The sequence below is a fragment of the Streptomyces sp. NRRL S-350 genome (assembly GCF_000719705.1).
Lineage (GTDB): Bacteria > Actinomycetota > Actinomycetes > Streptomycetales > Streptomycetaceae > Kitasatospora.
This window is the reverse complement of sequence record NZ_JOHO01000020.1, coordinates 1-184322: the sequence shown is the minus strand read 5'-3', so window position 1 is coordinate 184322 and position 184322 is coordinate 1. Positions and strand designations below refer to the sequence as shown.

At 72.5% G+C, this 184322-nt stretch carries 159 protein-coding genes, 3 pseudogenes and 3 riboswitches; of the genes and pseudogenes, 96 read left to right on the top strand and 66 right to left on the bottom strand.

The features are described from left to right. Positions 1-62: 62 nt before the first annotated feature. Positions 63-1466, top strand: coding sequence for an alpha/beta hydrolase (locus IF30_RS0120070; RefSeq protein ID WP_030240205.1), 1404 nt, complete (start codon positions 63-65; stop codon positions 1464-1466). Positions 1467-1781: 315 nt separating this feature from the next. Here the strand turns inward: IF30_RS0120070 and ilvN are convergent. Together ilvN and IF30_RS0120060 are read right to left on the bottom strand one after the other, a co-directional pair. After that, positions 1782-2009, bottom strand: a pseudogene (gene ilvN / locus IF30_RS0120065) (acetolactate synthase small subunit); the annotation flags it as partial. Further along, a complete protein-coding gene (locus IF30_RS0120060) occupies positions 2006-3736 on the bottom strand; it encodes an acetolactate synthase large subunit (RefSeq protein ID WP_030240198.1) in 1731 nt (576 codons plus the stop codon). The pseudogene ilvN and the gene IF30_RS0120060, both read right to left, overlap by 4 nt. 1334 nt (positions 3737-5070) lie before the next feature. On the opposite strand from IF30_RS0120060, the gene IF30_RS0120055 reads away from it, so the two are divergent. The 4 genes from IF30_RS0120055 (at position 5071) to IF30_RS0120040 (ending at position 10021) form a co-directional block, all read left to right on the top strand. Continuing rightward, the gene (locus IF30_RS0120055) at positions 5071-5739 is read left to right on the top strand and encodes a cupin domain-containing protein (RefSeq protein ID WP_051710633.1); all 669 of its coding nucleotides are present in this window, start codon (positions 5071-5073) and stop codon (positions 5737-5739) included. 63 nt (positions 5740-5802) lie between these two features. Next, positions 5803-6960 carry an FAD-dependent monooxygenase gene (locus IF30_RS0120050; protein ID WP_199807895.1) on the top strand — a complete coding sequence of 386 codons (1158 nt, stop codon included), beginning with the start codon at positions 5803-5805 and terminating at the stop codon, positions 6958-6960. A gap of 32 nt (positions 6961-6992) precedes the next feature. Further along, on the top strand, positions 6993-8759 hold the full coding sequence (locus IF30_RS0120045; protein WP_030240188.1) for an FAD-dependent oxidoreductase: 1767 nt from the start codon (positions 6993-6995) through the stop codon (positions 8757-8759). A 47-nt stretch (positions 8760-8806) separates the two neighbouring features. Then, entirely contained in the window at positions 8807-10021 is a 1215-nt protein-coding gene (locus IF30_RS0120040; protein ID WP_037900597.1) for an MFS transporter, read from the top strand. 613 nt (positions 10022-10634) lie between these two features. Here IF30_RS0120040 and IF30_RS47945 read toward each other — a convergent pair. The 6 genes from IF30_RS47945 to glnA form a co-directional block, all read right to left on the bottom strand. Beyond that, complete coding sequence (locus IF30_RS47945; protein ID WP_158835263.1) at positions 10635-10952, bottom strand: hypothetical protein; 318 nt, start codon at positions 10950-10952, stop codon at positions 10635-10637. A 54-nt stretch (positions 10953-11006) separates the two neighbouring features. After that, positions 11007-12032 carry a Wadjet anti-phage system protein JetD domain-containing protein gene (locus tag IF30_RS0120030; protein WP_234322773.1) on the bottom strand — a complete coding sequence of 342 codons (1026 nt, stop codon included), beginning with the start codon at positions 12030-12032 and terminating at the stop codon, positions 11007-11009. 70 nt (positions 12033-12102) lie between these two features. Beyond that, positions 12103-16599, bottom strand: coding sequence for a hypothetical protein (locus tag IF30_RS0120025; RefSeq protein WP_030240177.1), 4497 nt, complete (start codon positions 16597-16599; stop codon positions 12103-12105). A 16-nt stretch (positions 16600-16615) separates the two neighbouring features. Next, the gene (locus tag IF30_RS0120020) at positions 16616-17428 is read right to left on the bottom strand and encodes a hypothetical protein (protein WP_107054452.1); all 813 of its coding nucleotides are present in this window, start codon (positions 17426-17428) and stop codon (positions 16616-16618) included. Continuing rightward, on the bottom strand, positions 17425-18816 hold the full coding sequence (locus IF30_RS0120015) for a hypothetical protein (protein ID WP_234322772.1): 1392 nt from the start codon (positions 18814-18816) through the stop codon (positions 17425-17427). The genes IF30_RS0120020 and IF30_RS0120015 overlap by 4 nt, the downstream gene beginning before the upstream one ends. A gap of 744 nt (positions 18817-19560) precedes the next feature. Next, positions 19561-20973, bottom strand: coding sequence for a type I glutamate--ammonia ligase (gene glnA, locus IF30_RS0120010; protein WP_030240167.1), 1413 nt, complete (start codon positions 20971-20973; stop codon positions 19561-19563). Positions 20974-21258: 285 nt separating this feature from the next. On the opposite strand from glnA, the gene IF30_RS0120005 reads away from it, so the two are divergent. Then, positions 21259-21726: an RDD family protein gene (locus IF30_RS0120005; RefSeq protein ID WP_030240166.1), complete on the top strand. Its 468-nt coding sequence runs from the start codon at positions 21259-21261 to the stop codon at positions 21724-21726. A 153-nt stretch (positions 21727-21879) separates the two neighbouring features. Here IF30_RS0120005 and IF30_RS0120000 read toward each other — a convergent pair whose 3' ends face one another. The 7 genes from IF30_RS0120000 to IF30_RS0119970 all read right to left on the bottom strand — a co-directional run bounded on the left by IF30_RS0120000 (position 21880) and on the right by IF30_RS0119970 (position 29477). Beyond that, entirely contained in the window at positions 21880-22578 is a 699-nt protein-coding gene (locus IF30_RS0120000) for a DUF4191 domain-containing protein (protein WP_420791150.1), read from the bottom strand. Positions 22579-22674: 96 nt separating this feature from the next. Then, a complete protein-coding gene (locus IF30_RS41695; protein WP_037900559.1) occupies positions 22675-22860 on the bottom strand; it encodes a hypothetical protein in 186 nt (61 codons plus the stop codon). A gap of 298 nt (positions 22861-23158) precedes the next feature. Next, positions 23159-24112 (bottom strand): lipoyl synthase, encoded by a 954-nt coding sequence (locus IF30_RS0119990; RefSeq protein WP_030240159.1) that lies wholly within the window; start codon positions 24110-24112, stop codon positions 23159-23161. 219 nt (positions 24113-24331) lie between these two features. Then, complete coding sequence (gene lipB / locus IF30_RS0119985) at positions 24332-25102, bottom strand: lipoyl(octanoyl) transferase LipB (RefSeq protein ID WP_030240156.1); 771 nt, start codon at positions 25100-25102, stop codon at positions 24332-24334. A 96-nt stretch (positions 25103-25198) separates the two neighbouring features. Next, complete coding sequence (locus tag IF30_RS0119980; RefSeq protein ID WP_030240153.1) at positions 25199-27127, bottom strand: helix-turn-helix domain-containing protein; 1929 nt, start codon at positions 27125-27127, stop codon at positions 25199-25201. Positions 27128-27205: 78 nt separating this feature from the next. Further along, positions 27206-28585: an MFS transporter gene (locus tag IF30_RS0119975; protein ID WP_030240150.1), complete on the bottom strand. Its 1380-nt coding sequence runs from the start codon at positions 28583-28585 to the stop codon at positions 27206-27208. Positions 28586-28715: 130 nt separating this feature from the next. Then, on the bottom strand, positions 28716-29477 hold the full coding sequence (locus IF30_RS0119970; protein ID WP_030240148.1) for a 3-hydroxybutyrate dehydrogenase: 762 nt from the start codon (positions 29475-29477) through the stop codon (positions 28716-28718). A 309-nt stretch (positions 29478-29786) separates the two neighbouring features. On the opposite strand from IF30_RS0119970, the gene IF30_RS0119965 reads away from it, so the two are divergent. After that, positions 29787-31694, top strand: a complete 1908-nt coding sequence (locus tag IF30_RS0119965) for a regulator (protein WP_234322771.1) — start codon at positions 29787-29789, stop codon at positions 31692-31694. A gap of 335 nt (positions 31695-32029) precedes the next feature. Here the strand turns inward: IF30_RS0119965 and IF30_RS0119960 are convergent, their stop codons facing one another. Both IF30_RS0119960 and IF30_RS0119955 read right to left on the bottom strand, forming a co-directional pair. Continuing rightward, entirely contained in the window at positions 32030-33361 is a 1332-nt protein-coding gene (locus IF30_RS0119960) for an FAD-dependent oxidoreductase (protein WP_030240142.1), read from the bottom strand. Between the two features lie 437 nt (positions 33362-33798). After that, positions 33799-34704, bottom strand: a complete 906-nt coding sequence (locus IF30_RS0119955; protein ID WP_030240139.1) for a TIGR01777 family oxidoreductase — start codon at positions 34702-34704, stop codon at positions 33799-33801. A gap of 64 nt (positions 34705-34768) precedes the next feature. On the opposite strand from IF30_RS0119955, the gene IF30_RS0119950 reads away from it, so the two are divergent. Continuing rightward, on the top strand, positions 34769-35266 hold the full coding sequence (locus IF30_RS0119950) for a GNAT family N-acetyltransferase (protein ID WP_030240137.1): 498 nt from the start codon (positions 34769-34771) through the stop codon (positions 35264-35266). Positions 35267-35363: 97 nt separating this feature from the next. Then, positions 35364-36491 (top strand): DUF2510 domain-containing protein, encoded by a 1128-nt coding sequence (locus IF30_RS0119945; RefSeq protein ID WP_158835260.1) that lies wholly within the window; start codon positions 35364-35366, stop codon positions 36489-36491. A gap of 109 nt (positions 36492-36600) precedes the next feature. Here IF30_RS0119945 and IF30_RS0119940 read toward each other — a convergent pair whose 3' ends face one another. The 7 genes and pseudogenes from IF30_RS0119940 to cobU all read right to left on the bottom strand — a co-directional run. Then, positions 36601-37116 (bottom strand): DUF4240 domain-containing protein, encoded by a 516-nt coding sequence (locus tag IF30_RS0119940; protein ID WP_030240131.1) that lies wholly within the window; start codon positions 37114-37116, stop codon positions 36601-36603. Between the two features lie 126 nt (positions 37117-37242). Continuing rightward, a complete protein-coding gene (gene sucB / locus IF30_RS0119935; protein ID WP_030240128.1) occupies positions 37243-39015 on the bottom strand; it encodes a 2-oxoglutarate dehydrogenase, E2 component, dihydrolipoamide succinyltransferase in 1773 nt (590 codons plus the stop codon). 80 nt (positions 39016-39095) lie between these two features. After that, the gene (gene lpdA / locus IF30_RS0119930; protein ID WP_107054451.1) at positions 39096-40502 is read right to left on the bottom strand and encodes a dihydrolipoyl dehydrogenase; all 1407 of its coding nucleotides are present in this window, start codon (positions 40500-40502) and stop codon (positions 39096-39098) included. Positions 40503-40881: 379 nt separating this feature from the next. Next, on the bottom strand, positions 40882-42384 hold the full coding sequence (locus IF30_RS0119925; protein WP_030240123.1) for a leucyl aminopeptidase: 1503 nt from the start codon (positions 42382-42384) through the stop codon (positions 40882-40884). A 257-nt stretch (positions 42385-42641) separates the two neighbouring features. After that, positions 42642-43433, bottom strand: coding sequence for an adenosylcobinamide-GDP ribazoletransferase (locus tag IF30_RS0119920; protein ID WP_030240122.1), 792 nt, complete (start codon positions 43431-43433; stop codon positions 42642-42644). A 157-nt stretch (positions 43434-43590) separates the two neighbouring features. Further along, the gene (locus tag IF30_RS0119915) at positions 43591-44706 is read right to left on the bottom strand and encodes a nicotinate-nucleotide--dimethylbenzimidazole phosphoribosyltransferase (protein WP_030240120.1); all 1116 of its coding nucleotides are present in this window, start codon (positions 44704-44706) and stop codon (positions 43591-43593) included. Positions 44707-44734: 28 nt separating this feature from the next. After that, a pseudogene (cobU, locus tag IF30_RS0119910) lies at positions 44735-45310 on the bottom strand (bifunctional adenosylcobinamide kinase/adenosylcobinamide-phosphate guanylyltransferase); the annotation flags it as partial. A gap of 106 nt (positions 45311-45416) precedes the next feature. Here cobU and IF30_RS0119905 point away from each other — a divergent pair. Next, a complete protein-coding gene (locus IF30_RS0119905; RefSeq protein ID WP_030240116.1) occupies positions 45417-45617 on the top strand; it encodes a hypothetical protein in 201 nt (66 codons plus the stop codon). Between the two features lie 21 nt (positions 45618-45638). Here IF30_RS0119905 and IF30_RS0119900 read toward each other — a convergent pair whose 3' ends face one another. Continuing rightward, positions 45639-46379 (bottom strand): class I SAM-dependent methyltransferase, encoded by a 741-nt coding sequence (locus IF30_RS0119900; protein ID WP_199807900.1) that lies wholly within the window; start codon positions 46377-46379, stop codon positions 45639-45641. A gap of 158 nt (positions 46380-46537) precedes the next feature. After that, complete coding sequence (locus IF30_RS46800) at positions 46538-47137, bottom strand: DUF3043 domain-containing protein (RefSeq protein ID WP_030240113.1); 600 nt, start codon at positions 47135-47137, stop codon at positions 46538-46540. A gap of 300 nt (positions 47138-47437) precedes the next feature. On the opposite strand from IF30_RS46800, the gene IF30_RS0119885 reads away from it, so the two are divergent. Both IF30_RS0119885 and pspAA read left to right on the top strand, forming a co-directional pair. Further along, positions 47438-48241, top strand: coding sequence for a PspA/IM30 family protein (locus tag IF30_RS0119885; RefSeq protein ID WP_078891533.1), 804 nt, complete (start codon positions 47438-47440; stop codon positions 48239-48241). A 38-nt stretch (positions 48242-48279) separates the two neighbouring features. Further along, positions 48280-48573 (top strand): PspA-associated protein PspAA, encoded by a 294-nt coding sequence (gene pspAA / locus IF30_RS0119880; protein ID WP_030240111.1) that lies wholly within the window; start codon positions 48280-48282, stop codon positions 48571-48573. A gap of 95 nt (positions 48574-48668) precedes the next feature. On the opposite strand, the gene nadA is transcribed toward pspAA, so the two are convergent. After that, positions 48669-49853 carry a quinolinate synthase NadA gene (gene nadA / locus IF30_RS0119875; RefSeq protein ID WP_030240108.1) on the bottom strand — a complete coding sequence of 395 codons (1185 nt, stop codon included), beginning with the start codon at positions 49851-49853 and terminating at the stop codon, positions 48669-48671. 217 nt (positions 49854-50070) lie between these two features. Between nadA and IF30_RS0119870 the strand changes: the two genes are divergently transcribed. The 3 genes from IF30_RS0119870 (at position 50071) to IF30_RS0119860 (ending at position 53156) form a co-directional block, all read left to right on the top strand. After that, positions 50071-50994, top strand: coding sequence for an NADP-dependent oxidoreductase (locus tag IF30_RS0119870; RefSeq protein ID WP_030240106.1), 924 nt, complete (start codon positions 50071-50073; stop codon positions 50992-50994). 137 nt (positions 50995-51131) lie between these two features. Next, positions 51132-51596, top strand: coding sequence for an Lrp/AsnC family transcriptional regulator (locus tag IF30_RS0119865; RefSeq protein WP_051710627.1), 465 nt, complete (start codon positions 51132-51134; stop codon positions 51594-51596). Positions 51597-51788: 192 nt separating this feature from the next. After that, positions 51789-53156, top strand: a complete 1368-nt coding sequence (locus IF30_RS0119860) for a pyridoxal phosphate-dependent decarboxylase family protein (RefSeq protein WP_234322770.1) — start codon at positions 51789-51791, stop codon at positions 53154-53156. 117 nt (positions 53157-53273) lie between these two features. Here the strand turns inward: IF30_RS0119860 and IF30_RS0119855 are convergent, their stop codons facing one another. Next, a complete protein-coding gene (locus tag IF30_RS0119855; RefSeq protein WP_030240100.1) occupies positions 53274-54158 on the bottom strand; it encodes a GNAT family N-acetyltransferase in 885 nt (294 codons plus the stop codon). Positions 54159-54401: 243 nt separating this feature from the next. On the opposite strand from IF30_RS0119855, the gene erpA reads away from it, so the two are divergent. Further along, positions 54402-54755 (top strand): iron-sulfur cluster insertion protein ErpA, encoded by a 354-nt coding sequence (erpA, locus tag IF30_RS0119850; protein ID WP_030061066.1) that lies wholly within the window; start codon positions 54402-54404, stop codon positions 54753-54755. A gap of 69 nt (positions 54756-54824) precedes the next feature. Here the strand turns inward: erpA and IF30_RS43745 are convergent, their stop codons facing one another. Continuing rightward, positions 54825-55511, bottom strand: a complete 687-nt coding sequence (locus tag IF30_RS43745) for a lipase chaperone (protein WP_051710625.1) — start codon at positions 55509-55511, stop codon at positions 54825-54827. Between the two features lie 103 nt (positions 55512-55614). After that, on the bottom strand, positions 55615-55821 hold the full coding sequence (locus tag IF30_RS0119840) for a hypothetical protein (protein ID WP_030240094.1): 207 nt from the start codon (positions 55819-55821) through the stop codon (positions 55615-55617). 279 nt (positions 55822-56100) lie between these two features. Here IF30_RS0119840 and IF30_RS0119835 point away from each other — a divergent pair, with 279 nt between their 5' ends. Further along, complete coding sequence (locus IF30_RS0119835; RefSeq protein WP_030240092.1) at positions 56101-57078, top strand: carbohydrate kinase family protein; 978 nt, start codon at positions 56101-56103, stop codon at positions 57076-57078. On the opposite strand, the gene IF30_RS0119830 is transcribed toward IF30_RS0119835, so the two are convergent. Then, on the bottom strand, positions 57071-58528 hold the full coding sequence (locus IF30_RS0119830; RefSeq protein WP_037900583.1) for a cysteine desulfurase/sulfurtransferase TusA family protein: 1458 nt from the start codon (positions 58526-58528) through the stop codon (positions 57071-57073). The genes IF30_RS0119835 and IF30_RS0119830 overlap by 8 nt on opposite strands. A 369-nt stretch (positions 58529-58897) precedes the next feature. Here IF30_RS0119830 and coxB point away from each other — a divergent pair, with 369 nt between their 5' ends. The 4 genes from coxB (at position 58898) to IF30_RS0119810 (ending at position 63367) form a co-directional block, all read left to right on the top strand. Next, entirely contained in the window at positions 58898-59752 is an 855-nt protein-coding gene (gene coxB / locus IF30_RS0119825) for a cytochrome c oxidase subunit II (protein WP_030240086.1), read from the top strand. Continuing rightward, the gene (gene ctaD, locus IF30_RS0119820; RefSeq protein WP_030240083.1) at positions 59749-61524 is read left to right on the top strand and encodes a cytochrome c oxidase subunit I; all 1776 of its coding nucleotides are present in this window, start codon (positions 59749-59751) and stop codon (positions 61522-61524) included. The genes coxB and ctaD overlap by 4 nt, the downstream gene beginning before the upstream one ends. After that, a complete protein-coding gene (locus tag IF30_RS0119815) occupies positions 61524-61940 on the top strand; it encodes a cytochrome c oxidase subunit 4 (RefSeq protein ID WP_030240079.1) in 417 nt (138 codons plus the stop codon). The genes ctaD and IF30_RS0119815 overlap by 1 nt, the downstream gene beginning before the upstream one ends. Before the next feature lie 170 nt (positions 61941-62110). Further along, a complete protein-coding gene (locus IF30_RS0119810) occupies positions 62111-63367 on the top strand; it encodes a L,D-transpeptidase (RefSeq protein WP_063752702.1) in 1257 nt (418 codons plus the stop codon). A 28-nt stretch (positions 63368-63395) separates the two neighbouring features. Here the strand turns inward: IF30_RS0119810 and IF30_RS0119805 are convergent, their stop codons facing one another. From IF30_RS0119805 to IF30_RS0119785, 5 genes and pseudogenes are all read right to left on the bottom strand, one after another. Beyond that, positions 63396-63767 (bottom strand): GntR family transcriptional regulator, encoded by a 372-nt coding sequence (locus IF30_RS0119805; RefSeq protein ID WP_030240076.1) that lies wholly within the window; start codon positions 63765-63767, stop codon positions 63396-63398. Positions 63768-63869: 102 nt separating this feature from the next. After that, positions 63870-65332, bottom strand: a pseudogene (locus tag IF30_RS41690) (cytochrome b). After that, positions 65329-66381, bottom strand: coding sequence for a ubiquinol-cytochrome c reductase iron-sulfur subunit (locus IF30_RS0119795; protein WP_030240074.1), 1053 nt, complete (start codon positions 66379-66381; stop codon positions 65329-65331). The pseudogene IF30_RS41690 and the gene IF30_RS0119795 overlap by 4 nt, the downstream one beginning before the upstream one ends. Before the next feature lie 8 nt (positions 66382-66389). Then, complete coding sequence (locus IF30_RS0119790; protein WP_030240072.1) at positions 66390-67199, bottom strand: c-type cytochrome; 810 nt, start codon at positions 67197-67199, stop codon at positions 66390-66392. Positions 67200-67387: 188 nt separating this feature from the next. Beyond that, positions 67388-68008, bottom strand: coding sequence for a cytochrome c oxidase subunit 3 (locus IF30_RS0119785; RefSeq protein WP_030240071.1), 621 nt, complete (start codon positions 68006-68008; stop codon positions 67388-67390). Between the two features lie 395 nt (positions 68009-68403). On the opposite strand from IF30_RS0119785, the gene IF30_RS0119780 reads away from it, so the two are divergent. From IF30_RS0119780 to IF30_RS0119770, 3 genes are all read left to right on the top strand, one after another. Further along, a complete protein-coding gene (locus IF30_RS0119780) occupies positions 68404-68829 on the top strand; it encodes a hypothetical protein (RefSeq protein WP_030240069.1) in 426 nt (141 codons plus the stop codon). Between the two features lie 118 nt (positions 68830-68947). Further along, entirely contained in the window at positions 68948-70024 is a 1077-nt protein-coding gene (gene trpD / locus IF30_RS0119775; protein WP_030240066.1) for an anthranilate phosphoribosyltransferase, read from the top strand. A 108-nt stretch (positions 70025-70132) separates the two neighbouring features. Next, positions 70133-70251, top strand: a riboswitch (SAM riboswitch). A gap of 53 nt (positions 70252-70304) precedes the next feature. Next, complete coding sequence (locus IF30_RS0119770) at positions 70305-71669, top strand: aminotransferase class V-fold PLP-dependent enzyme (RefSeq protein WP_030240063.1); 1365 nt, start codon at positions 70305-70307, stop codon at positions 71667-71669. A gap of 7 nt (positions 71670-71676) precedes the next feature. Here the strand turns inward: IF30_RS0119770 and IF30_RS0119765 are convergent, their stop codons facing one another. Both IF30_RS0119765 and IF30_RS0119760 read right to left on the bottom strand, forming a co-directional pair. Further along, on the bottom strand, positions 71677-71958 hold the full coding sequence (locus tag IF30_RS0119765) for an Lrp/AsnC ligand binding domain-containing protein (protein ID WP_030240061.1): 282 nt from the start codon (positions 71956-71958) through the stop codon (positions 71677-71679). A gap of 41 nt (positions 71959-71999) precedes the next feature. Further along, positions 72000-72782, bottom strand: coding sequence for a rhomboid family intramembrane serine protease (locus tag IF30_RS0119760; RefSeq protein ID WP_078891532.1), 783 nt, complete (start codon positions 72780-72782; stop codon positions 72000-72002). Positions 72783-72984: 202 nt separating this feature from the next. Here IF30_RS0119760 and IF30_RS0119755 point away from each other — a divergent pair, with 202 nt between their 5' ends. The 6 genes from IF30_RS0119755 to IF30_RS0119730 all read left to right on the top strand — a co-directional run bounded on the left by IF30_RS0119755 (position 72985) and on the right by IF30_RS0119730 (position 80156). Further along, entirely contained in the window at positions 72985-73248 is a 264-nt protein-coding gene (locus IF30_RS0119755; RefSeq protein WP_030240056.1) for a hypothetical protein, read from the top strand. 259 nt (positions 73249-73507) lie between these two features. Then, a complete protein-coding gene (locus tag IF30_RS0119750; RefSeq protein ID WP_051710652.1) occupies positions 73508-74809 on the top strand; it encodes an NYN domain-containing protein in 1302 nt (433 codons plus the stop codon). Between the two features lie 196 nt (positions 74810-75005). After that, on the top strand, positions 75006-76043 hold the full coding sequence (locus tag IF30_RS0119745; RefSeq protein WP_030240050.1) for a C40 family peptidase: 1038 nt from the start codon (positions 75006-75008) through the stop codon (positions 76041-76043). 339 nt (positions 76044-76382) lie between these two features. After that, a riboswitch (cyclic di-AMP (ydaO/yuaA leader) is annotated at positions 76383-76534 on the top strand. 10 nt (positions 76535-76544) lie between these two features. Next, positions 76545-77678 (top strand): NlpC/P60 family protein, encoded by a 1134-nt coding sequence (locus IF30_RS0119740; RefSeq protein WP_030240046.1) that lies wholly within the window; start codon positions 76545-76547, stop codon positions 77676-77678. A 226-nt stretch (positions 77679-77904) separates the two neighbouring features. Further along, a complete protein-coding gene (locus IF30_RS0119735; protein ID WP_030240043.1) occupies positions 77905-78951 on the top strand; it encodes a C40 family peptidase in 1047 nt (348 codons plus the stop codon). A gap of 176 nt (positions 78952-79127) precedes the next feature. Next, positions 79128-80156: a hypothetical protein gene (locus tag IF30_RS0119730; RefSeq protein ID WP_158835257.1), complete on the top strand. Its 1029-nt coding sequence runs from the start codon at positions 79128-79130 to the stop codon at positions 80154-80156. 15 nt (positions 80157-80171) lie between these two features. Here the strand turns inward: IF30_RS0119730 and IF30_RS0119725 are convergent, their stop codons facing one another. Beyond that, positions 80172-81542 (bottom strand): glycosyltransferase 87 family protein, encoded by a 1371-nt coding sequence (locus tag IF30_RS0119725; RefSeq protein ID WP_234322769.1) that lies wholly within the window; start codon positions 81540-81542, stop codon positions 80172-80174. A 214-nt stretch (positions 81543-81756) separates the two neighbouring features. On the opposite strand from IF30_RS0119725, the gene IF30_RS0119720 reads away from it, so the two are divergent. Beyond that, complete coding sequence (locus IF30_RS0119720; protein WP_030240034.1) at positions 81757-82893, top strand: glycosyltransferase family 4 protein; 1137 nt, start codon at positions 81757-81759, stop codon at positions 82891-82893. 90 nt (positions 82894-82983) lie between these two features. On the opposite strand, the gene IF30_RS0119715 is transcribed toward IF30_RS0119720, so the two are convergent. Then, positions 82984-84777 carry an AMP-dependent synthetase/ligase gene (locus IF30_RS0119715; RefSeq protein WP_030240031.1) on the bottom strand — a complete coding sequence of 598 codons (1794 nt, stop codon included), beginning with the start codon at positions 84775-84777 and terminating at the stop codon, positions 82984-82986. 336 nt (positions 84778-85113) lie between these two features. Here IF30_RS0119715 and IF30_RS0119710 point away from each other — a divergent pair, with 336 nt between their 5' ends. The 5 genes from IF30_RS0119710 (at position 85114) to IF30_RS0119690 (ending at position 89319) form a co-directional block, all read left to right on the top strand. After that, positions 85114-85548: an SRPBCC family protein gene (locus tag IF30_RS0119710; RefSeq protein ID WP_030240028.1), complete on the top strand. Its 435-nt coding sequence runs from the start codon at positions 85114-85116 to the stop codon at positions 85546-85548. Positions 85549-85571: 23 nt separating this feature from the next. Next, a complete protein-coding gene (locus tag IF30_RS0119705) occupies positions 85572-86744 on the top strand; it encodes an ArsA family ATPase (protein WP_030240025.1) in 1173 nt (390 codons plus the stop codon). A gap of 93 nt (positions 86745-86837) precedes the next feature. Next, positions 86838-87239 carry a DUF5304 family protein gene (locus IF30_RS0119700; protein ID WP_051710621.1) on the top strand — a complete coding sequence of 134 codons (402 nt, stop codon included), beginning with the start codon at positions 86838-86840 and terminating at the stop codon, positions 87237-87239. A 192-nt stretch (positions 87240-87431) separates the two neighbouring features. Then, on the top strand, positions 87432-88376 hold the full coding sequence (locus tag IF30_RS0119695) for an ROK family glucokinase (protein WP_030240021.1): 945 nt from the start codon (positions 87432-87434) through the stop codon (positions 88374-88376). Positions 88377-88527: 151 nt separating this feature from the next. Then, entirely contained in the window at positions 88528-89319 is a 792-nt protein-coding gene (locus IF30_RS0119690; protein WP_199807893.1) for an endonuclease/exonuclease/phosphatase family protein, read from the top strand. Between the two features lie 9 nt (positions 89320-89328). Here IF30_RS0119690 and IF30_RS50605 read toward each other — a convergent pair whose 3' ends face one another. Together IF30_RS50605 and IF30_RS0119680 are read right to left on the bottom strand one after the other, a co-directional pair. Beyond that, the gene (locus IF30_RS50605; protein WP_051710619.1) at positions 89329-90108 is read right to left on the bottom strand and encodes a hypothetical protein; all 780 of its coding nucleotides are present in this window, start codon (positions 90106-90108) and stop codon (positions 89329-89331) included. Positions 90109-90118: 10 nt separating this feature from the next. After that, entirely contained in the window at positions 90119-90913 is a 795-nt protein-coding gene (locus IF30_RS0119680) for an alpha/beta hydrolase (RefSeq protein ID WP_037900549.1), read from the bottom strand. 175 nt (positions 90914-91088) lie between these two features. Between IF30_RS0119680 and IF30_RS0119675 the strand changes: the two genes are divergently transcribed. The 3 genes from IF30_RS0119675 to IF30_RS0119665 are packed head-to-tail and all read left to right on the top strand — an operon-like array spanning position 91089 to position 93828. Continuing rightward, positions 91089-91877, top strand: a complete 789-nt coding sequence (locus tag IF30_RS0119675; RefSeq protein WP_030240007.1) for a lysophospholipid acyltransferase family protein — start codon at positions 91089-91091, stop codon at positions 91875-91877. 29 nt (positions 91878-91906) lie between these two features. Beyond that, entirely contained in the window at positions 91907-93136 is a 1230-nt protein-coding gene (gene macS, locus IF30_RS0119670) for a MacS family sensor histidine kinase (protein WP_234322768.1), read from the top strand. Further along, positions 93133-93828 (top strand): response regulator, encoded by a 696-nt coding sequence (locus tag IF30_RS0119665; protein ID WP_234322767.1) that lies wholly within the window; start codon positions 93133-93135, stop codon positions 93826-93828. The genes macS and IF30_RS0119665 overlap by 4 nt, the downstream gene beginning before the upstream one ends. 147 nt (positions 93829-93975) lie before the next feature. Here the strand turns inward: IF30_RS0119665 and IF30_RS0119660 are convergent, their stop codons facing one another. Continuing rightward, positions 93976-95937 (bottom strand): anthranilate synthase family protein, encoded by a 1962-nt coding sequence (locus tag IF30_RS0119660; RefSeq protein WP_030239999.1) that lies wholly within the window; start codon positions 95935-95937, stop codon positions 93976-93978. 301 nt (positions 95938-96238) lie between these two features. Here IF30_RS0119660 and IF30_RS0119655 point away from each other — a divergent pair, with 301 nt between their 5' ends. Beyond that, positions 96239-97588, top strand: coding sequence for a class II 3-deoxy-7-phosphoheptulonate synthase (locus tag IF30_RS0119655; protein ID WP_030239997.1), 1350 nt, complete (start codon positions 96239-96241; stop codon positions 97586-97588). 177 nt (positions 97589-97765) lie between these two features. Further along, a complete protein-coding gene (locus IF30_RS0119650) occupies positions 97766-98080 on the top strand; it encodes a (2Fe-2S)-binding protein (RefSeq protein WP_030239993.1) in 315 nt (104 codons plus the stop codon). Between the two features lie 3 nt (positions 98081-98083). On the opposite strand, the gene bfr is transcribed toward IF30_RS0119650, so the two are convergent. Further along, positions 98084-98563 (bottom strand): bacterioferritin, encoded by a 480-nt coding sequence (gene bfr, locus IF30_RS0119645; protein ID WP_030239990.1) that lies wholly within the window; start codon positions 98561-98563, stop codon positions 98084-98086. Between the two features lie 230 nt (positions 98564-98793). Between bfr and IF30_RS0119640 the strand changes: the two genes are divergently transcribed. Continuing rightward, complete coding sequence (locus IF30_RS0119640; RefSeq protein ID WP_030239986.1) at positions 98794-99423, top strand: sulfite oxidase-like oxidoreductase; 630 nt, start codon at positions 98794-98796, stop codon at positions 99421-99423. Between the two features lie 19 nt (positions 99424-99442). Here the strand turns inward: IF30_RS0119640 and pknB are convergent, their stop codons facing one another. From pknB to thiO, 4 genes are all read right to left on the bottom strand, one after another. Further along, on the bottom strand, positions 99443-101218 hold the full coding sequence (gene pknB, locus IF30_RS0119635) for a Stk1 family PASTA domain-containing Ser/Thr kinase (protein WP_051710617.1): 1776 nt from the start codon (positions 101216-101218) through the stop codon (positions 99443-99445). Between the two features lie 99 nt (positions 101219-101317). Continuing rightward, complete coding sequence (locus tag IF30_RS0119630; RefSeq protein WP_030239979.1) at positions 101318-102115, bottom strand: thiazole synthase; 798 nt, start codon at positions 102113-102115, stop codon at positions 101318-101320. Between the two features lies 1 nt (position 102116). Then, a complete protein-coding gene (gene thiS, locus IF30_RS0119625) occupies positions 102117-102326 on the bottom strand; it encodes a sulfur carrier protein ThiS (RefSeq protein ID WP_030239976.1) in 210 nt (69 codons plus the stop codon). Next, the gene (thiO, locus tag IF30_RS0119620) at positions 102323-103519 is read right to left on the bottom strand and encodes a glycine oxidase ThiO (protein ID WP_030239974.1); all 1197 of its coding nucleotides are present in this window, start codon (positions 103517-103519) and stop codon (positions 102323-102325) included. The genes thiS and thiO overlap by 4 nt, the downstream gene beginning before the upstream one ends. After that, positions 103514-103626: riboswitch (TPP riboswitch) on the bottom strand. (Overlaps the previous gene by 6 nt.) Before the next feature lie 112 nt (positions 103627-103738). Between thiO and IF30_RS0119615 the strand changes: the two genes are divergently transcribed. From IF30_RS0119615 to thiE, 3 genes are all read left to right on the top strand, one after another. Then, entirely contained in the window at positions 103739-104938 is a 1200-nt protein-coding gene (locus IF30_RS0119615; protein ID WP_030239971.1) for an FAD-dependent oxidoreductase, read from the top strand. Between the two features lie 107 nt (positions 104939-105045). After that, positions 105046-105411 carry an Rv2175c family DNA-binding protein gene (locus IF30_RS0119610; protein WP_030239967.1) on the top strand — a complete coding sequence of 122 codons (366 nt, stop codon included), beginning with the start codon at positions 105046-105048 and terminating at the stop codon, positions 105409-105411. After that, positions 105411-106061 (top strand): thiamine phosphate synthase, encoded by a 651-nt coding sequence (gene thiE / locus IF30_RS0119605; protein WP_030239965.1) that lies wholly within the window; start codon positions 105411-105413, stop codon positions 106059-106061. Before IF30_RS0119610 ends, thiE begins: the two co-directional genes overlap by 1 nt. 90 nt (positions 106062-106151) lie before the next feature. Here the strand turns inward: thiE and IF30_RS0119600 are convergent, their stop codons facing one another. Continuing rightward, positions 106152-107267, bottom strand: coding sequence for a polyprenyl synthetase family protein (locus tag IF30_RS0119600; RefSeq protein ID WP_030239963.1), 1116 nt, complete (start codon positions 107265-107267; stop codon positions 106152-106154). A gap of 208 nt (positions 107268-107475) precedes the next feature. Between IF30_RS0119600 and metF the strand changes: the two genes are divergently transcribed. Then, complete coding sequence (gene metF, locus IF30_RS0119595) at positions 107476-108390, top strand: methylenetetrahydrofolate reductase [NAD(P)H] (RefSeq protein WP_030239960.1); 915 nt, start codon at positions 107476-107478, stop codon at positions 108388-108390. Between the two features lie 203 nt (positions 108391-108593). Then, positions 108594-109481 carry a hypothetical protein gene (locus IF30_RS0119590; RefSeq protein WP_030239957.1) on the top strand — a complete coding sequence of 296 codons (888 nt, stop codon included), beginning with the start codon at positions 108594-108596 and terminating at the stop codon, positions 109479-109481. Positions 109482-109511: 30 nt separating this feature from the next. On the opposite strand, the gene IF30_RS0119585 is transcribed toward IF30_RS0119590, so the two are convergent. Both IF30_RS0119585 and IF30_RS0119580 read right to left on the bottom strand, forming a co-directional pair. Next, the gene (locus IF30_RS0119585) at positions 109512-111005 is read right to left on the bottom strand and encodes a phytoene desaturase family protein (protein ID WP_030239954.1); all 1494 of its coding nucleotides are present in this window, start codon (positions 111003-111005) and stop codon (positions 109512-109514) included. Between the two features lie 11 nt (positions 111006-111016). Then, complete coding sequence (locus tag IF30_RS0119580) at positions 111017-111631, bottom strand: DUF4126 domain-containing protein (protein ID WP_030239952.1); 615 nt, start codon at positions 111629-111631, stop codon at positions 111017-111019. A 655-nt stretch (positions 111632-112286) separates the two neighbouring features. Here IF30_RS0119580 and IF30_RS0119575 point away from each other — a divergent pair. From IF30_RS0119575 to IF30_RS0119565, 3 genes are all read left to right on the top strand, one after another. Next, positions 112287-112868 (top strand): SAV_6107 family HEPN domain-containing protein, encoded by a 582-nt coding sequence (locus IF30_RS0119575; RefSeq protein WP_030239950.1) that lies wholly within the window; start codon positions 112287-112289, stop codon positions 112866-112868. A gap of 45 nt (positions 112869-112913) precedes the next feature. Next, complete coding sequence (locus IF30_RS0119570) at positions 112914-113666, top strand: methyltransferase domain-containing protein (protein ID WP_030239948.1); 753 nt, start codon at positions 112914-112916, stop codon at positions 113664-113666. Between the two features lie 469 nt (positions 113667-114135). Next, on the top strand, positions 114136-114525 hold the full coding sequence (locus IF30_RS0119565) for a DUF3040 domain-containing protein (protein WP_030239947.1): 390 nt from the start codon (positions 114136-114138) through the stop codon (positions 114523-114525). A 135-nt stretch (positions 114526-114660) separates the two neighbouring features. Here the strand turns inward: IF30_RS0119565 and IF30_RS0119560 are convergent, their stop codons facing one another. From IF30_RS0119560 to IF30_RS0119545, 4 genes are all read right to left on the bottom strand, one after another. Next, on the bottom strand, positions 114661-117093 hold the full coding sequence (locus tag IF30_RS0119560; protein ID WP_030239946.1) for a transglutaminaseTgpA domain-containing protein: 2433 nt from the start codon (positions 117091-117093) through the stop codon (positions 114661-114663). Continuing rightward, positions 117090-118412 carry a DUF58 domain-containing protein gene (locus tag IF30_RS0119555; RefSeq protein ID WP_234322766.1) on the bottom strand — a complete coding sequence of 441 codons (1323 nt, stop codon included), beginning with the start codon at positions 118410-118412 and terminating at the stop codon, positions 117090-117092. Before IF30_RS0119555 ends, IF30_RS0119560 begins: the two co-directional genes overlap by 4 nt. A gap of 2 nt (positions 118413-118414) precedes the next feature. Then, complete coding sequence (locus IF30_RS0119550; RefSeq protein WP_037900545.1) at positions 118415-119461, bottom strand: AAA family ATPase; 1047 nt, start codon at positions 119459-119461, stop codon at positions 118415-118417. Between the two features lie 270 nt (positions 119462-119731). Next, positions 119732-120274, bottom strand: a complete 543-nt coding sequence (locus tag IF30_RS0119545; RefSeq protein ID WP_030239941.1) for a beta-class carbonic anhydrase — start codon at positions 120272-120274, stop codon at positions 119732-119734. Positions 120275-120812: 538 nt separating this feature from the next. Between IF30_RS0119545 and rsmH the strand changes: the two genes are divergently transcribed. The 16 genes from rsmH to IF30_RS0119460 all read left to right on the top strand — a co-directional run bounded on the left by rsmH (position 120813) and on the right by IF30_RS0119460 (position 139521). Continuing rightward, entirely contained in the window at positions 120813-121787 is a 975-nt protein-coding gene (gene rsmH / locus IF30_RS0119540) for a 16S rRNA (cytosine(1402)-N(4))-methyltransferase RsmH (protein WP_030239939.1), read from the top strand. A gap of 156 nt (positions 121788-121943) precedes the next feature. Continuing rightward, positions 121944-122444, top strand: coding sequence for a hypothetical protein (locus tag IF30_RS0119535; RefSeq protein WP_234322765.1), 501 nt, complete (start codon positions 121944-121946; stop codon positions 122442-122444). A 73-nt stretch (positions 122445-122517) separates the two neighbouring features. Beyond that, complete coding sequence (locus IF30_RS0119530) at positions 122518-124710, top strand: peptidoglycan D,D-transpeptidase FtsI family protein (RefSeq protein ID WP_078891528.1); 2193 nt, start codon at positions 122518-122520, stop codon at positions 124708-124710. 6 nt (positions 124711-124716) lie between these two features. Continuing rightward, positions 124717-126360 (top strand): UDP-N-acetylmuramoyl-L-alanyl-D-glutamate--2,6-diaminopimelate ligase, encoded by a 1644-nt coding sequence (locus tag IF30_RS0119525; protein WP_078891527.1) that lies wholly within the window; start codon positions 124717-124719, stop codon positions 126358-126360. After that, positions 126357-127760 carry a UDP-N-acetylmuramoyl-tripeptide--D-alanyl-D-alanine ligase gene (locus IF30_RS0119520; RefSeq protein ID WP_030239930.1) on the top strand — a complete coding sequence of 468 codons (1404 nt, stop codon included), beginning with the start codon at positions 126357-126359 and terminating at the stop codon, positions 127758-127760. Before IF30_RS0119525 ends, IF30_RS0119520 begins: the two co-directional genes overlap by 4 nt. Next, a complete protein-coding gene (mraY, locus tag IF30_RS0119515) occupies positions 127760-128821 on the top strand; it encodes a phospho-N-acetylmuramoyl-pentapeptide-transferase (protein WP_030239927.1) in 1062 nt (353 codons plus the stop codon). The genes IF30_RS0119520 and mraY overlap by 1 nt, the downstream gene beginning before the upstream one ends. Continuing rightward, complete coding sequence (locus tag IF30_RS0119510; protein WP_030239924.1) at positions 128818-130302, top strand: Mur ligase family protein; 1485 nt, start codon at positions 128818-128820, stop codon at positions 130300-130302. The genes mraY and IF30_RS0119510 overlap by 4 nt, the downstream gene beginning before the upstream one ends. 123 nt (positions 130303-130425) lie before the next feature. After that, positions 130426-131766, top strand: a complete 1341-nt coding sequence (gene ftsW / locus IF30_RS0119500) for a putative lipid II flippase FtsW (protein WP_030239920.1) — start codon at positions 130426-130428, stop codon at positions 131764-131766. Positions 131767-131772: 6 nt separating this feature from the next. Beyond that, entirely contained in the window at positions 131773-132879 is a 1107-nt protein-coding gene (murG, locus tag IF30_RS0119495) for an undecaprenyldiphospho-muramoylpentapeptide beta-N-acetylglucosaminyltransferase (protein WP_030239918.1), read from the top strand. After that, the gene (locus IF30_RS0119490; RefSeq protein WP_030239917.1) at positions 132872-133678 is read left to right on the top strand and encodes a cell division protein FtsQ/DivIB; all 807 of its coding nucleotides are present in this window, start codon (positions 132872-132874) and stop codon (positions 133676-133678) included. Before murG ends, IF30_RS0119490 begins: the two co-directional genes overlap by 8 nt. A 363-nt stretch (positions 133679-134041) precedes the next feature. Continuing rightward, on the top strand, positions 134042-135271 hold the full coding sequence (gene ftsZ / locus IF30_RS0119485; protein WP_030239915.1) for a cell division protein FtsZ: 1230 nt from the start codon (positions 134042-134044) through the stop codon (positions 135269-135271). Continuing rightward, complete coding sequence (pgeF, locus tag IF30_RS0119480) at positions 135268-135999, top strand: peptidoglycan editing factor PgeF (protein WP_030239912.1); 732 nt, start codon at positions 135268-135270, stop codon at positions 135997-135999. The genes ftsZ and pgeF overlap by 4 nt, the downstream gene beginning before the upstream one ends. Next, positions 135999-136802: a YggS family pyridoxal phosphate-dependent enzyme gene (locus IF30_RS0119475; protein WP_078891525.1), complete on the top strand. Its 804-nt coding sequence runs from the start codon at positions 135999-136001 to the stop codon at positions 136800-136802. The genes pgeF and IF30_RS0119475 overlap by 1 nt, the downstream gene beginning before the upstream one ends. Before the next feature lie 306 nt (positions 136803-137108). Further along, the gene (locus IF30_RS0119470) at positions 137109-137720 is read left to right on the top strand and encodes a cell division protein SepF (RefSeq protein ID WP_030239907.1); all 612 of its coding nucleotides are present in this window, start codon (positions 137109-137111) and stop codon (positions 137718-137720) included. Positions 137721-137821: 101 nt separating this feature from the next. Next, on the top strand, positions 137822-138103 hold the full coding sequence (locus tag IF30_RS0119465) for a YggT family protein (RefSeq protein WP_030060143.1): 282 nt from the start codon (positions 137822-137824) through the stop codon (positions 138101-138103). Between the two features lie 59 nt (positions 138104-138162). Beyond that, positions 138163-139521, top strand: coding sequence for a DivIVA domain-containing protein (locus tag IF30_RS0119460; protein ID WP_030239903.1), 1359 nt, complete (start codon positions 138163-138165; stop codon positions 139519-139521). Between the two features lie 143 nt (positions 139522-139664). Here IF30_RS0119460 and ileS read toward each other — a convergent pair whose 3' ends face one another. Beyond that, positions 139665-142847 (bottom strand): isoleucine--tRNA ligase, encoded by a 3183-nt coding sequence (gene ileS, locus IF30_RS0119455; RefSeq protein WP_078891524.1) that lies wholly within the window; start codon positions 142845-142847, stop codon positions 139665-139667. A 637-nt stretch (positions 142848-143484) separates the two neighbouring features. On the opposite strand from ileS, the gene IF30_RS0119450 reads away from it, so the two are divergent. The 10 genes from IF30_RS0119450 to IF30_RS0119405 all read left to right on the top strand — a co-directional run bounded on the left by IF30_RS0119450 (position 143485) and on the right by IF30_RS0119405 (position 155277). Then, positions 143485-143949 (top strand): TraR/DksA family transcriptional regulator, encoded by a 465-nt coding sequence (locus tag IF30_RS0119450; RefSeq protein ID WP_234322764.1) that lies wholly within the window; start codon positions 143485-143487, stop codon positions 143947-143949. Between the two features lie 160 nt (positions 143950-144109). Further along, complete coding sequence (lspA, locus tag IF30_RS0119445) at positions 144110-144745, top strand: signal peptidase II (protein ID WP_030239893.1); 636 nt, start codon at positions 144110-144112, stop codon at positions 144743-144745. A 72-nt stretch (positions 144746-144817) separates the two neighbouring features. After that, entirely contained in the window at positions 144818-145756 is a 939-nt protein-coding gene (locus IF30_RS0119440) for an RluA family pseudouridine synthase (protein WP_030239889.1), read from the top strand. Position 145757: 1 nt separating this feature from the next. Then, positions 145758-146219 carry a GNAT family N-acetyltransferase gene (locus IF30_RS0119435; RefSeq protein WP_030239886.1) on the top strand — a complete coding sequence of 154 codons (462 nt, stop codon included), beginning with the start codon at positions 145758-145760 and terminating at the stop codon, positions 146217-146219. A gap of 168 nt (positions 146220-146387) precedes the next feature. Then, positions 146388-149180 carry an alpha/beta fold hydrolase gene (locus tag IF30_RS0119430; RefSeq protein WP_030239884.1) on the top strand — a complete coding sequence of 931 codons (2793 nt, stop codon included), beginning with the start codon at positions 146388-146390 and terminating at the stop codon, positions 149178-149180. Next, positions 149177-150058: an ABC transporter permease gene (locus tag IF30_RS0119425; RefSeq protein ID WP_030239881.1), complete on the top strand. Its 882-nt coding sequence runs from the start codon at positions 149177-149179 to the stop codon at positions 150056-150058. The genes IF30_RS0119430 and IF30_RS0119425 overlap by 4 nt, the downstream gene beginning before the upstream one ends. A 128-nt stretch (positions 150059-150186) precedes the next feature. Continuing rightward, the gene (locus IF30_RS0119420; RefSeq protein WP_030239878.1) at positions 150187-150765 is read left to right on the top strand and encodes a dienelactone hydrolase family protein; all 579 of its coding nucleotides are present in this window, start codon (positions 150187-150189) and stop codon (positions 150763-150765) included. Positions 150766-151349: 584 nt separating this feature from the next. After that, entirely contained in the window at positions 151350-153077 is a 1728-nt protein-coding gene (locus IF30_RS0119415; RefSeq protein WP_030239876.1) for a carbamoyltransferase, read from the top strand. A 150-nt stretch (positions 153078-153227) separates the two neighbouring features. Beyond that, entirely contained in the window at positions 153228-153959 is a 732-nt protein-coding gene (locus IF30_RS0119410) for an HAD family hydrolase (protein WP_051710613.1), read from the top strand. Between the two features lie 193 nt (positions 153960-154152). Next, on the top strand, positions 154153-155277 hold the full coding sequence (locus IF30_RS0119405) for an MFS transporter (protein WP_051710611.1): 1125 nt from the start codon (positions 154153-154155) through the stop codon (positions 155275-155277). A 78-nt stretch (positions 155278-155355) separates the two neighbouring features. Here the strand turns inward: IF30_RS0119405 and IF30_RS0119400 are convergent, their stop codons facing one another. The 3 genes from IF30_RS0119400 to IF30_RS0119390 all read right to left on the bottom strand — a co-directional run bounded on the left by IF30_RS0119400 (position 155356) and on the right by IF30_RS0119390 (position 158195). Continuing rightward, positions 155356-156171 (bottom strand): hypothetical protein, encoded by an 816-nt coding sequence (locus IF30_RS0119400; protein WP_030239867.1) that lies wholly within the window; start codon positions 156169-156171, stop codon positions 155356-155358. A 204-nt stretch (positions 156172-156375) separates the two neighbouring features. Continuing rightward, positions 156376-157155 carry a VOC family protein gene (locus IF30_RS0119395; protein WP_030239863.1) on the bottom strand — a complete coding sequence of 260 codons (780 nt, stop codon included), beginning with the start codon at positions 157153-157155 and terminating at the stop codon, positions 156376-156378. Positions 157156-157283: 128 nt separating this feature from the next. Beyond that, the gene (locus IF30_RS0119390) at positions 157284-158195 is read right to left on the bottom strand and encodes a S41 family peptidase (protein ID WP_030239860.1); all 912 of its coding nucleotides are present in this window, start codon (positions 158193-158195) and stop codon (positions 157284-157286) included. A gap of 58 nt (positions 158196-158253) precedes the next feature. On the opposite strand from IF30_RS0119390, the gene IF30_RS0119385 reads away from it, so the two are divergent. Continuing rightward, entirely contained in the window at positions 158254-158760 is a 507-nt protein-coding gene (locus IF30_RS0119385) for an ArsR/SmtB family transcription factor (RefSeq protein ID WP_234322762.1), read from the top strand. 102 nt (positions 158761-158862) lie between these two features. Here the strand turns inward: IF30_RS0119385 and IF30_RS0119380 are convergent, their stop codons facing one another. After that, complete coding sequence (locus tag IF30_RS0119380; RefSeq protein ID WP_030239854.1) at positions 158863-159072, bottom strand: cold-shock protein; 210 nt, start codon at positions 159070-159072, stop codon at positions 158863-158865. Between the two features lie 351 nt (positions 159073-159423). Here IF30_RS0119380 and IF30_RS0119375 point away from each other — a divergent pair, with 351 nt between their 5' ends. Next, positions 159424-160359, top strand: a complete 936-nt coding sequence (locus tag IF30_RS0119375; protein WP_158835254.1) for a hypothetical protein — start codon at positions 159424-159426, stop codon at positions 160357-160359. A gap of 137 nt (positions 160360-160496) precedes the next feature. After that, on the top strand, positions 160497-164030 hold the full coding sequence (dnaE, locus tag IF30_RS0119370; protein ID WP_030239846.1) for a DNA polymerase III subunit alpha: 3534 nt from the start codon (positions 160497-160499) through the stop codon (positions 164028-164030). A 122-nt stretch (positions 164031-164152) separates the two neighbouring features. Here dnaE and IF30_RS0119365 read toward each other — a convergent pair whose 3' ends face one another. Continuing rightward, positions 164153-165040 (bottom strand): LysR family transcriptional regulator, encoded by an 888-nt coding sequence (locus IF30_RS0119365; protein ID WP_030239843.1) that lies wholly within the window; start codon positions 165038-165040, stop codon positions 164153-164155. 92 nt (positions 165041-165132) lie between these two features. Here IF30_RS0119365 and IF30_RS0119360 point away from each other — a divergent pair, with 92 nt between their 5' ends. The 6 genes from IF30_RS0119360 to IF30_RS0119335 all read left to right on the top strand — a co-directional run bounded on the left by IF30_RS0119360 (position 165133) and on the right by IF30_RS0119335 (position 171510). Then, the gene (locus IF30_RS0119360) at positions 165133-166023 is read left to right on the top strand and encodes a dihydrodipicolinate synthase family protein (RefSeq protein WP_030239840.1); all 891 of its coding nucleotides are present in this window, start codon (positions 165133-165135) and stop codon (positions 166021-166023) included. A gap of 125 nt (positions 166024-166148) precedes the next feature. After that, the gene (locus IF30_RS0119355; RefSeq protein WP_030239836.1) at positions 166149-167195 is read left to right on the top strand and encodes an aspartate-semialdehyde dehydrogenase; all 1047 of its coding nucleotides are present in this window, start codon (positions 166149-166151) and stop codon (positions 167193-167195) included. A gap of 326 nt (positions 167196-167521) precedes the next feature. Next, on the top strand, positions 167522-168871 hold the full coding sequence (locus IF30_RS0119350) for an NYN domain-containing protein (protein WP_030239834.1): 1350 nt from the start codon (positions 167522-167524) through the stop codon (positions 168869-168871). A 93-nt stretch (positions 168872-168964) separates the two neighbouring features. Then, a complete protein-coding gene (locus IF30_RS0119345) occupies positions 168965-169963 on the top strand; it encodes an ABC transporter ATP-binding protein (protein WP_199807891.1) in 999 nt (332 codons plus the stop codon). Next, entirely contained in the window at positions 169960-170769 is an 810-nt protein-coding gene (locus IF30_RS0119340; protein WP_030239828.1) for an ABC transporter permease, read from the top strand. Before IF30_RS0119345 ends, IF30_RS0119340 begins: the two co-directional genes overlap by 4 nt. 45 nt (positions 170770-170814) lie before the next feature. Beyond that, positions 170815-171510 (top strand): hypothetical protein, encoded by a 696-nt coding sequence (locus IF30_RS0119335; protein ID WP_078891520.1) that lies wholly within the window; start codon positions 170815-170817, stop codon positions 171508-171510. A 167-nt stretch (positions 171511-171677) separates the two neighbouring features. Here IF30_RS0119335 and ybaK read toward each other — a convergent pair whose 3' ends face one another. Genes ybaK through IF30_RS0119320 form a run of 3 tightly spaced genes read right to left on the bottom strand, consistent with a single transcriptional unit; the run spans position 171678 to position 174536 of the window. Further along, positions 171678-172172, bottom strand: coding sequence for a Cys-tRNA(Pro) deacylase (gene ybaK, locus IF30_RS0119330; RefSeq protein WP_030239822.1), 495 nt, complete (start codon positions 172170-172172; stop codon positions 171678-171680). A 12-nt stretch (positions 172173-172184) separates the two neighbouring features. Continuing rightward, the gene (locus IF30_RS0119325) at positions 172185-172913 is read right to left on the bottom strand and encodes an LON peptidase substrate-binding domain-containing protein (protein WP_030239818.1); all 729 of its coding nucleotides are present in this window, start codon (positions 172911-172913) and stop codon (positions 172185-172187) included. A 42-nt stretch (positions 172914-172955) separates the two neighbouring features. After that, positions 172956-174536, bottom strand: a complete 1581-nt coding sequence (locus tag IF30_RS0119320; protein WP_030239815.1) for a hypothetical protein — start codon at positions 174534-174536, stop codon at positions 172956-172958. Positions 174537-174626: 90 nt separating this feature from the next. Here IF30_RS0119320 and hisD point away from each other — a divergent pair, with 90 nt between their 5' ends. Genes hisD through hisF form a run of 8 tightly spaced genes read left to right on the top strand, consistent with a single transcriptional unit; the run spans position 174627 to position 180384 of the window. Then, positions 174627-175934: a histidinol dehydrogenase gene (gene hisD / locus IF30_RS0119315; protein WP_030239812.1), complete on the top strand. Its 1308-nt coding sequence runs from the start codon at positions 174627-174629 to the stop codon at positions 175932-175934. After that, positions 175931-177031: a histidinol-phosphate transaminase gene (locus tag IF30_RS0119310; RefSeq protein WP_030239809.1), complete on the top strand. Its 1101-nt coding sequence runs from the start codon at positions 175931-175933 to the stop codon at positions 177029-177031. The genes hisD and IF30_RS0119310 overlap by 4 nt, the downstream gene beginning before the upstream one ends. Positions 177032-177036: 5 nt before the next feature. Then, positions 177037-177630 carry an imidazoleglycerol-phosphate dehydratase HisB gene (gene hisB / locus IF30_RS0119305; RefSeq protein ID WP_030239805.1) on the top strand — a complete coding sequence of 198 codons (594 nt, stop codon included), beginning with the start codon at positions 177037-177039 and terminating at the stop codon, positions 177628-177630. Further along, positions 177627-177779, top strand: a complete 153-nt coding sequence (locus tag IF30_RS48710) for a hypothetical protein (protein ID WP_030239802.1) — start codon at positions 177627-177629, stop codon at positions 177777-177779. The genes hisB and IF30_RS48710 overlap by 4 nt, the downstream gene beginning before the upstream one ends. Before the next feature lie 31 nt (positions 177780-177810). After that, positions 177811-178446, top strand: coding sequence for an imidazole glycerol phosphate synthase subunit HisH (hisH, locus tag IF30_RS0119295; protein ID WP_030239799.1), 636 nt, complete (start codon positions 177811-177813; stop codon positions 178444-178446). Between the two features lie 17 nt (positions 178447-178463). Next, positions 178464-179189, top strand: coding sequence for a bifunctional 1-(5-phosphoribosyl)-5-((5-phosphoribosylamino)methylideneamino)imidazole-4-carboxamide isomerase/phosphoribosylanthranilate isomerase PriA (gene priA / locus IF30_RS0119290; protein ID WP_107054447.1), 726 nt, complete (start codon positions 178464-178466; stop codon positions 179187-179189). After that, on the top strand, positions 179186-179617 hold the full coding sequence (locus tag IF30_RS0119285; protein ID WP_037900538.1) for a RidA family protein: 432 nt from the start codon (positions 179186-179188) through the stop codon (positions 179615-179617). Before priA ends, IF30_RS0119285 begins: the two co-directional genes overlap by 4 nt. Next, positions 179614-180384 (top strand): imidazole glycerol phosphate synthase subunit HisF, encoded by a 771-nt coding sequence (gene hisF / locus IF30_RS0119280; RefSeq protein ID WP_030239789.1) that lies wholly within the window; start codon positions 179614-179616, stop codon positions 180382-180384. The genes IF30_RS0119285 and hisF overlap by 4 nt, the downstream gene beginning before the upstream one ends. Positions 180385-180452: 68 nt before the next feature. Here hisF and IF30_RS0119275 read toward each other — a convergent pair whose 3' ends face one another. Further along, complete coding sequence (locus tag IF30_RS0119275; RefSeq protein WP_030239785.1) at positions 180453-181232, bottom strand: VOC family protein; 780 nt, start codon at positions 181230-181232, stop codon at positions 180453-180455. Positions 181233-181467: 235 nt separating this feature from the next. Continuing rightward, positions 181468-182454 carry a LuxR C-terminal-related transcriptional regulator gene (locus tag IF30_RS0119270; RefSeq protein WP_030239782.1) on the bottom strand — a complete coding sequence of 329 codons (987 nt, stop codon included), beginning with the start codon at positions 182452-182454 and terminating at the stop codon, positions 181468-181470. A gap of 329 nt (positions 182455-182783) precedes the next feature. On the opposite strand from IF30_RS0119270, the gene IF30_RS0119265 reads away from it, so the two are divergent. The 3 genes from IF30_RS0119265 to IF30_RS49425 form a co-directional block, all read left to right on the top strand. Further along, positions 182784-182987 (top strand): hypothetical protein, encoded by a 204-nt coding sequence (locus IF30_RS0119265; RefSeq protein WP_030239778.1) that lies wholly within the window; start codon positions 182784-182786, stop codon positions 182985-182987. Positions 182988-183024: 37 nt separating this feature from the next. Beyond that, positions 183025-183300 (top strand): hypothetical protein, encoded by a 276-nt coding sequence (locus tag IF30_RS0119260; protein WP_030239775.1) that lies wholly within the window; start codon positions 183025-183027, stop codon positions 183298-183300. A 108-nt stretch (positions 183301-183408) separates the two neighbouring features. Next, positions 183409-184322 (top strand): FG-GAP repeat domain-containing protein (locus IF30_RS49425; RefSeq protein ID WP_030239771.1); only part of this gene is annotated, 914 nt, incomplete at its 3' end.

The following is a 184322-nucleotide window of genomic DNA, read 5'->3' as shown; positions in this document are numbered from 1 at the left end:
CTCTTCGTCGGCAGCGTCAGATGTGTATAAGAGACAGCCCTTACCGTGTGTTGGAGCCCCCCGTGTCCCGATCACCCCGCCGGGCCCTGGCCGCCCTGTGCGCCGCCACCGCCCTCGCCCTCACCGCCCCGCTCGCCGCTGCCACCCCCGCCGCCGCTGCCACCCCGGCTGCCGCCACCGCCCCGGCCACCGCGACCACCGCGGCCACCACGACCACCCGTTACAGCGGCACCCTGCAGGACGGCGCGACCTGGATCGCCGACAAGCCGGCCCAGTGGAACGGCATCCTGCTGCTGTTCAGCCACGGCTTCGGCCCCCTCACCGCCGCCGACGCCCCGTCCGGCGCCGTCGCGGCCGAACTCCTCGCCGAGGGCTACGCCCTGGCCGGGTCCTCCTACGACCCGCACGGGTCGGCCTGGGCCCTCAAGTCCGCCGAGCAGGACCAGTACGCCACCATCACCGCGTTCGGCAACACCGCCGGCCGGCCCGCCCACGTCGTCTCGGTCGGCGTCTCGATGGGCGGCCTGGTCAACGCCGAGATCGCCCGGGACGGCGCCGGCCGCATCGACGGCGCGCTGAACCTGTGCGGACTCGTCGCCGGCGGCGTCAACCTGGAGGACCACCAGCTCGACGCCGAATACGCCCTGGCCTGGTTCTTCGACCGCGCCGACCTGCCGCTGCTGGTCAACCTGCCCGACGCCGCCACCGCCTCCGCGCTGGCCGACCGCCTCACCGGAGCCGTCAACGCCGCCCAGCAGACGCCGGCCGGGCGCGCCCGGATCGCCCTCGCCGCCGCCTACCTCAACCAGGCGGGCTGGGCCCCGGGCCAGGCCCCGCCCGCGCCGACCGACTTCGCGAACCAGGAAGCGCAGCAGTACCAGTGGCTGCAGCAGGGCGTGCTGAACTTCATCATCCCCGGGCGGTATGCCGTCGAGCAGTCCGCGGGCGGCAACCCCTCCTCCACCAGGGGCGTCGACTACACGGCCCTGCTGAACAGGTCCTGGCACGCCGACGAGGTGCGGGCCCTCTACGGTGCGGCGGGCCTCGACCTGAAGGCCGACACCGCCGCGCTCACCGCCGGCGCCACCATCACAGGCTCCGGCACGGCCCGGGCCAACCTGACCGCCACCTCCACGGTCACCTCCCTGGGTGTCCCGATGCTGTCCATCCACACCACCGCCGACCAACTGGTCCCGGTCGAGCAGGAGAACGCGTACGCCGCGCGGGTCCAGGCGTCGGGGACGGGAAACCTGCTCCGGCAGGCGTTCGTCGCCAGGCAGGGCCACTGCAACTTCACCACCGCGGAGATCGTGGCCGGCCTGCACGCGCTGGAACAGCGCCTCATCACCGGCTCCTGGGGCACTGTCACCACTCCCGCCGCCCTGCAGAGCCGCGCCGCCGCGCTCCACCTGGACGGGTCCGCCTTCACCGACTGGACCCCGTCCCCGCTGACCGGCATCCGCTAGGACCGCCGGTACCACCGGCCGGAACGGCGACGGATCCCGCTGCGCAGTGACGGATCCCGCTGCGCAGCGACGTCGGACGGTGCGGGGCCGACCGCCTCGGTGCCGCCCCGTCGACCGCCCGGGGCACCGACCGGGCCGCGCCGCCCTCGATCCCGCCCGTCGCCGGCCTGGCCTTCCTCGCCCGCGCGACGAAGGCCAGGCCCTGCCGGAGCCCGCCGGTATCAGCGGGTCCGCCCGGCGGGGCGCAGCGCCCGTCGCCGCCGCGGTTCAGCCCACCGCCGAGCCGTACAAGGGCTCCGGCCGTGCGCGGCCGCGTTCCGTGACGCTCACCACGTTGATGAGCTTGTCGAGTTGCTTGGTCACCTGCTCCAGTGCCGGGTCGTCCGCGTCGACCACGAGGGTGACCTCGGATAGGCCGCGCTCCTCGGCCGGGACGACGGCGAGGGAGTCGATGTTGAAGCCGCGCCGACTGAAGAGGGCGGTGATCCGGGTGAGCGCGCTGGGCTTGTCCTCGACGAGGACCGACAACGTGTGCTTGCTCATGAGTCGTGGCTCTCCCAGTTCGGAGTCATGTCCCGGGCGATCTTGATGTCGTCATTGCTGGTCCCGGCGGGGACCATGGGCCAGACCATGGCGTCCTCGTGGACCACGAAGTCGACGACCACCGGCAGGTCGTCGACCTGCATCGCCTTGGCGATCGTGTCGTCCACGTCCTCGGGCCGTGTGCACCGCAGGCTGACGCAGCCGTAGGCCTCGGCCAACTTCACGAAGTCGGGGATGTGCTGGGCCGTCTGCAGATCACTGTTGGAGTACCGCTGGTCGTAGAAGAGACCCTGCCACTGGCGGACCATGCCGAGGTTGCCGTTGTTGATGACCGCGACCTTGATCGGCACACCCTCCATCACGCAGGTGGCCAGCTCCTGGTTGGTCATCTGGAAACAGCCGTCTCCGTCGATCGCCCAGACCACCGTGTCCGGCCGCCCCATCTTGGCACCCATCGCGGCGGGCACCGCGAAGCCCATCGTGCCCAGGCCGCCGGAGGTGATGAAGGAGCCGGGCTTCTCGAAGCCGATGAACTGGGACGCCCACATCTGGTGCTGGCCGACGCCGGCCACGTAGAGGGCGTCCGGACCGACGACGGAGCCGAGCCTTTCCAGGACGTACTGCGGCGCCAGCGAGCCGTCCGCGAAGTCCTCGTACCCCAGCGGGTAGGCCTCCTTCAGCCGGTCGAGCAGCGCGCGCCACTTCACGTAGTCACCTGGGCGGTCGATCGCGTCGACGAGGCCGGCGATGACCTCCTTGCAGTCACCCACGATGGGCACGTCCGCCACCCGGTTCTTCGAGATCTCCGCCGGGTCGATGTCCGCGTGGATGACCTTGGCCCGCGGTGCGAACGACGACAACTGCCCGGTGACCCGGTCGTCGAAGCGCACGCCCAGGGCGATGAGCAGGTCTGCCTTCTGCAGTGCGCCCACCGCCGGGACACTGCCGTGCATGCCGGGCATCCCCAGGTGGAGCGGGTGCCCGTCGGGAAAGGTGCCCCTGGCCATCAGCGTGGTGACGACCGGAATTCCGGTCAGCTCTGCCAGGCGGAGCAGTTCCGCCGAGGCGCCGGCCTTGTGGACGCCGCCGCCGACGTACAGCACGGGGCATTCGGCTTCGGAGATCAGCTGGGCCGCTTCCTGGATCCGCTTGCCGTGCGGCCGGGTGACCGGCCGGTAGCCCGGCAGGCGGGGCTCCGGTTCCCAGTGGAAGTCGGTGCGGGCCTGCAGCGCGTCCTTGGAGATGTCGACCAGGACCGGACCGGGACGGCCGGTGGAGGCGATGTGGAAGGCTTCCGCGATGGTGCGCGGGATGTCGTCGGCATCGGTGACCAGGAAGTTGTGCTTGGTGATCGGAAGGGTGATGCCGCAGATGTCGGCTTCCTGGAAGGCGTCCGTGCCGATCACGCCGCTCGGCACCTGACCGGTGATGGCGACCATCGGGACGGAGTCCATGTGCGCGTCGGCGATCGGGGTGACCAGATTGGTGGCACCAGGTCCGGAGGTGGCCATGCAGACGCCGACCTTGCCGGTGGCCTGGGCGTACCCCTCCGCAGCGTGTCCGGCACCCTGCTCGTGCCGGACCAGGACGTGGCGGATCCTGCTCGAGTCGTAGAGCGCATCGTAGGCGGGTAGGATCTGGCCGCCCGGAAATCCGAACACGGTGTCGACTCCAACGTGCTCCAAAGCCCTGACCAGGGCTTGGGCACCTGTCATCCGTTCGATCATCTGCTCGATCCTGTTGGCTTGGCTCGGATGCCGGGCATGGCTGCCGGCCCGAGTCGGGTGGGAGGAAAGGCGCCCGTTCGCGCGGCTTGTTCGAAGTGCGGCGCAGGAGGCGGCAGTTCACGGACGGTAGGCCCGGAAGTGACCACGAGGTGGCGCGCGGCAAGAGCGGCGTCGGATGACGACAGCGCGCCCGGTGGCTCCGAGGGATCGAAACCCTCGTCGGAGCGGAGGGAGCCGTTCGTGACGGCTCGAGCACGTTCCCGCGGCAATCCACGGAAAGGTTCGGCCGCAGCCTAACTTCCCGTCGTGTGGCGGTGCAACTCCCGCCGGGCTCCGCACGGTTGGCCCGCCTCGCTGATCGCGTAAGCCGAACCTCGACCAACTCCTGCGACGAGGTGGCGTGTTGGCGCGGGACGAGCGGGCCGTCGAAACCATCCACCCAGGTGGACGGCCCGGGCGGCAACCGCCATCCACGGGCGCCCGGCAGGGAAACCGGGAGTTCCCGCCAGGTGCGCTCGGTGACAGGACCACGAAGCCGGAGCAGCGGCTCGCCGACTCCGCCGACCGCCGCCCCGGTGATCGGCTTCGGCATCGACCGCCTCGGCCGGCAGTCCGAAGACGGGAGCACGCCCGACGGCCGCCGACCCGCTTCCTGCACGCCGCCGGTTCGCGGCACCCCCATTCCTGGGCATCGCCAACAATCCGGACATGAAAGGGAGTTGATCGGATCGGACGCACTGCATGCCCTTGCGCCCATCACCTGGTTGAGTTAAATTACGACGCATATCGGCGTTGGGGGCTCTGACATCGCCGCCTCGGGGCCCATCCACAGCCACCTGGGATTTGTACAACTTTCATCAAGGCCACGAGCCTCGGGCACTGCCTGCCGACTGTGCGGTGCGTTCCATGGACGCCCTTGGCTTTCCGCATCGCTGCCTTCCGTTTCGGTGCCCCTCGATGCTCCGTGCGACGGCAAGGGAAATCATCGACCTGCACTGACGTACCGTTCCGTAACAGCTGTCGGATGCTCCCCGGATGGATCGGGACGTGAAGTCCTGGAGCCGGCATCGGCACTGCGTGCCGGGTGAGGGACATTCCGATGCAGCCGTGTTCGTGGCGCCCGTGTCGGCCGACGGCCATGACGGCCTGATTTCACCCGGACATTCGACGGACGCATGGTGTCGCCGCCCGCGCTCCTGGCGCGGCGGGGGCAGGACCGTGTGGCGCGAGGTCATGTCGGAGGCGGTGGACCCGGCGACCAGGGCCAGTGATGGGAAACCCGTGAGGCTACGACGGCATCTGCATGCCGACTTCCGGAGAAGAAGGGCAACGCAATGAGCGCAGACTACGAAGTATTCGACTTCCCGGAGGTCGAGCCCGGCCCGGAGAAGCCGTTGGTGCTCGGCCCGGCCGGCGAGGTCTTCGAATTCGTGCAGACCGGCGAGAGCAACGGGGGGAAGTACCTGTTCTCCAAGCTCACCGTACCGCCGCACGTCGGCCCGCCGCCGCACATCCATCACCGTACCGACGAATGGTTCTATGCGCCCAACGGCGGATTCAGCATCTTCATGGGCCCCAACGAATTCCCCGACCTGGACATCACGCCGGGCAACGGTGCCGACAAGGAGACGGTCGCCATGTTGCCGATGCGACCGAAGGAGCTGCTCTACGTTCCGCGCGACCGCCTGCACGGTTTCGTCAACACCACCGGCGTCAACCAGGAGATGTGGCTGGTCTGGACGCCGGACACACCCGAGAGCTCGATCCTCCCGTACTTCATGAACGCAGGTAAGGTCGTGGCCGCCAAGGAGGAGCTCACGGAGCCGGACTTCCTGTCCCGGATCCGCCTCGTCTCCATGGCTCGCGACTACGGCATAAACCAGAGTGCGGACTTCTGGGAGTTCGTCCAGGACGTCGTGGAGGACAGGCCGGAATGGCTGCCGAGCGACCGTCGATCGGCGTTGCTGGATCTCGTCTACGACGAGCTCCAGGCACAGGAATAGCTTTGCGGAAACATTTTCACGCCATCGAGTCCGGGAGAGGTCGCATGAAAGGTCGAGGGACCCGTGGGAATTGCTGACAGGAATTCCGTTGCCATCGTCGGCGGCGGGCTGGGTGGAGCGGCGACGGCCGCGCTGCTGCAGCAAGCCGGCTGTTCCGTGGCGGTATTCGAACAGACGCACAGGTTCGAGCCCGCCGGCGCGGGGATCCATCTGACTCCCAATGTGATGCGCATCCTGGCTCACATCGGGATCGGTGACGCACTTGTCAGGGCCGGACGCCGGCCCGAATCGTTCACCAGCCGGAACCTGGCATCGAATTCCGTCAGGTCCACCCTGGCGCTCGGCGACCGGGCCGAGGAGAGGTTCGGAGCCCCCTATCTCACCGTCGGCCGCGGCGTTCTCCACCGAGAGCTGATCGATTCCCTGCGGCCGGGCAGCGTGCGGTACGGCAAGCGACTGGTCGGGGTCGAGGACTTGGGCATGGCGGTGCGGATGCGCTTCGCCGATGGAAGCACCGCCGAAGCCTCCTGCGTCATCGGCGCCGATGGTCTGGGTTCTCGGGTCCGTGAGGTGCTGCACGGCGCCGAACGCCCGAGGTTCTCCGGCCAGATCGCGTACCGGGCGGCAGTGCCCGCGAGCACCCGAGTCCCGGTCGACAGGAACTGCATCACCAAGTGGTGGTCCGACGACAGATTCGTCATCGGCTACCCGACCGATTCCCGGACCGATGACTACTACTTCGTCGCCGGCGCGGCGGCCGACGCGTGGACATACCCCCAGTCCTGGGTCGCCGGCGACAAGGACGAGATGCTGGCGGCCTTCGCCGGTTCCTGCGACGAGGTTCTCAGCCTGCTGAATGCGGCCGAAACCTTGAGCAAATGGCCGCTCTTCGAGCGGCCGCCGTTGCAGCAATGGGGCCGCGGGCGAATCGCGCTGCTGGGCGACGCCTGTCATCCCATGCGGCCGCACATGGCCCAAGGGGCGGCCATGGCCATCGAGGACGGCGCCCTGCTGCTGCGTTGCCTGGAAGCCGAGGACGAGATCGGGGAGGCGTTCTGGCGTTACGCCGAGAGCCGCAGGCAACGTACCGGGCGGGTCCAGGCCGTGTCCGCCGAGAACTCGTGGCTCAAGGATGCCGAGGACCCGTCCTGGGTTTTCGACTACGACGCGATGAACACCGAGCTCGTGCCGCGCAGGCCCAGCACTCTCGACGTCACATGAACCGCCCGAAGACGGATTCAGGAGATATTCACGTGTACGACACCGAGGTCCTGGTCGTCGGGAGCGGTCCGGCGGGGTCGTCCGCCGCACTGATGCTGAGCACGTACGGCATCGAAAACCTCGTCATCACCAAACACCGCTGGCTCGCCGACAGTCCGCGTGCGCATTACCAGAACCAGCGCACGATGGAGGTCTTCCGGGACCTGGACGTGGCGGACGAAGTCCTCGCCAAGGCCGCGCCCAAGGAGGTGATGGGCAATGTCGTCTTCTGCACCGGTCTGGTGGGCGAAGAACTGGGCCGACTGCCCTACGGCGCGAACCGGCCGCAACGGCAGAGTGACTACTCGTTGGCCAGCCCCGCCGAACACTGCGACCTGCCGCAGAACCTGCTCGAACCGATCCTGCTGTCCAATGCCGCCGAGCGCGGCAGCCATGTGCGATTCGATACGCAGTTCCTGAGCCTCGAACAGGACGAGCACGGCGTGACCGCGCACGTCCTGGACCGGCTGAAGGACGAGCGTTACGAGATTCGGGCCAAGTACCTGATCGGGGCGGACGGCGGCAACAGTCTCGTCGCGGAGCAGATCGGCCTGCCCATGGAGGGCCACATGGGCCTCGCCGGCAGCATCAGCATCATTCTGCAGGCGGATCTCTCCCACCTCGTGGCACACCGTCCCGGCTATCTCTGGTGGATCTTGCAGCCGGGTGCCAACGTCGGGGGCATCGGCATGGGCCTGCTTCGCATGGTCAGGCCGTGGAACGAGTGGCAGATCGTGTGGGGCTACGACATGAGCGCGGGCGAGCCCGATGTCTCCGAGGTCGATGCGGCCGGAATCGCCCGTCAACTGATCGGCGACGCCTCGGTGGACATCACCATACGCTCGGTCTCGACGTGGACGGTGAACCAGATGTACGCCACCGAGTACTCCCGGGGGCGGGTGTACTGCATGGGCGATGCGGTTCACCGTCATCCGCCGTCCAACGGTTTCGGCTCGAACACGTCGATTCAGGATGCCTACAATTTGACGTGGAAGATGGCGATGGTCCTGAAGGGCCAGGCCTCGGACCGGCTTTTGAGCACCTACGACCAGGAGCGCGCGCCGATCGGCAAACAGATCGTCGAACGTGCCAACAAGAGCATCGAGCAGTTCGGCGGAATATTCTCCGCACTCGGACTGGACGTGAAGCTGGACGCGGATCAGATGCGTGCCAACATGGCCGTTCTGAAGGAGGCTTCCGCGGCGGGCGCCGAAAAGCGCAGAATGTTGCGTGAGGCGGTCGAGCTCAAGTCCTACGAGTTCGCCACGCAGGGTGTCGAACTCAATCAGCGTTACGAATCCGACGCTGTCCGCCCGGACGGCACCGATCAGCCTGCCTGGCAGCGCGATCCTGAACTGTACTACCAGGCGTCCAGCCGGCCCGGCGCGCGCCTGCCGCATGCCTGGCTCGACCGGCAAGGCACCCAGGTTTCCACCTTGGACGTGGTGGGAAAGGGAAATTTCTCCCTGTTGACGGGGCTGAACGGGCAGATCTGGCTCGATGCCGCCAAGCGCATTTCGGAAGAGCTGGACATCGAGATAGCTGCGCACGTCATCGGCCCCGGACATGCCTTGCAGGATCTCTACGGAGATTGGGCGGATCTCGCCGAAGTACCGGAAGACGGCTGCCTGCTGGTGCGCCCGGACGCGTTCGTCGCCTGGCGCAAGGCGGATTCCGCTGCGGCCGTGGACTCGCTGCGCACAGCCTTGTGCGGGATTCTCGGGCGAGGCTCGGAGGAGCAGGCGGCCGGGACGGGCTGATTCGCCCCGGAGAAGAAATGTCGAGCCCCGATCTCATCGAGAGAGCAATGGATACTGAGAGCGCAACAAGCAAACCCGTGCAGCTGGGCATGTCACGCGGACTGACCTTCCTGATGGCTCTGGCCTGCGGCGCGGTCGCGGCGAACATCTATTACGCGCAGCCCGTGGCGGGTCTGATCGGCCCCGATGTGGGCTTGGACCCGAGTGCGTACAGCCTTGTCGTGACCCTGACCCAGATAGGCTACGGCGTCGGCCTTGTCGTGCTGGTTCCGCTGGGCGACATCTTCGAGAACCGTCGTCTCATCGTGGTCACCCTGGTGGCGTGCACGGCGGCGCTGCTGGGCGGGTCGGTCGCGTCGAACGCCGGCCTGTTCCTGGCCGCTTCGTTGGTGATCGGCCTGAGTTCGGTCGTGGTGCAGATGCTGGTGCCCTTCGCGGCACACCTCGCCCCGGACGAAAGCCGTGGGCAGGTCGTCGGAAACGTCATGAGCGGCTTGCTGATGGGCATCCTGCTCGCGCGGCCGGTGTCCAGCATGACGACGGATCTGCTCGGCTGGCGTGCGGTGTTCGCCCTCTCCGCCGGACTGATGCTGGTGCTCGCCGTGGTCCTGCGCTCGGTCCTTCCGGAAAGGAGGCCGAGCACGTCCGTCCACTACCTGGTGTTGCTGCGGTCGATGGGCCAGTTGCTCGTCCGCACGCCGATCCTGCGGCGACGGGCGTTCTACCACGCCATGTTGTTCGGGGCGTTCAGCCTGTTCTGGACTGCCGTGCCCCTGATCCTGGCGAGCCCGGTGTGCGGCCTCAGCCAAGCCGGCATCGCCGTCTTCTCCCTGGCGGCGGTACTGGGAGCCTTCGTTGCGCCGTTCGCCGGCCGCATCGCCGACCGCGGCCTGACGAAACCTGCGACGGCCTTTGCGATCCTCGCCGTCGTGGCCTCTTTTCTGCTGGTGTTCGCAAGTGGCGGACACGTTGTCGCGACCCTGTTCGTCGCGGCGCTGCTGATCGACGTCGGGGTGTCCTGCAACCTGGTGCTCGGGCAGCGCGCGATCTTCTCACTGGGTGCGGAAATACGCAGTCGACTGAACGGCCTCTACATGGCGATCTTCTTCTGTGGAGGCGCGGTCGGCTCGGCCGTGGCCAGTTCGGTGCACGCGACGTACGGTTGGGCGGGCATCGCATGGTGCGGAATCGCGTTCCCGCTGCTGGCGGCCCTCTACTACCTGACGGAGCTGGTGCCACGGCGTCCCGCAACGGCCGGGTGATCCGCCTTCCGCCGTGGATCGGCCCGCTCTGGGGCCCCTGATGCCCGGCCCTTCGGTACCGACCCCCTCCCGATGCCCCCTCAGCCGGTGCCCGAAGTGCGCTTCGAGCTTCGGCGTCCGTCCTCGGTAGCGTTTCCGCAGGTCAGCGAGGCGCTGACCTGCGGAAACGCTGTGGGCCGATCTGCGTTCCCGCAGGTCGGAAAGCGGCCTACAGGTCGTAGTTCTGATCGAACATGCCTCTGACCTGCGGAAACATAGGTCGCAAAAAAGATCATTTCACAATCAGTGCACATGTGGCGGCCTCAACAGGTGAGATGAGTGGAGAGGGGCTGAGCAGCGACGAGGGGCGCGGTGCCCGCTCACTGCTGGCTGCTACGCAGTGCTACCAAACTTCGAACCGGCTCGTAGGTGACGTTCAATTCGCCTGTGTCACCCAGCTGGCCCTCCTGTAGCCGTTCGGCCCGCGGCCGCAGCCTGCTCGTGGCCACTCGGCTGCAGGATGGCCCCTTCGCTGGGGCGCCCTACTGCCGTATCAAGGCTTGGTGAACCTCCTGGCCGTGGTGGCGGAGTCGGGTTTCGAGCGAACTCCAACAGCTATCGCGATGAGAGGCAGTCACATCGTTCTTACCGCCGCGTCCAATTCATTGACGAAGGTCTGCCATGACGGAAGCAGAGAAACCGGCCCAAGTGGATCGAGGCGTTCGAGGAGCTTGTGCCGGTGCTGGGGGAAACGCTTCTGGAAACCGTTCAATCGGCGGCCGGAGTATCCACTGGCCATGGCCAGTGACTCCTTGAGTAGCTTCTTGGGGTCGGCAACTTTCTCGACGGAAGCTCCCTTGGGCAGGCTCAGCGGAATCCGGCCCTTCGGGTTCTCAGCGAGCTGGCGGATCGACTCCTCATCGACGGAGATCGCCGATGAGACCCTCGACAAAGTTGCCGCCTATTACCACCGAATCTCTGACTAACGTCACCAGCAGTCCACGGTTCAGCGCACATCAGCGTGCCAGTCGGTGGACTGTTGAAGATAGCGGTAGGTCACCCATTCCTGCGCAAGGCGATTTCCTGCCTGCAGAATCTGGACACCGCTCGCCCGGCACGAGGCGGGGAGCCATCCGGCCAGCTCGACTGCGGTGGCAGTACTGATGGAGGCTTCCTTGGCGGCGGCTCGGCGGGGTCTCCCCAGTGAAACGAGCGCCCGGTAGAGGTGCTCGGCCGGCTGCACAGGGGGAAGCCCCAGCTCCAGTGCGGTTTCGGAGGTCCGCAAAGGGATCCGCAACCCGCTTGTGTCCAGGTCGCCGAAGTACCGGATCTGCGTGATTCCGTGCTTGGCCTTGATCGCGCGGATCGAGGCACGGAAAGTGCCGCCGAGACCCCAGGCCACGTAGCCAAGCCGGTGTTCCTGGGGCAGGCTCTCCACCAGAGACCACCATGTGGTGGCGTTCTCCACCACGAACAGCACATCGCCATTCCCGACGCGGCAGTAGCGGCTGTCGTCCTCCAACGGGAACGTCTCTGTGATCAACGGCGGCGGAGGCCGGAAGGCGTGCAGGAGTTGGTCGACCCGCGCCGCGTCCGAGAACAGGGGCCCTGAATTGAGATCGTCCAGCGCCTTTTCCGGCATCAGGTAGTCCTCCTCGGAGCCGAAGGTCCCGAAGATCTCCAAGCAGCGCTCCCGCAGCGGGAGCGCGAACAGGTCCGGTCCGCTCTTGAGCCAGCGGTTGACCGCAATGTAGGCGGCACGCTGTTTGCTGCTCGCGGTTGTCCACGAGGTGGCGAGCCAGGACAGTGCCGGATGCCACATGGGCATAGGCGGAACGGCGGGGCGCTGCCGCTCTGCCAGGAGCTTCACCTTCAACGGGAGGGACACCTTCTCTGCGGTGCGCTGGCGCGTCTGCTCGATCAGGCCGTTAGATTCCAGTGCGCTTAGCAGGCCGGCCAGGACCGCCGGTTCGAACGCCTCGGCAACGTTGCGGTGCGGTATACGGTGGAACACCCCGAGGACCTCGTCCAAGGGGATCCATACGTTGCCGTACGGGCTACGTCCGCGGGCCTTGGCCCAGGCGCGTAGCCTCGTGATCAGCTCACTCTCCCGGCGTGGTAGCTCCATCGTCCCCCTCTGGGATGTCACGTGGTTCCTCACGGCGGAAGATCCTGGCACTGTCGATCCGCCCGGTTCCATCATCGGGTGCCAGACCGTCCAAGTGGCGGCTGATCACCTCATCAACCACCAGATACCTACGTGCGGCCCTCAAGTCGGCGTCGTTGCGCAACCGGATGATCAGCGGGAACTTCCCCAGTGCACCCTCGTCGAACAGACCAGTGGTGTACACGAGCTGCACGCCCAGCGCGTGGGCCACCTCGCGCTGCAAGTCCAGGAGGTACTCTGCGTTCGCGCGACCGATCGGATTGTCCAGGAACAGCACGCCGGAGTATCGCGAGCGCTCGCGTCCTTGCTGGTTGGCCCGCAGCGCAGCCATCGTGCAGTACAGCAGGATCGCCGCAGTGAGCTGCTGGCCGCCGGAGAACACCTCCTTGACCTTGGAGACCCGCTCCCGCTGGCCGCGAATGACCTTGTCGGGTTTGAGAATGTGGACGCGGAACCCGGCCGGGACGGCGGCGTTCACGGCACGAAGCAGCAGCGACAGCCCGTCGCGCGCTACCTTTCGGCCGTCGCTGGTCTGGCCGGCCGCCGCTTCTTCGGCGAGTTCACCCAGTCTCGGAAGTAGTAGTTCGTCGGCCTGGCGCTGGAAGGCGAACTGCAGGAATTCCTGGCCGCCCCATCCCGTCAGGCTCTGCGGCAGCCGGGACAGCCGCTGGGCTGAGCGCAGAAGGGAAAGAGCCTTGTCGCTCACGCCCTTGAGATGTTCGACGATGGTCTGCCGGTGCTGGTCGACTTGGCTGATGTCGTCGGCAAGGTTTCTTCTGCGGGGCGTGAGCTCCGCAAGCCAGTGCTCCGCGTGGTGGGCGATCTGCTCGGTTCCGATCTCGATGATCTGCTGCCGCACCGGGATCGTCAGTCGCGCGTACCGGGTGCTGGCAGCGTGCTGGGTGAGGCGCTCGGTGGTGCCACGCAGTTGTGCGTCGTAGCGGGCCAAGGCTTCCTTGGCTTCCTTGGCCGTACCGTTGATGCGCTCATAGTCGGCCCAGCTCGCCTCGCTGTCGCCCACGTAGGGATCCGCCTCACCTGGACCCGCGGGTGTGCCCGCCAACGCCCGTATCAGTTGCTCGAACTCCTTCATCGCTTCCTTGGCACGCGTCAACTCCTCGGTCGCGCCCTGCTGCTGTGCGAGCGCGGTCGCCTCAGCCTCCCGCGCGGCGCAATGCTCGGCCTGGGCCGCTTCCACTGAGCGCACACAGTCGTCGATGGTGTCCGAGGTCCAGGCGACCGGCATCGGCTCGGTCCCGTCTGCGGTCTGCGCCAAGAACGCCTGGCGTTGGCCGTCCAGCGCGGTCTGGTGCTGGCCCTGTTCCCGGTTTGCCCGGCCAAGCGCATGCTCCGCTGCCGTCTGCGCTCGCTGGGCAAGCAGTTGCCCTTCGGTCTGGCTGCGCTTATCCATCCCCTGCGGTGTCTTCAGCAGTTGGCGTGCCCGGTCCCGGGCTGCTTCTGGCAGGCCTGAGTATGTTTGGGCCGCGTCCCTCGCCGCGGCCTCGGCGTGTAGGAGCCGCTGCTGCAACTCGGCGGGGACAGCAGCACTGTCGAAATTGGCTTTGGCCTTCTCGTAGGCGTCTCGCAGCACCGGCACGGCAACTGGGTCGTCGGGCTGCCCCTCCTCCGACCGCAGCTCGTCCGCCCCTGGCAGCGCGGACCAGTCCAGGGCCGCCTGGGCAGCGGTCCGGCGTCGTTCGTCGCTCGCATCGCGATGGCCTTGTGCGAGGCGGCGGTGTTCCTCTGCCTGTGTCAAGTCCTTGGTGGCCTGCTCCAGGTGGGCACGCTGCGTGCCGTTGGCCTGCTCGGCTTGCTCCAGCCATACGGGTATCTGCGCCAGGTCGTCGCTGATCCGGGTCAGCCGATGCTCGGTCTGCTGCCGTTGCCCGTAGTCCTCCCGTGCGTCGTGCAGGTCGTCGCGGATCTGCTCACGCTGCTGGGCGAGGCCCTTTAGGATCAGGCGCTGCTCTGCCACGGCGCGTTCGGCCTCGGCCGCAACCTTACCCGCGTCGGTGCGCGCCCCTTCCAATGCGTCCGGCGCGCCAACCGGGTAGTCCACACGCCACGCGGTGATCGTGTGCTGCAGCTTGGTGTCCCGCTGCCGAGCGACTCGAAGGTCCCGCAGCATGTCCGTGGACCGTGACCAGCGCTCCTCAACGGCCTGCCGCTCGGCTTCGGCAGCCTCCATGTCGTACAGCGCGGGGTCGAACGGCAGCGTGAACAGCATGTCCTTGGCGGAGTTCCCGGTGGCGTCGACCAATCCTGCGGCCGTGCCCACAGCGATGTAGTAGCCCGTCGCTACCGCTTGTCCCAGGAGGATCTGCTGAGCCCGCTCGCTGTCGTCCACCGAGTTCAGCAGCACCCCGGCGGCCAGATGGGGAGCCCGCGCCAGCATCTCCTGACGCTGGGGGATGTCGAAGTCCGCGAGGTACTCCCAACCCGGCCAAGCGACGATGGAGGGCTCGGCTTCCCCTAGTAGTCGGCAGGCATCCTGAACCACTTCGGGGGGCGGCAGCAGAGCGCCGTTCCTCAAGGCCGTCCGGGTCAACTCGTCACGGGCCTGCTCAACCTGCAGCGCGCCGCTGTCCTGCTCGGCCTGCGCGAGTGCCGAGTTCAGGCGTTCCACCAGGACCAGCGCATCCTGGTCCAGCCGCACAGCGGCACCCAGGAGCTCGGCCAGCCGTGGCGTGGCCTCAATCGCCGCAGTACGGGAAGCAGCAGTGTCAGCCAACTTTCGCGCTTGGTCGTACTGGGCCAAGGCGGTTGCCTCGGCACCCACTGCCGCGGTCAGCGCTTCCTGTGCCTTGGACTGCTTGCGGTCGACCTCCTCCTCTTCCCTCTCCAAGGCGCTGATCTTGTCCTTGGTGCGGTGCACGGCCTGCCGGGCGTCCACCGCAGCCTGAGGAACGAGGTCAATGGTTGCCGCAAGACCGTCTGTCACAGCTTGCGCAGCTCCGGTCCGTGCGTCGCCGACCTGCTCCAGGAGCCCCTTGGCCTGAATTGCGGCCTGCTCTGCTTTCCGGAGCTCGGCGTCCCGTGCCTCCCGGGCCCGAGTCTCGGCCGTCGTCTCATCGAGCGCCTTGGCGCCAAGGTCGGCCTGCTCCTTCTGTGCTCGGTCCCGCAGTCGTAGCAGCGCCTGCGCGAGCGCCCGTGCGCATCGGTCACGGGCGGCAAGAGCCGGCTCGGCGGCCCGCTCCACGTCCCGCACCAACGTCTTGAGTTCCTGGGCCGCAGCCGCCGCAGTCAGATGCCGCTGCACCGCATCGATCGCGCCCCAGCCGGCCACCAGGTCTTTCGCCTCCTGCACGGCGTGTTCGGTCCGGCTGGTCACCTCCTTCGCCAGGTCATGGCGCAACTGCGCCAGAACTTGTTGCTGCCGGGCCACCGTCGCAGCCCAGCGTCGCGTCACACCACTCGCCTGGGTGTGAGCCTCAGTCAAGTCGCGTGCACTGCGTTCAAGGAGCGCCACGCGATCGCTTTCGGCGCGCACACGCGTCCGGACCTGCCCGTGAAAAGCCGCCATCTCCTGCTGAGCCTGCTCGGACCGGAGACGGGACCCATTCACTGCGGTCGCCGCTTCGATGACCGGCTCGAGCAAGGCCATGGCGCGCTCGACGAATTGGAGCTCCAGCAGCAGATCTTTGCGGCCGGCGAGCTTGTGCGAATACGTGGAGACCAGGTCAGCCAGATCGGTGAGGCCCTTGTCTTCAAACACTGCCTCGAGCAGAAATTCGACGAAGCGGCCGTCCGAGGCCATGGCGAACGCGTGGACGGCCTCGCCCTCGTCCTTGTTCATCACCCGCTGGTATCGAAACAACTCCGGGTCCAGCCCGAGCTGGCCCAGCAACTCGTTCCATGCCGTCTGGGTCGACGGCCAGTCCAGCTCCAGCCGCGGGTTCTGAACGAACAGTTCTTTCATCTGGTTCCGGTAGCTGGGCAGCGCCAGGTATTTGCCGTTCTCAACGATGGGAAGGCTGTCCAGGCCAAGGGCCTCGGTCGGCCGGAACGCGTAGCACTCCTCCATGAACTTTTCCGGGTCCGACGAGACGACCCCGTCCTTCCACCCCAGCACTTTCGCGGTCACCAACAGACGGCCAGTGACGGCGTTCATCCACTCCAGAGCGATGTGGCACACGTCCTTCGCCAAGACGAAGTCCTTGAGCAGCTGAGGGTCCGGGGCGTCCTTGACCCGTTGCTGGCCAGGGAGCACGACCGAGAACAGTAGCTTGAGGAAGACCGACTTTCCGCCGCCGTTCTCCAGGAACAGGACGCTCGCCGGCGAGGGACGCAGCAAGTGCGCGGGCGTTGTGAACAGGTCTTCCTGTACTTGGGCCACCGGTCGGCCGACCCCGGAGAAGTCCAAGGTCACATCGTGGAATCGGGCCGCCGCCGGACCGGCCGAGCACATGCGAACACGGGACAGCTCGTACATGGTGCCTTCGTTCCGCCTACAGAAGAGTGTTGTCGTCGGTTACTCGCAGGGCTCCGGTCGGCTGTGTCGGCGTCACCACCCCTAGGAGTAGCAACTCCTGGTGGACCCTGCCCGCTGCCAGCTCGCGGACCTGCAGCTGGTAGCGGCTGGTGGTCCGGTAGACCTTCGTCATCAGTTCCAGGTTGTCGCTCTCGACGAGCAGGCCCTGGGTGACCAGGAACCGCAAAGCTCTGCCGACGATCGCTTCGGTCGTCGACGGCGCAGCCTGCCCGTTGCTTGTCGATGCTGCCTCCGACCGGCGTGCATAGATTCGCCATACGCGCTCCAACTCGGGGGCGTCGACCGGGACGTCGCTGTTCTCCTGTGCTGCGGCCGACTGCTCTGCCAACTCCTGGCAGGTATGCCGCACCTGCTCGTCGACCACCGCGACCGTCACCGCGCCGACATAGCCATCGTTGGCCAGGTCCTGGGGCCGCGGGAAGCACAGGGCCGCGATCGCCAAGTGCGCGATCCCGTGCAGGACACGTTCGGCTTCCCGGTGCTGGGTCTGTCGGGCAACGCGTGCGTACTGATCCAGACCAATCTCGAACACCGAACCGGGCTCGGGGACGATGACTGCGCCCGCTCGCATCGTCACGTCGATGACGCGAAGGCCCATGCCGGTTGCACTGCGCCGCACCAAGTCCTCGAAGGCGGGTTCCTCGTCGAATCGCCGTACCAGTGACTCGTACACCGAGTCCCGATGGGGAAGCTGCTTAGGCTTGAACGCGTAGTTGATCAACCTCGTCGCCTGTTCGGCGTCGTCCAGGCCATACTGGGCGCCGGTCACTGCATTCCCCCTTCGTCGTTGCTTCTCGACGGGTTCGCACCTGCGGGTCCCAGTGGTTGGAGTCGGGCGGTGGTTAACCACAGGTCGTCGCCGTGGAACCGCGCGCTATCCAAGGTGGTTCCCGCTCGCACCGCCAGCCGTACCTGCTCGTCCCCGCGGCCCAGGGCGGCACTGGTGTCCGGGCTGAAGGCGTGCATCGCGAGCAGCGCGACCAATGCAGGAAGCTCCGGGTCCGTGCGCTCCGCGTCCTGCAGCAGGTCCGACAACGAACGTACGGCGTCGGGTAGATGCAGAAGATGCTCGGCCGCATGCCACTGCTCATCGGTGAAACGCGCGGTGTCCCCCATCCGCTGAGTTTGCGGCTGCTCAACCTGTCCGGCATACCGCGCAGGCTCGGGTGCCGGCCGGAGCAGCGCGGCCACCAGCGAGGACAGATGTACAAGGTGCTTGGTGGCTGGTCCAGTCGATTGACGGAAGAAGCAGTCCACGGGCCCGAGCGCGTCCGCTACCGACAGGTCCAGGGCCGGACGCAGTAGCTGCCCAAACACGTCAAACGTTGACCGATGCGGGGCCAGGGAGAACTGCTGACGGTCCTGCTCAGTGCGGAACACCTCCCGGGCCTCCAGAAGCCGCTTCTGCAGTCGGATGTGTCGCCGGATGCAGTCCTCAACGATCTCGACCAGCTCCGCAGCGCGCCGTTTGCGGATCGGGTCCACGGCCTCATCTCGGGCCTCGGCCATGTTCTTGGAGATTGCTCGCTCTGCCCGCACTCGCGCCTGGACATGTTCCAGCGCCTCGCTTAGCAGGTCGGGGACAGCCTCCAGCCAGTCGACCGACGCGATGTTTCGGCGGGTCGCCTCCAAGTGCGCATGGATCAGTTCCCCGTACTGAATGGTGCGGATCCGCGCCTGTTCGGCGACCTGCTTCGCGTCAGCGAGCTTTCCCCGCCTAATCAGGTTGGCGAGTTTGACCTCCGCAGCCTCTTGCGCGGACTCCACGTCCGTGTCCAGCGCGCCGACCAGCACGTTCAACGCCTCGTGGGAGGCGTGCAGATACAGCACACCGGTGGCATCCCGCCGCTCCACGATCAGTTTGAAGGGGAAGTACCGCACCTGGTAGACGCCGCTAGCGTCCAACGCGCCGTACGGGCGCCGGAATGCGCGCTCTACATCACCGAGGTTGATCAGGCTGTCCAGTACCCATCGCGCCACCTGGGCGTGCTCTTCATCGACGCGGTTCGGGGCCTGCCGGGCGACGAACCGCTGGACCCGATCCAGCACGTGTCGACGACTGGCCCCGGTGTCGAAGTCCATCGCGATCGCGACCTGGTCGATGGTGTGCAGGCCGATCTCCGCCATCTGGTAGGTGCGGGCATCGGCCCATTCCACCAGGTTCTTCTTCGTGTCTAGTTCGTGTAGGGGAGCCGTGCAGGCCAGTGCTTTCGCCCTGCGGATCAGACCCTCATCGTGCTGTGGATCCTCCTCAGACCCCCATGGGTCCGAGAACGCCGGGCTATCGAATCTCACACTGCTCCTTGGACCGCAGTTCGACTGCTCGGCTCGTACTCAAACGGTCGCTACCAACACGCCGTTTCGGTAGCCGCCACCCCAGCATGCCGGATCCTCCCCTGTTGGGCTCGCAGATGCCCAAAACTGCTTCCCGGTGCTCAACGGATGGAGGACCAGGTAGGGCAGCGCCCAGGTCGCTGGACCAGCGTTGGTGGCCATCGCGGTGCGGGCGGTATAGCCGATGCTGATGGGAGCGGTGGCGGCGGTCCATGGGCCGTGGCCGAGTAGGTGGAACGGGGATCCTTGACGGAGCGGGTGCCGTCGATCGGGATGCGGCCGCCGAAGCGGAGTGGTCCACCTGCTGGTTGCGTTGTCCGGACGGCGCGGTGCGTCGGTGCCGCAGCTGCTGGGCCCACCGCGTCCTGCTAATGCCCTGCCTGGAGTCCACAGCGGGTGCTACACAGACCTCATGCCGAGATCGAACTCAGTGCACTCTCATTTCACATCGCGAGTCCCAGAGCAATCGACAGGACTCGGCCTGGCGGCGTTTCCGCAGGTCAGCGGGGCGCTGACCTGCGGAAACGATGAGAGATCAACCTGCGTTTCCGCAGGTCAGAGGCACCCCTACAGGTCGTAGTACAGCTCGAACTCGTGCGGGTGGGGGCGGAGGGCGATCGGGGCGATCTCGTTGGTGCGCTTGAAGTCGATCCAGGTCTCGATCAGGTCCGGGGTGAAGACGTTGCCCGCGAGGAGGTACTCGTGGTCGGCTTCCAGGGCCTCCAGGACGGCCGGGAGGGAGGAGGGGACCTGCGGGACGTTGGCGTGCTCCTCGGGGGCCAGCTCGTAGAGGTCCTTGTCGACCGGCTCCAGCGGCTCGATCTTGTTGCGGATGCCGTCGAGGCCGGCCATCAGCATGGCGGAGAAAGCCAGGTACGGGTTGGAGGACGGGTCGGGTGCGCGGAACTCGATGCGCTTGGCCTTGGCGTTGGAGCCGGTGATCGGGATGCGGATCGCGGCCGAGCGGTTGCGCTGCGAGTAGACGAGGTTGACCGGCGCCTCGAAGCCCGGGACCAGGCGGTGGTAGGAGTTCACCGAGGGGTTGGTGAACGCCAGCAGGGAGGGGGCGTGCCGGAGCAGACCGCCGATGTAGTAGCGGGCGGTGTCGGAGAGCCCGGCGTAGCCCTGCTCGTCGTAGAAGAGCGGCGAGCCCTCGGTCCACAGCGACTGGTGGACGTGCATGCCCGAGCCGTTGTCGCCGAAGATCGGCTTCGGCATGAAAGTGGCGGTCTTGCCGTTCCGCCAGGCGACGTTCTTGATGATGTACTTGAACAGCATCAGGTCGTCGGCGGCGTGCAGCAGGGTGTTGAACTTGTAGTTGATCTCCGCCTGGCCGGCGGTGCCGACCTCGTGGTGCTGGCGCTCGACCTCCAGCCCGGCCTTGGCGAGCTCCAGCGACATCTCGGCGCGCAGGTCGGCGAAGTGGTCGACGGGCGGGACGGGGAAGTACCCGCCCTTGTACTTGACCTTGTAGCCGCGCGCGTCGCCCTCGGCGGCGCCGCTGTTCCAGGCGCCGGCCTCCGAGTCGATGTGGTAGAAGGACGCGTTGGCGCTGGTGTCGAAGCGGACCGAGTCGAAGACGTAGAACTCCGCCTCGGGCCCGAAGAACGCGGTGTCGGCGATGCCGGAGGAGGCGAGGTACGCCTCGGCCTTCTTGGCGACGTTGCGCGGGTCGCGGCTGTACGCCTCGCCGGTGACCGGGTCCTGGATGAAGAAGTTGATGTTGAGGTGCTTCTCGGCCCGGAAGGGGTCGAGGCGTGCGGTGGCGAGATCCGGGACGAGGGCCATGTCGGACTCGTGGATCGCCTGGAAGCCGCGGATCGACGAACCGTCGAACATCAGGGTCTCGGACGGATCGAAGGTCGCCGCAGGTACGGAGAAGTGCTGCATGACGCCCGGCAGGTCACAGAACCGGACATCGACGAACTTCACGTCGTTGTCCTGAATGAACTGCTTCACTTCGGCGGCGTTGTTGAACATCCATCCTCCTCGGTGCGAATGGGGCTCACCCTAGGAATGGGTCGTTTCCGGCCGGTGACCCGCTCGTTTCCTAGATGTTAACCACGCCCCCCTGTCCGGGCGGCAAAAATGTACGGGACGGGGCAAATCACCTCGACGACCTGGGCGGCCTCCCGCAAGTGGTCTGGACCACTGGCCGAGCCGGCGGGTAAGCCCCGCCACCGGGATTCACCCGCTCGGGGACGGCGCCCCGCCCGGAGGGGAGCCGGTGACGGACCGGGCCGTCAGCCCGGTTAGTGTGGATTCGTGGACACCAGAGAAGCGTTGGGATCGTGGATCGACGGCCCCAGGGCGGCCGCCGAGAAGATGGGCGCCGACTTCGGCTACCGCGGCGAGCGCCTCGGCCTGCCCAAGGAGGGCCCCGGCTCGATCGCCGGCCCCGGTCGCCGGATCGGCGCCCTGTTCGTGGACGGCTGGCTGGTCGCGCTGATCTCCTACGGCCTGCTCGCCCGCGGCGACCAGGCCGAAGCCAACCTGTGGACCAGCCCGCTGTTCTTCCTCGTCGCGGCGCTGCTGCTCTCCACGACCGGTACGACGGTCGGCAAGCGGCTGTTCGGCCTCCGGGTGGTCCGCCTGGACGGGGGCCGCGCGACCATCCCGCAGGTCCTGCTGCGCACGCTGCTGCTCTGCCTGGTGGTGCCCCCGCTGGTCTGGGACCGTGACACCCGCGGCCTCCACGACAAGGCGGTCGGCACCGTCGAGGTGCGGATCTAGTTGGTCCCACCCCACCCCCTCCGGCTCACCGCCGGCGTCAGGAAGCCGGCAAGCCGCCGGCCGGCCGGAAACCCGGAAGCCCGGGAACGTCGGAACGGCCCCGCCGCGGATCTTCCGCAGCGGGGCCGTTCTCGTGTCGTCAGGGAGGGAGGGTCAGCGGACCTGGCCGCCCTTGGGCATCCGGGCACCCTTCGGCATCGGGCCCTTGGGGATCGGTGCCTTGGAGAGCAGGTCGCCCAGTGCGCGCAGGCGGTCGTTGGTCTCGGTGACCTGGGCGGCGGTGATGGCGCGGGGCAGGCGCATGAGGTGGATCTGCAGCTTCTTCAGCGGGACCTCGCCCTCGCCGTCGCCCACCACGATGTCGTGCACCGGCACGTCGCCGACCACCCGGGCCATCTTCTTCTTCTCGGAGGCCAGCAGCTGGCGCACCCGGTTCGGGTTGCCCTCGCCGATCAGCGCGATGCCGGCCCGGCCCACGGCGCGGTAGACCGCGTCCTGGTTACGGGTGACCGCCACCGGCGTGGTGTTGGAGCTCCACCCGCGCCGGATGTTGTTCAGCACCGCGGCCACGGCGCCCGGCTGCCCCTCCATCTGTCCGAACGCGGCGCGCTCGGCCCGGCGCCCGAAGACGATCGCCATGGCCAGTACGGCCACGATGAAGCCCAGGATGCCCAGATAGATGGGGTGCTCGATCGCGAAGCCGATGGCGAGGAACACGCCGAAGGTCAGCAGGCCGACGCCGGCGATGATCAGGCCGATCTTGGTGTCGACCTTCTTGGTCATGGTGTACGCCAGGCGGATCTGCTTCAGTCGCCCGGGGTTCTCGGATGTTTCCCTCGCCATAACGCTCATGGTACGTGGCACGGGTACGGGATATCCAAGCCCGGGTACCCGTTCGCCCGAACTGTGACTCGTCTGCCCGTGAGCCGTCGCGCAGAGCGACCGGTCTCAGCGGCGGACGGACTTCACCGGCGCCCCCGTGGACAGTGCGTCGTGCCGGCGGTCCGCCGCGTGCCGACGGTCCTCGCACACCGCTGACCAGGCGTTGCGGCGGGCGTGTCGCTGGCCGGGCGCCAGCAGGACGCTCTCGGCGAACCGGAGCGCCACCCCTACCGACCGGATCCGCATCTGCATGCCGAACAGCTCCCCTCGGGGCTGGGAAGAACGTGGCTGAGTGGAACGTGGCTGAGTGGACACGTTGGCCGGACGAACGTGGCTGAGAAGAATCGAACGCTCGCCGTGCGTCCATCGTCACCACCCCGTGTTACCAGCCCGTGACCAGGCAGTCAAAGCGTGGTGAAACCTGGAAGGGCGGAGCCGCAGCTCCGCCCTTCCAATGGCTCAACGACGGCTCCACGACGGCTCGACGAGGGCGCGACGACGGCTCGGGCGGTGGCTCGAACCCGACGGGGCGACCCGGGGCCGGCGTCCGTCAGACCGCGGCCTGCTCGCGCCGCTCCAGCGCCTGCCGGTACAGCCGGCCGGCCCGGTACGACGAGCGCACCAGCGGGCCCGACATGACACCGGCGAAGCCCAGCTCCTCGGCCTCCTGCTGGAGCTCGACGAACTCGTGCGGCTTCACCCAGCGCTCGACCGGGTGGTGGCGCAGCGAGGGGCGCAGGTACTGGGTGATGGTGATGAGCTCGCAGCCGGCGCCGACCAGGTCGGCGAGCGCCTGGCTGACCTCCTCGCGGGTCTCGCCCATGCCCAGGATCAGGTTGGACTTGGTCACCAGGCCGGCCGCGCGGGCCTGGGTGATGACGTCCAGCGAGCGCTCGTAGCGGAAGGCCGGGCGGATCCGCTTGAAGATCCGGGGCACCGTCTCGACGTTGTGCGCGAGGACCTCGGGGCGGGAGGAGAAGACCTCGGCCAGCTGCTCGGGCACCGCGTTGAAGTCGGGGATGAGCAGCTCGACGCCGGTGCGGCCGGCCTCGCGGCCGGCGGTCATCGCGTGCACCTGGCGCACGGTCTCGGCGTAGAGCCAGGCGCCGCCGTCCGCCAGGTCGTCGCGGGCGACGCCGGTGATGGTGGCGTAGTTGAGGTCCATGGTGACGATGGACTCGGCGACCCGGCGCGGCTCGTCGCGGTCGAACTCGGCGGGCTTGCCGGTGTCGATCTGGCAGAAGTCGCACCGGCGGGTGCACTGGTCACCGCCGATGAGGAAGGTCGCCTCGCGGTCCTCCCAGCACTCGAAGATGTTGGGGCAGCCGGCCTCCTGGCAGACCGTGTGCAGCCCCTCCTTCTTCACCAGCGAGTGGAGGGCGTTGTACTCCGGGCCCATCTTCGCGCGGGTCTTGATCCACTCGGGCTTCCGCTCGATGGGGGTCTCGCTGTTGCGGACCTCCAGGCGGAGCAGCTTCCTGCCGTCGGGCGCGACAGCGGACACGTGCGACTCCTAGAACTAGACGGGGTACCCCCAGGGTACGCCTGTGGTTGTACGGCCTTCGCCGGGCCTGCCGCCCTGCAATCGCAGGGCAACACGGCTACCGGTCAGTAGATTCCCAGTACTCGAGGGGAGTCCGGCTCCGACTGCCGCCCGCTGGAACGCCAGGCGGTCCAAGCACCGGCCGAGTTCGGACGCCGGCCGGGTCAGCCGCCGGCCGGGTCAGCGGCTGAGCGCCGGCTCGGGCAGCTCGGCGAAGACCTCCGCCAGGTGCCGTTCGACCGCCGGCGTCGCCTCGGCGACGGACAGTTCGCGCTTCAGCTCGCCGGAGAGCGAGGCCACGCCCGCGTCCCGGATGCCGCACGGCACGATCTTGTCGAACCAGGTCATGTCGGGGTCGCAGTTGAGCGCGAAGCCGTGCATGGTGACCCCGCGGGCGACCCGCACGCCGATCGCGGCGAGCTTGCGGTCGTCGCCGCGCTGCCCGGCGTTGGAGGGGGCGTACTCGGGCCCGGCCAGTCGCGGATCGATGCCGAGGGGCAGGCCCATCCGCAGGGTCAGCCTGCCGATGTCCACCACCTGGGCGGGGTCGACCACGGCGTCCGGGATGGACTCGCCGAGCACCCAGACCCCGCTGCGGCCCTCGACCCGGGCGGTCCCGACGCCGAACCCGGCGGCGGCGCGGATCAGCGCCTCCTCCAGCCGGCGGACGTAGGCGATGACGTCGATCGGGTCGGGCAGCTTGACGATCGGGTAGCCGACCAGCTGGCCGGGTCCGTGCCAGGTGATCTCGCCGCCCCGGTTGACCTCGACGACGGGGGTGCCGTCCAGCGGGAGGTCGGCGGGGTTGGTGCGCTTGCCCATGGTGTACACGGACTGGTGCTCCAGCAGCAGCACGGTGTCGGGGATCTCGTCCGCGACGCGCAGGGCGTGCAGCCGCTGCTGCTCCTCCCACGCCTCCTGGTACGGGACCTGGCGCTCGCCTATGCCCATGTGGACGAACCGAACGTTCTCGCTCACCGTTTCGCGCTCCTTGCCGGGCGTTCGAGACCAACCTCGCCACTGTACGCCCCGGCCGGATCGGAGTGGTCAGCCGCCCGCGAGCAACTGCAGCCGCAGGGCGAGCCGCAGTTCCAGTGACCGGTCGGGGTGGTTCCAGTCGGGCCCGAGCAGGGCCTCCACCCGGTCCAGCCGCTGGACGACCGTGTTCACGTGGACGTGCAGCTCGTCCTTGGCCCGGGTGAGGCTGCCGCCGCAGTCGAAGTAGGCGCGCAGGGTGCGGACCAGCTCGGTGCCGCGCCGGGCGTCGTACGCCAGCAGCGGGCCGAGGGTCGCGCCGACGAAGCCGTCCACGTCGTGGCCGTCGCCGAGCAGCACGCCGAGGAAGCCGAGCGCGCGGGCCGAGGCGCCCTCTCCGGCGCGGCCGAGCACCCGCAGGGCGCGGGCGCAGCGCAGGCCCTCGGCGTAGGAGGCGGCCAGCGCGGGCGGCCCGGCGCAGGAGCGGCCGGCGCCGACGGTGACCGGGAACCCGGCCAGCCGGGCCAGCCGTTCGGCGGCCTGCCGGGCCGTCGCCTCGGGGTCCTCGGGCTCCTTGGGGTCATCGGAGTCCGGCACCAGCAGCACCACCGCCTCGCCGTGTTCGGCGCTGACGCCCCGGGATCCGAACAGGTACCGCCGGGCCGCGCCCGCCAGCCGCCCCCGGTCGGTGCCGGGGTCGTCGCCGGCCCGGCCGGCCGGCTCCGCGACCAGCACCAGGTGGGGCCGGGCGAGGTCGACGCCGAGCCTGCGGCCGCGCGCGGTGAGTCCGGCGGGGTCGCGCTCGGGGGCGGTCAGCAGGTCGGTGAGCAGTTCGCCGCGGACCCTGTTCTCCGTCTCGGCCACCGAGCGGCGCAGCAGCAGGAGCAGCGCGGTGACCACGCCGGCGCGCTCGAACAGCCGCCGGTCGGCGTCGTCGAGGCCGGGCCGTCCGCGCAGCACCAGGGTGCCCAGCGCGTCGTGTCCGGCCAGCACCGCGCAGACCCAGAGGTCGCCGTGCCGGACGGACCGGCCTTCGGTGCGGGAGGCGGCGACGGCTGCGGCCAGCTCGGCGGCGGGTGCGGGCCGTCCGGCGAGGGGTTCGCCGTCGGCGTCCAGGACCGCTATCTCGCCGCCCAGCAGCGCGGCGACGGCGGCGGCGACGTCCGGCACCTCGGCGCCGCGCAGGACCAGGTCGGTGAGCCGGTCGTGTGCCTGCTCGGCGCGTTGGACGGCGGCGGAGTGGGCCCGGACCAGCTCGTTGGCCGCGTTGAGTTCGGCGAGCGCGGCCCGGGTGTCGGCCAGTGACTTGGCGGTGTCGAGGGCGATCGCGGCGTGTGCGGCCAGCGTGCACAGGAGCGCGACCTCGTCGGGGGAGAACGCGCGCGGCGAGCGGTCGGCGGCGAACAGGACCCCGATGACCCGGCCGCCGAGCAGCAGCGGCACCCCGATGATCGCCACCAGGCCTTCGTCCAGCACGCCCGCGTCGATGGCGGCGGTGTGGCGGAAGCGTTCGTCGGCGCGGTAGTCGGGGGTGGCGTACGGGCGGGCGGTCTGCGCGACGAGGCCGCCGAGGCCGTCGCCGAGGCTGAGCCGCAGGGTCTGGAACAGCACGGAGACCGAGCCGTCGGTGACCCGCATGTAGGTGTCGCCGGCGGCCTCGTCGGGCAGGGTCAGGTACGCGGTGTCGGTTCCGAGCAGCATCCGGGCCCGGCGGACGATCGACTGGAGCACGGTGTCCAGGTCGCGGGAGGCGGCGAGGTCTCCGGCCGTGTCGAAGAGGGCGGTCAACTCGGCTTCCCGGCGGCGGTGTTGACGCAGGGTCCGGTGGACCCGCAGGGCCTGCCAGGTGGCGTCGTCGATCTCGGCGAGGACGGCGGCCGGCGCCCCGCGGTGGCGGGCGTCGGCCAGCACGTCGGCGAAGTCCTCGGTGGCGGCGCCCGAGGCGAGCAGGTCGAGCAGCCGCCGCAGCGCCGGAGCGGCGCCTTCGTGCGGGTGGTTCATGGTGCGTGCCGCCAATCGGCGTCGGTCCGTCGGTTCCGAGGAATCGCGATCGTAGCGGCTCGGTCTCGGGCACCGGCCTCAGGCGACGGCGGGCTTTCCGGCCGCGGCGGCGTCCGCCGACTGGCCCTCCGGGCCCTGCTGTCCGTCGACTTCGGCGAGGTCCTGTCCGCGGGTCTCCCGTCCGCAGAGCACCGCCAGGACGGTGATCGCTGCCGCGGTGGCGACGTACACCGAGATCGGGGTGGCGCTGCCGTAGTCCTTGAGCAGTGCGGTGGCGATCAGCGGCGCCGGGGCGCCGGCCGCCACCGAGGAGAACTGCGCCCCGATCGAGGCGCCCGAGTAGCGCATCCGGGTGGCGAACAGCTCGGAGAAGAAGGCCGCCTGGGGTGCGTACATCGCGCTGTGGAAGACCAGCCCGACGGTCACCGCGAGGACCAGCGACCCGAACGACCGGGTGTCCACCATCCCGAAGAAGACGAACGCCCAGACGCCGACGCCGACCGCGCCCACCAGGTACACCGGCTTGCGCCCGACCCGGTCGGACAGCGCGCCGAACAGCGGGATCAGCGCGAACTGGACCGCGGAGGCGATCAGTACGGCGTTCAGCGCGCTCTGCTTGGTGAAGTGGGCGTGGGTGACGGCGTACGTCAGCACAAACGTCGTCATCACGTAGTACGAGATGTTCTCCGCCATCCGCGCCCCCATGGCCACCAGCACCTCCCGCCAGTGGTTCCGGAACACACTGACCAGCGGCGGCTGTTCGACGGTCGATCGCTTCTGCCGGGCCGCCAGCGCGGCCCGGAACAGCGGCGACTCGTCCACCGCCAGCCGGATCCACATCCCGACCGCGACCAGCACCGCCGACAGCAGGAACGGCACCCGCCAGCCCCACGCCAGGAACGCCGAGTCCGACTGCACCGACGTCATCAGCGACAGCACCCCCGCCGCCAGCAGATTCCCGGCCGGCGCCCCGCCCTGCGGCCAGGACGCCCAGAACCCGCGCCGCCGCTGGTCCCCGTGCTCCGACACCAGCAGCACGGCACCGCCCCACTCGCCGCCGAGCGCGAAGCCCTGCACCAGCCTCAGTACCGTCAGCAGCACCGGCGCCGCGACCCCGACCGAGTCGTACGTCGGCAGCAGCCCGATCGCCGTGGTCGACCCGCCCATCAGCAGCAGGCTCACCACCAGCAGCCGCTTTCGCCCCACCCGGTCGCCGAAGTGCCCGAACACCAGGGCGCCGAGCGGCCGCGCCGCGAACCCGATCGCGTAGGTCAGGAACGACAGCAGCGTCCCGGTCAGCGGATCGCTGTGGGGGAAGAACAGCTTGCCGAAGACCAGCGCCGCCGCCGTTCCGTACAAGAAGTAGTCGTACCACTCGATGGTCGTGCCGATCAGGCTGGCAGCCACCACTCTCGGGAGTGAACTGCGCGTAGCCGCGCCGCTTGCCGGGGCGTTCATGTGCCACCACTTCCAGGGCCGGGGGGAGACGATGTCGCCACAAGGTAGGAATCCGCTGGGCGGAGGCCTATGTGGGCGGAACACACACTGTTCGAGATGCGCATGGCGGCCTGCGCCACGGTGTCGGCGGTCAGTGGGCCGTCCAGCCGCCGTCGACGGGCAGACTGGCGCCGGTGATGCAGGAGGCGGCGGGGGAGCAGAGCCAGAGGGCGAGTTGGGCGACCTCCTCGGGCTCGACGAGGCGCTTCACGGCGGTGCGGTCGAGCATGATCCGCTCCACCACCTCGTCCTCGGGAATGCCGTGGGCGAGCGCCTGGGCCGCGATCTGCTTCTCCACCAGGGGTGTCCGGACGTACCCGGGGTTGATGCAGTTGCTGGTGACGCCGTGCGGCGCGCCCTCCAGGGCGACGGTCTTGCTCAGGCCCTCCAGGGCGTGCTTCGCGGTGACGTACGCGGCCTTGAAGGCGCTGGCCCGCAGGCCGTGGACGGAGGAGACGTTGACGATCCGCCCCCACTCCCGCTCGTACATCCGCGGCAGGGTCCGGCGCAGGATGCGGAACGGCGCCTCCACCATCACGCGTTGGATGAGCGTGAAGCGCTCGGGCGGGAACTCGTGCACCGGCGCGATGTGCTGGAGCCCGGCGTTGTTGACCACGATGTCGGCGTCGTCCGGCAGGGCGTCCACGGCTCCGGGGTCGGAGAGGTCGGTGACGATCGAGTGGCCGCCGATCCGCTCGGCGACCTCCTCGGCCGGACCGGCCGCGAGGTCGACGACGTAGACCCGGGCGCCGGCCCCGGCGAAGGCCTCGGCACAGGCCCGGCCGATGCCCGAGGCCGCCCCGGTGACCAGGGCCGTGCGGCCGTCGAGCGGGCGGGCTGTAGTGGTGTCCATGGCCGAGAACGGTAGGAACCCGCCGCCCCGGCTCCCATGTGGGCGCCCACCACAGTGCCGCCGGGAGCCGTGGCGGCAACCACTACGAGGCTCGATCGGCGGTTCGACCGCGGAAGGCCAAACCGCAGGTGACCGCGCTTCCCCACAATGGGCGCGGATGCTTCACCCGTTCGGAGGATTGCTCGGTCAGATCCACCCATAGCGCCCGAATGCTCGCTACATTCACGCCGATTCCCGACAGGGGGCGCCGCCCCAGGCAGCCGAAGTGCTGGTAGAGCCCGGTGCGACGTCCGAGAGGTGTTGACAGACATGCCCCAACGGCCTGCAACCGACAGCCCGGCGTACGGACCGCTCGACCCGCTCGGCCAGCACCGAGGTCCGGTCGGCCGGACCCTTCCGGACGCCCCCGACGCCCTGGTCCCCGACGCCCCGACCGGCGACACGCTGACCGCCGAGACGCTGACCGCCGACGCGACGGCCGACGCGACGGCCGAGGAACCGCGGCTGTCCGCGCAGGCCACACCCGACCGGCACGGGGCCCCCGTCACCCCCGCGCCCGCACGGAGCGCCGGCCACTCGGGCCCGGCCCCGCAGAACGGCCAGCTCGCCGCCCTGATCGAGGAGGCCGGCTTCTCGCACGCCGGCCTGGCCCGCCGGGTCGACCAGCTCGGCCTGGAACACGGCCTCGACCTGCGCTACGACAAGACGTCGGTCACCCGCTGGCTGCGCGGCCAGCAGCCCCGCGGCGCCACCCCGGCCCTGATCGCCGAGGTCTTCACCCGCCGCCTCGGCCGCCGCCTCACCGCCCAGGACCTCGGCCTGGACGCCTGCGCCCCGGTCTACGCCGGCCTGGAGTTCGCCGAGACCCCGCAGGAGGCGGTGGACATCGTGGCGAGCATGTGGCGCAAGGACAACGGCCCGCAGTCCGAGCTGCGCCGGATCGCCTTCACCCCGGCCGGCCTGGTCGTCCCCAGTCGGGACTGGCTGATCGGCCGCACCGACGAGCGGGTCGCCCGGGACGGTTCCACCCTGGGCCGCCCGGACGCCGCCACCGGACCGCCGACCGCCTCCTCGACCTCCACGGCCATCACCGGCGCGCCCCCGCAGAACGTGCCCGGCGGGCCGCCCGCGGGCTCGGCGCGCGGCCAGGCCGTCGGCGCCCCCGGCCTGCCCGGCACGGCCGCGCGCAGCACGGCCGGGACGACCGGCACCGCCCCCGCCATCGGCCGGGTGCCCACCCAGAGCCGCCGCCCGCCGGTCGCCGTCGAACCGCCGTACACCGACCCGGCCCGGGAGGCCCGCCCCGCCCTGCGGGTCGGCCGCGGCGACATCGCCGCCATCCGAGCCGTCGGCGACCTCTTCCGCGCACTCGACCACGCGTACGGCGGCGGCCACGCCCGGCAGGCACTGGTCCGCTACCTGGAGAGCGAGGCCGAGCCGATGCTGCGCGGCCGCTACGGCGAGCAGATCGGCCGAGCGCTGTTCGGCGCTGTCGCCGACCTGACCCGACTGGCCGGCTGGACTTCCTTCGACATCGCCGCCCACGGACTCGCCCAGCGCTACTTCGTCCAGGCGCTGCGCCTGTCCCAGGCCGCGGGGGACCGCGCGCTCGGCGGCTACGTCCTGGTGACGATGAGCCAGCAGGCCGTCCACCTCGGCCACGGCCGGGAGGCGGTCCAGCTCGCCCGGGTCGCCCAGCAGGGCGTGGGCACCGCCGTGCCGCCGGTCGTGCAGTCGCTGATGCACGCCGCCGAGGCCCGCGGGCACGGGCTGCTGGGCGACGTCCGCTCCTGCACCACCGCCCTGGTACGCGCCGAACGGGCCCTGGCCGCCGCCCGCACCGGCGATGAACTGCCCGCCTGGGCGCGGTACTTCGACGAGGCACAGCTCTCCGACGAGTTCGCCCACTGCTACCGCGACCTCCAGCAGTGGCGCACCTCCGCGCAGCACGCCGAGAAGTCGCTGCGGCTCCGCTCGCCCGCCTACGCGCGCAGCCGGATCTTCTGCCGGCTGGTGCTGGCCACCGCCCGGCTCGGCATGGGAGACCTCGACGAGGCCTGCACCATGGCCACCGACGCGCTGCGGGCGGCGGGGGAGATGCGCTCGGCCCGCTCCCTGGAGTACGTCCGGGACTTCCACCGCCGCCTCACCCCGTACCGGGGCAGCCCGGTGGCCCGCGCGTTCGAGGAGACGGCACGCCAGGCGGGGGTGATCTGATCGATCGGGGCGGCGACGGCACACCGGACGAGCACGGTGGTGGTGAGCGGGAGCCCGGCGAGGCGCCGGCCGGCGGGGCCGGCTGGACGAGTGCGCCCGTGCCGAGGGCCGCGACCAGCGAGCAGCCACGCGGTGCCCGCCCGTCCGGCGGGCCGCCGCGCAGCTTGCCGACACCGATCTCCGCCGGCGTCTCACGTCACGCGTGTCCTGGCCGGGTGCCAGGACAGAACGTCAGGACAGGGCGTCAGGCCAGGGCGTCAGGACCCGCCGCGGGTCAGGACCGGCGGCAGGACCGGCCGCGGGGCAGGACTGCCGAGAGCCGCCCCGGGCCGGCCTCAGGCCGCCGCCTCCGCCTCCCGCGCGTCGGCCGGGACGCCGAGGTCGCGCAGCACCGCCTGCGCCGCCCGCCGCCCGGAGACCAGCGCGCCCTGCACCGTACTGGTGTCCCGGTGATCCCCGGCGACGTACAGCCCGGCCAGCAGCCGCACCGGGCGCCGGGGGTTGTGCGGCGGCGGCATGGCGGGCAGCGCGTCCGGGACGTGTCGGACGCTGAGGAACTGCCAGCCCGTCGTCGCGGTGCCGTACAGCCCGGCGAGCCGGGCCCGGACGGCCGGTTCCAGCCCGGCCGGGCCGCCCGCGTCGAAGGCCCGCCGCCCGAGCACGGTGGTGGCGATCAGCGCCTGGCCGGGCGGAGCGTAGGACGGGTGCAGCTCACTGAGCACCAGTGAGTGCGAGACCAGCGGTGGGTGCCCGTCGGGGCGTTCGCCGTCGAGCAGCAGGACGGCCTCGGCCAGCGGGGCCCGGTCGGCCGCGTGGTAGAAGGTCGTGACGGGGTGGAAGGCCGGCAGTCGGAGCCCGGGCAGCAGTTCGGCGGCCGAGCGGGCGTCGGTGGCGATGACGACGGCCTGGGCGCCGATCCGCCCGTGGGCGAGGGTCTCCACGCCGTCCGCGGCGATCGAGGTGACCTGCACTCCGGTGCGGACGGTGCCGACGGGCAGGGCGGCGGCCAGCTGGGCCGGCACGGCCGCGATCCCGGCGGCGGGCAGGCAGAGCCTCCCGCGGGCGTACGAGCGCAGCACCAGGTCGGCGATCCGGCTGCTGGTGCCGAGCGCGGGATCGCCGAGCAGGGCGCTGAGCAGCGGGCGCAGGAAGCCGTCGACGGTGCGCGGGGCGAGCCCGTGGCCGGTCAGCGCCCGGGCGGCGGTGGTCTCCGGCCGGGCCTGCAGCCGGCCGACCGGGGTGGTGGCGAGCCGGCCGAGCCAGTTGCCCAGCCGGGCCTTGTCCAGCGGGCTGCCGAGCGGGGCCCGGGTGGCGGCCTGCCGGGCGGCGGTCAGCTGCGGGTCCCCGGCGCGGTAGCGGCGGCCGCCGCTGTGCACCAGTACGCCGGGCGCGAGCGGGCGTAGGTCGAGCCGGTCGAGGTCGAGCGTGCGGCGCAGCTCGGGGAAGGCGGTGTTGAGCAGGTGGCTGCCGTCGTCGAGCCGGAATCCGTCCAGCTCGCGGGTGGCCATCCGGCCGCCGATCCGTTCGGTGGTCTCCAGGACCTGAACGGCTAGTCCGTGGCCGGTGAGCGCGCGGGCGGCGGCCAGACCCGCGAGTCCGGCGCCGACCACGACGACGTCCGGGTCGGATGGCCGACGAGCGCGGCGGGTGAAGTCGTACGTGGGCACTGGCGTGCTCCCTCCCTGGTCCCGGGGCTCCGGCCGACGCAGGCAGCGGGGTGCCGGGACACGGTCCGAGGAGGGTGATGCCCAGTCAGTGTGAGCGTCAGACAAGCGGATCGGGCCAGATCCGAGGACGGGGAGGGGTTGTGCGGCACCCGGCGGGGGCGCGGTCACGGACAGTGTGCTGTGGCGGCGGGTTCGGGGGTCGGCGGGCGCGTACCGTCACCGGGGGCGTGCGACGCGCCCACCGTGTGCTCCCGTGCGCCCCCTCCCGGAGCCCCGTCCGACCCCCTGCCCGGCATATGCCCGTGGCCAGGGCGGATGGTGGCCTCGGAGGACGCCCGGGCCCGGCGCGCGCCTCACCCCGCCCCCGCCCCCGCCGACGTCCCGCCGACGCCGCGCCCGCGCCGACGTCCCGCCGACGCCCCGCCTCCGCCGACGCCTCACAGCGCCGCGAGTGCCGCCGAGTACACGTCCGGGTGCGTGAACCGGAAGCCCGCGTCCAGCAGCCGTCGCGGCACCACCCGGTGGCTGCCGACCACCTCGACCGCCAGCTCGCCGAGCACCGCCTTGAGCACCGGCTCCGGTACCGGGAACGGCGTCGGCCGCTTCAGCGCCCGCCCGAGCGCCGCGGTCAGTTCGGCGTTGGTCGCCGGGTTCGGTGCCGTCAGGTTGAAGGCGCCGGAGAGGTCGTCGTGGTCGAGCAGGAAGCGCAGCGCGGCGATCTCGTCGTGCAGCGAGATGAAGCTCCAGTACTGCTGCCCGTCGCCGAGCCGCCCGCCCAGGCCCAGCTTGAACAGCGGGAAGAGCCGGGCGCCCGCTCCGCCGGCCGCGGACAGCACCATCCCGGTGCGGGGGTGGACGACGCGGATCCCGGCCCGTTCGGCCGGTTTGGCGGCGGCTTCCCATTCCAGGCAGACCTCGGCCAGGAAGTCGTCACCGGCGGGGGAGTCCTCGTCGATCACCCGGTCGCCGGTCTGTCCGTACCAGCCGACCGCGGAGGCGCTGACGAACACCCGGGGCGGTTCCTTGAGTTCGGCCAGTGCGACGGCCAGCGTCTCGGTGCCGTAGACCCGGCTCTCCCGGATCTCCCGCTTGTAGGCGTCGGTCCAGCGGTGGTCGCCGACTCCGGCGCCGGCCAGGTTCACCACCGCCTGGACGCCGACGAGGCCGTCCCGTTGGACTTCGCCGAGCAGCGGGTTCCAGCCGATCGCCGTGGTGCCGTCGGGCTGGGGGCCCGTCCTGGACCGGTGCCGGACCAGCCGGACCACCTCATGGCCGTCCGCCAGCAGGGAGCGGACGAGCGCCGAACCGATCAAACCCGTGGAGCCTGTGACAGCGATGCGCATGGGCCCATCCTCGCAGTTCCCCACGGCCCGTCACGGTCGCACGCGCCTCGTTAGCATGACGCGCATGTTCGACGACGATCTGATCATCCGCCCGGCTCGGCCCGAGGACGAGCGCGAACTCGCCGTCCTCAACCGCACCACCTGGTCCGTCCTGTCCGACGTCTCCCCGCAACCCACGGAGGAGGACGGGGTGTTCGACGAGCGCCGCACCCCCGAGCAGTTCCTGCTCGCCGTCCTGGACGGCCGGATCGTCGGCTACATCCGCCAGGTCCCGGCCACCCCGTTGGCGAGCAACCGGCACGTGCGCCAGATCCAGGGCCTCGCCGTCGACGACACGGTCCGCGGCCGGGGCATCGGCCGCCGCCTGGTCGACGCGGCCTGCGCCACGGCCCGGGCGGCGGGCGCCCGCAAGTTGACGCTTCGGGTGCTCGGCTGGAACGCCCCCGCCCGCCGCCTCTACGAGAGCCGCGGCTTCGTCGTCGAGGGCTCGCTGGCCGAGGAGTTCCTGATCGACGGCACCTACGTGGACGACATCTGGATGGCCCGCCGCCTGGTCGACTGAGCCCCACCGGCGCGCCCGCCGGCCGCTCCCGAGGCGGTGCGCAGTCGTGACCCACCCGACCTGTCTGGACCGGCGCCACGCCGGGTACCGTACGCCCGTGAGCAACTCGACGCCTCCCGGGTGGTACCCGGTCCCGGGTGCGGACGGCACCCCCGGTCACGAGCGCTGGTGGGACGGCACCGCCTGGACCAGCGAGGTGCGGCCGCTCCAGGGCGGCGCCCCGGGCGGGCTCGCCGACGCCCCGACGCAGACCTGGCCGCCGTCCGAGCAGACGCCCGGCTACGGCTACCCGGGCGGCCCCCAGGCCCCGTCCTACGGCTACCCGGGCCAGGAGGGCCCCCCGGCGGTCGGCTACGGCTACCCCGCCCAGGACGCGTACCCGGCCCAAGGCGCCTACCCGGCCCAGGACGCGTACCAGGGCCAGGGCGGCTACCCCGGCCAGAGCGCCTACCCGGGCCAGGGCGGCGCGGGCTACGGCTTCCCGGGGCCGGGCCACCCGCCGCAGGGTTCCGGCAAGAGCAGGTCCGGGTTGATCGTCGGCATCTCGGTCGGCGTGCTGGCCGTGGGCGGGATCATCGCCGGGATCATGTTCAGCGGCGGCGGCGACCCGAAGGCGGACCCGACCCCGGACCCCACGGTCACCGTCACCCAGAGCAACGGTCCCGCGCCGAGCCCGACCCCGCCGACCACCTCCCCCACCGTGTCGGTGCCCAAGCCCGCGCCGGTCCTCAAGAGCACCGTCCCGGACCCGCAGCACGCGATCACCGTCCCGGTCTTCGACGGCTGGGACGCGGCGACCGACTCCGCGCACTCGACGGTCTTCCTCGGCAGCGGCCACTACACCTGCCCGGACGGCAACTCCTGCATCCGCGGCCAGTTCTCGATCGAGAAGGACACCGTCCAGGGCGCCACCCCCAAGGCGGCCGCCGACACGGCGATGCCCACCTACGCCGGGAAGATCTTCACCGGGATCACCTCGCACACCGACTCCGGCTCCGGCTACGTCAGCGTCGCCGGCGTGCTCGGCTACGCCACGCGCTGGCACGTCCAGACCTCGGACGGCACCCAGGGCTACATCCTCCTGGCGGCCGTCCCGGCCAAGGGCGGCGGCTACGTGGTCTTCGAGGGAGGCGTGGACGACGACCCGGCCGCGCCGGACGCCTCCGTGCTGGACCAGATCCTCACGGGGGTCAAGCAGGACAGCTCCTCCGGCAGTTCCACCTGAGCCGAGGGCCCCTCGGGTCGGCAACGCCGCCCGAGGGGCCCGGCCCACTCCCGGAGCCGCCGCCTCGACCGAGGCCCACGTCTCCCGCGAGGGGGCGGCGAATCCCGCCTCAGTCCCCGTACCGCTCCCAGAGTTTGGGGAAGCGCTTCGCCATCACGTCCGGGTCGTCGAAGTCCAGTGGCGCCCCGGACGGCCGTCCGGCCTGCCGCCCGCCGACGTCGGGCAGCGGCAGCCCGGTCAGCCGCTCGTACGCCTCGTCGGCCGCGTAGCCGACATCCTCGGCTTCGCCGTCCTCCTCCTCGTCGAACTCGGGCAGCAGGTCCGCCAGGTCGTCCGGTTCGGCCAGCCCGCCCTCGAAGACCTCTCGGCCCTGGGCGATCAACCAGCAGCGGAAATAGTCGAAGGTGTCCTCGGAAGCGCCGTCCAGCAGCAGGTAGGCCGCGCCCCACAGGTCGAAGCGGTAGGCGCGCTGGAACCGGGCTTCGAACAGCCGGGCGAAGTCGATCACGTCGTCCGGGGTGAGCAGGACGAGCCGCTCCACCAGCCGGTCGGCCTGCTCGTCGGGGTCGCCGTCGGCGGCGTCCCGGGTGTCGTCGATGATCTGCCAGAAGTCGGTCTCGTCCATCACCGCTCCAGCATCCCCGTTCGTCCGCGTCCGCGCATGCCATGACCCGGTGCGGCGCGCGACCGGAACGGCGGAACCCCGCGCCGTCCGGGGACGGGGCGGGGTTCCGGCGGGACCGTGGAGGGGTCAGAGGCCGAGCTCGACCTCGAACTCGCCGGCCTCCAGGATCTCCTTGACCGCGACCAGGTAGCGGGCGGCGTCGGCGCCGTCCACCAGGCGGTGGTCGTAGGAGAGCGACAGGTAGGTCATGTCGCGGATGCCGATGGCGGTGCCGCCGTCGGCCTCGATGACCACCGGGCGCTTGACGGTGGCGCCGATGCCCAGGATGGCGACCTGGTTCGGCGGCACGATCACGGTGTCGAACAGCGCACCGCGCGAGCCGGTGTTGCTGATGGTGAAGCTGGCACCGGACAGCTCGTCCGGGGTGATCTTGCTGTCGCGGACCTTGGCGGCCAGCTCGGCGGTCTTCTTCGAGATGCCGGCGATGTTGAGGTCGCCCGCACCCTTGATGACCGGGGTCATCAGACCCTTCTCCGAGTCCACCGCGATACCGATGTTCTCGGTGTCGAAGTAGGTGACGGTGCCCTCGGCCTCGTTGATCCGGGCGTTGATGACCGCGTGGGCCTTCAGCGCCTGGGCGGCGGCCTTGACGAAGAACGGCATCGGGGACAGCTTCACGCCCTCGCGGGCGAGGAAGGAGTCCTTGGCCTTGGCGCGCAGCGACATGATCTTGGTGACGTCGACCTCGACCACGCTGGTCAGCTGGGCCTGCTCGTGCAGGGCCTTCAGCATGTTGTCGCCGATGACCTTGCGCATGCGGCTCATCTTGACCGTCTGGCCGCGCAGGGCGGACGGCGCGGCGGCGGCCTTCGGCGCGGCGGCCGGGGCGGCAGCGGCGGCGGGGGCCGGAGCGGCCTTGGCGGCCTCCGCGGCGGCGATGACGTCCTGCTTGCGGATGCGGCCGCCGACGCCGGTGCCGGCGACGGAGGTCAGCGCGACGCCGTGCTCGGCGGCGAGCTTGCGCACCAGCGGGGTGACGTAGGCGTCACCGTTGTCGGCTGCCGGGGCAGCCGGAGCAGCGGCGGCCGGAGCCGGGGCAGCGGCCGGAGCCGGGGCAGCCGGGGCCGGGGCGGCAACCGGAGCCGGAGCGGCCGGAGCCGGGGCAGCAGCAGCGGCCGGAGCCGGAGCCGGAGCGGCCGGCGCGGGGGCCGGAGCCGGGGCAGCCGGGGCGGGGGCAGCAGCAGCGGCCGGGGCCGGAGCGGCAGCCGGAGCCGGAGCAGCGGCGACCGCACCCGCGGCGCCGATCAGCGCGAGCTGGGCGCCGACCTCGGCGGTCTCGTCCTCGCCGACCAGGATCTTCACCACGGTGCCGGCGACGGGCGACGGGATCTCGGTGTCGACCTTGTCGGTGGAGACCTCGAGCAGCGGCTCGTCGACCTCGACCGTCTCACCCTCGGCCTTCAGCCAGCGGGTGACGGTGCCCTCGGTCACGGACTCGCCCAGGGCGGGCAGCAGCACCGGGGTGGCGTCGCCGGCCGGAGCAGCCGGGGCAGCCGGAGCGGCCGGAGCGGCCGGGGCCTGCGGGGCCGGGGCCTCGGCGGCCGGGGCGGCGGCGGGCGCGGCCTCGGCAGCCGGGGCAGCGGCGGCAGCCGGCGCGCCGGAGCCGTCGTCGATGATCGCCAGCTCGGCGCCGACCTCGACGGTCTCGTCCTCGGCGACCTTGATCGAGGAGAGGATGCCGGAGACCGGAGCCGGGATCTCGGTGTCGACCTTGTCGGTCGACACCTCGAGCAGCGGCTCGTCGACCTCGACACGCTCACCCTCGGCCTTCAGCCAGCGGGTGACGGTGCCCTCGGAAACGCTCTCGCCCAGCGCGGGCAGTGTTACTGAGACCGCCATGGTTTCAGCGACTCCTATCACGTCTTGCGTACGGAAGTACTTGCGTACGGGAAGTACCGGAAAAGGGGGGTGGGGCGCGATCAGTCGTGCGCGTGCAGCGGCTTGCCGGCCAGCGCCAGGTGCGCCTCGCCCAGGGCCTCGGACTGGGTCGGGTGCGCGTGGATGAGCTGCGCGACCTCGGCCGGCAGGGCCTCCCAGTTGTAGATCAGCTGGGCCTCTCCGACCTGCTCGCCCATGCGGGCGCCGACCATGTGGACACCGACCACGGCGCCGTCCTTGACCTGGACGAGCTTGATCTCGCCGGCGGTCTTCAGGATCTTGCTCTTGCCGTTGCCGGCCAGGTTGTACTTGAGGGTGACGACCTTCTCCTTGCCGTACAGCTCGACGGCCTTGGCCTCGGAGATGCCGACGGAGGCCACCTCGGGGTTGGAGTAGGTCACGCGCGGGACGCCGTCGTAGTCGATCGGCACCGGCTTGAGGCCGGCCAGGCGCTCGGCGACCAGGATGCCCTCGGCGAAGCCGACGTGGGCCAGCTGGAGGGTCGGGGCGAGGTCGCCGACGGCGGAGATGGTGGGCACGTTGGTGCGCATGTACTCGTCGACCAGGACGTAGCCGCGGTCCATCGCGACGCCGTTCTCCTCGTAGCCGAGACCGGACGAGACCGGGCCGCGGCCGATGGCGACGAGCAGCAGGTCGGCGTCGATCTGCTTGCCGTTCTCGGTGGAGACGCGGACACCGGACTCGGTGTACTCGACGCCGGAGAAGCGGGCCTTCAGCTCGAACTTGATGCCGCGCTTGCGGAACGCGCGCTCCAGCAGCTTGGAGGAGTTCTCGTCCTCCAGCGGGACGAGGTGCGGCAGCGCCTCGACGATGGTCACCTCGACGCCGAAGGACTTCCAGACGGAGGCGAACTCGACGCCGATGACGCCGCCGCCGAGGATGACGGCCGACTTCGGGATGCGGTCGAGCTTGAGGGCGTGGTCGGAGGAGATCACGCGGTTGCCGTCGATCTCCAGGCCCGGGATCGAGCGCGGCACGGAACCGGTGGCCAGGACGATGTGCCGGCCTTCGATGCGCTGGCCGTTGACGTCCACCGAGGTCTGCGAGGAGAGCTTGCCCTCGCCCTGGACGAAGGTCACCTTGCGGGACGCCACGAGGCCCTGCAGGCCCTTGTACAGGCCGGCGATGACGTCGTCCTTGTACTTGTGGACGCCGTTGATGTCGATGCCCTGGAAGGTGGCCAGGACGCCGAACTCGGCGGCCTCCTTCGTCTCGTCCGCGATCTCCGCGGCGTGCAGCAGCGCCTTGGTCGGGATGCAGCCGCGGTGCAGGCAGGTGCCGCCGAGCTCACCCTTCTCGACCAGGGCGACGCTCAGGCCCAGCTGGGCGGCGCGGAGCGCCGCGGCGTAACCGCCGCTTCCGCCTCCGAGAATGACTACGTCGAAAACGGTGCTGGCGTCGTTCGCCACGTCACGTCCTCCATGCATGGGGTGGGTCGCCGGGCCGGTCGCGGTCCGGTGGGTCGGAAGCCTTTGTGGGGCGCCCAGTCGTGCCGGAAATACATCTTCGCACTTGTTCGTGGTGGCTGATGTCCGGGTCCACCCCGGGGGTGGACCGCCGAGCGGTCGCCGGGGCGGGAATGCCCCCGACGGAAGGGCATCATCGCAGCTCAGGAGGGTGTTGACAGCCGCCGGACGGGCGTCTTCCGTGCCATCCGCCGCACACTCTTCCGCAGTGTGGAACAAAGTTTCGCCCGCAGCGAACACGGGTGCACCATGCCGCCCCGGCCTACTCGCAGGTAACGGGGCGGCAACGCCGACGGGGCCCGGCGCACACGCGCCGGGCCCCGTCGCGGCGGGTGCCGGATCAGGCCTTGCCGTTCGCCGTCCGCTCGGCGAAGCGGACCAGGGTGCGCACCGCGCTCGCGGTACCGCCCTTCGGGGTGTACCCGAACGGCGCGCCCTCGTGGAACGCCGGACCGGCGATGTCCAGGTGCGCCCAGTCGATGCCCTCGGCCACGAACTCCTTCAGGAACAGGCCGGCCACCAGGCCGCCGCCCATCCGCTCGCCCATGTTGGCCAGGTCCGCGATGGTCGACTCGGTCATGCCCTTGCGCAGGTCCGCCGGCAGCGGCATCGGCCAGGACTGCTCGCCCACCTCGCCCGCGAGGGCGTGCAGGTCCTCGCGCAGCTCGTCGCTGTTGGACATCACGCCGAAGGTGCGGTTGCCCAGGGCCAGCACCATGGCGCCGGTCAGGGTGGCCACGTCGACGATGACGTCCGGGTTCTCCTCGCCGGCGCGCACGATCGCGTCGGCCAGCACCAGGCGGCCCTCGGCGTCGGTGTTCAGCACCTCGACGGTCTTGCCGCCGTACATGCGCAGCACGTCGCCCGGGCGCGTGGCGGAGCCGGACGGCATGTTCTCGGCCAGCGCCAGCCAGCCGGTCACGTTGACGGCGAGGCCCAGGCGCTTGGCGGCCACCACGGCGGCGAACACGGCGGCGGCGCCGGCCATGTCGCACTTCATGGTCTCGTTGTGGCCGGCCGGCTTCAGCGAGATGCCGCCCGAGTCGTAGGTGATGCCCTTGCCGACGAACGCCAGGGTGGCCTTGGCCTTCGGGTGGGTGTAGGCCACCTTCACCAGGCGCGGCGGGTTCTCCGAGCCGTTGCCGACGCCCAGCAGGCCGCCGAAGCCGCCCTTGGTCAGCGCCTTCTCGTCGAGCACCTCGACCTTGAGGCCGTGCTCCTTGCCGGCCGCCTGGGCGATCGCGGCGAAGCTCTTCGGGTTCAGGTCGTTCGGCGCGGTGTTGACCAGGTCGCGGGCGCGGTTCATCTCCTCGCCGATGGCGGCGGCCCGCTCCACGGCGGCCTTGGCGTCCTTGCTGCCCTTGCGCGGGGCCAGCACGACCAGCTCGCCGACCGGCTCCTTGCCGTTGCCGTTGCCCTTGTACGCGCCGAAGGCGTACGAGCCGAGCAGGCCGCCCAGCGCGACCGCCTCGACCTCCTCCACGGCCTCGGCCGGCAGGACCAGCGCGGCCTTCTTCGCACCGGCCAGGGTGCGGGCGGCGACACCGGCGGCGCGGCGCAGCGTCTCCAGGCCGTAGCCCTCCTCGCCGGCCTCGCCGAGGCCGACCGCGAGGACGAGCGCGGCCTTCAGGCCGGCGGGGGAGGGGACCTTCACGGCCTCGCCCTCGGCGCCGGTCGCGCCCAGGGTGCTGAGGACGTCGGCCAGCTTGCCCTCGAACGCCTCGTTCACGGCCTCGGCGCCGGGGGCCAGCACGATGCCCTTCGGGCCCTTCGCGACACCGACCACCAGGGCATCCGCGCGCAGCGAGGCGGCGGAGGAGGTGCTCACAGACAATGCAGTCACGTAATGCGTCCTGTTCTTTCGCGGTCCACGGCCGGTCGCGGCGAGGCTGCCGCACCGGCGCAGCCCGCCGTCACAGGCCGTCCGCCGGCGGCCCTGCGGGTCCGGGCCCCCTGGCTGCGGGCACCCGCCGGAGCGGGCGCGCACACCAGAGGCCCCGGCTCCTCGGTACGCGCCGGGCGGGCAGGACCTGCCACGGTGCAGGGCTGCGGTGCTTCACGCATGGTAGTCCGCATGGTGGGATCACGCGCCGTCCGGTATCAGCCGAGCAACGCCAAGGCGAACAGCGTGCCGGTCGCGGCGGTCTCCGCCATCGCCCCGAGCACGTCCCCGGTGATTCCGCCGAAGCGTCGGACGCACCGCCCCAGCAGCAGCCGGGCGCAGCCCGCGCCGACCACAAGGGCCAGTGGCAGGCGAAGGACTGACCATCCGTCGAACAGCCCGAGCGCGGCCAGGGCGAGTGCAGAACCGAGCGTCCCGGCGGCCGCCCCGACCGGTGTCACGGTGCCCGCGACCATAGCGCCCAGGCCGCCCGGCCGCGCGGCCGGCACCGACCGCAGGCAGCCCCAGGCGAGCGCGCACCGGGCGGCCGTCGCCGCGGCGAGCACCGCGAGTGCGCCGCGCAGCGTCGAGTGCCCGAACTGCCCGGCCAGCGCGGCGATCTGGGCCGACAGCACGAGCACGAGGGTGAGGACGCCGAAGGGGCCGATGTCGGACTGCTTCATGATGCGCAGCGCGTCCTCGGCCGGTTTCCCGCTGCCCAGGCCGTCGGCGACGTCCGCCAGGCCGTCCAGGTGCAGTCCCCGGGTCAGCCCGGCGAGCACCCCCACCGCCGTCACCGCCCCGAGCGGGCCGCCGGCCCGCCAGGCCACCAGTGCCCCCGCGCCGGCCGCCGCGGCCCCCAGCGCGAGGCCGACCGCCGGAGCGCTCACCATCGCCCGCGACCCGGCTGCCCGGTCCCACCGGCGGACCCGTACCCGCAGCACGGACAGGGTGCCGAACCCGAACCGCAGCCCGTCCCCCCACGTGGCCCGATCGCCCGGGTCCGCCATCGCCCTCACTCCTCAACCGTGTTGCAACCGCGCCGCACACCCCGGAATCCCCGCGCCCCACCAGGGGCGCGGGGAGAGCGTGGGGCGGACGGCCGGGGGCCGGAGCCGAACCGCAGGCCGCTCCGGCCGCCGACCGCCGTGGCCCGCTCCGGCCGGCCTACAGCTTCCGCAGCAGGTCCGCCGCCGAGGGCAGCCTCGGCTGCTCCTTCGGCGCCGCCGGCACGTACGGCGTCGGCGCCTCGTCCGCGAGCGCGTCGCCCGCCGCCTGCAGCAGCGGCAGCGCCAGCAAGGCGCCGACGCCCTCGCCCATGGTGATCCCCTGGTCCTGCAGCGGCGTCAGGGTCAGCCGGTCGTAGGCCTTCGCCTGGGCCGGCTCGCCGCTGGACTGCCCGGCCCGCCACCACTCCGGGGCCCGGAAGGCGATCCGCTGCGCGACCAGGGCGCAGGCCGCCGCGACCACGCCGTCCAGGACCACCGGCAGCCGTCGGACGGCCGCCTGCAGCAGGAAACCGGTGATCGCCGCGAAGTCGGCCCCGCCGGTGGTGCCGAGCAGTGCCAGCTGGTCGCCGAGCACCGGTCGGGCCCGGCGCAGCGAGTCCCGGATGGTGGCGCACTTGACCATCCACACCCGGTCGTCGATCCCCGAGCCGCGCCCGGTGACGGCCGCCGCGTCCGTGCCGCACAGCGCGCCGACCAGGACGCCGGCCACCGTGGTGGAGCCGACCCCGAGGTCGCCGAGCAGCACCAGGTCGGTGCCGGCGTCGGCCTCCTCGTCGGCGACGGCCATACCGGCCCGGAAGGCCCGGGCGGTCTCCTCCGGGGTGAGCGCGTCCTCGACGTCGATCCGTCCGGAGCCGCGCCGGATCCGGTGCGCCACCACGTCGTCCGGGAAGTCGGCCGGGTCGGAGTCCACCGCGACGTCGACGACCCGTACCTCGGCGCCGTAGCGGGCGGCCAGCCGGGCCACCGGCGCGGTGCCGTCCAGCACGGCCCGCACCCGGGCGGCGGTGCCGCCCTCGGCGGGCATCCGGGAGACGCCGAGGGCCGCCACGCCGTGGTCGGCGGCGAACAGCAGCACCTTGGGCGCGGAGACCGGCCGCACCGGGGAGCGCCCCTGCACGGAGGCCAGCCAGCTGCCCAGCTCCTCCAGCTTGCCGAGCCCGCCGCGCGGTCGGCCGGCGGCCTGCCAGCGTTCCTCGGCGGCCCGCCGGGCGCTCTCGTCGGGGCGCTCGACGAGCGAGGAGAACGTATCGAGATCCACGGTCGTGTCCATCGTCCGGAAGGCTACACGCCGAAGGTGTTCAGCCCGCGGCTGGCTTGACGTCCGGCTTGATGGTCAGCACCTGCCCGGCCACCACCAGCAGGACGCGCTCCGAGGCGTCCGCCACGGCCATGTTGAGCCTGCCCAGGGTGTCGCGGAAACGGCGCCCGGCGGCGGTGGCCGGGACGACCCCCATGCCGACCTCGTTGCTCACCGCGACGACGGTCCGCCCGGTGGCCTCCCAGGCCCTGGCCAGCGCCTCGCAGCGCCGCTGCACCGCGGCCTCGGCCCGGTCGGCCCAGGCCTCGTCGTCCCAGGCGTCGCACTCGTCCATCACCGCGGTCAGCCACAGCGCCAGACAGTCGATCAGCACCGGCGCGGGGTCGGTGCGGTCGGCCAGTACGGCCTCCAGGTCGCAGCTCTCCGCGGTGCGCCAGCCCGCCGGCCGCCGCTCGCGGTGCAGGGCGACCCGCCGGGCCCACTCGGCGTCGCCGTCCCGGGTGCCGCCGGTGGCCACGTACAGGACGTCCGGACGGTCGGCGAGCAGCTGCTCGGCGCGGGTGGACTTGCCGGAACGGGCGCCGCCGAGCAGCAGCGTGCGGGGGAGCGGGGGGTGGGTCGCCATGCCGCCCATCCTGCCCGACCAGGCATACGGAAGATCGGGCCGGGCAGGCTAAGGTGCGCAGCAACACAGGCAGGGTCGTCAGTGGGAGGAGCCGGGCATGGCGTGGACGTGGCGGTACGAGAAGGCGGACGGCAGCGCGGTGACGCCCGGCGGCGGCCAGGAGGAGTTCGCCGGGCAGGGGGACGCCGAGACCTGGATCGGGGAGAGCTGGAAGCAGCTCGCGGAGGACGGCGTCGACACGGCGGTGCTGCTGGAGGACGACCGGGTCGTCTACGCGATGAGCCTGCACGAGGAGTAGCCCGGGCGGCTTCGCGTCCTCCTACTTCGCCCCGATGACGTGCAGCAGCGCGGCGACCTGCCGGTACGGGTCGGTGCGGCCGGCCCGGTCCTCGGCCTCCAGCAGTTGGGCCAGCTGCCGCCCGTCCACCGGCGGGGCCGCGTCGTCGGGGGCGTTGTCGGTGAAGACCCGCACGCCGTACCAGTGCCGGACGGGCACCGCCACCTCGGAGAGGGTGACGGAGAGGTCGGCGAGCCGGTCGGCCCGGGCGGCCAGTCCGAGCCGGTTGTAGTACCGGTCGCTCTCGAAGGCGTGCAGGGCGGCCCGCCAGTCACCGGCGGCGGCGGGCCGCAGGGCGAGCGCGTCACGGTTGCGGACCAGCAGCGACAACAGCCCGCCGGGTGCCAGCAGCCGGGCCAGCGAGGCGATCATCGGGTCCGGGTCGGGCAGGTACATCAGGACGCCGTGGCAGAGCACCACGTCGAAGCTGCGCGGGCCGAACCAGCGCCCGCACTGGTGGCCGTCGCCGCTGAGCAGCTGCATCCGGCCGCGGACCTCCGGCGGCTCCTCGGCGAGCGCCCCCTGGGCGACGCCGAGCGAGACCGGGTCCGAGTCGAGCCCGGTGACGTAGTGGCCGGCCCTGGCCAGGCGCAGTGCCTGGGTGCCCTGGCCGCAGCCGATGTCGAGGACGCGCTGGGCGCTGCGGCCGGTCAGCTGTTCGGCGAGCTGGCGGGCGACGAGCTCTTGGCGGACGAAGTTGCGCAGTCCGCCGAGCCGTTCCAGCCAGGCGCCGGTGCCGCCGGCGAAGGACCCGCTGCGGGAGGGCAGTCGGCGTTCCTGGCCGAGCCGGTCGTGGCCGCCGACGCCCTGTCCCGGCAGCGCGTACAGGCCGGGCCCCTCCCAGGAAGGCGGGGCCCAGCCGGAGTCGACCGGTTCGGCGGTCAGGGCTTCTCCCCGCGCCGCACCTGCGGCTTGGGCAGGCGCAGCCGGCGCATCTGCAGGGTGCGCATGATGCCGTAGGCGATCGTGCCGCGGGTGTTCTCGTCGGGGAAGCGCTCGGCGAGCTGCTTGCGCAGGCCGAAGCCGAGGCGGACGAAGTCCAGGATCACCAGGACGAAGAACAGCAGGAACAGCAGGGTGGAGAGCGCCTGCACGCTCGGCACCTTGATGATGCTGAGCACCAGGATGACCACGGCGGCCGGGAGGAAGAACTCGGCGAGCGACCAGCGGGCGTCCACGTAGTTGCGGGCGAACCTGCGCACCGGGCCCTTGTCCCGGGCCGGCAGGTGGCGCTCGTCGCCGTCCACCAGCGCCTGGCGCTGCTTCTCGCGCTCGGTCCGCATCCGGTCGCGAGCCTGGCGGGCGGCCTCCTTGCGGTCCTTGGGCACCGTCACCCTGGTACGCCGGCCGGCCTCGGCCTCGCTGCGCTTGGGGGTGGGGCGGCCCTTCTTGGCCTCCGGGTGGCGGCCCTGGGTCATCTCGTCCTGCTTCTCCAGCACGGCGGCGGAGGCGGCGGCATCATCTGAACGGCGTCGGAACACACCACCAGCGTACGGGGTGCGGCGGTGCTTCCACGGGTGCCCTCGGACCCAAACGCATATCGATACCGCGGGGCGGCCGTCGAGCCGGGTTTCCGGGGGACTTCCCGTAGGGGATCGATCGGACGGACGATGGGGGGGATGAGGGGCGGATCCACCCGGGGGAGGAGGAAACGCCCCCGGTCGCTGTAGCAGTCTTGTTGCAGGCAGGTGCACTGCGGCGACGGGCTCGCTGCACATACACTCGTCGTGTCTGGTAACGAGATAGAGACCGCAGGCCGGAGAAGGGGGCACCCGAGGCCCATGAGCGACGGAATCATGAAGCGTATGGGGCTGATCTTCCGCTCCAAGGCGAACAAGGCCTTGGATCGGGCGGAGGATCCGCGTGAGACGCTCGACTACTCGTACCAGAAGCAGCTCGAGCTGCTGCAGAAGGTACGGCGTGGTGTCGCGGATGTCGCGACTTCGCGCAAGCGCCTCGAACTCCAGCTGACCCAGCTCCAGCAGCAGTCGGCCAAGTACGAGGACCAGGGCCGCAAGGCGCTGTCCCTCGGCCGGGAGGACCTCGCGCGCGAGGCGTTGACCCGCAAGGCCAACATGCAGTCCCAGATCACCGATCTGGAGACGCAGTACCAGCAGCTGCAGGCCGAGGAGGAGAAGCTCACCCTCGCCTCCCAGCGGCTGCAGGCCAAGGTGGACGCCTTCCGCACCAAGAAGGAGACCATCAAGGCGACCTACACCGCCGCCCAGGCGCAGACCCGCATCGCGGAGTCGTTCTCCGGCATCTCGGAGGAGATGGGCGACGTCGGCCTGGCCATCCAGCGGGCCGAGGACAAGACCGCGCAGATGCAGGCCCGGGCCGGCGCGATCGACGAACTGCTCGCCTCCGGTGCGCTCGACGACGCCAGCGGTCTGGGCCGCAAGGACGACATCGAGGCCGAGCTGGAGCGGGTCGCCGGCGGGTCCGACGTCGAGCTGGAGCTCGCCCGGATGAAGGCCGAGCTGTCCGGCGGTTCCTCGTCCGGCCCGGCTGCGATCGAGCAGGGCAAGCCGGAGGCCCAGCCGCAGCAGCAGCAGGACGCTCCGCGCATCAACTACAACAAGTGATCCGAGCTCGACCCCCACGAACCAGGGAGACGCACGGCATGATCATGAGGGTCATGGGTGAGGGGCAGTACGAGGTGGGCGAGGCCCACCTGAACCTGCTCAACGAGCTCGACGCCGAGCTCGTCACCGCAGTGGATTCGGGGGACGATGAGCTCTTCCGCCAGGCCTACGCCAAGTTGCTGGACGCGGTGAAGCAGTACGGCACCCCGGTGCCGATGGATTCGCTGGAGCCTTCCGAGCTCATCCTGCCGAGCGCCGACGCGTCGATCGACGAGGTCCGCGAACTGCTGATGGCCGACGGCGAGGGCGTGATCCCGGGCTTCCCCGAGTGACGACGCGCTGAGGCCGTGACGCTGCGGCTGCTGCCAGACGAAAGGGCGGGCCCCCTCCGGTGGGAGGGGGCCCGCCCTCAGTCGTGCGGCCGGGGCTACGGCAGGGCCAGCATCCGGTCCAGCGCGGCCTTGGCGTACTTCTCGGTCTCCGGGTCGACGGTGATCACGTTCGGCACCCGGCCGTCGACCAGCGACTCCAGCGCCCAGACCAGGTGGGGCAGGTCGATCCGGTTCATGGTCGAGCAGAAGCAGACCGCGCGGTCCAGGAAGACGATCTCCTTGTCCGGGTGGGCCTTGGCCAGGCGGCGGACGAGGTTCAGCTCGGTGCCGATGGCCCACTTGGAGCCGGGCTCGGCGGCGTCCAGCGCCTTGATGATGTACTCGGTCGAGCCGACCATGTCGGCGGCCGCGACGACCTCGTGCCGGCACTCGGGGTGCACCAGGACGGTCACGCCGGGGATCCGCTCGCGGACGTCGTTCACCGAGTCCAGGCTGAACCGGCCGTGCACCGAGCAGTGGCCGCGCCAGAGGATCATCCGGGCGTTGCGCAGCTGCTCGGCGGTCAGGCCGCCGTTCGGCCGGTGCGGGTTGTAGACGACGCAGTCGTCCAGCGAGAAGCCCATGTCGCGCACCGCGGTGTTGCGGCCGAGGTGCTGGTCGGGCAGGAAGAGCACCTTCTGGCCCTGCTCGAACGCCCACTCCAGCGCGCGCTTGGCGTTGGAGGAGGTGCAGATGGTGCCGCCGTGCCGGCCGGTGAAGGCCTTGATGTCGGCGGAGGAGTTCATGTACGAGACGGGGACGGTCACGTCGGCGATCCCGGCGTCGGTCAGCACGTCCCAGCACTCGGCGACCTGCTCGGCGGTGGCCATGTCGGCCATCGAGCAGCCGGCCGCGAGGTCCGGCAGGACGACCTGCTGGGCGTCGGTGGTGAGGATGTCCGCGGACTCGGCCATGAAGTGCACGCCGCAGAAGACGATGTACTCGGCCTCGGGGCGGGCCGCCGCGTCGCGGGCGAGCTTGAAGGAGTCGCCGGTGACGTCGGCGAACTCGATCACCTCGTCGCGCTGGTAGTGGTGGCCGAGGATGAAGACGCGGTCGCCGAGCGCGGCCTTGGCCGCCCGGGCGCGCTCGACGAGGTGGGGGTCGGAGGCCGGGGGGAGGTCGCCGGGGCACTCGACGCCGCGCTCGCTGTTCGGGTCGGCCTCGCGGCCGAGCAGCAGCAGAGCGAGCGGCGTCGGGGTGGGGTCGACGCCGGAGGTCTCGGTGATGGTGGTGGTCACGGGCGGGTGCCCTTCTGTGCGGCCGAGCGAGCGGTGAAGCCTTTTCGTCTAACTGACGCTATCTATGATAACCGGTCGCTGTCGCAGTGACGATGGCCATCCTGTCGATGTGACGAGAACCGCTTGCCGAATCGGACCTGGCGGAGGCGATTGACCGATTTGAGGGGACCTGGCGTAGCCGAATCGATACTTCGAAGCCCTCGGGTATGGCTGGGCCATGAAAGCAATCGCGATCAACCGCTACGGCGGCCCCGACGTGGTCGAGTACACCGAGCTGCCCGACCCGAAGGTCGGCCCGGACTCGGTGCTGGTGGAAGTCCGGGCGGCGGGGGTGAACCCGGTGGACTGGAAGGTCCGGGACGGCGCCCTGGACGGCCTGTTCGACGTGCACTTCCCGCTGGTCCCGGGCTGGGACGTGGCCGGCGTGGTCCGCGCGGTCGGCGGCGGAGTCACCGAGTTCGCCCCGGGCGACGAGGTGTACGGCTACGTCCGCAAGGACGCCGTCGAGCACGGCACCTACGCCGAACTGGTCTCCGCCCCGGTCCGCACCCTCGCCCGCAAGCCGGCCGCGCTGGACTGGGCACAGTCCGGGGGCCTGCCGCTGGCCGGGCTCACCGCCCTGCAGGGGCTGCGGGCGCTGCGGCTCACCGCGGGGGAGACCGTCCTGGTGCACGCCGCGGCGGGCGGGGTGGGCCACCTGGCCGTGCAGTTGGCCCGGGCCTTCGGCGCCCGGGTGATCGGCACCGCGGCCGAGCACAACCACGACTACCTGCGCGGCCTGGGCGCCGAGCCGGTCGGCTACGGCGAGGGCCTGGCCGAGCGGGTCCGCGCGCTCGCCCCCGACGGGGTGGACGCGGCCCTCGACCTGGTCGGCCGCGGCGCCGCCCAGCTCTCGGCGGGCCTGGTGGCCGACCCCGGCCGGATCGCCTCGGTCACCGACTTCGGGGTCAAGGCCCTCGGCGGCCGGTACGTCTGGGTCCGCCCGGACGCCGACGGCCTCGCCGAACTGGCCGCGCTCGCCGACGACGGCCGGCTGACCGTGACCGTCGCCTCCACCTTCCCGCTGGCCCAGGCGGCCTCCGCCCAGGCGCTCAGCGCGGAGGGGCGCACCCGGGGCAAGATCGTCCTGCTCGTGGACTGACGGCCACCCGCCCGCGGTCCGTCGGCGGTGAACTCGTCCAGGTCATCCGCCAGAATGGTGGCGAACCGTTTCGGCAGTGGTCACCGCCGCCGGGACGGCCCGCCGAACCCCCGCACGACCCGTGGAGCCCCGCACCGATGACCAGCAGCCGAGCGCACGAGGTGGTCGGGACCGACCTGGACGAGACCGACCGGCTCCTGCTCGCCCGCCTCGGTCGCGACGGCCGCGCCTCGTACGCCGAGATCGGCCTGCAGGTGAACCTCTCCGCCACCGCCGTGCGCCGCCGGATCGACCGGCTCCGGGCGCGCGGCGTGGTGCGGGGCTTCACCGTGGTGCTGGACCCGGCCGTCCTCGGCTGGCAGACCGAGGCCTTCGTCGAGGTCTACTGCCGCGAGCGCACCGGCCCCGAGGAGATCCTCGCCAGCCTGCGCCAGTTCCCCGAGGTCGTCGCCGCCTGGACGGTCACCGGCGACCCGGACGCCCTGGTCCACCTGCGGGCCGCCGACATGCGCCACCTGGAGGCCGTCATCGAGCGCATCCGGCGCGAGCCCGGCGTCCAGCGCAGCCGCTCCTCGGTGGTCCTCTCCCAGCTCATCGGCTGACTTCCCGGGCGTACGCAGGAATCCTGCGCAGCCCCGCCCGAAGACGCCCGAAACCTGCCTGACCAGCCGCGTTCCGACGCGCGGCGAAGCACTCCGGCTGCCTACGCTGATCACGTCCGGTCGGCGGTGAAGCCTCCCCGCCGACCGGGCCGGATCCTCACCCCGACACCCCACAGCCGAGAGGGACCAGCCGTGTCCGCAGCCCCCGACCGCATGCACCGGCCCGACAACGACCTGGTCGACCTGGTTTTCGACTACATGCGGGAGCGACTGCAGTACGACCCCGTCCCGCTCGACCACCCCGGTGACGGCGAGCACCTGCGCACGCAGCTGTCCGGCCTGCTGAACCAGGACGGCAACGACCCGGTCGACGTGCTCAAGCTCTACGACCACGAGCTGTCCCGCGCGGTCATCTCCGCCGACAGCCCGCGCTACCTGTCCTTCATCCCGTGCGCCCCCACCAAGGCCGCGCTGCTGTTCGACATGGTCGTCTCCTGCGCCTCGCTGCAGGGGATCTCCTGGCTGGAGGCGGCGGGCGCGATCGCCGCCGAGAACCAGGTGCTGCGCCTGATCGCCGACCGCGCGGGCATGCCCCAGACGGCCGGCGGCACCTTCGTCTCCGGCGGCTCGGCGGGCAACCTCTCCGCCCTCGTGGTCGCCCGCGACACCGCCCGCCGCAAGCTCGGCGTCGGTCCGGAGGCCCGGCTGCGGATCGCCGTCGCCGACCAGGTGCACTCGTCGGTCAAGAACACCTTCAACATCATCGGCGTCGAGGCCTTCAAGGTCCCGACCGTGAACCGCCGGTTCACCGGCGAGGCGCTGCGCGCCGCACTGGCCGCCGATCCGAACCCCGAGACGGTGATCGCCGTCGTCGGCACCGCCGGCACCACCAACGAGGGCATCGTCGACGACCTCGCGGGCCTGGCCGAGGTCGCCCGCGAGCGCGACCTGTGGTTCCACGTGGACGGCGCCTACGGCGGCGCGGGCCTGTTCGCCCCGTCGGTGCGCGAGCGCTACAACGGCATCGAGCACGCCGACTCCTTCGTGGTCGACCCGCACAAGTGGCTGTTCGCCCCCTTCGACTGCGCCGCGCTGATCTACCGCAACCCGCAGCTCGCCCGCGCCGTGCACACCCAGGACGCCTCCTACCTGGACGTCCTGCACACCGAGGGCGACGAGTGGAACCCCACCGACTACGCCTACCACCTGACCCGGCGCGCCCGCGGCCTGCCGCTCTGGTTCTCGCTGGCCGTGCACGGCGTCCAGGCCTACACCGACGCCATCGAGGCCGGCCTCACCCTCGCCCGGGACACCGCCCGGCTGATCCGCGAGAGCGACTACCTGGAGCTGCTGTTCGACCCGCAGCTCTCGGCGGTCTGCTTCAAGCGCAAGGGCTGGACCAACGACGACTACTACCGCTGGTCGCAGCAGCTGCTCGCGGACCAGATCGGCTTCGTCACCCCCACCGGCTGGGACGGCGAGACGGTCGCCCGCTTCGCCTTCCTCCACCCGGGCACCACCATGGAGATGGTCAGGGAGATCCTGGACACCATGGCCTGAGCCGAGCCGCCGGAGCCGAGCCGAGCCGCCGGAGCCGGAGCCTGGGCCCGAGCCGAGTCGGCCCCGGCCGCCGGCCCGCCGGAACCCCCGCCGAGTACCGCGGCGGGGTTCCGGCGTTCACAGGAACGCCCCGCTCGGCAGGTACGGCATCGGCGGCCGCATCCCGCGCACCCCGACGAAGCCGCCGGCCCCCGGCGTCAGCCCGACCTCCAGCCCGACGTCCAGCGCCCACTCCTGCTCGGCGGTGAGGAACTCCACCCGCGCCTCGACCCCGTCCGGCACCCGGGCGAGCGCCTCGCGCAGCAGCCGGGCCGCGATCCGCTTGCTGGTGGCCGCCAGCAGCTTGACCGCGCCGCCGTCCCGGTAGCAGTAGCCGCTGCCGGCCAGCGCGTCGGCGATCAGCAGCTCCTCGAAGTGGCCCAGCATCAGCTCGTGGTCGGGCCCGTGCGCGGACCCGCGCAGCCGCCGGTCGACGGAGTCCAGCAGGTGCAGGTGGGTGGCGTTGCCGGGGTGCACCGGCACGTCCCCGGGGTCGAGCAGCCCGGTCCGGTCCACCCGCCCGGCCAGCCGCATCGCGGGGTGCAGGGTGAACCCGGCCAGCCGGTAGCGCCGCGCCGCCGCCGGCGAGTCCGGGGCGCAGGCCATCCCCCGCAGGCAGCCCCGCGCGTGCGCCGCCGCCCGTTCCAGCAGCAGCCGCCCGACGCCCTTGCCCTGCGCGGACGGCCGCACCGCGTACAGGGAGGGCGACCACAGCCCCTCCCGGCGCATCGACAGCACCACGCCGACCGGCTCCCCGTCGTTCTCCGCCAGCCAGCAGCCGCCGGGGTCGGTGCGCGCCAGGTGTCTGGTCCGGGCCAGTTGCAGCGGCAGCGGCATCGACGTCGGGCTCGGCTTCTGCTTCGGTGCCGCGTCGGCTCCGGCAGGGCCGGCGAACACGGCGGCGGACAGCTCCTGGACGGCCTCCGCGTCCGCGGCGGTGTCCCTGACCGGGCGAAGGATCATGGGAACCATCCTGGCGTCCGGCGGGCCGCCGCGGGGCCGGTTCAGCCGGATCCACGCCCGGGGCGGTGACCGGTGCTCCCGGGTTGTGCGAGCATGGGGAGCGTAGGGGTGCGGGTGCTACGCCCGGCCCACCGAAACCAGCCGCGAACAGGCCGAAGAAATTCATCGCCGCCCGGGAAATGAATCCGGACGGCCGTTGGTTGGCACTGGCGGTAGATCGTCGTCAAGACCGGGAGAAAGCAGATGACCGTCCAGGACGAGACCACCGTCGAGAGTGGCATCCTCCTTACCGATGCCGCCGCGGCCAAGGTCAAGGCCCTGCTGGAGCAGGAAGGCCGCGAGGACCTCGCGCTGCGCGTCGCCGTCCAGCCCGGCGGCTGCTCCGGCCTGCGTTACCAGCTGTTCTTCGACGAGCGCTCGCTCGACGGCGACGTGATCAAGGACTTCGGCGGTGTCAAGGTCGTCACCGACCGGATGAGCGCCCCGTACCTGGGTGGCGCCACCGTCGACTTCGTCGACACCATCGAGAAGCAGGGCTTCACCATCGACAACCCGAACGCCACCGGCTCCTGCGCCTGCGGCGACTCGTTCAGCTAGTCCGCTGCGAAGAGGCGGCCCCGGGAGCTCCCGGGGCCGCCTCTTCGTCGTTCCGTGTCCGCCGGGCTCCTACTGGCCCGCGACGTCCGGGGTCACCGGGTCCGGCCCCGCGTGCGGGTCGGCCTCCAGCGGCAGCTCCTGACCGCTGGTCCGGTCCACCACCGTCCGCCCGGCCAGCGGCGAGCGCAGATCGGCCGACACCGACTGCCGCTTGGCCAGCGCGTTGCAGACCTGCCCGGGCTGCACGGTGGGCGGGCCCGACACGATCGTGACGTCCACCCGGCCGGGCTGCGACTCGTCCGCCTTCAGCGCGTACTTGGTGCAGACGCCGCCGAAGAAGTACACGGTCAGCTTGGTGGTGCCGTCCACCCGGTAGGCGACCGGCGGCCGGGTGGGCGAGCCCGAACCGTTCGGGTCGGGCTCACCCGGCGCGATCCCGTTGGCCGGCGGGGTGGCCGGTGCCGGCTGCCCGGGCGCCGGCGAGGCCGGGGTCGGGGTGGAGCCGGTGGGTGGCTGGGCCGGCCGGCCGGAGTCCGGCGGGCTCCCCGGCTCGGTCGCGCCGGACGGGCTGCCGGAGGGCGCCGGCACCTGCGGGGCGGTGCTCGCCGAGGGCGAGGCCGAAGCACCGGCCGTCGCCGAGTCCGAAGCGGACTTGCCGTCCCCGTTGCAGCCGGCCACCGTCATCACCGCCGCCAGTGCCAGACCCGCCAGGGCCACCGCCCGCCGACCGCGCCGGGGCATCGTCTCCAGATCCATCTGCACATCCTCCCGAGGGCTCAGCGGCGCCGCCTCGTCGGCCGCTCCGCGCGGATGTGACGTGTTCCGGCCGGATCCGGTTCCCGCTCGGACCCGTCGGGGCTCAGAGACCGAACTCGGCCATCCCCGCGACCATCCGCTGCGCCCCGGACGGCACCCGGAACCCGGCGGAGGCGGGGGCCTTGGGCTGCGGGCCCGCGGCCAGCAGCGGCCAGAACCGGAGCAGCTGCCGGGAGGAGTCCACCAGGGCGTCGAGGGTCTCGCCGTCCTCGGACCGCACGGCGGGCAGCGGGGAGTGCTTGGTCATCATCGGGCATCGCTCCGATCAGGGGCCGTGGCGGCACTGCCACGGGCGCCGTCGGGGCCCGCCCGCGCGGCGGGCCTCCTGTGGCCGACCCTAGGCCGGGGTCCGTCCCGCCCACCAGTGCTACCCGGAGGTAGTACACGTTCGACGGCAAGGGGTGCCACCCTGGCCGTGTGAGCGGCAACTTGCGGCGCTCTTGCCTGAGCCCGCCCCGGCGCCGGGTACCGTGAGTGGGTTCACCCCCGCCTGCCCGTTGGCCCCGCAGCCATCCTGAGGAGACCTCCCGTGCGTATCGCCGTCGCCGGCTCGATCGCCACCGACCACCTGATGACGTTCCCAGGCCGGTTCGCCGACCAGCTGGTCGCCGAGCAGCTGCACACCGTGTCGCTGTCCTTCCTGGTCGACACCCTGGACATCCGCCGCGGCGGCGTCGCGCCGAACATCGCCTTCGGCATGGGCGTGCTCGGACTCCGCCCGATCCTGGTCGGCGCGGCCGGCGCGGACTTCGCCGAGTACCGCAGCTGGCTGGAGCGCAACAACGTGGACTGCGACTCCGTCCACATCTCCGAGACCCGGCACACGGCCCGCTTCATGTGCACCACCGACGAGGACCACAACCAGATCGCCTCGTTCTACACCGGCGCCATGGCCGAGGCCCGCAGCATCGAGCTGAAGCCGGTCGCCGACCGCGTCGGCGGCCTGGACCTCGTCCTGATCGGTGCCGACGACCCGCAGGGCATGGTCCGCCACACCCAGGAGTGCCGCACCCGGGGCTACGCTTTCGCCGCCGACCCCTCCCAGCAGCTGGCCCGCCTGGAGGGCGACGACATCCGCGAGATCGTGGACGGCGCCGCGTACCTCTTCACCAACGAGTACGAGGCCGCGCTGATCGAGAGCAAGACCGGCTGGGACGCCGAGGAGCTGCTCACCCGCGTCGGCACCCGGATCACCACCCTGGGCAGCAAGGGTGTCCGGATCGACCGCAAGGGCGAGGCCCCGATCCTGGTCGGCTGCGCCAAGGAGGAGGCGAAGGTCGACCCGACCGGCGTCGGCGACGCCTTCCGGGCCGGCTTCCTGGCGGGCCTGTCCTGGGACCTCGACCTGGAGCGCGCCGCCCAGCTCGGGTGCATGCTCGCCACCCTGGTGATCGAGACGGTCGGCACCCAGGAGTACGAGCTGCGCCCGGCCGCCTTCCTGAAGCGCTTCGAGGGCGCCTACGGGGCCGAGGCCGCCGCCGAGATCCGCGCGCTGCTGGTCAAGTAGTCCGCCGCACGACGAGGTAGGCCGAGCCCCGGTCGCCGCCGTAGTCGGCGGCCGGGGCCTCGCCCGCGTACTCCTGCCCGCGCATCTGGCACCAGGCCGGAATGTCCAGCCGGGCCGCCTCGTCGTCCGCCAGCACGACCACCGTGCCGCCCGGGGGCACCTCCCCGATCCGCTTCGCCAGCTCGATCACCGGCAGCGGGCAGCGCTTGCCCAGCGCGTCGACCACGGTGGCCCGCCCGCCCGCCTCCGGCGGCTCGGACCCGGCGCCGGCGCGCCCTCCGGCTCGGGGCGGGAGCTCTTCCGGGGCGGCCGCGGGCGTCGGCAGGTCCAGCCCGAGCGGCGCCCGGACCCCGGCCACCAGCTCCGGCAGCGCGGCGAGGAAGCGCTCGACGTCCGCCTCGGTCGTCCCGTACGGCAGCGAGACCCGGACGTTCCCCTCGGTGAGCACCCCCATCGCGGCCAGCACATGGCTGGGCGTCAGCGTGGAGGAGGTGCAGGAGGAGCCGGAGGAGACCGCGAAGCCCGCCCGGTCCAGCTCGGTCAGCAGCACCTCGCCGTCCACGTACAGGCAGGAGAAGGTGACGATGTGCGGCAGCCGCCGCACCGGGTCGCCGACCACCTCGACCTCGGGCACCGACTGCGGCACCCGGGCCCGGATCCGCTCCACCAGCGCGTGCAGCCGGGCGTTCTCCTGCTCGGCCCCGGCCCGTACCGCGCGCAGCGAGGCGGCCGCGGCCACGATCGCCGGGACGTTGACGTAGCCGGGCACGCGGCCGCCCTCGCGCTCGTCGGCCGGCAGCGGCGAGGCGTACCGGACGCCCTTGCGCACCGCCAGGACACCGACCCCGGGCGGGCCGCCCCACTTGTGCGCGCTCGCCGTCAGCAGCGACCAGCCGGCCGGGACGTCCACCCGGCCGGCGCTCTGCGCCGCGTCCACCAGCAGCGGGACGCCGGCCTCGGCGCACAGCCCGGCGACCTCGCCGACCGGCTGGACGGTGCCCACCTCGTGGTTGGCACTCTGCAGCGCGGCCAGCGCGGTGTCCGGGCGCAGCAGGGCGCCGAAGGCCGCCGGGTCGACCCGTCCGCCGCGGTCCACCGGCGCCACCGACACCTCGCCGCCCGCGGCCTCGTGGCGCTCGGCGACGTGCAGCACGCTGGAGTGCTCCACCGCGGAGTGCACGAAGTGGCCGCCGCGCCGCCGGTTCCCGGTCAGGGCGCCCAGCAGGCCGAGCTGGACGGCCTGCGTCCCGCTCGCGGTGAAGGCGATCTCGTCGGGCCGCGCGCCCAGGACCGCGGCGACCGTCTCGCGGGCGGCGTCCAGGAGCATCCGGGCCTGCCGGCCGGAGCGGTACAGCCGGGCCGGATCGGCCCAGCCCTCGTCCAGGGCGGCGGTCAGCGCCTGCCGCGCGACGGGGTGCAGAGGGGCCGTCGAGGCCGCGTCGAAGTACACGGTCACATTTAACGACACACGTGGGGGTCGTTCCGGTCCGGCCGCGCGGCTCACCCACCGTCAGTCGATCACCCCGAATGTCCGCTTCGTCCGCGTCCGACGGGCCGTCACGGGCGTTGTCCGAGGTCATCCCCCGATCGGGCGTACGGACCTCGAATGCCTACGATGACCTGCGACGCAGCCACTGCCGGGCCTGATCGGGCTATCGGGCGGCGCGTTACCGGGGGCTGCCCGTCAGGAGCGCATAAGGCTGGAGTAGGGTTTGGCCCGCATAAGCATTCAAACCGTGCCCGTGGTCGGGTCGCCGGGGAGGCTCACACTCCTCCCCGGGGCGACGCGAAGGCGGGCGAGACTTCGGGAAGGCGCTACGTGAGTCCCAACGGCTCCGACCGCTCGCCGCGGCGCACGATGCGGCGGAAGCTGCCTCAGGCGCTGGCACTGGGCCTCGTCATCGCGACCGCCACCGGCTGCTCGGCCAACGACCTCCCCAGGCTTGGCCTCCCGAGCCCCGTCACCAAGGAAGGGCCGATGGTCCTCCAGATGTGGCAGGGGTCCTGGATCGCGGCGCTGGTGGTCGGCGTACTGATGTGGGGTCTGATCATCTGGAGCGTGATCTTCCACCGGCGCAAGCGCACCGGCGTGGAGGTCCCTCCGCAGACCCGGTACAACGTGCCCATCGAGGCGCTCTACACCGCGGTCCCCATCATCATCGTCTCGGTGCTCTTCTACTTCGTCGCCCGCGACGAGAACAAGCTGACGCACGTCTCCGACAAGCCGCAGCACTACGTCAACGTGGTCGGCTTCCAGTGGAGCTGGGCGTTCAACTACGAGAACACCGAGACCCCCGACCCGGCCAACAAGGACGCCGCGTACGAAGTCGGTACGCCCAAGGATGTTCCGACGCTCTGGCTGCCGGTCAACGAGACGGTGCAGTTCCGTCTCACCTCGCGTGACGTCATCCACGACTTCTGGCCCGTCAACTTCATGATGAAGATGGACGTCGTGCCGGGCGTGGTGAACAGGTTCGAGGTCACCCCGACCGTCAAGGGCGAGTACATGGGCAAGTGTGCCGAGCTCTGCGGTACCGACCACTCGCGCATGCTGTTCAACGTCAAGGTCGTCGACCGCGCCGAGTACGACAAGCACCTGGCCGACCTTCGCGCCAAGGGCCAGAACGGCTCGGTGCCCTCCGGCCTCATCGGCATGGGAAGTGAAGAGAAGTGACCATCCTCAACGAGCCCGCCGCGGCCGGCGGGGGCGCCGGTGCCGTCACGGTCGGGGCGCAGCGGACCCGGAAGCCGGGTTCGACCATCATCAAGTGGCTCACCACCACTGACCACAAGACGATCGGCACCCTCTACCTGGGCACGTCGTTCGCCTTCTTCCTGATCGGCGGCATCCTCGCCCTGGTCATGCGCGCCGAGCTGGCTCGTCCCGGGACCCAGATCCTGTCGAACGAGCAGTTCAACCAGGCGTTCACGATGCACGGCACGATCATGCTGCTGATGTTCGCGACGCCGCTGTTCGCGGGCTTCGCGAACTGGATCATGCCGCTGCAGATCGGCTCCCCGGACGTGGCGTTCCCGCGTCTGAACATGTTCGCGTACTGGCTGTACCTCTTCGGTTCGACCATCGCGGTCTGCGGCTTCCTGACCCCGAACGGCGCCGCCAACTTCGGCTGGTTCGCCTACTCCCCGCTGTCGGACGCGGTGCACTCGCCCGGCGTCGGCGGCGACATGTGGATCATGGGTCTGGCGTTCTCCGGCTTCGGCACGATCCTCGGTGCGGTCAACTTCATCACCACGATCATCTGCATGCGCGCCCCGGGCATGACGATGTTCCGGATGTCGATCTTCGTCTGGAACGTCCTGCTGACCTCGGTGCTGGTCCTGCTGGCCTTCCCGGTCCTGGCCGCCGCGCTGTTCGCCCTGGAGGCCGACCGCAAGTTCGGCGCCCACGTCTTCGACCCCGCCAACGGCGGGGCGATGCTGTGGCAGCACCTGTTCTGGTTCTTCGGCCACCCCGAGGTGTACATCATCGCGCTGCCGTTCTTCGGCATCGTGTCCGAGATCATCCCGGTCTTCAGCCGCAAGCCGATGTTCGGCTACTCCGGCCTGATCGCGGCCACCATCGCGATCGCCGGCCTGTCCGTGACGGTGTGGGCGCACCACATGTACGTCACCGGGCAGGTGCTGCTGCCGTTCTTCTCCTTCATGACCTTCCTGATCGCGGTCCCGACCGGTGTGAAGTTCTTCAACTGGGTCGGCACCATGTGGAAGGGCTCGCTGAGCTTCGAGACCCCGATGCTCTGGACGGTCGGCTTCCTGGTGACCTTCCTCTTCGGCGGTCTCACCGGTGTCCTGCTGGCCTCCCCGCCGATCGACTTCCACGTCTCGGACTCGTACTTCGTCGTCGCCCACTTCCACTACGTGGTCTTCGGCACCGTCGTGTTCGCGATGTTCGCCGGCTTCCACTTCTGGTGGCCGAAGATGACCGGCAAGATGCTGGACGAGCGCCTCGGCAAGATCACCTTCTGGACGCTGTTCTTCGGCTTCCACACCACCTTCCTGGTGCAGCACTGGCTCGGCGCGGAGGGCATGCCCCGCCGCTACGCCGACTACCTGGCCGCGGACGGCTTCACCACCCTGAACACCGTCTCGACCATCGGCTCCTTCGTGCTCGGCCTGTCGATCCTGCCGTTCCTCTACAACGTCTGGAAGACCGCCAAGTACGGCGAGAAGGTCGCCGTGGATGACCCGTGGGGCTTCGGCCGCTCGCTGGAGTGGGCGACCTCCTGCCCGCCGCCGCGGCACAACTTCCTCACCCTGCCCCGGATCCGCTCCGAATCCCCGGCCTTCGACCTGCACCACCCGGAGATCGCCGCGCTGGACTACCTGGAGAACCACGGTGAGCCGGCCAAGCACCTCGCCGGTGTGACCCCGGCGAAGTACGACGCCCCGAAGCTGGGCAAGGGCAAGCAGGAGGGTGACGCCTGATGAAGGAACAGGGGAAGATCTTCCTCGGCCTGTCGGTCTTCGTGCTGGCCATGGCCATCACCTACGGCCTGTGGACCAACAACTCGGGCCCGGGGCTGGAGGCGGCCGGTACCACCGCGCTGTTCCTGGCTTTCGCGCTCTGCGCCTTCATCGGGTACTACCTCGCCTTCACCGCCCGCCGGGTGGACAGCGGCGCGGGCGACAACCCCGAGGCCGAGGTCGCGGACGACTCCGGTGAGCTGGGCTTCTTCGCCCCGCACAGCTGGCAGCCGCTCTCGCTGGCGCTCGGCGGCGCGCTCGCCTTCCTGGGCGTGATCTTCGGCTGGTGGCTGATGTTCTGGGCCGCCCCGATCATCCTGATCGGCATCTTCGGATGGGTCTTCGAGTTCTACCGGGGCGAGAACCAGAACCAGTAGGTTCCGGACCCCGACACCAGGGCCGGTCCTCCCGCACGGGAGGACCGGCCCTGCTGCGTCCGCGGAGTGACGGCTTCACTCAGCCGGGCGAACGGACGGTCCCTCGGATGTCGCGCCACCGGCAGGCGTTCCTACGATCTGATCAATCGTGCGAACCCTCGGAGGCGGTCATGGCCGACAGGCGCGGAATCGCAGCTATAGGCGGCATCTCGCTGACCCTCGCAGTACTGGCCCCGCTGGCCGCCTGCTCGTCCGGTGACGACGAGCCCACCGGGCCGCACCGGATCGACGCGGCCCCGCTGGTCCACCTCTCGGCGGACGGCCGGGTCGACCCCTCCCAGCCGGTCTCGGTGACCGCGGTGGCGGGCAGCCGGCTCACCGACGTCACCGTCGTCGGCCCGGACGGCCGGGTGGTCGCCGGGAAGCTGGCCGACGACCAGCGCAGCTGGCAGACCACCGGCCGGCTGAAGGCCGCCACCGCCTACTCCGTGCGCATCTCCGCGGACGACGGCAAGGGCGGCCGCGGAGACACCACCGCGAACTTCAGCACCCTCGCCGCCCAGCGGCTGCTCACCGCCAAGCTCGGCCCGGACTCCTCCGGCAGCGGCGTCTACGGGGTGGGCCAGCCGCTCACCGTGCAGCTCTCCGAGGCGGTGAAGGACCCCCAGGCCCGCCAGGAGGTCGAGCGCGACCTGACCGTCACCTCCCAGCCCGCCGTCACCGGCGCCTGGTACTGGGTGGACGACAAGAACCTGCACTTCCGCCCGGAGGACTACTGGCCGGCCGGTACGACCGTCTCGCTGGCCTTCGACGGCACTGGCAGCCGGATCGCGGACGGCCTCTACGGGGGCGACCGCAGCGCGCTGCACCTGCGGATCGGGGAGCGGGTGGAGTCGGTCGTCGACGCGGCCGCCCACGAGCTCACCCTGAAGCGCGACGGCGAGGTGGTGCGGACCATCCCGGTCACCACCGGCAAGCCCGGCTTCGACACCCGCAACGGCATCAAGGTGGTGCTGGGCCAGGAGAAGTCCGTCCGGATGAACGGCGAGACCATCGGCATAGCCGCCGGCAGCACCGAGGCGTACGACCTCGACGTGAAGTGGGCCACCCGGGTGACCTGGAGCGGCGAGTACGTCCACGCGGCGCCCTGGTCGGTCGGCTCGCAGGGCGTGGAGAACGTCAGCCACGGCTGTACCGGCATGAGCACCGACAACGCCAAGTGGTTCTACGACCACACCCGGGTGGGGGACCTGGTGACGGTCGTCAACAGCCGCGGCGCCCAGATGGAGCCCTTCGGCAACGGCTTCGGGGACTGGAACGTCGACTGGACCGACTGGGTCAAGCACGGCGCCCTCGGACAGCCCCTCAGCACCACCGTGCCGCCCGCCCAGGCCCCGGCCTCGGGGATGATCCGCCCGGAGCTCTGAGCCGCCCCCAGCGCCCTCCCGGCCCCTCCTAGGCCTCCGGGTAGGCCAGCCCCAGCGCGGTGGCCACCGCGGCCAGGGCGTCCGCGTGGGAGAGCCCGAGGCGGTTCGCCCGCTCGGCGTACTCGGTGGCGGCCGCGGCGGCCAGCCGGTGCGCGGTGTCCCCGGCGGCGGCGATCAGGGTGCCGCGCCGACCGTGGGTCTCCACCACGCCGTCCGCCTCCAGCTCCCGGTACGCCCGGGCGACCGTCCCGGCCGCCAGCCCCAGTTCCTCGGCCAGGGCCCGTACGGTCGGCAGCCGCAGCCCGGTCGGCAGCTCGCCGGAGCGGGCCCGGTCGGCGATCTGGGCGCGGATCTGCTCGTACGGGGGAGTGGCGGAGGCGGGGTCGACGGAGAGCTGCACGGGTGCTCCTGGTGGCGCGGGCGGGTACCGGAAAGCCCGAGGGCCGCCGACCAGTCAACTCTGGTCAGCGGCCCTCGGGGTGACGCGGGGGTGCGTACGGGATCAGTGGTGGCCGTGGCCGCTGGTGATCTCGTGGTGCTCCTCGGAGGTGGGCTTGGGGATCTGGCTGCCCTCACCGTAGAAGCCGCGGGACAGCTTGGCCCGGGTGCGGGTGACGACGCCGGCCTTGCGGGCCACGCCGTTCTCGTCCGCCTGGGCCGGCAGCTCGACCGGCTGGTGCTGCTCGTGCGCCGTGAGCTTGAACAGGTCCTTCTGCGGCAGCTGGGCGTGCACCTCGACGAACTCGCCGTGCGGCAGGCGCTTGATGACGCCCGTCTCGCGGCCGTGCAGCACCTTCTCCTTGTCACGGCGCTGGAGGCCGAGGCACCAGCGCTTGGTGATGATGAAGACGATGACCGGGACCGCGAAGAAGCCGACGCGGACGAAGTAGGTGATCGAGTTCAGCGACAGGTGGAAGTGCGTGGCGAACAGGTCGTTGCCACCACCGACCAGCAGCACCAGGTACAGGCTGATCCAGGCGGCACCCAGGCCGGTGCGGACCGGGGCGTTGCGCGGGCGGTCCAGGATGTGGTGCTCGCGCTTGTCGCCGGTGATCCAGCCCTCGATGAACGGGTAGACCGCGATCGCGACCAGGACCAGCGGGAAGATCATCAGCGGGACGAAGACACCCAGGTTCAGGGTGTGGCCCCAGAGGCTGATCTCCCAGCCCGGCATGACACGGATCAGGCCCTCGGAGAAGCCCATGTACCCTGGGTGTGCTTGTGGTAGAAGACCAGGATCAGGTGCGCGACCAGCAGGCCGAGCATGATGCCGGGGATCAGCAGCACGTGGATGGTGAAGAACCGCGGCACGATGTCGTGGCCGGGGAACTCGCCCCCGAACAGGAACATCTGGACGTAGGTGCCCACCAGCGGGACGGCGAGGATCGCGCCTTCCATGAAGCGGATACCGGTGCCCGACAGCAGGTCGTCCGGCAGCGAGTAGCCGAAGAAGCCGTCGAACATGCCCAGGACCAGCAGCAGGAAGCCGAAGACCCAGTTGATCTCACGCGGCTTGCGGAACGCGCCGGTGAAGAACACCCGCATCATGTGCACGAGCATCGCGGCCACGAAGACCAGGGCGGCCCAGTGGTGGATCTGGCGGATCAGCAGACCGCCGCGGATCTCGAAGCTGATGTCCACCGTGGAGGCGTAGGCCTCCGACATCCCGATGCCCTTGAGGGGCACGTACGAGCCGTTGTAGACGACCTCGGCCATCGACGGCTTGAAGAACAGCGTCAGGTAGACGCCGGTCAGGATGATGATGATGAACGTGTAGAGGCAGATCTCGCCCAGCATGAAGGACCAGTGGTCCGGGAAGATCTTCCGCAGGTTGGCCTTGGCGAGGGAGTAGATCCCCAGCCGGCCGTCCGTCCAGTCAGCCGCGGCCTCCCACTTGTTGGCGGGCTTGGCACGCGTGCTGGACGGCTTGGCGGCACCGGTGGTGGTGCTGCTCGCGCTACTCATCGAGCACGCTCCCAGAAGCTCGGGCCGACAGGCTTCGCGAAGTCGCCGGTGGCGACCAGGTTGCCCTTGTCGTCAGTGGTGATCTTCAGCTGCGGCAGCGGGTGGCCGGCCGGGCCGAAGATGACGCGCGCGCCGTCCGCCAGGTCGAAGGTCGACTGGTGGCAGGGGCAGAGCGCGTGGTGGGTCTGCTGCTCGTACAGGCTGATCGGGCAGCCGACGTGGGTGCAGATCTTCGAGTAGGCGAGGATGCCCTCGAAGCCCAGCTCCTTGGACTTGTCGTCCTTGATGTCGTCGGGCGCGATGCGCACCAGCATCAGGGCGTCCTTGGCGATGCGCTGCTGGAAGTCCTCGCTGTGCGTGGACAGGCCCTCCGGCATCGCGAAGGTCAGCGAACCGATGGCGATGTCCTCGGGCTTCATCGGCTGCAGGGTGTTCATGTTGATGAGCGGCAGCGGCTTGGCCTGCGAGGCCTCCTTCCAGCCGGTCTCCTGGAGCTTCTTCTCCGGGAGCGGGCCGAGGTCGCGCAGCAGGACCACGCCGGAGAGCGGGACCAGCGCCATCGAGCCGATGAGGGTGTTGCGGATCATCTTGCGGCGGCCGAAGCCGGACTCCGCCGCACCGGTCTTGAACTGGTCGATGACGTCCGCGCGGACCTCGTCGTCAGCCTCGATCGGGTGGCGCTCGGCCGGCAGCTCGACGTCCGACATCAGGGTGCGGGCCCAGTGGACCGCACCCGCGCCGATCATGAACAGCGCGACGCCCAGGGTCAGACCCAGCGCGAAGTTCAGCGCGCTGACGTGACCCAGCGGGAAGATGAAGACGATCTTGTCCGGGTCGATGGCCACGTACGAGGCGATGAAGCCCACGGTGGCGAGCATCGAGATCACGAACATCAGCGAGACCTGGCGCTCGGCGCGCTTGGCGGCCCGCTCGTCGATGTCGGTGCGACGGGGCTCGTGGGCCGGCAGGCCCGGGTCGGCGAACGGGTCGCCGTGGTGGGCCACCTCGCCGGCGGAGCCGTGCGACTCCGGGAGCTTCTCTTCTGACATGTCGTGGCTCATGACTTCTTGGCCTTGGTGGTGTGGGCGGCGACCCAGATCGCGACCGCGATGAGCGTGCCGAGGCCGAAGATCCAGCCGAACAGGCCCTCGGTCACCGGACCGAGGCTGCCCAGCGTGAGACCACCGGGGTTGGGCTCATCGGAGGTGGTGTGGCGGACGAAGGCCACGATCTGCTTCTTCTGGTCCTCGGGCATGGTGGTGTCCGGGAACGACGGCATGTTCTGCGGGCCGGTCTGCATGGCCTCGTAGATGTGCTTGGCGTCCACGCCCTCCAGCGAGGGGGCGTACTTGCCCTTGGTCAGGGCACCACCCTGGCCGGCGAAGTTGTGGCACTGGGCGCAGTTGGTGCGGAACAGCTCGCCGCCCTTGGAGATGTCCTCGGGGTTGGTCGAGGTGTACTGCTCCTCCTTCGGGGTCACCGGGCCGGGGCCGAGGGAAGCGACGAAGGCCGCGAGCTGGTCGATCTCGGCCTGCGTGTAGATGTTCTTCTTGCGCGGGACCTGGGCGCCGGGCTGCTGGGCGGGCATGCGGCCGGTGCCGACCTGGAAGTCGACGGAGGCGGAGCCGACGCCGACCAGGCTCGGACCGTCGCTGCCACCCTGGCCGTTCAGGCCGTGGCAGGAGGAGCAGCCCACGGCGAAGAGCTTCTTGCCCTCATCGATCGCGAGCGACTGCGCGGCGACGTCGGCCTGCGCCTTGTCGGCGGGCGCGAACGCGGCGTACAGCCCCCCGGTTGCCGCCAGGGCGAGAAGTAGGACGACCAGCGCCGCCAATGGGTGGCGCCGTCGTGCGGAGAGCTTTTTCACGGAATAACCCCGGTGTCAGGATCTGGTCGACTGGTGGGTGCACCCGGCGGCCGGTCTGGCCGGCACGAGGCTGCCTGTCTAGGGCTGCGCGCGCGGTCGGTCGGTTGGGAGCGTCGGCACCGGCAGAAGCGGCCCGTCGCCGGTGAGGGCGGGGGCCGCAGCCGGTGGCCAGCGACCTGATCAGCTGGTTACTTGATCAGGTAGATGGTCGCGAACAGGCCGATCCACACGACGTCGACGAAGTGCCAGTAGTACGACACGACGATCGCGGCGGTGGCCTGCTCGTGCGTGAAGCGCTTGGCTGCGTACGTCCGTCCCAGGACCAGCAGGAAGGCGATCAGACCACCCGTCACGTGCAGGCCGTGGAAGCCGGTGGTCAGGTAGAACACCGTGCCGTACGGGTCGGAGGACAGCGACAGGCCGTCCTTCTTGACCAGCTCGGTGTACTCGTAGACCTGGCCGCCGATGAAGACCGCGCCCATCATGAACGTGATGATGAACCACATGCGGAGCTTCTTCACGTCACCGCGCTCGGCGGCGAACACGCCGAGCTGGCAGGTCAGCGAGGAGAGCACCAGGACAGTGGTGTTGACCGAGGAGAACGGCACGTTGAGGGCGTGAGCCTTCTCGGTCCAGAACTCGGCTCCCTTGACGGAGCGGAGCGTGAAGTACATCGCGAAGAGGGCCGCGAAGAACATCAACTCGGAACTGAGCCAGACGATCGTTCCGACGCTGACCATGTTCGGCCGGTTGACCGATCCGTGCGCGTGCCCGGTTTCTACTGCTGTTGCTGTCGCCACGACGGACATTATGTCGGTCCCTTATTCCGTCTTCACGTCGGGGGGTGTCCCTCGGAGTGTCCGGTGCGTGCGGTATGCCCGCTTGGGGGGCGGCGGGGCGCCGGTACGGGGGCTGAGCAGCGGCGTGTCCCTTTTCTGACGGTTCCTCGGAGCGGCCCGTGACCCCGTTGCCCGGCGGGTCGCTGCACGGTCGGAGCGGCCGCGGGAGGTAGGAGGGGGCGCCCGGGTCGGCCGTACGGGTGGACCGGGCCGGTCCGGGTGACGGGCCGTCCTCCGGGCGGGTGAGCCCCGGGCGCGGCGGCTTGAGGAGGAACGTGCGCGAGGGGCACTCGGCGGGGGGTGATCGGGAGTAGCATCCGGATCAGGCGAACGTGGTCCGGATCACACTTGAGGGAGCAGGGTCCATGGCGTACACGACCGATGAGACGCTCACCGTCCTCGTCTACAGCGACGACCGAAACACCCGCGAGCAGGTGCTGACGGCGCTCGGCCGCCGGCCCGCCGAGGATCTTCCGGAGCTGTCCTACCTGGAGTGCGCGACCACCCCCGCGGTGCTCAAGGCGCTGGAGAAGGGCGGGGTGGACCTCTGCGTGCTGGACGGCGAGGCGGTGCCGGCCGGCGGACTGGGGCTCGGGCGCCAGCTCAAGGACGAGATCTACGGCTGCCCGCCGGTGCTGGTGCTGATCGGCCGGCCGCAGGACTCCTGGCTCGCCGCCTGGAGCCGGGCCGACGCCGCGATCTCCCACCCGGTGGAGCCGGTGGCGCTGGCCGGTGCGGTCGCCACCCTGCTGCGGGCGCGGCTGGCGAAGCGGGCCCCGGCGGCCCGCTGAGCAGGGGCGTCTCAGCACTGGAGATGACGGGGCCGTGGGCGCCCCGCCGCTCGATAGGCTGACTCCGATCCGTACGGACGTCCCCCTCTGCGGGGAACGACAACAGCTGGAGTCAGCCATGGTGAACGTGAACCCTGCGATCGGCGGTAGCGACCCCGCGCAGGTGGTCCGCTCCTGGCCGGACCTCCTGGCGGCGCTGTTGAAGGGGGAGGACCTCGACCGCTCCTCCACCGCCTGGGCGATGGACCGGATCATGAGCGGCGAGGCGTCCCCCGTCCAGGTGGCCGGCTTCATGATCGCGCTGCGGGCCAAGGGCGAGACGGTCGACGAGGTCACCGGCCTGGTGGACGCGATGTACGCGCACGCCGAGCCGCTGGACATCCCCGGCCCGGCGGTCGACATCGTCGGCACCGGCGGCGACCGGGCGAAGACCGTCAACATCTCCACCATGTCGGCGATCGTCGCTGCGGCGGCCGGCGCCAAGGTGGTCAAGCACGGCAACCGGGCCGCCTCCTCGTCCAGCGGGTCCTCGGACGTGCTGGAGAAGCTCGGCGTCGCGCTGGACCTCTCCACCCGGCGGGTCGCCGAGGTGGCCGAGGAGGTCGGCCTCACCTTCTGCTTCGCGGCGAAGTTCCACCCCTCGATGCGGCACGCCGCCACCGCGCGGCGCGACCTCGGCGTGCCGACCGCCTTCAACATCCTCGGCCCGCTGACCAACCCGGCCAGGGTCACCGCGCACGCCGTCGGCTGCTTCGACACCCGGCTCGCCGGGCTGATCGCCGGGGTGCTCGCCCGGCGCGGCTCGACCGCGCTGGTCTTCCGCGGTGACGACGGGCTGGACGAACTGACCATCACCACCACCTCGCAGGTGTGGGTGGTGCGCGACGGGGTGGTCACCGAGACCCCCTTCGACCCCCGGGACGTCGGCATCGAGCCGGTCGGCATCGAGACGCTGCGCGGCGGGGACCCGGCGTACAACGCCGAGGTCGCGCGCCGGCTGCTGGCCGGGGAGCGCGGGCCGGTGCGGGACGCCGTCCTGCTGAACACGGCGGCGGCGCTGGTGGCGCTCGACCTGGGCGACGCGCCGCTGACGGAGCAGCTCGCGGCGGGCATGGCGCGGGCCGCGGAGGCCGTCGACTCCGGCGCCGCGCAGGAGCTGCTGCGGCGTTGGTCGGAGGCCACCAGCCGTAGCTGAAACGGCAGTTGGGAGCCCGGGCCGGGTGCGCCGGCCCGGGCTCCCCGGCTGTCCGGATGGTGGATGCCCGTTTGACCACCCGCCGGACGCGACCTAGAGTCTTCGGCAGGTCATGAGCGACAGCGCCAAGCCCCAGCTTGCTGTCCGGCAACCCTCCGTCCGTGGCGGGGTGCCCTGGGTGAGGACCGGGTCGTCACGGCAAGCCGTCCGTGCGACAAGCGCGGACGCCCGACGACTGACACTCCCGGGGGTCCCTCACCCCTCGAAGGAGTGCATCCCCATGTCCGTCGCCACCGAAATCTGCGCCCCCCTCGCCGTCCTGGGCGCCGACGTCCAGGTCCCGCTCGTCAACGGTGAGAAGGTCGGCTACGCGGCGCTCGACTACGCGGCCAGCGCGCCGGCGCTGCAGCGGGTGTGGGACGACGTCGCCGCGTACGCGCCGTACTACGGCAGCGTGCACCGCGGGGCCGGGTACCTCTCCCAGCTGTCCACCGACCTGTTCGAGCAGAGCCGCCGCACCGTCGCCGAATTCCTCGACCTGCGCGAGGGCGACCAGGTGGTCTTCACCCGGGCCACCACCGACTCGCTCAACCTGCTGGCCTCCGCCGTGCCGGCCGGCGCCCGGGTGTTCGCCTTCGAGACCGAGCACCACGCCTCCCTGCTGCCCTGGGCGCACGCCGGACTGGACGTCACCTACCTGCGGGCGCCGCGCTCGCGGGCCGAGGCGGTGACGGCCCTGGACACCGCGCTCGCCGAGGCGCCCGAGGGCCCCAAGCTGCTCTGCGTCACCGGCGCCTCCAACGTGACCGGCGAGCTGTGGCCGGTCGCCGAACTGACCCGGACCGCGCACCGGCACGGCGCCCGGGTGGTGCTGGACGCCGCCCAGCTCGCCCCGCACCACCGGGTCTCGGTGCGCGAGCTGGACGTCGACTGGATCGCCTTCTCCGGCCACAAGATCTACGCGCCGTTCGGCGCCGGGGTGCTGGCCGGCCGGGCGGACTGGCTGGACGAGGCCGAGCCGTACCTGGCCGGCGGCGGGGCGACCCGGACGGTGGCCCGGGAGACGGACGGCTCGGTGGCCGTGCAGTGGCACACCGGCCCGGCCCGGCACGAGGCCGGTTCGCCGAACGTCGTCGGCGCGTACGCCATCGCCTCGGCCTGCCGGGCGCTGAGCGAGGCCGGCTTCGACGCGCTGGAGGCCCGGGAGCGGCAGCTGATCGCCCGGCTGACGGCGGGGCTGGCGGAAATCCCGCAGGTCAAGGTGCTGAACCTGTTCGGCCCCGACTCGGCGCGGGTGGGCGTGCTCTCCTTCGTCGTCCAGGGCTGGAACAGCTCGCACTTCGCGGCCGCACTGTCCGCCGAGTACGGCATCGGGGTGCGCGACGGCCTCTTCTGCGCCCATCCGCTGGTGCGCACCCTGCTCGGGGACGAGGACGTGGCGGTCTCGGAGTGCGGCGCGCCGGAGCCCTCGCTGTCGGGCGAGCGAAGCCTGAACGCGATCCGGGTGAGCTTCGGCGCCGGGACGCCGGACGAGCACGTCGACCGCTTCCTGACCGCCGTGCGCGAGCTGGTCACCGACGGCGCGTCCTGGAACTACCGCAACGAGGGCGGCCGCTGCGTCGCCGACACCCGGCGCGACGGCTGAGGGCTGCCTACTCGTCCAGGCCGAGGGCGAAGGCGGCCTCCAGGTCGTGCTGGGAGTAGGTGCGGAAGGCGATCTGGGTCTCGGTGTGGGCCACGCCCGGGACCTTGTTGAGCCGGCCCGGGATGACCTCGGCCAGGTCGTCGTGACGGCGCACCCGGACCATCGCCACCAGGTCGTAGCCCCCCGTCACCGAGTACACCTCGCTGACGCCCTCGATGGCGGCGATGGCCTCGGCGATCTCCGGGATGCGGTCGACACTGGTCTTGATCAGGACGATGGCGGTGATCACTGTGCGGGCTCCTTTGTGGGGTGCCGCCAGCGTATCGGGCGTCAGACGGGTCGTCGCGGGGGGTGGCGGGCCACGGTGCAGGCGTAGAGGAAGCCGGCCGAGAAGCCGATCACGTGGACCAGGTAGGCCACCCCCGGGCCCGCCGAGTGCACCGACCACCACTGGAGGGTGAACCAGAGGCCGAGGACCAGCCAGGCGGGGAAGCGCAGCGGCAGGAACAACAGCAGCGGGACGAGCGTGGTCACCCGGGAGCGGGGGTGGAAGCGCAGGTAGGCGCCGAGGACGGCGGAGATCGCGCCGGAGGCGCCGATCAGCACCCGGGTGGAATCCGGGGAGTGCGCCTCGGCGAGCGCGAAGCCGTACGTGGCCAGGCTGCCGGCGGCCAGGTAGAAGACGGCGTACCGGGCCCGGCCCAGCCGCTGTTCGACGGTGGGGCCGAAGACGTGGAGGAAGAGCAGGTTGCCGAGCAGGTGCAGCCACCCGGCGTGCAGGAAGAGGCCGCTGAGGGCGGACAGTGCCGGGTGCTTGCCCGGGGTCGGGGCGGCCGGGCAGCCGGGGACCGGGTCGGGGGCCTCGGCCAGCTGTTCGGAAGTCAGGGGCCGTCCGGTCAGGAGTTCGGCCGGGACGGCGCCCCAGCGCTGCTCGTACCGCTGCTCCGCGCAGACCCGGGCCTGGCCGGTGCCGTACAGGGGGTTGAGCCCGGCGGCCGGGCCGATCAGGAAGGCCAGGGTGTTGACCGCGATCAGGGCGTAGGTGACCGCCGGTACGGGCGGCCGCGGCCGGTCGCCGCGCGCGGCGGTGTGGTCGGGGGCCGTGAGCGCCATGCGGCCAAGCATCCCTCCGGGCGCCGTTGGTGACACGGCGGTTTACGGCAGGTGGACTAGCCCGGCCAATCCGCTGACCGGTGGTCGCACCGGATGCCCCAGGCAATAGGCTTGGGGCGGGCAATCCCGCCTCCCGCCGCCGACGCCGGGGCTCCGGGGGGAGCGCCTGGCCCACGCAGGGACCACCCGAGAGGACCCCCCGATGACCGTCCCCGCCCTGACCGCCGAGACGCGCTGGCGCTGCACGCTGTGCGGCAACCTCACCCGCTTCGACGTGACCCGCACCGCGCGGGTGACCGAGTTCCTGCACTTCGACCTGGCCGGCGACTCCAAGGTCGAGGAGACCGAGGTGCTGAGCGAGACCGTCGAGTCGGTGCGCTGCCGCTGGTGCAACGCCGTGGACCAGGTCGAGCTGGTGGCCCGGCCGGGCGCCGAAGGTGCGCCGGCCCAGGCCGACCAGGGTTGATCCCGCCCGGTGCGGGGGGCGGTGCGCGGCGCGCCCGTCCGCCGCACGGGACAATACAGAACAGACAAGACGCACGGAGCGTGACGACAGGGGGCGGTCGCGGCCGTACCCAGCCGTAAACAGGATCGGAGCCGAGGACGTGGTGGACGACGCAGCGAAGGAGCCCGGCGAAGCGCAGGACACCGCGTCCGGCGCCGTCGGGGCCGAGGCCGCTTCGTCCGACTCCTCCCGGCCCGGGCCGGAGCGCGCGGTCGAGAAGCTGGACCGGCCCCTGCCCGAGGCGGTGCGCCGGCGCGTGGTCGGACTGGCCTCGGACGCGCTGGGCGGCCTGCCGCCGGGCGAGCTGCCGCAGAGCCTGCGTCAGTACGTCAAGTTCACCCCCGCGCGGCGGGCCAAGTACGCGGCCACCGCCCTGGCGGCGGCGCTGGAGGCGGAGCCGGCCTTCCGGGTGCGGATAGCGGAGCGGCTGCGGCTGGGGCAGCCGGACCTGGTGAAGGCGCTGGAGTCGGGCAGCGTCCCCGGCGCCGCCGATCCGATGGACGTCGCGGCCGCCGCCTACCTGGTGCGCTCGGCGGGCTGGAGCCGGCTGGTCGCCGAGGCCGGCGAGGAGGCCGAGCGGGCCGGCGCCGAGGACGCGGTCGCGGAGGCGACCCGGCTGGTGGAGAAGCTGCAGGCCGAACTGGCCGAGGTGCGGTCCGCGGCGCGGGCGGACCTGGACCGGCAGCGCACGGAGTCCGAGGGGGTCCGGCGGGAGGCCGAGTCGCTGCGCAAGAAGGTGCGCTCGCTGGAGAGCGACACCCGCCGGGCGCAGGCCGAGACGCGCCGGGTGGCCGCCGAGCTGGAGGCCGTGAAGGCCCAGGGGGCGGCCGAGCGCAGCGCCGCCGAGATCGAGGCGCGGCGGCTCAGGCACCGGGTCTCCGAGCTGGAGACCGCCGCCGAGCAGGGCCGCCGGTCGGCCCGGGAGGGGCGCGGCGTCGAGGACATGCGGCTGAGGCTGCTGCTGGACACCGTGCTGCAGTCGGCCCAGGGGCTGCAGCGGGAGCTGGCGCTGCCGGTCTCCCAGATCCGCCCGGCGGACCTGGTGGAGGCCGTGGTGCCGGGGGCTGCCTCCCCGCACGACGTGGCGCGGCGCGGACTGGCCGAGGACGATCCGGCCCTGCTGGACCAGCTGCTGGCGATTCCGCAGGTGCACCTCGTGGTGGACGGCTACAACGTGACCAAGACCGGCTATCCGGCGCTGCCGCTCGAGCAGCAGCGGATCAGGCTGCTGGGCGGGCTGGCGATGCTGGCCCAGCGCACGCAGGCGGAGGTCACCTGTGTGTTCGACGGGCAGGACCTGGACGTTCCGGTGATCATGGCGCCGCCGCGCGGGGTCCGGGTACGGTTCAGCCGGACCGGGGAGACCGCGGACGAACTGATCCGCCGTCTGGTGCGGGCCGAGCCGCAGGGCCGTCCGGTGGTGGTGGTCTCCACCGACCGCGAGGTCGCGGAGGGCGTGCGGAAGGCGGGCGCGCGCCCGGTGGCGTCGGTACTGCTACTGAACCGGCTGGCCCGGCCCTGACCCAGCCGGGCGGCGTGACGCCTGGTCAGCGCGGTTCCGAGGCATTGTGCGGGTCCGGTGAAGTCAGTGTGGGAAACGGACTTCACGCCTTCGGGGAGTAGCAAATCGGTTAGATCTTCACTAGTGTCTGGCGTCAAACCTATTTTCCGGAATCTCATCCAATCGGGTGAGTCCGATGGAAGAAGGAGCAGGACCCTTGGCCTCCCACCGCCGTCCCAAGCAGCCGAGCCGCGCGCGGGTCTCCGTGCTCACCGCTGCTGCTGCGACCGCGGTCGCGCTCTCCGCCCAGGTGGCGGCGCACGCCGCGCCGCAGCCGAACAAGACGGACGTGAAGGCGCAGATCGACCAGCTCCAGGAGGAGCAGGAGCAGGCGTCCGAGAAGTACAACGGCGCCAAGGAGCGGGCGGACCAGCTGCGCAAGCAGTCCGACCAGCTGCAGGACCAGGTGGCGCGCAGCCAGGAGCAGATGACCCAGCTGCAGGGCGGTCTGGCCGAGGTGGCGGGCGAGCAGTACCGCTCCGGCGGCATCGACCCGTCCGTCCAGCTGATGCTCTCCTCCGACCCCTCCGGCTACCTGGAGAAGGCCTCCACCGTCCAGCAGGCCAGCACCAGCCAGGCCGAGGCGCTCAAGGGGCTGCTGGACCAGCAGCGCCGGCTGGACCAGGAGAAGGCCGAGGCGGCCGCCGTGCTGGCCTCGCTCGACAGCACCACCAAGGACCTGAACCAGGCCAAGGCGGACGTCAACACCAAGCTGAAGGCCGCCCAGGACCTGATGAACTCGCTCAGCGCGGCCGACCGCACCGCGCTGAAGGCCCAGCAGGCGCAGGACGACCGGGCCTCGCGCGGCAGCGACCGGGTCGACCTCAGCAGCCTGCCGCCGGCCAGCGGCTACGCGGCCACGGCCGTGGCCAAGGCGATGAGCAAGCAGGGTTCGCCGTACGTGTGGGGCGCCACCGGCTCCAGCACCTTCGACTGCTCGGGCCTGATGGTCTGGTCGTACGGCCAGGCCGGCGTCTCGCTGCCGCGCACCTCCCAGGAGCAGGGCCACTACGGCACCGCGGTGCCCGGGCTGGCCGCGGCCCAGCCGGGCGACCTGGTGATCTACGGCCCCGACATGCACCACGTCGGGATGTACATCGGCAACGGCATGGTGGTCCACGCGCCGCACACCGGTGACGTGGTGAAGGTGATGAAGGCCGACGCGATGCCGATCAACACCATCCGCCGGGTCTGACGGTCCGACACGCCGCACGGCCGTTGTCCGGCCTGTGATCCGCGCCACCCCCGGTTCGGGGGTGGCGTTCGGCTTTTCGCACGTTTGGCGACCACCTGGTGAGACTTGATCAGCCTTGCGTGCCGCAATGGTCACCATCGGTCATTTTCACAAAAGAACTTGGGTAATCTTCCGTCTTTTTTCTGACAAGGATTTGAACCGATCACGGTTCAGTTACTAGGGTCGTGCCCCGAACCACCGCACAGTCGATCACCCAGCCTGGGTGGCGGCGGTGGTTCCCGCCGAGTTCGCGAGGCAGCGGGGCAGGTCGCAACGACTGCCTGACAGGGGAGCCCAGTAGTCGGGGGCACGCTGCGGAGCGGAGCCGGGGAACCACGTTCCTCCGGGGTGAATCGGCGCCAGGTCGGCCCGGAAGGGCCGTGAGGCGTCGTAGGGCACACTTCCAGCCCGAACCCGTCAGCTCACCCGGTAGGCGGACGCAGGAAGAAGGAGTCCGCCTTCGTGGCGTCCCACCGTCGTCCCAAGCCAGCCGGCCGCGCCCGGGTATCGATCCTGACCGGTGTCGCAGCCGCAGCCGTGGTCCTCTCCGCGCAGTCCGGCGCCCATGCCGACCCGCAGCCGACCAAGGAGCAGGTCAAGGAGCAGGTCGACCAGCTCAACGAGCAGGCCGAGGTGGCGACCGAGCAGTACAACGCCGCCCAGGAGAAGCAGCAGACGCTGGAGAAGCAGGTCTCCGGCCTGCAGGACCAGGTGGCCCGCCAGCAGGACCAGGTGACCGAGCTGCAGGGCGGCCTCGCCGAGATCGCCGGGGAGCAGTACCGCAACGGCGGCATCTCCCCGACCGTCCAGCTGATGCTCTCCTCCAGCCCGGACAACTTCCTCAACCAGGCCGGTGCGCTGAACCAGGCCGGTGACACCCAGAAGAACCAGCTGAAGCAGCTGCAGGAGCAGCAGCGCAAGCTGGACCAGGACCGCAGCGAGGCCCAGGGCAAGCTCGCCGAGCTGGAGTCCACCACCCAGCAGCTGAAGGCCTCCAAGGACGACGTCCAGGCCAAGCTGAAGGCCGCCCAGGACCTGCTCAACACCCTGACCGAGCAGGAGCGCCAGGCGCTGCGCGCGGCCGAGGAGAAGGCCGCCGCCGACGCCAAGGCCCAGGCCGACGCCGCGAAGGCCCAGCAGCAGGCCGCCGACCGCGCCTCGCGGGACAACAGCCGCACCGACATCTCCGCCGGGTCGTCCGCGCCGGCCGCCAAGCCGGCCGCCCCGGTCCTCGCCGCCGGCAGCTCGCACGGTGCCGCCGCGCTGTCCGCCGCCGCCTCCAAGATCGGCAGCCCGTACGTGTGGGGCGCCTCCGGCCCGGCCTCCTTCGACTGCTCCGGCCTGATGGTCTGGGCGTTCAACCAGGTCGGCGTCTCGCTGCCGCGCACTTCGCAGGAGCAGGCCCACGCCGGCACCCGGATCGGCACCGACCTGTCCCAGGCGCAGCCCGGCGACATGCTGATCTTCTACGGGGACGCCCACCACGTCGGCATCTACGCGGGCAACGGCCAGGTGCTGCACGCCCCCAAGCCGGGTGCCTCCGTCCGCTACGAGGCCGTCACCAACATGCCGCTGACCGGCATCGTTCGGGTCTGACCCCGCTCGGCTCCTCCAGGCCCGGGCTTCCGTCACGGAAGCCCGGGCCTGCGGCTTTGCCGGCGGCTCGCGCTGATGTCCGATTAGGGGTCGAATATTCGGGTTGGGAGGGGTTTGGACTCGCTTGCCCGGACTCGCTAACGTCTGCCACCGGACTCCCGCTCGACGGCCGCATGCCATGGTGCGGCCGCGGGACCGCGCCGCAGGATTTGGAGCCGTTGCCGCCATGCCCGTGCACCGCCGTTCCCAACTGCTCGCCCGTGCGCTGGTCCTGACGGCGGCCGCCACCACCGTGCTGGGCGTGGCGACCGGCGGCAGCGCCCAGGCCGCGCCGGGCAGCCCCGAACCGGCCGACCGCAAGGACGTCCAGGCGCAGGTGGAGCAGCTCTACGACGAGGCCGAGCAGGCGTCGGAGAGGTACAACGCGGCGCAGGAGGCCCAGCGCAGGCTCCAGGGCGAGACCACGGTCCTGCAGGGCGAGATCGCCGTCGCCCAGGACCAGCTCAACGAACTGCGCGGCGACCTGGCGACCGTCGCCGGGGCGGAGTACCGCAGCGGCGGGATGACCCAGACCGCCCAACTGATGCTCTCCTCCGACCCGGAGGGCTACCTCGCCCGCGCCCGCGCGCTGGGCCAGGCCGCGCAACGGCAGCGGGAGACGCTGCACGAACTGGTGGGCCGCCAGCGCCGGCTCGACCAGCGCCGCAGCGAGGCGGCCGGCAAGCTCGCCGAACTGGACCAGGCCCGCCGCACGCTCGCCGACAGCAAGCAGCAGGTCCAGCAGCGGCTGGCCCGGGCGCAGAAGCTGCTCAACGGCCTGGGCGCCGCCGAGCGCGCCAGGATGGTCGTCCAGGACGCCCGGGACGCCGAGCAGCGCGCCACCCGGGGCACCGACCGGCTGGACCTCGGATCCACCCCGGCCGCCTCCGAGCGGGGGGCGGCCGCGCTGGCCGCCGCGGTGCGGATGATCGGCTCGCCGTACGTCTACGGGGCCACCGGGCCCCGCGCGTTCGACTGCTCCGGTCTGATGTACTACAGCTGGCGGCAGGCCGGAGTGACCCTGCCGCGGACCTCGCAGGCCCAGGCGTACGCCGGGCAGCGGATCAACCTGTCCGACGCGCGACCGGGAGACCTGGTGATCTTCTACCGGGACATGCACCACGTCGGCATGTACGCCGGCGGCGGCGTCATCGTGCACGCCCCCTACCCGGGCGCCAGGGTCCGCTACGAGAGCGTCAACGCCATGCCGGTCTCGGGGGTGGTCCGGCTCTGAGCGCGACGCCCGCCGGCGCCGACGACCGCCGGCCGACCCGGATACCCGGCCGCGCGCTGTCCCGGCGCGGCGCGCTGCTGCTCGCGGCCGGCGGGCTGGCCCAGCTCTCGCTGCCGCGCGCGGCCCCGGCGGCGCCCGCCCGGTCGGCGGCGGGCCCGAGCGCCGAGGTGGGCGCGGTGTTGGCGGAACGGGCGCGCGGGCTGCCGGAGCGCACCGGGCTGCCGGTGGCCGAGGCCGCGTACCGCAACCTGGTGCTCGCCGCGGGCGGGGCGCCGGACCGGGCGACCGCCGCCGCCGACCTGGCGGTGCGGATCGCCGGCTACGACGACCACCCGGTGGTGTACCCGCGCCGGATCGAGCTGGTCCGGGCCGCGGGCGGCTGGCGGGTCGAGCGGGAGGAGGGCACGAGCGGGCCGCCGGCGCTGTGGGACCTCGGCGCCACCCGCTCGGCTTCCGGCGCGCACTGCCTGGTGCTCGGCCTGGCCGACGGGCCGGACCCGGCCGGTCTCGTCGCGGTGGGGGACCGTGCGGTGGCTGCCGTCGGCGCGGTCTGGGGCGATGCCCGGCCTGGCCGGCTGCTGCTCGAACTGACCGCCACCGAGGCCCAGTTCGCCCGACTGCTGGAGGGCGACCCGACGGCCTGGGCGGACATGGCGGCCGTCACCGTGGCCGCGCCCGGCGCGCCCGTGCGCACCCCGGCGGACCGGGTACTGGTCAACCCCGAGGCGTACGGGCGGCTCAGCGAGTTCGGCCGGCAGGTGGTCGTCACCCATGAGGCCACCCACGTCGCGACCAGGGCCGACACCCGGGCCTGGACCCCGCTGTGGCTCTCCGAGGGCATCGCCGACTGGACCGCCTACCGCGACTGCGGCCGGACCCCGCAGCAGATCGCCCCCGAGCTGACCCGGGACGTCGCCGCCGGGAAGCTGCCCGCCGAACTGCCCGCCGACCGGGACTTCGCCGCCGGCGCCACCGGCATCGCCCAGGCGTACGAGCAATCCTGGCTGGCCTGCGAGCTGATCGCCCGCCGCTACGGCCCGCAGCGGCTGGTCGCCTTCTACCGGGCCGTCGGCGCCGACGACGGCCCGGGCGAGGACCGGGACCGCCGGACGGACCGGCTGTTGCGCGGCGAACTGGGCATCGGCCTGGCCGAGTTCACCCGGCTCTGGCTGGACGGGGTGACCGCGCTGAAGGACCGCGGCTGAGGCACCGAAGGGCCCTCAGCGCCGCTGCTCGGCCGGTGCGCCCGGGCGGTCGATGCCGTCCAGCAGGTCCTGCTCGTACGCGATGCCCGGGCGCACCGGGTAGCCGGAGGCCGGCAGCGCGGCGGCCTCGCGGTCCAGGACCACGGTCGCCGGCAGCGGCGCCTCGCCGCGGGTGGAGCGCCACAGCCGGACGCAGGACAGCACGGTGGCCGCCACCAGCAGCAGGTTGCGCAGGGCCAGCACGGTGACCGCGCCGGGCTCGCTGGCCAGGACCTGGGTGAACATCGTGGGGAACTCGACCAGCGTCAGCGGGCAGGCGAGCAGGATCAGCAGCGCCACCGGCCGCTGACTGGTGCCGCGCACCGTCAGGCAGACCGCCGCGACGCCGACCAGCCAGACCAGGTACTGCGGGCTGATCACCCGGCTCGTCACCACGAAGACCAGCAGCGCGCACAGCGCCGCGTCGTACATGGTGGCCGCGTTGCGGCGCTTGGACGTGAAGCGCCACAGCAGCAGCCACAGGAAGCCCAGCACGGTGCCGGCCATCATCACCTTGCTGATCACGCTGACCCACGGCCCGAGCATCTCGGGGGAGCCGTAGTTCATGGTGACCTTGCCGTCCCAGGCCCCGGCGAGCCGGGCGAAGTGCAGCGGCAGCGCGCCGACCGACTCCACCTCGATGCCGCGGTCCTTCTGGAAGGCCAGGAAGTCGAAGGCGCCGTTCATCCCCGCCGCGAGCAGGAAGCCGACCGACACGGCGGTGGCCGCCGCCAGCGTCCAGGAACGGCGGGTGCGGCGGCCGGAGGGGGTGCCGATCAGCCCGAGCAGCGGCCAGACCTTGACGATGCCGCCCAGGCCCAGCAGCAGCCCGCCGACCGCCGGGCGGCGGACCAGCGCCAGCAGGCCGGCCAGGGTGACCGCGGTGACGATGACGTCGAACCGGTTGTAGATCATCGGGCCGAGCAGCGGGACGCCCGCCACCCACATCCAGGCGCCGGTCAGCGCCCGCCCCCGGCGCAGGCCGGTGCGGACCAGCAGCGCGAGCGCGGCGGCGTCGGCGATCCCGCAGATCACCCAGAACGAGACCAGGTACGACCAGGGCAGCAGCCCCGGAAGGAGGATCACCAGCGCGGCGCCCGGCGGGTACTGCCAGGTCACGTCGTCGAACGGGAAGGTGCCGGTCTGCAGCACGCCGTACCAGGCGTGGTAGATCATCCACACGTCGGCCGTGACGTCGCCGCCGGGGGACTTCAGCACCCCGGTCATCAGCAGCACCAGCAGGGCGCGGGTGGCCACCCAGGTCGCGCCGAGCGCGGCGAGCGCCCCCAGCGGGCGGCCGAGGCGGCCGCGCGAAGAGCCGGACTCGGTGGCCGGGGCCAATTCCACTGCGCTCCCTCGTTCGTCTCGGACGTCCCCACCGAGGCGTCGTACCGACGGACGCCCGGGCCGCGTCAGGACGGCGGCCTAGGTACTAGGACTGACCCGGAGGTCAAACGGTTGCCGTGCGCGGTTCCGTTCCCGGCGGGTCGGGGTGTTGACCTATCGTACGGATCACCCAGCGGTACACCGCGCACCCCCCGACCGAGCGAGCCGTGGCCTGATGCACAGAACCTTGATCGTCACCAATGACTTCCCGCCCCGCCCGGGAGGCATCCAGGCCTTCGTGCACAACATGGCCGTCCGTCAGCCCGCAGGGAGCGTCGTGGTGTACGCCTCCACCTGGCGGGACGGCAGCGAGGTGCGGCGCTTCGACGCCGAACAGCCCTTCCCGGTGATCCGCGACCGCACGAAGGTGATGGTTCCCACACCCCGGGTCACCCGGCGGGCCGCCGAGATCCTGCGCGCCGAGCGGTGCGACTCGGTCTGGTTCGGCGCCGCGGCCCCGCTCGGCCTGATGGCGCCCGCACTGCGCCGGGCGGGGGCCGGGCGGCTGCTGGGCATGACCCACGGGCACGAGGCCGCCTGGGCCCAACTGCCGGTCTCCCGGCAGCTGCTGCGCCGGATCGGCGCGGGCACCGACGTGCTGACCTACCTGGGCGAGTACACCCGCTCGAGGATCGCCGCCGCCGTCGGGCCGCAGGCCGCGGCCCGGATGGTGCAACTGCCGCCGGGCGTCGACGAGGCGACCTTCCACCCCCGGTCCGGCGGCGCCGAGGTCCGCCGCCGGCTGGGGCTGGCGGACCGGCCGGTGGTGGTCTGCGTCTCCCGGCTGGTGCCGCGCAAGGGCCAGGACACCCTGATCGAGGCGATGCCGCAGATCCTGGCCGACGTGCCGGACGCGGTGCTGCTGATCGTCGGCGGCGGCCCGTACCGGGCCGACCTGGAGAAGCTGGCGGACGCCAGGGGCGTACGGGCCGCGGTGCGGTTCACCGGCTCGGTGCCGTGGGAGGAACTGCCCGCCCACTACGGCGCCGGGGACGTCTTCGCGATGCCCTGCCGGACCAGGCGCGGCGGGCTGGACGTCGAGGGCCTGGGCATCGTCTACCTGGAGGCGTCGGCGACCGGCCTGCCGGTGGTCGCGGGGGACTCCGGCGGCGCGCCGGACGCGGTGCTGGAGGGCGAGACCGGGTACGTGGTGCCCGGCGGCTCCGCCCCGGCGGCGGCCGAGCGGATCGTGCGGCTGCTGCGCGACGAGGAACTGCGCCGCCGGATGGGCGAGGCCGGTCGGCGGTGGGTGGAGCGCTCCTGGCGCTGGGACCTGCTGGCCGGCCGGCTCACCTCCCTGCTGGCGGGCTGACGCGCCGGGGCCCCGCCCCCTCGGCGCTCGCCGGGGGGGCGGGGCCCTTCGCGGTGCGTGCCCGCTCCCGCTTCGCCTACTTCTGTTCGCCTACTTCTGGTAGATCGCCTCGATGTCGGCGGCGAAGTCCTTCAGCACGACGTTGCGCTTGAGCTTGAGCGAGGGCGTCAGGTGGCCGCTCTCCTCGGAGAACTCGGCGTCCAGCAGGCGGAACTTCTTGACCGCCTCGGCGTGCGAGACGGCCGCGTTGCCGTCGTCGACCGCGGACTGCAGGGCGGCCAGCAGGTCCGGGTCCTGGGCGAGCTCGGCGACGGTGGCGCCGGCGGGCTTGCCGTTGAGCTCCTTCCACTTCGGGAAGAAGTCCGGGTCGACGGTGAGCAGGCAGGCGACGAAGGGCTTGCGGTCGCCGACCACCATGACCTCGCCGACCAGGGCGTGGGCCCGGATCCGGTCCTCGATCACGGCCGGGGCGACGTTCTTGCCGCCCGCGGTGACGATGATCTCCTTCTTGCGGCCGGTGATGGTCAGGTAGCCCTCGGAGTCCAGGGAGCCGAGGTCGCCGGTGGCCATCCAGCCGTCCTTGAGCGTGTCGGCGGTGGCCTGCGGGTTGTTCCAGTAGCCGGTGAAGACGTGCGGGCCCTTGAAGTAGACCTCGCCGTCCTCGGCGATCCGGACGGAGGCGCCCGGCACCGGCTGGCCGACCGTGCCGATCTTCGGCTTGTCCCACGGGTTGAAGGCGGTGGCCGCGCACGTCTCCGTCAGGCCGTAGCCCTCCAGGACGGTGAAGCCGATACCCCGGTAGAAGTGGCCGAGGCGCTCGCCGAGCGGGGCGCCGCCGGAGATCGCGTGGGTGGCCCGGCCGCCGAGGGCGGCGCGCAGCTTGCTGTAGACCAGCTTGTCGAACACCGCGTGCTTGAGCCGCAGGGCCAGGCCCGCGCCGCCGGCGTCCAGCGCCCGGCTGTAGGCGATCGCGGTCTCGGCGGCCTTGTCGAAGATCTTGCCCTTGCCGTCGGCCTGGGCCTTGGCACGGGCGGTGTTGTAGACCTTCTCGAAGACTCTGGGCACGCCCAGGATCAGGGTCGGCCTGAACGCGGCCAGCTCGGCGGTGACGTCCTTGATGTCGGAGACGTGGCCGAGGTTGATCGGGGCCATCGCCGGCGCGATCTCGGCGATCCGGCCGAGCACGTGGGCCAGCGGCAGGAAGAGCAGGACCGAGCTCTCGCCGGTGCGGAACAGCGGGGCCAGGCGCTCGACGACGTTGCCGCACTCGGCGAGGAAGTTGCCGTGCGTCAGCTGACAGCCCTTCGGGCGGCCGGTGGTGCCCGAGGTGTACACGATGGTCGCGAGCGAGTCGGGTCCGGCGGTCGACCGGTGCTCGGTGACGGTCTCGTCGGCGACCTCGCGGCCGGCCTCGACCAGCGCGGCGACCGCGCCCCGCTCGATCTGCCAGGTGTGCTTCAGCTCCGGCAGCCGGCCCCGGACCTCCTCGACCACCGCGCTGTGCTGGTCGGTCTCGGTGAGCACGGCGACCGCGCCGGAGTCACCGAGGATCCACTCCACCTGCTCGGCGGAGGAGGTCTCGTACACCGGCACGGTGACGGCGCCGGCCGACCAGATCGCGAAGTCCAGCAGGGTCCACTCGTAGCGGGTGCGGGACATGACGCCCACGCGGTCGCCCGGGCGGATGCCGGTGGCGATCAGGCCCTTCGCGGCGGCCCGCACCTCGACCAGGAACTCGGCGGCGGTCAACCCCTGCCACTGGCCGTCCACCTTGCGGCTGAGCACGACGACGTCCGGGTGTCGCTCGGCGTTCTGGTGCACGAGGTCGGAGAGGTTACCGCCGCTCGGTACCTGGTAGAGGGCCGGAAGGCTGAAGTCGAGCAAGACTGCTCCTCGTTCGCGACGCTGCGGGACGGCAGGACGTTACTGCCCGGTAGGCAGCTTCGACCAGAGGGGTCGGCCCCGGTGTTCGAAGTGTCACACCCGGCCGGGTCCGACCAGGCCGTGACCGGGTCGTTCGAATGGCACCCTACGGTAGCGTCACGGCGACCGGCCGGTGGCGTGCCCGCCGCCCGGCGTCCGCCCCGTCGGGGGCCGCCCCTCGGACCCGGACCGCGCCGCCGGGCGGCCCCCCGGTCGCGATAGCCTGCTCCGGGCGGACCGGGCCGAGCACGCCAAGGACGGACCGGCAGGCAGAGGGACGACGCGGAGGGCCATTCCATGGCGGAGCACACCAGGTCGAGCATCACCATCGACGCGAGCCCGGCCACGGTCATGGCCGTGATCGCCGACTTCGCCGCCTACCCGGCCTGGACCGGCGAGGTCAAGGAGATCGAGGTCCTGGAGACCGGTGAGGACGGCCGCGCCGCCCAGGTCCGGCTGCTGCTGGACGCCGGCGCGATCCGCGACGAGCACGTCCTCGCCTACACCTGGGACGGCGACCGCGAAGTCGGCTGGACCCTCGTGCGCAGCCAGATGCTCCGCTCGCTGGACGGCTCGTACACCCTCGCCCCGCTGGCCGGCGGCCGCACCGAGGTGACCTACCAGCTCGCCGTGGACGTCAAGATCCCGATGCTCGGCATGATCAAGCGCAAGGCCGAGAAGGTCATCATCGACCGCGCCCTGGCCGGGCTCAAGAAGCGCGTCGAGGGCTGACACGACGGAACGGGGCCGACGGCATGACGGCGACACGCACCATCCTGGTCAGCGGCGACGCGGGCGCTCCCGCCGTGGCGGCCGCCACCGCCCTGCACGCCGCCCGGCGCGGCCACCGCACCTGGCTGCTGGCGGCCGACGACCCGCACCGCACGCTGGACTCCGCCCTCGGCACCCGGCTGGAACCGGAACCGCACCACCACGCACCGGGCCTGACCGTCTCCCGGATCGACGAGCAGGCCGCCTTCCGCTACGCCGTCGGCGCGCTCACCGGCCGGCTCAAGCCCGCACTCGACCTGCTCGGCGCCGAACAGCTCGACCCCGAGGAGCTCACCGCCCTGCCCGGCATCGCCCGGCTCGCCCTCCTGCGCGCCCTGCCCGCCGCCGACCAGGACGTCCTCGTGGTGCTCGCCCCGCCGCCCGCCGAGCTGATCGCCACCCTCGCCCTGCCCGAGCAACTGGCGCGCTACCTGGACCGGCTCGTCCCCGAGCAGCGGCAGGCCGCCCGGGCGCTGCGCCCCCTGCTGGCCGGGCTGGCCGGCGTCCCGATGCCCGCCGACTGGCTGTACGAGGGGCGCACCAAGGCCGCCGCGGCGCTCGCCGAGTCCCGCGCCGCGGTCGCCGACCCCGGCACCAGCGTCCGCCTGGTCGTCCCCGCCGACGGCCACCCGTACGACGAACTGCGCCGGATCAGGGCCGGGCTCGCGCTGTACGGCCACCGGCCGGACGCCGTGGTCGTGCACGGCGCGCTGCCCGAGGCCGCCGCCTCCTCGCCCGACCCGTGGCTGGCCGCGCTGGCCCGCCGCCGGGCGGAGGAGCTGGCCGCTCTCGCCGCCGAGACCGACGCCCCCGTCCTGGTCACCGGGCCGGCCGACGCCACCCTGGAGGCCGTCGCCGACCGGCTGTACGGCGAGGGCCCCGGGCCCGGGCCGCTCGCCCCCGTGCCGTGGACGGTCGAGGACCGGCTAGCCGGGGACGGCCTGCTGGTCTGGCACCTCGACCTGCCCGGCGCCGACCGGACCGAGCTGGACCTGGTCCGCCGGGGGGACGAGCTGGTGGTCGGCATCGGCGCCCACCGCCGGGTGCTCACCCTGCCCTCCGCGCTGCGCCGCTGCACGGTGGCCGGTGCGGGGCTGCTCGACGGGGTGCTCTCGGTGCGGTTCGCGCCCGACCCTTCGCTCTGGCCGCAGGGCTGACGGCCCTTCCGCCCTTTCCGGGCCGGCCGGCCGGTCGGGTAGCGTCGGGCCGGAGGGCCGCGGGGTGCGGCCACGGCTGAGGAGGCGCCCGCGATGACCGGCAACGACGACGACCGCACCGAGCCCACCGAAGCGGGCGGCGGGTCCACCGCGGGCCAGGCCGGCGGCCAGGACCACCCGTTCGGGCCGGAGTTGGGCCCGCTGGTGGACGAGGTGCGCCGGTTCGCCACCGCGTTCGGCGAGAAGGCCCAGGAGACCGGCGCCACCACCCTGATCACCCTCTCCGGGCTGGCCGACCGCCTGCGCACCCAGCAGCCCGAGGTCTACACCCACCTCGCCGCCGCCGGCTCCGGCCTCGCGGCCGCGGGCGCCGAGATCCTGGCCGCCTACCGCGCCGCCGTGGCCGGGCACGAGCACCGCTGGACCGCCGGACAGGGCGCGGCCGCGGAGAAGATCGACCTCGACGGGCCTGACGGGACGTCCGCCAAGCAGTGAAACCGTGACTTTCGGAGCGTGATCGCGTTGCTCCGGTACGTCACGACGGAGGATATTCGATACGACTTTTGAAGCATCCCGGCCCGGTTGTCCCAAAATTGTCTTCGGATAATGTATGCGAGGCTGTGTACGGGGGCAGGGTTGGGCGGTACCGTTCCGTCCAGCGGGAACGAGTGAATAGCTGAGGGACACATGGCTCTGACCATCGGCGTCGACGTCGGCGGGACCAAGATCGCGGCAGGCGTGGTCGACGAGGCGGGCACGATCCTGGCCCGGACCAGGGTGCCCACCCCGGCCGACCCCCAGTGGGCGGTCGACGCCATCGCGCAGGCCGTGCGCGAACTCAAGGAGCAGCACCCCGGCGTCACCGCGGTCGGCGTCGGAGCCCCGGGCTTCGTCGACAGCGACCGCTCCACGGTGATCTTCGCTCCCAACATCGACTGGGAGAACGAGCCGCTGCGCGGCCGGGTCGAGGAACTCACCGGCCTGTCCGTCGTCGTCGAGAACGACGCCAACTGCGCCGCCTGGGCGGAGTTCCGCTTCGGCGCGGCCGCCGAGCACGACGACATGGTGCTGATCACCGTCGGCACCGGCATCGGCGGCGGCATCGTCCTGGACGGCCGGCTGCACCGCGGCCGCTTCGGCGTGGCCGGCGAGATCGGCCACCTCAACATGGTCCCGGACGGCCTGACCTGCGGCTGCGGCGGCAAGGGCTGCTGGGAGCAGTACGGCTCCGGGCGCGCGCTGCGCCGCTACGGCCGGGAGAAGGCCGCCGCCGACCCCCGGCGCGGCCAGCGGATGCTCGAGCTCAACGACGGCCTGGCCGACACCATCCGGGGCATCCACATCACCCAGGCCGCCGAGGAGGGCGATCCGCTCGCCCTGGAGTGCTACGCCGAACTGGCCGACTGGCTCGGCCGCGGCATGGCCGACCTCGCCGCGCTGTTCGACCCGGGCGTCTTCGTGCTCGGCGGCGGCGTCTCCGACTCCGGCCGCCTGCTGCTCGACCCCGTCGCCAAGGCCTTCGAGCACTATCTGACCGGCGGGGTGCACCGCCCGCGCGCCGAGGTCGTCCTGGCCTCGATGGGCTCCGCCGCCGGCATCGTCGGCGCCGCGGACCTCGCCCGTACCGAGTAGTCCCCGCACCACCCCCTTCGAGCCCGCCGGCGGCGGTGCGACCGGGCCCCGACCAATCCCGGACGCGCCGCCGCCGTCGCACGTCCCGGCGCCGCCGCGTACGGTCGGACGCAGCGCCGACGCCGCCGGCGCCGACGCCCAGGGGAGGACCATGACCGCCGCGAACGCCGCCGCCGCGACCGCTGCCGCGAACCCCGCCGCCGCCGTGGCCGTCGAACCGCCGCCGCCCGGTCCCCGCCGGCTGCGCCTGCTCAGCTACAACATCCGTTCACTGCGCGACGACCGGCGCGCGCTGGTCCGGGTGATCCGGGCCTGTGCGCCCGACCTGGTCTGCGTCCAGGAGTCGCCGCGCTACTGGCGGCCCGAGGGCCAGGCCGGCCGGCTCGCCCGGAGCACCGGGACGGACGTCCTGGCCGGCGGCGGCCGCACCGCGGCCGGCCCGATGCTGCTCGGCCGGCCCGGCGCGGTGGAGGTCGTGGCCGTGCACGACCGGCTGCTGCCCAAGACCCGCGGCCTGCACGCCCGGGGCTTCGCCACCGCGCTGCTGCGGCTGCCCGGCGCGGCGCCGTTCACCGTCACCAGCTGCCACCTCAGCCTGGATCCGCACGAGCGCCACGGGCAGTTCGAGCTGCTGCTCGACCAGCTCGGGATCGCCGAACACGGCATCGTGGCAGGGGACTTCAACGAGCACCCGGACGGCCCGGGCTGGCAGCTGCTGGCCTCCCGGCTGCAGGACGGGTACCCGACCGCGCCCTGGGGAGGCGAGTTCACCTCCGTGCCGGAGCGCCCCTACCAGCGGATCGACGCCGTCTTCGCCACACCCGGGATCACCGTCCTCGGCTGCGGGGTGCCGCACGGGCTGCCCGGCGTCACCGAGACCGACCTGCGGGCCGCGACCGACCACCTGCCGGTGCTCGCGGTGCTGGAGATCCCGGCGGCCTGACGACGGGCCTCAGACCACCGCGCCGTGGTCCGGGTCCTCGGGCTCGTCCTCGTCGCGGTCCCGCATCCGGGCGACCAGGGTGACGAAGCCGCCCAGGAAGGCGGTGACCCCGATCCAGGCGGGCCAGCCGGAGATCTCCCGCCAGACCACCGCGTCGATCAGCAGCAGCGCGGGGCCGCCCAGCACGGCGAGCCAGGCGAACTTGGTGGTCACGTCCGCCTCGGGCAGCGGCGGGGGCTCCGGCGGGACGAAGTGGCCCTCGTCGCTCTCCTCCAGCTCGAAGTCGCGCGGGCCCGAGCCGGCGGCCGGCAGCACCGGCCGGCCGGAGCGGGGGCGGGGCTGCGGGGCGAGGTCGGCGAGGTCGTCCCGGTCGCCGCGCTCGGCAGGGCCTTCCTTGTGGCCGCCCTTGAGTCCGTTCTGGGCGCGGAGGTTCTCCACCTCGGGCCAGTTGGGGTTGTTGAGGTCGACCGGGTCGTCGAACTGCGCGACCAGGGCCGCGAAGATCTCGTCCTGCTCGGCCTGGCTGCGCTCGGGCGCGCGGCGCGGCCGCGGCTCGGCGGGGGCCTGCGGGCCGGCGGCGTCCGCGACGGTGTCCCGCGCGGGCGGGGGCGTCACGGCGCCGCCCGCGCCGGTGCGGTCCGTCGGTGCACCGCCCGGGGCGGCGGCCGTCGCCCCGCCGTCCTTCGCCGAGCCGTTCTTCGCCGTGCCGTCCTCGGCCGCGCCGCCGTCGGCCCTGCCGTCCTCGCGGGGAGCCTCGTCCCCGCCGCCCGCCGTGCTGCTCTCGTGCACTTCCGGCCCTTCAGCCATGGTGATCGTCGGATTCGACCCGGGTGACGCCCGCCGTGTGCGCGGGAGCCAGCCGTCGGATGAAGTCCAGGCCGGCCGCGAATATTTCCGGCGCGTCGTGGTCCAGCGTCGCGACGTGGAAGCTGCGCTGGCACAGCCGCTCCGTCACGTCGGTCGAGGATATCCGGGACAGCACCAGTTCCGAGTTGGCCGGCGAGACGACGTGGTCCTGCGGGCTGTGGAAGAGCAGCACCGGCTGGGTCACCTCCGGCAGGCGGTGCCGGACCTCGCGCCACAGCCGGCTCAGCGACCAGGCGGCGTGCAGCGGCGTCCGGTCGTAGCCGAGCTCGGTCGCGCCGGCCTTGGCGATGTCGTTCGCGATGCCGGGCGTGCTCGGGATCAGGTGGCGCAGTACCGGAAGCAGCACACTCGCGGGGGTGTCCGAGCGCACCGACGGGTTGACCAGCACCAGCCCGGACACCGTCGGGCCGTGCAGCGCCGCGAGCCGCAGCGCCAGCGCGCCGCCCATCGACAGCGCGCACACGAACACCTGCTCGCACTCGTCGGCCAGCGTCAGCAGCTCGCGCTCGACCTCCGCGTACCAGTCCTCCCAGCGGGTGAGCTGCATGTCCTGCCAGCGGGTGCCGTGCCCCGGCAGCAGCGGCAGCGAGACGGTGTACCCGGCCGCGGCCAGTTCGTCGGCCCACGGCCGCAGCGACTGCGGCGACCCGGTGAAACCGTGGCAGAGCAGCACCCCCACCGGTCCGCCGCGGTGGCGGTACGGTTCGGCACCGGGCAGCAACGGCATGGCGGACTCCTTCGCGGGCGGGTGGCGCTGGGGGAGGGACGCTGGACGGGAAGCTGCGGGAATCCGCATCGTCCCACGCCCCGCGCCGGGACGTACACCCCCTTCGGCGGGGCCGGGCGCAGCCGACGCTCACGGGGCATTAGGATCGACCGGTCCGCATAACAGGAGGCCCCGGTTGTTCTACCGACTGATGAAGATGATCGTCGCGCCACTGCTTCGGATCTTCTTCCGGCCGTGGATCGAAGGTGAGGAGAACATCCCCGCCGAGGGTGCGGCGATCATCGCCAGCAACCACCTGTCCTTCTCGGACTCCTTCTTCTTCCCCGCCCTGATCAAGCGCCGGGTCACCTTCATCGCGAAGGCCGAGTACTTCAACACCCCTGGCCTCAAGGGCCGGTTGACCGCCGCCTTCTTCAAGGGCGTCGGCCAGCTGCCGGTGGACCGCTCGGGGGTGCGCGGCGCCGGCGAGGCCGCGATCCGCAGCGCCATCGCGGTGCTGGACCGCGGCGAGCTGTTCGGCGTCTACCCCGAGGGCACCCGCTCGCCCGACGGCAAGCTGTACCGCGGCAAGGTCGGCGGCCTGGCCCGCGTCGCGCTGGCCACCGGCGCCCCGGTGATCCCGGTCGCCATGATCGACACCGAGAAGGTGCAGCCGCCCGGCCAGGTCGTCCCCAACTTCGGCATCAGGCCCGGCATCCGGATCGGCCGCCCGCTGGACTTCTCCCGCTACCACGGCATGGAGAACGACCGCTTCATCCTCCGTTCGGTGACGGACGAGGTGATGTACGAGATCATGCGGCTCTCCGGCCAGGAGTACGTGGACATCTACGCGACCGCCGCCAAGCGGCAGATCGCCGACGACAAGAAGAAGGCCGACGCCGAGCGCCGTGCGGCGGCCAAGGCCGAGAAGGCAGCCGAGGCCGAGAAGGCGGCCGAGGCCGACAAGGAGACCGGCTCGGCCTGACGGCCCGGCCGGGCCCGGGGGAGGGGCGGATGACGGACGGCGGCAGAGCCGGCGGGGTGGGCGGCACGGTGGCGGCCGGCGGCATGTCCGTCGAACTCCCCCTCTGGAAGGCCATCTCCTACTTCCGGGTGCTGGCCCTGTGCTACGCCCTGCTGCGGTACTTCAACTCGTACCTGCACTTCCTGCACCCCGTCGCCGGCTGGATCTTCCTCGGCGCGCTCACCCTCTGGACCCTCGCCACCACCCGCGCGTTCGCCAACCCGCAGCGCTGCACCTGGTACGTCCTGGGCGTCGACCTCACCCTCGCCGTCACCGGCATCGTGATGAGCGGCCTGACCGACGCCCCGGCCCGGATCAGCCACGGCGCGCCCACCCTGCCGACCATCTGGGCCGCCGGCACGGTGCTCGGCTGCGCCGTGAAGGGCGGCTGGCGCCCGGCGGCGGCCTCGGGCTCGGTGATCGGTGCCGCCAACATCCTCGGCCACGGCGGGCCGACCGGCGACAACATCCACAACATCGTGCTGCTGATGCTGGCCGGGTGCGCGATCGGCTACGTCATCGAGCTGGCCCGGGCCAGTGAGGCCACGCTCACCCGGGCGCTGCAGGTCGAGGCGGCCACCCGGGAACGCGAACGGCTCTCCCGGGACATCCACGACGGCGTGCTGCAGGTGCTCGCGCTGGTCCAGCGGCGCGGCGCCGAGGTGGGCGCGGGAGCGGGTGACGGGCCGGGCGGCGCCGGTGGCGGCGGGGCCGGCTTCGCGGAGCTGGGGCGGCTGGCCGGTGAACAGGAGCGCGCGCTGCGGGCGTTGATGACCGGTGGCCCGATCCCGGCCCAGCGCCTGCCGCAGTCCGAGGCCGCCCAACCGCACGACCTCACCGCGCTGCTGCGCCCGTACGCCGACGAGCGGATCACGCTCTCCGCCCCCGGCACGCCGGTGCTGCTGCCCGGCCCGGCCGTGGGCGAGCTGGCCGCGGCCGTCGGCGCCGCCGTCGACAACGTCCGCCGGCACGCCGGGGACGGCGCCCGGGCCTGGATCCTGGTCGAGGACGAGCCGGAGGGCGTCACGGTGAGCATCCGTGACGACGGCCCCGGGTTCGCCCCCGGCCGGCTCGGCGAGGCGGAGCGGGCCGGCCGGCTCGGCGTCTCCCAGTCCATCCGCGGCCGGCTGCTGGACCTCGGTGGCACGGCCGAGCTGTACTCGGCGCCCGGAGAGGGCGTCGAGGTCGAACTGCGCGTCCCGAGGAAGGCCACTCAATGACCGATCAGCCGATGACCGATCAGTCGACCACCGACCGGCCGGTGCGGGTGATGGTGGTGGACGACCACCCGATGTGGCGGGACGCCGTCTCGCGCGACCTCGCCGAGGCCGGACTGGACGTGGTGGCCACCGCGGGCGACGGCGAGGAGGCCGTCCGCCGCGCCCGGGCCTGCTCGCCGCAGGTCGTCGTGCTGGACCTCAACCTGCCCGGCCTGTCCGGCGCCGAGGCGTGCCGCCAGGTGGTGGCGCACGACCCGTCGGTGCGGGTGCTGGTGCTGTCGGCCAGCGGGGAGCACCAGGACGTGCTGGAGGCGGTGAAGTCCGGTGCGACCGGGTACCTGGTGAAGTCGGCCGGCCGGGAGGAGCTGCTGGACGCGGTGCGGCGCACGGCCGTCGGCGACGCCGTCTTCACGCCGGGCCTGGCCGGCCTGGTGCTCGGCGAGTTCCGCCGGCTGGCGGCCGAGCCCGCAGCCGCCTCGGCGCCGGCCGCGCCGCGGCTGACCGCCCGGGAGACCGAGGTGCTCCGGCTGGTGGCCAAGGGCCTGTCGTACCGCCAGATCGCCGACCGGCTGGTGCTCTCGCACCGGACGGTGCAGAACCACGTGCAGAACACGCTGGGGAAGCTGCAGCTGCACAACCGGGTGGAGCTGGTCCGGTACGCGATCGAGCAGGGCCTGGACGACGGGGTCTGACGGGCCGACCCGGTCTGCCGGGCCGACCAGGTCCGACCGGCCCGACCCGGCGGTGACAGGCCCGACCGGGCAGGACGGCGTCCCGGGCGGATCGGCCCGGAACGCCGTCGGGAGCGGTCGGGAGCGGCCAGGAGGCGTCAGGAGCCGTCAGCGCCGTACGGCCGCCGCCGCGCGCAGCAGCCCGGCCACGATGTCCACGCCCTCGCGGGTGAGCACCGATTCGGGGTGGAACTGCAGGCCGGCGAAGCCGGGCCCGCGCAGGGCGTGGACGTCCCCGGTGGCGGTGTCCCGGGCGACCTCGACGCCTTCGGCGGCGAGCCGGGCCGCGTCGGCCTCCGAGCAGCGCGCGGTGAAGGTGTTGTAGAAGCCGACCGTCCGCCTGGTGCCGAACAGGTCGATGCCCTCCTGCGCGCCCTGGTACGGGACGGCCTTGCGGCCGAGCCCCAACCCGAGCTCGGCGCAGAGCAGTTGGTGGCTGAGGCAGACCGCGAGCAGCGGGGCGGTCCGGGCGCCGGAGCGCACGGCGGCCAGGGCGTCCGCGACGATCGGGCGCAGGAGGGCCATCTTGGGGTCGTCGGCCTGCGCCGGGTCGCCCGGGCCGGGGCCGAGCACCAGCGGGCCGCGGTGCGCGGCGACCCGTGCGCGCAGCCCCGGTTCGTCGTAGCGGGCCACCGTCACCCGGTGGCCGAGCGAGCCGAGCAGGTGGGAGAGCATCGAGGTGAAGGTGTCCTCGCCGTCCACGACCAGGGCCGGCTCGGCCTCGGTGACCTCGGCCGGCGCCTGCATCCGCAGCCAGAACGGCGCGAGGCCGGCCCGGCGGGCGTCGAGGGCGGCCTGGACCCGGTGGTCGTCGGCGAGCCGGGGGCCGGTGGGGTGGGGCAGCCGGGCGGGGGCGGGCCGGGCGCCGATCGCGGTGAGCACCCCGGCGGCCTTGGCGTGGGTCTCGGCGACCTCGGACTCCGGGACGGAGTGGCGCACCAGCGTGGCGCCGACCCGGACGACGAGCCGTCCGGTGGCCGGGTCGATGTCGGCGGTGCGGATGCAGATCGGCGAGTCCAGCAGCTGTCCGCCGCTGGCGGAGCGTCCGATCAGGGCGAGCGCGCCGGAGTAGTAGCCGCGTCCGGTCGGCTCGTGGCGCCGGATGACCCGGGTGGCGTTCTCGACCGGGCTGCCGGTGACGGTGGCGGCGAACATCGTCTCGCGGAGCACCTCGCGCACGTCCAGCGAGGTGCGCCCGCGCAGCTCGTACTCGGTGTGGGCGAGGTGGGCCATCTCCTTGAGGCGGGGCCCGAGCACCTGGCCGCCGAGGTCGCCGACGGTGCACATCATCTTGAGCTCCTCGTCCACGACCATGGTCAGCTCCTCCAACTCCTTGGGGTCGTGGAGGAACCGGAGCAGCGAGTCGAGGTCGGAGCCGGCCGCCGGGTAGCGGTAGGTGCCGGAGATCGGGTTCATCACGACGGTGCCGCCGCTCTGGCGGACGTGCACCTCGGGGGAGGCGCCGACCAGTACCCGGTCGCCGGTGTGCACGAGGAAGGTCCAGTACGCGCCGCGCTCCTGCTCCAGCAGCCGCCGGAAGAGCGTCAGCGCGAGCGCCGGGGAGCAGTGGCCGGCACCGGTGCCGCCGGGGGTCCGCAGCGTGGCGTGGAAGTCGCGCCGGATCACGAAGTTGGCGCCCTCGCCGTTGCCGATCTCGTCGTCGATCACCCGGCGGACGATCGAGGCGTACGCATCGTCGTCCACGTCGAACGCGCCACCGGCGAGGGAGAAGGGCAACTGCGGTAGGGCGGAGGTGAATTCGGCCAACGGAAGGGCGTGCTGTTCGGTCACCGACAGGGCTTGCAGCGGTGTGCCGTCGTCGTGGGCCTCGAAGCCGCGCTCGCGGATCTGCCGGTAGGGGACGAGCGCGAGCAGGTCGTGCACCGGGGCGCCGCCGGCCGGGACGCCGTCGCGCACCGGCAGGTCGGCGAGGCGCTGGTAGCTGTCGACGGTGCCCAGCAGCACCTCGACGGTGTCCGGGGCGAGTCGGGGGGTGCGGCGGTGCAGCAGGGCGAAGGCGGGGGCGCCGGGGGCGGTGAGACGGGCGAGCAGGCCGGTGGCGGTGGTCACGGGTGCGGCTTCCTTCCGGGTGGATGGCGAGGGCGGTGCTGGATCCGCTCCCGGAGAGCCGTCTGCTCAGACGCCGACGGCCGCCCCGAGGGGCGGCCGTCGTGTTCGTCTAGGAACGCGCGATCGGTGGGCCACCCTTGGGGGAGGCCCACCACCAGGAGTGGTTGCGGGGCGCGTGCATGGTTGGAGCGTAGCCGATCCGGCGGGGCGGGTGAGTCCGGTCACGCCGGTTGTCCGAGATGTGTCTCAGTCCTCGGGCAATGGTCACGTACCGCTCGTGTCACCCCGTAGCCTTGGCGGTGTGACCGCTACGACTGAGACATCGAGGGCTGCCCACTCCTGGCAGTCCCTGCCCGCGGCGCAGCAGCCTGAATGGCCGGACCAAGAGGCTCTGCGCAAGACCCTTGCCGAGCTCGCCTCGTATCCGCCGCTCGTCTTCGCCGGCGAGTGCGACCAGCTGCGCGCCCGGCTCGGGGCCGTGGCGCGCGGGGAGGCGTTCCTCCTCCAGGGTGGTGACTGCGCGGAGGCCTTCGACGGCGTCTCGGCGGAGCACATCCGCAACAAGCTGAAGACCCTGCTGCAGATGGCCGCCGTCCTGACGTACGCGGCCTCCGTCCCGGTGGTGAAGGTCGGCCGCATCGCCGGCCAGTACTCCAAGCCGCGGTCCAAGTCGACCGAGACCCGCGACGGCGTGACGCTGCCGGTCTACCGGGGCGACTCGGTGAACGGCTTCGAGTTCACGCCCGAGTCCCGGATCCCGGACCCGGAGCGCCTGAAGCGGATGTACAACGCGTCCGCCGCGACGCTCAACCTGGTTCGCGCGTTCACCACCGGCGGCTACGCCGACCTGCGGCAGGTGCACGCCTGGAACCAGGACTTCGTGCGCAACTCGCCGGCCGGCCAGCGCTACGAGCGGCTCGCCCGGGAGATCGACAACGCGCTGGCGTTCATGAACGCCTGCGGGGTCGCGCCGGAGGAGTTCAAGACCGTCGAGTTCTTCTCCTCGCACGAGGCGCTGGTCCTGGACTACGAGACCGCGCTGACCCGCGTGGACTCGCGCACCGGCGAGCTGTACGACGTCTCCGGCCACATGGTGTGGGTCGGCGAGCGCACCCGGCAGCTGGACCACGCGCACATCGAGTTCGCCTCGAAGATCCGCAACCCGATCGGCGTCAAGCTCGGCCCGACCACCTCGGTGGACGAGGCGCTCGCGCTGATCGAGAAGCTGGACCCGGAGCGCGAGCCCGGCCGTCTGACCTTCATCACCCGGATGGGTGCGGGCAAGATCCGCGAGCACCTGCCCACCCTGGTGGAGAAGGTCACCGCCTCCGGCGCCAAGCCGGTGTGGATCTGCGACCCGATGCACGGCAACACCTTCGAGGCCTCCAGCGGGCACAAGACCCGCCGCTTCGACGACGTCCTGGACGAGGTCAAGGGCTTCTTCGAGGTGCACCGCGCGCTCGGCACCCACCCGGGCGGCATCCACGTGGAGCTGACCGGCGACGACGTCACCGAGTGCGTCGGCGGCGGCGACGAGGTCCTGGTGGACGACCTGCACCAGCGCTACGAGACGGCCTGCGACCCGCGGCTCAACCGCAGCCAGTCACTGGACCTGGCGTTCCTGGTGGCGGAGATGTACCGGGGGCAGTGAGCCCCGGGCGCCGCGGGCCCCCTGCGGTGCCGAATGTGACGAAGGCCCCTCCGGATTCGGGATTCCCGAGTCCGGAGGGGCTTTTTCGTACCCGGATCGCCGGGTAAGGTGAGGCTTAGTGAGCTAAGGCAAGCCTTAGTCAAGATCCGCTCCGCTTCACCACCGGGAGAGCCCGCGATGTACGTGTGCATGTGCCATGCGGTCACCGAGGACCAGGTGAAGAAGGCGATCGACGCGGGTGCCGACACCCCGCGCCGGATAGCGAAGGGCTGCAAGGCCGGCACCGACTGCGGCTCCTGCGTCCGGCGGATCCAGGCGCTGCTCGGTGAGCACGGCGCCCGGCCCTGCCCGACCGCCCGGCTGGCCGCGAAGCTCGGCCTGGCCGACCCGGAGCCGCAGGCCGTGCCCGCGGCCCCCGGCGCTCCGGCCCCCGCCGCGCCGGCGCCCGTGACGGGGCCGATCGCCCCGGTGGTCCCGCTGCGCGTGGCCTGAGCCTCAGGACTCGGGCTGCTCGATGAGCTGGGCGAGGTACAGCGCCTCGCCGAGCTTCTCCAGGAGTTCCAGCTGGGTGTCGAGGTAGTCGATGTGGTGCTCCTCGTCGGCGAGGATGTCCTCGAAGATGTTCGCCGAGGTGACGTCGTTCTTGGCCCGCATCACCACGATCCCGCGCTTGAGCCGGTCGATCGCCTCGACCTCGACCTGGCGGTCGGCTTCGAACATCTCCTTGACGGTCTGGCCGATCCGGACGTGGAACAGCCTCTGGTAGTTGGGCAGCCCGTCCAGGAACAGGATCCGGTCGGTGAGCGTCTCGGCGTGCTTCATCTCGTCGAAGGACTCGTGCCGGGTGTACTTGGCGAGCTTCGTCCAGCCGAAGTTCTCCTGCATCTTGGCGTGCAGGAAGTACTGGTTGATCGCGGTCAGCTCGGCGGTGAGCTGTTCGTTGAGGAATTCGATGACCTCGGGATCGCCCTGCATGCGGTGCCTCCTGCGCTCGTCCCTGCGATGGGTGCTGCGCTGCGCATCCTGGCACCGGCACGGGAGGGAATTCCAGTAAGTTCACACTCACTAGGACATGTGTCGGAATATCCGATTCGGGGGGAACGGCGGCGGTGCACGATCGACCGTTGGGCCGTACGGGCGGGGCGTGAATCAGCTCCCAAGGGGCGCGCGCCGACGCTCGTCCGCCGTCTGTCACCATGGATCCCATGGGTCAGTCCAATCACGAACCGCTTCCGCCGTCTGACCCGAGGCTCCCCCCGGGCCAGCGCGTCCAGCGCGGCTGGCCCGCCCTGCACTACGGACCGGTGCCCCGCTTCAAGCCGCTGACCTGGGACCTCCAGGTGTTCGGCGCCACCGCCTCGGCGGAGAAGCACAGCTGGGACTTCGAGGCCTTCAACGCCCTGCCCCGCACCACCGTCGTCGCCGACCTGCACTGCGTCACCAAGTTCTCCGTCCTCGGCAACGAGTGGACGGGAGTGCCGACCGCCGCCGTGCTCGACCTGGTGCCCCCCGCGCCCGGCGTCACCCATGTGATGGTCTGGGCCGAGTACGGCTACAGCGCCAACCTGCGGCTGGCCGACTTCGCGGACCCGCACACCCTGCTCGCCACCCACCGCAACGGCGAGACGCTCACCGCCGAGCACGGCTTCCCGGTCCGGCTGGTCGTGCCGGGGCTGTACGCCTGGAAGGGCCCCAAATGGGTCCGCGCGGTGGAGTACATGCGGGCCGACCGGCGCGGCTTCTGGGAGGAGCGCGGCTACCACAACCTCGCCGACCCCTGGCGCGAGCAGCGCTACTCCTACCAGGAGGAGCCCGGCGACGGGCCGCTGCGCTGACCGGCTCCCACCGGGGGCGCTAGAAGAGCGAGAACCTGACCGTCACCGTGCTGCGCTGCGGCCGCCGCTCGCCGGCCGCCGGGGACTGGCCGGACGCCTTGACCGCGCCGAACACGTCCCAGCCGCTGGTCTGCATCGTGAAGCCCGCCGACTGCAGCGCCTTCTGCGCCTCGTCCTTGGTCATCCCGGAGACGTCCGGGACGGACACCATGCCCTTGCTCACCACCAGCGAGACCGCGGCGTTCTCCTGCAGCAGCTGCCCGGCCGCAGGCGAGCTGCTGATCACCGAGCCCTCCGGCACGGCGTCGTTGTAGGTCTCGGTCACGGCACCCTTGGTCAGTGAGGCGCCCGCCAGCGCCGCGGCGGCGTCGGCGGCGCTCTTGCCCACGAGGTCCGGCACGGCGATCCGCTTGGGGCCCTTGGAGACCGTGACGGTGATGGTGTCGCTGCGGCGGGTGCGCGCGCCCACCCCGGGGTCGGTGGAGATCACCTGGCCGGACGGCACGGACTCGCTGAAGGCCTCCACGAACCTGCCGTGCAGGCCCTCCTTGTCCAGGATCCGCTGCGTCTCGGCCCGGTCCTTGCCGAGCACCCCGGGTACCGAGCCGTACAGGCCCTGGGACAGCCCGTAGGTGGCGCCGCCGATCGCCAGCACCAGGGCGGTCAGGGCGGCGGCCCAGACCAGCGGCCTGCGGGGGAGGCGGCTCAGCAGGCCCGGCCGGCGTTCGCGGGCCGGGGTCGGCTCGTCGTACGGGCGCGGCTCGGTGAGCAGCTGGTCCATCAGCTCCGGCGGCACGTCCAGCACGCTGGTGCGCTCGGGCGGCGGGGCGTCGGCTGCCCGGGGCGGCCGGAGCACCGAGGTCGGCTCGCCGGTGGGGTAGGTCGGGCTGGGCCGGGTGGAGGCCGGGGGCTCGGCGTCCAGCTCCTGCGGGGCGAGGGTGCGGCGGAGCCGCTGCAGGGCGGCCAGCAGCTCGACCGCGTCGTGCGGGCGGGCGTCGGCGGCCCGGGCGCAGGCTCCGGCCACTATGGCGTCCAGCTCGGGGCCGACGGCGGGGGCGATCAGGGAGGGGGCGGGGACGTCCTCGTGCAGGTGCTTGTACATGACCTGGACGGGGTTGTCGCCGGTGTGCGGGCGCCGGCCGGTGAGCATCTCGTACAGCAGGATGCCGGCCGCGTAGACGTCGACCCGCTGGTCGGTCGGGGCGTCCGGGAGGATCTGCTCGGGTGCCAGGTAGGAGACGGTGCCCATGACCGTGCCGCCGGTCGCGGTGGTGGTGGAGGTGGGCGCGCCGTCGGCCGAACCGAGCACCCGGACCAGGCCGAAGTCGGCGACCTTGACCAGGCCGTCCTCGGTGATCAGCACGTTCTCCGGCTTGACGTCGCGGTGGACCAGCCCGGCCCGGTGGGCGGCGCCGAGGGCGGCGAGCACCGGCTCCATCACGTCCAGCGCGGCCCGGACGGAGAGTGCGCCGTGGTCGCGCAGCAGGTCCCGCAGGGTGCGGCCGGGCACGTACTCCATGGCGAGGAAAACGTTTCCGCCGTCCGCGCCCTGGTCGAAGACGTTGACCACGTTGGGGTGGCTGAGCCTGGCGACCGCCTTGGCCTCGCGGATGAAACGGGCGGTGAAGCCCTCGTCGCCGGCCAGCGAGGGGTGCATCACCTTGAGCGCGACCACCCGGTCCAGCCGGGTGTCGGTGCCCCGGTAGACGGTGGACATCCCGCCGGTCGCGATGCGCTGCTCGACCCGGTACCGGTTGTCGAGCAGGGCGCCGATCAGGGGGTCGTGCAGTGCCATGTCCACCCGGCGAGTCTAGTGCCGGGCCGGGCGGCCGGACCCGGAGGTGGCGGACCGGGGCCCGGCTGTGCCCGGCTTGTGACACGCCGGTGCCGTGGGCTAGAAGGCGGGCCGCTCCCGGATGTCCAGGTCCGCCCGGCCGGCCATCGCGGAGGAGGCCTCGGCGTGGAAGCGGCGCGGGATGCGGCCGGCCCGCCGGGCGAGCCGGCCCGCCTCGGCGGCGTGCCGCATCGCCTCGGCCATCAGCACCGGCTCCTGAGCCCGGGTCACCGCGGAGGCGAGCATCACCGCGGAGCAGCCCAGCTCCATCGCCAGCGCGACGTCCGAGGCGGTGCCGGCGCCCGCGTCCAGGATCACCGGGACGCCCGCGCCCTCCACGATCAGCTGGAAGTTGTGCGGGTTGCGGATGCCGAGGCCGGAGCCGATCGGCGAGCCCAGCGGCATGATCGCGGCGCAGCCGACGTCCTCCAACTTCCGTGCCAGCACCGGGTCGTCGTTGGTGTACGGCAGCACCGTGAAGCCGTCGTCGACCAGCGTCTCGGCGGCGTCCAGCAGCTCGATCGGATCCGGCAGGAGGGTCCGCTCGTCGGCGATCACCTCCAGCTTCACCCAGTCGGTGCCGAGCGCCTCGCGGGCCAGCCGGGCGGTCAGCACCGCCTCGCCGGCGGTGAAGCAGCCGGCCGTGTTGGGCAGTACGCGGATGCCGTTGCGGGTCAGCACGTCCAGGACGGAACCCTGCGTGGTGGTGTCGACCCGGCGCATCGCGACGGTGGTCAGCTCGGTGCCGGAGGCGAGCAGCGCGCGCTCCAGGACCTCCAGGCTCGGCGCGCCGCCGGTGCCCATGATCAGCCGGGAGGAGAAGCTCTCCCCGGCGATGGTCAGCAGGTCGTCGGCCATCTCAGCCTCCCTGGACTGCGGTGAGGATCTCGACCCGGTCGCCGGTGTTCAGCCGGGTCTCGGACCACGAACTGCGCGGCACCACAGCCTCGTTGAGCGCGGCGGCGACGCCGGAGTTGGCCCGGCTCACGGTGGCGACCACCTCGGCGAGGGTGGCCGCGGCGGACACCTTGCGGGGCTCGCCGTTGACGGTCAGTGCGATCTCGGTCATGCCAGGGCCTTCGTGGTGGAGCGGTCGGGGGAGAGGCGGTCGGAGGAGAACCGGGTGGGGGAGAACGGTCGGGCCGGCTCGGGGAGTTCGCCGGTGGCCAGGTACTCGGAGAGCAGGTCGGCGGTCACCGGGGTGAGGAGTACGCCGTTGCGGTAGTGGCCGGTGGCGGCGACCAGGCCCGGCAGTGAGGTCGGGCCGAGCAGCGGGGCGTTGTCGGGCGAGCCGGGGCGCAGGCCGGCGGAGGTCTCCACCAGCGGGAGTTCAGTGAGTCCCGGGACCAACTCGTGGGCGTCGCGCAGTAGTTCGTACACCCCGCCGGCGGTGACCGTGGTGTCGTAACCCTGCTCCTCGGTGGTCGCGCCGACCACCAGCTCACCGTTCTCCCGGGGCACCAGGTACAGGTGCCGGCCGCGCACCACCGCGCGGACGTTGCGGGAGAGGAACGGCTGGTAGGCGTCGGGGATGCGCAGCCGCAGGATCTGGCCCTTCACCGGCCGGATCGCGGGCAGCACGCCCTCGGGCAGGCCGGGCAGCCGGTGGCTGTGCGGCCCGGCGGCGAGGACGATCCGGTCGGCGGTCAGGCTCCCCCCGGTGCCCAGGCGGGCGCCGGCCGCCCGGCCGCCCTCGACCAGCAGCTCCACGGCCTCGGCGCGGTGGACGACCACGCCCGCCCGCTCGCCGGCCGACAGCAGCGCCGTGAGCATCCGGCGGCCGTCCACCTGGTGGTCCTCGGCGACGTGCAGGCCGCCGCGGACACCGGGGGCGAGCATCGGCTCCAGCTTGCGGGCCTCCCGGCCGGTCAGCCAGGTCGAGTCCAGGCCGAGCCGCCGGTGGAAGGCGTGCAGCTCGCGCAGTTCCTCGCGGTCGTCGGAGTCCAGGGCGACGGCGACCGTGCCGCAGCGGCGGTAGCCGGTGTCCTTGCCGCCGCTCGCCTCGGTGAGCTCGGCGGCGAAGTCCGCGTAGCGCTCGTTCGAGGCCATGCCGAGGCGCAGCAGCGGCTCCTCGCCGTACTGCAGTTCCGTGACCGGGGCGAGCATCCCGGCCGCGACCCGGCCCGCCCCGCCGCCCGGGGAGGGGTCGACCAGGGTGGTCCGCAGCCCGCGCTGAGCCGACCGCCAGGCGACGGCGAGGCCGATGATGCCCCCGCCGATCACCAGGACGTCGGCGTGGGCGTCCGATGGCAAGCGTGTCAAAGCCGCTCTTCTCCCTTCGCCGGTATGACCCGGATCAGGTTCGGACGGTCGCGGGCCGTGCCAGCCCGCCTCTCAGCCCGGTTCGCCGGGCTCCCGTGATGGTGCCCCCACCATAACGCCGGGGCCCGGCCCGGCCGAAGGCCCGTACGAAGGGTGGACAGGGGTGGGCAGGACGGCCGCCGCCGGGGGGCTCCGCAGGTGCTGGGTACAGTGACGGGCGTGGCAGAGCTGAGCGGGACGGATCAGGCGGTCGTCGTCGTCGGGGCAGGGCTGGCCGGGGCGCAGTGCGCCCTGAAGCTGCGGCAGGGCGGTTGGCGGGGGCGGATCGTGCTGGTCGGCGAGGAGCCGCACGCACCGTACGACCGGCCGCCGCTCTCCAAGGACGTGCTGCTCGGCAAGAGCGACACCACCGCCCTGGACATCGACTACGCGAACCTCGGCATCGAGGTGCTCACCGGCCGCCGCGCCACCGGCCTCACCCCGGGCGTGCTGCACACCGACGGCGGCGACCTGCCCTACGGCTCGCTGGTGATCGCCACCGGCGCCGTCCCGCGCGCCCTGCCCGGCGCCGAGCGCGCGCACCTGCTGCACACCCTGGACGACGCCCTGGCGCTGCGCGCCCTGCTGCGCCCCGGCCTGCGGCTGGTGCTGGTCGGCGCGGGCTGGATCGGTGCGGAGGTGTCCACGGCCGCCCGCGAGGCGGGTTGCGAGGTGACCGTCGTCGAGGCCGGCCCGGCGCCGCTGCCCGGCGCGCTGCCGACCGCGATCGGCTCGGCGATGGCCGCCTGGTACGCCGAGGCCGGCGTCGACCTGCGCTGCGGGGTCGGCGTCGCCGCCGTCGAGCCCGGCGCGGTGCTGCTGGCCGACGGCTCTCACCTGCCCGCCGACGAGGTGGTGGTCGGCATCGGCGCCCGGCCCGCGACCGGCTGGCTGGCCGGCTCCGGCGTCGAGTTGGACGGGACCGGCGCCGTCGTGGTGGACGGGCACCTGCGCACCGCCCTGCCCGGCGTCTTCGCGGCCGGCGACTGCGTCAGCTACCCCTCGGCGCGGGCCGGCGGTCGGCTGGCCGTCCAGCACTGGGACCACGCGCTGCAGTCCGGCGAGGCGGCGGCCGCGGCCGTCCTCGGCGCGGACGCGCCGCCGTACGACCCGGTGCCGTACTTCTGGTCGGAGCAGTTCGGGCGGATGGTCCAGTACGCCGGCCGGCACGCCGAGGGCGACGAGCCGCTGTGGCGCGGCAGTCCGCAGGACGCCTCCTGGGCGGTGCTGTGGCTGCGCGACGGGGTGCCGAGCGCCCTGCTGACCGTGGACCGGCCGCGCGACCTCACCCAGGGGCGGAAGCTGATCGAGCGCGGCACCGCACTGGACCCGGCCCGGGCGGCCGACCCGGCGGTCCCGCTGAAGTCGGCCACCGCCTGACCGGCCGCTCCCCACCGGCGCTCCGGCGGGGCCCCGGCGGGGGCGCCGGGCAGGCCCCGGCGGGGCCACTGGTGCGCGGCGGGCCCCGGAGGTGGCAGTCTGGTGGCGTGAGTGAGATCGAAAGCAAGATTGAAGCCCTGGTCCCCGAGTGGATGTACCTGCCCGACATCTCGGAGCAGTGGGGCGTCCGCGTCACCGAGGTCCGGGACCTGGTGCGCAACGGCGGCCTGATCGCCGTCCGGCGGGGCCCGAACAAGTCGCTGCAGGTACCCGCGGCGTTCATCGACGGTCCGGGCCTGGTCAAGCACCTGTCCGGCACCCTGACCGTCCTTCGCGACTGCGGCTACAGCGACGTCGAGATCCTGGAGTGGCTGTTCACCGAGGACCCGTCGCTGCCCGGCAGCCCGATCCAGGCGCTGCGCGAGAACCGCGGCACCGAGGTCAAGCGCCGCGCCCAGGCGATGCTGATCTGATGGCGGCGGACACCCCGCGCGCCCGGCTCGCCGACGCCCGGCTCTACCTGTGCACCGATGCCCGGCGCGAGCAGGGCGACCTGCCCGAGTTCCTGGACGCGGCGCTGGCCGGCGGCGTCGACATCGTCCAGCTGCGCGACAAGGGCCTGGAGGCCAGGCAGGAGCTGGCGGCCCTGGAGGTCTTCGCGGACGCCTGCCGCCGCCACGGCAAGCTGCTGTCCGTCAACGACCGCGCCGACGTCGCCCACGCGGCCCGGCCGGACGTGCTGCACCTCGGCCAGGACGACCTCCCGGTGCCCGCCGCGCGGGCGATCCTGGGCGAGGACGTCCTGATCGGCCGGTCCTGCCACGCCGAGTCCGAGGTGGACGCCGCGGTCACCGAGGCGGGGGTGGACTACTTCTGCACCGGCCCGGTCTGGCCGACGCCGACCAAGCCGGGCCGCCCGGCACCCGGCCTCGGCCTGGTCTCGTACGCGGCGAAGCAGGACACCGACCGGCCGTGGTTCGCCATCGGCGGGATCGACCTCGGCAACGTGGATCAGGTCCTGGCCGCCGGGGCCCGCCGGATCGTCGTGGTCCGGGCCATCACGGCCGCGGACGACCCCCGGGCGGCCGCCGCCGAGCTGTCCCGCCGGGTGCGCGCGGCCTGACGCCGGGATCCGGGGCCGCCGCCGTCGCTCAGCACTCGCAGTACGCGCAGTACTCGAAGCCTTGAAGTGCTCGCAGTACTCGCAGTGCTTTCAGTACTTGCGGACGGTGGCGGCCTCGGCCAGCGCCAGCAGCACCCCGCGGGCCCGCTCGTCCGCCAGCGGCGCCGCCTCCAGCGCGGCCAGGCACTGCCGCATCAGCTCGTCGATCCGCTGCTCCACCAGCTCGGGCGCTCCGCTGCGGGCGACCAGTTCGCGCAGCCGGGCCACCTCCTCGGGCGCCAGGTCCGGCGCGCCGAGCCGCTCGTCCAGGTGCCGGGCGTCGGCGGCGGGCAGGCCCCGCATCGCGTGGGCGACCAGCAGCGTCCGCTTGCCCTCGCGCAGGTCGTCGCCGGCCGGCTTGCCGGTGACGGCCGGATCCCCGAACACGCCGAGCAGGTCGTCCCGCAGCTGGAAGGCCTCGCCCAGCGGCAGCCCGAACGCCCCGAGGCCCTCGACCAGCTGCGGCCCGGCGCCCGCCAGCAGGGCGCCGACCTGCAGCGGCCGCTCGATCGTGTACTTCGCGGACTTGTAGTGCAGCACCGTGCGCGCCCGGTCCGGCGCGCCCTCGTCCGTCGAGTCGCCGGCCACCGGCTCCAGCACGTCCAGGTACTGGCCCAGCATGACCTCGGTGCGCATCAGGTCGAACACCGGCTTGGCGGCCAGCACGGCGGCGGGCTCCAGGCCCGAGCGCAGGAACAGCTCGTCGCACCAGATCAGCAGCAGGTCGCCGAGCAGGACGGCGGCCGAGGCGCCGTACTGCTCGCGGTCGCCGCGCCAGCCGCTGTCGCGGTGCAGCGCCTCGAAGCGGCGGTGGACCGCGGGCAGGCCGCGGCGGGTGTCGCTGCGGTCCATCAGGTCGTCGTGCACCAGGGCGCTCGCCTGGAGCAGTTCCAGGGCGGCGGCCGCGTTGGCGATCGGGTCTCCCGGCGCGCCCCCGGCCGGGCCGCCGGCGGCGCGCCAGCCCCAGTAGCAGAAGGCCGGGCGCAGTCGCTTGCCGCCGTCCAGCAGGAAGTCGCGCAGCGCGTCGGAGACCGGCAGCAGCTGGGGCGAGATCTTGCCGAGCAGCGCGGACTGGCCGTCCATGAACGCGGCGAGCGCGGCGTTGACGCGTGTGCGGACGTCCTCCACGTCAATGGGGTTGGCCGGCCGGGTGCTGGACGAGGTCACGATGGGGCTCCGCTGGTTCTCTGGGGTGCAGCAAGCGTAGCGGGGCGGCCGGGAACGGCTGTGCGATCGGCCCGGCGCCGGGGCGCCGTGGGCCTTCCCGGAGCCGCCGGGGAGCGGCCGCCGGACGAACCGGAACGGCGTCCGTCGATTGTCTCAATCCGTGGGATGAGGTTGTCCGGCCTCCTCGAAGGCCGGATAGCCTGCCAGCATGGCACTCGGTATCGCTTCCACGAGAACGGATCGCGCACTGACGGTGCGCGAACTCCTGGCGGCCGGCAAGCGCTCCTTCTCCTTCGAGTTCATGCCGCCGCGCACGGAGGCCGGCGAGCAGAAGCTCTGGGACGCCATCCGTCGACTCGAACCGCTCGACCCCAACTTCGTCTGCATGACGTACGGCGCCGGCGGCTCCTCCCGCGAGCGCACCGTCAACATGGTCGGGCGGATCGCGACCGAGACCACGCTCACCCCGGTCGCCCACCTGACCGCCGTGGACCACTCGATCGCGGAACTGCGCAACATCATCGGCCAGTACGCCGACCAGGGCGTCCGGAACGTCCTCGCCGTCCGGGGGGACCCGCCCGGCGACCCGATGGGCGAGTGGGTCTCGCACCCCGAGGGCGTCACCTACGCGTACGAGCTGGTGGAGCTCATCAAGGGCATCGGCGACTTCTGCGTGGGCGTCGCGGCCTCGCCGAACATGCACCCGCGCTCGACCGACTGGGACGAGGACATCCGGCACTTCGTGGCGAAGATCCGCTCCGGGGCCGACTACGCGATCACCCAGATGTTCTTCGAGGTGGACGACTACCTGCGGCTGCGCGACCGGGTGACCGCCGCGGGCTGCGAGACGCCGATCATCCCGGAGATCATGCCGGTGACCAACGCCAGGCAACTGGAGCGCTTCCCGCAGCTCAGCGGCTCGCCCTTCCCCGCCGACCTGGAGGCCCGCCTGCGGGCGGCCATCGACGACCCGGCGGCGTTGCGGGCCGTCGGCATCGAGCACGCCACGGCGATGGCGGAACGCCTCCTCGACGAAGGCGCGCCGGGCCTGCACTTCATCACGCTGAACCACTCGACGGCGACGCTGGAGATCTACCAGAACCTGGGGCTGCACCAGCGCTGAGCGGCGGCCCGCGCCCCTCGAACGGCCTACTGGCGCCGGGTGTTCACGAGCCCGTCACCGTCCCGACGGTGGCGGGCTCGGTCGTGTGCGGCCGGTGCCCCGTGCGGCGGGAACGCGATGCGGTACCCCGGCCGTTGAACCGGTACAGTCGCCGGACACGCGCGGCGGACACGCGCGGGCACGTGACTGGAGGTAGCGGGCGGATGGGCATCGGATACCTGCTGCTTTACGCCGCGTTGGCGGTGGTGGCGCTCTGGCTGATCGCCGAGGTGCTGCTGCAGAACCGGGCACCGCTGCACTGGCGGGTCGTGGCGCTGGCCGGCTTCCTGGGCGTGGCCGCCGGGATGGTCCTCGGGTCCGTCGTGGTGATCGGGGTCGGCGCGGCGCTGTTCGCGGCCGGTCAGGCCTTCGTCACCCTCTCGGTGAAGCGCGGCTACCGGAACGGCTGGTCCCTGCGGAAGGCCGACGGCAGCCTGCCTGGCCCGCTCGCCAAGGTGCCGCTGCTCGGCGCCCTGACCGGCGGCTCGGCCGCGGTGGCCGCCGCCGCGGCCACCGAGGAGCGGATCGGCGAGGTCAGCGCCGTCGAGGAGACCCCGGCCGCCGCGCCGGAGCCCGACGAGGCGCCGGAGGTCGAGCAGACCGCCGCCTTCGAGATGCAGGAGCTCGCCCAGGACGGCATCTACGCCCCCTCGTACTACGAGCAGCAGCCGCAGGCACAGCAGCAGCCCCAGGACCCGTACACCGCCGCCTACCAGGGCGGCTACGAGCAGCAGCAGTGGCAGACCCAGCAGCAGGCCGCCTTCGGCTACGACCAGCCGTCCTACGGCGGCTACCCGCAGCACCAGCAGGACCCGTACGGCGCCTACCCGCAGCAGGGCCACCAGCAGGAGCAGTACGCGGGCTACGAGCAGCAGCCGCAGCACCAGCAGTCCTGGGATCCGAACGCCCAGCAGCAGTACCAGCACCAGCACCACCAGCAGCAATGGCAGCCCCAGCCCGAGCCCGACCAGCACCCCCAGGGCATCCCGCAGCAGCCGGTGTACGACCAGAACTACGGCTACCAGCAGCAGAACACCTGGCACCAGGGCTGAGCCGACCGGGCCCACCCGGGCCGCCGGGGCCTACGAGGGGCCGATCAGCCCGGCGGTGATGCAGGCCGACATGCCCACCCGGGCGAGGCCGCCGCCGGGGTGGGCGTTGCCGCCGACCAGGTAGAGGCCGGGGACGGGAGACTCGTTGGCCGGCTTCAGCCACCACCCCGACGAACCGGCCAGGACCGGGCGGGCGACCGAGCCGCCGAGGGCGCCGGTCTCCCGGCGGGTGTCCTCCGGGGTGCGCACGACCCGCCACAGCACCCGTTCGCGCAGGCCGAGGCCGGCCGCGTCCACGTGGGCGAGCAGCCGGTCGGCGTAGTGGTCGGCGACGCCCGGGGCGGTCCAGTCGACATCGCCCTGGGCCGGGACGGTCGCGGTCAGCACCACGCTCTCGTGCCCGTCGTCGGGGCGCAGCGCCGGGTCGTCCGGGCGCAGCACCTGGACGGTGGGGCGCCCGCAGGGCGGCACCGCGAGGGTCAGCGCGTTGGCCTCTTCGGCCGGGTCGGCCGCGTGCACCACCGTGCGGTGCGCGGTGCCCGCCGGCCGGGGTCCGCGCAGGGCGAGCAGCACGCCGAACCGGCCGGGCACCTCCTGCGGCTCCCCCACCCCGGAGGGCGCCCCCGGCCACTCGACGAGGCCGTGGCGGCGGAGGGCGGCCGCGTCCATGGCGGAGACCACCAGGTCCGCGTCGATCCGGCCGTCCGCCGTCTCGACCCCGACCGCCCGGCCGCCCTCGACCACCACGCGGGTGACCGGGGTGTCGAAGCGGAACCCGACCTTGCGCAGCTCGCAGCGCCGGAACACCGCGTCCGCGAGGGCCCGCAGGCCGCCCCGGACGTACCAGACGCCGAAGGACTGCTCCATGTACGGCAGCACGGTGGCCCCGGCGGGAGCCTCGGCCGGGGTGAAGCCGTACCGCACGGCCGGTTCGAACAGCAGGGCGCTCAGGCCGGGGTGGCTGTCGAGCTCGCGCGCGGCCACGTGCTCCAGGGACCACGGGTGCGGGCGGCGCAGCCGGGCCAGGCCGTGGCGCGCTGGCACGGGGTACGGGTCGGTGCCCAGGAACTTCCGGTCGGCCGGGAGCGGCTCCTCCAGCAGCGGGCGGCGGGTGGCCTCCCAGACCGTCCGGCCGTGGTTCATCACCGCGCTCCAGCGGGCGCCGGAGCCGGCCCCGAAGGCCTCGTCCAGGGCCTGGCTGACGCCGCCGCGGGACGCGTTCGGCAGGGTCACGCAGGTGCCGTCGGGGAACAGGTGCCGGCTCTCCGGGTCGACGGGGGCCAGGTCGACCAGTTCCTCCAACGGCTCCTTGCCCGTCTTCAGCGCGAGGTCGCGGTAGACGGCCGGGAGGGCGAGCAGCCCGGGCCCGGTGTCGAACGCGAAGCCGTCGCGCTCGTACCGGCCGACCATGCCCCCGTACGTGCCGCCCGCCTCGCAGACCGTCACCCGGTGGCCGAGGGTGGCCAGCCGGGAGGCCGCCGCGAGCCCGCTCATTCCTGCGCCGATGATGACGATCCGTGCCATGGCAACCGATCCTAGGCCTGCGGTGCGTACGCGTTCCCCGCGGCCCGGGCCAGCCTGCGCTCGCGGCGGCGGGCCCGGAACGCGCGGATCCTGCTGACCGCCAGCCAGACCAGCAGCAGGCCGGCGGCCAGCACCGCGGCGGCGATCGAGGCGGCCAGCCAGGGGTGGAAGATCGCCAGGGTGACCAGGCCGGCCACCGAGAGGTCCTCCGCCATGCTGACCACGATGTTGCTGGCCGGCTCGGGGGAGGTGTTGACGGCCATCCGCAGCGAGGCCTTCACCAGGTGGCTGAGCAGCGCCGTGGTGCCGCCCATGGCGCCGGCCGCGACCTCGCTGAGCGAGCCGGGGTCGTTGCTCGCGATGAGCACGCCGACGGTGGCGCCGGCGATCGGCCGGATCACGGTGTGGACCACGTCCCAGACGCTGTCCACGTACGGGATCTTGTCGGCCACCGCCTCCACCGCGAACAGCACGGCGGCCGCGATCAGCACATCCGTGCGCTCCAGCGCGTGCGGCACCGACTCCGCGTCGGCGAACCGCCCCAGCAGGCCGAGCAGCAGCACCACCGCGTAGGCGTTGATTCCGCTGGCCAGTCCGCTGGTGAAGATCAGCGGCAGGATCGTCATGGCCTCCCCCTCCTCGCACATCCGGGCCGGTTCCGCCCGGCCCCGCCGTACCGTACCGGCACCCGGGACGCCGTGGGCGCCGGCCCCGGTTCCCCGGACGGGGGACTCGGCGGGCACCGGCGGCGAACCGACGGCTGAGCGGCGGTCGAGCGACGGGGGTTGCGCGGGGACTGAGTACGGATACTCAGATCTGCGGTTGAGTACGTCAGCGGGTGGCCTCCGACCTGCGAAGACGGGAGAGTAGGGGCACCCGGGAGGGCGGCGCGTCGGGCGCCGTCCCGCTCGGGCGGCGGACCCGTCCGTCCCCCGGCGCGAGCGTCAGGGGGCGGCGGCGGAGGTTCGCCACGGGGCTGGTCACGGTCCCCGCACCGCCGACACGGGGCGGCGGAGCGGGCCGGGGGGAGACCGGCCGCGGGGGAGTTCGCCACCGCCGCCCGTGGGGGGAACGGCGGAGCGACGGCACACGGCGGCGGCGCGGAACCGGGGGAGGGCCCCGCGCCCGCCGCCGCTCTGCCCTTCCCGACGCCCGGACGTCCCGGGGGCGACGTCCCGGGCCCGGGCGCCCCGACGCCCCGGCCGGATTGTCAGTGGTGCCGGTCACGATGGAAGGGCACGGACCATCCGGTCCGCGCGCTGCCTCGGAACGGGGGAGACCATGACCATCAGCCACCCTGAGCCCGTCACCGCCCGCCTCCACTCCGCCGCCCTGCCGCACATCCCCGGCCCGTCCGGCGCCCACCCCGCCGCAGGGGACGTCCACCCCGTGCCGCGCCGCACCGCCGCGCCGCCGGCCGCCCTCGACCTGCTCGCCGACGCGCACCGCACCCTCGCCCGGGCCCGCGCCCTGGAGGACCCGCTGGAGCGCTACGCCACGGCCCACCTCGCCGCGCTGCGCACCGTGGCGGCCGTCCTGGCGGTGCGCGGCCGCCCGGAGAAGAGTCCGCGGCGGCGCAAGGCCATCCGCAGCGCCTGGGAGGTGCTGCCGGAGGTGGCCCCGGAGCTCGCCGAGTGGGCGCTGTACTACGGCGCCGGGGCGCGCCGCCGGGCCGCCGCCGAGGCCGGGATCCGGGGCGCCGCGTCCGCCCGCGACGCCGACGACCTGATCCGCAACTCCGCCCTGTTCCTGCGCCTGGTCGAGCGGCTGCTGGGCCTGCGGGCGGTCCCGCCCGCGCCGCGGCTGCCGCTGGACGGCGACGAGCCGCCCGGCGCGGGCGGACCGGCCACCCGTCAGGCTTAAGGTGGAGGCATCCTGATCGAACTGCACGTGCCAAGGAGCCCCGCCTTGTACCCGACGCGTCCCCGCAGCGCCCTGCGTACCGCCGTGGTGTGGGAGGTGGTGCGGGCAGCCCTGGAGAAGCGGGCGGCCGAGCTGGACCAGCCGGTGCTCGACGTGGTCGACACCGGCGGCGGCACCGGCAACTTCGCCGTGCCGGTGGCCAAGCTCGGCCACCGCGTCACCGTGGTCGACCCGAGCCCGGACGCCCTGTTCGCCCTGGAGCGCCGGGCCGCCGAGGCCGGTGTGACGGACCTGGTGCGGGCCGTCCAGGGCGACACCCAGACGCTGCCCGAGCTGGTCGCCCCCGGCAGCGTCGACGCGGTGCTGTGCCACGGCGTCCTGGAGGTCGTGGACGACCCGGCCGAGTCGCTCGGCAGCCTGGCCGGCACCCTGCGCAAGGGCGGCCTGGTGAGCCTGCTGGCCGCCAACCGCAACGGCGCCGTGCTGGCCCGCGCCCTGGCCGGCCACTTCACCGAGGCCCGGACGGTGCTCTCCGCCGTCGACGGCCGCTGGGGCGAGCAGGACCCGATGCCGCGCCGCTTCACCGGCGAGGAGCTGGGCCGGCTGGCCGAGGCCGTGGGCCTGCGGGTGGAGTCGGTGCACGGCGTCCGGGTCTTCGCCGACCTGGTCCCCGGCGTCCTGGTGGACACCGAGCCGGGCGCGCTGGAGGCCCTGCTGAAGCTGGAGGAGGCCGCCGCCGCGCAGCCCGCCTTCCACGCCGTGGCGACCCAGCTGCACCTGCTGGCCACGCTGGTCTGATCGCCCGCCCGGGCCCTTCGCGAGGCCTTCGCGAAACCTTCCGCCGCCGTCCGGTTCGCGCACCGTGCGGCGGCGGTTCGCGTCCCGGACGCCGACCGGTCACCCGAGCGGTCACCCGACCGGGCCGGCCGGCCGGGTCTCGCTCTCCGGAGGCGAAGCTCCCCAGGTCCGGACCCATTCCATCCGATCGGGCACTTGTCCGTGGCGCGGCGCGTTGACACCGGTGCGGCCGTGCCCGCTCGAAGTGGCCCGGCCCACGCGGCGCAGACCACTCCGTAACGGGCTCACGGACCGTATGATCTGGGTAAAGCCGGAAAGCATGACAGCCGGATGCGTGGGGCATATGGACGACACGGGCCGGGTCCCCCGCACAGGCGTCCGACCGTGTGCCCCAAGGCTGATTGGACTTGCCTCCCCGACCGGGGTGGGCGGACCGGTCGCATCCGCGACCGACGAGTAGGAGGACTCCGTGCCGCTCTCGGAGCACGAGCAGCGACTGCTCGACCAGATGGAGCGAGCGCTGTATGCCGAAGATCCCAAATTCGCGTCGGCGCTTGAGGGAACCGGGCTGCGCACTTACACCCGTCGTCGGGTCTACCTGGCCGTCGCCGGCTTCGTGGTGGGGATCGGCCTGTTGATGGGCGGGATGGTCGTCCCGGACCAGATCTGGGTCAGCGTCGTGGGCTTCCTCGTGATGCTCGGGTGCGCGGTGTTCGCCGTGACCGGCTGGCGCCGCGGGCCTGCGGCCCAGGGCACCGGGCCCGGCCCGGCCGCCGCCGCACGCCGCAGGGCCGGGATGATGGACCGGGTCGAGCAGCGCTGGCAGCGCCGCAGGGACGAGCAGACCGGCGGCTTCTGAGCCGTCCGCCGAAGGCCGCCGGGCCCAAGCCTCGGCAGGCACGGCACCGGCAGGAGTCCAGCAGCAGCCGCAGGAGCCGGGGGCGGGCAGTCGATCGACTGCCCGCCCCCGGCTCCTGCGCGTGAGACCCCGGGTTCAGGACTCCGGGGCGTCCGGCTCGGGCCGCCGGGTGAAGACCCGCCGCACCGGCGCCGACACCGCCTCGACCGCCCGGCCCACTCCGGTGCCGACGGCGGCCCGGGCCGCTCGCACGGTGTCGGCGATCCCCCACCACAGCTGCGCCGAGGACGGCGGCAGCAGCAGCGCCCTGGTCCGTCCGGCCCGGCTGACGCTCGCCCGCAGGCCGCGCCGGGCGGTGTGGACGTCGGCGGTCAGCGGCGCCGGGCCGCTCTGCCCGGGCGGGGCGTAGAGCACTCGTTCGGTGGCCAGGGCCAGCCGGCCGGCGGCCGCCGCCGAGTCGGCGTCCAGGTCCGCCTTCTCGGTGATCCGCCGGGCGGCCGAGCGCGGCGTGCGTGACTCGTCCGGGGGAATTCCGAGGTCCCAGGCGGAGTCGATCAGCTCGTCCCAGGCGGCCAGTACCTGGGCGTCGGTCGGCTCCAGCGGCCCGTCCCCGCCGGGCCGGCGCCGCCCGCCGCGGCCGAGCCGGCGACGGCGGACGGCCGTGCGCCAGAGCATCGGCGTGAGCAGCAGCGCGATCACCGCGAGCACGGCGGCGAGGGTGCCGAGCACCTGCCCGGACAGCAGCCAGGACTCCTCGGCGGCCTTGGCCGCGGTCTTGCCCTTCGGCCCGCAGTCGCCCAGCTGGCGCTGCTTGGCGGCGCAGTCCGAGCCGGCGGACGGCGCCGGGGCGGCCGACGCGGTCTGCGGGGCGGCGGTCGCCTGCTGGGTCGGCGCGGTGGTCGGGGCACTGGCCGTCTCGGTGTAGCGGGTGGGGATGCCGCGGCTCGGGGTCGGCTCGAAGCGCAGCCAGCCGTAGCCCGTGAAGTACAGCTCGGGCCACGCGTGGTACATCCGGCCGGTCACCGAGTAGACGTTGCCGCCCTTGTTGTCGCCGGGGGTGAAGCCGACGGCGACCCGGGCCGGGATCTTCAGCACCCGGGCCATCGCCGCCATGGTGGAGGCGAAGTGCACGCAGAAGCCCCGGCGGTCCTGGAGGAAGACGGCGATCGCGTTGCTGCCGGTGCCGGCGGAGACCGTGGTGTCGTACGTGAAGTCCGGGCCGGTGAACCACTTCACCAGCGCCATCGCCCGGTCGTAGTCGTTCTGGGCGCCGGAGGTGACGGCCCTGGCCCGCTCGGACACCACGGGCGGCAGGTCGGACGGGACGACGGTGTAGCGGTCCCGGACGGCCTGCGGCGCGGAGGGCGCCAGGCGCAGTTCGTTGGCGGTGGGCCGCAGGTCCAGGGCGTTGGCGTGGTACCGCAGGCCGCGGATCGCCTTCTCGTTGCTCGGGACGACGGTGCGCGTCACCGGGTCGAGCTTCCAGTCGCCGCGGTTGGGCACCTGGACGGAGGCGGCCGGGTAGGGCAGCGGCAGCCAGCTGTTCTCCAGCCGGTCGCTGACCTGGAAGTCGCCCTCGATCCGGGGGACGTTGGGGTTGCGCAGGCCTTCGGGGGCGGGCAGTGGGTCCGGGAGGTCGTTGACCGTGGTGCTGCCGAGCCGCCAGTTGGTGCCGTCGAACTGGTCCAGCGAACCGGTCCGCAGGTAGATCTGGTCGGCCAGCGTGCTGTCCAGGGTGTAGGTGAGCAGCTCCGCGTCGGTGGGCTTGGTGATCGCGGCCTCCAGGCTGACCAGCGGGTCGAGGCTGGTGGCCACGCCCCGGCCGGAGCCCTTGCCCGCCGGGCCGCCGGAGGCGGAGTGCAGCAGGCCGAAACCCCAGTGCGGCAGGACCACCGGGAGGACCATCGCCACGGCGAGCGCCAGGACGCCGACCTGCTGCCCGCCCGGCCTGACCTGGCTGGAGCTCACGGTGCCGCGCGGGGTGCCGCGGAAGACCCGGCCCCAGCGGGAGACCCGGTCCTGGCCCTCGGCGAACAGCAGCAGCAGGTAGCCGGCCGCGGCGAGGGCGAACCAGAACCAGCTGCCGTGGTCCCCGGCCAGGCCGTTGCCGACCGAGTAGAGCGCCAGCAGCGGCAGCCCGGCGAGCGCCGAGCGGCGGTAGGTCACCGCGACGGTGTCCACCGCGACGGCGATCAGGCCGACCGCGGAGACCAGGATCAGCCGCAGGCCGGGGGTCGGCGGCGCCGGGATCGCGTACTGCTGGATGTCGTTCAGCCCGGAGGTGAAGACGTGGTCCAGGACCCGCATGGTGGCCGGTCCGGGCAGCACCCCGCCGGCTCCGGCGAAGCCGAGCAACAGCAGCAGGAGCAGCACCAGCAGCTGCCCGATCGGCACCGTCCAGCGGTACAGGGGGGAGCGGCGCAGGCCCGCGCCGACGCCGGCGAGCACGGTGATCACCAGGACGGCGTGCGTCAGCCAGCTGCGTGTGGTCAGCAGCGGGAGCAGGCAGAGCGAGGCGAGGGCGGTGGCCAGCGCCGAGTACACGGTCAGTTTGGCCCGGGTGGTCACGCGCCGGCCTCTTCTCGGTTGGGGGCGGTCGTCCTGGCGCCTTCGGCGGCCCGCCACAGGTCCGGCAGGGAGTCGCCGGTGCGCACCGGGACCACCGTCCAGCCGGCCTCGCGCAGCTGCCGGACCCGGGCCCGGAAGTCGTCGCCGCCGGTGCCCGGGGCGAGCATCCGCAGGCCGGCCCAGGTGCCGACGTCCAGCAGGAAGGCGATCGCCCCGCCGGTACGGCTGCGCAGTCGGCCCAGCCGGGCGGTCTGGGTGTCGTCCAGCTCGCCGAGGACGGCGACCAGCAGACCCTCGCCGCCGGTGCGCAGCGGCTCCTCGGCGCGGGAGAGCGTGCCGCCGTCGGACAGGTCGGCGACCGCGAGGGCGTCCAGGACCAGGCCGGAGACGTCGGCGGCGCTGCTGCGGTCCCCGCCGCCGGGCCCCGGCACCGACAGGCCGGTGTCGGTGAGCAGGCGGGTCTGGTAGCCGCGCTCCAGCAGGTGCGCGGTGACGGAGGCGGCGCAGCTGACCGCCCACTCGAACGAGGAGGCGGGGCCGCTGCCCCGGTGGCCGATCTCGCGGGTGTCCAGCAGGACGGTGGCCCGGGCCCGCTGCGGCTGCTCCTCGCGGCGCACCATCAGTTCGCCGTACCGGGCGGTGGAGCGCCAGTGCACCCGGCGCAGGTCGTCGCCCGGCCGGTACTCGCGCAGGATCACGTCGTCGTCGCCGGCCAGCGCCAGGGTGCGGCTGTGGCTCTCGCCCTGGCCGAGCCACTCGCCGCTGAGCCGGACGTACGGCAGGGCCTGGATCCGGGGGACGACGGTGAGGACGTCGGAGGCGGTGAAGGCGCGGGTCACCTCGCACATCCCGAACGGGTCGGCCAGCCGCAGCTGCAGCGGCCCGAGCGGGTAGCGGCCGCGCAGGTCGGAGCGGACCCGGTAGGAGACCTCGCGGTGGCCGCGCGGCTCGACCCGGTCCAGCACGAAGCGCGGGCGCGGCCCGAGCACGTACGGGACCTTGTCCTCCAGGAGCAGCAGTCCGGTGGGCACCCGGGAGACGTTGTCGAGTCGCAGGTGGACCCGGGCCTCCTGGCCGGCGACCGCCCGGTGGGGGCTGAGCCGGCGGCCGCTGGCCACCCGGTAGCGGGTGTTGGCGACCACCACGACGGCGGCCAGCGGAAGCGCGGCGAGCAGCACGCCGACGCGCAGCAGCGCGTCCTGGTCGAGCAGGTAGGCGCAGACCACCGCGGTGATCCCGGCGGCGAGGAAGGAGCGGCCCCGGGTGGTGAGGCCGCGGAATCCGGCCCGCAGTCCCGATGCCGGGTCGGACTCGGCCACCCTCAGCCCCTCCGGACGGCCGGGCCGCCCTGCGGGCGGGGCAGCGGCAGCCGGGCGACCAGGTCGGTCACGATCTGCTCGGAGGTGCGGCGGCTGAGCTGGGTCTCGGCGGTCGGCATCAGGCGGTGCGCGAGGACGGGGACGGCGAGGCGCTGGACGTCGTCCGGGGTGACGTAGTCGCGCCCGTCCAGCGCGGCGGCGGCGCGGGCGGCCCGGACCAGGTGCAGGGTGGCGCGGGGCGAGGCGCCCAGGCGCAGCTCGTGGCTGCTGCGGGTGGCGCCGACCAGGTCGACGGCGTAGCGGCGGACCGGATCGGCGATGTGCACGGTGCGGACCAGGTCGACCAGCTTGAGGATGTCGGCGGCGTGCGCGACCGGCTGCAGGTCCTCCAGCGGGCTGGCGCCGCCGTGCACGTCCAGCATCGCGAGCTCGGCCTCGGGGCTGGGGTAGCCGATCGAGATCCGGGCCATGAACCGGTCGCGCTGGGCCTCCGGGAGGGGGTAGGTGCCCTCCATCTCGACCGGGTTCTGGGTGGCCACGACCATGAACGGCGAGGGCAGCTCGTAGCTGGTGCCGTCGATGGTGACCTGGCGCTCCTCCATGGACTCCAGCAGCGCGGACTGGGTCTTGGGCGAGGCGCGGTTGATCTCGTCGCCGACCACGATCTGGGCGAAGATCGCGCCCGGGCGGAACTCGAAGTCGTGCTGCTGCTGGTCGTAGATGTTGGTGCCGGTCACGTCGGAGGGCAGCAGGTCGGGCGTGAACTGGATCCGGCGCACGGTGCAGTCGACCGAGCGGGCGAGTGCCTTGGCCAGCATGGTCTTGCCGACGCCGGGCACGTCCTCCAGCAGGAGATGGCCCTCGGCGAGCAGGACGGTCAGGGCGATCCGGACGGCCTCCGGCTTGCCCTCGATCACGCTCTCGATGTTGGCGCGGATGCGGTCGACGACCGCGGCGAGCTCGGGAAGCCCGACCTGCTGGTACCCGTTCGTCCTCTGCCCGCCCCCCGCAGGACCACCGAGACCGGCCTGGTCGTTGTAGCTCGTCACCCGTTTACGCTCCCTGGCACCCTGTGCCCGCCCCGTCCCCGGGCCGGAACCCCACCCCATGCTTGACGCGGTCGTCCCAGGGACGGTTCCGAAGGAGGATCCGGCGTCGGGGAGGCGGCCCGCGGCCCGGCCGCCCCAGGTGGTTCGGGGTCCGACCGGCAGCCGCATTCTCCCCTGTGAGGTGGCCGGAAGTCACCATTCGGCGGTCCCCGAATGCCCGGACGCCGTTGGCCGGGCGGGGACGGGCGGGTGCGGCGGCGCCGGCCGCCGTCAGTCGATCTCGCGGAGCAGGCCGGTGTGGACGTCGAAGACGAAGCCGCGGACGTCGTCGGTGTGCAGCAGGAAGGGCGAGGTGCGGACGCGCTGCATCGACTGGCGGACGTCGCCGTCCAGGTCGACGAAGGACTCCACCGCCCACTGCGGGCGCTGGCCGACCTCCAGCTCCAGCTCGCGGCGGAAGTCCTCGGTGAGGCCGAGCAGGCCGCAGCCGGTGTGGTGGATCAGCGCGATCGAGCGGGTGCCGAGCGCGCGCTGGCTGATGGTGAGGGAACGGATGGTGTCGTCGGTGACCACGCCGCCGGCGTTGCGGATGACGTGGGCGTCGCCCAGTTCGAGGCCGAGCGCCGCGAACAGGTCGAGGCGGGCGTCCATGCAGGCCACCACGGCGATCTTCTGCACCGGGCGGGCGTCCATGCCGCCGTCGTGGAAGGTCACCGCGTACTCGCGGTTGGCCGCCACGAAGCGGTCGATGATGCTGGGTCGGGCGGGGTCGGCAGCGGCGTTCGGCGTGGGCCGGTCGGGAGTCACTGTCATGGCGGCGACGTTAGTGCCGATCCGGGCTCCGCGGTGGGGTGAGGAGCTACAGAACGTGCCGCTGTGATCGAGCGCATAGCCACAACAGGAGGGTTTGTCCGGATGGTCCCGGAGTGGGCCGCACGCGCCTGCGGGGTGGGGGCGCGCGGTGGTTTCCGAGGGCCCCCGGGTCGGGCCGCCTCAGGGCCGCCCCGACGGCTGCGACCTGCGGCGATCCGTACCGCCGCCCGGGTGGTGCGCCGGAGCGGACCATTGACTGGAAGGGCCCGCGCGATAGAGTTTGCGGCGCAGTGGAGCACACCCGCCGGAGCCCGTCAACCGGGCGTTCCCCGGCCGGTGCGGCCCGGTCGACGCGGCCCGTGGCCTCCACCCGCTCCGTGCCACCTGGCGCACCTTCCCCGGTGCCGGGCGGTCACGACCTTCCCCTCGAGCGGGCGGGGACCACGGGCCGCTTCGTCGTGCCGGGGAACGGTGGGCGAGAATGGTCGCAGCTCCCGGACGTCGGGCTGCTCCGCACCGAGGAAGGGCGCCACCGCGCATGACCACCAACGAACCGGGCCCCAAGCACGTCCCGGTGATGCTGCAGCGGTGCATGGACGCACTGGCTCCGGCGATCTCGCGCCCCGGTGCCGTGGTGGTGGACGCCACCCTGGGCCTCGGCGGGCACAGCGAGGCGCTGCTCACCCAGTTCCCCGGGGTCCGCCTCGTCGCGGTGGACCGCGACCCGCAGGCGCTGAAGCTCTCCGGCGAGCGGCTGGCCCCGTTCGGCGACCGGGCCACGCTGGTGCACGCCGTCTACGACGAGATCCCCGAGGTGCTGGAGCGCCTGGGCATCGACCGCGTGGACGGCGTCCTGTTCGACCTCGGTGTCTCCTCCATGCAGTTGGACGAGGCGGACCGCGGCTTCGCGTACGCGCAGGACGCGCCGCTGGACATGCGGATGGACCAGACCCGGGGGATCAGCGCGGCGGAGGTGCTGAACACCTACAGCCACGGCGAGCTGGCCCGGATCCTCAAGTTCTACGGCGAGGAGCGGTTCGCCGGGAAGATCGCCTCGGTGATCCTCCGGGAGCGGGCGAAGGAACCGTTCACCAACAGCGCGCGTCTGGTCGAGTTGGTGCGCAACGCCATTCCGGCGGCGACCCGCCGCACCGGCGGGAACCCGGCCAAGCGGACGTTCCAGGCGCTGCGGATCGAGGTCAACGGCGAGCTGGAGGTCCTGGACCGGGCGATCCCGGGGGCGCTGGACGTCCTCACCATCGGCGGTCGGATGGTCGTGATGTCCTACCAGTCGCTGGAGGACCGCCTGGTGAAGCAGTACTTCGCCGCCGGGGCGACCAACACCGCCCCGCCGGGGCTGCCGTTCATCCCGGAGGAGCACCAGCCCTGGCTCAAACTGATCACCCGCGGTGCCGAGCAGGCCACCGAGGAGGAGATCGAGGAGAACCGGCGCGCCGCCCCCGTACGGCTGCGGGTGGCGGAGAGGATCAGGGACCGAAACAAGCGGGGCTGACGAACCGGCCCGGTGGGGTCCGGAGGGCGGAGGAAAGCGGTGGGGCCGGTGGCCGGTGAGGTCCGGGCGGGGCGGGGAGGACTCCCCGGGCAGGGCAGGGCACGCATCACGGTCCGACCGGGGAGGCGGCCGGTCCGGGGGCGCACGCCGTTCGCGGTGCTCATCGTGGTGCTGCTCGCGGCGGGGCTGCTCGGGCTGCTGGCGTTGAACACCGCGCTCAACGAAGGCTCCTTCGAGCTGTCCCGGCTGCAGAAGCAGACCACCGTCGCCACCGACGAGCAGCAGTCGCTGCAGCACCAGATCGACCAGAACTCGGCCCCGGACGCGCTGGCCAGACGGGCCGCCGAGCTGGGCATGGTCCCGGCCGGCGGGATGGCCTTCCTGGACGTCCCGAACGGCGGCAAGGTGATCGGCACTCCCGGGCAGGCGCAGGACAGCCCGCCCGTCAAGCGGTCGACCGTCGAGCCGTGGCCGACGAAGACCGCGCCGAGCGCAGCCCAGCCGCCGGCGGCCGCGCCGCCGCCCGCACCGCCCGCATCGCCCGCACCGGCCGCACCGACGACGGCGGCCTCGGCCGGCGACGCGGTGATCCAGCTCAACCCCGCCGCTCCCGCCGCTCCCGCGCAGCCGCACCCGAACGGGGGCGCGGGCCGGTGAGCGGGCGGAGGGAGCGAACCATCGACAGGTGTGCCCTGTGCCACGCGGCCGCCGAGCGTAACGAGGTGGCCGCATGACCACGCCCCGTCAGCCCTCCGGGGGCACCGGCAACGGCCGCCGACCGGCACCGCGGGGCGCCGCGCCGCGCGCCCAGTCGGCCTCGGACCGCGGCCGGCCCGTCAAGGGCCAGCCGGCCAAGGGGCAGCCGGCCAAGGGCCAGCCGACCCGCAGCCAGTCCGCCAAGGCGCAGCCCGCCAAGACCGCCGCCGCCCGTACCCCCCGCGCGCCGCAGCAGCGCCGCCCCGAGGAGCGCGCAGCGGCCCGCAGCCGGGCGGCGGTGCGGCCGCGCCCGACGACCCGACCGCCGCAGCGCCCCAAGGCGCTCAGGCTGGCCGAACCGAAGCGCCGCCTGCGGGTGATCGGCGTGGCGATGTCGCTGGTGTTCTCGGTCTTCGCCGGCCGCCTGGTCCAGCTCCAGCTGGTGGACTCCGACGCGCTGGCCGCGGACGCCAACACCAACCGGTACCTGAACATCCCGATCACCGCCGAGCGCGGCTCGATAACGTCCGCCGACGGGGTGGCGCTGGCCGCCACCGTCGACGCGTACGACATCACCGCCGACCCGGCGATGTTCACCCCGGCCGCGACCGGCATCCCGGACGCGCCGGAGCAGGCGGCCGCCCTGCTGTCGCCGATCCTCGGGCTGCCCAAGGAGAAGATCGCCGCCGACCTGCACACCCCCAAGACCCGCTACAAGCGGCTCGCCGCCCAGCAGACCCCGGCCGCCAAGAACCAGATCAGCGACCTCAAGTCGAGCCTGGAGAAGCAGGCCGGCTCGCGGGCCTGCCAGGCCCAGAAGAAGCTGCTCGGCAAGCCCGCCGACCAGGGCGGCCGCAGCCGGGTGGACACCGAGTGCGCCAACCCGCTGGCCGGGGTGTTCAACCGGGAGACCCAGAAGCGCGTCTACCCCGCCGACGGGCTGGCCGCCAACCTGGTCGGCTTCGTCAACGGCGAGGGCGCGGGCGCCGGCGGGCTGGAGCTGCAGTACCAGCAGCAGCTGGCCGGCAAGGACGGCCACAGCAGCTACGCCCAGGCGGGCGGGCGGCTGGTGCCCACGGCCGGGGGGTCGAAGGAGCCGGCCGTGCCCGGCAGCGACGTGAAGCTGACCGTCAACCGGGACATCCAGTGGGCCGCCCAGCGGGCGATCACCGACCAGGTGGCCAACTCCGGCGCGGAGAAGGGCTACGTCGTGGTCCAGGACGTGAAGACCGGCCAGGTCCTCGCGATGGCCACCGCGCCCGGTTTCAACCCCAACGACCTGAGCCTGTCCAAGCAGTCCCAGCTGGGCAACCCCGCCCTGGTCGACGCGTACGAGCCGGGCAGCACCGCCAAGCTGATGAGCCTGGCCGCCGTGCTGGACTCGGGCAAGGCCACCTGGGACACCAAGGTCACCGTGCCGAACCGGCTGGTGCGCGCCGGCCAGGAGTTCAAGGACGACGTCAACCACGACCCCTGGTACCTGACCCTGGCCGGAGTGCTGGCCAAGTCCTCCAACATCGGCACCATCGAGGCCGTCGAGACCCTCGGCGGCGGCGACCAGTCGCAGGCCAACAAGGTGCTGGACGGCTACCTGCGCAAGTTCGGCGTCGCCCGGCCGACCGGCCTGAACTTCCCCGGGGAGACCCCGGGGATGCTCAAGAAGCCGGAGGACCTCGTCGGCTCGGAGAAGTACAACATCTCCTTCGGCCAGGGCCCGCTGCAGATGAACGCGCTGCAGGCCACCTCCGTCTACTCGACCATCGCCAACGGCGGCGTGCGGGTCGCGCCCAGCATCGTCCAGGGCGTCACCGGCCCGGACGGCAAGTACACCCCGACCCCGCCGGGCGAGCAGACCCGGGTGGTCAGCCCGGAGACGGCCAAGACCCTCACCTCGATGCTGGAGTCGGTCGTCGACGACGAACAGGGCACCGGCGGCAAGGCCGCCATCCCCGGCTACCGGGTGGCCGGCAAGACCGGCACCGCGAACCGGGGCGCCGCCAACGGCGTCGGCTACGACGGCTACACCGCCTCCTTCATCGGCTTCGCCCCCGCCGACGCCCCCCGGTACACCGTTTCCTGCACCCTCCAGGGGCCGGTCAACGGCCACTTCGGCGGACAGCTGTGCGGCCCGGTGTTCAAACAGGTGATGGAGTTCACCCTGAAGACCATGCAGGTCCCGCCGAGCGGCAGCCAGGCCCCCAACCTGCCCGTCGAGTGGAAGCCGTGAACGACGATGAGCGACGAGCGGGGCGACGGCGCGGCGAGGGGCCGGTTTGGCCCTGGACACCCTTCGGCGGATAGCCTTCCCGCCGTGCCGAAACCCGATCAAACCACCGTGAGTCCGCCCCGCCCGACCGGGACGACCGCCCTGCCGCTCACCGAACTGGCCGTTCGGCTGGGCCTCGCGCCCGTCGACGGCGGTGCCGTCACCGGTGTCACCCACGACTCCCGCGCGGTCCGCCCAGGCGATGTGTACGTGGCCTTCCCGGGCGCCAACCACCACGGCGCGGCCTTCGCGGCGAAGGCCGCGGAGTGCGGCGCGGTAGCTGTGCTCACCGACCCGGCCGGCGCCGAGCTCGCGGCCGACACCGGCCTGCCGCTGCTGGTCGTGGACCGGCCGCGGGCCGTCATGGGCGAACTCGCCGCGATCGTCTACGGCCGACCCTCCGAGCGGCTGCTGATGATCGGGCTGACCGGCACCAACGGCAAGACCACCACCTCGTACCTGGTCGAGGGCGGCCTGCGCGGCGCCGGGCGCAGCCCCGGCGTGATCGGCACCGTCGAGATGCGGGTCGGCGAGGAGCGGATCAAGAGCGAGCGCACCACCCCCGAGGCCACCGACCTGCACGCGATCCTCGGCGTGATGGCCGAGCGCGGTGCCGACGCGGTGGCCATGGAGGTCTCCAGCCACGCCCTGGTCTTCGGCCGCACCGACGGCGTCGCGTACGACGTCGCGCTGTTCAACAACCTCACGCCCGAGCACCTCGACTTCCACCCGGACATGGAGGACTACTTCCAGGCGAAGGCCCGGCTCTTCCAGCCCGGCAAGTCCCGCCACGGCGTGGTCAACCTGGACGACGAGTACGGCCGACGGCTCGCCGCCGAAGCCAAGATCCCGGTGACCACCTTCTCCGCCGCCGGCCACCCGGAGGCCGACTGGCGGGCCGTGGACGTCCGACTCGGCCCGGTGAGCTCCACCTTCCGGCTGCTCGGCCCGGACGGAGCCGAGGCCGAGGCGACCGCGCCGCTGCCCGGCCCGTTCAACGTCTCCAACGCCCTCGCCGCGATCACCCTGCTGGTCGCCGCCGGGCTGCCGCTGGAGGAGGTCGTGGCCGGCGTCGCGGCCGTCCCCGGCGTGCCCGGCCGACTGGAGCGCGTGGACGCCGGCCAGCCGTTCGTGGCCGTCGTGGACTACGCCCACAAGCCGGACGCCCTGCAGGCCGTCCTCGGCTCGCTGCGCGAGGTCACCAAGGGCAGGCTGCACGTCGTCGTCGGCTGCGGCGGCGACCGCGACCCGCACAAGCGCGGCCCGATGGGCGCCATCGCCGCCCGCCTCGCCGACACCGCCCTGCTGACCGGCGACAACCCGCGCAGCGAGGACCCGCTGACGATCCTCGCCAGCATGCTGACCGGCGCCGCCGCGGTGCCCGAGGCCGAGCGCGGGGACGTCCTGGTCGTCCCCGACCGGGCCCAGGCGATCCAGCTCGCGGTCGACCGCGCCCGGGCGGGGGACACCGTGCTGGTGGCAGGCAAGGGCCACGAGCTCGGCCAGTACGTACGAGACGAGATCCGCCCCTTCGACGACCGGGAGGTGCTGCGCGAGTCCATCGCGCGGACCACCGCCGCGCGGGGCGACCGAGGAGTAGAGCAGCAGTGATCGCACTGACCCTCGCCGAGGTGGCCGCCGCAGTCGGGGGCACCCTGGACGGCGCAGACCCGGACGTCCTGGTCACCGGCCCGGTCGAGGTCGACTCGCGCAAGGTGAGCCCCGGCGGCCTGTTCGCGGCCTTCGTCGGCGAGCGCGTCGACGGCCACGACTACGCGACCACCGCGATGGAGGCCGGCGCCGTCGCGGTGCTCGCCTCCCGCCCGGTCGGCGTGCCCGCCGTCCTGGTCGACAGCGTGGTGGAGGCCCTCGGCAGGTTGGCCCGCACCGTGGTCGCCCGCGCCGAGGGCACCGCCGTGGTGGCGCTGACCGGCTCGGCCGGCAAGACCAGCACCAAGGACCTCATCGCCCAGCTGCTCCAGCACCACGGCGAGACCGTCTACCCGCCCGGCTCGCTCAACAACGAGATCGGCCACCCGATGACCGCGCTGCGGGTCGAGGCCGGCACCCGGCACCTGGTCATGGAGATGGGCGCCCGGCACAAGGGGGACATCGAGTACCTCACCTCGATCACCCCGCCCCGGGTCGGCGTGGTGCTGAACGTCGGCACCGCCCACGTCGGCGAGTTCGGCTCCAAGGAGGCGATCGCCGAGGCCAAGGGCGAACTCGTCGAGGCGCTGCCCGCCGACGGGGCCGCGATCCTCAACGCGGACGACCGGCTGGTGCGCGCGATGGCATCCCGCACCAAGGCCAACGTGGTCCTGTTCGGGGAGTCCCCGGACGCCCACGTCCGGGCGACGGACGTTCGACTGGACGCCACCGGACGGCCGTCCTTCACGCTCACCACCCCAGCCGGTTCCGCGCCCGTACAACTGCGCCTGTACGGTGAGCACCACGTCTCGAACGCCCTCGCCGCCGCCGCGGTGGCGGTGGAGCTCGGGATGTCCGTCGACGACACCGCCGCAGCCCTGGGCGAGGCGGGTGCGCTGTCCCGCTGGCGCATGGAGGTCGTCGACCGGGCCGATGGTGTCACCGTCGTCAACGACGCCTACAACGCGAACCCCGATTCGATGCGGGCCGCGCTGCGGGCGCTGGTCTCGATGGGGGGCCGAGGCCCGGAGCGCCGCCGCACCTGGGCGGTGCTCGGCGAGATGCGGGAGCTCGGCGAGGACAGTCTGGCCGAGCACGACGCCATCGGGCGGCTCGCCGTCCGGCTCGACGTCACCAAGCTGGTGGCGGTCGGCGGACGCGAGGCGGCCTGCATGGAACTCGGCGCGAGGAACGAAGGTTCGTGGGGTGAGGAGTCGGTGCTGGTGTCCGACGCGGACGCAGCGGTCGAGTTGCTGCGCAGTCAGCTGCGGCCGGGGGATGTGGTCCTGGTGAAGGCGTCCCGCTCGGTGGGGCTGGAGAAGGTGGCCGAAGCGCTCCTGGCGGACGGTGCTGCCCGATGATGAAGCAGATCCTCATCTCCGGGATGATCGGCCTGATCCTCTCGTTGGCCGGCACGCCCGCGCTGATCAAGCTGCTCGCCCGGCAGGGCTACGGCCAGTACATCCGCGACGACGGCCCCAAGGCGCACCACAGCAAGAAGGGCACGCCCACCATGGGCGGCATCGCCTTCATCCTGGCGACCCTGATCGCGTACTTCGCCACCAAGGCGATAACGGGCGAGAGCCCGACCGCCTCCGGGCTGTTGGTGCTCTTCCTGACCGCGGGCCTCGGCCTGGTCGGCTTCCTGGACGACTACATCAAGGTGGTCAAGCGCCGCTCGCTCGGTCTGCGGGCCAAGGCGAAGCTGGCCGGCCAGTCCATCGTCGGCCTCGCGTTCGCGATCCTGGCGCTGCAGTTCCACGACGACCGCGGGCTCAGCCCGGCCTCGCAGTCGCTGTCCTTCGTGCGCGACTTCAAGTGGTCGATCGGCCCGGTGCTGTTCGTCATCTTCGCGTACTTCATGATCGCGGCGACCTCCAACGGCGTTAACCTGACGGACGGTCTGGACGGCCTCGCCACCGGCGCCTCGGTGATGGCCTTCGGCGCCTACACCTTCATCGGCGTCTGGGAGTACGGGCAGAGCTGCGCCTACACCGTCACCGCGACCGTCAGCTGCTACGACGTCCGCGACCCGCTGGACCTCGCGGTGGTCGCGGCCGCCCTGATGGGCTCCTGCTTCGGCTTCCTGTGGTGGAACACGTCGCCCGCCAAGATCTTCATGGGGGACACCGGCTCGCTCGCCCTCGGCGGCGCCCTGGCCGGCCTGGCGATCTGCTCCCGCACCGAGCTGCTGCTCATCATGCTCGGCGGCCTCTTCATGGTCATCACCCTGTCGGTGATCATCCAGGTCGGCTCGTTCCGGATGACCGGCAAGCGCGTCTTCAAGATGGCACCACTGCAGCACCACTTCGAACTCAAGGGCTGGAGCGAGGTCCTGGTCGTGGTCCGCTTCTGGATCATCCAGGGCCTGTGCGTGGCCGTCGGCCTCGGCCTCTTCTACGCGGGATACCGGACCGGATGACGAATCCTGACTTTGCGAAGCTGCCCGTCGTCGTCGCCGGGCTCGGCGTCTCGGGCATCAGCGCCGCGCGCGTCCTGCGCGGCCTCGGCGCCCGCGTCACCGTCGTGGACGGCGGCAGCGGGCCCGGCCTGACCACCCGGGCCGCCGAACTGGAGGCGCAGGGCGTCACCGTGCGCCTCGGCGACGGCGCGAGCCTGCCCGAAGGCACCGAACTGATCGTCACCTCGCCCGGCTGGGCGCCGGACAGCCCGCTGTTCGCCGCCGCCGAGGCGGCCGGGGTGCCGGTCTGGGGCGACGTCGAGCTGGCCTGGCGGCTGCGCAAGCCGCTGCCGGGCACCGGCGAGCCCGCCCCCTGGCTGGCCGTCACCGGCACCAACGGCAAGACCACCACCGTCCAGATGCTCGCCTCGATCCTCACCGCCGCCGGCAAGCGCACCGCCGCCGTCGGCAACGTCGGGGTCTCGGTGCTGGACGCGGTGCTCGCCGAGGAGCCGTACGACGTGCTGGCCGTCGAGCTCTCCAGCTACCAGCTGCACTGGGCGCCCTCGCTGCGCCCGCACTCGGCGGCGGTGCTCAACCTGGCCCCCGACCACCTCGACTGGCACGGCTCGATGGAGGCGTACGCCGCCGACAAGGGCCGGATCTACCAGGGCAATGCCGTCGCCTGCGTGTACAACCTGGCCGACCCGGCCACCGAGGCGCTGGTCCGCGAGGCCGACGTCGAGGAGGGCTGCCGGGCGATCGGGTTCGGCCTCGGTGCGCCGGGGCCGTCGAACTTCGGCGTGGTGGACGGCTTGCTGGTGGACCGGGCCTTCGTCGAGGACCGGGCCAACAACGCGGCCGAGCTGGGCTCCGTCGACGACGTCAGCCCGCCCGCCGCCCGCCTCCGGCCGTCCGGCGAGGACGCCGGGCCGCGCCGCCCCGCCGCCCCGCACAACATCGCCAACGCGCTCGCCGCGGCGGCGCTGGCCCGGGCCTACGGCGTCGAGCCGAAGGCCGTCCGGGAGGGCCTGCGGGCGTTCCGCCCGGACGCCCACCGGATCGCCGAGGTCGGCGTGGTCCGCGAGGTCACGTACATCGACGACTCCAAGGCCACCAACACCCACGCCGCGGCGGCCTCGTTGGCCGCCTACCGGCCGGTCGTCTGGATCGCCGGCGGCCTGGCCAAGGGCGCGACCTTCGACGACCTGGTCGGGGGCGCGGCCGAGCGGCTGCGCGCGGTCGTGCTGATCGGCGAGGACCGGGCAGTGATCCGCGAGGCACTGGAGCGACACGCTCCGGATGTGCCGGTGATCGAGGCGGCCGAGGGCCAGACTGGCGCGGTGGCGATGGCGGAGGTCGTCCGCACGGCCGCGTCGCTCGCCCGATCGGGTGACACGGTGCTGCTGGCACCGGCCTGCGCCTCGATGGACATGTTCACGAACTACGGCGAGCGCGGCGACCTGTTCGCGGCGGCCGTCCGGGAGCTCGCGGACGACTAGCCGGCCGGCGCGACGGCGTCGTACACGCCGTGCGCGTACACGCCGTACCGGTGCGCGTCGTGCGCGTCGTACGGAGAAAGTGAGCGGGGAGCGGTGGCGGGGCAGGGCAGGGCGGATTCCGGCGTGGGCAAGCAGGAGGCCGCCGAGCCGTGGCGAGTGATCTCCGCCACCACGACCAAGTACAAGTCGGCCGGTCCGCTGGCCCGGGTCCAGGCCTTCCGGGCCAGGGTCCGGTACTGGCTGGACCGGCCGCTCACCCCGTACCTGCTGGTCGTCGGCAGCACCCTGCTGCTCGTCGTGCTCGGCCTGATGATGGTCTTCTCGGCCTCGCAGATCCTCGCCCTCGGCCAGCACCACTCGGCCCAGTACTACTTCCTCAAGCAGTTGATCGCGGCCATCCTCGGCCTCGTCCTGCTGATCGGCTTCGCCTCCGTCCCGGTGGCGGTGCTGCGGGTGATCACCTACCCGGTGATGTTCGGTGTGATCGGCGCGCTCGTGCTGGTCGCCGTGCCCGGCATCGGGGTGCGGATCAACGGCAACCAGAACTGGCTGGACTTCGGTTTCTTCCAATTCCAGCCGTCCGAGTTCGCCAAGCTCGCCCTGGTGCTCTGGGGCGCCGACCTGCTCGCCCGCAAGCAGAAGGCCGGCACCCTGAACTCGTGGAAGCACCTGCTGGTGCCGCTGGTGCCGGGGGCCCTGCTGCTGCTCGCGCTGATCATGATCGGCGGCGACATGGGCACCTCGATGATCCTGGTCGCCATGGTGTTCGCGCTGCTGTGGATGGTCGGCGCACCGCTGCGGCTGTTCGTGGCCACCCTCGGGGTGGCGGTGGTCGTCTGCACCGCCCTGGTCGTCACCGTCCCGCACCGGGCGGAGCGCCTGGCCTGCATCGGCGTCACCAAGCCCGACCCGGCGGGCGCCTGCTTCCAGGCGCTGCACGGCGTCTACTCGTTCGCGCTCGGCGGCGGCTTCGGCACCGGCCTGGGCGCCGGCGTGGAGAAATGGGGCCAGCTGCCCGAGGCGCACACCGACTTCATCTTCGCCGCGACCGGCGAGGAACTGGGCCTGGTGGGGACGCTGTCGGTGATCGGGCTCTTCGCGGCACTAGGCTACGCGGGTATCCGTGTGGCCATCGGTACGAAGGACCCCTTCGTCAGGTACGCCGCGGGAGCCGCCACCACCTGGATCACGGCGCAGGCCGTGATCAACCTGGGGTCGGCGCTGGGACTGCTGCCCATCGCGGGCGTCCCGCTCCCGCTGTTCTCCTACGGCGGTTCCGCCATGCTGTCGGCCATGTCCGCGATCGGTGTGCTGCTGTGCCTGGCGCGCAGCACCTCGGGCGCGAAGGCGGCCCTGGCCGCCCGGAGCAAGAACTCCCGGATCAGGAAGCGACTGGCCCGGGTGCTGCCACGACGACGAACCACAGCGCGCCCGGCCTCCGGGCCGGCACGCAGGGAGCGGTGAATTTCGGTGCATGTCGTACTCGCCGGCGGGGGGACCGCCGGTCACATCGAGCCGGCCATGGCCCTCGCGGACGCCCTCCGCAGGCACGACCCGTCCATCGGGATCACCGCCCTGGGCACCGAGCGCGGTCTGGAGACCCGGCTGGTGCCCGAGCGCGGCTACCAGCTGGAGCTCATCCCGGCCGTTCCGCTGCCCCGCAAGCCCACCCCGGAGCTGATCACCGTCCCCGGCCGGCTGCGCGGCACCGTCCGGGCCGCCCAGGAGATCATCGAGCGGGTCAACGCGGACGCCGTGGTCGGCTTCGGCGGCTACGTCGCGATGCCGGCCTACCTGGCGGCCAAGCGGGCCGGCGTGCCGATCGTGGTGCACGAGGCGAACGCGCGTCCGGGCCTGGCCAACAAGATCGGCGCCCGCTACAGCGACTTCGTGGCGGTCTCCACGCCCGACAGCAAGCTGCGCGACTCCCGGTACATCGGCATCCCGCTGCGCCGGACCATCGCGACCCTGGACCGCAACGCGGCCCGCCCGGAGGCCCGGCACTACTTCGGCCTCGACCAGCGGCTGCCCACCCTGCTGGTCTCCGGCGGCTCGCAGGGCGCGCGCCGGCTCAACGAGACGGTCACCGCGATCGCTCCGCGGCTCCAGCAGTACGGCGTGCAGATCCTGCACGCGGTCGGCCCGAAGAACGAGCTGCCGCAGGTCGCGGACGTCCCCGGGATGCCGCCGTACCGCCCGGTGCCCTACCTCGACCGGATGGACCTCGCCTACGCGGCCGCCGACATGATGCTCTGCCGGGCCGGCGCCATGACGGTGGCCGAGCTGGCGGCCGTCGGCCTGCCCGCCGCCTTCGTGCCGCTGCCGATCGGCAACGGCGAGCAGCGGCTGAACGCCCAGCCGATGGTCAAGGCCGGCGGCGGCCTGCTGGTGGACGACGCCGAGCTGACCCCGGACTGGGTGCTGCAGAACGTGCTGCCGGTGCTCACCGACCCGCAGCGGCTCTGGGACATGAGCCGGTCCGCCGCCGAGTTCGGCCGCCGGGACGCCGACGACCTCCTGGTCGGCATGGTCTACGAGGCCATCCAGGCCCACCGCGGCGGTCGCCGCCGTGGCTGACGGCCGGCTCGCCGATCCGCCGGCCTCCGGCCGGGGGTACCTCCGGGACGAGGACGAGTTCGGGGACGACGAGGAGTCCGCTCCCCGTCTCCGGCTCTCCCGGCGGGGCATCGTGGTGCTGAGCGTGCTCGGCGCCGCGGTACTGGGCGGGCTGGCCTGGCTGGTGTTCTTCTCGTCGGTCCTGGACGTGCGCAGCGTCGCCGTCCAGGGCCCGACCGACGACAAACTGACGGCGGCCCAGGTCCGCGACGCGATCGGCGGCCTCGGTGACGGCCCGCTGGCCCGGGTGGACCTGGACGACGTCCGGCACCGGGTGGAGGCGATCCCCCGGGTGTCGAAGGCCGAGGTGTGGCGGGGCTGGCCGCACACCCTACAGGTGAAGGTCGTCCAGCGCAGGGCGGTGGCCGCCGTCAAGGGGGAGGACGGCCAGTTCACCCAGGTGGACGCCGGGGGCGTGAGCTTCGCCACCGAGGCGGCCCCGCCGGAGGGCGTGCCGGTGGTGGAGCTGCGGCTCAGTCAGCAGGCGAACGACGCGGACGGGGTGATCTCCCGTCCGCAGCTGGTGCAGGGCGCGGTCGCGGTGGCCGCCGGGCTCCCGCCGGAGGTCGCCAAGCGCGCCGGGGTGGTGCTGGTGCATTCGTACGACGACATCGAGCTGCAGCTCAGCGGGGGTGCGACGGTGCGTTGGGGGAGTCCGGAGCAGATCGACCGGAAGGCCCGGGTGCTGGTGGCCCTGATGAACGCGAAGGGCACGAACTTCGACGTGACGGCGCCGGAGGCGCCGGCGGTGTCGGGATGATCCGGTAGGTTCTGTGGCTGAGGGAGGGGTTGACGCCTCGAAGTGTCGGCCCGACCCTTGGTGGTCACCCCGGTTTCATAAGCCGGCTGATGATCACATAGGCTCAAAAGAAAAAGGGAAGCTCGGCGTGTTCGTTGAAACACGTGCCCGGGGCGACCTAGTGTCCTGTGTCACCAGACTGTGTCCCTTGGTGATGTGACGGAGACACAGGACTAACCCTAAAGGTCAAGTTTAGGGTTGGGGTCGGCGGTCGGCATTTCGGACATTCAGTCAGAAACCAGGCTCCCTACCCATCGACATCCGTCGGAACGGACCCTCGCCGGGCCGGGCCGACCCGGAAATTCGAGGCGAGAGGCCTTCGACGTGGCAGCACCGCAGAACTACCTCGCAGTCATCAAGGTCGTCGGTATCGGCGGCGGTGGTGTCAACGCCATCAACCGGATGATCGAGGTCGGTCTCAAGGGCGTCGAGTTCATCGCGATCAACACCGATGCGCAGGCCCTCCTCATGAGCGACGCCGACGTCAAGCTCGATGTGGGCCGTGAACTCACCCGGGGCCTCGGCGCCGGCGCCAACCCCGAGGTCGGCCGCAAGGCCGCCGAGGACCACCGCGAGGAGATCGAGGAGGTCCTCAAGGGGGCCGACATGGTCTTCGTGACCGCCGGTGAGGGCGGTGGCACGGGAACGGGCGGCGCTCCCGTCGTCGCCAACATCGCGCGCTCCCTGGGCGCCCTGACCATCGGCGTGGTCACCCGCCCCTTCACCTTCGAGGGCCGGCGTCGGGCCAACCAGGCCGAGGACGGCATCGCCTCCCTGCGCGAAGAGGTCGACACCCTCATCGTGATCCCCAACGACCGGCTGCTGTCCATCTCGGACCGCCAGGTCAGCGTCCTCGACGCGTTCCGCTCGGCCGACCAGGTCCTGCTCTCCGGTGTCCAGGGCATCACCGACCTGATCACCACCCCGGGTCTGATCAACCTCGACTTCGCGGACGTCAAGTCCGTCATGTCCGAGGCCGGCTCGGCGCTCATGGGCATCGGCTCCGCCCGCGGTGAGGACCGCGCCAAGGCCGCCGCCGTGATGGCGATCTCCTCGCCGCTGCTGGAGGCCTCGATCGACGGCGCCCGCGGCGTGCTGCTCTCCATCTCGGGCGGTTCCGACCTCGGCCTGTTCGAGATCAACGAGTCGGCCCAGCTGGTCAGCGAGGCCGCCCACCCCGAGGCCAACATCATCTTCGGTGCGGTCATCGACGACGCGCTCGGCGACGAGGTCCGGGTCACCGTCATCGCGGCCGGCTTCGACGGCGGGCAGCCGCCGGCGATCGTCCGCGACCCGGTGGTCAAGTCGACCGCTCCGGACCGCCCGGCCACGCCGCCGGCCGCCCCGGACCGCCCGGCCGCCCGGCCGTCCTACGGGAACATCGGCTCGGTGACGTCCCGTCCGGAGGGCGAGGCCGCAGCGCCGACCCGGTCGGCCGAGACCCCGGCCGCCACGACCGCCGCCGCTCCGGTGCCGCCGCAGGTGCAGCCGACCCGCCAGCCGTACGTGGAGAGCCCGGCCGAGGAACTCGACGTGCCGGACTTCCTTAAGTGATCGATCACGCCGTACGCGCGGGTGCTCACTTCGCCTTCACCGACCGGTGGGGCGGGGTGAGCACTTCGCCGTACGGGGAGCTCAACCTCGGCGGCGCCGTCGGGGACGACCCGGAGGCCGTCCGGGAGAACCGGGCGCTCGCGGCCCGGGAGGTGGGGCTCGAACCGGCCGACGTGGTGTGGATGAACCAGGTGCACGGTGCCGAGGTCGCCGTGGTGACGGAGCGCCAGCCGCTGGGGGAGGCCCCGACGGTGGACGCGGTGGTCACCGACCGGCCGCTCGCGCTGGCGGTGCTGACCGCCGACTGCACACCGGTGCTGCTGGCCGACCCGGTGGCGGGCGTGGTGGGCGCGGCCCACGCGGGTCGGCCCGGGCTGGCGGCCGGGGTGGTGCCCGCGGTCGTCCGGGCGATGGTCGGACTGGGAGCCGAGCCCGCGCGGATCGTCGCCGCCACCGGGCCGGCGGTCTGCGGGAGCTGCTACGAGGTGCCGGCGCAACTGCGCGCCGAGGTCGCGGCCGTGGTGCCCGAGGCGTTCGCCGAGACCTCCTGGGGAACCCCGGCCCTGGACGTGCCGGAGGGCGTCGCGGCCCAGCTGGCCGCGGCGGGGGTCAACGAGCTGGTGCGATCACCGGTCTGCACCCTCGAATCCGCCGATCACTACTCCTATCGCCGCGAGCAGCGCACGGGCCGGCTCGCGAGCTACGTCTGGTTGGGCTCTGATCACTGATGACGAACGACATCTACGGACCGTTCCCGGGCGGCGCCGGCTTCCCCGACCGGAGCTGGCTGGACGCGCTGACCGAGGGCCAGCGGGCCCGGTACGAGGAGTTGGGGACCAACCTCGACGTGGTCGAACGCCGGATCGCGGACGCCTGCGCGGCCGCCGGGCGCGCGCGGGACGAGGTCACCCTGATCGTCGTCACCAAGACCTACCCCGCCGAGGACAGCGCACTGCTGGCCGGGCTGGGGGTGACGGACGTCGCGGAGAACCGCGACCAGGACGCCGCGCCCAAGGCGGAGCAGTGCAGAAACCTTCCTCTTGACTGGCACTTCGTCGGACAGTTGCAGACCAACAAGGTCCGCTCGGTCGTCCGGTACGCGAACCACGTGCACTCGGTGGACCGGCTGCGGCTGGTCGAGTCGCTCTCCGCGGCGGTGCTCAAGTCGGAGCGCCCGGAGCTGGGCTGCCTGGTGCAGGTCGCCCTCGACAAGGAACACGACGAAGGCGCCCATCGGGCCGGGGTCGCGCCGAAGGACGTCGCCGGCCTGGCGGACGCGATCGCCGGCGCCCCCGGGTTGCGGCTCGACGGTGTGATGACCGTCGCTCCGCTGGCCGGTCCGCTGGCCGGCGACCCGGCCCGGGCGTTCGACCGACTGGCGGAAATCGCAACCGCCGTACGGGCGGCCCATCCTGCTGCCACCATGGTCTCCGCAGGGATGAGCGGCGACCTTGAGCAGGCGATTGCCGCCGGGGCGACACATGTGCGCGTCGGAACGGCGGTACTCGGAGTGAGGTCACCCCTCAGGTAACGTCACCGGGTAAGTAGATCAGACTGCAGGACAAAATAGGACAGAATCTAGCAGCTCTCCGGAGCGCTAGCGAACCGTGGATCGCAGCGCCGCGGCCCCCACCCCACGAACCCTGACAGGCCGTCGGCCTGGCGCGCCGTCGTGGATGGGACCGCGGAATCCGCAGGCAGGGCCGGACGGCCCGGGCCGCCGGGACGGAGCCGGTCCGCACGGAGCGAGCAGAGCGAGCGACCATCGGAAGGTGCGCGTTTCGCGAAGCCGCCACCGAGCGCCAGCGAGGTGGCTATGAGCGGAGGAGACAGGAGCATGGCCGGCGCAATGCGCAAGATGGCGGTCTACCTCGGCCTCGTGGAGGACGAGACGTACGACGGCCAGGGGTACGACCCCGACGACGACTACGACGCGGACCCCGAACCGATCCGGACGGGACAGCGGGCCGAGGACATCCCCCGGCCCGCCGCCGCGGCCGCCACGCCCGCCCCGGTCTCCTCGATCACCCCGCAGCCGGTGCCGGCGGCGGTGCCGATCCGACAGGAGACCCCGAGGATGGCGCCCGTGTCATCCATCACACCCGAACGCCGCCACAACCTGGAGAAGAGCGCCCCGGTGATCATGCCCAAGGTAGTGAACGAACGAGAGCCCTACCGCATCACCACGCTGCACCCCCGGACCTACAACGAGGCCCGTACCATCGGGGAACAGTTCCGCGGCGGGACCCCTGTGATCATGAATCTGACCGAGATGGACGACACCGACGCGAAGCGACTCGTAGACTTCGCCGCTGGACTCGTCTTCGGTCTGCACGGCAGTATCGAGCGCGTGACACAGAAGGTGTTCCTGCTGTCGCCTGCTAACGTCGATGTCACGGCGGAGGACAAGGCTCGGATCGCCGAGGGTGGGTTCTTCAACCAGAGCTGACCCGGCCACGACTTTAGGTGTGGATCTGATCAACAGTGGGTTAGCGACAGGTGACGAGCGGCGGGCCCGAGTGGCTCGGGACCGGGGAGAGGGAAAACGCGATGGACATCGTGTGGGCGGTGCTCTACTACGCCCTGACCGTCTTCCTGGTGTTCCTGCTCGTACGGCTGGTCATGGACTGGGTCTTCCAGTTCGCGCGTTCGTGGCGGCCCGGCAAGGCCATGGTCCTGGTCCTGGAGGCCACGTACACTGTCACGGATCCGCCGCTCAAGCTTCTTCGGCGGCTCATTCCGCCGTTGCGTTTCGGGGGCGTGGCGCTCGACCTGTCCTTCTTCGTACTGATGATCATTGTGTATGTCCTGATCTCGCTTGTGCACCCCTAGTCGTAGGTGAGCGATGCGACAGGATGCCGGTGTGCCGACGATCACGTTGAGGTGAAGAGATGCCATTGACCCCCGAGGACGTTCGGAACAAGCAGTTCACGACCGTCCGCCTGCGTGAAGGCTATGACGAGGACGAGGTCGATGCCTTCCTCGACGAGGTCGAGGCGGAGCTGACCCGCCTCCTCCGGGAGAACGAGGACCTGCGCGCCAAGCTGGCCGCCGCGACTCGTGCCGCCGCGCAGAACCAGGCCAACTTGCGCAAGGAGCCGCAGCAGGACGCTCCCCGTCAGGGCGGAGCCCCGGTGCCGGCCGCCATATCCGGCCCGCCGGTCCCCGGCCAGCAGGGTCCGGGCGGCCCGCAGCAGATGGGCCCCGGTGGTCCCCAGCAGATGGGCCCGGGCGGCCCGCAGCAGATGGGCCCCGGTGGTCCCCAGCAGCAGCAGATGGGCAACCAGCCGCTCGGCCTGCCCGCCGGCTCCGCGCCTCAGCTTCCGGCCGGTGGCCAGCAGCAGATGAACCAGACCATGGGCGGCCAGCAGCAGCTGGTCCAGCCGATGGGTGGCCAGATGCTCCAGCCCATGGGCGGCCCCGGTGGTCCGCAGCAGATGGGCAACCCGATGGGCCAGGGCATGGGCCAGGGCATGGGTCAGCAGCAGCAGATGCAGCAGATGGGCGGCCCCATGGGCGGCCCGCAGCAGATGGGCGGCCCCATGGGCGGCCCGATGCAGCAGCAGGGCCCCGGTGGCGACAGCGCCGCCCGCGTGCTGGCACTCGCTCAGCAGACCGCCGACCAGGCGATCTCCGAGGCCCGTTCCGAGGCCAACAAGATCGTCGGCGAGGCGCGCAGCCGGGCCGAGGGCCTGGAGCGCGACGCCCGCGCCAAGGCCGACGCCCTGGAGCGGGACGCGCAGGAGAAGCACCGTGTCGCGATGGGCTCGCTGGAGTCCGCGCGGGCCACGCTGGAGCGCAAGGTCGAGGACCTGCGGGCGTTCGAGCGTGAGTACCGCACGCGCCTGAAGTCGTACCTGGAGACCCAGCTGCGTCAGCTGGAGTCGCAGGCCGACGACTCGCTCGCCCCGCCGCGGATCCCCGCCACCGCGTCGCTGCCGCCGGCGGCCTCGTCGATGGCGCCGGCCGGTGCGGGTGCGATGGGCAGCGGTGCGCCGAGCTTCGGTGGCAACCAGCCGTCCTTCGGTGGCAACTCGCCGTCCTTCGGCGGGAACGGCTCCTTCGGCGGCAACTCCTCAGCGCCGAGCTTCGGCGGGCAGTCGAACGGTGGCAACGGCGGTGCTCCGCAGATGCAGCCGGCCGGGATGACCCAGCCGATGGCGGCGGTCCGTCCGCAGCCGCCGCAGCCGATGCAGCAGGCTCCGGCGCCGATGCGGGGTTTCCTGATCGACGAGGACGGCGACAACTGAGGTCGTAGCACGGCCTTTTGAGGGCGCCCCCTCCCCGACCTCCGGTCGGGGAGGGGGCGTCTTTCCGTGTGCGGGGAGAGCGAGGCCGGGTACGGCGAAGCCGCCGGCGCCCCGGGGTGGGGCGCCGGCGGCTTCGGGGCGGGTCAGGCCTTGCGGAGCTGGAAGGCGAGGCCGAGCGATTCGTCGGTGAAGGACTCGGACTCCCAGTCGGCCGCGCCGGCGGCGAAGTCCGTGGCGAGGACCTCCTCGGCGACGAGCACGCCGTGCTCGGCGATGGCCTCGGCGGTCTCCTCCGAGGTGGCGCGCCAGCGGAGGACGATGCGGTCGGCGACGTCCAGGCCGGAGTTCTTGCGGGCCTCCTGGATCTGGCGGATGGCGTCGCGGGCGACGCCGAGGCGCTTGAGCTCCGGGGTGATGGCCAGGTCGAGGGCGACGGTGGCGCCGGACTCGTTGGCGACGGTCCAGCCCTCGCGCGGGGTCTCCGTGATGATCACCTCATCGGGAGAGAGGGTGACCGTCTCGCCGTTCAGCTCGACCGAGGTCTCGCCGTTGGCGCGCAGCTCGGCGGCCAGGCGGGCGGCGTCGGCGGCGGCGACCGCCTTCGCGACGTCCTGCACGCCCTTGCCGAACCGCTTGCCCAGTGCACGGAAGTTGGCCTTGGCGCTGGTGTCGACCAGCGAACCGCCGACCTCCGCGAGCGACTCCAGGGTGGAGACGTTGAGCTCCTCGGCGATCTGCGCGCGCAGGTCGGCGGGCAGCTCCTCCCAGCCCTGGGCGGCGACCAGCGCGCGGGAGAGCGGCTGACGGGTCTTCACGCCGGACTCGGCGCGGGTGGCCCGGCCCAGCTCGACCAGACGGCGGACCAGCGCCATGTGCCGGGAGAGGTCGGCGTCGATCAGCGACTCGTCGGCCTCCGGCCAGGCGGCCAGGTGGACCGAGACCGGGGCGTCCGGTACGACCGGGACGACCAGGTCCTGCCAGACCCGCTCGGTGATGAACGGGGTCAGCGGCGCCATCAGGCGGGTGACCGTCTCCAGCGCCTCGTGCAGGGTGGCGAGCGCGGCGGCGTCGCCCTGCCAGAAGCGGCGGCGGCCGCGGCGGACGTACCAGTTGGACAGGTCGTCGACGAAGCCGGAGAGCAGCTTGCCGGCGCGCTGGGTGTCGTACGCCTCGAAGGCCGCGTCGACCTCGCGGACCAGGGTGTTCAGCTCGGAGAGCACCCAGCGGTCCAGCTGCCGGCGGTCGGCCGGGGCCGGGTCGCTCGCGGAGGGCGACCAGTTCGAGGTGCGGGCGTACAGGGCCTGGAAGGCGACGGTGTTCCAGAAGGTGAGGAGGGTCTTGCGGACCACCTCCTGGATGGTGCCGTGGCCGACCCGGCGGGCCGACCAGGGCGAGCCGCCGGCCGCCATGAACCAGCGGACGGCGTCGGCGCCGTGCTGGTCCATCAGCGGGATCGGCTGCAGGGTGTTGCCCAGGTGCTTGGACATCTTGCGGCCGTCCTCGGCCAGGATGTGGCCCAGGCAGACGACGTTCTCGTAGCTGTTCCGGTCGAACACCAGGGTGCCGACCGCCATCAGCGTGTAGAACCAGCCGCGGGTCTGGTCGATCGCCTCGGAGATGAACTGCGCCGGGTAGCGCTTCTCGAACAGCTCCTTGTTCTGGTACGGGTAGCCGTACTGGGCGAAGGGCATCGAGCCCGAGTCGTACCAGGCGTCGATGACCTCGGGCACGCGGGTGGCGGTGCCGCCGCAGTCGCGGCAGGCGAAGGTCACCTCGTCGATGTACGGGCGGTGCGGGTCGAGGCCGCTGCGGTCGGTGCCGGTGAGCTCGCCGAGCTCGGCCAGCGAGCCGACGCAGGTGAGGTGGCCCTCCTCGCAGCGCCAGATCGGCAGCGGGGTGCCCCAGTAGCGGTTGCGGCTGAGCGCCCAGTCGATGTTGTTGTTCAGCCAGTCGCCGAAGCGGCCGTGCTTGACCGTCTCCGGGAACCAGTTGGTGGCCTCGTTCTCGCGGATCAGCGCGTCCTTGACGGCGGTGGTCCGGATGTACCAGGACGGCTGCGCGTAGTAGAGCAGCGCGGTGTGGCAGCGCCAGCAGTGCGGGTAGCTGTGCTCGTACGGGAGGTGGCGGAAGAGCAGGCCGCGCTCCTTGAGGTCCGCGACCAGGGCCTCGTCGGCCTTCTTGAAGAACTGGCCGCCGACCAGCGGGACCTCGGGGGCGAAGGTGCCGTCGGCGAGCACCGGGTTGACCACCGGCAGGCCGTAGCGGCGGCAGGTCGCGAGGTCGTCCGCGCCGAAGGCGGGCGACTGGTGGACGATGCCGGTGCCGTCCTCGGTGGTGACGTAGTCGGCGTTGAGGACGTAGTGCGCGTCCTCGATCTCGACCAGGTCGAAGGGGCGGCGGTAGGACCAGCGCTCCATCTCGGCGCCGGTGAAGGACTCGCCGGTGGTCTCCCAGCCCTCGCCGAGGGCCTTGGCGACCAGCGGCTCGGCGACGACCAGCTGCTCGGTGCCGTCGGTGGCCACCACGTAGGTGACCTCGGGGTGGACGGCGGCCGCGGTGTTGGAGACCAGGGTCCACGGGGTGGTGGTCCACACCAGCAGGGCGGCCCGGCCGGCCAGCGGGCCGCCGGTCAGCGGGAAGCGGACGAAGACCGAGGGGTCGACCACGGTCTCGTAGCCCTGGGCCAGCTCGTGGTCGGACAGGCCGGTGCCGCAGCGCGGGCACCAGGGGGCGACGCGGTGGTCCTGGACCAGCAGGCCCTTGTCGAAGATCTGCTTGAGCGACCACCAGACGGACTGGACGTACGACGGGTCCATCGTCCGGTAGGCCTCGTCCAGGTCGACCCAGTACCCCATGCGGGTGGTCAGCTCGGAGAAGGCGTCGGTGTGGCGGGTCACGGACTCGCGGCACTTCGCGTTGAACTCGGCGATGCCGTACGCCTCGATGTCCTTCTTGCCGGAGAAGCCGAGCTCCTTCTCGACGGCGAGCTCCACCGGGAGGCCGTGGCAGTCCCAGCCGGCCTTGCGGGCGACGTGGTAGCCCTTCATCGTCCGGTAGCGGGGGAAGACGTCCTTGAAGACGCGGGCCTCGATGTGGTGGGCGCCGGGCATGCCGTTGGCGGTCGGCGGGCCCTCGTAGAACACCCACTCGGGGCGGCCCTCGGACTGCTCCAGGCTGCGCTGGAAGATCTTGCCGTCCTGCCAGAAGGAGAGGATCCGGTGTTCCAGGGCGGGCAGGTCCACCTGGGCCGGGACGGCGTTGTAGAGGGCGGCCGCGCGCGGTGCGTCGTCGGAAGCGTGGTGGTGGGTGGCGGGTTGGGAGCTCATCGCTGGCGTCTACCTCCGGCGGATGCGTGGGCTGGATCCTCCGGAGGGACGAGACGGCAAGCCGCCCCGCGGTACCACCCTCCTTGGCCGCGTGCTGCGTTGCGGCCCTCTTGTTTGGGCTTGCTGCCGGTTCTAGTGGGCCGCTGCGGGCTTCGCGGCGGCCGTTCTTCCGGCGGCTCCGGGGTGATCTTCCCGCCGTGCACACCCCCGGGCTCGCACCGTCCCCGGGTCGCTGGTGGCTGCGTACGTCGGTACTCGTCCCATCTGCGCCTTGCAGGGCCAGTGTATCGGCCGGGCGAGTCGGTTTGTCCAAACCGTTTCGGGCGGGCGGGGCCGGGACGGGCGGCGGGGCTGGTCAGAGGGGTGGTTAGGCGCGGGCGATCTGGGCACAACCCTCTCAGCGCGCGGGGCGTGGCGGCTGGGCGGCTGCCTGGGTGGGATCGTGGTGAGGCGTCGGTATGTCATGTTGTGACCGGTTTTGATCGGGATTATCGTTCCGGCACTGGAAGCCGCCGGGAACCGGCGGCTCGATTCGTTCGTAGATGGGGTCGAAGCCATGGCTGAGAAGGGAACCGGCGCGGGTACCGCCACCAAGCGGGCACGCAAGGCCGTGGCGGTCGATCCAGGGGAGGGGACCGTGACCACTACCGCATCCAAGACCGGCACCGACACCGTCACCGTGTCGCGAGGAGCCGAGTCCGTCGACCCGGCCACGCTGCCGGTCCGGCCCGGCGAGGAGGCGTGGACCACCGACGAGGTCCACGAGCTGCACACCGAGCTGATCAGCGAGCTGGAGCGGCTGCAGAACGAGATCGACGCCGCCGAGGCGGCCATCTCGGGCCTGATGCGCGACTCCAACGACGGAGCCGGCGACGACCAGGTGGACGCCGGTACGAAGAACATCTCGCGGGAGAGCGAACTCGCGCTCGCCAACAACGCGCGGGACAGCCTCGCCCAGACCGAGCGGGCCCTGGCCCGGCTGGAGGGCGTCGGCTTCGGCACCTGCGAGTCCTGCGGCCAGGCCATCGGCAAGGCCCGGATGCAGGCGTTCCCCAGGGCGACGCTCTGCGTGCAGTGCAAGGCCAAGCAGGAGCGCCGCTGAAGCGGGCGACCGGAGCGACGCGAGGGGTCGGGCTTGCCGTACGCTCGACCCCGTAACGTCGCCTGACGCGTCCACCACGCTCGTGGACGCTTCAAGGCCGTCACCGGCCCACCACCCTCCCCCTCCTACGGCCGGGGGAGCTCCATCGGCAGCGGAGCGGATCATCAGTACGCAAGGTTCCCCCCAGACCCGGGACGAAGCAGTCCCGCCCCCCGCCGATGACGTGGAGGTGCCCGTGGCCGAGCCGACCGGGGCGACGTCCGCGGACGAACCGGCGGTGGCGGAGAAGCCCCGCGGCCCGCGGCGGGTCGGGGTCCTGCTGGTCGTCGCGGTGCTCGCCTTCCTGATCGACCTCGGCAGCAAGCTGCTGGTCGTCGCCAAGCTGGAGAACCACTCGGCGATCAAGGTCGTCGGGGACGTCGTCACCCTCCAGGTGATCCGCAACTCCGGTGCGGCGTTCGGGATGGGGCAGGCGCTGACCGTCGTCTTCACGATGATCGCCGCGGCCGTCATCGTGGTGATCTGGCGGATCGCGCGCAGGCTGTACAGCCTGCCCTGGGCGGTCGCGCTCGGGCTGCTGCTCGGCGGGGCGCTCGGCAACCTCACCGACCGGCTGTTCCGGGCGCCGGGAGTCTTCCGCGGGCACGTGGTGGACTTCATCTCCGTCCAGCACTTCGCGGTCTTCAACCTCGCCGACTCGGCGATCGTGTGCGGCGGGATCCTGGTCGTCCTGCTCTCGTTCCGGGGCAGCAACCCGGACGGGACCGTCCACCAGCCGGGCGGCAAGACGGAGTAGCATCGACCGGCGGGGCCGGCCCGCGGAGTGCGGCGGGCGGGGGAGGGCCGGGTGTCCGGCATACTCGTACGGGTGAGTACCGCAGCGCAGATCCGCAGCCTCCCCGTACCCGACGGCCTGGAGGGCGAACGCCTCGACGCCGCCCTGGCCCGGATGTTCGGCTTCTCCCGGACCAAGGCCGCCGAGCTGGCCGCCGACGGCAAGGTGACGCTCGACGGCGCCATGGCCGGCAAGTCGGACCGGGTGACCGCCGGTTCCTGGCTGGAGGTCGAGATCCCGGCCCCCGCCGCCCCCGTGCGGATCGTCGCCGAGCCCGTCGAGGGCATGCGGATCGTCCACGACGACGAGGACATCGTGCTGATCGACAAGCCGGTCGGCGTCGCCGCACACCCCAGCCCGGGCTGGACCGGCCCGACCGTGATCGGCGGGCTCGCCGCCGCCGGGTACCGGATCTCCACCTCGGGCGCGGCCGAGCGGCAGGGCATCGTGCACCGGCTGGACGTCGGCACCTCGGGGCTGATGGTCGTCGCCAAGTCCGAGCGCGCGTACACCGACCTCAAGCGGCAGTTCCACGACCGGATCACCGACAAGCGCTACCACACGCTGGTGCAGGGGCACCCGGACCCGATGAGCGGGACCGTGGACGCGCCGATCGGGCGCCACCCCAGCTCCGACTGGAAGTGGGCGGTGACCCAGGACGGCAAGCCGTCCGTCACGCACTACGACCTGATCGAGGCCTACCGGGCCGCGTCGCTGCTGGCGATCAAGCTGGAGACCGGGCGCACCCACCAGATCCGCGTCCACATGTCCGCGCTGCGCCACCCCTGCGTCGGCGACCTGACGTACGGCGCCGACCCGACGCTGGCCAAGCGGCTCGGGCTGGGCCGGCAGTGGCTGCACGCCATGTCGCTCGGCTTCGAGCACCCGGCGGACGGGCAGTGGGTCGAGTTCTCCAGCGAGTACCCGGAGGACCTGCGGAAGGCCCTGGACGTCATCGCGGCGGAGAGCTGACATGGCAGTGGCCATCCGGATCGCGGAGGGAGAGGCGGACCTCGCGCTGGTGCGCGCCGTCCGCCGCGAGGTGTTCGTCGTCGAGCAGAACGTGCCGGAGGAACTGGAGTACGACGAGTACGACGGGACCTCGGTGCACGTGCTGGCGGTGGGAGCCGACGGGGCCGCGCTGGGCACCGGCCGACTGATCTTCGGTGACCAGGCGCGGGAGCTGACCGGGGGCGTCGAGGGGCGGGTGCTGCTCGGGCGGCTCGCGGTGCTGCCGGCGGCCCGGGGAACCGGGCTGGGGGCGGAGCTCGTCCGGGCGATCGAGGCCGCGGGGGCCGAGCGCGGGGGCTCCGAGATGGAGCTGCACGCCCAGGTGCACGCGCTCGGGTTCTACGAGCGGCTGGGGTACGTGGCGAAGGGACCGGTGTACGAAGACGCCGGGATACCGCACCAGACGATGACGCGAGCGCTGTAACCCGCCCGGGGCCGGGTGGACCGTCCGGGGCGGGCCCGCGGCCGGGTCGGTGGCCCGACCGCGGGGTTCCCCTCGCCCCCTGGCGGGGCGCGGGGGACCGTCGTCCGAGGGGCACGGTGGGGCGGCTTTATCGAGCGCCTACCGGGACGGCGGATACGATCAACGCCCATGGAGTTCGGTGGGGCATGGCGTCGATGGCGCGGCCGGGGTACGACCGTCCGGCGCAGGCTGCTGGCCGGTGCGGTCGCACTGGTGGCGGTGGCCGGGGTCGGTACGGTGACGGTGGCGTCCGGCGGTGAGCGGACGGTCCACGAGGAGGACCGTTTCCTCAGCATGCCGGAGACGCTCGGCAGCGCGCAGCAAGTCCAGTTGGACACCTCCTTCTTCACCGCCGGCGGCGGCCCGCGGCCGGCCGTCCTGCTGGCGCACGGCTTCGGCGGCTCCAAGGAGGGCGAGCGCGAACGGGCCCAGCAGCTCGCCCGGCAGGGCTACGCGGTGCTGACCTGGTCGGCGCGCGGCTTCGGGCAGTCGGGCGGCAAGATCGGCCTCAACGCGCCCGACCGCGAGGTCGAGGACGTCCGACACCTGGTGGACTGGCTGGCCCAACGGCCCGAGGTGCAGCTCGACGGCCCCGGCGACCCCAAGGTCGGCATCACCGGCGCCTCGTACGGCGGGGCCATCTCGCTGCTCGCCTCCGCGTACGACCAGCGGATCGACGCCGTGGCCTCCCAGATCACCTGGTGGAACCTGGCCGACTCGCTCTTCCCGCAGGGCGCACAGGGCTCGGACGCCGCCGACGGTGTGTTCAAGAAGCTGTGGGCCGGGATCTTCTTCACCACCGGCGCGGCCCCCGGGTCGGCGGGCGGCCTCGGGCCGTCCGGCGGGGCGCCGCGCGAGGGCGGCGAGCCCAGGCCCGCGGCGGCGGACGGGCAGACCGGATGCGGGCGGTTCCTGGACTCGCTCTGCCAGATGTACGACCGGGTGGCCACCGCAGGGCACGCCGACCCGGAGGCCGTCGCGCTGCTGGACCGCTCCAGCCCGTCCTCGGTGGCGGCGCGGCTCAAGGCGCCCACGCTGGTGGTGCAGGGGCAGCAGGACTCGCTGTTCCCGCTGGACCAGGGCGACCGGATCGCCCGGGCGATCGCGGCCAACGGCGCACCGGTGGCGGTGGACTGGTTCGCAGGCGGGCACGACGGCGGGACGGACACCAGTGCCCGGGTCGACGACCGGGTGACCGCCTGGTTCGACCACTACCTGCGGGGGCGCCACAACGACACCGGGCCGGCCTTCCGGGTGACCCGCACCGGCGGAGTGGACTCCACCGGCTTCCAGGCCGTGCTGCGCGGGGCCACCGCCGACCGCTACCCCGGGCTGGCGGGGACGGGCTCACGCTCCGTCGAGCTGGCGGGCGGCGACAAGACCGTCGCCAACCCGCCCGGCGGGGCGCCGCCCGGGATCTCCACCCTGCCGGGCATCGGCGCCCTGAGCCAGGCGGCCTCGCTGGGGGCCGGGCTGTCACTCGACTTCCCCGGGCAGAACGCCGCCTTCGACTCGGCGCCGCTGGACTCGCCGCTGCACCTGACCGGGCAGCCGACCGTGCCGGTGCGGGTGAAGGCGGACCGGCCGGACGCGGTGCTGTTCGCGAAGCTGTACGACGTCGGGCCGGACGACAAGGCGGTGCTCCCGCAGCAGCTCGCCGCCCCGCTGCGGGTGACCGGCGCCGACGCGGGCCGGACCGTCACCGTGGCCCTGCCGACGGTCGACCACACCTTCCCGGCGGGACACCGGGTGCGGCTGGTGCTGGCGAGCACCGACCTCGCGTACGCCTCGCCCGTCGAGCCGGCCACCTACCAGGTCTCGCCGGCCGGGGCGCTCACCGTGCCGACCGTCGACGGGCTGGTCACCGAGTCGGCGCCGCTGCCCTCGCGGACGTGGCTGCTGCCGGTGGTCGCCGTGCTGGTGGCCGCGGGGCTGGTGCTGGTGCCGCGACTGCGGCGCCGGCGGGCGACCGGCGGGCCGGAGTTCGATCCGGACCTGGCCGCGGTGCCACTGCAGATCAGCGGGCTGACCAAGCGCTACAAGGGCGCCCAGGACCGCTACGCCGTGAAGGACCTGAGCTTCCGGGTGGAACAGGGGCAGGTGCTCGGACTGCTCGGGCCGAACGGCGCGGGCAAGACCACCACGCTGCGGATGCTGATGGGCCTGATCCGGCCCGACGCGGGCGGCGTGCGGATCTTCGGGCACCTGGTGCGGCCCGGTGCGCCGGTGCTGTCGCGGGTCGGGGCGTTCGTCGAGGGCGCGGGCTTCCTGCCGCACCTGACCGGCCGGGCCAACCTGCGGCTGTACTGGCAGGCGACCGGGCGGCCGGAGGCCGACGCGTGCCTGGACGAGGCCCTCGCCATCGCCGGGCTCGGCGAGGCCCTGGACCGCGCGGTGCGCACGTACTCGCAGGGCATGCGGCAGCGGCTGGCGATCGCGCAGGCCATGCTCGGGATGCCGGACCTGCTGATCCTGGACGAGCCGACCAACGGGCTCGACCCGCCGCAGATCCGCGAGATGCGCGAGGTGATGATCCGGTACGCGGCCGGCGGACGGACGGTGATCGTGTCGAGCCACCTGCTGTCCGAGGTCGAGCAGAGCTGCACGGACCTGGTCGTGATGGACCGCGGGCAGCTCGTGACGACCGGCGCCGTCGACGAGATCGTCGGTTCGTCGGAGCTGCTGATGATCGGCCTCGCCGATTCGTACGACCCGGAGTCGGTGGCCGAGAAGGTCGCCGCCCTGGCCGGGGTCGGCTCCGCGGAGGCCGTCGACGGCGGGCTGCTCGTACGGCTGGACGGGCTGGCGGCGAGCGAACTGCTGGTCGAGCTGGTGCGGCTGGGGGTGCCGGTGGAGAGCGCCGGCCCGCAGCGGCGGTTGGAGGACGCGTTCCTGTCGTTGATCGGAGGTGGTGCGGCGTGAGCTCGCTCTCCAGGGCACCTGAGGGCCCCGCGGTGTCGAAGGACCATGCGGAGGGGTACCGGGCCGGCCGGACACTTCCGCTGCGGGTCGAAGCCATGCGGCAACTGCGCCGGCGCCGCACGCTGGTGATCGGCGCGGTCCTGGCCGCCATGCCGTTCGTCATCCTGGCCGCGTTCCAGGTCGGCGGCACCCCGGGCCGGCCGGACCGGACCACCTTCATCGACCTGGCCACCGCCTCCGGGGCCAACTTCGCCGTCACCATGCTGTTCGTCGGCACCGGCTTCATGCTGGTGATCCCGGTCGCGCTGTTCTGCGGGGACACCGTCGCCTCCGAGGCCAGCTGGTCCTCCCTGCGGTACTTGCTGGCCGCGCCCGTGCCCAGGGCACGGCTGCTGGCCCGCAAGTTCGTGGTCGGACTGGCGTTCTCGGCGGTCGCGATGGTCATGCTGCCCGCGATCGGACTGGTCGTCGGAACGGCGGCGTACGGGTGGGGAGACCTGAAGCTACCCGCCGGCGTCAGCCTGCCGGCCGGGGAGGCACTGCCCCGGATCGCCATCGCGGTGGCCTTCGTGTTCCTGAGCGAGATCGTGATCGCCGCACTCGCCTTCTGGCTGTCCACGGCGACCGACGCGCCCCTCGGGGCCGTCGGCGGCGCCGTGTTCGCGTCGATCATCACCGGGGTGCTGGACGCCGTCACCGCGCTGGGCGACCTGCGGGAATGGCTGCCGGCGCACTGGCAGTACGCGTGGGCGGACGCCCTGCAGCCCCAACTGGAGTGGGGCGGCATGCTGCAGGGCGTCTCGCTGTCGCTCTCGTACGCGGCGGTGCTGCTGGCGCTGGCGTTCCGGGGGTTCGCCCGCAAGGACGTGGTGTCGTAGGGGCCCGGTGCGGATGGGGGATCATGGGAGGGCGGCGGCGACCGGCGGACCCTGCGGACTTCTGCGGACTTCGGACCTCTGCCGGCGCCACCGACTCCCGCTGACCCACCTGGTGAAGGACCCGAACCGTGGCCCAGATCGTCCTCTTCCACTCCGCCTACGGGCTGCGTCCCGCCGTCCGCGCCGCCGCCGACCGGCTGCGCGCCGCCGGCCACACCGTGCACACGCCGGACCTGTTCGAGGGACGGACCTTCGACTCGGTCGAGGACGGCCAGGCCTACCAGGAGGAGGCCGGGGGCGCCGACGAGATGCTGCGCCGGGCGGTCACGGCGGCCGCGCCGCTGTCCGAGGGCGGGCTGGTGTACGCCGGCTTCTCGCTCGGCGGCTCGCTGGCGCAGAACCTCGCGCTGGCCGACGAGAAGGCGCGCGGCCTGCTGCTCCTCCACGGCACCTCGGACCTCCGGGAGGACGCGGCCACCTCGATCCCCGTACAGCTGCACGTCGCGGAGCCGGACCCGTTCGAGACCGAGGACTGGCTGAACGCCTGGTACCTGGGCATGCGGCGGGCCGGGGCCGACGTGGAGGTGCACCGCTACCGGGGCGCCGGGCACCTGTTCACCGACCCGGAGCTGGCGGACTACGACGCGGCGGCGGCGGAGCGGGCCTGGGCGGCGGCGCTGGCGTTCCTCGCGGAGCTCGACGACTGAGGGAGCGTCCGGGGCGGACGGAGGCCAGGTCGAGGCGGATGCTTCGGCCTGGCCTCCGGCGTTTCCGAGGGCGGGTGGCGCGGACCGGATCCCGGGTGGCCCGGGTGGCCCGGGTGGCCCGGGTGGCCCGGGTGGCCCGTGTGGCCTGTGTGGACCGAGGGGTACGAGGGACCAGAAGTCTCTGAGGTGTCCGGGCGGTTGTTGGTGTGCGGGTGGTCTCTGGTGTGCGCGTGACGGCGCGTCAGGCGGACGCCCGGGAGGCGGTGGAAGTGCCGGTCGCCTTCCGGAAGGACTGTTTCCGGACAGCTACCCAGAGTGATAAGCGCCCTGGTGGTCCAGACCTCTTGACGGGCATATGCCACCCTGCCAGCACTGATGATCGAGCTGCGAACTGTTGTTAACCGGGCGGCCGCCCCCGCGTCACGGTCCGGCGGCAGGTCAGGTTGACCGGATCGCCCACGGCGTCGTTGATCTCCCGGGAAATCTCTCCATAACATCGCTGTGCACTCCAACCTTCACTTGCTCACCGAATCCGTGGAAATGCCGTCGAGTCATTTCCCGCGAAATAAGCATTGGAGCGGCACATGCTTGTCCTCGGAATCACGAACAACGATCTGGCCGGCGCCTGCCTGGTCCAGGACGGAACCGTCGTCGCGGCTGTCAGCGAGGAGCGCTTCACCCGGATCAAGGACCACAAGACCTGGCCGGAGCAGTCGATCGACTACGTCCTGAAGGAAGCCGGGGTCACCCTTTCGGATGTCGACCGGGTGGCCTACGGGTGGCAGGCCGGATTCAGTGCCGAAAAGCACCTGCTGCTCTACGTCGACCGGATTTCGGAGGAGGCCCGGCAGCGCCCCGAGGCGCTCCCGCACCTGCGGAAGCGGATATCCGACGAAATTGTGAACGACCGCGAGAAGCGCGGTGAGTTCGATGCCTTCATCGAGGAGAACGGGCTTCGCGGCAAGGTGGTTCACGTCGACCACCACGAGTCGCACGGTCTGGGCGCCTTCCTCTGCTCCCCGTTCGACGAGGCGCTCGTGGTCACCTGCGACGGCCGCGGGGACTTCCAGTCCCTGACCGTCACGCACTACTTCCCCGGTGGCGAGGAGGTGCTCCAGCGCGAGACGTCGATCGACAGCCTCGGCTACTTCTACGGCCGGATCACCAAGCTGCTCGGCTTCCGCCCCAACCGCCACGAGGGCAAGATCACCGGCCTGGCCGCCAACGGCGACCCGGAGAAGCTCCTCCCGCTGATGCGCCGCATGATCGACGTCGAGGAGAACGGCGCGATCCGCGCCCGCTGCGGCGACTGGTACCAGCCCTCCTACGAGGGCTACTCCGAGGAACTGCTGCGCGAGATCGCCCGCCACGAGCCGGCCGACGTCGCGGCGGCCGCCCAGCGGCACGTCGAGAACCTGCTGACCGCCGTGGTGTCGCGACACATCGGGCGGGTGCCCGGCGGCAACGTCTGCCTGTCCGGCGGCGTGTTCGCCAACGTCAAGCTCAACCAGCGGATCTTCGAGACCGAGGGCGTGCGGAACATCTACGTGCTGCCGCCGATGGGCGACGGCGGGCTGCCGCTGCAGGCTGCCGTGATCGTGGCCCACCGGGAGACCGGCGAGCGCCCGCGGGTGCCGTCGATGGCGCTCGGGCCGGACGCGGCCGTCTCCGAAGGCCGGCTGGAGGAGATCCTGCGGGACTACCCGGAGCTGCGCTACCGGCGGATCGGCGACGGCATGCAGGAGGTCCTGCTCGCCGCGCTGGAGGCGAACCAGGTCATCGGCACCTACCGCGGCCGGATGGAGTTCGGCCCGCGGGCCCTCGGCCGGCGCAGCGTCATCTACGGCACCGCCGACGTGACCATGAACGACTGGCTCAACAAGCGCCTGAACCGCACCGAGTTCATGCCCTTCGCGCCGATCACCGCCGAGGAGCTGGCGGCCGACTGCTACGTGGGCTGGGCGCCGGAGCAGCCGGCGGCGCTGTTCATGACGCTCACGTACGACTGCCACGAGACGTTCGCCAAGGCCTGCCCGGCCGTGGTGCACGTCGACAACACCGCCCGTCCGCAGATCGTCCGGGCGCAGGACGACCCGTTCCTGCACGGCCTGCTGATGGCCTGGTACGACCGCAGCGGGCAGGCGGCGTTGGTGAACACCTCGTTCAACAAGCACGAGGAGCCGATCGTCGGGTCGCACCGCGACGCGCTCGACCCGGTGCTCGACGAGGTGGTCGACCTGCTCCTGGTGGACGACGTGTACCTGGTCTGGAAGGACTCCGCGGACGGCTTCATGGCCCGGCGGGCCGGTTAGTCGTCGGCCCGGTCGGCCCGGTCGGCCCGGTCCGGGTGGTCGGTCGGCCGGGCGGCCCTTTGGGCGGAGGTCTAGTCCAATATGCCGCCCGGCCGGTTCGATGTGAACTATCGTCAGACCGTATGGCGCAAGCGCCCAGTGAGGAGACCGATGCAGCCGCAGGCAGCCGGAACGCGGTACGAGGTCGAGGCCGTCGTCTTCGACATGGACGGGGTCCTGATCGACTCCAGGCCCGTGATCGAGGAGGCGTGGCGGTCGGTGGCCCGGCGTCACGGCCGGGTGCTGGCCGACCCGGAGGTCGAGGAGTACGTCCACGGGCGGACCGGCGACCAGACGGTGCGGCTGATCTTCCCGCACCACTCGGACGCCGACCGCAAGGCGATCTGGGCCGAGGTGGACACCGTCGAGGAGGAAGCCCGCTACCGGGCCGTCCCCGGCGCCGACGGGCTCGCCGACCGGCTGTGGCGGGCCGGGGTGCCCGTCGGCCTGGCCACCAGCAGCTGGACCCGGAAGATCGACAACGCGCTGGGCGGCCTCGGCCTGCTCGACGTCTTCCGGGTGCGGGTCACCCGGGACGACGTCGAGCGGGGCAAGCCGCACCCGGACCCGTACCTGTCGGCCTGCCGAGGGCTCGGGATCCGGCCGGAGCGCACGCTGGTCTTCGAGGACTCCGTCAGCGGGGTCCGCTCGGCGGTCGACGCGGGAGCCGTCTGCGTCGGGATCGGCGGCCGGGCCCTGGTGGAGGCCGGCGCGGTGGTCGCCGTGCCGGACTTCACCGCGCTCGTGGTGGGCGGCTCCGCCGCCGGCGACGGGACGATCACGTTGTCCGACCCGGACGGGCTGGTCACCGTGGCCCTCACGGCTGGACCCGACGGTGGCTGAGGCGGGACGGGCGGCGTCGAACCCGGCGCTCGCCGACGCGGTGCCGGGAGGCCCGGTGCCGGGAGGTGCGGTGGCGGGAGGCCCGGTGACCGGAGCGGCGGCGGCGGGGGAGGACGCCGCGGCGCAGGGTGCTCCGGGGCAGGGTGCTCCGGGGGTCGCGGGCTCGACACCGGTCGCGCCGGAAGCCCCGGTGATGGCCAGATCGGCGGCGGTCTCCGCGTTCTGCGTCTTCCTCGTCCTCGGCGTGCTCACCGCCTCGCTCGGAGCCTCGCTGCCCTTCCTGCGGGAGCGGTTCGGCGCCCAGCACGAGGTCGGTCGGGTGGTCTCCGCCTACAACCTGGGCGCCCTCGCGGCGACCGTCTGCATCGGGCTGCTCGGGCGGCGGCTGAACGTCCGGGCCGCACCGCCCGTCCTGCTCGCGGTCTTCGCGGCCGGTGCGGCCGGAATGGCGGTGAGCCCCGGCTGGGCCGCCTACCTCGGCTGCGCGGCGGTGACCGGGATCGGGTACGGCGGTCTCGCGCTCACCCTCAACACGGCGTTCGCGCGCGGGTTCGCCGGCAACAGCGTGGTGATGGTCAACCGGCTGAACGCCGTCTTCGGGATCGGCGCGATGCTGGGCCCGCTGGCCGCGGGAGCCGTCGGGCACACGGACATCCGGCTGCTGGCACTGGCGGCCGCGGTGTGCACGCTGCCGTGCTTCCTGGTCGGACGGGCAGGGGCGGTGCTCGCCACGACGCCCGGGGCCGCAGAGGTCGGCCGTGGACAGGCCGGCCGGCGCGGACGGACCGGGCTGACGCTGCTCCCGTTCCTGCTGGTGGGCCTGGTGTACGCGGGCATGGAGACCAGCATCGGCGCCTGGCAGTCGACCCAACTCGTCCGCGACGGCTGGAGCACCCAGGCGGCCACGACGGCGGCCTCGGGGTTCTGGGCCGGGATGGCCGTCGGGCGGCTCGTCCTCCCGCAGTTGGCCAGGCGACTGCCCGGCCGCACCACCGTGCCCGGCTACCTTGCGGCGGCGCTCGCGGCCCTGCTGCTGGCCGCCGTGCCGCACCTCGCGGTGGTCGCCTATCCGCTGGCCGGGCTGGCGATGGCGCCGGTGCTGCCGACCCTGATCGCCTGGGTCTCCGGCGTGGCGGAGGTGCCGCAGCAGGCGACCTCCGTGCTGACGCTCTGCTGCATGCTCGGCAACGCCGTCGTGCCGGCGCTGGTGGAGGCGCTCAGCGGATCGGGTGGAGCGACGGTGATCCCCCTGGTGCTGGCGGGGGCGTGCCTGCTCTGCCTCGGGCTCTCGGTGTGGCTGCGGGCCGCTCGGCGGTAGGCAGGCGTCGCGGGGTGCCTGGGAAGGCGGGGTGCCCGGGAAGCCGGGGTGCCTGGGAAGTCGGGGCTGCCGCGGGGATCAGCGGCGGCGGCGCACGCGACCGGACACGAAGAGGGCGAAGCAGACGATGGCGGCGATGCCGCAGGCGGCCAGGCCCAGGCCGAGAAGCATGAGCGTGGTGTCGTCGAGGCCCTGGACGGTCTCGTAACTGGTGTGGCCGTCGGCGTCGACGCTGACCTTCTCGGTTTCCGGGTGGTCGGAGATGTAGCGGACGATCGCGATGACGCCGCCGACGCAGAGCACGGAGCCCAGGAGCAGCCAGCCGCCGGCCTTACGGGTCCACTCCTCGCCGGTGCGCAGCGGGGCCGTCGGGCAGTGGTCGATCACCGCGTTGCCCAGGGCGGGCGCGTCGGCGGCCAGGCCGTCCACCCGGACCCGGCCGCCGCCGGCCGTCGCGATGACACAGCGGTAGTCGTTGCCGAAGCGCTGGGCGAGGGCGCCGGCCGCGCCGCGGCGGGTGGGGATGGTGACGGAGACGACCTGGGACCACGCCCAACTCACCCGTCGGCCACGGGCATTGCCGTGGACCAGGCCGTTCTCGCGCACCTCGAAGTACTCGCCGGCGCCGCCGCGCAACGCCCGTACCGCCTGGGTGAGACCGATGCCGAGCCCGCACACGCCGAGGCCGAGGATCACGCCGAGCCCGCGGCCACCGCCCGAGGAGCCGTCGTCGCCGTCATGGAGGAGGGCCCACAGGCCCAGCCAGGAGGCGAGCACGCCGATCGGCAGGGCCCAGGCGGCGTTGACCCACCGGGTGGCGGTGGAGACCGGGTGGCGGCTGACGAGGGCTCCGAGGCCCTCGGAGGCGGCTGTGGCGTCGGTGGAGTGGGTCACGGCTCCCAGTCAACCAGGATCGGATCCTGCGGCTCAAGGGTGTTGGGAGGACGGAAGGTTGACGTCCGGGCGGTACGGGTGGCGCGGGGAGCGGGGAGCGGGGACCGCCCGCCCGGAGGGTTCCGGGGCGGGCGGCGGGACGACTTCGGCGGTACGCGTTCCGCGTCACGCGCCGGCGTCGCACGTCGGCGTCACGTGCCGGCGCTACACGGGGCTCGGCGTGATCACGGCGAAGGTGGCGCCCTGAGGATCGGAGACGACGGCCATCCGGCCGGCCGCCATGTCCAAGGGCGCGGCAAGGACCATGCCGCCCCTCTTGACCAGGGCGTCCACGGTGGAGTCGACGTCGTCGACCGCGAAGTAGCTCAGCCAGTGCGCCGGGGTGCCGGGCGGGTCGTTGGCGAGGAGCGTCGCGCCGCCCACCGCACGGCCGCCGACCCGGAGCTGCCAGTAGGAGTCCGCGCCGTCCAGCGGTTCGATCTCGATGCCGAACGCCTCGCCGTAGAAGGCGGTCGCGGCCGCGATGTCACCGGTGTGCAGCTCGTTCCAGATCAGTGCACCGGCCTCGTTCACCACCTGGGCACCGAAGAACTCGCCGGGCTGCCAGACGCCGAACACCGCACCCTGGGGGTCCGCGGCGATCAGCATCCGGCCCAGGTCGCCGACGTCCATGACCGGGACCATCAGCGTGCCGCCGGCGGCGACGATCGCGTCCTGGGTGGCCTGGGCGTCGGTGGAGGCGAGATAGCTGCTCCAGACGGTCGGCGGCTCCGGCATGCCCTCGGGGGCCATCGCCGGGCCGATGCCGGCCACGGCCCTGCCGTCCAGCTCGCAGACCGCGTACCCGCCGAACTCGGCCGGGCCGGGCCTGCCCTGCCAGCCGAGGAGGTCACGGTAGAAGTCCAGCGCGGCCTGCTGGTCCTTCGCCATCAGGTCGACCCAGCACGGGGTGCCGGTCGCGTACGGGGTGGTGACTACAGGCATTTTGACCCTTTCTGAGGGGTTTTCTGCCGGTCACCCTGGCGTCACGGACGGTGATGCGCCACTCGACACGCCGCCGCGCCGGCGGGCCCGACCTCCCGTGCGGCGGCGCCAGTTCGCGGCGGTCGCGCCTAGGCCTGGCGCGCCACGGCCAGCGCCAGTGCGCGGTCGAGCGCCGACTCGGCGTCGCACGGCACATCGGGTCGGACGCCGGTGCCCTCCCAGTTGGTGCCCGAGACCGGGTTGACGGCGCGGGCGACGGGCACGCTGAGCTCCAGGTGCGGGTGCACCGTCCAGCCCTCGCGCGGGTGCGCGCCGCCGCGGGTGGCCTCCCCGACGACCTCGGCGCGCCCGAGCTGCTGCAGGTCGTAGGCGAGTTCCTCGCCCGCGGAGAAGGTCTTCCCGCTCGTCAGCACGAAGAGCGGCTTGTCGGCGCCGAAGCGGGCGCCCGGAACGAACGGGGGCGTCCACGACTGCTCGGCCACCTCCCCCTGGCGCGAGAGCATGGTGTTGAGGTGCGTGCGGCCGTCGAGCAGGTAGCCGCAGACGAAGGCGACCGTGTCCGGATCGCCGCCGGCGTTGCGGCGCAGGTCCAGGATGAGGGCGCGGGCGGGTGCCACCAGGGAGAGTGCCGCGGCCAGCGGCTGTGCCGCCCAGTCCAGCGGGAACATCTTGGGGGCGATCTCCAGGATCGCGACGCCGCCGTCGAGGAGTTCCACCCGGGGAACACCGCCCAGGGAGGCGTCGAACTCCCTGCGCATCGCGGCGAGGGCCGCCGCGCCCTGCTCCGGCGGCACCGGCACGGCGTGGTACTTGAGGGCCAGGTGCAGGTCGCCGTTGGCGGACCGCAAGTCGGCGGTGACCGATTCGGCCAACTCCTGGGCGGATGCGGCCCGGTAGGAGCCCTCGGCGCTCCGCCGCCGCAACAGGGCCGCCAGTTCTCGGGCGGCGTCGGGGAAGACGTAGTTCTCGCGGACCAGGTCGGCGATCGACTCGACGACGGCGGCGGCGTCCAGGGCGGGTGTCACTGTGGTGGAGGTCATGGGAAGGGAGTAGACCAGCGGCTTGTCAAAGCGTCAAACGTACTTAACGCTTGATTCGGTGAGCCACCAACCAGACGAAGACGTCCAGCGGATCAGCACGCCCCTGCAGCACACCGCACTCGCCCACCCCGTGCGCCAGCGCCTGCTCTTCGCGCTGAGCGCCAGGCCGTTGACGATCAGTCGGCTGGCCGCACAGCTGGGGGTGAACAAGGGCAGCGTCTCCCACCACCTCGGGGTGCTGGGCGCGGCGGGGCTCGTCCAGGAGGCGGGCACGCGGCGGGTGCGCGGCGGCACCGAGAAGTACTACCGGCGGACGGCCGAGCGACTCCTCGTCGCGGAACCGCGGGCCGAGGGCACGGCCGCGCTGTTCGGCGCCGTCGCCCAGGAGTTGGACCGATCGCCCGTCGACCACCTCCTGACGCTGCGCCACATCCGGCTCGGACCGGCCAAGGCGGCGCGGCTCGCCGAGGCGCTGGCCGCGCTGGTCGACGAGACGGAGGAGGACCCGGAGGGTGAGCCGGTGCACGGCCTCCTGGTGACGCTCTACCAGCAGGCCGGGGCGTAGGCGGCCGGGATGGGGCCCCGGCGGGGTGCCGGGCGGCCGCGGGGCTCCGCCCCGTTGACCGGCTGGTCGGGGGCGGAGCCCGTCACTCGGGGCCCGGCATCGTCACCCCTGGCGGACGACGTTCTCCGCCTGCGGACCCTTGGGGCCCTGGACGACGTCGAACTCGACCGGGTCGCCCTCGAACAGCTCCCGGTAGCCGCTCGTCTGCTGGATCGCCGAGAAGTGGACGAAGACGTCCGGCCCGCCGTCGTCCTGCTGGATGAAACCGAACCCCTTCTCGGGGTTGAACCACTTCACTACGCCTGTTGCCATTGCTGCGACTCCTCTTCCTCGCACCGCGACACGTCAGCCCGTTGCTGCTCGCTCCGACCTCTAGTACTCCCCGTGGAGTGGATCTACAAGCACCGCCACAGGGCAGTGCGCCAATGGGGTTCCCGGGGAGGGACCGCGAGGCCGCGGTGCCGCGGGCGGGGCTGGGGCGAGTGCGAGGTCGGATCGGCCGACTTCCGGTGCGGCGCGGCAGCGGCGCGCGTCCGTGCCGTCACGGTGGGCGCCGGTTCTGCGCGGTGTAGGTGCTCCGAGTCGGGTTGAGGCGCAGTGGCGCGGGGAGCCGGGGCGGGCGGACCTCCCGCGCGTGCCGGGGGCTGCGGCACGATGGAGCGCGTGACACAGCGGAGATACGAGTACGCGCCGGCGGGATCGCTTCCGGGGCTCCTGCAGCGAGGCCGGGGCCTGGGGGCGCTGATGGCGGCGGAGGATCCGTCGGCGGCCGCAGACCTGGTCCACGGGTGCATCCGCTGGGACTGGCGCTGGAACCCGCGGGCGGACGACCGGTCCCTCTACCTGGCCCGGCTGGTCCGGGACCTGGGGCTGCCGCTCGGGCCGGTGATCGACGTGGCGGCCGCCGGCGAGGACGCCGGTGCGCGGGTCGTGAGGATCCTGGAGCTGCTGGCGCTCGGCGGCTCGGACGAGGCCGCGGAGGCGCTGAGGGCACGGGAGGCGTCGACGCCGGCGGCGAGGACGTCCGGGGCGCAGGCCCGGCCGCACCGGGGAAGCCCCGTGGCCCCGTCGGAGCGTCCGGGGCGCGAGGAGCGCGAGGGGCCCGAGGGGTGTCCGGGCGGTGAGGGCGGACGCGGGCCCCGGCCGTACCCCGGGCGGGTCGAGGAGCGGGACGTCCCGGCGATGATCGCCGAGCTGGAACAGCACTGGGTGGACCGGTCCTGGTGCGGCCCGGGCGCCCTCGCGAGCGGGCTGGCGCGGTTCGGGCCGGAGGCCGCGGGTGCCGTCTCCCTGCTGCGCCGCTTCTGGCTCAACACCCCGCACTCGTCCGAGCGCCCCGCCTACCTGGAGGCGCTGGCGGCCCTGGGCTCGCCGGGGACGGCCGAGGCGTACGCGGAGTCGCTGTGGGACTGCGAGGCGCGGGCGCGTCTCCTCGGGGTGGAGCACGCCCCCGACCGGCCGGACGTGCGGGCCCGTCTGGCCCGTCTGCGGGACGATCCGTCGGAGGGGCCGGAGATCAGGAACGCCGCCGCGGCGCGCCTGGCCGGGGCGGTCCGGGGAGCCGTCGGCGACGCGAGGGAAGCCGTTCGAGGGAGCTAGAGTAGACGGGTGAGCGTGTGAGTGATGGTCCGGACCCCGAGAGGCGGTCCGGGCCATATCCATTTCCGGGGCATGCCCTGTGACATGCACGTTCGCCGGCCCACCCGACCAGCACCAGAGCCTCCGGAGGCCCCGCCTTGAGCGACCAGCCGTTCGCGCACCTGCACGTCCACACCGAGTACTCGATGCTGGACGGTGCCGCCCGGCTGAAGCAGATGTTCAAGGAGGTCGAGCGCCTGGGCCAGACCCATGTCGCCATGACCGACCACGGCAACATGTACGGTGCCGCCGAGTTCCACCGCCAGGCCACCGACGCGGGCATCACCCCCGTCATCGGCATCGAGGCGTACGTGGCGCCGGAGTCCCGCTCGAACACCAAGCGCATCCTGTGGGGCCAGCCGCACCAGAAGCGGGACGACGTCTCCGCGTCCGGCGCGTACACCCACAAGACCATCTGGGCCCGGAACAAGGAAGGCCTGCACAACCTCTTCAAGCTGACCTCGCGTTCCTACGCCGAGGGCTGGCTGGTGAAGTGGCCCCGGATGGACAAGGAGCTGATCTCCGAGCTGTCCGGCGGCCTGATGGCCACCACCGGCTGCCCGTCCGGCGAGGTGCAGACCCGCCTGCGCCTCGGCCAGTTCGACGAGGCCGTGAAGTCCGCCGCCGACTACCAGGACATCTTCGGCAAGGAGAACTACTTCCTGGAGCTGATGGACCACGGCCTCGACATCGAGAAGCGGGTCCGCGACGGGCTGCTGGAGATCAGCAGGAAGCTGAACATCCCCCCGGTGGTCACCAACGACTCGCACTACACCACCGAGGCCGACGCCGGCGCGCACGACCTGCTGCTGTGCGTCCAGACCGGCAAGAACCTCTCCGACCCGGACCGCTTCCGCTTCGACGGCACCGGCTACTACATCAAGTCCGCCGCCGAGATGTACGCGCTGGACTCCTCGGACGCCTGGCAGGAGGGCTGCCGCAACAGCCAGCTCCTCGTCGCCTCCCGCGTCGACACCGAGGGCATGTTCAAGTTCAAGAACCTGATGCCCCGCTTCCCCATCCCGGAGGGCTTCGAGTCCGAGGCGGACTTCTTCAGGTCCAAGGTCTGGGAGGGCATGGACTGGCGCTTCCCGGGCGGGTACGACGAGGAGCACAGGAAGCTCGCCGAGTACGAGATGGACACCATCATCCAGATGGGGTTCCCGGCGTACTTCCTCGTGGTCGCCGACTTCATCATGTGGGCGAAGAGCCAGGGCATCGCGGTGGGCCCCGGCCGCGGCTCGGCGGCCGGCTCGCTGGTCGCGTACGCGATGGGCATCACCGACCTCGACCCCATCCCGCACGGCCTGATCTTCGAGCGCTTCCTCAACCCCGAGCGCATCTCCATGCCCGACGTCGACATCGACTTCGACGAGCGCCGGCGCGGTGACGTGATCCGCTACGTGACGGAGAAGTGGGGATCCGACAAGGTCGCCATGATCGTCACGTACGGCACCATCAAGGCGAAGGCCGCCATCAAGGACTCCTCGCGCGTCCTCGGCTACCCCTACGCGATGGGCGACCGCATCACCAAGGCGATGCCGCCGGACGTCATGGGCAAGGGCATCCCGCTGTCCGGCATCACGGACCCGAGCCACCCGCGCTACAGCGAGGCCGGCGAGATCCGCAGCCTGTACGAGACCGACCCGGACGTCAAGAAGGTCATCGACACCGCGCGCGGCATCGAGGGCCTGATCCGCCAGCCCGGTGTGCACGCCGCGGGCGTCATCATGTCCGCCGAGCCGCTGACCGACCACATCCCGGTCTGGACCCGGCACACCGACGGCGTCACCATCACGCAGTTCGACTATCCGACCTGTGAGGGCCTCGGCCTTCTCAAGATGGACTTCCTCGGCCTGCGCAACCTGACGATCATGGACGACGCCGTCAAGGCGATCGAGAAGAACAAGGGCATCAAGATCAACCTGCTTGATCTGCCCCTGGACGACAAGCCGACCTACGAACTCCTCGCCCGCGGCGACACCCTCGGCGTCTTCCAGCTCGACGGCGGCCCCATGCGCTCGCTGCTGCGCCTGATGAAGCCCGACAACTTCGAGGACATCTCCGCCGTCCTCGCGCTGTACCGCCCGGGCCCGATGGGCGTCAACTCCCACACGAACTACGCGCTGCGCAAGAACGGGCAGCAGGAGATCACCCCGATCCACCCGGAGCTGGAGAAGCCCCTGGAGGAGGTGCTCCGGCCGACGTACGGCCTGATCGTCTACCAGGAGCAGGTGCAGAAGGCCGCGCAGATCCTCGCCGGCTACTCGCTCGGCCAGGCCGACCTGCTGCGCCGGGCCATGGGCAAGAAGAAGAAGGAGATCCTGGAGGCGGAGTTCGTCCCCTTCCAGAAGGGTTGCCGCGAGCGCGGCTACTCCGACGCGGCCATCCAGGCGGTGTGGGACGTCCTCGTCCCCTTCTCCGGCTACGCGTTCAACAAGGCGCACACCGCCGGGTACGGGCTGGTCTCGTACTGGACGGCCTACCTCAAGGCCAACTACCCGGCCGAGTACATGTCCGGCCTGCTCACGTCCGTCAAGGACGACAAGGACAAGTCGGCGGTCTACCTCAACGAGTGCCGCAAGATGGGCATCAACGTCCTGCCGCCGGACGTCAACGAGTCGGACTCGGACTTCACCCCGCACGGTGACGACACCGTCCGTTTCGGCCTCACCGCCATCCGCAACGTCGGCGGGCCGGTCGTCGAGTCGATGATCCGGACGCGGAAGGCGAAGGGGAGGTTCTCCTCCTTCCCCGACTTCCTGGACAAGGTGGAGTCGGTGGTCTGCAACAAGCGGACCGTCGAGTCGCTGATCAAGGCCGGCGCCTTCGACTCGCTCGGGCACACCCGCAAGGGCCTCAGCGCGCAGTTCGAGCCGATGATCGACAACGTCGTCGGCGTGAAGCGCAAGGAGGCCGAAGGCCAGTTCGACCTGTTCGGCGGCGACGCCACGGCCGACGAGCCGAGCTTCGGGCTCGACGTCGTCTTCTCCGAGGAGGAGTGGGAGAAGTCCTTCCTGCTCGCCCAGGAACGGGAGATGCTCGGCCTCTACGTCTCCTCGCACCCGCTGCACGGCATCGAGCACGTGCTCGCCGACAAGTCGGACTGCGCGGTCGCCGACCTCGCCGAGCGGCCGGACGGGACGATCGTCACCATCGGCGGCATCATCTCCGGCCTGCAGCGGAAGATGACCAAGCAGGGCAACGCCTGGGCGATCGCGACGGTCGAGGACCTGGCGGGCTCGATCGACTGCATGTTCTTCCCCGCGAGCTACCAGCTCGTCTCCTCCCAACTGGTCGAGGACGCCGTGGTGTTCGTGCGCGGCAAGCTCGACAAGCGGGAGGACGTGCCGCGGCTGATGGGCATGGAGCTGTCCGTCCCCGACCTGTCGAACGCGCACGCCGACGCGCCGATCACCATCAACATCCCGAGCGGGAAGATCACGCCGCCGCTGGTCGCCCGGCTCGGCGAGGTGCTGGGCAGTCACCGGGGCACCACCGAGGTGCGGGTGCGGCTGGAGAGCCGCGACAAGACGACGGTGCTGAGGCTGGACCGGCACCGGGTGAAGTCGGACCCGGCGCTGTTCGGGGACCTGAAGCAGCTGCTCGGGCCGAGCTGCCTGGCGGTGTGACGCTCCGCGGCCGCCCGGGGCCGCCGCCCCCGCGTGGGTGGCGGTCCCGCTGCTTCCCGGGTTCCCCGGGCCCCTGCGGGCGCGGGGAGCCCGTGCTCCGGGGTCGGCGGGGGCGCCGGGCCTCAGGAGCCGCTGCCCAGGCCCGGCGGCACCGCGGTGTGGAGGGCCGAGACGAAGGCGGAGACGGCGGGGTGGGAGCCGGCGCCCGCCCTGAAGGCCGCGCGGGTGCGGCGGTACATCGGGAGGCGGGTCAGGACGACGCCGGGCGGGGGCTGGGCGGCGCCGAGGTGGGGGACCAGGGCGACCCCCTGGCCGGCGGCGACCAGCGCCAGGACGGTGGTGAAGTCGTCGATCCGGTGCCGGATCCGGGGCTCGAAGCCGGCCGACTCGCAGGCCCGGACGGCCATGGTGTGGCAGAGCGTGCCGGGCGAGGACACGATCCACGGCGCGCCGCGCTGCTCGGCGACCGTTCCGGGGGAGCGGGCGGCCAGGTACATGGGCTCGGTGAAGACCGGGCGGGTCACCGCGAGGCCGGGCTCCGGGTCGGTCGGGACGAGGTCGTACTCGTGCACCAGGGCCACGTCCAGTTCGCCCGCGCGCAGGGCGGCGCCGACGGCCGCCGGGTCCACCTCGGTGACCATCGGCTCCAGCCCCGGGTGCCAGCCGGCCAGTTCGGCGAGCACCGCGGGGATGACGGCGCGGGCCGCGGAGGGGTAGGTGCCGATCCGCAATGGTCCGGCCAACCCTCGCTTGGCGTGGGCGAGTTCGGCGCCCGCCTGTTCCAGCAGGGCGAGGACGGACTCGGTGTGCCGGACCAGGTTGCGCCCGGCCGGAGTGAGGGCGACCCGTCGGCCGGTGCGCTCCAGCAGCGGGACGCCCGCCTCCTTCTCCAGGACGGACAACTGCTGGGACACCGCCGAGGCGCTGAAGGACAGGGCCTCGGCGACGGCCGCGATGGTGCCGAGGTGGGCGAGTTCGCGGAGCAGGCGCAGGCGTCGGACGTCGAGCATCGGCCCAGCCTAGGCGAGCATCGGCTCAGCTTACGAGAAGCGTCGGAAACGTGAACTGGACCCGGCCGGTCGGCCGGCCGCAGGATCGGGACATGGAATTCAAGGGCATCTACGTCCCCCTGGTCACCCCCTTCGCCGCCGACGGCGCGGTCGCGCTGGACGCGCTGGAGAAGCTCGCGCACGAGGTCCTGGACGCCGGCGCGGCCGGGCTGGTCGCGCTCGGCACCACCGGCGAGCCGGCCGCGCTGACCGCCGCGGAGCGGGACGCGGTGGTGGACGTCGCCGCGGCCGCCTGCGCCGCACGCGGGGCACAGCTGGTCGTCGGCGCGACGGGCGGCGACACCCGGGCCACCGCCGAGGCGCTGGCCGCGCTCGGCGCGCGGGTGCCGCAGGCCGCGGCCGCGCTGGTCACCGTCCCGTCGTTCGTGCGGCCCGGCGAGGCGGGGACGGTCGCGCACTTCCGGGCGCTCGCCGCGGGCAGCCCGCTGCCGCTGCTCGTCTACCACATCCCGTACCGCACCGGGCAGGAGCTCTCCACCGCCGCGCTGCGCGAACTCGCCGCGATCGACGGGGTGGTGGGCGTCAAGTACGCGACGGGCGGGCTGGACGGGACGGCGGCCGAACTGCTCGCGGACACCCCCGAGGGGTTCGCGTTCCTCACCGGGGAGGACGCCTTCCTCGCGCCGATGCTGGCGCTCGGTGCGGCCGGGGGCATCCTGGCCTCCGCGCACCTGGCCACCGGCCGGTTCGTCGAACTGGCGCAGGCCTGGCAGGCCGGGGACGTCGACCGCGCGCGGGCGCTCGGGCACCGGCTGACGGGCCTGGCGCTGGCCGCGTTCGCGGCGCCGAACCCGGCGGTCACCAAGGGCGTGCTCCACGCCCAGGGGCGGATCCCCACGCCGGACGTGCGACTGCCGCTGCTGCCGGCGGGGCGGGCCGAGGTGGAGGCCGCGGCGGCCCTGGCGAGTGGTCTGGACCGCTAGCGGCCGCCCGGGAGGCCGCCGAAGCCCCCTCTCACAGCGTGGAACACCCCGCCGCCCCACCCGCGTGACAAGGCATGATGGGCGGAGTGCGGCCGTAGACAGCACCATCCAGAGGAGTAGTCGGAATGAAGATCGGCATTGTCGGTGCCACCGGCCAGGTCGGCGGCGTGGTCCGCGAGATCCTGGCGGAGCGCGCGGGACGTCCCGGTGGACTCGGCCCGGTGGAGCAGCTGCGGCTGTTCGCCTCGGCCCGCTCGGCCGGGCGCACCCTGCCGTGGCAGGGCGCCGAGGTCACCGTCGAGGACGCGGCCACGGCCGACTACACCGGCCTGGACATCGTGATCTTCTCGGCCGGCGGCGCCACCTCCAAGGCCCTCGCCCCCAAGGCCGCCGCGGCCGGTGCCGTCGTCATCGACAACTCCTCCGCCTGGCGCCGCGACCCCGACGTCCCGCTGGTCGTCTCCGAGGTCAACCCCGAGGCCGTCGCGGACCGCCCCAAGGGCATCATCGCCAACCCGAACTGCACCACCATGGCCGCCATGCCCGTGCTGCGCCCGCTGCACGAGGAGGCCGGCCTGGCCGCGCTCGTCGTCTCCACCTACCAGGCCGTCTCCGGCAGCGGCGTCGCCGGCGTCGCCGAGCTGCGGGACCAGGCCGCCAAGGTCATCTACGGCGCCGCCGCGCTCGCCCACGACGGCTCCGCGGTCGAGTTCCCCGAGCCGAAGGTCTACAAGCGCCCGATCGCCTTCAACGTGCTGCCGCTCGCCGGCTCCATCGTGGACGACGGCTCCAACGAGACCGACGAGGAGCAGAAGCTCCGCCACGAGAGCCGCAAGATCCTCGGCATCCCGGAGCTGAAGGTCGCCGGCACCTGCGTGCGCGTCCCGGTGTTCTCCGGCCACTCGCTGCAGATCAACGCCCGCTTCGAGCGCCCGATCAGCCCCGAGCGCGCCGTCGAGCTGCTCACCGCCGCCCCCGGCGTCGAGCTGTCCGACATCCCGACGCCGCTGCAGGCCGCCGGCCGTGACCCCAGCTACGTCGGCCGCATCCGGGTGGACGAGACCGTGGAGAACGGCCTGTCGCTGTTCGTCTCGAACGACAACCTGCGCAAGGGCGCCGCGCTCAACGCCGTCCAGCTGGCCGAGCTGGTCGCCGCCGAACTCAGGGGCTGAGGCGCCCCGCGGCCGCGAAGCAGGGCTGCCGGGCCCCGGGGCCGGGCAGTACGGCCCGAGGGCCGCGACACCGCCGCGTGACCAGGGGGCGGGCTCCGTCGTTTGTACGGGGCCCGCCCCCGACGTCCTCCGTGCGTCGTCAGGGGCGGCTGTTGCGGTACCGGGACATCCGGCGAGGTTCGGCAGGCGAACCCCGGGTAAAAGGTGACCCAACGATCGGGCGACGACGGGGGCCCCTCACCTCTTCACGCCCGGACGGCGGGCGTGCCGCCCGCCCCGATCGAGCCGGCCGCCGAATCCCGAGGGCAAGCGAAAAGAGGTGCGCGATGGACCGCTGTGTCGTCCTGGTGGACGCCGGATACCTGCTGGGCGCCGCCGCCAGCCTGCTCGCCGGGGATCCCTCCCGGTCCAAGGTCACGGTGGACCACACGGCCCTGATCGCGGCTCTCCGCGAGCGCGCCGAGGCGGAGACCGGGCTGCCCCTGCTGCGCATCTACTGGTTCGACGCCGCGCCCGACCGGCGCCCGATGCCCGAGCACCGGCGGCTGCGCGTGCTGCCCCGGGTCACCGTACGGCTCGGCGCGCTCACCCGGGCCGAGGGGCGCTGGGTGCAGAAGGGCGTGGACGCCGCGATGCACGCCGAGCTCTCCGAACTCGCCCGCAACCGGGCCTGCGCCGACGTCGTACTGATCACCGGGGACGGCGATCTGCTCCCCGGCATGATGACCGCCAAGGAACACGGCGTGGCCGTCCACCTGTGGGCGCTGCAGGCCGCCGACGGGGACTTCAACCAGTCCGAGGACCTGGTCGGCGAGGCGGACGAGCGCCGGGTGCTCGACCGGGAGTGGATCCAGGGGTCCTTCTCGCTGCGCGACACCTCCGCCGTGTTCCCCGCGGCCGGGGCCCGACAGGAGATCGCCAAGATCCTCGCCGCCCCGCCGGCCGCCCCGCCCGCCACGCTGCCGGGCGTGGTGCCCGCCGCACCGCCGGCCCGTCCGGCGGCCGTCACCCCCGCGGGCGCCGTCCCCGCCGCCGCCAACGGGAGGCCGTCGGCGGCGACCGCGCTCAAGGTCGTCCCGACGCCGAAGGACCTGGCCGGGCGGCCGCCGTCGGTCACACCGATCACCCCGGTCGCGAACGGCCACGGCACCGGCGGGCCGGGTGCCAACGGACACGGCGCCAACGGCCACGGCACGAACGGCCACGGCGCCAACGGACACGCCGCGAACGGGCACGCGGCCGTCGTGCAGGCCGGCCCGGTGCTGCGCTGGTCCTCCGACCGCGGCTGGGTGGACCGGCCCGCCCCCGAGCCCGCCGTCACCGCCGGCGACAACCTCCCCACCCTCGCCCAGCTCACCACCGCCGAACAGCGCTGGGCCGACCGCGAGGAGGACATCACCTCCATCGGCGGCGACGCCCACGAGGTCGGGCAGGTCTTCGCCCGCCGCTGGATCGAGCGGATCGGCGACTTCGAACGCCTCACCGTGCTGTGGCCCGACTACCCGCGCATCCCGCACCGGGTCGACGGCGAGCTGCTGCGCTACGCCGCCCGCTTCGGGCTGCTCGCGCACAAGGACGACCAGATCGACGAGCACGACCGCTACGCCATCCGGGCCGGCTTCTGGAAGGAGCTGGCGGCGCGGGTGCCCGGCGGATCGATGGTCGTCGACGACTGAGCCGCCCGCCGACGGGCCTCGACGGCCCCGCGACCCCCGGTGGCCGGGCCCCCTTGTCCGGTTCGCCCGTATGAGCGCGTAGAGTCGTCGGTCGTGAGTGAGACGGCCGGGCGAGCACCCGAGGAAACCCCGCCGTGCGTCGACGTGCGCGACCTGGTCAGGACCTACCGCAATGGACGCGGCGCGGCCGCCACCGAGATCCGGGCCAACGACGGGATCAGCCTCTCCGTCCGCCAGGGCGAGATCTTCGGGCTGCTCGGGCCCAACGGCGCGGGGAAGTCGACGCTGGTCCGCCAGATCACCGGCCTGCTGCGCCCCGACTCCGGATCCGTCGAACTGCTCGGCCACGACATCGTGCGCCACCCCGAGCGGGCCGCCCGGCTGCTCGGCTACCTCGGGCAGGAATCCACCGCGCTGGACGAGCTGACGGTGGCGCTGGCCGCCGAGACGACCGGGCGGCTGCGCGGGCTCAGCCGGGCGCAGGCCCGCGCCGCGGCCGGGGAGGTCCTGGCGGAGCTGGGGCTGGAGCCCATCGCGCAGCGGCCGCTCGCCAAGCTGTCCGGCGGGCAGCGGCGGCTCGCCTGCTTCGCGGCCGCCCTGGTGGGGGACCGGCCGCTGCTCGTCCTGGACGAGCCGACCACCGGTATGGACCCCGTCGCCCGGCGGGCCGTGTGGCGCGCCGTCGACCGGCGGCGCGCCGAGCGCGGGACGACGGTGCTGCTCGTCACCCACAACGTCATCGAGGCGGAGACGGTGCTCGACCGGGTCGCCGTGGTCGACGACGGCCGGGTGATCGCCTGCGACACTCCCGGCGGGCTCAAGGCGCTGGTGGACGGCGACGTCCGGCTCGACCTGGTCTGGCGGCACGAGGCGCCGGTCGGCGTGCCCGCCGTCGCCGCGCTGCGCGAGCGGGCCGAGTGCACCGGGCGCCGCTGGACCGTCCGCACCACCCCCGAGCAGGCCCGCGAACTGGTCGCCGCCGTCACCACCGGCCCGGCCTTCGCCGCGCTCGACGACTTCACCCTCGCCACGCCGAGCCTTGAGGACGCCTACCTCAAGCTCGGCGGCCGCCACGGAGGACTGGCCAAGTGACCCTGCTCTCGGCGCCGCCGCGCACCGGCCGGACCTCCGCCGGGCCCGCCCCGCTCGCGCCCGCGGCCCGGCTGCTGCCGGCCCTCGCCGCCGTGTATCGGGCGCAGCTCGCCCGGGCGCGGGTGGCGCGGATCCCGCTGCTGTTCGTGGCCACCTTCCAGTCCGTCGGCATCCTGGTGATGATGCGGGGCGTCGTGGACGCCGGTCAGTCCTCGGCGGCGCGGTCGGTGGTCGCCGGGTCGAGCGTGCTGGTGGTGGCGTTCGTCGCGCTGAACCTGCTCGCCCAGTACTTCGGGAAGCTGCGGGCCACCGGCGGCCTCGACCACTACGCGACGCTGCCGGTGCCGCCGGCATCGGTGGTCCTGGGGGCCGCCGCCGCGTACGCCTCGTTCACGCTGCCCGGGACGGTCCTCACGGCGGCGGTCGGGGCGGTCATGTTCGGTCTGCCGCTCGGGCAGTTGTGGGTGCTGCTGGCGGTGGTGCCGCTGGCCGGGGCCGCGCTGTCCGGGCTGGGGGCGGCCTGCGGGCTGCTGGCGCCGCGGCAGGAGATCGCGACCATGCTCGGGCAGCTCGGGATGTCGGCGGCGCTGCTGCTCGGCGTGCTGCCGGTCGACCACCTGCCGCAGCCGGTGCTGTGGCTGCGGGACGCGCTGCCGTCCACGTACGGGGTGGAGGCCTTCGCTCGGACGTTCACACCGGAGCCGGACTGGGCGATGGTGCTCGCGGACCTGGGGGTCTGCGCGGGGGTGGGCGTGGTGTCCCTGACCGTCGCCACGTGGGCCTACCGGCGCGCGGTCTCCCGGTAGGAGCCGCCCGGGCGGTGGGATCGTCCGGGCGGCCGTCGTGAAACGATGGGGCCTGTGACCGTACCGAACACACCTCCGGATCCCGCCCGCACCGATTTGCAGGCGGTGCCGGACGCCGCGCCCGACCCGTTCGCGCCCCCGCAGGAGGCTCCGCCCGCCGCGCCGGGGCCCTCGCCGGTGCAGCGGCTGCTGCCGGAGGTACGGGTCGGGGCGGGCGTGGTCGTCGCCTGCCTGCTGGTCGGGCTGGCGCTGGCCGGGCTGTGGGTCTGGCTGGCGCCCAAGGTGCCGCTCGTCGTGGACGGGGACCGGATCCTCTACGTGGACCCGGAAGGGGAGCAGCGGGCCGGGGCCGACGCGGTGTTCGTGCTCCTCGGCCTGGGCGCCGGGATCCTGACGGCGCTCGGCGCCTTCCTGGTGACCCGGCGGCGCGGGGGCGGCATCGCCGTCGCGCTGGGGCTGGCCGTCGGCGGGCTGCTCGGGTCGGTGGGCGCCTGGCGGATCGGGCGGTGGCTCGGGCCGAGCGACGACCTGATCGGGGAGGCCCGGCGGGTCGGCAGCGGCGGGCACTTCGAGGCGAGCATCGACCTGGGCGCGCTGGGGGCGCTGCTGGTGTGGCCGATGGCGGCGATGGTGGTGCTGCTGGCGCTGTCGGCGGCGTTCGGCAAGCGCGAGGAGGATCCGCCGCCGTACTGGGGTGCGCCGGCAGGGGCGGATCCGGCGGAGCCCGGGGACCGGGTCTGAGGGTTTCGGCGGCGGGGCGGAAGGTCGGTGGCCTGGTACGGGCCGCGGCTCTCCGCCCCGCCGTGGTGCTGCCCCGCTGCCGGTCTGCTCCGATGGCCCGTGCCCGTGCCCACACCCGTGCCGCGTCCACGCCCGGGTCCGGGCCCGCGCCTGCTCCGGCCCCGGGGTCAGCGGGTGATGGCGGCGGTGTGCGCCTCGGTGAGGGCGATGAGGTCGGCCGGGGCCAGCTCCACTTCGAGGCCGCGGCGGCCCGCCGACACGTAGACGGTCGGGTGGGTGAGCGCGCTCGCGTCGATGACGGTGCGCAGCGGGCGGCGCTGGCCCAGCGGGGAGATGCCGCCGAGGACGTAGCCGCTGCTGCGCTCGGCGGCCGCCGGATCGGCCATGGCGGCGCGCTTGCCGCCGACGGCCGCCGCCAGGGCCTTGAGGTCGAGCCGGCCGGCGACGGGCACGACGCCGACGGTGAGGGTGCCGTCCACGTCGGCCACCAGGGTCTTGAAGACCCGCTCGGCGGCCACGCCCAGGGCGTCGGCGGCCTCACCGCCGTAGGAGGCGGCGGCCGGGTCGTGGTCGTAGGCGTGCACGGTGAACGGAACGGCGGCGGTCTCCAGGGCGACGGTCGCGGGCGTGCCCTGGCCGCCCTTCTTGCTCTTCCTGGCCATGGGGGTCCTGGTTCAGTTGGGGCTGAAGGACTGGCGGGTGAGGTCGACGGCGGGCAGCGAGGGCAGCCAGCTGAGGACGGCGCTCTCGCGGCGCAGCAGGTCGAGTTCGACGCGCAGTCGCTGGGCGGTGTCGGGGCAGGCGAGCAGCTGCTGCTTGACCGGGGTCTCGAACACCGAGGCGGCGGCGACCAGGTAGGAGAGCACCTGCGGGTCGTCCGGAAGCTCCTGGCGGCCCACGGTGCTGGCTTCGCGGGCGCCGGCGAGGCGCTTCTGGTAGACCCGGAACGCCCGCTCGACCTCGGCGGCCAGGACGCCGGAGCCCTCCCCGGGCAGCTCCTCGATCGGCTCGATCTCGCCGGTCAGGTACGGGCCGGAGACGTCCACCGAGCGGAGCCGGAACCGGGTGGTGCCGGTGACCAGCAGCTCGTAGCGGCCGTCCGGCTGGGGCTGGACGGAGGCGACGTCGGCGACGCAGCCGATGTGGAAGACCGCCTCCAGCGGGTCGCCGGTGGCGGTGCCGAGGCCGTCCAGCGGCCCGGCCGGGCCCTCCTCGGCCCGGACCGGGGAGACCTCGCGGCCGTCCTTGATCGCGAGCACGCCGAAGCGCCGGGGGGCGTCCTCGGACTGTTCGAGCAGATCGGCGACGAGACGGCGGTAGCGCTCCTCGAAGACGTTCAGGGGCATCACCAGGCCCGGGTAGAGCACGGTGTTCAGCGGGAAGAGCGGCAGCCGTTCTGTCACGGCCGACAGCGTAGTTCCCCGGGCCGGGGGCTTGTCGCCGGGTTATCCGCGCTGGAGCATCCGGCTGGCGCCGGTCACGACGGTGGAGGCGAGCAGCCAGCCGATGACGACCAGCCCGGCGGAGATCCACTGGGCGGTGCCGCCCGGGTTCCAGCCGCCCTGGTGGAGGTCGACGATCGGCAGCAGCTGGTCGAGGGTGTACAGCACCGGGTTCCAGTGCGGGCGCTCGTCGGCCTTGAGCGGCTCCAGCGGGTGGGTGGCGAACCAGGCGCTGCCGAGCGCCCAGGCGAGCAGCAGCCACAGGCCCGCGCGGCCCGGGCGGTAGCCGTAGCCGACGGTGACGTCCTGGACGGCGCCCCAGACCCGGGCGGGCAGCGGCAGCGTCCGGCGGCGCCGGCGCTGCTTGGCGTACAGCACCTCGCGGGCGTCGTCGTCGGCGCCGTCGCGGCGCAGGGCGGCGGCCAGCTGCTCGTAGGACTCGGGCTGGAAGTCCACCGAGGAGCCCTCCAGCCAGGCGATCCGCTCCCGGATGGTGAAGACCGTCATCGGGCGCAGGTTCTCGTACACGAAGCCGGTGAGGCCCAGGTGCCTGCCGAGCGGCCAGGCGTCCGGGGTGTCGACCAGGTTGCCGACCCGGGCGCGGGAGAGCGAGACGGTGCCGGTGGGGCGGAACCTGCACGTGAAACGCAACTCGGGAGTGTGGATGCGGCGCAGCGACAGCTCGTCGTCACCCTCCAGGTGGAATTCGCCGGAGATCAGGCAGGCGCCCTCGAAGCGGGAGTCGGACAGCCGCACCCGGCCGAAGGCGCGGAACGGGGTGACGGGGCTGTCGGGCGGCGGGACCTGGCCGTAGCCGGAGCCGTAGTAGCCGCGGGAGCCGGCCCAGCCGCGGTCGGCGGAGCCGGTCAGGTAGAGGGTGTGGCCGACGGTGACCCGGACGGCGTTGAGGCAGGTGGCGTTGTGCTGCCGGTCGGCCCGCAGCTGAGCGCCGCGCAGCGAGAGCCGGCCGCCTATCCGGGCCGTGCGGATGCTCAACTCGCCCGTGGTCTCCAGACGTTCGGCTTCGAAGTCCTGGTGGACGGTGATCCCGTCGGCGGAGACGGCGCGGCCGTGGCGGTCGGCGCCGACGACGGCCTGGTTGAGGAGCAGGTCGGTGCCGATCCTGGCGTCGGTGAGCCGGATGCCGTCGGGGAGGCGGCAGCGGGCGAGGTGGAGGTCGCCGGTGGTGGAGAGCCGGGAGGCCTCCAGGCGGGGGATCAGGCAGTTCAGGAAGCGCAGGGTGGAGACCGCGGCCTCGGAGATGAGGACCTTGTGCCGGAAGCGGCAGTCGTGGAGCTCGACGTAGTCGCCGATGGCGGCGCCGGCCAGGTCGAGGGCGCCGGTGACCAGCGCTCCGCTCAGGCGCAGCGAGGCGACGCGCCCGGGGGCGGGCTCCGGGCGGACCAGCAGCAGGTGGGCGAGGACCTCGGCGCGGACGGTCCGCCGGGCGCTCCAGACGGCGTCGCCGAAGGGGTCGTCGGTGTCGGCTTCGCCACTGCGCAGGTCGAGGACCTCCCCCTGGTGGTAGGCCTCCCACAGCTCGCGCTCGGTATCGGTCCAGCCCTCTGGAGCGCGCTCCGCCATGGTTTCCCCGTCCCCCCGGTCGTCTCGCCTTTCGTATCACGGACTGAAATGCGGGACCAGCGGTTCCGGCCACTCCTTACACTGGGTGGCGTGATCTCTCGAATCGACCTCCGCGGCTCGCTCGACGACCCGCGTGACCTGCTGCCCCGTGCCGACTTCGACGTCGCGGCCGCCCTGGAGAAGGTGCGGCCGATCGCGGAGGACGTGCGCCATCGCGGGGTCGCGGCACTGATCGAGATCACCGAGCGCTTCGACGGCGTCCGCCTGGAGTCCACCCGGGTGCCCGCCGAGCAGCTGGCCGAGGCCCTGGAGGGCCTGGACCCGAAGGTGCGGGCCGCCCTGGAGGAGTCGATCCGCCGGGCCCGCACCGTGCACGCCGACCAGCGCCGCACCGGGCACACCACCCAGGTCGTGCCCGGCGGCACGGTCACCCAGCGCTGGGTGCCGGTCGAGCGGGTCGGCCTGTACGTCCCGGGCGGGCTGGCCGTCTACCCGTCCTCCGTGGTGATGAACGTCGTGCCGGCCCAGGAAGCGGGCGTACCCGGCATCGCCGTCACCTCCCCGCCGCAGAAGGCCTTCGGGGGCCGCGTCCACCCGACGATCCTGGCGGCCTGCGCGCTGCTCGGCGTCGACGAGGTCTACTCCGTCGGCGGCGCCCAGGCGGTCGCGATGTTCGCCCTCGGCACCGAGGAGTGCGAGCCGGTCACCATGGTCACCGGCCCCGGCAACATCTACGTGGCCGCCGCCAAGCGCTACTTCGCCGGCCGGATCGGCATCGACTCCGAGGCCGGCCCGACCGAGATCGCCGTCCTCGCCGACGACAGCGCGCTGCCCTCCGACGTCGCCGCCGACCTGATCAGCCAGGCCGAGCACGGCCCCACCTCCGGCTCGGTGCTGGTCACCGACTCCCCGGCGCTGGCCGACGCCGTCGAGGCCGAACTGGTCGTCCAGGTCGCCAGGACCAAGCACGGCCCGCGGGTCGCCGAGGCGCTGGGCGGCAAGCAGTCCGGCATCATCCTGGTCGACGACCTGACCCAGGGCCTCGCCGTCGTCAACGCCTACGCGGCCGAACACCTGGAGATCCAGACCCGCGACCCGCACGCGGTGGCCGCCCGGGTCGTCAACGCGGGGGCGGTCTTCATCGGCCGCTGGACCCCCGTCTCCCTCGGCGACTACGCGGCCGGCTCCAACCACGTGCTGCCCACCGGCGGCTGCGCCTGCCACTCCTCCGGACTGTCCGTGCAGACCTTCCTGCGCGGCGTCCAGATCGTCGAGTACGACCGGGACGCGCTGGCGGACGTCGCCGCGCACGTCGTCAACCTCGCCGACGCCGAGGACCTGCCGGGGCACGGCGACGCGATCAAGGCACGCTTCGACTGGACGGTGCCGGGCTCATGACACGCATCGACGACCTGCCCATCCGGGACGAACTCCGCGGCCAGTCCCCGTACGGCGCACCCCAGCTCGACGTGCCCGTCCAGCTGAACACCAACGAGAACCCGTACCCGCTCCCCGAGGAGCTGGTGGCCCGGATCGCCGAACGCGTCGCCGAAGCCGCCCGGGGCCTGAACCGCTACCCCGACCGGGACGCCGTCGAACTGCGGGAAGGCCTCGCGGCCTACCTCGCCAGGACCACCGGCTTCCCGCTCCGCCGCGAGCAGGTGTGGGCCGCCAACGGCTCCAACGAAGTGCTCCAGCAACTGCTGCAGACCTTCTGCGGCCCCGGCCGCACCGCGCTCGGCTTCGAGCCCTCGTACTCGATGCACGCCCTGATCTCCCGGGGCACCGGCACCGCGTGGATCTCCGGCCCGCGCGACGGCGACTTCACCATCGACGTCGACGCCGCGGAAGCCGCGATCGCCGAGCACCGGCCGCACGTGGTCTTCGTCTGCTCGCCGAACAACCCGACCGGCACCGCCGTCGCCGCCGACACCGTCCTGCGGCTGTACGAGGCCGCGCAGGCCGCCCGGCCCAGCCTGGTCGTCGTGGACGAGGCGTACGTCGAGTTCTCGCACCGCCCCTCGCTGCTGCCGCTGATCGACGGCCGCCCCAACCTGGTCGTCAGCCGCACGATGTCCAAGGCGTTCGGCGCCGCCGGGCTGCGCCTGGGCTACCTGGCCGCCGACGCGGCCGTCGTCGACGCCGTCCAGCTGGTGCGCCTGCCCTACCACCTGTCCGCCGTCACCCAGGCCACCGCGCTGGCCTGCCTGGAGCACACCGACACCCTCCTCGGGTACGTCGGCCGGCTCAAGGAGGAGCGCGACCGGCTGGTCGCGGCGCTGCGCGGACTCGGCCTGGAGGTCACCGACTCGGACGCCAACTTCGTCCAGTTCGGCCGCTTCGCCGACACCCACGCCGTCTGGCAGGCCATCCTCGACCGGGGCGTCCTGGTCCGTGACAACGGCGTGCCCGGCCGGCTTCGCGTGACCGCCGGCACGCCCGCCGAGAACGACGCCTTCCTGGACGCCGTCCGCTTCGTGATCAAGGAGCTGTAACCCCCATGTCCCGCATCGGACGCGTCGAGCGCACCACCAAGGAGACCGCCGTCCTGGTCGAGATAGACCTCGACGGCACCGGCAAGACCGACATCTCCACGGGCGTCGGCTTCTACGACCACATGCTCGACCAGCTCGGCCGGCACGGCCTGTTCGACCTCACCGTCAAGACCGACGGCGACCTGCACATCGACACCCACCACACCATCGAGGACACCGCCCTCGCGCTCGGCGCCGCCTTCAAGCAGGCCCTCGGCGACAAGGTCGGCATCTACCGCTTCGGCAACTGCACGGTGCCGCTGGACGAATCGCTCGCCCAGGTCACCGTCGACCTCTCCGGCCGCCCCTACCTGGTGCACACCGAGCCGGAGCACATGGCGCCGATGATCGGCAGCTACGACACCACGATGACCCGGCACATCCTGGAGTCCTTCGTGGCCCAGGCGCAGATCGCCCTGCACGTCCACGTGCCGTACGGCCGCAACGCCCACCACATCGTGGAATGCCAGTTCAAGGCGCTGGCCCGGGCGCTCCGCTACGCCGCCGAGCGCGATCCGCGCGCGGCCGGCATCCTCCCCTCGACCAAGGGTGCGCTGTGAACAACACCGCGATGATCCTCATCTTCGTCGGCCTCTTCCTGGTCGGCGGGGTGATCTCCTTCTGGAAGCAGAAGCACTCGAAGAGCGTCATCCTGGTGCTGGCCTTCGGCGCCGTGATGTGCCTGGCCTCCGGCCTCATGCGCCTGTGACACCCGCAGTAGAGAGACTGGACACCTGAACATGGGCAAGAACGTCGTCGTCCTCGACTACGGCTCCGGCAACCTCCGCTCCGCGCAGCGCGCCCTGGAACGGACCGGGGCGAACGTCACGGTCAGCTCCGACTACGACACCGCGATGGCCGCGGACGGCCTGCTCGTCCCCGGCGTGGGCGCCTTCGAGGCCTGCATGCGCGGACTCAAGTCCGTCCGCGGGGACTGGATCATCGGCCGCCGCCTCGCCGGGGGCCGCCCGGTCATGGGCATCTGCGTCGGCATGCAGATCCTCTTCGAGAAGGGCGTCGAGCACGGCGTCGAGACGGCCGGCTGCGACGAGTGGCCGGGCACCGTCGAACCGCTGGAAGCCCCCGTCATCCCGCACATGGGCTGGAACACCGTCGACGTCCCCGAGGGCAGCCGGATGTTCGCCGGCCTCGACCCGCGGACCCGCTTCTACTTCGTGCACTCCTACGGGGTGCGGCACTGGGAGCTGGAGACCCACAGCGCGCGGATCAACCCGCCGCTGGTCACCTGGGCCACGCACGGGCAGCCGTTCGTCGCCGCCGTCGAGAACGGCCCCCTGTGGGCCACCCAGTTCCACCCCGAGAAGTCCGGCGACGCCGGCGCCGCCCTGCTGACCAACTGGGTCAACACCCTCTGACCGTCTGAGAGCTGGTTCTGATGAGCCTTGAACTGCTGCCCGCCGTCGACGTCCGGGACGGCCAGGCCGTCCGCCTGGTCAAGGGCGCCTCCGGCACCGAGACCTCCTTCGGCGAGCCGCTCGCCGCCGCCCTCGCCTGGCAGCACGCCGGCGCCGAGTGGCTGCACCTGGTCGACCTCGACGCCGCCTTCGGCACCGGCACCAACTACGAGCTGCTGCGCGAGGTCACCGGCCGGCTGGACATCAAGGTCGAGCTCTCCGGCGGCATCCGCGACGACGAATCGCTCGCCCGCGCCCTCGCCACCGGCTGCACCCGGGTCAACCTCGGCACCGCCGCCCTGGAAGCCCCCGAGTGGGTCGCCAAGGCCATCGCCGAACACGGCGACCGGATCGCCGTCGGCCTCGACGTCGTCGGCACCACCCTGCGCGGCCGCGGCTGGACCCGCGACGGCGGCCAGCTCTTCGACGTCCTGGGACGCCTCGACCGGGAAGGCTGCGCCCGCTACGTCGTCACCGACGTCAACCGCGACGGCACCCTGACCGGCCCCAACCTGCAGCTGCTGCGCGACGTCTGCGCCGCCACCGACCGCCCGGTCGTCGCCTCCGGCGGCGTCTCCTCCCTGGACGACCTGCGCGCCATCGCCACGCTCGTCGGCCAGGGTGTCGAAGGCGCCATCGTGGGCAAGGCACTCTACGAACAGAAGTTCACCCTCGAAGAGGCCCTGGAGGCGGTTTCAGGATGACGGATGGTCGGATCGTACGCGGCCGGATCAGCGGATCCTCCCCCTGGGAGGACCAGTTCGGCTACTCCCGGGCCATCGCCGCGGGCGACCACGTGCACGTGGCCGGCTCCACCGCCTGGGTGGACGGCCGCATCGAGCACGAGGGCGACCCGTACCGGCAGACCCTCGCCGCGTTCGGCGTCGGGCTCAAGGCCCTGGCCGCGTACGGCCTGACCGCGGACGACGTGGTCCGCACCCGGATGTACATCACCCACGTCCGCGACGCCGACGAGGTGGGCCGCGCCCACCACGAACTCTTCGACGCCGCACGCCCGGTGGCCACCATGGTGGTGGTCGACGGACTGATCGACTCCCGGATGATGGTCGAGGTCGAGCTCGACGCGTACCGCTCCGGGCTGGCAAAGACCCTGGAAGGCCAACAGCCGTGACCCTCGCCGTACGAGTCATCCCCTGTCTGGACGTCGACGCCGGGCGGGTGGTCAAGGGCGTCAACTTCCAGAACCTGCGCGACGCCGGCGACCCGGTCGAAATGGCCCGGCTCTACGACGCCGAGGGCGCCGACGAGCTCACCTTCCTCGACATCACCGCCTCCTCCGGCGACCGCGAGACCACCTACGACGTCGTCCGCCGCACCGCCGAACAGGTCTTCATCCCCCTCACCGTCGGCGGCGGCATCCGCGCCGTCGAAGACGTCGACAAGCTGCTGCGCGCGGGCGCCGACAAGGTGGGCGTCAACACCGCCGCCATCGCCCGCCCCGAACTCATCCGGGAGATCGCCCAGCGGTTCGGCCGCCAGGTGCTGGTGCTCTCGGTCGACGCCCGGCGCTGCCCGCCCGGCACCGAGACGCCGTCCGGCTTCGAGGTCACCACGCACGGCGGACGCCGGGGCACCGGCCTCGACGCCGTCGAATGGGCCGGCCGCGCCGCCGAGTCGGGCGCCGGAGAGATCCTGCTCAACTCCATGGACGCGGACGGCACCAAGGACGGCTACGACCTGGAGCTGATCCGCGCCGTCCGCAAGGCCGTCTCGGTGCCCGTCATCGCCTCCGGCGGAGCGGGCAAGCCCGCCGACTTCGCACCCGCCGTCGACGCGGGCGCGGACGCCGTCCTGGCCGCCAGCGTCTTCCACTTCGGCGACCTGCGGATCGGCGAGGTCAAGGACGCGCTGCGGAAGGCCGGACACCCCGTGCGGTGAGCCTCCTCGCCGCCGGGAGGGCCCGCCGAGCCGGCGGGCCCTCCCGCGTGCTCAGGACTCCGGCGTGCTCAGGACTCCCGCGGCTCACCCTTGATCAGCGCGAACGGGGCGCCGTTCGGATCCGCCAACCAGGCGATCCGGCCGACGTTCGGGACGTCCTCGGCGGCCATCATCACCGAGCCGCCGGCCGCCGTCGCCCGGGCGACCACCGCGTCCACGTCGGAGGCGGCGAAGTACGGCGTCCACGCGGACGGCTGCTCCGGCGACATGGTCGGGGCGATGCCGCCGAAACTGGTGGCCTGCTGGTCACCCGCGGCGGTGGAGAGCACCCGGTAGTTCATACCCGGGGACGGCTCGAAGTTCTCCATCCGCCAGCCGAACAGCTTCTCGTAGAAGGCGAAGACGACGTCCGCGCCGGAGGTGTGCAGCTCCGACCAGACCAGGGCGCCGTCCTCGGAGACGACGTCCAGACCCTTGGTGTTCCCGGCCTCCCAGACGGCGAACTCGGCGCCGTGCGGATCGGTGAGCGCGGCGAACCGGCCCTCCTGCATGACGTCCATCGGCGGCACGCGCACCGTCGCGCCGGCCTGCTCGGCGGCCTTCACCGTGGCGGCCGCGTCCTCGGTGCGGAAGTACGTCGTCCACGCGGACCGGGCCCCCTCGTCGAGGTTGCCGATCGCGCCGACGGTCTTCCCGTTCAGCTGGACGAAACCGTAGCCGTCGGTCTGCGGCACCTCCTGGAAGGTCCAGCCGAAGACCTTGCCGTAGAACTCGGCGGTGGCCGGGATGTCCGGGCTGCCGAGGTCGATCCAGCAGGGAGAGCCGGTGGGGAAGTCAGTGGTGAGCATGGAGTGGTGCCCCTTCACGGAGAGTGACCGGGACGGTTCCGTCGGGCGCGCGCACGCCCCCGCCCCGGCCACCTGCGAGTCTGCACCCGGCCACTGACATCCGCAGCCGGGACGCGCCTGACCGGCGGGTGCTCCTGACGGGTGGGCGGCGGCGGCCGGGGAGTGGTCCTGGCCGGCGGGCGGCGCGGCCTGCGCGGCCTGCGTGCTCCGGGGCGTCGGCGGGCCGGCCGACCGCCTAAAGCCAGCCGCGCTGCGCCGCCTTGAGGCCGGCCTCGAAGCGGCTGGCGGCGTCGAGCCGCTCCATCAGCGCGGACATCTGGCGGCGCACGGTGCGCACCGAGATGCCGAGCCGCTTGCCGGCGGCCTCGTCGGTCAGGCCCGTCCCGAGCAGCCGGAGCAGGTCGCGTTCGGCCGGGGTGAGGCCGGTGTCGTGGTGGGTGGGCTGGTCGGCGCCGAGTGGCACGGCGGTGGACCAGGCCTGTTCGAACAGGGCGACGAGGGAGGCGACCAGCCCGGGCTCGCTGGTGCAGAGCGCGCCGAGCCTGGTCTGCGTCGGGTCGATCGGGACGACGGCGGTGTGCCGGTCGAAGACCAGCAGCCGGGGCGGCAGCAGGGGTGCCGTCCGCACCTGTCCGCCGAGCCCGGTGAGCCACTGGGCGTACGCGTGGGTGGCCTGGTCGTTGCGGACGCTGTCCTGGTAGAGCGTGCGCATGGCGACGCCGCGCTCCAGCGCGTCCCGGTCGAGCGGGCGGGCGGCGTCCATGCTGGCCTGGGACTGCGCCCCGCCCGAGATGGCGGCGAGGAACTCCTCCTGCAGGTCACGGGCCAGCGTTTCGAGCTTGGCCTGGATCGCGTCCATCCCGACCAGGCGCTCGGTGGCGTCCGAGGTGGTGTTGGGCACCAGGTCCGCGTAGGCGGCTACGGCCCGGGCCACGGCGGCCTTGCTGGCCGCCAGCTCCTGCTGGCGGCGGGCGAGGTCGTCCTCCTGGCGGCGGATGACGGCCTCCAGGCCGATCGCCGGGCTGACCGGGCGCAGCGCGCCGGAGACCTCCTGGGAGGGCCGGAGCAGCGTCAGGTCGGCGAGCTGGTCGAGGGCCTCCCGGACGGCGGTCTCGGCGAAGCCGAGCCGGCGGCACAGATCGGCGACCCCGCACCCTGGCTCGACCAGCAAAGCCGCGTAGACGGCCTCCGCGGTCGGGTCCAAACCCAGCACTTCGAGCACGATTCCCCCCGGTCTCGGCAATGCGTGCGGCCAGGTCGTGTCACGGCCGTCTACAGGATTCTCACAGTTCGCAAATTTGTGTGCAAGGAGTTCTGACGGGGCGTCGGCGACGTCACAGTGGGGGCGGGGACGGGTCGGGGGCGGGCGGGGTGGCGCCATGCTGCCAGACCTGATGATGCCTCGGGCAAGGCCTTCCGGAGCACCGGCCGGGAGCTGCAGGATGTGATCACCGAGCCGGAGGGGCGCAGAGCCCCGGGCCGGTGGGACGGCGGGAACCAGCCGCCGTCCGACGACGAACCGACCGACCATCAACCAGGGGGTTGTTCTCCATGCGGATCACCGCTCGCGTCTCCGGTGTCCTCGCGGCTGCGGCAGTGCTGGCCACGCTCGCTCTGCCGGCCGTCACCGCCTCCGCCGCCGCACCGGCCACCGCGACGGGAGTGTCCGCGGCGAGCGACCCCGGCACGGACGACCCGGCCACCAAGGACGGCCTGCGCGACCCGGGCAGCATCAGCTGGGACAACAAGCACTGATCGCCGCCGTCGGCGCCGGCCGCTCGGACCGGATCCGATGCACATCGTCCGCCTGACCCTGACCAGCCCCGATCGGCGCCTTCCCACCGACGCCGACGCCCACGTCCTGAAGGACGTGCTCTGGGCGCACGCCGATCCGTTCGGCGGCCTGGAGCACGTCCAGTCGAGGGTCCGTCAGGACTCCATCGACCTCGTCATCTTCACCAGCGGCGGTAGGGCCGACAGCGCCCCCGCCCATTCGCTGGCCATGTGCTCGGCCGCCCTCTCGCGGTCGCCGGCCTTCCAGTCCTGGCGCGTTTCGGTCGTCGGCTGACGGCCGTCCGCATCTGCCGGAGTCCCTCCGGCGCTTCGTCTTCCTCTTCCGGTGATCGGGCACCGTCGTGCCGCGCCGGTCCTTCGAATGCCATTTTCAGGAGTACTCGTGTCCCGCAAGGCCTACCTCCGCACGTCCGCCGTCGCCCTCGGGCTGGCCGGCTCACTCTCGCTCGGCCTGGTCGTCCAGGGCGCCACCGCGTTCGCCGCCACCCCCGCCCCCGCTGCCGTCACCGCCGTTGCGGGCGGCGAGTACGGGGGCGCCGGCCAGCCGGTCGGGGCCGCCCTGGCGCCCGCCATCGACGGCTCGTCGGCGGTCGCCTCCGTCCTGGCCCCGGCGGTCACCCGCAACGAGGCGATCCAGCGCGCCAAGTCCTGGGTCGGCATCGGCCTCGACTACAGCTGGACCGGCTCGCACGACGGGTACCGCACCGACTGTTCGGGCTACGTCTCGATGGCCTGGAAGCTCGACGAGTCGCTGACCACCGACACCTTCGGCCCGCGGGGCGTCACCGAGACCATCGGCAAGGGCGACCTCAAGGCCGGCGACGCGCTCCTCAACGACAACAGCGGGGCCAGCGGCCACGTGGTGCTCTTCGAGAAGTGGACCGACTCCGACCACTACATGGGCTACGAGTTCACCGGCAGCGGCGTCCACTACCGCCTGACGGCGGGTGACTTCAACGGTGACGGCCGGAAGGACCTGGTCGCCGTGGAGGTGTCGACCGGCAAGCTGTTCTCCTACCCGGGGACCGGGACGGGCACCGTGGGCAGCCGGGTGGAGATCGGCTCCGGTGGCTGGAACGGCATGAGCAACCTGGCGGTCGGTGACCTGAACCGGGACGGCCGGGACGACGTCGTGGCGACGGAGAAGTCGACGGGCAAGCTGTGGCTGTACCCGGGGACGGGCAGTGGTCTGGGCAGCCGGGTGGAGATCGGCTCGGGTGGCTGGAACGGCATGAACAACACGGCGGTCGGCGACTTCAACGGTGACGGCAAGGACGATGTCGTGGTGACGGAGAC

Bases quoted from the DNA above. Each gene is read 5' to 3' on its own strand.
- IF30_RS0120060 (WP_030240198.1), bottom strand. From the start codon at position 3,736: ATGATCGAACGGATGACAGGTGCCCAAGCCCTGGTCAGGGCTTTGGAG.
- IF30_RS0120055 (WP_051710633.1), top strand. From the start codon at position 5,071: ATGAGCGCAGACTACGAAGTATTCGACTTCCCGGAGGTCGAGCCCGGC.
- IF30_RS0120040 (WP_037900597.1), top strand. From the start codon at position 8,807: ATGGATACTGAGAGCGCAACAAGCAAACCCGTGCAGCTGGGCATGTCA.
- IF30_RS0120025 (WP_030240177.1), bottom strand. From the start codon at position 16,599: ATGTACGAGCTGTCCCGTGTTCGCATGTGCTCGGCCGGTCCGGCGGCG.
- glnA (WP_030240167.1), bottom strand. From the start codon at position 20,973: ATGTTCAACAACGCCGCCGAAGTGAAGCAGTTCATTCAGGACAACGAC.
- IF30_RS0120000 (WP_420791150.1), bottom strand. From the start codon at position 22,578: ATGAGCGTTATGGCGAGGGAAACATCCGAGAACCCCGGGCGACTGAAG.
- IF30_RS41695 (WP_037900559.1), bottom strand. From the start codon at position 22,860: ATGCAGATGCGGATCCGGTCGGTAGGGGTGGCGCTCCGGTTCGCCGAG.
- lipB (WP_030240156.1), bottom strand. From the start codon at position 25,102: ATGGGCATAGGCGAGCGCCAGGTCCCGTACCAGGAGGCGTGGGAGGAG.
- IF30_RS0119980 (WP_030240153.1), bottom strand. From the start codon at position 27,127: ATGAACCACCCGCACGAAGGCGCCGCTCCGGCGCTGCGGCGGCTGCTC.
- IF30_RS0119975 (WP_030240150.1), bottom strand. From the start codon at position 28,585: ATGAACGCCCCGGCAAGCGGCGCGGCTACGCGCAGTTCACTCCCGAGA.
- IF30_RS0119970 (WP_030240148.1), bottom strand. From the start codon at position 29,477: ATGGACACCACTACAGCCCGCCCGCTCGACGGCCGCACGGCCCTGGTC.
- IF30_RS0119965 (WP_234322771.1), top strand. From the start codon at position 29,787: ATGCCCCAACGGCCTGCAACCGACAGCCCGGCGTACGGACCGCTCGAC.
- IF30_RS0119955 (WP_030240139.1), bottom strand. From the start codon at position 34,704: ATGCGCATCGCTGTCACAGGCTCCACGGGTTTGATCGGTTCGGCGCTC.
- IF30_RS0119950 (WP_030240137.1), top strand. From the start codon at position 34,769: ATGTTCGACGACGATCTGATCATCCGCCCGGCTCGGCCCGAGGACGAG.
- IF30_RS0119940 (WP_030240131.1), bottom strand. From the start codon at position 37,116: ATGGACGAGACCGACTTCTGGCAGATCATCGACGACACCCGGGACGCC.
- sucB (WP_030240128.1), bottom strand. From the start codon at position 39,015: ATGGCGGTCTCAGTAACACTGCCCGCGCTGGGCGAGAGCGTTTCCGAG.
- lpdA (WP_107054451.1), bottom strand. From the start codon at position 40,502: ATGCATGGAGGACGTGACGTGGCGAACGACGCCAGCACCGTTTTCGAC.
- IF30_RS0119920 (WP_030240122.1), bottom strand. From the start codon at position 43,433: ATGGCGGACCCGGGCGATCGGGCCACGTGGGGGGACGGGCTGCGGTTC.
- IF30_RS0119915 (WP_030240120.1), bottom strand. From the start codon at position 44,706: ATGGACACGACCGTGGATCTCGATACGTTCTCCTCGCTCGTCGAGCGC.
- IF30_RS0119905 (WP_030240116.1), top strand. From the start codon at position 45,417: ATGGCGTGGACGTGGCGGTACGAGAAGGCGGACGGCAGCGCGGTGACG.
- IF30_RS0119885 (WP_078891533.1), top strand. From the start codon at position 47,438: ATGAGCGACGGAATCATGAAGCGTATGGGGCTGATCTTCCGCTCCAAG.
- pspAA (WP_030240111.1), top strand. From the start codon at position 48,280: ATGATCATGAGGGTCATGGGTGAGGGGCAGTACGAGGTGGGCGAGGCC.
- IF30_RS0119870 (WP_030240106.1), top strand. From the start codon at position 50,071: ATGAAAGCAATCGCGATCAACCGCTACGGCGGCCCCGACGTGGTCGAG.
- IF30_RS0119865 (WP_051710627.1), top strand. From the start codon at position 51,132: ATGACCAGCAGCCGAGCGCACGAGGTGGTCGGGACCGACCTGGACGAG.
- IF30_RS0119855 (WP_030240100.1), bottom strand. From the start codon at position 54,158: ATGATCCTTCGCCCGGTCAGGGACACCGCCGCGGACGCGGAGGCCGTC.
- erpA (WP_030061066.1), top strand. From the start codon at position 54,402: ATGACCGTCCAGGACGAGACCACCGTCGAGAGTGGCATCCTCCTTACC.
- IF30_RS43745 (WP_051710625.1), bottom strand. From the start codon at position 55,511: ATGGATCTGGAGACGATGCCCCGGCGCGGTCGGCGGGCGGTGGCCCTG.
- IF30_RS0119840 (WP_030240094.1), bottom strand. From the start codon at position 55,821: ATGATGACCAAGCACTCCCCGCTGCCCGCCGTGCGGTCCGAGGACGGC.
- IF30_RS0119815 (WP_030240079.1), top strand. From the start codon at position 61,524: ATGAAGGAACAGGGGAAGATCTTCCTCGGCCTGTCGGTCTTCGTGCTG.
- IF30_RS0119810 (WP_063752702.1), top strand. From the start codon at position 62,111: ATGGCCGACAGGCGCGGAATCGCAGCTATAGGCGGCATCTCGCTGACC.
- IF30_RS0119795 (WP_030240074.1), bottom strand. From the start codon at position 66,381: ATGTCAGAAGAGAAGCTCCCGGAGTCGCACGGCTCCGCCGGCGAGGTG.
- IF30_RS0119785 (WP_030240071.1), bottom strand. From the start codon at position 68,008: ATGTCCGTCGTGGCGACAGCAACAGCAGTAGAAACCGGGCACGCGCAC.
- IF30_RS0119780 (WP_030240069.1), top strand. From the start codon at position 68,404: ATGGCGTACACGACCGATGAGACGCTCACCGTCCTCGTCTACAGCGAC.
- trpD (WP_030240066.1), top strand. From the start codon at position 68,948: ATGGTGAACGTGAACCCTGCGATCGGCGGTAGCGACCCCGCGCAGGTG.
- IF30_RS0119770 (WP_030240063.1), top strand. From the start codon at position 70,305: ATGTCCGTCGCCACCGAAATCTGCGCCCCCCTCGCCGTCCTGGGCGCC.
- IF30_RS0119760 (WP_078891532.1), bottom strand. From the start codon at position 72,782: ATGGCGCTCACGGCCCCCGACCACACCGCCGCGCGCGGCGACCGGCCG.
- IF30_RS0119755 (WP_030240056.1), top strand. From the start codon at position 72,985: ATGACCGTCCCCGCCCTGACCGCCGAGACGCGCTGGCGCTGCACGCTG.
- IF30_RS0119735 (WP_030240043.1), top strand. From the start codon at position 77,905: ATGCCCGTGCACCGCCGTTCCCAACTGCTCGCCCGTGCGCTGGTCCTG.
- IF30_RS0119720 (WP_030240034.1), top strand. From the start codon at position 81,757: ATGCACAGAACCTTGATCGTCACCAATGACTTCCCGCCCCGCCCGGGA.
- IF30_RS0119710 (WP_030240028.1), top strand. From the start codon at position 85,114: ATGGCGGAGCACACCAGGTCGAGCATCACCATCGACGCGAGCCCGGCC.
- IF30_RS0119705 (WP_030240025.1), top strand. From the start codon at position 85,572: ATGACGGCGACACGCACCATCCTGGTCAGCGGCGACGCGGGCGCTCCC.
- IF30_RS0119700 (WP_051710621.1), top strand. From the start codon at position 86,838: ATGACCGGCAACGACGACGACCGCACCGAGCCCACCGAAGCGGGCGGC.
- IF30_RS0119695 (WP_030240021.1), top strand. From the start codon at position 87,432: ATGGCTCTGACCATCGGCGTCGACGTCGGCGGGACCAAGATCGCGGCA.
- IF30_RS0119690 (WP_199807893.1), top strand. From the start codon at position 88,528: ATGACCGCCGCGAACGCCGCCGCCGCGACCGCTGCCGCGAACCCCGCC.
- IF30_RS0119680 (WP_037900549.1), bottom strand. From the start codon at position 90,913: ATGCCGTTGCTGCCCGGTGCCGAACCGTACCGCCACCGCGGCGGACCG.
- macS (WP_234322768.1), top strand. From the start codon at position 91,907: ATGACGGACGGCGGCAGAGCCGGCGGGGTGGGCGGCACGGTGGCGGCC.
- IF30_RS0119665 (WP_234322767.1), top strand. From the start codon at position 93,133: ATGACCGATCAGCCGATGACCGATCAGTCGACCACCGACCGGCCGGTG.
- IF30_RS0119650 (WP_030239993.1), top strand. From the start codon at position 97,766: ATGTACGTGTGCATGTGCCATGCGGTCACCGAGGACCAGGTGAAGAAG.
- bfr (WP_030239990.1), bottom strand. From the start codon at position 98,563: ATGCAGGGCGATCCCGAGGTCATCGAATTCCTCAACGAACAGCTCACC.
- IF30_RS0119640 (WP_030239986.1), top strand. From the start codon at position 98,794: ATGGGTCAGTCCAATCACGAACCGCTTCCGCCGTCTGACCCGAGGCTC.
- pknB (WP_051710617.1), bottom strand. From the start codon at position 101,218: ATGGCACTGCACGACCCCCTGATCGGCGCCCTGCTCGACAACCGGTAC.
- IF30_RS0119630 (WP_030239979.1), bottom strand. From the start codon at position 102,115: ATGGCCGACGACCTGCTGACCATCGCCGGGGAGAGCTTCTCCTCCCGG.
- thiS (WP_030239976.1), bottom strand. From the start codon at position 102,326: ATGACCGAGATCGCACTGACCGTCAACGGCGAGCCCCGCAAGGTGTCC.
- thiE (WP_030239965.1), top strand. From the start codon at position 105,411: ATGGCGGCGGACACCCCGCGCGCCCGGCTCGCCGACGCCCGGCTCTAC.
- metF (WP_030239960.1), top strand. From the start codon at position 107,476: ATGGCACTCGGTATCGCTTCCACGAGAACGGATCGCGCACTGACGGTG.
- IF30_RS0119590 (WP_030239957.1), top strand. From the start codon at position 108,594: ATGGGCATCGGATACCTGCTGCTTTACGCCGCGTTGGCGGTGGTGGCG.
- IF30_RS0119585 (WP_030239954.1), bottom strand. From the start codon at position 111,005: ATGGCACGGATCGTCATCATCGGCGCAGGAATGAGCGGGCTCGCGGCG.
- IF30_RS0119580 (WP_030239952.1), bottom strand. From the start codon at position 111,631: ATGACGATCCTGCCGCTGATCTTCACCAGCGGACTGGCCAGCGGAATC.
- IF30_RS0119575 (WP_030239950.1), top strand. From the start codon at position 112,287: ATGACCATCAGCCACCCTGAGCCCGTCACCGCCCGCCTCCACTCCGCC.
- IF30_RS0119545 (WP_030239941.1), bottom strand. From the start codon at position 120,274: ATGACAGTGACTCCCGACCGGCCCACGCCGAACGCCGCTGCCGACCCC.
- rsmH (WP_030239939.1), top strand. From the start codon at position 120,813: ATGACCACCAACGAACCGGGCCCCAAGCACGTCCCGGTGATGCTGCAG.
- IF30_RS0119530 (WP_078891528.1), top strand. From the start codon at position 122,518: ATGACCACGCCCCGTCAGCCCTCCGGGGGCACCGGCAACGGCCGCCGA.
- IF30_RS0119525 (WP_078891527.1), top strand. From the start codon at position 124,717: ATGAGCGACGAGCGGGGCGACGGCGCGGCGAGGGGCCGGTTTGGCCCT.
- mraY (WP_030239927.1), top strand. From the start codon at position 127,760: ATGAAGCAGATCCTCATCTCCGGGATGATCGGCCTGATCCTCTCGTTG.
- IF30_RS0119510 (WP_030239924.1), top strand. From the start codon at position 128,818: ATGACGAATCCTGACTTTGCGAAGCTGCCCGTCGTCGTCGCCGGGCTC.
- IF30_RS0119475 (WP_078891525.1), top strand. From the start codon at position 135,999: ATGACGAACGACATCTACGGACCGTTCCCGGGCGGCGCCGGCTTCCCC.
- IF30_RS0119470 (WP_030239907.1), top strand. From the start codon at position 137,109: ATGGCCGGCGCAATGCGCAAGATGGCGGTCTACCTCGGCCTCGTGGAG.
- IF30_RS0119465 (WP_030060143.1), top strand. From the start codon at position 137,822: ATGGACATCGTGTGGGCGGTGCTCTACTACGCCCTGACCGTCTTCCTG.
- IF30_RS0119460 (WP_030239903.1), top strand. From the start codon at position 138,163: ATGCCATTGACCCCCGAGGACGTTCGGAACAAGCAGTTCACGACCGTC.
- ileS (WP_078891524.1), bottom strand. From the start codon at position 142,847: ATGAGCTCCCAACCCGCCACCCACCACCACGCTTCCGACGACGCACCG.
- IF30_RS0119435 (WP_030239886.1), top strand. From the start codon at position 145,758: ATGGCAGTGGCCATCCGGATCGCGGAGGGAGAGGCGGACCTCGCGCTG.
- IF30_RS0119430 (WP_030239884.1), top strand. From the start codon at position 146,388: ATGGAGTTCGGTGGGGCATGGCGTCGATGGCGCGGCCGGGGTACGACC.
- IF30_RS0119415 (WP_030239876.1), top strand. From the start codon at position 151,350: ATGCTTGTCCTCGGAATCACGAACAACGATCTGGCCGGCGCCTGCCTG.
- IF30_RS0119410 (WP_051710613.1), top strand. From the start codon at position 153,228: ATGCAGCCGCAGGCAGCCGGAACGCGGTACGAGGTCGAGGCCGTCGTC.
- IF30_RS0119405 (WP_051710611.1), top strand. From the start codon at position 154,153: ATGGCCAGATCGGCGGCGGTCTCCGCGTTCTGCGTCTTCCTCGTCCTC.
- IF30_RS0119395 (WP_030239863.1), bottom strand. From the start codon at position 157,155: ATGCCTGTAGTCACCACCCCGTACGCGACCGGCACCCCGTGCTGGGTC.
- IF30_RS0119390 (WP_030239860.1), bottom strand. From the start codon at position 158,195: ATGACCTCCACCACAGTGACACCCGCCCTGGACGCCGCCGCCGTCGTC.
- IF30_RS0119380 (WP_030239854.1), bottom strand. From the start codon at position 159,072: ATGGCAACAGGCGTAGTGAAGTGGTTCAACCCCGAGAAGGGGTTCGGT.
- IF30_RS0119365 (WP_030239843.1), bottom strand. From the start codon at position 165,040: ATGCTCGACGTCCGACGCCTGCGCCTGCTCCGCGAACTCGCCCACCTC.
- IF30_RS0119360 (WP_030239840.1), top strand. From the start codon at position 165,133: ATGGAATTCAAGGGCATCTACGTCCCCCTGGTCACCCCCTTCGCCGCC.
- IF30_RS0119355 (WP_030239836.1), top strand. From the start codon at position 166,149: ATGAAGATCGGCATTGTCGGTGCCACCGGCCAGGTCGGCGGCGTGGTC.
- IF30_RS0119350 (WP_030239834.1), top strand. From the start codon at position 167,522: ATGGACCGCTGTGTCGTCCTGGTGGACGCCGGATACCTGCTGGGCGCC.
- IF30_RS0119335 (WP_078891520.1), top strand. From the start codon at position 170,815: ATGGGGCCTGTGACCGTACCGAACACACCTCCGGATCCCGCCCGCACC.
- ybaK (WP_030239822.1), bottom strand. From the start codon at position 172,172: ATGGCCAGGAAGAGCAAGAAGGGCGGCCAGGGCACGCCCGCGACCGTC.
- IF30_RS0119320 (WP_030239815.1), bottom strand. From the start codon at position 174,536: ATGGCGGAGCGCGCTCCAGAGGGCTGGACCGATACCGAGCGCGAGCTG.
- IF30_RS0119310 (WP_030239809.1), top strand. From the start codon at position 175,931: ATGACACGCATCGACGACCTGCCCATCCGGGACGAACTCCGCGGCCAG.
- hisB (WP_030239805.1), top strand. From the start codon at position 177,037: ATGTCCCGCATCGGACGCGTCGAGCGCACCACCAAGGAGACCGCCGTC.
- hisH (WP_030239799.1), top strand. From the start codon at position 177,811: ATGGGCAAGAACGTCGTCGTCCTCGACTACGGCTCCGGCAACCTCCGC.
- IF30_RS0119285 (WP_037900538.1), top strand. From the start codon at position 179,186: ATGACGGATGGTCGGATCGTACGCGGCCGGATCAGCGGATCCTCCCCC.
- IF30_RS0119275 (WP_030239785.1), bottom strand. From the start codon at position 181,232: ATGCTCACCACTGACTTCCCCACCGGCTCTCCCTGCTGGATCGACCTC.
- IF30_RS0119265 (WP_030239778.1), top strand. From the start codon at position 182,784: ATGCGGATCACCGCTCGCGTCTCCGGTGTCCTCGCGGCTGCGGCAGTG.
- IF30_RS0119260 (WP_030239775.1), top strand. From the start codon at position 183,025: ATGCACATCGTCCGCCTGACCCTGACCAGCCCCGATCGGCGCCTTCCC.